This window comes from Flavobacterium sp. RSP46, from assembly GCF_003984825.1.
Lineage (GTDB): Bacteria > Bacteroidota > Bacteroidia > Flavobacteriales > Flavobacteriaceae > Flavobacterium.
Window position 1 is genome coordinate 173015 of sequence record NZ_RYDM01000002.1, and the last position, 230686, is coordinate 403700.

190 protein-coding genes, 2 tRNA genes and 1 pseudogene (2 of these 193 cut by a window edge) are annotated in these 230686 nt (G+C 34.7%); 104 read left to right on the forward strand and 89 right to left on the reverse strand.

Annotation, left to right across the window (positions count from 1 at the left end; all coding sequences use genetic code 11):
- Window positions 1-941, forward strand: partial view of a hypothetical protein gene (locus tag EKM01_RS05040; protein WP_126767188.1) — the 3' portion only. The gene continues 130 nt to the left of window position 1, outside the view; 941 of the gene's 1071 nt are visible here — the last part of the coding sequence; its start codon lies off the left edge, out of view; it ends in the stop codon at window positions 939-941.
- On the opposite strand, the gene EKM01_RS14535 is transcribed toward EKM01_RS05040, so the two are convergent.
- Window positions 927-1085 carry a hypothetical protein gene (locus EKM01_RS14535; RefSeq protein WP_158616088.1) on the reverse strand — a complete coding sequence of 53 codons (159 nt, stop codon included), beginning with the start codon at window positions 1083-1085 and terminating at the stop codon, window positions 927-929. The two genes, EKM01_RS05040 and EKM01_RS14535, sit on opposite strands and share 15 nt — an antisense overlap.
- A gap of 196 nt (window positions 1086-1281) precedes the next feature.
- Here EKM01_RS14535 and EKM01_RS05045 point away from each other — a divergent pair, with 196 nt between their 5' ends.
- From EKM01_RS05045 to EKM01_RS05105, 13 genes are all read left to right on the forward strand, one after another.
- Complete coding sequence (locus EKM01_RS05045; protein WP_126553187.1) at window positions 1282-1572, forward strand: hypothetical protein; 291 nt, start codon at window positions 1282-1284, stop codon at window positions 1570-1572.
- Window positions 1573-1591: 19 nt separating this feature from the next.
- Window positions 1592-2281, forward strand: a complete 690-nt coding sequence (locus EKM01_RS05050) for a hypothetical protein (RefSeq protein ID WP_126742046.1) — start codon at window positions 1592-1594, stop codon at window positions 2279-2281.
- A 58-nt stretch (window positions 2282-2339) separates the two neighbouring features.
- A complete protein-coding gene (locus EKM01_RS05055; RefSeq protein WP_126553191.1) occupies window positions 2340-2927 on the forward strand; it encodes a hypothetical protein in 588 nt (195 codons plus the stop codon).
- 673 nt (window positions 2928-3600) lie between these two features.
- The gene (locus EKM01_RS05060) at window positions 3601-5487 is read left to right on the forward strand and encodes a hypothetical protein (RefSeq protein ID WP_126767192.1); all 1887 of its coding nucleotides are present in this window, start codon (window positions 3601-3603) and stop codon (window positions 5485-5487) included.
- 349 nt (window positions 5488-5836) lie between these two features.
- The gene (locus EKM01_RS05065; RefSeq protein WP_126553195.1) at window positions 5837-6475 is read left to right on the forward strand and encodes a hypothetical protein; all 639 of its coding nucleotides are present in this window, start codon (window positions 5837-5839) and stop codon (window positions 6473-6475) included.
- Between the two features lie 310 nt (window positions 6476-6785).
- Window positions 6786-9575: a hypothetical protein gene (locus EKM01_RS05070; protein ID WP_126767195.1), complete on the forward strand. Its 2790-nt coding sequence runs from the start codon at window positions 6786-6788 to the stop codon at window positions 9573-9575.
- Window positions 9576-10510: 935 nt separating this feature from the next.
- Entirely contained in the window at window positions 10511-12202 is a 1692-nt protein-coding gene (locus EKM01_RS05075) for an FISUMP domain-containing protein (RefSeq protein WP_126742050.1), read from the forward strand.
- A gap of 894 nt (window positions 12203-13096) precedes the next feature.
- Window positions 13097-14461 carry a TlpA disulfide reductase family protein gene (locus tag EKM01_RS05080; RefSeq protein WP_158615130.1) on the forward strand — a complete coding sequence of 455 codons (1365 nt, stop codon included), beginning with the start codon at window positions 13097-13099 and terminating at the stop codon, window positions 14459-14461.
- 174 nt (window positions 14462-14635) lie between these two features.
- A complete protein-coding gene (locus EKM01_RS05085; RefSeq protein WP_126767198.1) occupies window positions 14636-15919 on the forward strand; it encodes a gliding motility-associated C-terminal domain-containing protein in 1284 nt (427 codons plus the stop codon).
- Entirely contained in the window at window positions 15919-16854 is a 936-nt protein-coding gene (locus tag EKM01_RS05090) for a type IX secretion system membrane protein PorP/SprF (RefSeq protein ID WP_126576235.1), read from the forward strand. The genes EKM01_RS05085 and EKM01_RS05090 overlap by 1 nt, the downstream gene beginning before the upstream one ends.
- Before the next feature lie 990 nt (window positions 16855-17844).
- The gene (locus EKM01_RS05095) at window positions 17845-22116 is read left to right on the forward strand and encodes a T9SS type B sorting domain-containing protein (RefSeq protein ID WP_126576234.1); all 4272 of its coding nucleotides are present in this window, start codon (window positions 17845-17847) and stop codon (window positions 22114-22116) included.
- Window positions 22117-22637: 521 nt separating this feature from the next.
- On the forward strand, window positions 22638-23453 hold the full coding sequence (locus EKM01_RS05100; RefSeq protein WP_126459772.1) for a M48 family metallopeptidase: 816 nt from the start codon (window positions 22638-22640) through the stop codon (window positions 23451-23453).
- Window positions 23454-23630: 177 nt separating this feature from the next.
- A complete protein-coding gene (locus EKM01_RS05105) occupies window positions 23631-24941 on the forward strand; it encodes an MFS transporter (RefSeq protein ID WP_126561599.1) in 1311 nt (436 codons plus the stop codon).
- Between the two features lie 56 nt (window positions 24942-24997).
- Here the strand turns inward: EKM01_RS05105 and EKM01_RS05110 are convergent, their stop codons facing one another.
- Together EKM01_RS05110 and EKM01_RS05115 are read right to left on the reverse strand one after the other, a co-directional pair.
- Entirely contained in the window at window positions 24998-26362 is a 1365-nt protein-coding gene (locus EKM01_RS05110) for a HAMP domain-containing sensor histidine kinase (RefSeq protein ID WP_317125375.1), read from the reverse strand.
- Window positions 26334-27683, reverse strand: coding sequence for a sigma-54 dependent transcriptional regulator (locus EKM01_RS05115; protein ID WP_126561598.1), 1350 nt, complete (start codon window positions 27681-27683; stop codon window positions 26334-26336). Before EKM01_RS05115 ends, EKM01_RS05110 begins: the two co-directional genes overlap by 29 nt.
- Window positions 27684-27823: 140 nt before the next feature.
- Here EKM01_RS05115 and EKM01_RS05120 point away from each other — a divergent pair, with 140 nt between their 5' ends.
- The 8 genes and pseudogenes from EKM01_RS05120 (at window position 27824) to EKM01_RS05155 (ending at window position 39328) form a co-directional block, all read left to right on the forward strand.
- A complete protein-coding gene (locus tag EKM01_RS05120; RefSeq protein WP_126553213.1) occupies window positions 27824-29062 on the forward strand; it encodes an efflux RND transporter periplasmic adaptor subunit in 1239 nt (412 codons plus the stop codon).
- A 50-nt stretch (window positions 29063-29112) separates the two neighbouring features.
- Window positions 29113-29817: an ABC transporter ATP-binding protein gene (locus EKM01_RS05125; RefSeq protein ID WP_126767200.1), complete on the forward strand. Its 705-nt coding sequence runs from the start codon at window positions 29113-29115 to the stop codon at window positions 29815-29817.
- A 12-nt stretch (window positions 29818-29829) separates the two neighbouring features.
- Window positions 29830-32259, forward strand: coding sequence for an ABC transporter permease (locus tag EKM01_RS05130; protein WP_126767202.1), 2430 nt, complete (start codon window positions 29830-29832; stop codon window positions 32257-32259).
- Window positions 32260-32261: 2 nt separating this feature from the next.
- Window positions 32262-34679, forward strand: a complete 2418-nt coding sequence (locus EKM01_RS05135) for an ABC transporter permease (protein ID WP_126767205.1) — start codon at window positions 32262-32264, stop codon at window positions 34677-34679.
- A complete protein-coding gene (locus tag EKM01_RS05140) occupies window positions 34672-35985 on the forward strand; it encodes a TolC family protein (RefSeq protein WP_126767208.1) in 1314 nt (437 codons plus the stop codon). Before EKM01_RS05135 ends, EKM01_RS05140 begins: the two co-directional genes overlap by 8 nt.
- 595 nt (window positions 35986-36580) lie before the next feature.
- Window positions 36581-37420, forward strand: a pseudogene (locus EKM01_RS05145) (HAD-IC family P-type ATPase); the annotation flags it as partial.
- A 41-nt stretch (window positions 37421-37461) separates the two neighbouring features.
- The gene (locus EKM01_RS05150) at window positions 37462-38010 is read left to right on the forward strand and encodes a K(+)-transporting ATPase subunit C (RefSeq protein WP_126767211.1); all 549 of its coding nucleotides are present in this window, start codon (window positions 37462-37464) and stop codon (window positions 38008-38010) included.
- A 241-nt stretch (window positions 38011-38251) separates the two neighbouring features.
- Window positions 38252-39328, forward strand: coding sequence for a porin (locus EKM01_RS05155; RefSeq protein ID WP_126767213.1), 1077 nt, complete (start codon window positions 38252-38254; stop codon window positions 39326-39328).
- 136 nt (window positions 39329-39464) lie between these two features.
- Here the strand turns inward: EKM01_RS05155 and EKM01_RS05160 are convergent, their stop codons facing one another.
- The 8 genes from EKM01_RS05160 to EKM01_RS05195 all read right to left on the reverse strand — a co-directional run bounded on the left by EKM01_RS05160 (window position 39465) and on the right by EKM01_RS05195 (window position 48087).
- Entirely contained in the window at window positions 39465-41723 is a 2259-nt protein-coding gene (locus EKM01_RS05160) for an acyl-CoA dehydrogenase (protein WP_126767216.1), read from the reverse strand.
- Window positions 41724-41935: 212 nt separating this feature from the next.
- Entirely contained in the window at window positions 41936-42868 is a 933-nt protein-coding gene (locus EKM01_RS05165; protein ID WP_126451587.1) for a transglutaminase, read from the reverse strand.
- Window positions 42869-42888: 20 nt separating this feature from the next.
- Window positions 42889-43755, reverse strand: a complete 867-nt coding sequence (locus EKM01_RS05170) for a substrate-binding domain-containing protein (protein WP_126767219.1) — start codon at window positions 43753-43755, stop codon at window positions 42889-42891.
- Window positions 43755-44282: a GNAT family N-acetyltransferase gene (locus EKM01_RS05175; RefSeq protein ID WP_126459750.1), complete on the reverse strand. Its 528-nt coding sequence runs from the start codon at window positions 44280-44282 to the stop codon at window positions 43755-43757. The genes EKM01_RS05170 and EKM01_RS05175 overlap by 1 nt, the downstream gene beginning before the upstream one ends.
- Window positions 44283-44357: 75 nt before the next feature.
- Entirely contained in the window at window positions 44358-45482 is a 1125-nt protein-coding gene (locus EKM01_RS05180) for an SDR family oxidoreductase (RefSeq protein WP_126767221.1), read from the reverse strand.
- A gap of 94 nt (window positions 45483-45576) precedes the next feature.
- Window positions 45577-46446, reverse strand: a complete 870-nt coding sequence (locus tag EKM01_RS05185; protein ID WP_126767224.1) for a nucleoside phosphorylase — start codon at window positions 46444-46446, stop codon at window positions 45577-45579.
- A 119-nt stretch (window positions 46447-46565) separates the two neighbouring features.
- On the reverse strand, window positions 46566-46895 hold the full coding sequence (locus tag EKM01_RS05190) for a translation initiation factor (protein WP_126767227.1): 330 nt from the start codon (window positions 46893-46895) through the stop codon (window positions 46566-46568).
- Window positions 46896-47136: 241 nt separating this feature from the next.
- Entirely contained in the window at window positions 47137-48087 is a 951-nt protein-coding gene (locus EKM01_RS05195) for an isopenicillin N synthase family oxygenase (RefSeq protein WP_126459743.1), read from the reverse strand.
- Window positions 48088-48258: 171 nt separating this feature from the next.
- Between EKM01_RS05195 and EKM01_RS05200 the strand changes: the two genes are divergently transcribed.
- A complete protein-coding gene (locus EKM01_RS05200; protein ID WP_126767230.1) occupies window positions 48259-50235 on the forward strand; it encodes a thiamine pyrophosphate-dependent enzyme in 1977 nt (658 codons plus the stop codon).
- A 192-nt stretch (window positions 50236-50427) separates the two neighbouring features.
- On the opposite strand, the gene EKM01_RS05205 is transcribed toward EKM01_RS05200, so the two are convergent.
- Window positions 50428-51972 carry a hypothetical protein gene (locus tag EKM01_RS05205; protein WP_126767233.1) on the reverse strand — a complete coding sequence of 515 codons (1545 nt, stop codon included), beginning with the start codon at window positions 51970-51972 and terminating at the stop codon, window positions 50428-50430.
- A 154-nt stretch (window positions 51973-52126) separates the two neighbouring features.
- Between EKM01_RS05205 and EKM01_RS05210 the strand changes: the two genes are divergently transcribed.
- The 21 genes from EKM01_RS05210 to EKM01_RS05310 all read left to right on the forward strand — a co-directional run bounded on the left by EKM01_RS05210 (window position 52127) and on the right by EKM01_RS05310 (window position 80362).
- Entirely contained in the window at window positions 52127-53302 is a 1176-nt protein-coding gene (locus tag EKM01_RS05210) for a 2-isopropylmalate synthase (RefSeq protein ID WP_126563774.1), read from the forward strand.
- Window positions 53303-53340: 38 nt separating this feature from the next.
- Window positions 53341-54459, forward strand: a complete 1119-nt coding sequence (leuB, locus tag EKM01_RS05215; RefSeq protein WP_126451596.1) for a 3-isopropylmalate dehydrogenase — start codon at window positions 53341-53343, stop codon at window positions 54457-54459.
- Window positions 54460-54520: 61 nt separating this feature from the next.
- On the forward strand, window positions 54521-56194 hold the full coding sequence (gene ilvD, locus EKM01_RS05220; protein WP_126451597.1) for a dihydroxy-acid dehydratase: 1674 nt from the start codon (window positions 54521-54523) through the stop codon (window positions 56192-56194).
- Window positions 56195-56251: 57 nt separating this feature from the next.
- The gene (gene ilvB, locus EKM01_RS05225) at window positions 56252-57946 is read left to right on the forward strand and encodes a biosynthetic-type acetolactate synthase large subunit (protein WP_126553233.1); all 1695 of its coding nucleotides are present in this window, start codon (window positions 56252-56254) and stop codon (window positions 57944-57946) included.
- Between the two features lie 151 nt (window positions 57947-58097).
- Window positions 58098-58619 carry an acetolactate synthase small subunit gene (ilvN, locus tag EKM01_RS05230; RefSeq protein WP_126459729.1) on the forward strand — a complete coding sequence of 174 codons (522 nt, stop codon included), beginning with the start codon at window positions 58098-58100 and terminating at the stop codon, window positions 58617-58619.
- Between the two features lie 108 nt (window positions 58620-58727).
- Complete coding sequence (gene ilvC, locus EKM01_RS05235) at window positions 58728-60197, forward strand: ketol-acid reductoisomerase (protein ID WP_126553235.1); 1470 nt, start codon at window positions 58728-58730, stop codon at window positions 60195-60197.
- A gap of 522 nt (window positions 60198-60719) precedes the next feature.
- Window positions 60720-62627 carry an acetate--CoA ligase gene (acs, locus tag EKM01_RS05240; RefSeq protein ID WP_126459723.1) on the forward strand — a complete coding sequence of 636 codons (1908 nt, stop codon included), beginning with the start codon at window positions 60720-60722 and terminating at the stop codon, window positions 62625-62627.
- 256 nt (window positions 62628-62883) lie between these two features.
- A complete protein-coding gene (locus EKM01_RS05245; protein WP_126740147.1) occupies window positions 62884-64158 on the forward strand; it encodes a mechanosensitive ion channel family protein in 1275 nt (424 codons plus the stop codon).
- A gap of 130 nt (window positions 64159-64288) precedes the next feature.
- Window positions 64289-65419 carry an NAD(P)/FAD-dependent oxidoreductase gene (locus tag EKM01_RS05250; protein ID WP_126767236.1) on the forward strand — a complete coding sequence of 377 codons (1131 nt, stop codon included), beginning with the start codon at window positions 64289-64291 and terminating at the stop codon, window positions 65417-65419.
- The gene (locus EKM01_RS05255) at window positions 65420-66130 is read left to right on the forward strand and encodes a methyltransferase domain-containing protein (protein WP_126767239.1); all 711 of its coding nucleotides are present in this window, start codon (window positions 65420-65422) and stop codon (window positions 66128-66130) included.
- Window positions 66127-67179, forward strand: a complete 1053-nt coding sequence (locus EKM01_RS05260; RefSeq protein ID WP_126553243.1) for a type III polyketide synthase — start codon at window positions 66127-66129, stop codon at window positions 67177-67179. The genes EKM01_RS05255 and EKM01_RS05260 overlap by 4 nt, the downstream gene beginning before the upstream one ends.
- 25 nt (window positions 67180-67204) lie before the next feature.
- Window positions 67205-67678, forward strand: a complete 474-nt coding sequence (locus tag EKM01_RS05265; RefSeq protein ID WP_126459708.1) for a 3-hydroxyacyl-ACP dehydratase FabZ family protein — start codon at window positions 67205-67207, stop codon at window positions 67676-67678.
- Window positions 67679-67802: 124 nt separating this feature from the next.
- Complete coding sequence (locus EKM01_RS05270) at window positions 67803-69077, forward strand: beta-ketoacyl synthase (RefSeq protein WP_126459705.1); 1275 nt, start codon at window positions 67803-67805, stop codon at window positions 69075-69077.
- 4 nt (window positions 69078-69081) lie between these two features.
- Window positions 69082-69444 (forward strand): acyl carrier protein, encoded by a 363-nt coding sequence (locus tag EKM01_RS05275; RefSeq protein ID WP_370274210.1) that lies wholly within the window; start codon window positions 69082-69084, stop codon window positions 69442-69444.
- A complete protein-coding gene (locus tag EKM01_RS05280; protein WP_126459702.1) occupies window positions 69441-69926 on the forward strand; it encodes a 4'-phosphopantetheinyl transferase superfamily protein in 486 nt (161 codons plus the stop codon). Before EKM01_RS05275 ends, EKM01_RS05280 begins: the two co-directional genes overlap by 4 nt.
- 306 nt (window positions 69927-70232) lie before the next feature.
- Window positions 70233-72023 (forward strand): tetratricopeptide repeat protein, encoded by a 1791-nt coding sequence (locus EKM01_RS05285; RefSeq protein ID WP_370274227.1) that lies wholly within the window; start codon window positions 70233-70235, stop codon window positions 72021-72023.
- A gap of 55 nt (window positions 72024-72078) precedes the next feature.
- Window positions 72079-73929 carry a site-specific DNA-methyltransferase gene (locus tag EKM01_RS05290; protein WP_126767244.1) on the forward strand — a complete coding sequence of 617 codons (1851 nt, stop codon included), beginning with the start codon at window positions 72079-72081 and terminating at the stop codon, window positions 73927-73929.
- A gap of 7 nt (window positions 73930-73936) precedes the next feature.
- On the forward strand, window positions 73937-76231 hold the full coding sequence (locus EKM01_RS05295) for a DEAD/DEAH box helicase (RefSeq protein WP_158616089.1): 2295 nt from the start codon (window positions 73937-73939) through the stop codon (window positions 76229-76231).
- Window positions 76232-76242: 11 nt separating this feature from the next.
- Entirely contained in the window at window positions 76243-76470 is a 228-nt protein-coding gene (locus EKM01_RS05300) for a DNA modification system-associated small protein (RefSeq protein WP_126767250.1), read from the forward strand.
- A complete protein-coding gene (locus EKM01_RS05305; RefSeq protein WP_126767253.1) occupies window positions 76464-78467 on the forward strand; it encodes an AAA family ATPase in 2004 nt (667 codons plus the stop codon). The genes EKM01_RS05300 and EKM01_RS05305 overlap by 7 nt, the downstream gene beginning before the upstream one ends.
- 314 nt (window positions 78468-78781) lie before the next feature.
- On the forward strand, window positions 78782-80362 hold the full coding sequence (locus EKM01_RS05310) for an ATP-binding protein (protein ID WP_126767256.1): 1581 nt from the start codon (window positions 78782-78784) through the stop codon (window positions 80360-80362).
- 135 nt (window positions 80363-80497) lie between these two features.
- On the opposite strand, the gene EKM01_RS05315 is transcribed toward EKM01_RS05310, so the two are convergent.
- Together EKM01_RS05315 and EKM01_RS05320 are read right to left on the reverse strand one after the other, a co-directional pair.
- A complete protein-coding gene (locus EKM01_RS05315) occupies window positions 80498-81094 on the reverse strand; it encodes a 3'-5' exonuclease (protein ID WP_126451613.1) in 597 nt (198 codons plus the stop codon).
- 2 nt (window positions 81095-81096) lie between these two features.
- Window positions 81097-83013, reverse strand: a complete 1917-nt coding sequence (locus EKM01_RS05320; RefSeq protein WP_126451614.1) for a DUF294 nucleotidyltransferase-like domain-containing protein — start codon at window positions 83011-83013, stop codon at window positions 81097-81099.
- A gap of 183 nt (window positions 83014-83196) precedes the next feature.
- On the opposite strand from EKM01_RS05320, the gene EKM01_RS05325 reads away from it, so the two are divergent.
- Complete coding sequence (locus EKM01_RS05325; protein WP_126568511.1) at window positions 83197-83703, forward strand: DUF2911 domain-containing protein; 507 nt, start codon at window positions 83197-83199, stop codon at window positions 83701-83703.
- Window positions 83704-83910: 207 nt separating this feature from the next.
- On the opposite strand, the gene EKM01_RS05330 is transcribed toward EKM01_RS05325, so the two are convergent.
- The 17 genes from EKM01_RS05330 to EKM01_RS05405 all read right to left on the reverse strand — a co-directional run bounded on the left by EKM01_RS05330 (window position 83911) and on the right by EKM01_RS05405 (window position 100390).
- Complete coding sequence (locus EKM01_RS05330; RefSeq protein WP_126767258.1) at window positions 83911-84786, reverse strand: sugar phosphate isomerase/epimerase; 876 nt, start codon at window positions 84784-84786, stop codon at window positions 83911-83913.
- Window positions 84787-84805: 19 nt separating this feature from the next.
- Window positions 84806-85699 (reverse strand): hydroxypyruvate isomerase family protein, encoded by an 894-nt coding sequence (locus EKM01_RS05335; protein WP_126742057.1) that lies wholly within the window; start codon window positions 85697-85699, stop codon window positions 84806-84808.
- Between the two features lie 9 nt (window positions 85700-85708).
- Window positions 85709-86941, reverse strand: coding sequence for a nucleoside permease (locus EKM01_RS05340; protein ID WP_126568510.1), 1233 nt, complete (start codon window positions 86939-86941; stop codon window positions 85709-85711).
- A 57-nt stretch (window positions 86942-86998) separates the two neighbouring features.
- Window positions 86999-87736, reverse strand: coding sequence for a DUF1080 domain-containing protein (locus EKM01_RS05345; RefSeq protein ID WP_126740151.1), 738 nt, complete (start codon window positions 87734-87736; stop codon window positions 86999-87001).
- 32 nt (window positions 87737-87768) lie between these two features.
- Window positions 87769-89223 carry a Gfo/Idh/MocA family protein gene (locus EKM01_RS05350; protein ID WP_126767261.1) on the reverse strand — a complete coding sequence of 485 codons (1455 nt, stop codon included), beginning with the start codon at window positions 89221-89223 and terminating at the stop codon, window positions 87769-87771.
- 101 nt (window positions 89224-89324) lie between these two features.
- Window positions 89325-89699, reverse strand: coding sequence for a c-type cytochrome (locus EKM01_RS05355; RefSeq protein ID WP_126767264.1), 375 nt, complete (start codon window positions 89697-89699; stop codon window positions 89325-89327).
- A gap of 18 nt (window positions 89700-89717) precedes the next feature.
- Window positions 89718-90770 carry a sugar phosphate isomerase/epimerase gene (locus EKM01_RS05360; protein WP_126576206.1) on the reverse strand — a complete coding sequence of 351 codons (1053 nt, stop codon included), beginning with the start codon at window positions 90768-90770 and terminating at the stop codon, window positions 89718-89720.
- 39 nt (window positions 90771-90809) lie between these two features.
- Window positions 90810-91970, reverse strand: coding sequence for a Gfo/Idh/MocA family protein (locus EKM01_RS05365; RefSeq protein WP_233588558.1), 1161 nt, complete (start codon window positions 91968-91970; stop codon window positions 90810-90812).
- A gap of 10 nt (window positions 91971-91980) precedes the next feature.
- Complete coding sequence (locus tag EKM01_RS05370) at window positions 91981-93684, reverse strand: GMC oxidoreductase (protein ID WP_126451623.1); 1704 nt, start codon at window positions 93682-93684, stop codon at window positions 91981-91983.
- 53 nt (window positions 93685-93737) lie between these two features.
- Window positions 93738-94301 (reverse strand): gluconate 2-dehydrogenase subunit 3 family protein, encoded by a 564-nt coding sequence (locus tag EKM01_RS05375; protein WP_126459659.1) that lies wholly within the window; start codon window positions 94299-94301, stop codon window positions 93738-93740.
- 468 nt (window positions 94302-94769) lie between these two features.
- Window positions 94770-95960, reverse strand: a complete 1191-nt coding sequence (locus EKM01_RS05380) for a hypothetical protein (RefSeq protein ID WP_126767267.1) — start codon at window positions 95958-95960, stop codon at window positions 94770-94772.
- 12 nt (window positions 95961-95972) lie between these two features.
- On the reverse strand, window positions 95973-96803 hold the full coding sequence (locus tag EKM01_RS05385; protein WP_126740153.1) for a type 1 glutamine amidotransferase: 831 nt from the start codon (window positions 96801-96803) through the stop codon (window positions 95973-95975).
- A gap of 40 nt (window positions 96804-96843) precedes the next feature.
- Window positions 96844-97953: a carboxylate-amine ligase gene (locus EKM01_RS05390; RefSeq protein WP_126767270.1), complete on the reverse strand. Its 1110-nt coding sequence runs from the start codon at window positions 97951-97953 to the stop codon at window positions 96844-96846.
- Window positions 97954-98021: 68 nt separating this feature from the next.
- Window positions 98022-98963 carry a RimK family alpha-L-glutamate ligase gene (locus EKM01_RS05395; RefSeq protein ID WP_126767273.1) on the reverse strand — a complete coding sequence of 314 codons (942 nt, stop codon included), beginning with the start codon at window positions 98961-98963 and terminating at the stop codon, window positions 98022-98024.
- 18 nt (window positions 98964-98981) lie between these two features.
- Window positions 98982-99419, reverse strand: coding sequence for an alpha/beta fold hydrolase (locus tag EKM01_RS14735; RefSeq protein ID WP_233589296.1), 438 nt, complete (start codon window positions 99417-99419; stop codon window positions 98982-98984).
- A gap of 93 nt (window positions 99420-99512) precedes the next feature.
- The gene (locus EKM01_RS14740; RefSeq protein ID WP_233589297.1) at window positions 99513-99695 is read right to left on the reverse strand and encodes a hypothetical protein; all 183 of its coding nucleotides are present in this window, start codon (window positions 99693-99695) and stop codon (window positions 99513-99515) included.
- 290 nt (window positions 99696-99985) lie between these two features.
- Entirely contained in the window at window positions 99986-100390 is a 405-nt protein-coding gene (locus EKM01_RS05405; protein ID WP_126767275.1) for a glyoxalase, read from the reverse strand.
- Between the two features lie 67 nt (window positions 100391-100457).
- Here EKM01_RS05405 and EKM01_RS05410 point away from each other — a divergent pair, with 67 nt between their 5' ends.
- Complete coding sequence (locus EKM01_RS05410) at window positions 100458-100847, forward strand: acyl-CoA thioesterase (protein ID WP_126451631.1); 390 nt, start codon at window positions 100458-100460, stop codon at window positions 100845-100847.
- Window positions 100848-100881: 34 nt separating this feature from the next.
- On the opposite strand, the gene EKM01_RS05415 is transcribed toward EKM01_RS05410, so the two are convergent.
- Both EKM01_RS05415 and EKM01_RS05420 read right to left on the reverse strand, forming a co-directional pair.
- Complete coding sequence (locus EKM01_RS05415) at window positions 100882-102138, reverse strand: mechanosensitive ion channel family protein (protein ID WP_126767277.1); 1257 nt, start codon at window positions 102136-102138, stop codon at window positions 100882-100884.
- Window positions 102131-102409 carry a DUF3817 domain-containing protein gene (locus EKM01_RS05420; RefSeq protein ID WP_126459634.1) on the reverse strand — a complete coding sequence of 93 codons (279 nt, stop codon included), beginning with the start codon at window positions 102407-102409 and terminating at the stop codon, window positions 102131-102133. The genes EKM01_RS05415 and EKM01_RS05420 overlap by 8 nt, the downstream gene beginning before the upstream one ends.
- A 102-nt stretch (window positions 102410-102511) precedes the next feature.
- Here EKM01_RS05420 and EKM01_RS05425 point away from each other — a divergent pair, with 102 nt between their 5' ends.
- From EKM01_RS05425 to EKM01_RS05435, 3 genes are all read left to right on the forward strand, one after another.
- Window positions 102512-103039: a DUF6155 family protein gene (locus EKM01_RS05425; RefSeq protein ID WP_126561573.1), complete on the forward strand. Its 528-nt coding sequence runs from the start codon at window positions 102512-102514 to the stop codon at window positions 103037-103039.
- Window positions 103040-103145: 106 nt separating this feature from the next.
- A complete protein-coding gene (locus EKM01_RS05430) occupies window positions 103146-104690 on the forward strand; it encodes a DEAD/DEAH box helicase (RefSeq protein ID WP_126451635.1) in 1545 nt (514 codons plus the stop codon).
- 143 nt (window positions 104691-104833) lie between these two features.
- The gene (locus EKM01_RS05435) at window positions 104834-106183 is read left to right on the forward strand and encodes a DEAD/DEAH box helicase (RefSeq protein ID WP_126553277.1); all 1350 of its coding nucleotides are present in this window, start codon (window positions 104834-104836) and stop codon (window positions 106181-106183) included.
- A gap of 21 nt (window positions 106184-106204) precedes the next feature.
- Here the strand turns inward: EKM01_RS05435 and EKM01_RS05440 are convergent, their stop codons facing one another.
- Both EKM01_RS05440 and EKM01_RS05445 read right to left on the reverse strand, forming a co-directional pair.
- Complete coding sequence (locus EKM01_RS05440) at window positions 106205-107431, reverse strand: multidrug effflux MFS transporter (RefSeq protein ID WP_126553517.1); 1227 nt, start codon at window positions 107429-107431, stop codon at window positions 106205-106207.
- 187 nt (window positions 107432-107618) lie between these two features.
- Complete coding sequence (locus tag EKM01_RS05445) at window positions 107619-108338, reverse strand: sulfite exporter TauE/SafE family protein (RefSeq protein WP_199749401.1); 720 nt, start codon at window positions 108336-108338, stop codon at window positions 107619-107621.
- 105 nt (window positions 108339-108443) lie between these two features.
- On the opposite strand from EKM01_RS05445, the gene EKM01_RS05450 reads away from it, so the two are divergent.
- Together EKM01_RS05450 and EKM01_RS05455 are read left to right on the forward strand one after the other, a co-directional pair.
- A complete protein-coding gene (locus EKM01_RS05450; RefSeq protein WP_126563760.1) occupies window positions 108444-108860 on the forward strand; it encodes an Lrp/AsnC family transcriptional regulator in 417 nt (138 codons plus the stop codon).
- A gap of 497 nt (window positions 108861-109357) precedes the next feature.
- Window positions 109358-109477, forward strand: coding sequence for an SsrA-binding protein (locus EKM01_RS05455; RefSeq protein WP_197037188.1), 120 nt, complete (start codon window positions 109358-109360; stop codon window positions 109475-109477).
- A gap of 16 nt (window positions 109478-109493) precedes the next feature.
- Here EKM01_RS05455 and EKM01_RS05460 read toward each other — a convergent pair whose 3' ends face one another.
- Complete coding sequence (locus EKM01_RS05460; protein ID WP_126561571.1) at window positions 109494-110006, reverse strand: adenine phosphoribosyltransferase; 513 nt, start codon at window positions 110004-110006, stop codon at window positions 109494-109496.
- 101 nt (window positions 110007-110107) lie between these two features.
- Here EKM01_RS05460 and EKM01_RS05465 point away from each other — a divergent pair.
- Window positions 110108-110181, forward strand: a tRNA-Arg gene (locus tag EKM01_RS05465).
- A gap of 173 nt (window positions 110182-110354) precedes the next feature.
- Here the strand turns inward: EKM01_RS05465 and EKM01_RS05470 are convergent.
- The 3 genes from EKM01_RS05470 to EKM01_RS05480 all read right to left on the reverse strand — a co-directional run bounded on the left by EKM01_RS05470 (window position 110355) and on the right by EKM01_RS05480 (window position 114212).
- Window positions 110355-110975 (reverse strand): L-threonylcarbamoyladenylate synthase, encoded by a 621-nt coding sequence (locus EKM01_RS05470; RefSeq protein WP_126767280.1) that lies wholly within the window; start codon window positions 110973-110975, stop codon window positions 110355-110357.
- A 13-nt stretch (window positions 110976-110988) separates the two neighbouring features.
- Window positions 110989-113325, reverse strand: coding sequence for an ATP-dependent helicase (locus EKM01_RS05475; protein WP_126561569.1), 2337 nt, complete (start codon window positions 113323-113325; stop codon window positions 110989-110991).
- 119 nt (window positions 113326-113444) lie between these two features.
- Window positions 113445-114212: a TSUP family transporter gene (locus EKM01_RS05480; RefSeq protein ID WP_126576384.1), complete on the reverse strand. Its 768-nt coding sequence runs from the start codon at window positions 114210-114212 to the stop codon at window positions 113445-113447.
- A gap of 129 nt (window positions 114213-114341) precedes the next feature.
- Between EKM01_RS05480 and EKM01_RS05485 the strand changes: the two genes are divergently transcribed.
- On the forward strand, window positions 114342-114863 hold the full coding sequence (locus tag EKM01_RS05485) for a hypothetical protein (protein WP_126514826.1): 522 nt from the start codon (window positions 114342-114344) through the stop codon (window positions 114861-114863).
- Between the two features lie 3 nt (window positions 114864-114866).
- Here EKM01_RS05485 and EKM01_RS05490 read toward each other — a convergent pair whose 3' ends face one another.
- Window positions 114867-115766: a patatin family protein gene (locus EKM01_RS05490; RefSeq protein WP_126514825.1), complete on the reverse strand. Its 900-nt coding sequence runs from the start codon at window positions 115764-115766 to the stop codon at window positions 114867-114869.
- A gap of 50 nt (window positions 115767-115816) precedes the next feature.
- Window positions 115817-117877 (reverse strand): M1 family metallopeptidase, encoded by a 2061-nt coding sequence (locus EKM01_RS05495; RefSeq protein WP_126767282.1) that lies wholly within the window; start codon window positions 117875-117877, stop codon window positions 115817-115819.
- Between the two features lie 100 nt (window positions 117878-117977).
- On the opposite strand from EKM01_RS05495, the gene EKM01_RS05500 reads away from it, so the two are divergent.
- Complete coding sequence (locus tag EKM01_RS05500) at window positions 117978-118715, forward strand: diphthine--ammonia ligase (RefSeq protein WP_126767285.1); 738 nt, start codon at window positions 117978-117980, stop codon at window positions 118713-118715.
- Window positions 118716-119131: 416 nt separating this feature from the next.
- On the opposite strand, the gene EKM01_RS05505 is transcribed toward EKM01_RS05500, so the two are convergent.
- Window positions 119132-119677, reverse strand: a complete 546-nt coding sequence (locus tag EKM01_RS05505; RefSeq protein ID WP_126767288.1) for a DUF1697 domain-containing protein — start codon at window positions 119675-119677, stop codon at window positions 119132-119134.
- A gap of 139 nt (window positions 119678-119816) precedes the next feature.
- On the opposite strand from EKM01_RS05505, the gene recG reads away from it, so the two are divergent.
- From recG to pheT, 7 genes are all read left to right on the forward strand, one after another.
- The gene (gene recG, locus EKM01_RS05510; RefSeq protein ID WP_126767291.1) at window positions 119817-121925 is read left to right on the forward strand and encodes an ATP-dependent DNA helicase RecG; all 2109 of its coding nucleotides are present in this window, start codon (window positions 119817-119819) and stop codon (window positions 121923-121925) included.
- Window positions 121926-122302: 377 nt separating this feature from the next.
- Window positions 122303-123373, forward strand: a complete 1071-nt coding sequence (locus EKM01_RS05515; protein WP_126451460.1) for an efflux RND transporter periplasmic adaptor subunit — start codon at window positions 122303-122305, stop codon at window positions 123371-123373.
- Window positions 123374-123433: 60 nt separating this feature from the next.
- Window positions 123434-126529, forward strand: coding sequence for an efflux RND transporter permease subunit (locus tag EKM01_RS05520; protein ID WP_126553296.1), 3096 nt, complete (start codon window positions 123434-123436; stop codon window positions 126527-126529).
- Between the two features lie 52 nt (window positions 126530-126581).
- Window positions 126582-127895 carry a TolC family protein gene (locus tag EKM01_RS05525; RefSeq protein ID WP_126460124.1) on the forward strand — a complete coding sequence of 438 codons (1314 nt, stop codon included), beginning with the start codon at window positions 126582-126584 and terminating at the stop codon, window positions 127893-127895.
- A gap of 153 nt (window positions 127896-128048) precedes the next feature.
- Window positions 128049-128912 (forward strand): bestrophin family protein, encoded by an 864-nt coding sequence (locus EKM01_RS05530; protein WP_126767294.1) that lies wholly within the window; start codon window positions 128049-128051, stop codon window positions 128910-128912.
- A gap of 75 nt (window positions 128913-128987) precedes the next feature.
- The gene (locus EKM01_RS05535) at window positions 128988-129485 is read left to right on the forward strand and encodes an AraC family transcriptional regulator (RefSeq protein ID WP_233589298.1); all 498 of its coding nucleotides are present in this window, start codon (window positions 128988-128990) and stop codon (window positions 129483-129485) included.
- 342 nt (window positions 129486-129827) lie between these two features.
- Window positions 129828-132248 carry a phenylalanine--tRNA ligase subunit beta gene (pheT, locus tag EKM01_RS05540; protein WP_126568495.1) on the forward strand — a complete coding sequence of 807 codons (2421 nt, stop codon included), beginning with the start codon at window positions 129828-129830 and terminating at the stop codon, window positions 132246-132248.
- Window positions 132249-132379: 131 nt separating this feature from the next.
- Here pheT and EKM01_RS05545 read toward each other — a convergent pair whose 3' ends face one another.
- The 9 genes from EKM01_RS05545 to EKM01_RS05580 form a co-directional block, all read right to left on the reverse strand.
- Complete coding sequence (locus tag EKM01_RS05545; protein WP_126767297.1) at window positions 132380-132934, reverse strand: fasciclin domain-containing protein; 555 nt, start codon at window positions 132932-132934, stop codon at window positions 132380-132382.
- 341 nt (window positions 132935-133275) lie between these two features.
- On the reverse strand, window positions 133276-135057 hold the full coding sequence (rpsA, locus tag EKM01_RS05550; RefSeq protein ID WP_126561562.1) for a 30S ribosomal protein S1: 1782 nt from the start codon (window positions 135055-135057) through the stop codon (window positions 133276-133278).
- A 483-nt stretch (window positions 135058-135540) separates the two neighbouring features.
- Window positions 135541-136143, reverse strand: coding sequence for a zeta toxin family protein (locus EKM01_RS05555; RefSeq protein WP_126767300.1), 603 nt, complete (start codon window positions 136141-136143; stop codon window positions 135541-135543).
- The gene (locus EKM01_RS14540) at window positions 136136-136300 is read right to left on the reverse strand and encodes a hypothetical protein (RefSeq protein WP_158616090.1); all 165 of its coding nucleotides are present in this window, start codon (window positions 136298-136300) and stop codon (window positions 136136-136138) included. The genes EKM01_RS05555 and EKM01_RS14540 overlap by 8 nt, the downstream gene beginning before the upstream one ends.
- 319 nt (window positions 136301-136619) lie before the next feature.
- Window positions 136620-137996, reverse strand: coding sequence for a nucleoside permease (locus EKM01_RS05560; protein WP_126767303.1), 1377 nt, complete (start codon window positions 137994-137996; stop codon window positions 136620-136622).
- A gap of 75 nt (window positions 137997-138071) precedes the next feature.
- Window positions 138072-138767 (reverse strand): (d)CMP kinase, encoded by a 696-nt coding sequence (gene cmk, locus EKM01_RS05565; RefSeq protein WP_126451449.1) that lies wholly within the window; start codon window positions 138765-138767, stop codon window positions 138072-138074.
- A gap of 34 nt (window positions 138768-138801) precedes the next feature.
- Window positions 138802-139824, reverse strand: coding sequence for a type IX secretion system protein PorQ (gene porQ / locus EKM01_RS05570; RefSeq protein ID WP_126767306.1), 1023 nt, complete (start codon window positions 139822-139824; stop codon window positions 138802-138804).
- Window positions 139825-139989: 165 nt separating this feature from the next.
- The gene (lon, locus tag EKM01_RS05575) at window positions 139990-142440 is read right to left on the reverse strand and encodes an endopeptidase La (protein WP_126767309.1); all 2451 of its coding nucleotides are present in this window, start codon (window positions 142438-142440) and stop codon (window positions 139990-139992) included.
- A gap of 356 nt (window positions 142441-142796) precedes the next feature.
- Window positions 142797-142874: transfer RNA gene (locus EKM01_RS05580), tRNA-Val, on the reverse strand.
- A 211-nt stretch (window positions 142875-143085) separates the two neighbouring features.
- Between EKM01_RS05580 and EKM01_RS05585 the strand changes: the two genes are divergently transcribed.
- Window positions 143086-144873 (forward strand): ABC transporter ATP-binding protein, encoded by a 1788-nt coding sequence (locus EKM01_RS05585; RefSeq protein ID WP_126553307.1) that lies wholly within the window; start codon window positions 143086-143088, stop codon window positions 144871-144873.
- Window positions 144874-144990: 117 nt separating this feature from the next.
- On the opposite strand, the gene EKM01_RS05590 is transcribed toward EKM01_RS05585, so the two are convergent.
- The gene (locus EKM01_RS05590; RefSeq protein WP_126767312.1) at window positions 144991-146160 is read right to left on the reverse strand and encodes a proline dehydrogenase family protein; all 1170 of its coding nucleotides are present in this window, start codon (window positions 146158-146160) and stop codon (window positions 144991-144993) included.
- A 92-nt stretch (window positions 146161-146252) separates the two neighbouring features.
- On the opposite strand from EKM01_RS05590, the gene aroB reads away from it, so the two are divergent.
- The 6 genes from aroB (at window position 146253) to recQ (ending at window position 152666) form a co-directional block, all read left to right on the forward strand.
- Window positions 146253-147320 (forward strand): 3-dehydroquinate synthase, encoded by a 1068-nt coding sequence (gene aroB / locus EKM01_RS05595; protein WP_126767315.1) that lies wholly within the window; start codon window positions 146253-146255, stop codon window positions 147318-147320.
- Between the two features lie 56 nt (window positions 147321-147376).
- On the forward strand, window positions 147377-147556 hold the full coding sequence (locus EKM01_RS05600; RefSeq protein ID WP_126568883.1) for a hypothetical protein: 180 nt from the start codon (window positions 147377-147379) through the stop codon (window positions 147554-147556).
- Window positions 147557-147609: 53 nt separating this feature from the next.
- Complete coding sequence (locus tag EKM01_RS05605; protein ID WP_126459553.1) at window positions 147610-149010, forward strand: arginine decarboxylase; 1401 nt, start codon at window positions 147610-147612, stop codon at window positions 149008-149010.
- 84 nt (window positions 149011-149094) lie between these two features.
- On the forward strand, window positions 149095-150066 hold the full coding sequence (locus EKM01_RS05610; protein ID WP_126459548.1) for a deoxyhypusine synthase family protein: 972 nt from the start codon (window positions 149095-149097) through the stop codon (window positions 150064-150066).
- An 8-nt stretch (window positions 150067-150074) separates the two neighbouring features.
- Window positions 150075-150473, forward strand: a complete 399-nt coding sequence (locus EKM01_RS05615; RefSeq protein WP_126459544.1) for a DNA primase — start codon at window positions 150075-150077, stop codon at window positions 150471-150473.
- Between the two features lie 87 nt (window positions 150474-150560).
- A complete protein-coding gene (recQ, locus tag EKM01_RS05620) occupies window positions 150561-152666 on the forward strand; it encodes a DNA helicase RecQ (RefSeq protein ID WP_126767318.1) in 2106 nt (701 codons plus the stop codon).
- Between the two features lie 275 nt (window positions 152667-152941).
- Here recQ and EKM01_RS05630 read toward each other — a convergent pair whose 3' ends face one another.
- The 4 genes from EKM01_RS05630 to EKM01_RS05645 all read right to left on the reverse strand — a co-directional run bounded on the left by EKM01_RS05630 (window position 152942) and on the right by EKM01_RS05645 (window position 157868).
- On the reverse strand, window positions 152942-153457 hold the full coding sequence (locus EKM01_RS05630) for a DinB family protein (protein ID WP_126459538.1): 516 nt from the start codon (window positions 153455-153457) through the stop codon (window positions 152942-152944).
- A gap of 10 nt (window positions 153458-153467) precedes the next feature.
- Window positions 153468-156053, reverse strand: coding sequence for a phosphoenolpyruvate carboxylase (locus EKM01_RS05635; RefSeq protein ID WP_126767321.1), 2586 nt, complete (start codon window positions 156051-156053; stop codon window positions 153468-153470).
- A gap of 104 nt (window positions 156054-156157) precedes the next feature.
- A complete protein-coding gene (locus EKM01_RS05640; protein WP_072943262.1) occupies window positions 156158-156637 on the reverse strand; it encodes an Lrp/AsnC family transcriptional regulator in 480 nt (159 codons plus the stop codon).
- A gap of 76 nt (window positions 156638-156713) precedes the next feature.
- The gene (locus EKM01_RS05645) at window positions 156714-157868 is read right to left on the reverse strand and encodes a M14 metallopeptidase family protein (protein WP_126561558.1); all 1155 of its coding nucleotides are present in this window, start codon (window positions 157866-157868) and stop codon (window positions 156714-156716) included.
- A 310-nt stretch (window positions 157869-158178) separates the two neighbouring features.
- On the opposite strand from EKM01_RS05645, the gene EKM01_RS05650 reads away from it, so the two are divergent.
- Window positions 158179-158655, forward strand: coding sequence for a helix-turn-helix transcriptional regulator (locus EKM01_RS05650; protein ID WP_126767324.1), 477 nt, complete (start codon window positions 158179-158181; stop codon window positions 158653-158655).
- Between the two features lie 69 nt (window positions 158656-158724).
- Here EKM01_RS05650 and EKM01_RS05655 read toward each other — a convergent pair whose 3' ends face one another.
- A complete protein-coding gene (locus tag EKM01_RS05655) occupies window positions 158725-159111 on the reverse strand; it encodes a hypothetical protein (RefSeq protein ID WP_126767327.1) in 387 nt (128 codons plus the stop codon).
- A 174-nt stretch (window positions 159112-159285) separates the two neighbouring features.
- Entirely contained in the window at window positions 159286-159840 is a 555-nt protein-coding gene (locus EKM01_RS05660; RefSeq protein ID WP_126553319.1) for a 1-acyl-sn-glycerol-3-phosphate acyltransferase, read from the reverse strand.
- Window positions 159841-159902: 62 nt separating this feature from the next.
- Here EKM01_RS05660 and EKM01_RS05665 point away from each other — a divergent pair, with 62 nt between their 5' ends.
- Window positions 159903-160568 carry a spermidine synthase gene (locus EKM01_RS05665; RefSeq protein WP_126568890.1) on the forward strand — a complete coding sequence of 222 codons (666 nt, stop codon included), beginning with the start codon at window positions 159903-159905 and terminating at the stop codon, window positions 160566-160568.
- A 13-nt stretch (window positions 160569-160581) separates the two neighbouring features.
- Here EKM01_RS05665 and kdsB read toward each other — a convergent pair whose 3' ends face one another.
- The gene (gene kdsB / locus EKM01_RS05670; protein ID WP_126568891.1) at window positions 160582-161319 is read right to left on the reverse strand and encodes a 3-deoxy-manno-octulosonate cytidylyltransferase; all 738 of its coding nucleotides are present in this window, start codon (window positions 161317-161319) and stop codon (window positions 160582-160584) included.
- A gap of 783 nt (window positions 161320-162102) precedes the next feature.
- On the opposite strand from kdsB, the gene EKM01_RS14745 reads away from it, so the two are divergent.
- A complete protein-coding gene (locus EKM01_RS14745; RefSeq protein ID WP_233589299.1) occupies window positions 162103-162462 on the forward strand; it encodes a sulfatase-like hydrolase/transferase in 360 nt (119 codons plus the stop codon).
- A 334-nt stretch (window positions 162463-162796) separates the two neighbouring features.
- Here the strand turns inward: EKM01_RS14745 and EKM01_RS05680 are convergent, their stop codons facing one another.
- On the reverse strand, window positions 162797-163795 hold the full coding sequence (locus tag EKM01_RS05680; RefSeq protein ID WP_126553326.1) for a zinc dependent phospholipase C family protein: 999 nt from the start codon (window positions 163793-163795) through the stop codon (window positions 162797-162799).
- A gap of 98 nt (window positions 163796-163893) precedes the next feature.
- On the opposite strand from EKM01_RS05680, the gene EKM01_RS05685 reads away from it, so the two are divergent.
- Window positions 163894-164643: a YoaK family protein gene (locus EKM01_RS05685; RefSeq protein WP_126459506.1), complete on the forward strand. Its 750-nt coding sequence runs from the start codon at window positions 163894-163896 to the stop codon at window positions 164641-164643.
- Here EKM01_RS05685 and EKM01_RS05690 read toward each other — a convergent pair.
- The 4 genes from EKM01_RS05690 to fabG all read right to left on the reverse strand — a co-directional run bounded on the left by EKM01_RS05690 (window position 164627) and on the right by fabG (window position 169465).
- Window positions 164627-165604: a YeiH family protein gene (locus tag EKM01_RS05690; protein ID WP_233584078.1), complete on the reverse strand. Its 978-nt coding sequence runs from the start codon at window positions 165602-165604 to the stop codon at window positions 164627-164629. The two genes, EKM01_RS05685 and EKM01_RS05690, sit on opposite strands and share 17 nt — an antisense overlap.
- A gap of 75 nt (window positions 165605-165679) precedes the next feature.
- Window positions 165680-166576 (reverse strand): LysR family transcriptional regulator, encoded by an 897-nt coding sequence (locus EKM01_RS05695; RefSeq protein ID WP_126459503.1) that lies wholly within the window; start codon window positions 166574-166576, stop codon window positions 165680-165682.
- A 14-nt stretch (window positions 166577-166590) separates the two neighbouring features.
- Window positions 166591-168618, reverse strand: coding sequence for a hypothetical protein (locus tag EKM01_RS05700; protein WP_126767330.1), 2028 nt, complete (start codon window positions 168616-168618; stop codon window positions 166591-166593).
- 100 nt (window positions 168619-168718) lie between these two features.
- Window positions 168719-169465, reverse strand: coding sequence for a 3-oxoacyl-[acyl-carrier-protein] reductase (gene fabG, locus EKM01_RS05705; RefSeq protein WP_126459494.1), 747 nt, complete (start codon window positions 169463-169465; stop codon window positions 168719-168721).
- Window positions 169466-169859: 394 nt separating this feature from the next.
- On the opposite strand from fabG, the gene EKM01_RS05710 reads away from it, so the two are divergent.
- Window positions 169860-171050 (forward strand): cytochrome-c peroxidase, encoded by a 1191-nt coding sequence (locus EKM01_RS05710; protein WP_126767333.1) that lies wholly within the window; start codon window positions 169860-169862, stop codon window positions 171048-171050.
- A 49-nt stretch (window positions 171051-171099) separates the two neighbouring features.
- Here the strand turns inward: EKM01_RS05710 and EKM01_RS05715 are convergent, their stop codons facing one another.
- The 10 genes from EKM01_RS05715 to EKM01_RS05760 all read right to left on the reverse strand — a co-directional run bounded on the left by EKM01_RS05715 (window position 171100) and on the right by EKM01_RS05760 (window position 180131).
- Window positions 171100-171522: a hypothetical protein gene (locus tag EKM01_RS05715; protein WP_126459488.1), complete on the reverse strand. Its 423-nt coding sequence runs from the start codon at window positions 171520-171522 to the stop codon at window positions 171100-171102.
- A gap of 214 nt (window positions 171523-171736) precedes the next feature.
- Window positions 171737-172609: a succinate--CoA ligase subunit alpha gene (gene sucD / locus EKM01_RS05720; RefSeq protein ID WP_126451553.1), complete on the reverse strand. Its 873-nt coding sequence runs from the start codon at window positions 172607-172609 to the stop codon at window positions 171737-171739.
- Between the two features lie 94 nt (window positions 172610-172703).
- A complete protein-coding gene (locus tag EKM01_RS05725) occupies window positions 172704-173066 on the reverse strand; it encodes a nuclear transport factor 2 family protein (RefSeq protein WP_126451552.1) in 363 nt (120 codons plus the stop codon).
- A gap of 1 nt (window position 173067) precedes the next feature.
- The gene (locus EKM01_RS05730) at window positions 173068-173997 is read right to left on the reverse strand and encodes a UDP-3-O-(3-hydroxymyristoyl)glucosamine N-acyltransferase (RefSeq protein ID WP_126767335.1); all 930 of its coding nucleotides are present in this window, start codon (window positions 173995-173997) and stop codon (window positions 173068-173070) included.
- Window positions 173998-174069: 72 nt separating this feature from the next.
- Window positions 174070-174636, reverse strand: coding sequence for an elongation factor P (gene efp / locus EKM01_RS05735; RefSeq protein WP_126767338.1), 567 nt, complete (start codon window positions 174634-174636; stop codon window positions 174070-174072).
- A gap of 30 nt (window positions 174637-174666) precedes the next feature.
- Window positions 174667-175452, reverse strand: coding sequence for an acyl-ACP--UDP-N-acetylglucosamine O-acyltransferase (gene lpxA, locus EKM01_RS05740; RefSeq protein ID WP_126451549.1), 786 nt, complete (start codon window positions 175450-175452; stop codon window positions 174667-174669).
- A gap of 70 nt (window positions 175453-175522) precedes the next feature.
- On the reverse strand, window positions 175523-176911 hold the full coding sequence (locus tag EKM01_RS05745; protein WP_126460118.1) for a bifunctional UDP-3-O-[3-hydroxymyristoyl] N-acetylglucosamine deacetylase/3-hydroxyacyl-ACP dehydratase: 1389 nt from the start codon (window positions 176909-176911) through the stop codon (window positions 175523-175525).
- Window positions 176904-177947, reverse strand: a complete 1044-nt coding sequence (gene lpxD / locus EKM01_RS05750; RefSeq protein WP_126451547.1) for a UDP-3-O-(3-hydroxymyristoyl)glucosamine N-acyltransferase — start codon at window positions 177945-177947, stop codon at window positions 176904-176906. The genes EKM01_RS05745 and lpxD overlap by 8 nt, the downstream gene beginning before the upstream one ends.
- A 39-nt stretch (window positions 177948-177986) precedes the next feature.
- Window positions 177987-179216, reverse strand: coding sequence for an HD domain-containing protein (locus EKM01_RS05755; RefSeq protein ID WP_126568898.1), 1230 nt, complete (start codon window positions 179214-179216; stop codon window positions 177987-177989).
- Between the two features lie 120 nt (window positions 179217-179336).
- Window positions 179337-180131 (reverse strand): DUF1080 domain-containing protein, encoded by a 795-nt coding sequence (locus tag EKM01_RS05760; protein WP_126767341.1) that lies wholly within the window; start codon window positions 180129-180131, stop codon window positions 179337-179339.
- Window positions 180132-180366: 235 nt separating this feature from the next.
- Here EKM01_RS05760 and EKM01_RS05765 point away from each other — a divergent pair, with 235 nt between their 5' ends.
- From EKM01_RS05765 to EKM01_RS05780, 4 genes are read left to right on the forward strand one after another with little or no spacing between them, the layout of a single operon-like run.
- Window positions 180367-180876, forward strand: coding sequence for a GbsR/MarR family transcriptional regulator (locus tag EKM01_RS05765; RefSeq protein WP_126553340.1), 510 nt, complete (start codon window positions 180367-180369; stop codon window positions 180874-180876).
- Between the two features lie 13 nt (window positions 180877-180889).
- Window positions 180890-181996 (forward strand): efflux RND transporter periplasmic adaptor subunit, encoded by a 1107-nt coding sequence (locus EKM01_RS05770; RefSeq protein ID WP_126553342.1) that lies wholly within the window; start codon window positions 180890-180892, stop codon window positions 181994-181996.
- 33 nt (window positions 181997-182029) lie between these two features.
- A complete protein-coding gene (locus EKM01_RS05775) occupies window positions 182030-185200 on the forward strand; it encodes an efflux RND transporter permease subunit (protein WP_126767344.1) in 3171 nt (1056 codons plus the stop codon).
- Entirely contained in the window at window positions 185190-186602 is a 1413-nt protein-coding gene (locus tag EKM01_RS05780) for an efflux transporter outer membrane subunit (RefSeq protein ID WP_126767346.1), read from the forward strand. Before EKM01_RS05775 ends, EKM01_RS05780 begins: the two co-directional genes overlap by 11 nt.
- 114 nt (window positions 186603-186716) lie before the next feature.
- Here the strand turns inward: EKM01_RS05780 and EKM01_RS05785 are convergent, their stop codons facing one another.
- Entirely contained in the window at window positions 186717-187043 is a 327-nt protein-coding gene (locus EKM01_RS05785) for a hypothetical protein (RefSeq protein ID WP_126459463.1), read from the reverse strand.
- A 359-nt stretch (window positions 187044-187402) separates the two neighbouring features.
- On the opposite strand from EKM01_RS05785, the gene EKM01_RS05790 reads away from it, so the two are divergent.
- The 4 genes from EKM01_RS05790 to EKM01_RS05805 all read left to right on the forward strand — a co-directional run bounded on the left by EKM01_RS05790 (window position 187403) and on the right by EKM01_RS05805 (window position 192088).
- Window positions 187403-187870, forward strand: coding sequence for a (2Fe-2S)-binding protein (locus tag EKM01_RS05790; RefSeq protein WP_126459461.1), 468 nt, complete (start codon window positions 187403-187405; stop codon window positions 187868-187870).
- 66 nt (window positions 187871-187936) lie between these two features.
- Window positions 187937-188560, forward strand: coding sequence for a hypothetical protein (locus tag EKM01_RS05795; RefSeq protein ID WP_126553352.1), 624 nt, complete (start codon window positions 187937-187939; stop codon window positions 188558-188560).
- A gap of 41 nt (window positions 188561-188601) precedes the next feature.
- A complete protein-coding gene (locus tag EKM01_RS05800) occupies window positions 188602-190767 on the forward strand; it encodes a xanthine dehydrogenase family protein molybdopterin-binding subunit (RefSeq protein WP_199749403.1) in 2166 nt (721 codons plus the stop codon).
- Window positions 190768-190948: 181 nt separating this feature from the next.
- On the forward strand, window positions 190949-192088 hold the full coding sequence (locus EKM01_RS05805; protein WP_126767349.1) for a cysteine desulfurase family protein: 1140 nt from the start codon (window positions 190949-190951) through the stop codon (window positions 192086-192088).
- 46 nt (window positions 192089-192134) lie between these two features.
- Here EKM01_RS05805 and EKM01_RS05810 read toward each other — a convergent pair whose 3' ends face one another.
- The 8 genes from EKM01_RS05810 to EKM01_RS05845 all read right to left on the reverse strand — a co-directional run bounded on the left by EKM01_RS05810 (window position 192135) and on the right by EKM01_RS05845 (window position 198862).
- Complete coding sequence (locus EKM01_RS05810) at window positions 192135-192575, reverse strand: molybdenum cofactor biosynthesis protein MoaE (protein WP_126451538.1); 441 nt, start codon at window positions 192573-192575, stop codon at window positions 192135-192137.
- The gene (locus tag EKM01_RS05815) at window positions 192575-193681 is read right to left on the reverse strand and encodes a HesA/MoeB/ThiF family protein (protein ID WP_126767352.1); all 1107 of its coding nucleotides are present in this window, start codon (window positions 193679-193681) and stop codon (window positions 192575-192577) included. The genes EKM01_RS05810 and EKM01_RS05815 overlap by 1 nt, the downstream gene beginning before the upstream one ends.
- 1 nt (window position 193682) lies before the next feature.
- On the reverse strand, window positions 193683-193910 hold the full coding sequence (locus EKM01_RS05820; protein ID WP_126767354.1) for a MoaD/ThiS family protein: 228 nt from the start codon (window positions 193908-193910) through the stop codon (window positions 193683-193685).
- Between the two features lie 285 nt (window positions 193911-194195).
- Entirely contained in the window at window positions 194196-194930 is a 735-nt protein-coding gene (locus tag EKM01_RS05825; protein ID WP_126451535.1) for a sulfite exporter TauE/SafE family protein, read from the reverse strand.
- Window positions 194931-194986: 56 nt separating this feature from the next.
- The gene (gene glp / locus EKM01_RS05830; RefSeq protein WP_126767357.1) at window positions 194987-196165 is read right to left on the reverse strand and encodes a gephyrin-like molybdotransferase Glp; all 1179 of its coding nucleotides are present in this window, start codon (window positions 196163-196165) and stop codon (window positions 194987-194989) included.
- A complete protein-coding gene (locus EKM01_RS05835) occupies window positions 196162-196749 on the reverse strand; it encodes an NTP transferase domain-containing protein (protein ID WP_126767360.1) in 588 nt (195 codons plus the stop codon). Before EKM01_RS05835 ends, glp begins: the two co-directional genes overlap by 4 nt.
- Entirely contained in the window at window positions 196749-197729 is a 981-nt protein-coding gene (gene moaA / locus EKM01_RS05840; RefSeq protein ID WP_126767363.1) for a GTP 3',8-cyclase MoaA, read from the reverse strand. Before moaA ends, EKM01_RS05835 begins: the two co-directional genes overlap by 1 nt.
- 2 nt (window positions 197730-197731) lie before the next feature.
- On the reverse strand, window positions 197732-198862 hold the full coding sequence (locus tag EKM01_RS05845) for an XdhC family protein (RefSeq protein ID WP_126767366.1): 1131 nt from the start codon (window positions 198860-198862) through the stop codon (window positions 197732-197734).
- A 202-nt stretch (window positions 198863-199064) separates the two neighbouring features.
- Between EKM01_RS05845 and EKM01_RS14545 the strand changes: the two genes are divergently transcribed.
- The 6 genes from EKM01_RS14545 (at window position 199065) to EKM01_RS05870 (ending at window position 203651) form a co-directional block, all read left to right on the forward strand.
- Window positions 199065-199238, forward strand: coding sequence for a hypothetical protein (locus tag EKM01_RS14545; RefSeq protein WP_156063247.1), 174 nt, complete (start codon window positions 199065-199067; stop codon window positions 199236-199238).
- 203 nt (window positions 199239-199441) lie between these two features.
- The gene (locus EKM01_RS05850; protein ID WP_126553364.1) at window positions 199442-200995 is read left to right on the forward strand and encodes a PglZ domain-containing protein; all 1554 of its coding nucleotides are present in this window, start codon (window positions 199442-199444) and stop codon (window positions 200993-200995) included.
- A gap of 61 nt (window positions 200996-201056) precedes the next feature.
- The gene (gene tsaE, locus EKM01_RS05855) at window positions 201057-201464 is read left to right on the forward strand and encodes a tRNA (adenosine(37)-N6)-threonylcarbamoyltransferase complex ATPase subunit type 1 TsaE (protein WP_126576178.1); all 408 of its coding nucleotides are present in this window, start codon (window positions 201057-201059) and stop codon (window positions 201462-201464) included.
- A gap of 8 nt (window positions 201465-201472) precedes the next feature.
- The gene (locus EKM01_RS05860; RefSeq protein WP_126451528.1) at window positions 201473-201946 is read left to right on the forward strand and encodes a GNAT family N-acetyltransferase; all 474 of its coding nucleotides are present in this window, start codon (window positions 201473-201475) and stop codon (window positions 201944-201946) included.
- A 94-nt stretch (window positions 201947-202040) separates the two neighbouring features.
- Window positions 202041-203240: an alanine dehydrogenase gene (locus tag EKM01_RS05865; RefSeq protein ID WP_197037185.1), complete on the forward strand. Its 1200-nt coding sequence runs from the start codon at window positions 202041-202043 to the stop codon at window positions 203238-203240.
- Window positions 203241-203276: 36 nt separating this feature from the next.
- Entirely contained in the window at window positions 203277-203651 is a 375-nt protein-coding gene (locus EKM01_RS05870) for a DUF4258 domain-containing protein (protein ID WP_126451527.1), read from the forward strand.
- Between the two features lie 147 nt (window positions 203652-203798).
- Here the strand turns inward: EKM01_RS05870 and EKM01_RS05875 are convergent, their stop codons facing one another.
- Entirely contained in the window at window positions 203799-204467 is a 669-nt protein-coding gene (locus EKM01_RS05875; RefSeq protein WP_126561540.1) for a uracil-DNA glycosylase, read from the reverse strand.
- Window positions 204468-204580: 113 nt separating this feature from the next.
- Between EKM01_RS05875 and EKM01_RS05880 the strand changes: the two genes are divergently transcribed.
- Complete coding sequence (locus tag EKM01_RS05880) at window positions 204581-206746, forward strand: DNA mismatch repair protein MutS (protein ID WP_126459416.1); 2166 nt, start codon at window positions 204581-204583, stop codon at window positions 206744-206746.
- 87 nt (window positions 206747-206833) lie between these two features.
- On the forward strand, window positions 206834-207250 hold the full coding sequence (locus EKM01_RS05885; protein WP_126767369.1) for a thiol-disulfide oxidoreductase DCC family protein: 417 nt from the start codon (window positions 206834-206836) through the stop codon (window positions 207248-207250).
- A gap of 267 nt (window positions 207251-207517) precedes the next feature.
- Here EKM01_RS05885 and ettA read toward each other — a convergent pair whose 3' ends face one another.
- The 3 genes from ettA to holA all read right to left on the reverse strand — a co-directional run bounded on the left by ettA (window position 207518) and on the right by holA (window position 210536).
- On the reverse strand, window positions 207518-209212 hold the full coding sequence (gene ettA / locus EKM01_RS05890; RefSeq protein ID WP_126459410.1) for an energy-dependent translational throttle protein EttA: 1695 nt from the start codon (window positions 209210-209212) through the stop codon (window positions 207518-207520).
- 71 nt (window positions 209213-209283) lie between these two features.
- The gene (locus EKM01_RS05895) at window positions 209284-209466 is read right to left on the reverse strand and encodes a CAL67264 family membrane protein (protein ID WP_126459407.1); all 183 of its coding nucleotides are present in this window, start codon (window positions 209464-209466) and stop codon (window positions 209284-209286) included.
- 65 nt (window positions 209467-209531) lie between these two features.
- The gene (holA, locus tag EKM01_RS05900; protein ID WP_126459404.1) at window positions 209532-210536 is read right to left on the reverse strand and encodes a DNA polymerase III subunit delta; all 1005 of its coding nucleotides are present in this window, start codon (window positions 210534-210536) and stop codon (window positions 209532-209534) included.
- Window positions 210537-210629: 93 nt separating this feature from the next.
- On the opposite strand from holA, the gene EKM01_RS05905 reads away from it, so the two are divergent.
- The 3 genes from EKM01_RS05905 (at window position 210630) to EKM01_RS05915 (ending at window position 213029) form a co-directional block, all read left to right on the forward strand.
- A complete protein-coding gene (locus EKM01_RS05905) occupies window positions 210630-211076 on the forward strand; it encodes a type I restriction enzyme HsdR N-terminal domain-containing protein (protein WP_126459401.1) in 447 nt (148 codons plus the stop codon).
- 65 nt (window positions 211077-211141) lie between these two features.
- The gene (locus EKM01_RS05910; RefSeq protein WP_126451519.1) at window positions 211142-212143 is read left to right on the forward strand and encodes a glycosyltransferase family 2 protein; all 1002 of its coding nucleotides are present in this window, start codon (window positions 211142-211144) and stop codon (window positions 212141-212143) included.
- A 52-nt stretch (window positions 212144-212195) separates the two neighbouring features.
- On the forward strand, window positions 212196-213029 hold the full coding sequence (locus EKM01_RS05915; protein ID WP_126459398.1) for an OmpA family protein: 834 nt from the start codon (window positions 212196-212198) through the stop codon (window positions 213027-213029).
- Between the two features lie 601 nt (window positions 213030-213630).
- Here the strand turns inward: EKM01_RS05915 and ccsA are convergent.
- Window positions 213631-216831 (reverse strand): cytochrome c biogenesis protein CcsA, encoded by a 3201-nt coding sequence (gene ccsA / locus EKM01_RS05920; protein WP_126767372.1) that lies wholly within the window; start codon window positions 216829-216831, stop codon window positions 213631-213633.
- Window positions 216832-217030: 199 nt separating this feature from the next.
- On the opposite strand from ccsA, the gene EKM01_RS05925 reads away from it, so the two are divergent.
- The 12 genes from EKM01_RS05925 (at window position 217031) to EKM01_RS05980 (ending at window position 230151) form a co-directional block, all read left to right on the forward strand.
- Window positions 217031-217804 (forward strand): Rossmann-like and DUF2520 domain-containing protein, encoded by a 774-nt coding sequence (locus tag EKM01_RS05925; RefSeq protein WP_126767375.1) that lies wholly within the window; start codon window positions 217031-217033, stop codon window positions 217802-217804.
- On the forward strand, window positions 217788-218315 hold the full coding sequence (locus EKM01_RS05930; protein WP_126459389.1) for an HAD family hydrolase: 528 nt from the start codon (window positions 217788-217790) through the stop codon (window positions 218313-218315). The genes EKM01_RS05925 and EKM01_RS05930 overlap by 17 nt, the downstream gene beginning before the upstream one ends.
- Before the next feature lie 95 nt (window positions 218316-218410).
- Window positions 218411-219280 carry a geranylgeranylglycerol-phosphate geranylgeranyltransferase gene (locus EKM01_RS05935; RefSeq protein ID WP_233589300.1) on the forward strand — a complete coding sequence of 290 codons (870 nt, stop codon included), beginning with the start codon at window positions 218411-218413 and terminating at the stop codon, window positions 219278-219280.
- Entirely contained in the window at window positions 219273-219857 is a 585-nt protein-coding gene (locus tag EKM01_RS05940) for a Maf-like protein (protein ID WP_126553376.1), read from the forward strand. The genes EKM01_RS05935 and EKM01_RS05940 overlap by 8 nt, the downstream gene beginning before the upstream one ends.
- Window positions 219858-219864: 7 nt before the next feature.
- On the forward strand, window positions 219865-220401 hold the full coding sequence (locus tag EKM01_RS05945; protein WP_126459381.1) for a mechanosensitive ion channel domain-containing protein: 537 nt from the start codon (window positions 219865-219867) through the stop codon (window positions 220399-220401).
- Window positions 220402-220583: 182 nt separating this feature from the next.
- The gene (locus EKM01_RS05950; RefSeq protein WP_126740180.1) at window positions 220584-221813 is read left to right on the forward strand and encodes an AI-2E family transporter; all 1230 of its coding nucleotides are present in this window, start codon (window positions 220584-220586) and stop codon (window positions 221811-221813) included.
- A 63-nt stretch (window positions 221814-221876) separates the two neighbouring features.
- Complete coding sequence (locus tag EKM01_RS05955) at window positions 221877-223697, forward strand: hypothetical protein (RefSeq protein WP_126767381.1); 1821 nt, start codon at window positions 221877-221879, stop codon at window positions 223695-223697.
- A gap of 247 nt (window positions 223698-223944) precedes the next feature.
- Window positions 223945-224262, forward strand: coding sequence for a hypothetical protein (locus tag EKM01_RS05960; protein WP_126459372.1), 318 nt, complete (start codon window positions 223945-223947; stop codon window positions 224260-224262).
- A 176-nt stretch (window positions 224263-224438) separates the two neighbouring features.
- Window positions 224439-224930 (forward strand): hypothetical protein, encoded by a 492-nt coding sequence (locus EKM01_RS05965; protein ID WP_126553381.1) that lies wholly within the window; start codon window positions 224439-224441, stop codon window positions 224928-224930.
- A 177-nt stretch (window positions 224931-225107) separates the two neighbouring features.
- Window positions 225108-225638: a hypothetical protein gene (locus EKM01_RS05970; RefSeq protein WP_126563708.1), complete on the forward strand. Its 531-nt coding sequence runs from the start codon at window positions 225108-225110 to the stop codon at window positions 225636-225638.
- Window positions 225639-225772: 134 nt separating this feature from the next.
- Window positions 225773-228304: a PIG-L family deacetylase gene (locus tag EKM01_RS05975; protein WP_126767384.1), complete on the forward strand. Its 2532-nt coding sequence runs from the start codon at window positions 225773-225775 to the stop codon at window positions 228302-228304.
- Window positions 228305-228426: 122 nt separating this feature from the next.
- Window positions 228427-230151, forward strand: coding sequence for a sodium:solute symporter (locus tag EKM01_RS05980; protein ID WP_126451506.1), 1725 nt, complete (start codon window positions 228427-228429; stop codon window positions 230149-230151).
- Between the two features lie 254 nt (window positions 230152-230405).
- On the opposite strand, the gene EKM01_RS05985 is transcribed toward EKM01_RS05980, so the two are convergent.
- Window positions 230406-230686 carry the final stretch of a DUF2911 domain-containing protein gene (locus tag EKM01_RS05985; protein WP_126561532.1) on the reverse strand. Its footprint extends 565 nt past the window's final position, so the window shows 281 of its 846 coding nt (coding positions 566-846); its start codon lies beyond the right edge, outside the window; the stop codon is at window positions 230406-230408.

Here is a 230686-nt window from a genome sequence, read left to right on the forward strand (position 1 = left end):
TTCCTCGAATGAAATTAACGGGAACCTCGGATGTTAGTACTATAGCCAACCCAAAAGAAAGTTTGTTAATTTATAACACGGCAACTGCTGGAGATGTTGTTCCAGGATTTTATTACTGGAATTCGCTTAAGTGGGTTACTTTAGCAGGAGGTCTTTCAGGGAATGTTGCAATAAGTAGTGGAGGAACAGGGGCGACTACTGCTCCGGCTGCTTTGGCTAGCTTAGGAGCGCAGTCAATCGCTAATATTACTACAGTATTAGGAACTACCTTGGATCATTATCCTTCAGAAAGTGCGGTGACAACGTACGTCGATACCGAAGCCACTAGAGCTGCTACTGTTGAGTCGGGATTGCAAAATCAGATTTTTTCCGAAGTAAGTAGAGCTACTACTGCCGAATCGGGATTGCAAACTGCAGTTGGTTTAAAAGCATCAACGGCTAATGTAACTGCTGCGGTAGCTACTGAAACTACAAGAGCCACTGCTGCCGAAGTTGCATTGCAAGCGAACATAGATACTGAAGCAACAACGGCTAGAGCAGCAGAATTATTAAATTCTACAGCAATAACTAATGAAGCAACCACAGCTAGAGCAGCAGAATTATCAAATTCTACAGCAATAACTACTGAAGCAGCTACAGCTAGAGCAGCAGAATTATCAAATTCTACAGCAATAACTAATGAAGCAACCACAGCTAGAGCAGCAGAATTATCAAATTCTACAGCAATAACTACGGAAGCAACCACATCTAGAGCAGCAGAATTATTAAATTCTACAGCAATAACTACGGAAGCTGCTACAGCTAGAGCAGCAGAATTATTAAATTCTACAGCAATAACTAATGAAGCAGCTACAGCTAGAGCAGCAGAATTATTAAATTCTACAGCAATAACTACTGAAGCAGCTACAGCTAGAGCAGCAGAATTATTAGACTACAGCTAGAGCAGCAGAATTATTAAATTCTACAGCAATAACTACTGAAGCAGCTACAGCTAGAGCAGCAGAATTATTAAATTCTACAGCAATAACTACTGAAGCAGCTACAGCTAGAGCAGCAGAATTATCAAAAGAAGATAAAATTAACAAGACTATTGTTATTGACGCTACTGCTAATGATACAAAATATCCTAGTGCATTAGCTGTAAAAACGTATGTTAATGCTGTTCCTTCTTTTTATAATGCTGATGGTACTTTAACTGGAGCAAGAACAGTAACGCAGAATAATAATAACTTAACCTTTACTACAGGGACTGCACAACTAGTTATTGATGGTGCTTTGAAATTGAATGCGGCTGTTATACATAATTTTGTAACGACTACAGCTAATGCATATACTATTCCTGATAATGCAAATACGGTTTTATATAATGGTGTAGGGGCCTCTATTTTAACTTTGCCGACACCTTCTGCTGCAAATACGGGTATGGAAATTAAAATCATTAATGCCTCTGCTTCCGCAATTAATTGTACTGGATCTATTAGTGCTGCTTTTGTTCTTAATATTCAAGGAGGTACAGTTTGTCATGCTTTTTGTGATGGTACTTCATGGTTATTATATCAAAGTTCATTATAATAATTAAATTACCTAAAGGATGATACAGAAAATTTTTATAGTTATGTGTTGTTTGTTGTTGGTTCAAATTGGTTTTAGTCAAATAAAGATAAATACTAATATTGGTACTACAACTATGAATACGAACTCTGCTTTTTTGGATGCTTCTAGTTCACCTAGTTGGAATAATATTACTAATACTAATTTAGCTAAGGGGTTAGTTTTTCCAAGAGTCGATTTGACAACTATGGCGAATATGGCTCAGGCGGGAACTACGGGGCCTACTAATAATCCAAATCGTTTTGATGGGATGTTAGTGTATAATACCGCCACAGGAACATCAGGTATTGGATTAGTTGCGGTAAAACCCGGGTTTTATTATTACAGCAATAAATCAGTTACTCTAAACGGGGGGACCTGGCTTGCAGTTGTGTCTAAGGATGCTGCTGTGGCTACAAGTGTGGTAACTAAAACGGCCTCTTATGTAATTGTCGATAGCGACTCTACGGTATTGTGTAATGCTACTGGGGGTGGGTTTACGGTGTCATTACCTGATGCTGCCATTAATTCCGGGAAAACCTTTATAATTAGTAAAACAGATACCAGTGATAATGCACTAACGTTCTCTCCCTCCCTAAAATTTGCCGAGGGAGTTCTAGTCAGTGTTTTAAATTATACAAAAACACTAAAAGTGCAAAGCGATGGCACTAGTTGGGTTGTTGTCAATTAAGTAACAATTCGTAAAATAAATGGAATATTCTTAAATAACAATTAATAAATAACACATTATGAACAACAAGTACACAAAAGCATTAGCGATTTTATTATTCGCAGCTGCAGGAATTACAACGGCATCAGCACAAGTTTCTCAAAAGATAGGAGCAAACCCTTTTGCTCTTACAAAAAGTGCCGCTCTGGAGATCGAGAGTACTACAAAAGGTTTTTTGCCTCCTCGTATGACACCAGCACAACGTGATCTTATTGCTACCCCGGCAACGGGATTAACGATTTATAATATCACTGATAATTTATTGCAAGTGAATACAGGAACAACAGCGTTACCAGTGTGGAGTGCCGCTACAGTTACTGCAACTACACTTCTGGCAAAAGTTCTTGATTATACCGTACTTGGTACTGATGCTACCGTTTTGTTTGATGTTTCTGCTGCATCAGCAGGGCTAACCGTAACATTACCGGATGTTCTTGCTAACAAAGGTAAAATTTTCACCATCATTAAAATAGATGCATCAGAAAATAAATTAAAATTTGTCCCAGCATTAGTTTTTAATATAGAATATCCTGCGGTTAGTGAATTGAACTATGCTAAGGCGGTTAGAATTCAAAGTGACGGTTCAAAATGGAATGTTATTAATTAATATTTTTCATTTATGAAATTAAGGTTAACTGGGTTTATCCCAAAAACTAACTAACAATTTGAATCAAGGGTTGCGTTTATACTTTTTTTGGGGGGTAAGTCACGGTCCTCATCCGTTTTTAAAGCGGGTGGGGTCTATTCCTCAAGAATAGCGGTATTTTATTTTAACCCTCTATAAACATTAATAAAGAATACCATTCTGACTATAAAACACTTAAAATCAGCTACTAATTAATCAAATCAATGGAGTACACCATTTTTTTTAACATTAATTTTCACCCAAAAATTACAGTAAGAATTTTGAATGATTATTTGTCTATCAGGGTTCAAAGTGACAGAACAAACAGGAATGTTGATGATTACTTTTTAGGGCATTAATGCTAGTGGGTTATTTATTTATTTTAATAGCCTTTATGTATTATGCTTAGAATGGGTTTATAGTCTCTTAATGCAGCATACAATAATTTATTTGCCATAACGGTATAGAATGCAAACAACAACAACAAAAGGAGCAATTAATGTGATTTCTCCAATTGTACAATGCTATATTAATTTTAAAAATTAATAGATCATTAAAATTTTACCCCAGCCCTCAATGTAATAAATTGGTAATTAAGTAATTGTTGAATAACATTCTCGGTTGCTTAATTTTAATTTTTAATCTCTATATTATTATGTATTCAAAAATAACAAAAATAGGTTTATTTTTTCTTTTCATTTGTTGCTGCATAAACAACGCATCGGCGCAAACGGTTCAGAAAATTGGAGGTACTCCTTTTAACGTAACCAAAAGTGCCGTCTTCGAACTAGAAAGTACAACCAAAGGATTTTTACCACCCCGAATGACGACCCTTCAGCGTAATGGTATTATAACTCCAGCTGTAGGATTGACTATTTTTAATATTGATACTATTGCATTAGAGATAAATACAGGAACGACACTACAACCGGTATGGAGTTCAGTGAAAGGCTATTTGCCTTTGGCAGGAGGAACGATGACGGGAGCTGTAGGTGTTAATGGGGCAACATTGACTTTAAATACGGATACTGCTGTTGACAATACAAATACCACTACCATAGGAGGTGGGCTTGGCACAGGAACTATCACCCTTGGAGGTACAGCAACTCAAGCGATAAATATTGGTACTGGAGCCACTGGTACAAGTGTAAAAACAGTTACTATAGGGAGTACAAATGATGCTAGTGCTACGACTATTCAGTCGGGTACAGGGGCAATTAGTTTGGGATTTTCCACTAAACCACAAAAAGTCTATATAGCTACGGGAAATAGTACATCTGATATTTTCATTGGAAATGGTATAGGTGTCTCTAAGACCTATATTGCTACAAATGATACTAACGAAAACACAGTTATATTAGGAGGGGCTAATTCAAGAATCAGTGTAGGAAACGGCTCGTCAAGTTCTAGTGCTGCCTTAGAGGTAAATTCAATTACCAAAGGTTTCTTGCCACCCCGATTGACTGATGTTCAGCGAACAACACTTAATGGTACATCACCAGCGACAGGATTGACTATTTTTAATACAACTAATAATGCATTAGAGGTAAATACAGGAACTCCAGCTGTTCCGGCATGGACCGGTTTATCTAATTCGTATTTGCCTTTGGCAGGAGGAACGATGACGGGTACACTTGGTATCAGCGGAACAGCATTAAATTTAAATAATAATGCTTCTACAAATGCTACTAGTATAGGAGGTGGTAATACCACAGGAGCTATAACCCTTGGAGGTACAGGAACACAAATTATAAATATTGGTACTGGAACAGGGACAAAAACAGTTTCTTTAGGGAGTGATGCCAGTACGAGTGCCACAACGATCAAGTCCGGTTCAGCAGCATTAACGTTAACACCAGCCGCAGACCTAGCAGGAACAATAGTTATAGGGAATGCAGCAGGACTGGGACCTATCACTTTAGGATCGTCTACTGCAGCTCAAACTACTAATATAGGAACTGGAACGGGTGTATCTACGGTTAATGTTGGTACAGGAGGTACGGGTGCAAACTTAGTTACTTTAGGGAGCACTACTTCACAAGTTAGTATAGGTGGAATTTCATCAAGTACTACAGCGGCCTTAGATATAAATTCGACTACAAAAGGTTTCTTGCCACCCCGATTGACTGATGTTCAGAGAACAACACTTGATGGTACATCACCAGCGACAGGATTGACTATTTTTAATACAACTAATAATGCATTAGAGGTAAATACAGGAACTCCAGCTGTTCCGGCATGGAAATCAGCTACTAGTAATCCGTCTATAAGAATTCAAACGCTTAGTACTCCTCAACTTACATCAGCAGATTCGACTGTTTTGTTTGATACTACAAGTGCTAGCTTGACTGCAACTTTGCCAACTGTTACTACTGCATTAACCGGAAAGATATTTTTTATACGTAAAAATGATAATTCAACAAATACGTTGACTATTTCACCAGCATTAAAATTATCGGGAGTTACAACAACTGTTGTTTTAAATTATGCCAAAACTATCAAAGTGCAATGTGATGGTACTAATTGGATAATCATTGATTAATTTTTAGATATTAGAAGCAAAACTTAAGTGGGCAGGGAAGGCCTTCGAGTACAAAAAATAAGTTTACTCTTTGGGTTACTACAGCAGGAAAAATATAAAGTCTCTAGGTTCCGGTACACAAAGTGTATCGACTAGAGGAGTCTTACGGTTTTTGAGGGGCAATTGCTTGTAAGAATTTATTCGCTTTATTTTCCTGTTCGTGGTGGCCATCAACCGAGAGAGACGCTGTTTAAAATAAAACAACATTGTAATTGTAAAGAAAGAAACTGGATACTGGTACCACCGGATAGCGATTACATATAGTATGAATAAAAAAAGTAGGGTATAAATAGAGTAACTGATATTGATTATGTATAACAAACAATTAAAAAAAATTGTGTTGCTTCTTTTGATAGGAAGTTTCGCTGGAACGGTCTCTGCTCAGACTGCGTTAAAGCTGGGAAAGAATCCCTATCTGATCAATGCCAAAGCAGCACTTGAGGTAGAGAGTATTACCAAGGGTTTTTTGCCACCGCGCATGACTAAGGAAAAACGCGATGCGATTACCGCTCCACCTGCCGGATTACAATTGTGGTGTACGAATTGTAAAGATGCTGCACGTCCTGTAGTAGGTCAGCTTTGTGTTTATACAGGTACAAGTTGGATTGCGCTACCCACGATAACAATTCCTATTGTGACTACAATAGGTGTTGTTAAATCTAATGGAAATACTACTGCTACCATTACTGGTAAATTAGTAGACACATTTGGTAATAGTTCGCTTGAATCTGGGGTTGTATATAGAGTGTACACTTCAGATACTGATTTGCCAACTCTTGTAGCGGCTACAGGAGCAGCTACTGCACCTAATATAAAAATTATTTATCCAGGAGTGTTACCAGATATATCAGTAATAGTAAATGGCTTAAATGCCTCAACGATTTATTATTGGAGAACTTTTGTAAGGACTGCTGATGGTATTGGGTATGGTGATGCTAAGATGTTATAGCTTGCATACCTAATTTTGGTATAAATAATCCGTTGGATACAAGGAATAAAAATTTCGATTCATCGCGTAAATAAAAAATGAAACCACATAGAAACATAGAAAAAAGTGTTGGAGGGATATCCCAATTTTTGGTTTCACAGCGCTGTTGTTTTCTTGAAGTAGCGTCAAATGTCTTTCGAAATAAATGAAATCTATGGCTCTATGTGGTTAAAAAAGGAAACAAATTAAAGTACAACCAACGGGTTATATAAATTAATCAATAGAGTAACTGATACGGATTATGTATAATAAACAATTTAAAAAAATTGCATTGCTTCTTATAATAGGAAGTTTTGCAGGCACCGCCGTTGCGCAGGCACCAACTGATGTTCAGACTTTGCTAAAGCTGGGAAATAATCCCTATACAATTAATGACTATGCAGCGCTTGATGTAGAGAGTACTACCAAGGGGTTTTTGCCACCGCGTATGACTCGGTTACAACGTAATAATATTGTATCCCCAGTTGCGGGCTTACAGATCTGGTGTACCGATTGTAATGGTGCATCAGGATTACCCTATATCTATACGGGGACTGCTTGGGCTACTATTGCTTCAAGTGTCGCGACGAGTACGCTGACTACCGGAAAAAAATCAGACTCGAATTTTCCTACAATTTCTGATTGGAATGTTGTTACAATTAATGGTGTTTTGGTTCAACCTTCTCAGGCTTTGCCCACTGAAACTGGTTTTGTCTGGAAAGAGATTGTAAATGATGACTTTACTAGCTTACCTTATCTAGATGCTACTGGTACCGCTTCTGTCCCTGTTTATAAAAAAACCTCTACTACAACGCCAGTGACTACGGCAGGTAGTGCATTTACATCAGGAAACATTACTTTAACAACTCTATCATCCTGGATGAGCCCCTTTTATTTTAATACCTATGCAAAGACACCTTTAGGTATTGACTATGGGAATCCAATAGTTTTGAGCAATTGGCCAACTGCACCTCCTAATCCAACAGTTACGTTTGAGAACGGCAGCTCTTTGATGCCTGTATTTGATGGAATGCTTACTATAAATGCAGGAACGCCTTTAGGTAAAGTAAAAGAGTATGGTTATATATGCAGTACAAATTCTGGTGAATCACCAACAACAGCAACGGCAGATACAAAAGGGGTGCTTTCTACACCTACTTCTCTTACTAATTTGGAAACCTATCTTTCAAGTGATACTTTTACAGCAAACTATAAGATAACACTTCCTACAACTAAATTTTTTGTTCCTGCTGTGGGTACTTACTATTTTAAATATTATATAATTGTTACAGTAGCAAACGTAGATCGAGTTGTGTATAGTGCTACCCCATATTCCTGGTACGCTGCTGCAGATCCTGTTACGGGCGGTAGTGCAGTAGCAACCTATGTTTCTGTAGGGGCTTTGACGCCAGCGCTTAACTTAGGTGTGCCTGCGTCTGCTGATTGTAGTTTTCCGGTTGTTTTTAATGTTAAAAAGACAGGGAGTTATTTAGGTTTTCAGTTTTATAATGCCACAAAAAGTGGTGCTACAACAGGTTTGAGTACTAGCAATGGTCCTAGTGGTACTTTTGAAGCTCCTCTTGGAAATAAAACTATTAATTTTAAGGTGATCGGTACTCCAAAAACCTCGTTGGTAGGAAATACTTTTGGTAGTATTGATAGGTTACCAGCAGCAGTGATTTTTGATACAGGCAAAATGCCTGAGGCTAAGGCCGTTTGTGATGGAACATCACCAACACCAATTGTTGAAGTTACTGGGCCCTCAGGAAGAATTTGGATGGACAGGAATTTAGGAGCCACTGCTGCTGCTGAGGCTTTTGGCGATATTAGGGGTTTTGGGTGTTTGTTTCAGTGGGGTCGAGGCAATGATGGTCATGCCAATGTTACTTGGGGTGGAACAGGGGTTCTTACTAATGGCACCACTACAACATTATCCCCTACACTTACTCCGGGGCATAATAAATTCATAACTCCTTTAAGTAGTCCTTATGACTGGATGGCAACGAAGACTGATTTTCCTTTGAATTATATTAACAATCCATGCCCTTCAGGATTTAGATTACCTAGTAGCAATGAAGCTATTACCGATTTTGGTAACTTCAGTTCTGGGGATTCCAACAACGGTTATGTAAAGCTTAAGCTTGTTGCTTCATCTAATGTGGATTATAATGGTAATTCTACTGGGGGATATGAACAGCAGTCGCAATATTATACTTTAGATTGGGGAGGGGATCCGTATGGTATAAAAATACTTTTATATAATGGGTATAAAAATAATGGTGCTGAGTGGCGCGCTACTGGACTTCCAGTGCGCTGTATCAAAAATACGGGTTTTTTACCAACAGTTTCCACAGGAAAAAGATCAGATCCTACGAATGCACCTGTTTATGTATCTGAAAGCAAGGCGACTATAAAAGGAACTTTGCTTACTCTTCCGGGTAGCGATAGTGATGTCAATATAAGAGAAAGTGGAATTATCTGGAGAGAGATTACAAATGACTTTACTGCATATCCTGTGCTGCCAGCTAGAGGGCTTGTTGCTCTCCCGGTTTATAAGAGTGCTACTTCGTCTACAGTGAGTACGGTTAATGGATCAATAGAGGTAACGACACCATCTACTTATAACGGTATTCCTTATGTTTTAAACGCTAATCCTTATTATTACAGAGCCTATGTAATTAGTTTGAATGGTAATGTTGGTTATGGAGATCCGGTAATTTTTAATGTTGCACCTCCTAAATTTACAATCCCAACGGTTACCCCAGGAACTACAAAACCTACATTGGCAGGAACACTAACCGTTAATGCGGGTACAGCTCAAAATGTAGTAACGGAGTATGGTTATTGTGTAAGTACAACAAATCTGCCAACAAATAAGGTGCTGCTTTCTACAGCTGCTACTATTACTGGTCTTAATAGTTCACTTTCGGCAGAAACCTTTACGGCTAATCCCGTTATAAATCTGCCTGTAAGCAGTTATACCGTTACGCCTAATGTTACCAATTATTTTAGGTATTATGTTGTTGCAAGGGGAGTTACTACTTACAGTGATACTGTTTCCTTTATCCCAACGGGGTTATGATACAGTTGTACAAGGTGTAGTCATTGTTTACTATACTACAAATTATAGTTTAGATTTTCCCTTAGCAGGATTTATTTACTGCTAAGGGATTTTTTTTATTGCAGCGTGATGATTGCTGAATCAGTGGACTAAAAATTTCCCCGCATATTTCGCAGATGGAGCTGATTTGTGTTTGTAAAAAAAGGGTTCTGTAGGCCATGGATTATTTTAAGTTTTAGGACCGTAAGCTAAGCGGACTAACGATTAAATACTCGTACACGGATGACACTGATTTATATATAAAAAATCCGTTTTTAATCCGTTTAAATCCATGTCCTCCATGTACCATTTTCAACATTGGTACAAGTAACGGATTGTCAGAGTAAGTTTTAAAAGAATCGGTAAAAATTGGTGTAATTGCTTCGCCTGTTCGTTCGGGTCGTGGCTAACATTTTTTAAATAATTGGTCAAGAATTCGAAATAGTAGTAAGGACTATAAAATCACTGAATCTGAGCTCTAAATAGCTTCTCGATACATTTTGACTTAAGAAATTTGGTCTTTCTAACACAATCCTGCAAGTCAAAACACTCGAAGAGACGTTGCTTGAAGAGCGTTATGAGCTAATAATATTTTTTACTTGATGTCTCCTTGTTGTGGACACGCAAAGTATTTTTGCACTGTCGTTGCGTTGAGATCCGTTTTGGGGAATGGCGATGCACTGTAATCTATAATTTCGTATCAGTTATCCGTTGTAACAGACCAGTTGTTTATTTACAATTCTAGTTGGTTTGGTTTAGGTTATTTTTGTTTTTAAATCAGCATTTTAATGTTGCTATGTTTTTTTTTTAATAAACCACACATAATTTTATAAAAAAATCGAATGTGCTAAAAATCCGAATCGAAAATGAATTGGACCCAACACGTAAATAAATAAATCCAGTAACTAATACGGAACATGTATAATAAACAATTAAAAAAAATAGCATTACTTCTTATAATAGGAAGTTTTGCAGTAACGAGTTCTGCGCAGGAGGGGCTTGTGACCTTGTTAAAGATTGGGGAAAATCCTTATACAATCAATGATAAAGCGGCGCTTGAAGTAGAGAGTACTACCAAGGGTTTTCTGCTCCCTCGCATGACTAAACAACAACGTGATGCTATTGCTACTACTCCGCCTGTAGGTTTGCAGGTATGGTGTTTGGATTGTGATGGTACTACAGTGCCTGCATCGGGGCAGCTATGTGTTTATATGGGTACCTACTGGGCTCCTATTAAATTAGTTGTTCCATCCTGTAGTCTCACTACCGGAAATATATCAAGCGCGAGTAACTCTCCTGCCCCTGTAAGGGTGTCTGCTACTTCTGCCACAATCAGTGGGAAATTGGAAGAAGTGTCTAGTAATTTACCAACAGAAACAGGAATTGTTTGGAAAGAAATTATAGGAACCGACTTTGCTTCGTTGCCCTTTCTGGATGCTCTGGGTGCCGCTACTGTTCCTGTTTACAAAACTCAGGGTTCGACTGTGACTACGGTTGCTACTGTATTTTCAGTAAATATACCTACATTAACCTCTACAACATCAAATAAAAGTCCTTATTATTTTAGAACCTATGCCAAGACTGCCGCAGGCATTGAATATGGTAATCCCATAGTTTTTAGTTGTGATGCATATCCTGTTATGTCAGATCCAGTAGTTACTAGAGGAACGACTGCAAATCCTACGTTTGCAGGTACACTTACTGTTAATGCAGGTACACCTCAATCTTCAATAACCGAATATGGCTATTATAGCGGTGGAACTAGTTCACCAATAACAAATAAGGTGGTGCTTGGTTTTGGAACCTCTTTTGCGGCACTTAATGCGGATGCCTTTACGGCTAATCCTAAATTGAATATTGCTGTAAATAATTATGTTAATTCTGGTGGTGGTACTGTTTTTTTTAGGTTTTATGCTGTTGTATCCGGAACTCCTGTATATAGCAGTACTGTTAGTATTGCTCTAGAAGCTAATGCAATTTGTGATGGAACAGCTTCAACTTTTTTTTTACCTGTTACTTCTCCCACAACAGCTAAGATTTGGATGGACAGGAATTTAGGAGCTAGCCGTGTTGCAACTGCTATCAACGATAATTACGCTTATGGGTGTTTGTATCAATGGGGTAGAGGTAATGATGGTCATGCCAGTATTGCCTGGACTTCTAGTACCGCAGGAACTGCTAGTGCAACTACAACTACAGTGGCAACAACAGACACTCCTGGAAATGCCTCTTTTATACTTTCAAGTGACGACTGGGTTTCTCCTTTAAATAATAATTTATGGCAAGGGATTAGCGGGGTTAATAATCCCTGTCCTTCAGAGTATAGAATTCCTACTTCCGCAGAGTTTACCGCTGAGACTGCTATTACGAATAGTACAACAGCTTATAGTTCTGTCTTTAAGCTCCCGGCTCCAGGAGGACGCATGAGTTCTAGTGGGTCGCTATATAATACAAGTTCTAATGGAATTTATAGGACTAGTACCAGTACTGCGAGCACTTCGGGTGGTGGTATTACGGCATATTTTCTAAATATTGCTTCAGGTTCTGCTGTTCTTCAAGCTAATGGTGGGCGTGCTTATGGATATTCTGTTCGTTGTATTAAAAACTAAAGCTTTTATTTTCTGTTCTTGGGGCAGAAAGTTTTAACCCGTATTGTGAAAAAAAAGGGGGTTTAAGACCATAAAAAAAGTCAAATCAAGTTTGTAATGGGTATAAACCTATTGGTATAGATTTTCCCTTAGCATGATTTTTTTCCTGCTAAGGGATTTTTTTATTGTAGCGTGATGATTGCTGAATCAGCGGGCTAAAAATTTTCCCGCAGATTTTGCAGATCCAGTAGAATGGTGATAGTAAATAATTATGTATCGAATTTACTAGTCTCGTAAATCTGCAATCAAATGGATTAAGTCAAAACCTAGTGAATCTCTGCCTTTAATGGCTTCTCGACACATTTTTACTTATTACATTTCTGCTTTCAAACATATTCCTGCAAGTCAAAACACTCGAAGCGACGAATTCCTGACTTAATGACATTATCCCATTTTTGCGATACGGTACAGAAGTGTCACCCTGAGGGAACTCGAAGGCTTTTACGGTGAACGTACCTTTGTACACTTAACAAGACTATTTAGATTCCCCCCACTGGCTTCAGTACGAATATTGCCTGTAATTTGCGGCAAATAAAGGGGCTCTTGAGGTCTTTCAGTCAGATCGCTAAAATGATGAGTTTTAATTGCATCGTGGGAGGTAGGATTGTGACAGGGCTGACTCAGTTATCATAAAACGTAATCTCTGGTGATTACTGTAATTTAAAATACCGCATCAGTTATTCTATATAACCTATCAGTTGTTTATTTTATAATTCTAGTTGGTCTGGTTTAGGTTTATTTTTGTCTTAGAAATCATCAATTTTTTTGTTTTAATGTTTTTTACGAATTATAAAAGCATTTTTTATTAAACGTATTGTATTGATTTAAACGGGATATATATATACTACTATGCAAATGAGAACAATTTCTTTTATTCTTTTTTTTCTTTCGGTTAGCGCTTTTTCTATTGCGCAATCACAACGCACTATTGTGGGGTTTTTACCTCAGGCAGTCGATAAAGAAATTATAATCAGGGGTTTTAATGTTGAAGGTGATAGTGAGTTAGCTACGGCTAAGACAGATGCACAGGGTAAGTTTAAGCTCGTGTATCCGTCGAGTTATGTTGGGGCTGCTTTGTTTGAAATTAAAGGGGCTAAAAGTGTTATTATATTATTGAATAACGAGGATTTTGAAATTAATTGGGGTAATCTTGAGGATTTTTCTAGCTTAAAGTTTATGCACTCTACAGAGAACAGTGATTTGTCTCGCGGCTTGCAATTGTATCAAAACATTGAAGGAAAAAAAGCCGGATTGATTTATTTAATTCCGCTTTATGTACTCGAGCCTTCTAGTCAGGCATTTTTTCAAAAAGAATTAAAAGTACAGGAGCAATTGTTTCGGGCTTTTTTAGAAGTGCTTCCTAAGAATTCGTATGCTGCATATTATATAAAATTGCGAAAACTGATTTCAGATATGCCGTTGACGGCAAGCAGGTATATGGATCGATTTCCGGAAAACGAAAAAGAATTTAATGCTTTGGATTTTGGAGATGCAAGAATGGAGCATTCCGGTTTATATAAAGATTTATTTGAGGGGTACGTTCAGCTAATGGAAAGTTTTGCAGGCGCTGATATGAATGCGTTAAATACGCATCTTAATGCAAGTATTGATGTGGCTCTTAAAAGTTTGAAAGATAAGCCATTGTTGTTGCAGGATATGAGTCAAAATTTATTTAACCTGTTAGAGAAACGCAGTTTGTTTTCGTCCGCAGAGCATTTGGCGCTGGCCATGTTAGACGAGAGCAGTTGTCAAATTGATGAAAAGCATCAGGCTTTGTTTGAGCAATACCGTAAAATGGCAATAGGTAAAATAGCACCTGATATTGTATTTCCGGAAGAGGTGAAAGGATATGATAAATTATCAGCGATAAAATCAAAATATAAGTTGGTCGTTTTTGGGGCGAGCTGGTGTGCAAAATGTACAGAGGAGTTACCTAAACTGAAGCCTTTGTATGAAAAATGGAAAAAGGAAGGGGTAGAAGTTGTTTTTGTTTCGCTGGATACTGACAAGACTGCTTTTGCTAGTTTCACAAAAGACTTCCCCTGGGTTTCCAGTTGCAATTATCAATCCTGGGATGGGCAGGCGGTTCGGGATTACTGCGTGTTTGCAACACCTACAATGTATTTGTTGGATGGTACTCAAAAGATCATGGCAAAACCATTATCGGCAGATCATCTGGAGGCTATTCTAGAAAGTTATAAACGGGATGTAGCAAAATAACAGGAGGTGTTTTACCACTTATATAGTGTGATGAACCACTTGTAACCTCTTGGCTTGTTTGAGTTGCGCAGGATGGTATATTTACTTTAATAAAGGGAGAACTAATATGTTTCGAATCTGTTTAAAGTAGGTAGGAGGAAAATAATATAAATAGAAATTAATACTTAATTGATTATGGTAAAAAAAGAAAAAAGTAGAGTTAGTCTGTTGTCTCTTATAGCATTGGTACCTTGTTTGTGTCTTTCACAGTCTGCAGTTAACGACGCAAGTATTACAAGTAATATGGGTGTTGTTAGTGTAAAGGCTAATACAATTTTGAGTACGGTTTATTCGTTAAAAAATAATTTAGGGGCTGAGCTTATCAATGATGGGGAGTTGTTCGTATATGCTGACTTTAAGAATGATGGTAAGGTAGGATTTTCTCCTGGTCTGTCTTCTGGAATAACACGGTTTCATGGACAAAAATCTGAGGATCAGTTAATTTCGGGATTAGAAACAGCAGCTGTTTATAATGTGGAGTTTAATGGGCAGTCTGGTTTTAAAATGTCAAATGGATTGAATGTTTTTGGTAAGGCAGATTTTCAAAATGGGATTGTTAATTACGAGGCTTTGGCTTCGGGTATGGGGTGGCTTAATCAGTTGTCTTTTGAAAAAGGCGCAACTGCAGTAAATGCTGATGATGTCAGTTATGTTAATGGTGGTGTTATCAAGAAAGGAAATACCGCGTTTAGTTATCCAATTGGGGGTGGGGGTAAATACAGGCCAACTACTATTTCTGCTCCAAATGAATTAAATGCTGCTTTTGTATCAAAATATGTTTTTGAGAATCCAAATACTGTGGATCCCTTAGCGGCTAATTTAGATCCTTCATTGAGTTTAATTGATAATACTGAATATTGGGTGATTTTGAGAACGGATCCTGGTACCAGTAATGTTTTTGTGACTTTAAAATGGGATGAAGCAACGACTCCTTCCGCTGTATTTGCTGATCCTGTTGAAGATATTCATGTTGTGAGATGGGATAATGTAAAAAAGCTCTGGATAGATGAAGGAGGGGTAGTGGATTTCTCTAAAAAAGAAGTGGTTACCGTTTCACAGACGTTGGGTAATTACGGCGTGTTTACCCTGGCAAGAGTTGCGCCAATTGTAGCGCCCGAAAATATAGTTTTGTCTCATCCTGGTATTTCTCCTAATGGTGACGGTGTTAATGACGAGCTGGTAATTCAAGGTTTAGAATCTCACTCAGATAATAGAGTAACTGTTTTTGATCGTTTTGGTAAAATTATTTTTGATACCACTTCATACAATACGAAAGGAAATGTTTTTAAGGGATATTTAAATGAAAATAGCAATACAATTTTACCGTTAGGGGTTTATTTCTATACTGTTGATTATCTGAATGAATCTACTGGACTTAGGGTTAAAAAATCGAATTATTTATATATAAATTTAAGGTAATGATGAATTTTACATACATAAAAAACAAGGTTACTTTTTTTTTATTTTTAATTGGTATTTTTGTCGTAAATGCTCAAGAGAATGAGCGATATACGCAATATTTATACAATCCAATAGGTATAAATCCTGCTGCTGCTGGAGCAAGTGAGATGAATACTTTATTTACTTCTTATCGTACACAGTGGGTAGGGGTTGCTGGCGCTCCGGAGACTATGGCGCTATCATTTAATGGTGCTACTAAAAATGAAAATGTGGGCTTGGGAATATCTGTAATGAATGACCAGATAGGTCCGTCTGTCCAGAGTGCTTTAGCGGTAGATTTTGCTTACAGTTTGAGATTGAATCCAAATTATAAGTTAGCTTTTGGGTTAAAAGCATCTGCTAACTTACTCAATGTAGATTTTACTAAGTTGTATTTAAAGGATGGTACAGAGTCTGTTTTTGAAAATAATATTGATAATAAATTTTCTCCAAATATTGGAGTTGGTTTGTATCTGCATTCTGACAAAACTTCTATTGGTTTATCTGTTCCTAATCTGTTGGCAACAAAATTTTATGATAAATACTCCAGTAATGCAAGTAGCAGTAGTATTGCTACAGATAATTTGAATATTTTTCTTACAGCGAATCATTTATTTGAGTTAGATTATAATTTAAAATTTAAGCCGGCATTACTGGTTAAAATAGTTCAAGAAGGTCACGTGCAAACGTATGCATCAGCAACTTTTTTAGTCAATGATGTATTCACCTTCGGGACGTCATATCGTTTTGGTGGAACCATAAATAGTCTTGTAGGGTTTCAGATTAATAATAGAGTTTTTATTGGGTATGGATATGATTTAGAAACAAGAAGTATGCGCAATTATAATACTGCTTCGCATGAAATTTTTATTAAGTTTAATTTATTTTCTAAAAATCAAATGACATCGATGTAGGTTCTTTTTTTTAATTGAGATTACGTTAACATTAAATTGAATGAATTAGTTTAGTGTTTGTTGGGTAGGTTGATAGGACCATTGAGATTTTTTTAAAAGTTTAGTTTTCTTTATTTTCTACCTAAAAATTAAATTCACTAATGTAATACTTGTTAGTTAATGAGTTAACAAGACCTAAAGTTTTTTGAATTAAATTTGTTTTTTATTTTGAGTCTGTCTTTTTTATTTTGAAAACGCATTTTTTGTGTTCAAAATATAAATAAGTCAGGCTCATTTTATTTTTAAGTGTTTTTTTGTAAGCTGTTGTGTTCATAAGGTAAAAAGAATAACGAGTCAATTATCGGACAGAATAAAATATTTTTGATACTCATTTTTTTCTTCATGATACAATTTTATCTGAAAAATGACCGCCACTTACGTATTTATAATGATAATTGTTTTGAGTTTTTTGACAGGTCTTTAGTGTCGTGACATAGTGTTTATATAGCGAGTTATTAATGTGCTTTTTATTGGTCTCAAATTATAGTTTGTAACGATATTATTAGCATAAAAATCAGATATAGGCAACAGATACCACCTACATTCCTATTGCAAAAGGATTTATGTATTTGACTGCGATTATAGATTTGAACACAAGATTTGTTTTGAACTGTAGTGTAAGCAACACAATGAGTGCCGACTGATGCGCCTTAAATTTTCAATACAGATTATAGTAGTCAATACACCAGTAAGGTTGACACCAACGTATTCTTCAGAATTAAACCTGATAGAAATTCTATGGCGTAGAATAAAATATCAACGGTTAGTTTTGATGCTTATAAGAAATACCAAAGCCTCAAAGAAAAATTATACTTTGTACTGAATAATTTTGAAAAAAAATACGACATTAAATTTTAACTATTACTTAGATACCAAGCGATTTGTAAAAATAATAATTTGTTAGCTCTTTGCCAATTTATTTAAAATTCGCAAAATTCAATTAATCCTTTTATGAAAAAATTCCTACCACTACTATTTTTATTCTGTTATGTCGCTTGTTTTTCTCAATCAGTAACGATCAACACAACTAATTATTCGGTCGAACAATTGATTAATCAAATTTTAATTAATTCTCCTTGTGTATCCGGAACTAACGTTAAATACAAAACAGGTTCGCAGTATGGCTCAACAAATGGTATTGGATATTTTGAAAACACCAATGCTAATTTTCCCTTTTCTAATGGTGTTGTTTTGTCCACCGGTGATGTTACAAAAATTGTAAGTCCAAATAACACTATTTTAATCGACGGAAATGCTGCTTGGACTGGTGATACAGATTTAGAGGCTAATTTACTATCACAATCAGGAATAACTATGAACTCTGTTAATGCGAGTTATATTGAATTTGATTTCAAACCAAAATCTCCAAATTTCGATTTCTCCTTTCTTTTTGCTTCGGAAGAGTATGGTACTTCGCAATGTAATTTCTCAGATGCATTTGCATTTCTTTTGAAAGATGTTACTGCTGGTGGCTCAAATGTAAATTTAGCTGTAATACCAAATACCACAATACCTGTTTCAGTGGAAACGATAAGAGATAATGCTTATAATACCAATTGCCTTTCTGCAAATCCAAGCTATTTTGGAGCTTTTAACGGCAGTGGATTTGGTCCTGCGATTAATTTCAATGGACAAACAATTCCGATGATAGCCTCAGCAACTGGTTTAAACACGAGCCACATTTACCGTATTAAATTAGTTATTGCTGATGGTGGAAATAATACGGCTTATGATTCTGCAATATTTATTAAAGCAAATAGTCTTAACATTGGACAAAATGTTTTGGGATTAGACTATACCGATGCTAACAAAAGTACAATTTGTCCCGGAAGCATTTTACCAATATTATCTGCTGCCAGTTTAGGAACCGGAACTACATTTGTATGGGAAAAAGAAGGAGTTGCCTTTTCACCAGCTCAAACGGGAGCTATTTTAAATCTCAATACTATTACTCCGTTAATAAGTTCTGGGAATCATACCTTTAGTGTCACTTACAAGGAGCCAGGTTGCACTGAAATAACTGATGAAATAACGATCAAAATTTATCCTACTATCGGAGCTATTGCAACTGTCCCTAATATTTACATCTGTGATACAGGAGCTGCTATTTATGATTTTGATTTAACAAAAAATACCTCTATTATAGTAGCGGGCAATAACAAATCAACTAATGCAGTTGGTGTTTTAGATGATTTACCTGCTGGAACAATTATCTCTTATCATCTTACAAATGCAGATGCAAATGCTGGGACTGAACTAATTGCAAGTCCTTTTACTGTTTTGAGTTCTGAAAGCGGAAAAAAAATTTATGTCAGAATACAAAATCCTACTACATTATGTTATGAAATACGCTCTTTTCAACTCCAGATTGTTCCACCTCCAACAATTGCAACTATTCCCGATAATATAACGGTATGCGCCAGAAACATAACGGATATACCTCTAAAAGCAAACTTCGACTTAGCGCCACAAAAATCTTCAATATTTGGATTGCAAAATACCACTTACAATATAATCTCTTATCATTCCTCTTTTGCGGGAGCCAATAATAATACAAATATAATAAATACTGGCGGTAGTACTATTTTACTGTCTTCTAGTACTACAATATGGGCTAGGCTCCAAAATATTTCAAATGATAACTGTTTTGTGGTTACCAGTTTTCAAATTACCGTAAGTCCACTACCGCTAGTCGATATTTTAAAAGATGTATTTGTTTGTACTTCGTATACTTTGCCAACATTAATAAATGTGGGAGCTGAATACTGGACAGATAAAAATGGAAGTGGTACACAACTTTTTGCTGGAAGTAGTATCGATGCCACTAGTGATATTTATGTTTTTAACCAATCTGGAATTTGTTCGAATCAAGATTCTTTTAAAGTTACCGTTGTTGATTTGGATGAAATAACCTCTAGATCATTTGTATATTTGACAGAATATAGACTCCCAGGATTACCTTATGGAAAATATTTCACACAGAGTGGTGGTACGACTACTCCAGGAAATACGGTATTAGCAGCTGGAACAATTATTAATACATCCGGAATAAACACCATATATGTCAGGTTTGAAGACAATACAGTCACACCACCATGTATAAAAGAAACTTCTTTTGTCATAACGATAATTCCAATCGCACTACTACCGGATTATACAAATCAATTTGGCTGTAGTTCATACACATTACCTAGTGATCCAAATGGAGGAATTTATTATTCGGGACCAAATAAAGGTCTTCCTATAATGGAAGCAGGTACTGTTATTAACTTGACCAAGACGATATACGTTTATAAAGATTTCTTGACCTTTTCTTCTGAAAAAACATTCACAGTTTATATTGGCCTTTCTGCTATTAATCCTCCATCGGATATTAATTCCTGTTCTGCTTATATTTTACCTTTATTAATAGTTGGTGATTATAGAACCAATTCAGGAGGAGATGGTTCACTTGTCGCTGCAGGAACATCAATTGATGCAACAACGACACTTTGGTACTATGTCAACGAAGAAAGTTGTATTACTGATTTACCATTTACGGTTACCATAAACACAGTACCATTACCAATTATGATTGATACAACTCCTCAATGTGATGTCTATTATTTACCGCCAGTAGCACATTCTGGTAATTATTTTACAGGCCCTTTAGGAACTGGAAAGATGTGTCCTGTAGGATTCCCTGTCACTACTACACAAACCATGTATTTTTATGATAAGGCTGTAACTCAAACTTGTTATTTAGAAGAAAAGTTTCTCATTACCATTAGTCCTTCACCATTGATTGATGCAAGGCCGGTAGAAGTTCTAAAATGTGGAGAAAATTATGTACTAGATGATTTAATAAATGGAGAATATTATGAATTTTCGGGAGGTCCTTCGCCTACAAATCCGATATTACCTCCTGGTTACACCATTTCATCTTCAAAAACAATATATGTTTACGCTCCTGCAGTTGCACCAAATACTTGTATCTCTGAATATAGTATATTACTTTTGATAAATCAAGTGGTAAATATTCAAAATCAATACGCATGCAATACGTATGATTTACCGGTAATAATTGGTCCTGGTGATTACTATACGGATACCAATGGTCCTCATGGTGCAGGTATAAAATTATCACTTCCCTACGCTCCGATAACCAGTACGACAAAATTATATATATACGCAGAAGAGAATAATAGAATTGCCTGTTTTGATGAAGATGATTTCACGGTTACCATTTACAATAGCCCTGTAATTCCTGCTATTGCTCCTGTAATAAGATGTGAATCATACGAATTACCTCCATTTATAGCTCCAATAACTAGCTACTTCACTCAATCAGGAGGGCCTGGCAAAACCAATATAAAGAAATTTCCCGGCGATTTAATTACAGCATCAAGAACCATTTATGCTTATGCAGAAGAGGGTATTCTATCAACCGTTATTTGTCCGGATGAAAAACCAATAGTAATTACCATTATGTCAAAACCAAATCCAGTACTTGACGTGACTGTTATTTGCCATGATTTTGAAACTGGTATAGTTACTAATTCACATAGTATAAGTGGATACAATGCCCCTCAATATGCGTTTGAATGGAAAACGGAAGATGGTACTTTGTTAAGCACTGCTTCTGATTTTTCAACAAGTCAAATAGGGAAGTATACATTAACAGTAACCGATTTGTCTATATTTGGTTGTACATCGGATGCAGTTCCATTCACTGTTATTGAGTCTTCACCTCCAGCTTCCATATCCTTGACAACTTCTGGCTGGTTTACAGACAGTCAAACTATTACCGTAAATGCAATACCAAGCTTGGGTGACGGAAGTAATTTTCTTTACTCATTAGATGGAAGTTCTCCGCAAACTAGCAATATATTTACAAATGTAAGTCCTGGAACTCATGAAATAAGCATAAGTGATGCGCTAGGTTGTGGAGCTACAATTCCAGTTGTAATCAAACTCATAAATGCTCCTAAATTTTTTACTCCAAACGGAGATGGATTTAACGACACTTGGAATATAAGTGGAATACCAAATGGAGAAAACTTAAAATTATATATTTTTGACCGATATGGAAAATTGTTGAAAGAACTTTTTCCGAACGATTCCGGTTGGGACGGAACTTTCAAGGGATATTCGCTCCCAGCAGATGACTACTGGTTTTCTATCTCGTATACCGAAGACAATGTTTCTAAAGAGTATAAATCACATTTTTCTTTGAAAAGATAAAGTTTCGCGTTTATATATTGACAAATTCAAATTATAGAAAGATTAACTTTGCAATAATTTCCAATACAAGAGAGACAAGCAACAATACAATCTTTAATATCATGTTATTTTATTTTTATCATAAAATCACTAGTGTCCACTATAGATTAAAAAAAGTTCTTTGCAATTATCGTAAATCTGTATTTTAAGTCTCATTTTAGAGCGTGAGGATTTGAAATGAATCCTGTCATAAAATATTAATAGATGAAATAAAAGCGGCTTACCTTCAATCAAATTATTGTTTGGATATTCTACTTCTTCCTATTTCGATTTTTTTTAAGACATATGCGTTAATTCACTTTGCTCCGGAATCACATGCACAGTTTAAACCGGAATAGGGTGTTCAGTTTGCCCCGGAATATCCATTAATTGTCTCTTATTCAATTATCGATCTATTTTGTTTTTATAAATACAAGTAATAATTCAATGTTTTAAAATATTAATAATTGTATTTTTGTATGACATCTAAAAATAATAAAATCATGAAAAAGCATTTAATAGTAGGGGTTTTTGCTCTAGGTATTTTATCTTCTTGTGCAACTAATCCGCTTACAGGAAAAAAAAACTTAAATTTTGTTCCCAATAGTGAGTTGTTTCCAACCTCATTTCAGCAATATGGTACTTTTTTAAGTGAAAACAAAGTAATTACTGGAACTGCTGATGCAAAAAAAGTGGAAACAGTTGGTCTTCGAATTAAAGCTGCTGCAGAAAAATATTTAATATATTTAGATCAATCACAATATTTGAAGGATTACCGTTGGGAATATAAATTAATTGACAATAAAGATGTGAATGCCTGGTGTATGCCAGGAGGAAAAATTGTAGTGTATACCGGAATACTGCCTATAACTAAAGATGATGCGGGTTTAGCTACCGTAATGGGACATGAGGTTTCGCATGCATTAGCCAATCATGGAGCTCAACGTATGAGTGCTGCTCAATTGCAACAATTAGGTGCTGTAGGAGTTGCTGTTGCAACGGGAGGAAAAAGTGCTGAGAATCAACAAATTTGGCAACAGGCTTACGGAGTAACCACACAATATGGAGGAATGTTACCTTTTAGTAGAGGTCATGAAACGGAGGCCGATAAAATAGGACTTACTTTAATGGCTATTGCAGGATACAATCCAGAGGAATCAGTTGTTTTTTGGCAAAGAATGTCAGCGCAATCCGCTGGGCAAGCACCGCCAGAATTCATGAGTACACACCCCTCTGATGCTACCCGAATTGCGAATTTGAAAGCATTAATTCCTGAAGCTAAAGCAACAGCTGTAAAAGTTGGAATTATATACAGATAAAAATCATATTAATTAGTAAATCTAATTTTATACAAAAGCTTTTCTTTTTCAGAAAAGCTTTTTTTTGTTTATCCTAACGGCGTGCTTATGATAACGGATTATTAATGTACGATTTCATCCCGTTTTGTCTAATGTTAAACAAAAAATAAATAAATTCGTAGCATAAATAAATGAAATATGAAAGGATTACAAAAAGGAGATAAAAAGCTTATTAACGCTTGGGCTTTTTATGATTGGGCTAACTCCGTTTATAGTTTAGTAATTTCGACAGCTGTTTTCCCCATTTATTATGAAACGGTAACAAGCGGAAACGATGGGATTGTTCATTTTTTTGGAACAGAATTCATTAATTCAACTTTGCTATCTTACTCTTTATCATTCTCATTTTTGGTAGTTGCTCTCTTATCACCAATATTGTCTGGAATTGCTGATTATACGGGTAACAAAAAACGATTTATGCAGTTTTTTTGTTACTTGGGTTCGTTATCAGTCATGAGTTTATTCTTTTTTAAGGGACAGGACACATTGTGGATTGGAATTTTAGGTACCATTTTAGCCAGTGTTGGCTTTTGGGGAAGTATTGTTTTTTATAATTCTTATTTGCCAGAAATTGCTTTTCCAGAACAACATGATCGAGTAAGTGCAAAAGGATTTATGTATGGTTATTTTGGTTCTGTAATTTTATTGGCGTTTAATTTGACGATGGTTATGATGCCTCAATGGTATGGGATAACAGATTCTTCTTTACCGGCGAGGATTTCGTTTTTATCTGTTGGTATTTGGTGGATTGGTTTTGCCCAAGTAACTTTTTATTATTTGCCTAATAATGTATTTCATAAAAAACCCGAAAAAGATTATATTTTTAAAGGATTAATAGCGCTTAAAGTTGTTTCAAAAAGTATAAAGAAACTAACAAAATTAAAACAATTCTTAACCGCTTTTTTTCTTTACAGCATAGGGGTACAAACAATGATATTATTGGCTGGTATTTTCTTTAAAAAAGAACTAGGAATTAGTACGAGTAAATTGATTATTATAATTTTATTAATAAATGTAATTGCTATTTTCGGCGCTTATTTATTTTCAAGAATATCAGAGAAAATTGGAAATATAAAAACACTAAAACTTACTGTAGCAATTTGGGCGTTTATTTGGTTTACGGTCTACTTCTTAGATGCTAAAAGTACATATATTGATATCCAAATTTATGCGCTTGGAGGAATGATAGGAATGGTTTTGGGGGCTATTCAATCCTTATCACGTTCAACCTATTCCAAGTTATTGCCTGAAACGGAAGATCATGCTACCTATTTTAGTTTTTTTGATGTTACTGAAAAAATTGCCATAGTGCTTGGTACATTTATTTTTGGTTTTGTAGCTTCAATTACAAACTCGATTAGGAATTCAATTTTTATATTGGCGATTTTCTTTGTACTGGGTTATATTGCTCTTAGTTTTATGAGTAAAAATGAAGACGGAAAAGATTAGTATATAATTATTATAACTAATTTTTCTCTCCTTCAGGATTAATCCAAAACAGAAATTTAATTATCAACCAGACAAATTACAAAAGCTGTTTCTTCACCTTCATTTTGATATGCCAGATACCCTCCGTGCGCTTCGACTATACTTTTAGATAAAGTCAAACCTATTCCGGCTCCTTCGTTACGAGTGGTAAAAAAAGGTAAGAATATTTTGCTTTCTATTTCTTTTTCAATGCCTTTTCCGTTATCGGTAATCTTAATAAAAATTCGCTTTTCTTTAACTTCTGCCGAAATAATAATCCGCTTTTTTTCTGTATCTGCCAGGGCGTAAATACAATTCGTCAAAAGATTAATCAATACATGTTCCATTTGTTGAATGTCAACATTTAGCCTGTGGTCGAAAGCAATCGTGTTTATGACTTCTATTTGTTTTATTTTGAAAATTGGAGCCATAATTTGGAAACTGTTTTCAACCATTTTCAACAATTCTGTTTTTTCTTTTTTGGGAGATGGCAGCATGGCCAGTTTGCGGTAACTTTCAACAAATTGCTGTAGATGGTCGCTCCGCCTTAACATCGTAGCAACACTACTTTTCATATCGTCCAAGTCTTCCGTTGAAATGGTTTCCTGCTGAACTAAATCCTGTAGATTCTGAGAAAGTGACCGAATGGGAGTAATCGAATTCAACAATTCATGAGAAATAACTTTCATCAGATTGACCCAAGCCTCTTTTTCTTTTTTCTCGATTACATTTTGAATCGAATCCAGCAAAACGATAAAATAATCCTGATTGTAAATTTCACTCCTCGAAGTCTGCAGCACAAATGTTTGTCTGTCTTGTTGATTCACACGGATCTCTAATGACGTTTTAATTTCCTGAAAATCTTGCTCCTCGATAACTTCACACAAAGAAGGCAACTGATTTTTCAGATATTTCCATTTGGAAACTTTTGGAACGTTAAAATGTTTGGAAAAATAATCATTCATCAAAAATATATTCCAATCGGTTTCCTGTTTTTGCAGGATAATAATTCCAGTTTCAATATTGTTCAAAATAGAACGGTAAATAATGTCTTTTGAAACTTCTTCGTTTTGTTTGTTTTTTAGATTTTCATACAATTTGAATACGTTGGAATAATTTTTATACGATTTATGCTTTGAAAAATCAGAGGTGAAATCATTTTGCAAAATAGAAGTAATCGTTCTGTCGAAAAGTAAAAAGGCTTGTTTTACATAAAAATACATTTCAACGAGCAGTATAAAAATGATAAGGACACCAAATACGGCCGTGAAAACCAATCCTTTTTGAAAAAGAAAGAAGGAAATTCCGGTAGTCAAAAGAATAAGTAGCAATCTTATAAAAAGGAGATGGTATATTTTCCAGGATGTAAACATATTAGTTGGTGCTGATGTTATATTTTTCAATTCTTCGGTATAAAGCACCTCTTGACAATCCCAATTCCTCCGCCGTTTTACTGATATTGTTGTTGTTTTTCAATAGCATCTTTTCGACGGCTGCTTTTTCGATAGCCGACAGCTGAATATCGTCTGGATTATCCTCGTAAGTTGTTATTTGTTCTAAATCTAAGTCGGAAACGGTAATATGATTGTTCTCGCAAAGAATCACGGCGCGTTCTATTCTGTTTTCCATTTCCCGGATGTTTCCGTTCCAAGCATGTTTTTCGATTTGTTCCAATGATTTTTCATCAAAAGCGATTTCATCTCGTCCGTACTTAGCCATCATTTTTTGCAAGAGATAGTGAGCCAAAGGGATTTTATCTTCGTTGCGTTCCCGTAATGGAGGCAAAACAATTTCCATAGTGTTAATGCGATAATATAAATCCTCTCTGAAATTTTTGTCTGCGACTTCTTGCTTCAAATTCAAGTTGGTGGCGGTAATAATGCGAACATTCAAAGGTCTGGCTTTGGATTCGCCCAATCGGGTTATTGTTTTGGTTTGGATAACCTGCAAGAGTTTAGCCTGCAGATGCAGTGGTACATTTCCAATTTCATCTAAAAAAATAGTTCCATTTTCAGCCAATTCAAAACGTCCCGGAGTATCTGTTTTGGCATCGGTAAAAGCCCCTTTAGCATAACCGAATAATTCGCTTTCAAAAATATTGGCATTCAAGGAACCTAAATCAACGGGAATAAAAGCATTATTTTTTCTTTCGGACTGCAGATAGATGTGATGTGCCAAAACAAATTTACCGGTACCATTTTCTCCGAGGATTAAAACATTGGCTTCTGTTATTGCGACTTTATCAGCCAGTAAATAAGCCTTTTTTATAGCCTCTGAATTACCAATAAAGAAATCGTCAGTAGTAGCAACATCGATTAGTTTCTTTTGTTCTTTGCGTGATTTACTAACAGCTTGTCTTACAAGATTAAGCAATTTTTCGTTGTCCCAAGGCTTTAAAATATAATCAAAAGCCCCTGATTTTAATCCTTCAACAGCCGTTTCTACTTTACCAAAAGCGGTCATTAAAATAACAATGGTTTTTGGCGAAAGCGTTTTTATTTCCTTTAACAGATACAAACCTTCTCTACCGTCCTCGAAACCTATTCTGTAATTCATGTCGAGTAAAACCACATCGATGGTGCTTTTTGACAATAATTCAACCACATTTTTTGGATTAGTGAGTGTATAAATGTTCTCAAAATGTTTTTTAAGCAGCATCTTAGCCGCAAAAAGGATGTCTTCCTGATCGTCAATCACTAAAATGCTTGCGTTTGTCTTTTTCATTAACTGTTCATTTTTGGACAAAAAGTGTTCAATACTGAACACGTGAAATTTGTATTAAAAGTAAAATATTTAAAAATGAGGTGATTGCAAGGTTTAAAATTTTGGCACGAAATTGCTTTATACACCTGAAAATAACAACAATGGACACCATCCTTCCTCGTAAAAATAATAAAAATAAGTATCTATTCATCGCATTGCCACTTTTTTTGGTTTTTGGTTTTTTGGTTTATTCTTCAGTGACTAAAAAAAGGAGCCTGAATGTCAAAAGAGCAGAAATTACTATTAAAACAGTCGAAAATAATTTTTTTGAAGATTTTATCGTGTTCCAGGCAAAAGTAACGCCATTGAATTCTATTTTGATTAATATTACCGAAGGTGGCGCTGTTCAGGAAATTTATGTTGAAAATGGGGCGATGGTTAAAAAAGGACAAGCTTTGGCCCGACTTTACAATCCCAACACCGAGTTGAATTATATGCAACAAGAAACTGCCATTATCGAACAAATCAATAATTTGAACAAATCAAAACTCGATTTAAGAAACCAGGAGTTGAATTTGGCCAAAGATTTAATTGCAATAGAGCACGATTATTTGGATTCTAAAAATTTATACGATTTAAATAAGAAATTATTTGAGCAAGAAATCCTTTCTAAAAATGAATGGGAAAAAACAGTAGAAAATTTACGTTTCCAGAAAGAAAGAATGAAAATCATTAAGGAAAGTGTTACCAAAGAGAAACGGGCGAATCAAATCCAAATTGGACAACTGAATCAATCTATCGCTTTCATGGATAAAAGTTTGGGGATTTTGAGAACAAACAAGCAGCATTTTTTAATCTCAGCCCCGCTTTCAGGAAGACTTTCTTCTTTTGAACCGATCCTGGGGAAAACATACATTCAGGGACTAAGTATTGGGACAATTGATGTAATGAAAGGCTATAAATTGCTTGCCGATGTGGATGAGTTTTATTTGAACAAAATCACTGATGGCCAAAAAGGAACAGTCGATTTTAATGGAAAACCAATCCGTGTTCAGATTACGAAAGTCATTCCCGAAATAAAAAGTGGACGATTTGTGGTCGAATTGAATTTCACTTCCTCAGAAAGTTTGAATTTACAACAGGGATTGAGTTTTGGGGTTAAATTAAATTTGTCAGAAAAAACAAAAACAGTAGTGCTTTCCAAAGGAAGTTTTTATGAAGAAACCAATGGGAAATGGATTTTTGTTGTCAACGGCAGCAAAGGAGAACGAAGAGCAATCAAACTTGGGAAAGAAAATCCATTATATTATGAAGTTCTTGGCGGATTGAAAGCTGGCGAAAAAGTAATCACGTCATCGTACAAAGATTATAAACGGGCGGAAATATTAAATTTAGAATAAGAAATAGTAGGAAACATAAAAATAGCATCAATCAAAAAACGAACAATAGTATGATTCAAATTAAAAATCTTTCAAGAGTATTTAGAACCGAGGAATTAGAAACGAAAGCATTAAGTGAAGTTTCTATAACCATAAATCAAGGTGATTTTGTGTCCATCATGGGGCCTTCGGGAAGTGGAAAATCCACTTTATTAAATATTGTAGGATTGCTCGACAGCGCTTCCAGTGGAAGTTATCAATTGTTAAATCAGGAAATGATTGGATTGAAAGAAAAAGGAAAATCGAAAGCCAGAAAAGAAAATATTGGTTTTATTTTTCAGAATTTCAATTTGATAGACGAATTATCGGTTTATGATAATATCGAATTGCCATTGATTTATAACAAAGTTCCTTCTTCTGAAAGAAAGAAAAAAGTAGAAGCAATTGCCGATAAATTAGGGATTTCACACCGATTAAAACATTATCCACAACAGCTTTCCGGAGGACAACAACAACGTGTGGCCGTGGCAAGAGCTTTAATTAACGATCCGAAAATCATCCTTGCCGATGAACCTACAGGAAATCTAGATAGCAAAAATGGAAATGAAGTTATGGAATTGCTCACTGATCTACATTCCAACGGAGCAACGATCCTGATGGTTACACATTCTGAGTACGATGCGTCTTTTTCCCAAAAAACAATTTTGATGAAAGATGGAATGATACTTTCAGAAAAAACAAATAGTCGTAATGTAGATGTGTTAATCAAACAATAAATTCTACCAATCATGCTAAAAAATTGGATAAATATATTTTTATACCATCTCAAAAAAAACAAGCTTTTTTCGGCTTTGAATGTTTTCGGCTTAGCGATTGGAATTGCAGGATTGATTTTTGCATTGCTTTATTGGAATGATGAACAAAGTTATAACGCTTGGAATCCAGAAAAAGATAATGTATTTCAGGTATTGATTGAAATGCCTGATGGAACCGTATCTGCAAATCAACCTCCGATATTAAAATCTTTGTTAGAAAAAGATCCTGAAATTGAAACTATCTTATATATGAAAGGGGATTATGTAAATGACCGGATTTTTTATAACGGAAAGAGTGAAGAAATCAACAAAATCATCAATGTTCAAAGTAATTTCTTTTCGTTTTTTCCTTTTAAAATTATTAAAGGAGACGCTATTTCAGCATTGAAAGATGAAACGAGTATTGCCATTTCGGAAGATGTTGCGAAAAGAGTTTTTGGTAACGAAAACCCTATCGGTAAACAACTAAAAGTTTTTTACGGAATGTTTGTTGTTCGCGCAGTTTATCGTATTCCTGGAAATTCGTCCATTGTTCCAGAGATATTGATTGACAGGATAGGAAGGAATTTAGATTCAAATAATATCCAACGAGATATTTTTAATTTTAAAGTCTTTCTAAAACTAAAAGCCTATTCTAACGCAGAGGATATCAAAAAGAAGATTGAACAAATATATTATAATGAATTAACGCTAAACAATGCGAAAGAACAAGGAATTACACCTGATGATGTAATTAAAAGAGATGGCCGTATTAAAATTATTTTGGAACCGCTCTCAACCGCCAGATTGCACTCCGTTGTTGATGGCTATCCAGAGGGGAGAGGTAACTATCAGTTTCTACTTATAATGGTTGGTTTATCTGTTTTAATTCTCATTTTATCCATTGTCAATTATGTCAATATGGCTACGGCCAATGCCATAAAGCGAGCCAAAGAAGTGGGTGTGCGTAAAGTAGTTGGTGCATCAAGAGGCAATATTATTAGTCAATTCATTTTTGAAACAATCCTTATCAGTTCGTTTTCTATTTTATTGGCATTGGTAATTGTAGAGTTAGGGTTGCCTTATTACAATGAATTTTTGGAAAAAGAACTAATAATAAACGGCAATGAATTTTATTTGCAATTACTTGCAATTTTTATGATTACCATTTTGGTTGCAGGGATATTTCCAGCGGTTTATATTTCCAATTTTGAAACCTTAAAAGTATTGAAAGGGAATTTCGGAAGAAGTAAAAGTGGCGTTTGGTTGCGCAACGGTATGCTGGTTTTACAATTTTCTATTGCGACATTTTTTATTATTGGATCTCATATTGTCTATCAGCAAGTCAACTATTTAAGCAATAAAGATCTTGGATTTAAGGGAGATCAAGTAATGTCTATAACTTTTACTCCCCCTGCTTCAGACTATTATCAGGAAGCGCCTTTATTGCAAAATATATTCAATAGATATACTACTATTAAACGGGAATTATCTAAGATAAAAGGAGTTGAACAGGCTTCGACAGGTATTGTTAAGTTTGGTGATGGCGCAATGTCTTCAAACGTTGCATATAAAGAGGTAAACTTTCAAGGACAAAATATGGCTGTTGATTTTGGTATGCTTGACATGATGAAAATTAAAGTGATAAAGGGCAGAGGTCTTGACGAAAAATTTGCTAGCGACACAATTAATTCAGTTATCATAAATGAAACAGCTCTCAAAATGATAAAGGAGAAAAATCCGTTGGGAAAAGAAATTGAATTGCTTGGAAAAAAATTAAAAATAGTTGGAGTCGTAAAAGATTTCAATCTATTTAGTCCAGAAGACCAAGTTCCGCCAATGACAATTTTTCATGCTACTTCCTTCAATATGTCTTACTCAGCCATTCGTCGAGTGTATGTAAAACTAAAAGCTGATGATATGGAAAATAGCATAGCCGATATCGAGAAATTATGGACTTCTAAAGTCAATACTGAATACCCATTCAAATATGATTTTGTTGATAAGGAGTACGCCAGAACTTATGAAACCTATGTAAAACAAAAGAATCTTTTTTCATTGTTAAATATTGTGGTAATTGGTATTGCCCTTTTCGGGCTGTTTGCTTTGGCTTCTTATTCGATACAAAGTCGGATGAAAGAAATTGCTATCAGAAAAACTTTGGGTGCAGAAACCAATACTTTGCTTAAAGAATTATCAAAACAGTATATTTTATATTGCGCAATCGGGTTTTTAATCGCTTTGTTTCCAGTGTATTATTTGTTGAACAAATGGCTCGAAAATTTTGCCTTTAGGATTGACATCACTGTATTTCCATTTATTTTTGGATTCCTCATACTATTAGTTTTAACATTGATAATTGTGCTTTTAAAAGCGTATACCGCAACCCGAGTTAATGTTTTACATTACTTAAAATACGAATAACCATGCTAAAAAATTGGACACGAATATTTTTATACCATCTCAAAAACGAGAAGCTTTTTTCGGCTTTGAATGTTTTCGGACTAGCAATAGGAATTGCAGGCTTAATTTTCGCTTTACTATATTGGAACGACGAACAAAGTTATGACGCCTGGAATCCCGAAAAAGACAATGTGCATCAGGTTTTAGTAGAGTTAACAGGAATGCCCATTTTTTCAGATTGTGCTTTATTCCTAAAACCTATTTTAGATAAAGATGCTAATGTAGAAAAGATCGTTTATGCTGACAGTTGGTATCAAAAGGATAAAATTATCTACAAAGGCAAGAAAGAAATAGTTGATAAAATTATCAATGTTGAAGCTGATTTCTTTTCGCTATTTCCATTTGAAATTATTAAGGGAGATGCTGTTTCGGCATTAAAAGATGATTCAAGTGCTGCTATTTCAGATGTTATTGCTAAACGAGTTTTTGGTAACGAAAATCCAATTGGAAAACAAATAACATGTTTGGATCAAATGTTTGTGGTACGCGCTGTGTATCATATTTCAGGGAATTCCTCAATTGCTCCAGATGTCGTGATGAATAAAATGAAAGAATGGATGAGTGGGAATACGACATCTCCTTTTGTCCTTAAATTACTTTTAAAAGTTAAAGATCCGTCTAAAATTGAGAATACTCGAAAGAGCTTGGAAAGAATGTATAATGGCGATTTCATTGAAAGAATAGCTAAGCTGGAGGGGTTTACTCCCGAGGAAATGGCTAAGAAAATAGGTTATTTTAATGTAGTTATAGAGCCACTTTCAGAAGCGAGATTACATTCTATTGCAGATGGATATCCTGAAGGCAGAGGGAATTATCAGTTTTTGTTGATTATGGTCGGGTTATCTGTTTTAATACTCATTCTTTCGATTGTAAATTATATCAATTTGGCTACAGCTAATGCAGTTAAACGTGCTAAAGAAATTGGTGTTCGTAAAGTTGTGGGTGCTTCAAAAAGTACTATTGTTATTCAATTTATTTTTGAAACTGCTCTAATAAGTTTGTTTTCGATTTTACTAGCATTGGTTATTGTTGAGTTGACTTTGCCGTATTACAACAATTTTTTAAATAAGAGTTTACGAATAATTGGCAGTCAGTTTTATCTGCAATTAATTCTGATTTTCAGTATTACAGTTTTGGTGGCAGGAATACTTCCAGCCGTTTATGTTGCTAATTTTGAAACTTTAAAAGTTCTGAAAGGCAATTTTGGAAGAAGTAAAAACGGAACCTGGTTGCGTAACGGAATGTTGATTTTCCAGTTTATGGTGGCTACTTTCTTTATTGTTGGTTCTTATATTGTGTATCAGCAAATCGATTATCTAACCAATAAAGATTTAGGTTTTAAAGGAGATCAAGTGATTGAAATTAATTTGAATTTTCCTAATTCCGATTATGAAGTGAAAAAGGTTGGACAAAATATTTACAACAAATACAGTACTATTAAACAAGAATTGGCTAAAATAAAAGGAGTTGAACAATCTTCTACAGGTCTGGTTTCATTCGATGGTTCAGACGATTCATTAGGTGGAGTATTGTATAAAGAAGAGCTTTTTAAAGGACGAACAATTGCGGTAGATTACGATTTGCTTGAAATGATGAAAATTAAAGTCATAAAAGGTAGGGGACTTGATAAAAAATACGCTACAGACACCATTACTTCTGTACTAATTAATGAAACAGCCCAAAAACTAATGGGTATGAAAGAGCCAATAGGAAAAGAACTTATTGTTAAAGAACGAAAGTTAAAAATCATAGGAGTTGTTAAAGATTTTAATTTATTAAGTCCTGAAGTAGAGGTGTCAGGAATGTATTTCTTTCATCTTAAAACCGTAGATATTGCTCAAAACATCAATAAGGTTTTCGTAAAACTAAAATCGGATAATATTGAAAATACGATTGCTGATATTGACAAATTATGGGCAACGGTTGATACTGACTACCCATTTAAATATGATTTTGTAGACAAACAATATGCAAGAACATATGAATCTTATGTAAAACAAAAGAACCTATTTTCATTGCTAAATTTTGTGGTGATTGGCATTGCTCTTTTTGGTTTGTTTGCTTTGGCTTCGTATTCGATACAAAGTAGAATGAAAGAAATAGCCATCCGTAAAACCCTTGGTGCAGAAACGAATGTGCTACTGAAAGAATTGTCTAAACAATATATTTTGTATTGCATTATTGGTTTTTTAATTGCTTTGTTTCCTACTTTTTATTTGTTGAATATGTGGTTAGAGAATTTTGCTTTTAAAATTGAAATGACCTTGTTTCCATTCCTTTTTGGTTTTATTATACTATTGGTTTTAACATTAATCATTGTTTTGTCAAGAGCCTATCAAGCAACAAAAACAGATGTTTTAAAATATTTAAAATATGAATAAAGAAACAGTGATAACACTTTTATTTTTAATTTTTAGTGCTTTTGCCAGCGGTCAAGAAAATTCTTGGTCGCTAACAAAATGCATGGAAACGGGTTTGCAGAATACTATCGAAATAAAAATTAGGCAGCTAGAAATAAAAAGAACAGAACGATCACAAAATTCGGTTTTAAATCGAATGTTGCCAACGATCGATTTAAATGGACAACAAGGCTACATTTTTGGTTCCACCATTGACCCAGCCACTAATGCAAGGGTAAGTTCTAATTTTCAAAGTGATAATTTCTATCTCAATGCCAGAGCAAATCTGATTGATTTTGGCGCATTTGCAAATGCTCAAAAAGATAAAATCAATATTGAGCAAGCTAAAGCCGAGAAAGAAGTTGTAGAAAATGAATATAAGTTGCAACTTTTAGAAAGTTATTATCAGGCACTTTACACTCAGGAGTTATTAAAAATTCAAAAAGAGCAATTCGTACAAGCCACTTTTAATTTGGACAGAGTAACAAAAGAAGTGGCAATTGGCAGCAAGCCACAAAGCGATTTGTATGATATGCAATTGAGTTTTTCTGAGGAAGAAAACCGAAATTTAGCAACCGAACAATTGTATGCTATTAAAAAAATGGAATTGTTCCAATTGATGAATGTTAGCGATGCGGTTCTTTCGGATGCAGTTGTGTTAGAGTCTTATTTTAACGAAAGAGCCACTGAAGTTTTAGAGCAAGGATTCTATAATCCTAAAATAAAGCTTGCGGAACTCCAATACGAAAATAGTTTGAAATCAATTACCGTAGAACGCGCACTCAATTTACCAGTGTTATCAGCCTATTATGGGTTTTCCTCTTTTTATTACAAAACTTTAAACCAGGGAAACACAATCGCGGACCCTTTTTTTACGCAACTACAAGCTAATAAAAGTCATCAGATTGCGATGCTATTGACAATTCCGGTTTTCAACGGATTTAGGAATACTAAAAAAATTAGTGCTTCAAAACTAGGTAGTGAAAAATCAAAGTTGGTTATAGAACAGACAAAACAACGGTTGCACAATCAAATAGAATTAGAAAATCAAAACAAAAGAAATTATACGGAGTTTCAAGATAAATTGAACCAAAAACAGTCTTATGCGAAGGCGTCTCTGGCCACTACCCAAGCCAAATTTGAAAGTGGAAAAGTGGAAGCTATTTTATATTCATCAGTAAAAAATCAATTTATTTCTGCAGAATATGAAGTGCTAAAAAACAACCTTCGGCTGCAATATGTAGACCTGAAGATTAATTTGTTAAGAAAGGATCGGTTGTATAAATAAAGACTGATATTTAAAATCATTCACAATCTTTTAGAGACAACTTCTTTATATCCTGCATGAAATGGTTCGTAAACAGTTTCGTATGGACCACCATAATTTGCAAACCTTCAAAATAATTTGATTTTGGAGTTTTTTTTCTAAAAAAAAATAGTTTATATCATTTATCTCAAATCATTTTTAGTTTCATAGCCGATAATTTTATAGGCTAAACAAGTATTCACAAGAAGCAAAAAATATATGTTTCATGTAAAGTATAGACCTACACGATTTTTAAAACCTCAGGTCAGTCACTCCTGCAAGGTTTATAAAATCGTATACGCCTTTTTTTTTACCTAATGAAACCCTATTTTTTTGAGAAAAGTCTATCATTTTGATAGGCTTTTTTTATGCCCTTTTTTGGTACGTAAGCCGTAAGTTGTTTGCTTACTTGACATTAGTTGTGATTGTGATTTCTTGGAACACCTTTTGGCATAAGCGATGAAGAACATAAAATTCATTCTAATGAAAAATCAAGTAAATACTATTTACAAACAGGCAGAACGATTTGCCGAAATCACAAAAACCGCAATCCTTAGCGGAAACATTGTGCGGGCAAAAAAACATTGCGCTTCAGGCAGGGAACGTTTTTCCTGAGGATACGGCGCAACGAGTGATTGCTATTTCATCTAAAGGAGGAACGCCGTTGGTGGTGGTCAAAAACAACCAAGTGCAAGGGGTTATCGAATTGCAGGATATTATTAAAACGGGAATGAAAGTACGTTTTTAGCGTTTGCGTAAAATGGGGGTGAAAACCGTGATGGTTACCGGAGATAATCCGCTTACCGCCAAATTTATTGCAGAAGCTGCTGGTGTTGATGATTTTATTGACGAAGCCAAGCCTAAGGATAAGATGAACTAAATCAAAAACGAGCAACAAAACGGGAAACTCGTGGCCATGATGGGCGACGGTACGAATGATGCACCTGCTTTAGCACAAGCCGATGTATGTGTTGCGATGAACAGCGGAACACAAGCTACCAAAGAAGTCGGAAACATGGTTGATCTAGACAATGATCCAACCAAGTTAATTGAAATTATTGAAATTGGTAAACAATTGTTGATGACCTGAGGGACGCTTACTACTTTCTCGATTGCGAATGATGTTGCCAAATATTTTGCTATTGTCCCAGCGCTTTTCATTACGGCGATTCCCGCACTGGAAGGTTTGAATATCATGCGTTTGCATAGCCCGGAAAGTGCTATTTTAGCAGCGGTAATATTTAATCCGATTACAATTCCGATATTGATTCCACTGGCATTAAAAGGAATTGATTATAAGCCGATTGGCGCGAGTTCCATCCTAAAAAGAAACCTGTTGATTTACGGTTCAGGTGGATTGATTGTTCCTTTTATCGGAATTAAATTGATCGATATGGCAGTGGCTTTATTTATGTAAAAATACAATGAGACGTTGCAATGCAACGTCTCTACAAAAAAATGAAAAATATATTTTCAATATTAAAATTGACCTTATTTATGGTCGTTTTATTAGCGGTTATTTATCCAATGGCGATTTTTGGAATTGCTCAATTGGCCTCAAACAAAGGAAAAAGAGAAATTATTTTAGTAAACGGAAAAGTAGTAGGCTATCAAAATATTGGACAAAAATTCGATAAATCCAATTACTTTTGGGGTAGACCTTCGGCGGTGGATTATAACGTGGCAGGAAGCGCTGGAAGTAACAAAGGACCCAGTAATGCGGAATATCTGGTTTTGATACAAAAGAGAATTGATACGTTTTTGATCGTTCATCCGTATTTGAAAAAAGGAGCAATTCCTGCCGATATGGTTACGGCTTCGGGAAGTGGATTGGACCCGAATATTTCCCCGGAAGGAGCTTTAATTCTGGTGCAACGAGTGGCCAAAGAAAGAAAGTTATCAAAAGTAAAAGCTCTGGTAGAAACTAAAATTAATAAGCCAACAATAATGGGTACTTCAACAGTTAATGTTCTGGAATTGAATGTAGCTTTGGATGCGTTGAAATAATGTTCCCTCCCTCATCAAAATGACAAATTGGAACGGAAAAAAATTAATACCTACAAGGTTTTTAGAATCCTTTCAGGAAAATAAAAAGCTTTTTTACCCCAAAAGGCCTAGCCCCGATAGAAGGGAAAATCCTTTTGTCTCGTTTTTTTTAACGAGATAAAAGATTGGAATGATAGCGGGATTAGCTCTTAAAATAAATAATGAGGATGAGATTGCTTCGTTCCTCACAATGACTAAAACAATGAAAAAAATAATAGTTACTGCTTTAATAGCTTTAGGATCTACAACAATTAATGCTCAAGAAACCTGTAAAAGTCCATTGACGTTCTCAGGATATTTAGAAACGTATTACAGTTTTGATTTTGGGAATCCAGACCATCATGTGCGTCCGGGATTTTTTTACAGTCATAATAAGCACAATGAAGTCAATTTGAATTTAGGTCTTTTGAAATTGAATTATTCCAAAGATAATATTCGTGCTAATTTTGCTTTAATGGCCGGAACATATGCCCAATATAATTTAGCCTCAGAACCAGATTTGTTGAAAAACGTATATGAGGCGAATGTTGGGCTAAAAATTTCGAAAGGCCACAATCTGTGGGTTGATGCAGGAATTATGCCCTCTCATATTGGTTTTGAAAGTGCCATTGGGAAAGATTGCATGACTGTGACACGAAGTATTTTGGCCGATAATTCTCCGTATTATGAAACGGGAGTAAAAATTGGGTATACCTCTAAAAGTGAAAAATGGTATTTGGCGGCACTGTATCTAAACGGCTGGCAACGCATTCAGAAAATTGACGGGAACCAGACTCCGGCTTTTGGAACACAAATTACGTATAAACCAAATGCTAAAATGGCATTGAACTGGAGTACTTATATAGGGAACGAACAACCGGATACCGACAGAAAATGGCGTTATTTTAATAATTTTTACGGGCAATTTAAAGTATCTAAAACGACAAGTCTGATTGCTGGTTTTGATATTGGTGCGCAACAAACCGCAACAAAAAATGGCCAATATGACATTTGGATTTCACCTGTTTTGATGGCGCAATACAAGCCAACCCCTAAAATTCAATTGGCTGCAAGAGCGGAATATTATCAGGATGAAAAAGGGGTTATTATTGCTACAGAAACAGAAAACGGATTTAAAACGTATGGTTTTTCGGCTAATTTTGATTATTTGGCAGCAGACAATATGATGTTTAGAATAGAAGCCAGAACTTTGAACAGTAAAGACGATATCTTTTTGAAAAACCACAATCCAATAGATAGTAATGTGTTTTTGACGACTTCTTTGGCGATTTCGTTTTAGATTTTAAAAATAGAATTTTACCATTAAGAGATTAAATTTCATTGAGCAAATGCATAATTCTTCTTAATTTCTCCTATGTTAGGGTGTTTTACAAGAAAAATCATTTTTGCCTATGAAATAAAATGTTTTTAGTTCTTTATAATGCAATTGGTGCTGCAAGGCAACTATCCGGAATGTCAAATGCTTTTACTAATGAGACAGCATCCGGCCTTATTTCCCAGCAAAGCTGATTGACCATCTTGCGTATGGCTTTTGTTTTTATCCCCTCCATGTAGCCATCTTCAAGATACCAGCCTTTATTTTTCTCCATTTGTGAAAGCGCATACAACTGGCATAATTTTGTCACTATTTCCTTGTTTTTCTGATCTTCAATAGCTTGTACGGCTTTTTGAAACTGCTCCAGAACAATTCGCTCCAGATATGCCTGAGCCACATCAATCATGTGGTGCTGTACCACATTAAAGGCATCATAAGGTTCAAGTCCGCCATCAATCAGTTTTTTTAATCGTTTTGCTGCCGATGCCAATATCGTTTTTTCCCTATATTGAAAGGCATCCAGATGAAAGGCATCCTCTAATAAATGATCCTCATCTGTTTTTCGGGTTATAATAGGATTTTTTTTAGCAATAGCAGTTTTAGCAGTCTCAAAAACGTAATTTATTATACCCATAGCATCCATTTCTCCAAATGTCTTGCGGAATTCCGACAACCTGTTTTTAGCAACTAATTGCATTAATACCGTATTATCCCCTTCAAAGGTTGTGTAGATTTCGGTATCATTTTTCAAGGCATCGATCCTGTTTTCTGATAGGTATCCTTTGCCACCGCAGGCTTCACGGCATTCCTGCAAAATAGCAGTAGTACTCCAGGTTGAATACGCTTTCATTCCGGCAGCCAAGGCTTCAATTTCTGGCATTTCAGTTTCTGTTCGTTCTAGGTATCTATTTGTCACGTATTGCAACGCAAAATGAATAGCATACGTTTTTGCCAGCAAAGGCAGTAGCCTGCGTTGATGTATTCTGTAATTTAAGATTGGAACTTCTGAACCGCCTTCGGGTCCAAATTGCCTGCGTGAGTCGCTATATTGTATTGCTATTGTTAATCCGGATTTGGCTGCCGCCAAAGCAGATCTCGGAATCCCAATTCGGCCGCCAACTAAAGTGCCTAACATCGTAAAAAAACGGCGATTGTCACTTGGAATTGGACTTTCAAATTTTCCTTCATCATTTACCGAAGCAAATCGATCCAACATGTTTTCTTTTGGAATAACGACATTTTCAAAACGAATGGTACCGTTATCAACGCCATTAAGTCCCATTTTATGTCCGCAATCACTAATAGTAATGCCTTTCAGGATTGTACTATTAGTATCCCGTATTGGAACAATAAAGGCATTTACGCCGTAATCCATTTCATCAATAATCAATTTAGCAAATACCGTAGCCATTTGACCGTGTACTGCCGCATTGCCAATGTATTCTTTCTGCGCCTTTTCATGTGGTGTATTAATGATAAACGTTTGGTTGTCGTGGTTATAAGTAGCAGTTGTTTCTAATCCTTTTACATTTGAACCGTGATTGGTTTCGGTCATAGCAAAACAGCCGGGCAACTTTAGCGAACCAATATCTTTTAAGTATTTGCTGTAATGTTTTTCGGTACCTAGTGATTGTATGCTCATTCCCCAAAGCCCGAATTGCACTCCAAATTTAATAACCAGGCTCAAATCATGGTAGCTTAATGTTTCCATTATAGCAAAATAATCGGCACTATTTTCACCGCCGCCGTATTGCTTAGGATACGCCATATTCCCCAGATTTTCTTTTGCAAGAATTGTGCACCAATCGTACACTTTTTCACGATATACCGCTATATCAGTTGAAGTTTCATAGGCAAAATCTGGTCGACTGATGACCGTTTTCACTTTTTTAATAATAGCAGACTGTTTGCCATCCAGAATCTGAGTTAGTTTTTCTATGTCGAATGTGTTGCTCGTATGATAATTTGAAGTAACGGTTTTTGCCGTTTTTTTTAAATTTGAAACGGCTTCTTCACCTAAAATTCCCAAATCGTTTTCCAGTTTCATAAAATCAGTCGCAAGATCTTTGATAACAGAATTTTTTTCTGCAAGTACCATTGAAACATCAAATATAGATTTCAGCAGAGGATTCTGATCAATAGCAGTATCTATTTCAAATTTCCACTCCGCAAGTTCTATTCTTGAAGGAGGTGCTGAAACCGTTACTTTTGAAAGTAGATATTCCTGCTCTTTTCTGGAAATCCATTGTTGTGAGCGTATGAACTCTTGCAAAGTAACAAACTCTTTTTGAGTTAAAAGATCGTCTGACCAAGCAAGGTAAAATAAAGGAATAAAGGCTTTGAGTTTTGAATTTTCCATAGCACACTTTAATTAAAATAATATTTTCAGTTGGGTTAAGATAGAAAAAATTAATGAATAAAATGACGTAACAACGGGATACTTCTGTATTTAGAGCGGAAAATAACTCTCAAAAAGTATCAAAAAAATTAGAAAATACTGCAATTGGTTTTTCTTTAAGATTCATTAATTTTTATCAAATGAGAAGTATTAGTACTAAAAAAAGCTTTTAATTAATTCAAGGTCAAAGCTCCTAAAATTTCTTCTGATAAAAAAGGACCTCCGGGATATCTGGCCGTATAATCTAAATTCATCCAGATTTGGCCGCGTTCATCAACATGATAAAAGAGTTTTTTTTCTTTGCTTTCATTTACAAAAAGGATATTTTTAATTAGAAAATTTACTTTTTCTAAATCAGTAACTGAACCAATCAAAATTTCCGGATAAATATGCCCTTTGGTATGAATCAATCGCGGTGTACCGCCAATAGCTTTGATGCTGGCTGCCATTAATATCGAATGGTCATCGCAATCACCCGAAAAATAAAGTAAGGACTCCGTGGCTGTTGCTATATAATCTCCTCCTTTAGGATCGCTGACGTAGTTCCATCGATTATTAATTTCTTTGAAAACTGCAAAACACTGGATAATAGTCCTGTAATCGGAATACCCTTTTATATCTTTAAAATGTTTTGACGTTGCCATAATTGCAAAATTTCTAATTTTAGGATTTTGATATTCTATCGCATTAATAATCTTAGATTTACTAGGGAAAGGAAGTAGCTTAGCGATGATAATATCTTGCGGATATGGATTGTCTGACATGGTATACATGATAGAATTGTAATCTTCAAAAACGCTGTTAAACCCATAATTCCCTATAGTAGAACCATAAATTAAAATTAAAAAATAAAGGATAATACAAAAAAGAATAATCGTTCTCATGAACCGCAAGAGCACTTGAATAACGACTATCATTACTATAAACAGAACGACTCTATCAATATTAAGAGGCCAATTTGGGTTGATTAAATTCTGATGTAAGATGATAAAAACCGGAATGGCAATCAATATGTTCAGGACAAAAATAATAACGTCGTCCCAAGGTTTTGCAACCTGAAATTTTTGTTTAATTCCTTGAAAATTGATTTTTTTTATTTTTATCATGGTAGCATAAAAACAATAATCTAGACTGCTTTTACAATGTCTTCAAAAGTACCTTTTTTCTCGATAATTTTAAGTTGAAAAAGCTGATTTTGAATTTTGTTTAACATTTCAATAGTTAATGGTTTTTGTGACCACTGTGTTAACGACAGCCATTCTTGAATATCTTCTATTTTTTGATGGTAATTTGAAGCCAACGTTTTGTCAATACTTGGAATATCTTTGAAATCTTCTGTAGTTTGATTAATGATTGCCAGAATTTTTGAAATAAGGACTGGATTATTTTTCAAAAATTCTTCTCGAACCGCAATTACAAAACAAGGCCAAGGTGTTGGACAATCCGCAATTCTACGAAAAACACCTTTGTCAACTAATGGTTTGGTCATGAAACGTTCCCACATAAAATAATCTGCAGTTTCGTTTGTCAAGGCTTCAACGGCTCCATCGATAGTATTTACAATTTCAAACTGAAGAGTATCTGTTTTCCATCCTGAATGCAGTCGGGACTGATTATCGGCATTGACATACGCCATTAATTGGGAACCGGAACCCAACCTGGATATGGCAACTTTGGTGTTTTCTAAGTCTGCTACTGTCTTATAATTGGAGTTTGCAGCTACGTGAATTCCCCAAATTAAGGGACTTTCCACATACAGCTGCACTATTTTACTTGGGTTTCCGGCAAGGATATCTTTTACAATTCCTTCGGTTAGGATTATGGCGATATCCGTTTCGCCGTCACGGAGCATTTGACACATTTTTCCGGTTCCTTCGGGAACATCAGTCCATTGTAAATCGATATTTTCTTTTTCGAAATCTCCGCTTTCTATGGCTAAATGCCAAGGAAGATTAAAATGTTCCGGAACTCCGGCTATTTTTATTGTGTTCATTATAGGTTAGGATTTTTTAATTCGTACCAATTCCAAGAAACGCCATTTTCCAGATATTGTTCCGTCATTTTTAGTCCAATTTTTTTTAATATTCTGTTTGAGGCAATATTATCCGTGTGTGCTGCTGCTTCCATAATTTTTATTTTCATTACATTAAAACCATAATCCAGCCAGGCAAAACTGGCTTCGCTGGCGTATCCTTTGCCCCAGAATTTTTCATTTAACCGATAACCAATATCATAGAAATGAACTTTGTTATTTACCATTTCAGTGTTGTATTTTAATCCGGCCCAACCCATTAATTCATTGGTTTTTTTCAAAACAACCACAAATCGCCCAATATTATTTCGAAAGTATTGTGCTCTAACAAGTTCTATATAGGAATGTACTTCGCTAATATCCGTCAATGGTTTGTTCCAAAGATATTGATGTACCTTAGGATTGCTGTCCATTTCAAATAATGCGTCGGCATCTGAAAATAGCATTTCTCTTAAAATTAATCGGTCGGTTTCTAAAATAAGATTCATGTTTTATTAGAAATTTCATGGTTAACGATTTAGTCTGGTAGCAGTGGTATTATGTCATTGCGAGGAATGAAGCAATCACACATTAATATCTTTAAAATTATTCAATTTTGCATACCGAATCATATTGGTGAAGGCTTCCTGATCTAGTTTGGGTATTTCCAGAATGGAGTTCAACAAAGTGGTATCGTATTCGTTGGCAGCTGTAGTAAAATACGGATTTAAATGTTTGCCAATGCTTTCATAATACAGTTTTTCGATGGTGTTTTTGTATTTGAAGTCAAACGAATTTTGTATTAAGGTAAAATTGGTATAGCCCACTTCCCTCATGATTAACTGTAATCCATCTGCCATATTGAAACTTTTATGATGTACAATATTAAGCTGTTCAATATCGTCTCTTTGAAACGTATTTACAATCACTTTTGCCACATAATCCACCGGAATAATGTTCAAAACGGTGTCTTCGTTAACGATAAAACGCACATTTTCTTGTTCTCCTTTTCGTTGGGAAGTAAAATGAAAAAATTTTGCCAAAAGATAAAAAACCATATATTTTGAAATAAAATACGGATTTTCAGTTCCTAACATTTTGCCTCCAATCACACTTGGACGCAGAATTTGAAAAGGCAAACCAATTTTTTTACATTCTTGTGCTATAAAATTTTCCGAATGGAATTTAGCATTTTCATAGGCATTGCGATGCTCGGGTTTGAATCCTAAACTATGAAAATCATTGTCAATTAATCCTTTTCGGTTTCCAGATGAAAAAGCAGTTCCGATGTAGATAAACTTTTTTATGAAAGGATGAAATAGATTGAAAAGGGATTTTGTGATTTTAGTATTCTCTTCAAAAATCTTTTCGCGTTGTTCTTCATCGGTAGATAAATTCACAAATCCAGCCGAATGAATGAAATACGCATCTTTTATTTGGTTTGAAAAAGTGTCCTGAATGACAGCCAAATCAGTATCAATGATTTCAATGTATTCGTGCAGTTTTACTATCCCTTTGTCTTTTATGATTTGTGGTGTATAGCTGCTGGATAAAAGTTCGTTTATTCTATCTAAAGCGGAGTTTTTTCCTTTATTTCGGGCAATAATAAATAGTTTTCCATCAATTTTAGTGTTGATGAAAAGCTCCAGAATTTCATACATAATATGAGATCCCAAAACTCCTGTTGCACCTGTAAGTATTATTTTCATTATCATTTTGTTCTAAAAACAAATGTAGTTTTAAAAAAATTAAACAGCACTTTTTTAAAACTACAAATGGAGAAGATTTTGAAAATTAATTTCTCTATCCTAAAGCAATTTTTTCTAATGTATACGCAATCAATTCATCAACGGCTTTGTATGGATCTTTGCTAAATGTTCCCGAAGCACGATTGGCAATGATGGCGTTTAATGACAATGCATTGTGCCCTAAAAGTGCCGATAGTCCATAAATAGCTGCAGTTTCCATCTCCAAGTTCGTGATTTGGTTGTCACCGAATTTAAAATTATCCATTTTAGAATTTAATGCTTCATCTTGAATATTCAAACGCAACACGCGACCTTGAGGACCGTAAAAACCACCGGCAGTTGCGGTAATTCCTTTGTGCATTTTGTTGCTTTCGATTATTTTTTCCAATTTTTCGGAACATGCGATTACGTATGGTTTTCCTTTTCGTAAATCCCAATTGGTGTGTTTTACAAAAGCATCTTCCATTTCAAGATTCGAAACTTCGTCAATCAAATAGGAGCGGAGCATATTATCCAAACCTAATCCAAATTTAGAAAGCACAAAACTGTCTACAGGAATATCAGCTTGTAAAGAACCCGAAGTTCCAATTCGGATGATATTCAATGAAGTCAAATTTTCTTTTGGTAGACGGGTTTCCAAATCAATATTGACTAAAGCGTCCAATTCGTTGATAACGATATCAATATTGTCAGGACCAATTCCTGTGGACATTACAGTAATTCGTTTGCCTTTGAAAATCCCGGTTTGGGTTTTGAATTCTCTTTTTTGTGTCGAAAATTCAATACTGTCAAAAAACTGTGTGATTTTCTCCACGCGATTTTGATCTCCTACAAAGAGGATATCGTGTGCAATATGTTCTGGTTTTAAATTCAAATGGTATACGCTACCGTCTGGATTTAATATTAATTCGGATGATTGTATCATTATTAAAGTATTTTTTGCTCTCCTTAGCCCTCTCCAAAGGAGAGGAAGCCGATTCCTGATTTAGATTGTATTCTTTTATTTCGTTTTGGTTCCTCCCCTTTGGGGAGGTTAGGTGGGGATTACCCTCCCACACGTTTTACTTTAAAGCCTTTTTCTTTTAAAATAATCATTATTTTATCGAGATAATCCCCCTGAATAATAATAGAATCATCTTTAAAAGTACCGCCAACACTCAATTTGGTTTTAATTTCCTTAGCAAGAATTTTAAAATCGGCGTCGGTTCCTTCATAACCCTCAATTATAGTGGTTGCTTTTCCTTTTCGCTTTTCGAATTTGCAAATCATAGGCTCTTTTTGAACGTATAATTCGTGTGTCATTTCTTCAATCGGCTCTTCAGGCGATGGTTCGTGATCTGGAAAAAGGTTTTTTAATTGGTCTTGTAAGTCCATATTATATTTAAATTATTTTTTACCACATAGAATCATAGCCATATTTCATAGAATGAGGCGTTTTACTTTTTTACAGTAAAACATTGCTATGTAAATCCAAAAATGGTTTGTATTATTCTGTTCTATCTATGTTTCTATGTGGTTAAAATTATGCTGTTTTCTTTAAGTCTCCACCATTAAAAAAAACAAAAGACATTAAGCATACACTTAATGTCTTTTGGTATCTGAAGTAAATTTAAGTTTATTTTTTAATAAGCCCTAAATCTACTAAACGTTCGTATAAATAGGCTCCCGAAGTAATGTCTTCGAATTTTTTTGGATGTTCTGCATCAATACAGTTTTCCAAACAATTCAATTTCATATCACTCACCGGATGCATAAAAAACGGAATAGAATACCGTGAAGTTCCCCATAACTCTCTTGGTGGGTTTACCACCTGATGAATGGTCGATTTCAATTTGTTATTCGTATGACGCGATAACATATCACCCACATTGATCACTAATTCATCCGGTTCTGCAATGGCATCAATCCATTCTCCGTTATGATTTTGCACTTGTAACCCTTTCCCTTGCGCACCCATCAACAAAGTAATCAAGTTGATATCACCGTGAGCAGCAGCACGAATAGCATTTTCTGGTTCAGACGTGATTGGTGGGTAGTGAATAGGTCGTAAGATTGAATTTCCATCTTTGGCATATTGGTCAAAATAAAATTCATCCAAACCAAGGTGAATTGCCAAAGCTCTTAAAACGTAAACACCGGTTTTCTCCAGCATTTGATAGGCCTCCTTACCGGCTACATTAAAACGAGGCAATTCTTTTACTTCGACATTTTCAGGATATTCAGAAGCATATTTTGAACCTTCGGATACGTATTGTCCAAAGTGCCAAAACTCCTTCAAATCGCCTTCTTTTCTGCCTTTCGCATGCTCTGTTCCAAAAGAAATATACCCTCTTTGTCCGCCAATACCAGGAATTTCATACCCGTGTTTTGTTTCTAAAGGTAAAGCGAAAAAATTTCGGATTTCACCATACAATTCATCAACCAACTGGTCGTTTAAAAAATGCCCTTTGAGTGCTACGAAGCCAATATCTTCAAATGCACTTCCGATTTCATTTACAAATTTTTGTTTACGTTTCGGGTCGTCCGAAAGGAAATCACGCAAGTCAACACTAGGAATGTTTTGCATACTTTTAAATATTTTTTAATAACTTGAAGGTTAAAAACCTTGCAGATACAAATGTAAAGAATAATTTTATATCTGAATTTTAAAACTTAGAAACAATGTAAAAAAATATAACAAAACAATATCAAACTGTTATATTTTTTTATCTTTGAACCATATAATAAAACGGGAAAAATGACCTTTGACAAAAAAAATCTTACTGACGATCAATTATTAGATTTATATAAAAGAATACTGAAACCAAGACTGATAGAGGAAAAAATGCTGATTCTTATCCGTCAGGGAAAAGTATCAAAATGGTTCTCTGGAATAGGTCAAGAGGCTATTTCTGTGGGAGTCACAGCAGTTTTAGATCAAGATGAGTACATTTTGCCTATGCATAGAAACCTAGGTGTTTTTACTGGAAGAGATATTCCGTTGTACCGACTTTTTTCACAATGGCAGGGCAAAGCCAACGGTTTTACAAAAGGACGTGATCGCAGTTTTCACTTTGGAACCCAACAATATAAAATTATAGGAATGATTTCGCATTTAGGTCCGCAATTAGGTGTGGCTGACGGAATCGCTTTAGCCAATAAACTAAAGAAAAACGGAAAAGTTACTGCCGTTTTTACAGGCGAAGGAGCAACAAGTGAAGGCGATTTTCATGAAGCGTTGAATATTGCTTCGGTTTGGGAATTACCGGTTTTATTTGTGATAGAGAATAACGGGTATGGGCTTTCAACACCTACAAATGAACAATACCGTTGCGAAAACCTGGCCGATAAAGGAAAAGGCTACGGAATGGAAAGCCATATTGTTGATGGAAATAATATTCTGGAAGTTTATAATTTATTATCTGAATTAAAGGCTTCGATGAAAGAAAATCCACGTCCTGTTTTATTGGAATTTAAAACCTTCCGGATGCGTGGACATGAAGAGGCGAGTGGGACTAAATACGTTCCGCAGGAATTAATGGACCTGTGGGCGATTAAAGATCCAGTAGAAAATTATAGAAAATACTTGTCAGAAAATGGGATTCTTACCGCGGATTTTGACGCTGCTTTACATGCTGAAATAAAGAAGGATATTGATGAAAGTTTGGCTATTGCCAATGCCGAACCAGAAATTAAAGCTACTTTAAGTGAAGAGCTAAATGATGTTTATAAAACGCATGTATTTGAACAAGTTAACCATTCAGAAAAAAAAGAAAATATTCGTTTTGTAGATGCCATTTCTGCCAGTTTGAGACAATCGATGGAACGCCATGAGAACTCAGTAATCATGGGCCAAGACATTGCTGACTATGGTGGTGCTTTCAAAATCACAGATGGTTTTGTAGCGCAGTTTGGCAAAGAGCGCGTCATCAATACACCAATTTGTGAAAGTGCAGTGGTTTCGGCAGGAATGGGATTGTCTATAAATGGCTATAAAGCAATTGTGGAAATGCAGTTTGCCGATTTTGTTTCGACAGGATTCAATCCAATTGTGAATTTATTAGCCAAATCACATTACCGATGGTTAGAAAAAGCAGATGTTGTAGTCCGAATGCCTTGCGGTGGCGGAACACAAGCTGGGCCTTTTCATTCGCAGACCAATGAGGCTTGGTTTACTAAAACACCGGGATTAAAAGTGGTTTACCCAGCATTTCCGTATGATGCGAAAGGATTGTTGAATACTTCCATAAACGACCCAAATCCGGTACTGTTTTTTGAACACAAGCAATTGTACAGAAGCGTTTATCAAGAGGTTCCTTCTGATTATTATACGATTCCACTAGGAAAAGCGGCTTTGTTGAAAGAAGGAGATCAGGTTACGATCATCTCGTTTGGTGCCGCAGTGCATTGGGCTTTGGATACTTTAGCAAAAAATCCTGAAATTTCAGCGGATTTATTGGATTTAAGAACTTTACAACCTTTGGATACCGAAGCTATTTTTGCTTCGGTAAAGAAAACGGGAAGAGTAATTATTTATCAGGAAGACAGTATGTTTGGTGGAATTGCCAGTGATCTTTCGGCAATGATAATGGAAAAGTGTTTCAAATACTTAGATGCTCCTGTAAAACGAGTGGCAAGTTTAGACACACCAATTCCGTTTACTAAAGCATTGGAAGATCAATATTTGCCGAAAGGCCGATTCGAAAATGACCTAAAAGAACTATTGATGTATTAATTTTGGAATTATAAGTAGGTTATTTTTAGCGTTTTAATTCTAAAAATAACCTAATATCCAATAGATAATTATGAAAATTAAAATTGTACCAAAACAGCCGCCGCCTAGTTTTTTGGCGCCGTAACCTGCGAGAATTGTTTTAAAAAATCCGTTCATCCGTTTAAATTATTAAGGGCATAGTTCCACTTTATTTTATCGATTATTCAATTTTGCTTTTTCCTTAATGATATCGCTTATTTTTCGGTTTTCAATTTTGCTTTCTAGCCAAGAAATAATATCCAAATAAAGGAAAGCTCTTTTTTCATAGGTGTTTTTCTCCAGTTCTATAAATCTTGTTCTCATTTTTACAAATTCTTTTTTGATATCTGTTGGATAAATGGAGTTTAAATTTTTCAAAAACTTAATAATTTCTTTTTGCACTTCATGCAAATCATTCATTTTGATTAGGAATTTATAGGTGTTTTTCAATTGATTTTCCAGATAATAATCTTTTCCTAATTCATAATGAGCTATCAAACAGAGTAATCTGGCAAAACACATTAAATCTTCTCGCATGGAAAGATTTTTATTGTTTATGATTTTCTCCAAATAAAAAATACAATCTGTATATTTTTCATTCCCAAAATATATAGAAGCAAATTTATAGTAAAACAGCATTTCGTGGTGTTCATCAAGATGATCCGTATGTATTTTTAACTTGCCTAGAACTTCAGGAATTAAGTATTCTCCTTCTGCAAAAGTACCTTCCAGTATATGATAATTCAATTTATTATTATATAAATACAGAAATGATAAAGATGCAATATTATCATTTACAGGAAAATGGGAATCTTTTATTGTATCTTCCAACAGTAATAAATATTTTTTGAATTTCGATTTGTACTTAAGCATGTACAAAGACTCCAATAGATAATGATTGCCTTTCAAAAAAAACACCGGATTCAAATGAATCATACTTGGGTTGTCATAAAAAAGGGTCACCCACTTTAAAGCATATTTGTAACAGGATAAAAAATCCTGAACTAAAAAGCTTCGCCAAAGATTGGCATTGTAAAACCAATATTTCTCTCTGAAACCGAACTTTTTCTCGTCAAATTTTGAAATATGCTTGTTGAAATAATCATCTATATAGGTGTATTCTTCGTCGCTTTTTACATATCCGGTTTTAAGCATAATACCGTACAATTGCAAGGATAAATTAGATAATTTACTGGAAATGGTATTGCGATAATTCAGTTCTTTAGCCTGAATAACCAATTCATCTGCGCGTCCTTGAATACTTCGGGTTATGTATTGGGATTCAATGAGTTTCTCAAATTCTACAATTTCATAGGCCATGAGTTTTTCGTCATTTTCCAACGCTAAAATCTTTGTTTTATCCAAGATTTTTAAACTTTGTTTGTACAGCCCTTTATTGTACAAAATAGCAGCAAAATCAATTTGTTCTCTAAGCTGATATCGAATATTCTGACTGGGAATATTCAATCGGATGCTTACTAAAATTTGTTTATATAAATACGATTTCAGATTGGATAATTGTACTTTTTTGATAATCCCACTTTTCAAAATAAGCTTCTCCTCATAGACTTCTGATTTGTCTAAAACATTAAATAACTCGATGAATTTTGTATTGGAACTGGTTTCTAATCGGCTGGCAAAAATCTTAAATTGTCTTTTTTCAGATTTTGAAAGCGATTTAATTAATACGAACAAGAAATCTTTTTGATGGTTAGCCATTGTAGAATAGTGTAGCTTAATGTTTTGTAATTCAATTGTTTACTAAGTTTTTTATTGCTTTATAAACAGTATATTTCATTAAATTGAGTTTTATATTAACGTAATGAAAGATATTTTTGTTATCAAGTTGTGAAATTACATTAAATAAATGAAAATGAATAGAGAGAAAGTTCAAATTTTTGATACCACCTTGAGAGACGGCGAACAAGTTCCGGGATGTAAATTAGATACCAATCAAAAACTAGTCATAGCCAATCGACTGGACGAAATGGGTGTTGACGTCATCGAAGCGGGTTTTCCGGTATCTAGTCCAGGTGATTTTTTATCTGTTTCAGAAATAAGTAAAATCGTTAAGAATGCAGTTGTTTGTGGATTAACCAGAGCGATAAAAAATGATATAGATGTTGCGGCACAAGCCTTAAAACATGCAAAAAGACCAAGAATACATACCGGAATAGGAACTTCGGAATCACACATTGTACACAAGCTGAATACTACCAGAGAAGATATTATTGCCCGAGCAAAATTTGCCGTTTCCCATGCTAAATCGTATGTTGAAGATGTGGAGTTTTATGCGGAGGATGCTGGCAGAACGGACAACGAGTTCTTGGCTCGAGTCTGTGAAGCAGTCATTAAATCAGGTGCTACCGTGCTTAATATCCCAGATACAACTGGCTATTGCTTGCCGGAAGAATATGGCGCAAAGATTAAATATCTAAAAGAAAACGTCAAAGGAATTGATAACGTAATCCTGTCATGCCACTGTCATAATGATTTAGGAATGGCTACAGCAAATTCAATTGCAGGAGCGGTAAATGGAGCCAGACAAATTGAATGTACCATAAACGGAATAGGCGAAAGAGCCGGAAATACAGCACTGGAAGAAGTAGTGATGATTTTCAAACAACATCCGTATTTGAATTTAGATACCAATATCAATACCCGTCAGCTGAATGAAATGAGTCGATTAGTATCTGAAAGTATGGGAATGATGGTGCAACCCAATAAAGCAATTGTTGGAGCTAACGCTTTTGCACACAGCTCCGGAATTCATCAGGATGGGGTAATCAAAAACAGAGCGACTTATGAAATCATGGATCCGTTGGAAGTTGGTGTCAATGAATCATCAATTGTTCTTACCGCCAGAAGTGGCAGAGCAGCATTGGCCTACAGAGCCAAAAAAGTTGGATATGAACTTTCAAAAGTGCAATTAGATGTTGTCTATGTTGAATTTTTAAAGTTTGCCGATATCAAAAAAGAAGTCCTTGATGATGATATTCATCAAATAATTGAAGCTTGTAAAATGAGTAAGGAATTAATCCTCAACTAAAATATTTTGATTTCTATTACAATTTAAATCGCACTATTATGAATTTAAAAATAGCAGTACTTTCAGGAGACGGAATAGGTCCTGAGGTTACCTTACAAGCAAAAAAAGCGTTGTATGCAATTGGTGTGGTTTTCGATCATGAGTTTGTATTTGAAGACGCACTAATAGGTGCCGTTGCGATTGAAAAAACAGGAAATCCATTGCCGGAGCAAACATTGAATCTTTGTCTAAATACAGATGCTGTATTGTTTGGCGCTGTTGGCAATACAAAATACGACAACAATCATGATCCAAAATTACGCCCTGTAAACGGCTTATTGAAATTGAGACAAGCATTAGGATTATATGCCAATATAAGACCTGTTAAACCGTATAAGGATTTATTAGATTTATCCCCTTTGAAAAGAAAAATCATTGAGGGTACTGATTTTGTGATTTTCAGGGAGCTTTCCGGAGGATCTTATTTCAGTGAAAAAAAGACGAATGCACAAGGCACATTAGCCTCTGATTTATGTGAGTATTCCGATGAGGAAATTATTAGGGTTAGTCATTTAGCGTTTAGAACAGCTCAGAAAAGACAAAAAAAAGTGACTCTGGTAGACAAAGCTAGTATTCTTGAAACGTCACGATTATGGCGAAAAGTAGTCCAGGAAATCAGCGAAAATTACCCTGATGTAACTTTAGATTTCCTTTATGTTGATAATGCCGCGATGCAAATCATTATTAATCCAAAACAATTTGATGTCATTTTGACCGAAAATTTATTTGGCGATATTTTATCGGATGAAGCTAGTGTAATCACAGGAGCCATTGGATTATTGCCATCAGCATCTCTAGGGAATTCCAGTGCTCTTTTTAAACCGGTACACGGCACTTTTTCTCAGGCAAAAGGCAAAAACACGGCCAATCCAATTGCCTCAATATTATCTGCTGCTATGCTTTTAGAACATTTTGGACTTCAGTTAGAAGCTAAAAAAGTATATGAAGCGGTAGAAAAAGCAATTGAATTAAATGTCGTCACAGCAGATTTGAATCCCTATTCTAAATTTGGCACCAATGAAGTAGGTGATTTTATATCCAATTATATTTTGAGCAAAGATGAATTATTGTATTTCAATAACGACAATGTTTATATAGGACAATCGACTATTGTTTAGGCAACACTCGTTGATTTTCAATAATTTTAAACAGATAAAAACCGACACAAATAAACAGACAATGGAATTAAATAAATACAGCAAGACCATAACACAAGATGAAACACAACCTGCAGCACAAGCAATGTTGTACGGTATTGGTTTGACTGAAGAAGATTTAAAAAAAGCACAAGTTGGAATTGTTAGTATGGGATATGAGGGAAATCCCTGTAACATGCACCTGAATGGCTTGGCTAAAAAAATAAAAACAGGAGTCTGGAAAGAGGACTTAGTAGGGTTGATTTTTAATACTATTGGTGTAAGTGACGGTATTTCAAACGGTACTGATGGAATGCGTTTTTCTTTAGTTTCCAGAGATGTAATTGCAGATTCTATTGAAACCGTAATGGGAGCACAATGGTATGATGCACTAATCGCTATTCCAGGCTGTGATAAAAACATGCCCGGTTCCGTCATGGCTATGGGAAGAGTCAATCGTCCTTCTATCATGGTTTATGGAGGCTCAATTCATTCTGGAAAATGGAAAGGGGAATCGTTAAATATTGTGTCTGCCTTTGAAGCATTGGGAAAAAAATTCAACAATACAATCGCTCCGGAAGATTTCAAAGGAGTGATTCAAAACGCATGTCCCGGCGCAGGAGCCTGCGGAGGTATGTATACGGCCAATACGATGTCTTCGGCTATTGAAGCTTTAGGAATGAGCTTGCCCTACAGTTCTTCTAATCCGGCATTAAGTGACGAAAAACAACAAGAATGCATTGATGCTGGAAAAGCAATCAGAATTTTGTTAGAAAAAGATATAAAACCTCGAGATATCATGACACGTAAAGCATTTGAAAATGCGATTACCATGGTAGCTGTTTTAGGCGGTTCTACGAATGCAGTAATGCACTTAATCGCTATGGCACATGCTGTAGATATTGAAATTACACTTAAAGATTTTCAAGATATAAGTGACAAAACACCATTACTTGCCGATTTAAAACCGAGTGGAAAATACCTGATGGAAGATCTCCATGAAGCTGGAGGAGTTCCCGCAGTAATGAAATATTTATTAAAAGAAGGATTGTTACATGGAGACTGTTTGACAGTAACTGGAAAAACTTTAGCTGAAAATTTAGCTGCTGTTCCGGATTTGAACGACGGTCAGCAAGTAATACACGAAATCCAAAAAGCACTAAAAGCAACAGGAAACATTCAAATTTTGTATGGAAATCTTGCTGAGGAAGGCTGTGTGGCTAAAATTAGCGGAAATGAAGGGGAGTATTTTGAAGGAGATGCCATTGTTTATGAAAATGAACATGATGTAATAACTGGGGTTCGCGGGGGTGAAGTCAAACCAGGGAATGTAGTGGTCATCCGGTACTGTGGTCCAAAAGGTGGCCCCGGAATGCCTGAAATGCTTAAACCTACTTCAGCTATCATGGGTGCTGGTCTTGGAAAAAGCGTAGCCCTGATTACTGATGGCAGGTTTTCTGGTGGTTCACATGGATTTGTTGTGGGACATGTTACACCCGAAGCTTTTGAAGGAGGCGGTATAGCGCTCGTCAAAAATGGAGATATTATCACTATTGATGCAGTCAAAAATACAATCAATTTAAAAATATCGGATGCAGAGTTTGCACATAGGAAAGCAAATTGGATTCAACCTGAATTAAAAGTAAATAAGGGAGTTTTATTAAAATACATCAGAGCGGTCTCGAGCGCTTCGACAGGATGTGTAACTGATAAATAACTTCAAAATCAACGCCAATAGCAATAGCAAAATTGACATAAGCCTAAAAAAATAATAATGAAAAATAATACAATATCCGGCGCCGAAGCCGTTATTAGATGCTTATTAGAAGAAGGAGTAAATTTGGTTTACGGCTACCCAGGTGGTGCGATTATGCCCGTTTACGATGAATTATATAAATTTAAAGATCAATTACACCATGTTTTAGTACGTCATGAACAAGGCGCTACCCATGCAGCACAAGGTTTTGCAAGAGCGACTGGTAAAGTAGGAGTAGCGATAGCCACTTCAGGTCCGGGAGCCACAAATTTAGTTACCGGAATTGCAGATGCACAGATTGATTCGACTCCCATGGTGTGCATCACGGGACAAGTAGGGAAACATTTATTGGGATCTGATGCCTTTCAGGAAACAGATATTATTGGGATATCGACTCCGGTTACCAAGTGGAATTATCAAATTACCGAAGCTTCTGAAATTCCGGAGATCATGGCAAAAGCTTTTTATATTGCTAAATCAGGTCGTCCAGGGCCCGTATTAATTGATATTACAAAAAATGCTCAGTTTGACCAAATGGAATTCAGCTATAAAAAATGTACCAGCATCAGAAGTTACAATCCAAAGCCGATTTTAAATCTGGAAAAAGTTAAGGAAGCAGCTGCAATTATTAATACGTCCAAAAAACCTTTTATCGTATTTGGTCAGGGAATTATCCTTGGTGAAGCCGAAGAACAACTCAAAGCATTTGTTGAAAAATCAGGAATTCCCGCCGCTTGGACTATTTTAGGACTTTCGGCATTGCCTACTGATCATCCGCTGAATGTAGGGATGTTAGGGATGCACGGTAATTATGGTCCTAACGTTTTGACGAATGAATGTGATGTTTTGATTGCCCTTGGAATGCGTTTTGATGATCGTGTCACCGGAAATCTGGAAACCTATGCAAAGCAAGCAAAAGTAATCCACTTTGAAATTGATTCAGCCGAAATCGATAAAAACGTAAAAACAACGGTAGCCGTTTTAGCAGATGTAAAAGAGTCTTTGACCGCTTTACTTCCTTTTATCGAAAATAACACACATGAATCCTGGCACAATGAATTCAAAGAAAAATATGAAATTGAATTAGAAGCCGTAATCAATGACGAGTTAAAGCCTAAGAAAGAAGGAATTTCTATGGGAGAAACGATTGAAATGATTAACAAGCATTCTAAAGGAGATGCCATTATGGTTTCGGATGTAGGACAACACCAAATGTTTGCCTGTCGGTATGCCAAATTCAATTCGACCAAAAGTAATGTCACTTCAGGTGGTTTAGGAACCATGGGATTTGCATTGCCTGCTGCGATTGGTGCCAAAATGGGAATGCCAAATCGAGAAGTAGTAGCCATAATTGGAGATGGAGGGTTTCAAATGACCATTCAGGAATTAGGAACTATTTTCCAGACTAAAGTTCCTGTGAAAATTGTGGTCTTGAACAATGAATTTTTAGGTATGGTTCGTCAATGGCAACAATTGTTCTTTGACAAAAGATACGCTTCGACCGAAATGATCAATCCTAATTTTATAGCCATTGCTGAAGGCTATTACATCAAAGCAAAAAAAGTAACCAAAAGGGAAGATCTTGATGCGGCTGTTGCCGAAATGATGACTTCAAAAGAATCCTATTTCCTGGAAGTTATGGTAGAAAAAGAAAATAACGTATTCCCAATGATTCCAACAGGAGCATCGGTATCTGATATAAGATTGAGTTAATCCCCATCCCAACCCTCCCCGAAGGGGAGGGAGATTGAAAGAGAAATTGTTAATAGATTATATTTTTGAATTAGTAATAAAAATTATAAACATACCCTAAGCTAGTTTCGGCACTCCCTCTTTTGGAGGGGGCTGGGGGAGGATAAAAAACATGGAAAATAAAACATTCACCATTTCTGTTTATTCAGAAAACAACGTTGGCTTATTGAACAGAATATCTGGAATATTCTTGAAACGCCATATCAATATTTTGAGTTTAAATGTATCCGAATCGGAGATAGAAAGTGTTTCCAGATTTATTATCGTGGTGAATACTACCGAAAAATGGGTACATAACATTGTAGGACAAATCGAGAAACAAATTGAAGTCATCAAAGCTTTTTATCATATTGACGAAGAAACTATTTTCTTAGAAAATGCATTATTCAAAATTGAGTCGAGCTTGCTATTTGACGAAAAACAAATTCAGAATATCATCAAAGAAAGCCATTCCGAGATAGTTACAGTAGCCAGAGACTATTTTGTGATTTCAAAATCGGGACAACGTGCTGAAATTGAATCATTGTACGATAAATTAAAACCTTTTGGAATCATGCAATTTGTTCGTTCCGGGAGAATATCAGTTTCCAAAGCAAAAATGGAGATTTCAACATTATTAGAAAAACTTTCTTAAAAGTGTTCAGTCGCTATGTAGTTTGTCATTCCGACCAAGGAAGAATCTCAATCTAATAAGCATTAATTATTACAATTATTAAATTTTACAATCATTAAACAATAAAAAATGGCAAATTATTTCAATTCATTACCACTCAGATTACAATTAGAACAATTAGGTGTTTGCGAATTCATGGATCAGTCTGAATTCGTAGACGGAATTAAAGCTTTAGCAGGAAAAAAAGTAGTCATTGTAGGGTGTGGAGCACAAGGGTTGAACCAAGGGTTGAACATGAGAGATTCTGGTTTGGATATTTCTTATGCTTTACGCGCCGATGCAATTTCGGAACAAAGAGCTTCGTTTAAAAATGCGTCTGATAATGGATTCAAAGTGGGAACGTATGAAGAATTAATTCCAACAGCTGATTTGGTATGCAACCTTACACCAGACAAGCAACATACAGCTGTAGTTACGGCAATCATGCCTTTGATGAAAAACGGATCAACGCTTGCTTATTCTCATGGTTTCAATATTGTAGAGGAAGGAATGCAAATTCGGAAAGATATCACTGTAATTATGTGTGCGCCAAAATGCCCTGGATCAGAAGTACGTGAAGAATACAAGAGAGGTTTTGGTGTACCCACTTTAATCGCGGTTCACCCCGAAAATGATCCAAACGGAGCTGGTTTTGAACAAGCAAAAGCGTATGCGGTTGCTACCGGAGGCCACAAAGCAGGAGTTTTAAACTCTTCATTTGTAGCCGAGGTAAAATCAGATCTAATGGGAGAACAAACCATTCTTTGTGGAATGTTGCAAACCGGATCTATTTTATGTTTCGATAAAATGGTTGAAAAAGGAATCGAGCCTGCTTATGCTTCAAAATTAATTCAATATGGTTGGGAAACAGTTACAGAAGCTTTAAAGCATGGTGGAATTACAAATATGATGGATCGTTTGTCTAATCCCGCAAAAATTGAAGCGTATGAATTAGCAGATAAATTAAAAGACATCATGCGTCCGTTGTTTCAAAAACACATGGACGATATTATCTCTGGCGAATTTTCCAAAAATATGATGATTGACTGGGCTAATGATGATATCAATTTATTGACTTGGAGAGCTGCAACTGCAGAAACTAACTTCGAAAAAACAGCGCCAACAGCTGCACATATTTCAGAACAAGAGTATTTTGACAATGGTGTTTTGATGATTGCCATGGTGAAAGCGGGTGTCGAATTGGCTTTTGAAACCATGACTCAAACAGGAATTATTGAAGAATCAGCGTATTATGAGTCTTTACACGAATTGCCTCTGATTGCCAATACAGTAGCCCGAAAAAAACTGTATGAAATGAACCGAATCATTTCGGATACTGCAGAATATGGTTGTTATTTATTTGATCACGCCTGCAAACCATTGTTGATTAATTTTATGAAAACGGTAGATACTAATGTGATAGGGAAACCTTTTTCAACTTCAAATGGAGTTGACAATGCGGTTCTTATTGCAGTAAACAAAAGCATTCGTCAACATCCAATAGAAGAAGTTGGGGAGTGGTTGAGAGAATCCATGACTGCGATGAAAAAAATTGGATAAAAAAATTAGGAATTACCACACAAGAGGGTGTGTTGGGATTAGCGCTATACCATTGGTTTTATAATATTTTGAATTAGTTAAAATTTATTAAAGAAATAGTATGAATATAGTCGCTTTTACATTCACTTAACGTCGAGCGAGATTGAACGTTAAGTGAAGTAATCCCTAATGATTTATAAAAATGGTGCAGTGTAATAATGATTGATCTTAAATAAATCAACGCGAAAATTTTTTAACAATTGGTGTTTTATTACAACTGAATAGGTTGGTTATAGTTCAAATAAAATACTATTTGTCGTTGCTAAATTAATTGTTAGGGATTTTTTGTTGATACAAAAAGCGGAGGTATTTATATATTTCCGCTTTTTGTGTTTTACATATTCCCTCAAAAAAGTAAAAATTAATCATATTAGTAATTAAAAGCTATTTATATTGAATAATCCATTTTTTTTCCTGGGTATTTATAGTCTAAATAGTATTAGGAATAGACTTAGATTTAATACTTTTATAAAAAATTAAAACATGAGCTACTATAAAATTGAAAATTTAGAACAATATTTTAAACATTACAATAAATCAGTTCGTGAACCTCGAAAATTTTGGGGAAAAATAGCAGAGGAAAATTTTACATGGTACCAACAATGGGATAAAGTTGTTGATTTTAATATGGCTGAAGCCGACATAAAATGGTTTACTGAAGCCAAAGTGAATATTGTAAAAAATTGTATCGACAGACATCTTGCAAAAAGAGGCGAAAAAACGGCTATTATTTTTGAGCCGAATGATCCTTCAGAAGCAGCATTGCATATTACCTATAATGAATTGCATCAACGGGTCTGCAAAATGGCAAATGTGTTGCGTGAGCAAGGCATAAGTAAAGGAGATCGCGTTTGTATTTATTTGCCTATGATCCCAGAATTAGCCGTTTCAATATTAGCATGTGCCAGAATTGGCGCCATACATTCTGTTGTTTTTGCTGGTTTTTCAGCTTCTGCGGTATCAGCCAGAATTAATGATAGTGAATGTAAAATGGTTATTACTTCTGATGGTGGATTTCGTGGTAACAAAACAATCGACTTAAAAGTAATTGTTGATGAAGCGTTGGAAAAATGTCCTTGTGTTGAAAAAGTTTTAGTAGCCAAAAGAATTCATTCAAAGATCAATATGAAAGCAGGTCGTGACCAATGGTTGGAACCACTTTTGGATCAGGCTTCAGATAATAATGTAGCCGAAATCATGGATGCTGAGGATCCGTTGTTTATTTTGTACACCTCCGGTTCAACAGGAAAACCCAAAGGAATGGTTCACACCACTGCAGGGTATATGGTGTATACTGCCTACACTTTCAAGAACGTATTCAATTATGAAGAAAATGATGTTTTTTGGTGTACCGCTGACATTGGCTGGATTACCGGACATTCCTATATTCTTTACGGCCCGTTATTGAACGGAGCTACAACCGTAATTTTTGAAGGCGTTCCGTCTTATCCTGATTTCAGTCGCTTTTGGCAAACCATCGAAAAACACAAAGTTACCCAGTTTTACACGGCGCCAACTGCTATTCGTGCGCTTGCCAAAGAAAATATAGATTTTGTATTAAAATACCCATTGAAGTCCTTAAAAGTTATTGGGTCAGTTGGTGAACCTATAAACGAAGAAGCTTGGCATTGGTACAACAATCATGTTGGGGACAGAAGATGTCCTATTGTAGATACTTGGTGGCAAACTGAAACAGGAGGAATTATGATATCGCCTATTGCATTTGTTACCCCAACAAAACCTACTTATGCCACGTTGCCATTACCCGGAATTCAACCCGTACTAATGGATGAAAAACGAAATGAAATAGAAGGGAATCAGGTCGTTGGTAGTTTGTGCATCAAATTTCCATGGCCAGGAATTGCCAGAACAATCTGGGGTGATCATCAGCGCTACAAAGACACGTATTTCTCTGCCTTTCCAGGTAAATTTTTCACAGGAGACGGTGCTTTACGTGATGAGGTTGGGTATTATAGAATCACAGGAAGAGTAGATGATGTGGTAATTGTTTCCGGTCATAATCTGGGAACAGCACCTATTGAAGATGCTATAAATGAACATCCTGCTGTTGCGGAATCAGCCATTGTAGGTTTTCCTCACGACATCAAAGGGAATGCATTATATGGTTTTGTAATCCTTAAAGAAACCGGAGAAACCAGAAATAAAGAAAACTTAGCCAAAGAGATTAATCAGCATATTTCAGATCATATTGGGCCTATTGCTAAGTTAGATAAAATTCAGTTTGTTACCGGTTTACCAAAAACACGCTCCGGAAAAATCATGAGACGAATCCTTAGAAAAATTGCAGAAGGAGATTATTCTAATTTTGGAGATATTTCTACCTTATTAAATCCAGAGATTGTAGAAGAAATAAAAGAAGGAAAGTTGTAATACCATTTATGTCAAAATAACAATTAGAACATCCGATTTATTAAATATCATTTTTTAATTCAAAACCCTTTCAAAGTTTAAACTTTGAAAGGGTTTTTTAGTTTAAAATGCAATATGACAAGAGGATGTATTTCATTCAAAAAAAATAAAATAGCTGTAAATACCAGTACAAGATGTTAATGTAAACACAATGCGGAGCTGGTTTTTGACTGCTTAGAATAGGTAACCTATCTTTACCTTTAAAGCTAAATTTACTATGATTCAAATTGAAAAAAAATACAACATCGCACTCTGGTTAGACAAATGGTTTATTGAAGATTTTGGTTTAGATCCAATAGTGGCTTTGTATTTGAAACTTTTGACGCTTATTTTTGTATTGTTTATAATAAGTTTTTTGTCTTGGTATTTAACGAAAATAATTATAGTTCGTTTTGTGCACAAAATTTTTTTAAAAACAAAAGTAGTTTGGGATGATGTCCTGATAGAAAGAAGAGTTTTTGAAAAAATAGCCTATTTAGTCCCTGCTTTCATCATTATCATGGTTGCTCCATACATCTTTGGAGATTTTCCAAAAGCAATTGAGTATATAATTATTCTATCAAATATCTTCATAATTTTAGTAATAATACATTCTGTTATTACTGTATTATCAGTCTTTGATGAAATAGTGTCCAATACCTTAATTTTAAAAGACAAACCGATTACCAGTTACATTCAGGTACTTAAAATTGTAGTCTATTTTATTGGAGGAATACTGGTTTTATCCATCATGTTAGGCAAAAGTCCTTTCTATTTTCTAGGGGCAATGGGCGCCATGACGGCTATTTTACTTTTAATTTTCAAAGATACCATTCTGGGGTTTGTTGCCAGTATTCAAATGTCCGTGTATGATATGGTTCGGGTAGGGGACTGGATTTCGATGCCAAAATATGATGCGGACGGCGATGTGATGTCAATCAATTTAAATACTGTAAAAGTTCAAAATTGGGATAAAACGATCACTACAATACCCACTTATGCTTTTATCACAGACTCTTTCAAGAACTGGCGTGGTATGAGTGATTCTGGCGGGAGACGAATAAAAAGAGCTATTTATTTAAAAGTCAGTAGTTTTCAGTTTTGTGATGAAAAAATGCTCTCGCAATTCAAAAAATACAAACTAATTCAAAATTACATCACTCAAAAAGAAAATGAGGTACAAAAAACTAATTCGGAAATATTGGACAATGAGATCGTTTCAGTAAATATCAGGAGGCTGACTAATATAGGCGTTTTTAGAATCTATGCTGAAAAATACATTACGGCTCATCCCAGTATTAATAAAGACATGACTATAATGGTGCGTCAGCTAGAATCTACATCGAAAGGATTACCACTAGAAATTTATTGCTTTAGCGCAGAAAAAGAATGGTTAAAATACGAGACTATTATATCTGATATTTTTGATCATCTATTTACCATCACTTCTGAATTTGAACTCGAGGTTTTTGAGGAACCTACAGGAAATGATTTTCGGAATTTCAACCGGTAATTTAAGGGGTATCTTCAAAGACAATTGATGAAGCAATTGCATGTATTAACTAAAATTAAACAATAAGGCCAGTTTTTTTTATCATTTGTTATACCCATACTAGCAAACAAATCCATAAATTTACTTTTGTATGAAAGATAAACAAGTAGTAATTATTGGTGGTGGGTTAGCTGGACTGACTTCGGCTATACATTTATCTAAATTAGGGCTTCAGGTGACGGTTATTGAAAAGAATAGTTATCCAAAACATAAAGTGTGTGGCGAATACATCTCTAATGAAGTGATGCCATATCTCAATTGGTTGGATTTAGATATAGCCCATTTAAAGCCGACACACATTATAAAACTTGAGTTTTCTACTGCAAGAGGAAAAACAATACAAAGTATTTTACCTCTTGGTGGTTTTGGAATCAGCCGTTTTGTTTTAGACGAATATTTGTATAAAAAGGCTATCGATAACGGGTGTACAATACTACAGGATCAAGTAGAAAATGTTCATTTTGAGCAGGATAAATTTATAATAACCACGACAAATTTAATGGTTTTAGAGTCCCAAATGGTGATTGGTGCTTTTGGCAAACGTTCTATTATTGACCAAAAAATGAATCGAGAATTTATTCATAAAAAATCACCTTGGCTGGCCGTAAAAGCACATTATTCTGGGAAATTTCCCAATGATGTAGTGGGTTTGCATAATTTTAAAGGAGGCTATTGCGGTGTTTCTAAAGTTGAAAACGAAGTGATTAACATGTGTTATCTAGCCGATTATAAAACGTTTAAGCAGTTTAAAAACATTACTGAATATCAAAATACTATTGTTTCTCAAAACCCACACTTAAAAACCCTTTTTGAAACCAGTACATTATTGTTTGAAAAACCATTGACCATAAGCCAAATCTCTTTCAAAAAGAAACACGCCGTGGAAAACCATGTTTTAATGATTGGCGATACAGCCGGATTAATTCATCCTTTGTGCGGAAACGGAATGGCTATGGCGATTCATAGCGCCAAAATCGCATCAGAATTAGTAGTTCAATTTTATAACACCGAGATTAAATCCAGAGCCGAATTAGAAAAGCGATACCTGCAAGAATGGAATTTAAATTTTAAGGGAAGACTTAAAATGGGACGGTTTTTATCCAATATTTTACAAAAACAAAAACTTTCAGCAGTATTGATGCGCATATTAATTATATTTCCATTTTTATTGCCAAAAATTATAAAAAAAACACACGGAAAACCAATCACTCTTCATTCGTAAATGACACTAAATACCAAATATAGAACTGATAAACCGGAAATCATGGATGATTTTACCATGGAAGGTGAGATTTTACGTGATGCCTTAGATAAAATTGCCCGGATCAATCAGCTTTTAGGAGGAAACCAGTTAACTCTAAGAGGAGTACAAGAACTTGTTCAGGATTCCAAATCTAAAGAAATTGTTATTATAGACGTGGGTTGTGGTAATGGGGATATGTTGCGAACCCTGGCTGATTTTGGTTTTAAAAACAACCTAAATTTCCAGTTAATAGGCATTGATGCTAACAATTTTACAATTTCACATGCACGACAATTATCAGATAAATATGCTAATATCAGTTATCGCTGCGAAGATATTTTTAATGAATCATTTAATGATCTAAAGTATGATATTGTTTTGTGCACTTTGACGTTACATCATTTCAAAGACGATGAGATTATTCGATTATTGAAAGTTCTTTATAACAATACATCCATCGGAATTGTAATCAATGATTTACATCGTAGTGCCATTGCCTATCGATTATTTCAGGCATTATGTGTTGTATTTCAGTTGAATGCTATGTCACGAGAAGATGGATTAATATCAATTTTAAGAGGTTTTAAGAAAGAAGAATTGATAGCGTTCTCGAAAAAATTAAATTTTAAAAACTATAAGATTCATTGGAAATGGGCTTTTAGATACCAATGGATAATTTCAAAAATATGAGTGTAAAAATTAAAACCGTAACCAAACAGCTGCCTAAATATTCCAGAACAACAGCTGAAATAATTCCTTTTTTGGATGCTTGGCTAGTGGGACAAGACGAACGATTCATCAGAAAAGTAAAGAAAATTTTTGAAGGTGCAGCTGTTGACAAACGCTATTCCATAATGGATCCGATAGAGGTGTTTACCAAAACTTCATTTGAAGAAAGAAATGCTATTTATGTTCGTGAAGTCATTGATTTAGGTGAAAAAGTATTAGCAAAAGCTTTAAAAAAAGCAAATTGGAATCCGCAAGATTTAGATTATATCATCACGGTAAGCTGCACCGGAATTATGATTCCGTCTCTCGATGCGTATTTAATCAATACATTGAAGTTGCGTCAGGATATAGTAAGGCTTCCCGTGACCGAAATGGGTTGTGCCGCCGGGATTTCAGGAATTATTTATGCTAAAAATTTCTTGCAGGCCAATCCCGGAAAACGAGCTGCGGTAATTGCCGTAGAAAGTCCCACGGCTACGTTTCAACTCGATGATTTTTCGATGGCAAATATCGTAAGTGCTGCGATTTTTGGTGATGGTGCCGCTTGCGTTTTACTTTCCTCACATGAAGATGACGAAGGTCCTGAGATTGTAGCAGAGGAGATGTATCATTTTTATGATAACATCCACATGATGGGTTTTAAACTCACCAATTCTGGATTGCAGATGGTACTTGATATTGAAGTACCGGAAACGATTGTTTCTCATTTTCCAGATATTATTCATCCTTTTTTAGAAAAAAATAATTTAAAAATGGAGGATATTGACCATCTTATTTTTCATCCCGGTGGAAAGAAAATTGTGCAAACCGTTGAGGCTTTATTTTCTGGTTTGGGAAAAAATATTGATGATACCAAAGAGGTTTTGCGCTCCTATGGAAATATGTCCAGCGCCACAGTTTTGTATGTTTTAGAACAAATCATGGATAAGCAGCCTAAAAAAGGAGAAAAAGGATTAATGCTGAGTTTTGGACCGGGATTTTCGGCACAACGAATTTTATTGGAGTTTTAGCTCCCAAATGGGGAATAGAAAAACTATGAAAAAAGAAGAAATTATAGCAAAATTACCGTATTCCAAATCCTTTTTATTTGTGGATGAAATTCTCCAAATCGATGAAAACGGAGTGGAAGGAACCTTTACTTTTGATGAAAATCTTGATTTTTACAAAGGTCATTTTAAGGAATTTCCAGTTACTCCAGGTGTAATTTTGATAGAAGTCATGGCGCAAATTGGATTGGTTTGTCTTGGCATTTTTTTGTTAGATAATTCATTTAGTTCTAGTACTTCAATTGCCTTAACATCAAGTGAAATAGAATTTTTAAAACCTGTTTTTCCAAATGAAAAAGTGATTGTAATTTCAGAAAAAATATATTTTAGATTTGGAAAATTAAAATGTAAGGTCATCATGAAAAACGAAAAAGGAGAAAATGTTTGCACAGGAACAATAGCGGGAATTATCCTCACCCCAACCCTCTCCAAAGAAGTGGGACTCAAAACCGAATTAAAATAAATTAAGCAACAGTATAATTTGATTCTTTTCAATATTTTGTCACTGTAGTACTCTATTTGGTAGTATTAAAATTATTATTTTTTTGCCATTGTTATTGAAATTGAATATTATTTAACATTAAAAAATGAACAAAAGAGTAGTTATAACGGGTCTTGGTGTAGTTGCTCCAAATGGAGTAGGTCTTGATGCGTTCACTCATGCCATCAAAAACGGAATTTCCGGGATCAGGCACGACGCTGAGTTGGAGCGATTGCAATTTTCTTGTCAAATTGTAGGAAAACCCGAAGTTTCTGCAGAATTAGCAGGGCATTATTTTACGGAATTAGAACTTAGAAACTTCAATTCAACAGGGATTTTATATGGCGTAATTGCCGGAATTGATGCCTGGAAGGATGCCGGATTATCATTGGAAATTAACGAAGAACCGGATTGGGACAGCGGAACTATTTTTGGAACAGGAACTTCCGGAATTGATAAATTTCGCGAAAGCATTTATAAAATAGATGATTTACAAACGAGAAGACTGGGAAGTACAGCCGTAGCGCAAACAATGAATAGTGGTGTGAGTGCGTATCTGGGTGGGAAATTAGGACTTGGAAATCAAGTCTCTACTAATTCTTCGGCCTGCACCACTGGCACCGAAAGTATTTTAATGGCGTATGAACGCATCAAATCAGGGCAGGCAAAACGTATTTTAGCCGGAAGTACCAGTGATTCCGGCCCGTATATTTGGGGCGGATTTGATGCTATGAAGGTATGTACTTTTAAACATAATGAAACACCAAAACAGGGTTCTAGACCAATGAGCACAGCTGCTTCCGGATTTGTTCCCGGAAGCGGAGCAGGTGCTTTGGTCTTAGAAGATTTAGAAAGTGCGATTGCACGTGGCGCACGAATTTATGCGGAAGTTTTAGGTGGAAATATCAATTCAGGAGGGCAGCGCGGTTTAGGAACCATGACTGCACCAAATCCGGTTGCGGTGCAAAGATGCATTCAAAATGCTTTGACAAATGCCGGAATTTTAGCCAGTGAAATTGACGCAATCAACGGACATCTGACAGCCACTTCCAAAGATAGTCTGGAAATTCAGAATTGGAGTGAGGCTTTAAATCGAAAAGGAATTGATTTTCCATACATCAATTCTTTAAAGTCGATGGTTGGACATTGTTTAAGTGGCGCCGGTAGTATTGAAAGCGTGGCTTCGGTACTGCAATTGCATCACGGATTTATTTTCCCGAATATCAATTGTGCCGATTTGAATCCAGAAATAACAGCACTAATTGATGAATCAAGAGTTCCACGACAACGACTTGATATAGAAATAAATACATTAGCAAAAGCCAGTTTTGGTTTTGGTGATGTGAATGGGTGTGTAATTTTTAAGAAATTTAAAAAATGAAAAAATGAACCGTAAATTCCCCAATTTGTGGTATTTTTTTTTGGCGTTAGAAAACGAAATGTACTTAAGTGCTGTAAAATCAATATTAATTATGAACAAACAAGAAACTATTCAGGAGCTAAAAGCCATTGTAAAACCATATATTCTGAATCAAGAAGCTTTTGACTCACTCACTGAAGATACGGATTTCATCAATGATTTAAAGATAAACTCCGCTAATTTAGTAGATGTTATTTTGGATATAGAGGAAAAATATAATATTTTGATTGATAACGAATCAATGGAACGCATGATAAATGTAAAAGCAGCTATGGCTATTATTGAAACCAAATTAGCTGAAAAAAGTAGTGAATCACCAGAAAAATGATAGGAAATGACCTTGTCGATTTGGCTTTAGCCAAAAAAGAAAGCAATTGGCAACGCAACCGCTTTTTAGATAAAATATTTACTAAAAACGAACAGCTGTTAATTTCTAATGCCGTAAATCCAGAAGTAATGGTTTGGAATTTATGGTCCAGAAAAGAGGCGGCTTATAAAATCTACAATAGGGAAACAGGAATTCGAGGTTTTTTTCCTTTGCAACTGGAATGTTTTTACGAAAACACAACATTAGGAACTGTTTCTATCAAAGGAAAAATATATTTTACCCAAACTAAAATAGATCAGGATTGCATTCATACCATTGCTGTTACCGGGAAAGAGTATTTCAAAAAAATTGAAAACTTGAATTCCGCCGATGCTATCTTTAAAAAAAATGGAATTCCTTACCGTATTGATGCGCATTCAAAAATGGAGAAACCCGTTTCCATCAGCCATCACGGTCGTTTTTGGAAAGGAATAACCCTATAATTTTTTTGCAAAAAGCACTTTTTTTTTCATACAATAGGGCGAGATTTATAAACAATGGTTACATTTGAACCTGTTGCAATTTTAAAAACAACAAAAAGTATCTTTTATAACGTATAGCAATTTACATTTAATGCAAATCATTCATAAAATAGACGATTTTCTATTTACCATTTTCCCAAAATTACGCGGGGGGGGGGTAATACATTACTAATCAGCGAATTAAAAAAATATTACACTTTTGGTCCTTTTACCCCAAAAGTTTCCATTACCGATGATTGGGTTACTATTGAAATAGACACTCCAACGATCCTTGCCCAAGAAGCCGATTACTATAAAACGGTTGCTCTTTGCGAAAAAGGCAATTATTTACAGGCAAAACCCATACTACAAAATCTTATTGCCAACAATCCTACGAATTCGGAATTTCATCGAATTATGGGACAAATTCTTTCTGACGAAGGAAATCAAGAGGAAGCTATCAATTGTTTGATTGATGCCCTGCGCTGGAATCCCAAGAACCATTGGGCATTGTTGATGATGGGGAATATTTTTGCGAAATTCAAAAATGATATTGCTACGGCACTGAAATATTATGATCAGGCTTTAGTGGCTAATCCCAATGACGCCATAGGGATTACGAATATTGGTTACTTATTGTTTCAAGAAAATAATCTGGAAGAGGCCAAGAAATATGCTCAAAGCGCTATTCAGGCAAACCCGGAATATCCCAATGGTCACTTTCTTTTTTCACTTATTGCGGATGAAGAAAATGATTTAAAAGCCGCTTTTGACAGTTGCATTCAGGCCATTAAAGTCAATGAAAACAAGGATATGCTGCATAAAAATTCAGTAAATCAGGCTTTTGATGTGGCGAAGAGAATTGTTGCCGGAACCGACAAAACACTTTTTAGAGAGTACCTGCACCAACTGGAATTTGAAGGAGGCACTGAAATTGATATTATAGAAGATTCCGAAATACCGACAGCAGCCAAGATTGAGTTTGCCGAAAATTACAACAGATCCAAGCATCTCGTTCGTTTTAAGCCACATTATCCTGCGGTGGAACATTTGATTATGCACGAATTGGTGCATCTTGACTTCGTGATTCAAGCCCGTAAAGCGGGATTAAACCAACTTTTTACCGCTACACCACAAAACAGGGTTTCTTTTTTAGAAACACTAAAGCCTACGGTTGCCAAATTGCATACGATGCAGGTTCCCGAGGAATCAATCGATCAATTCTGTAACGGATTATTTGATGGCTTGAATCTTCAAGCCTACAATACCCCGATAGATTTATTCATCGAGGATTTTTTATACAACAACTTTCCTGAACTGCGACCGTATCAATTTCTATCGCTTTATGCCTTGCTGCAAGAAGGTTTGAAAGCCGTAACCGATGCGACTGTTATTGAGCGTTCGCCTGCAGCGATACTTTCTAAATCCAAGATTTACAACTTGGTCAATGCACTACAATTCAATGCACTTTTTGGTGTAGACTTTATAAAAGACTTTAACGCCACGCCGGCAGAATTGCGCAAAGCCGAAGAGCTGAACGCCGAATTCCTCGAATACAAAGACAACCGAAAACCCGCCGAAGAATTTGAGTTGGTGCAACATTGGGCAGAAGATTTGCAAATTGACGCTTATTTTCAACTGGAAAATGAGACCCAATACCGCAAGCGCAGTGATGTGGATTCTTTTATAAGTAATCTGCAAAAAGATCCTTTTGGTTTAAACGATGATGTTTCTTTTGAAGAAAAGAAAATGGAGCAATTCCAAAAGTCACAAGAGGCGATTGGAACGAATATGGCTGTGGTGCTGTTCATGGTGGAAGCCTTACGGTTCTTCAAGGATTTACCTCTGGAGGAAGTCAAGAAAATAGCTTTCGAAATCGCCACAATGGGGGCGCAAGGAATTGACATAGAAACCAAAAACTACATCGTAGGCAGTATTCCAAATAAACGATTTTCAGGCTATCAGTTGCTGGCGTTTTATTACGTGAGTTGGTCGTTAGCAATTCCTGAGCATTTGGGTGAGCTGCGGTTGGATTATGTTAAAGAATTTGATTTAGCCACAAAAATGTCTAGTGCATAATTTTTTTTAAAGAAGATAAAATAAAAAATCAATTTTTTAAAAAAAATAAACAAAAATGACTAGCAAACAAGACCTTATCTCCAAAATAAAACAACTCGATGGCATCTCGCAAGACGAACGTGCCTATCTTATTAACTTAGTAAACACCAAGAAAAAATATGGACTCGTTTGGGAAGACAAACCCGAAGATGTGGAGGAACAATTGCGTGACAATTTGCCTGTATTGAGAGAGGTGGTGGAAAAAAGAATAAGCCCCCCAACCCCCGAAGGGGGAGCTGGCTACACAGAGGCTAAAGCAAATGATTTGTTTCCCGATTTCGCTTTAGCTCCCCCTTTGGGGGTTGGGGGGCTGGCACCAAACCATATTTTGATTGAAGGCGACAACCTGCACGCACTTACAGCACTTACTTTCACCCATGAAGGGAAAATTGATGTTATTTATATTGATCCGCCATACAATACAGGAAACAAAGATTTTAAATATAATGATACTTTTGTCGATAAAGAAGACAGTTACCGTCACAGTAAATGGCTTTCGTTTATGGACAAAAGATTGCGAATTGCTAAACGATTGTTGAGCGATACGGGTGTTGTTTTTATGAGTATCGATGATAATGAACAAGCACAGTTGAAAATGCTTTGTGATGAAGTTTTTGGAGAGAAAAATTTTATTGCAGAATTAGTTTGGAAAAAAAAGCAAGGTGGTGGGAACGATTCTAAACATTTTGTAGTAGAACACGAATATGTGCTTTCATATTCTAAAAATAAAGAAAATATTTTAATCAACATAGATAAAAATTACGAATTAGATAATGCTTTATATCCATTCAAAGATGAAAATGATATTGAATATGGTTTAGTTACTTTGGATAAATCTTCGATTAGATTTAGTCAATCTTTAGTTTTTGAAATAAAAGATAACGATGGAAATTTATACAGTCCTCGAATAGTAAAAGGCAAACAGTCTTGTTGGAGATGGGGTCAAAAAAAGGTAACGGAAGAGTTTGACAAGTTAGTATTTAAAAATGGTAAAGTATACACAAAATATTATAGACCCGAAGGTGTTGTTGCAAAAAGCATATTATACGAACCTCGATATGGAAGAACTGAATCGGGTAAAGACGCTATCAAGGATGTTCTAGGAAATAATAGTACATTTTCTTATCCAAAACCTTTGGAGCTAATAAATCACATTTTAAAAATAGGTTCGCAATCAGGGGCAACAATCCTCGACTTCTTTGCAGGTTCAGGGACAACACTTCACGCAACAATGCAACTCAATGCAGAGGATGGTGGCAACCGCCAATGTATTTTGGTTACTAATAACGAAAATAATATTTGTGAAGAGGTTACCTATGAACGCAACAAACGAGTAATACAAGGTTATACCAATGCCAAAGGTGTTGCCGTTGCAGGATTGGAGAATAATAATTTGCGGTATTATAAAAGTGAGTTTGTGAGTCGAGATCAATCACTGAAAAACAAACGAGAATTGACCAAATTGGCTACGGAGTTGTTGTGTATAAAGGAGGATTGTTACAATGAAGTAACTGCCAATTATGTTTTTAAAAATAATTGGACAACCATTTATGCAAATGCAAAAACGCAGTTCATCATTATTTATGATGATTTGATGATTGAAGAGAGCATTGCAATTATTAAAAAAATTAAAGCCGAGAAAAGCAATGATAACCCTATCAAGGTTTATGTTTTCAGTAACGGTCAATATCCTTACACCGAAGATTTTGAAGAAGTGCTAGATTGTGTTACGCTGTGTGCTTTGCCAGATGCTATTTATAAAGCCTATCAAAACGTTTTACCAAAAAAGAAACGGGACATAGTTCCTGTCTTAGAAGAAGATTTGGTAGATGTAGATGGCAATTTGTTTAATCAAGAAAACGCATAAATTTAGCATGATACATTTAAAAAATTACCAAGAGGAAGCGGTCAATGACCTTTCGCAAAAACTATATAAGTTATTGAAACGACCTAGTGCTAGACAAAATTTAGTTTTCAAGGCGCCAACCGGTTCCGGTAAAACTGTGATGATGGCTTCGTTGTTGAATAAATTAGGAGAAGAACTGCCTGAGCGTTATGAATTGGAAAAACGAAAAGCAGCTTTTATCTGGATTGCTCCAAACAAATTGTATATTCAAAGCTACAATTCCTTAAAAGGGTATTTTGCTGAAATGCGTTCCATAAAACCTATTTTCTTTGAGGATGTTACGGATAATGAGTTACAACCAAATGAAGTGTTGTTTGTCAATTGGGAGAGCATCAACAAAGAGAAAAATACAATGATTAAGGAAAATGAAACAAATAAAAATTTATACAGTTTCATTAACAAAGCAAAATTAAACGATACGGAAATCATTGTCATTATTGACGAAGAACATATGTTCGCCAATACTAAAACAGCCAAAAGAGCCAATGAAGTATTGCAAAAAATATATCCAAAAGTAGAAATTCGGGTTTCGGCTACACCAACTACCAACAGTGATTATAGAACTTTGGTCGAACGTCAAGATGTCATTGCCGAAGAAATGATAAAGGAGGGGATTATTCTTAATCCTGCTTTGGATACTGTTGTGCAAGAAGGACGTTCATTAGAAGAGATTTTGTTGCAACAAGCATTGGCAAAGAGAGAAGAATTGAGACAAGCGTATGAAAATGTAGGTGTTAAAATAAACCCGCTTTTGTTGATTCAATTGCCAAACGATAGTAGTGATAATAATACGGTAGATGACCAAAAATATATAGATGTAGTCTTGCAAAATCTGGAAGTGAACTACAATATTACGGTCAATAACAATAAGCTGGCAGTTTGGTTATCGGGCAGAAAAGACAATGTGGAAGGTATTGAAAAGCCGGATAATATGGTGGAGGTTTTATTATTCAAACAAGCTATTGCTTTGGGTTGGGATTGCCCGCGTGCAGGAGTGTTGTTGATTTTTAGAGAACTAAAAAGCACCACATTTACAATTCAAACGGTGGGTAGAATTTTGCGTATGCCTGAGCAAAAACATTATCCAAATGCTTTACTAAATCAAGGGTATGTTTTTACCAATTTAAGTAAGGACAAAATTGAAATTGTAAAAGATGATATGAGTTACATTACAATGAACAAGGCACGTAGAATGGAAAATTACAACCAAGTTCACTTGGATTCGACCTATATCAATACGCGAATTCATCGTAATCGTTTAGGGTCTAGTTTCAGAAAAGCCCTTTATGAAATAGCCGAATTGAATTGGGAGATAAAAAGAGAAGTTAGTTCAGAAAACTATTTTGAGAGTAATAAACGATTATTAAAAAAACGATTCATAAATACAGATGTTACTACTATTGAAATTGTTATTCCCGAGAATGTAATCCTAACGGGAGAAGAGCAAATTGAGATGGTAAATGAAACAGCGCGTTTTGCAAAAACACCTAGTGAATTGGCACGATTGTTTAAAGACTTTTGTAGGTCAAATAGTAGCCCTTATGCAGCAGTTGATAGTACACCGGTTCTTGAAGGGGGATTAAAATATTTTTTCGAAGATTATTTTGGTATTAATGAGTATGATGCTATCAAAATAATATTGTTCAATCAAAACCAACCCATCTTCATTGAGTTAATCGAAAAAGCAAAAGAAAGCTATCAGGTAATGCAAGAGGAAAAAGCAAATCAAGCGACAAAGGATATTCAGAATTACAAATGGGAAGTGCCAATTGAAAGAATTTACAACGAATTATACGAAGAAAAAGAAGCTGTAGAAAAACACGCTTTAGAACCGTTTTATGAATACAATAGAGCATCAACACCCGAGGTTAGGTTTGCGAAGTTTTTAGAAGAAAATGCAACTCATCTGGAATGGTGGTACAAAAATGGAGAAAAGGCCAAAGAACATTTTGCAGTTCCTTACATTGATTATTTAGGAAAGCAAAGTCTTTTTTATGTAGATTTTGTAATATCAAGTAAAACTAATGTTACTTGTCTATTTGACACAAAAACATCAGGCAGTGATCCTGCGAATGCACATTTAAAACACAATGCTTTAGTAGATTTCATTGCAGTTAGAAATAGCAAAGGATTAAAAACTATTGGAGGGATTTTAATTGAATTACCAAAGAATGCACCAAAAAATTGGTGGTATTGTAATAATCCAATCAGTAATACTGTAGACACGACGGGTTGGGATATGTTTAGACCAATTTCATTATAAATAACACAGCTATGAAAAACAAAGGCTTAGATTCAACATTCATACATTACGGCATTCGTAAAGAAGATATGGCTATTATAGAAAATTTATGTGTGGAACATCAATTGGATTTTGATTGGTTACAGGAAAATATCTTGAAGGAATACCACAATTTGAAAATCAATAATGAAGATATTGACAGTAAAAAGATTGAGAAAATAATTGAAAAAGCATTAAACAAAATACAAGTGCTATGCTAATAACCCGAATTATTGCCAAAAACTTTAAAACCTATCAGGATTTAGACCTAGACTTATCCGTAAATGAGGAACAACCCATTATTCTAATAGGAGGGGAAAACGGTGGCGGAAAAACCACTTTGTTTCAAGCTATTTATAGTGCTTTGTATGGCTTGAAAGTAAAAGATGAAGCACATTTCAACAAATTACAAAATGCAGGTGCAAGAGCAAAAAATCTGGTAACCAATGATAACAAAGTTGAACTGGAAATTCATTTTACCGGTAAAGTGCTACACACGGACTTTACTTATAAAATCAAAAGAACTTACGCTTTAAATGCTCAAAACACACCGGTAGAAGCAGTGTCATTAAACCTTAATGGCGATACATTCAACTATGGTACGGCAACTCCTCACGCCGAAAGAGTAAAAAAAGAAGCCGAAGTAAATAAAATTATCAAAGCCAATTTGCCACAAGAGTTGAGTAAATATTTTCTTTTTGATGCGATGCAGGCGGGAGATCTTCTTAAAGATGAATACCTAAACCGAGTGATAAAGGAAAATATTGAAAACGTAATGGGTTTCAATAAATACATTCAACTGGGTTCTGCCACAAGTAATCTTACCGAAGAATATATTGCCCAAAGCATTGAGATTGAAGAAGAAAGAAACCAATATAAAACCTTGCTCGATGAACGCAAAAAGCAGGAGGAAATTGTTGGTTCCAATCAAACATTATACGAAAGAGCGTTAACGTATTCTATTGCTCAAAAAGACATCTATGAAAGTGCTAAAGAGGGCAAAAATCTTCAAGCCAATATTCAAGAGCAAATTTTAATTATCGAAAAGCAAATTGAGGGTATTCTAAACAAAGAGGTGCTTTTTATCGAGCAATCAGAAAAATTCCTAAACGACATTGAAATTCAGGTATTCATTCCAAAGTTAGTAAGCATCGTTCAAAACGAAATTGAGTTATTGCTTTCAGAAAAGAAACAACAACCGGAAAGTGAAACCTTGGAACCAATACAAATCAATACCATTGCCAATAAGGTGATTGCATTTTTACAGGAAAATGATTTACTGACTAACGAACCTTCGGCAGAAGTTAGAAGTAAATTAACAACATACATCCTTAAAAAAGCGAATGAAAACGGTTACACGTCAGGGTATGATTTTGTTGATAAAAACGACCTTGCTAATTTTGAACAATTATTGGGTTGGTCAAGCATCAATTATTATAACACGCTCGAACAACAAAAAATCAGTTTAGAGAAAGAACTCTATAATTTGCCTGACTTGCAAATTCAATTACTCGAATTACGAAAAAACGATAGCGGTGGTAGTGAAGACATTATGAAAAGCTACGAAGTAAATGAGTTAAAAACAAAGGAATACAAAGAAGCTATCAAAAATGGTCAGGGAGAAATTGAAAGAGTTGATGCCAAAATCAAAAGATTTGATTTGTCAGATGAAGAAGTACCAAATCCAAAATTAGAATTACTCAAGAAATTAGGCCCATTCTTTTCTAAAGTTTCAAATGCACTTTTGGAAAATAAAAAAGCCAAAATTGAAGAAGCGATGAAGGCTGATTTAAACACGACTTTAGTGGTTTATGAAAATCAAATCGACCGAGTGGTTCTTTCGGAAGATTTAAGTAATCTATCGTTTAAAATATACCACAAAGCCGGAAATGAAATCTATTTGGATGAATTGAACGCAGCGTCAAAACAAATAATAATTCAAGTGCTTCTAAAATCATTGCACCAATACGGGGATTACAATCCTCCGGTAATGATTGATACTGTTATGGGATATTTAGATGAAAGTAGCAGGGCTTCTTTATTGGAGAATTATTTTCCAAAACTTTCTCATCAAACCATATTATTGAGTACAGATAGTGAAATAAAAAAAGCAACTGATTTAACAAAAATCGAAAACTTTATTTCAAAAAAATATACTTTGATTAGAGATAAAGAAAATCAGTTAACCCACGTTGTTGATGGGTATTTTGAAAATTAATATTAGGTAGCAACCTGAGTTCGATTATTTTTTAATGATTTGTGGTTGAGCAGTTTTCCTGCAAGGTCTTTTTTTGACCTTGTAGGTATTTGGGTCTGAAAAACAATACCTACAAGGTTTTGAAAAACAATACCTACAAGGTTTTGAAAAACAATACCTACAAGGTTTTGAAAAACAATACCTACAAGGTTTTGAAAAACAATACCTACAAGGTTTTGAAAAACAATACCTACAAGGTTTTGAAAAACAATACCTACAAGGTTTTGAAAACCTTGCAGGATTACAAAATATAAAAAAACAATAAGTATCAGCACATGAAGTCAATAGAAACGGGATTAAGACAAGCAGAAGCATTAAATTCAAAAATGAATGATTTGCGTGAAAGACTTGAAAAACATATCAATTTAAAACAATATACCGATAAACATAAAAACGTTTCCCCAAAAGGAAACGCAAAACTGATGCGTATTTGTCTATTGGCAGGTTTGTCAGACAGTGAAAAAAGAAACAAAGAATTACTGAATATTCAAATGTCTTCCAATAGTATTCATCCAACTTTGTTTACCGTTCACAATCTTAATGGAATTCTATCTTCAATGATAAAATTAAGATACCATGATGTTGATATAAATTGGGACGATAACGTTACTAAAAGTAAAGTTGTTAATGCGGAAATCTTTAGAGGTTTCGATTTATTAATGAAAGGTGATAATTTGCTCGATTGGTTAAAAGTAAGTACATCGGCAAGTATAAAAGCAGGACAAATACCATTTTTGAACCTAAATATCGGTAGTTATGAAGGTAATATCAATGCTTATTTAGACATGAATAGCAAGAATATAACCAATACGCAAATACTGATTGCCGGAACAACAGGCTCGGGAAAATCAAATCTTTTAGCTGTATTAATGAACGAAATGCGTTCGTTATCCGTTGAAAGTAATTATCCTGTAAACTTTCTTTTCTTTGATTATAAGGGAGAGTTTTCAGATATAAACAATAACCATTGGTTGCAACATTTTGAAGTAAACCGTTCGGCAATTTTAGACCCAATGGTTGCTCCGTTACCGTTTACGCCTTTCAAAGATTTTACTGGAAAAACACAAGGAGAGATTAATCAATACTCTACGGAATTAGGAAACACTTTGTGTGCAATAGATAAAGCAACCATAAGTGCTAATATGAGTAACCGTCTTTCGGAAGCCATTATTAATGCTTATAAAATAACAAAAGGTAAATCAATCAATTTCAGTAAAATTATTGACAGTTATACAGATTTGCAACCTACGAAAGACAGAGACAAAATGGATAGTATAAAATCTGTTTTGAGTCAGTTGGAACGTAGTAATTTATTTTTAGATGAAGATAGAGTAAATCTGATTAATAATAGTTACATCGTGAAAATGGACAAATTCTCTAATGAAGGTCCCATTGGAAAAGCTATTGTTTATTTCATTGTTTCCAAATTAAATTCTATTTATGAAAATTTACCGGGACAAGCAAATGATACTGAAAAAGTAGAATTAAGACATTTTACAATCATTGATGAAGCTCATTATATGTTGGATTTTCCGAATAGACCATTGAAAGATCTAATCGCTGTAGGACGTAATAAGGGAATGAGTATCATTTTAGCAACTCAGAATATGGATGCCTACAAAAGCAAATATTTCGACTTTTATGCCAATGCACAATATCCTTTAATCATGAAACAACAATCTATAAATGATGGAGTCTTAAAAGATATGTATGGTGTTGCAGGTAACGAACTAACTGAAATCAAACAAGCCATTGCAGGACTTCAAAAAGGAGAATTAATCATCAAAAACAATGATGCTATTCTTATGGGGATCGGAAAGAAATACAAAAAAATCATGGTGAGGCATTTGATATAAAAATGGTTTGATTAAGCAAAGCTAAGCCAGACCTGAAACCTAACAGACAATAAAATTAAAATTATAAAAAATGAGCTGAATTTTTTGAATTTCAGTTGGCTTTAACCAGCGAAAAAAGAAGAAATCAGTCCGCTTTTACTTTATTCCCAGTCTTGATTTTAATTTCAAAAACAACAAAGCGGTTTTATAAGCATCCTCAGCAGCTGAATTCCGTTCACTTACCGGAATATTATAAGCCGCACAAAGTTCCTCCAGAGAAAATTGTTTGTCATTGATATCAAGTAGTTTTCTGTGCATGACATCAATATCCAGCGCCTCATTTTTTAATCTGCCACAGTCTAGTCTTTCCAAGACCGCATTGATCATTTCCACATCAAAATCAATGTGATGCCCAACTAAAATGGAGTTCCCAATAAATTCAATGAATAATTTTATGGCATCTGCTTCTCCTAATTTTTTCATTTTACTTTCTACCAAAAACGTATTAGAAAGTCCATTATCATGAAAAAATTTATACTGTAATAAAACAGCTTCAAAATTATCACCTATGACAATACTATTATCAATTACTGAAAAAGAGCCTATTGATAAAATAACATCTTTATCTGGATTCAAACCAGAAGTTTCTGTCGATACCACCACAAAGCGGGATGACTTTTTCTCAAATTTAGAAAGATAGGTTTTCCAAAAATCAGGATATTCTTTATTAATCTTTTTTATCCAGTCTAACATAATTATGAAAATTGAGTAAGTTGAAATTTACTTTTTATTAATTCTTCCAGTTCTCTCATAGGGAGTAAAGCGTTTTTCAGTTTTTCTCGGTCAATTTTTGATAATTCCTCCAAATTTATAAATTGGCCTGAATCATCATTTTTTAACCCTTCTAAGGTTCGGAATTTTGATAAAGTCAAAAAAGCTTCGGCACAATTGAGATAAATTTCAGCATGTTTGGGGTCCGTAATTGATAATTGTTTGAATCGTTGAAACGTATTGTTAATTCCTCGGATGTCGAAACTCAAAGTAAACAAACGGGCGCCATCAATCAATGGCATTAAAGCCTTAGTTTTAATATCAAATTTATCTTTATTTCTACCTTCTTCTTCGACATTGAATTTTTTGAAAAAACTAAGTGGAGCGTTTTTTCTTAAGGCATCATTTCCTAAGAAATCAAAAAATAACGTATTGTTTTTGGCATTTTTAAAGACTACATTACTTATCGCATCTTCAATTTTTTGCTCTCCAAAAATAATTTCATAATCAAAGAAAATACTGCTCAAATCAGTGCTGTTCTCACCAGGAGTATTCATCCAGCTGTCATATTGTTTGATCCAGTCCGTCAATGATTTACACCAAAGCATAGTACTTCCCATGTGACCATTTGGACAGAATTCATAGCCGATTTTTTCTAGAGTGGCTGTGGTTTTTTTTCCAAGTTTAAGAAAATAGTCTTTTACGTCACGATATTTATCAGCAGCCACATCTTCAAAAATCAAAATACTATCTTGATCCGTTAATAAAAGCTGTTCTTTTCGTCCTTGACTGCCAATACTTAACCATGCAAAACGGGCAGGAGGGGAACCTAAATCCAAAATGGATAATTCCACCGAGCGTTTAATGACCGCCAAATTAATTTCGCTGGCAATATTAAAAACGTGTGATAGCGGAATATTTTTAGAAATTGAAGTCTGAATCAGATCTGTTAATCGTTCCCGTATTTGTTTTAGTTCTTTTGGTGATTGACACCGTTTGATTTCTTTTATTAAAACTCCGGGATTATTAGCTTGAGCCACAATCAAATCGTGCTCAGAAATGATTCCTTTCACACTGGATTTATCCGTTCCATCCTGAGTTACACACAAATGAGTCACATTGTGTTTTAGCATCAGTAACTGCGCTTCTGCCAGAGAAACGTTTTCAACCACCGTGATAACAGGGGAGGACATAATTTTATCTACTGTAACGGTTACTGGATATCTGCCGGTAGCAATTTTTGATCGCATATCCGCATCAGTAATAATGCCCAAAGGGATAGTATTATCACATACGAGGATATTGTTTTTTAACGATTCGGTCATTATTTGAGCCACGTCTTTTGCAATTGCTGTACTTGTCGTTTTTAAGGGAGCTGTATTATAGGCTAGCGATTGAAAATATTGCATTTCAGATTGCTGATCCGAATAGAATACATTATCAGAAATTAATTTTCCAATTAAATTTTCTTTATCTTTTGGGTTTCGGGTGTTTACGGCAAAACTTTCTAATAAAAAGTTTAAAACTTCAGAATTATTAGCTACAAAAGGCCTGAAAGTAGCAATGGGAATAGCATAAACAATGCTTTCTTCTCTTGCTTTGGCCGTCATCATATAATTATTTTTGGCAAAAAAGGGACGCAGGCCAAAAATATCGCCTTCGGTACATTTATTTAATAGCGTTTCCTCAGCATCTGCTATGACAGATAAATTGATAACACCGGAAGCCACCACATAAAAACTGTCATGCAAAAGATCATTTATTTGAAATAATGTTTTGTGTTTTTCTAAATTTACAACGCGAATATTTGCTGCTATTTCAGATAATTCTTCAAAAGTTAAGTAGTTAAACGGTGGGTATGCTTTTAAAAAGTCAGCAATGTGCTCAGCAATTGAATTCATAATTTATGGAATAAATAAGTATCGATTGTAAAAATAACAAATTTAAAAATTATAACACCGCCATTATTGCGGCAAAACAATTAAATTATAAAATCCTTAATCTTTTCATAAAATAAGTATGGATTTAAAGGAATTAAAAGCTACTTGTTTTACTTTTATACGATAACTAAAACATTTTAAATCATGAAATTATTTAGAAAAATGCATTTTTCGTTTATTGCCTTATTAATTGTAAATTGTATAGCTGCTCAAGGAAAACCTACCAGCAGCAAAGAAGTAGCCACAGGGGAAATTAATGGTGCTACAATTACCCTCAATTATGGGAGTCCATCAGTCAACGGAAGAGAAATTTGGGGAAAATTAGTTCCGTTTAATAAAGTTTGGCGTGCCGGAGCAAATGACGCAACAACATTTGAAACAGATAAAGAGTTGACAATTGAAGGTACTAAATTGCCAGCCGGTAAATACTCTTTTTTTGTTATACCAAATGAAAAAGAATGCGTGCTTATTTTTAATAAAGAAGCTAAACAGTGGGGAGCATATAAGTATAAAGAAAAAGAAGACCAACTACGTATTACCGTTAAGCAAGAAGTTGCTGCTTCAGCTGCTGAAAAATTAGTTTATACGATCCGTGCTAATACTGTTGTTTTGAGCTGGGGCAATTGGAATATACCTTTTTCTGTAAAATAAAATATGACTAAGTAATAACCATGGTATAATGTCGTATTTTAAAATCAGGATAAAATTATGTAACAATCTGATTTAAAGCTATTTTACTTAAAGTTAATTCTTTTGACTTTACGACTTTTAAACTTTCGACTTACTTAAATTACTTTTAAATAGGAGGCTGTCTCAAAAAGACAGCCTCTTTTTTTTATAAAATATTTTCTAAAATGTTTAGATTAAGTTTTTCTTGATGTAATTATAACTGGTTACAGCAGATTCTATTGGATTTGGTTTGTAGTTAGATTCGTGTTCCAAAAAGAAACGTTTCAGTCCGGCACGTTCCGCCTGAGCAAAAATTCCCTTGAAATCTATTGTTCCTGTGCCAATTTCTGCATTCCAATCCGGATTTACTTTATCCATATCTTTTACGTGCCACATTTTGAAACGTCCCGGATATTTTTTGAATAATTCCAATGGATCATGTCCAGCACGAATGACCCAGTATAAATCCATTTCAAAATCAACCAAGTTTTTATCCGTTTCGTTTAATAAAATTTCATATCCATTCGTTGAACCGAATTTAGTAAATTCGAAATCGTGATTGTGATACGCTAATTTTAAACCTCCAGCTTTACAAAGCTCACCCACTTTATTAATTTGTAAAGCTAATTTTTTATAGGCATCACCAGTAGTTCCGCGCAATTCTGAAACGATGTAAGGTACTGTTACATATTCACTTCCTAAATAGTTGGCTGTTTCAACATAGGATTGTACAAGATCAGTTGAACCATCTTTGATCATCGAATTAAAATCAAAATGATTACTCGTAGCTTTTAGACCATTATCATCTAATATTGATTTAAAATCGCGGACCGAAGTTCCAAAAAAGCCGTTGTCTACTGAATAACCAAAAGTTTCTACTTCAGTAAATCCAGCTTTTCCAACTTGTGCTAAAACACCTTTAACATCTTTGGGTAACGTATCACGCAGTGTCCATAATTGAATCCCAATGGCTCTTTTTTTAGAGTCAAAAGCAAATGAAGGAGCAATGGCTAATGCGCCTAATGCTAAACCAGCATTAATTAAAAATTCTCTTCTTTTTATCATGGGTTATTTTTTAGAGTAGTTAAATATCACAAATTGCTATAGCCTGTTTCAATGAAGCGAGTTTGTCCGGGTTTTTAGGTACAAATTCTTGACCCACAAATCCCTTAAAACCAGTTTTTGCAATCGCTTTCATAATTGCAGTGTAATTTAGTTCCTGAGTATCATCAATTTCATTTCGTCCCGGAACGCCGGCGGTATGATAATGTGTAATGTAGTGATGGTTGTCTCTTATGTTTCTAATCACATCTCCTTCATCAATTTGCATGTGATAAATATCGTAAAGCAATTTGAAATTCTCAGAGTTCAAACGTTTCGCTAATTCCACTCCCCAAGATGTTCGGTCACATTGGTAATCTTTATGATCAATTTTGCTGTTTAGTAATTCCATTACTAAAATCACATTATGCTTTTCAGCCAATGGAATTAGTTTTTGCAAACCAACAATACAATTGTTCCAACCTTCTTCATCTGTTTTGCCTCTTCGGCTTCCGCTAAAACAAATCAGATTTTTATAACCGGCTTTTGCCACCAGTGGAATCATTTCCATATAATTTTTCAAGAGTGTCTCATGAAATTTAATATCATTAAAACCATCCAATAAATTAATTTCTGCACCGTTGCACATTGTAGAAACAAGATCATATTTCTTCAATGTTGGCCAATCTTTAGGACCTACTAAATCAATCCCGGTAATCCCTATCTTTTTGGATTCAATGCAAAGCGTATCTAAATCTATATCATTAAAACACCACCGAGAAACGGAGTGATTTATATTTCCTTTCAATTTACCCAATGGTGTTGCTGTTTCCTTTTTTGGCATAGCCAAAGCAGAAAATCCAGCAGGAATTCCCATCGCAACTGTTCCGGCTACTATTCCTTTTATGGCAGATCTTCTATTTAAATTAGCACTCATTTTTAATTTTTATACAGCAGAAGTGGATTCTTCTCCTTTGTTTTTTTCATTAAATAAAAGGGCAAAAAGTAAGAATACAGCAAACGCAATTCCAGCAGGAATAATCCACACCATTTGCCAGTTTACAGCCCCATCTGCCATTTTATAATTGTCCGTTATCCATCCTGCTACAGCAAATCCAATCAACATTCCAACACCGTAAGTGGCCAGAGTTATCAACCCCTGAGCAGCACTTTTATATTTTTCTCCCGCTTTTGAATTGGTGTAAATTTGGCCCGAAACAAAAAAGAAATCATAACAGATACCGTGCAGCGCAATACCTATAATAAGCATAAAGCTTAAATCATTGCCATAAGCGAATAAAACATAACGAATTGCCCATGCTAACATCCCGATTAAGATCGTTTTTTTGAAACCAAAACGGGTAAAAAATACAGGAATCAATAATAAGAATAATGCTTCGGATATTTGACCTATTGCCATTTTTCCAGTAGGATTTTCAACGCCTGATTCTGTCAAAAATGGATGTGCATTTTGGTAATAAAAGGCAAGAGGTATACAAATCAGGATTGACGATATAAAAAAGATGGCGAAGTTTTTATCTTTCAGCAATTTTAAAGCATCAAGACCTATGATATCTCCAATTTTTATTTTTTCTTCACTTACTTTTGGTGGTGTTTTTGGTAAAGAAAAACTGAATATACCTAAAATTAAAGCGGCTATTCCTGCTAAAAGGAAGGTGTTTTTAAGAAATCCTTGCGAAATTGCTTCCGCAGTATCCCAATGAAATATGAAGCTAATAGATAATCCTGCTAAAATCCAACCTATAGTTCCCCAAACTCTGATATTTGCAAATTCTTTCTCCGGATCTTTCATTTGATTAAAAGAAACTGAATTGACTAATGCTAATGTGGGCATGTATAAAATCATGTAACTCAGAACGTAGGTGTAGAACATGCCTACTTCTTCTGACTGATACATTTGGTACATTAAAAATGCCCCAACAAGATGAAGTATTCCTAAAATTTTCTCCGCATTAAAATAACGATCCGCTATTAAACCTATAATAAAAGGAGCAATAATTGCGCCCCATGATTGTGTTGAAAAAATTGCAGCAGTTTCTGATCCTGATGCTTTTAGATTATTACCCAAAAATGTGCCCAGGGTTACAAACCATGCGCCCCAGATAAAAAATTCCAGGAACATCATTATGGATAATTTAATTCGGATGGTACTATTCATTAGTCAGTGGTTTTTTATTTTTTGGTTTTGGTTGTTTTTTTGTTTTTTAGAGATCAATTACATACCCGCTTCACATCCGGTTGTAATTTTCATAGTATTCCATTCTTTGATCATAATGTTTCTGAACCATACATTATCTCCATGATCTTGTAGTGCAATTTTACCTTTTTTGAATGCAGCAAAACCTGGCCAAGTAGCAAATTTACTTCCGGCTACCAATGTTTTAAAATTAGCATCCCAAAGCGTAGTTTCAACTACTTTTACGCCATTCAATAACATTGTCAGTTTTCCAAATTTACATACAATGTCAACAGAATTCCATTCTCCTACTGGTTTTACTGGTTCTGAGGTGCTTTTTATTAAATCATATAAATCCCCTGAACGGTGTTTTTCAATTTTTCCGTCAGAATGACCGTCATTGTCCAATACTTGCATTTCCAGACCCGTTTCATAAGTATTTTTGAATTTTGTCAAATCCTCGTTTACATAAAAAATAATACCGCTATTGGCATTTGCCGCGACTTTCCATTCTAGTTTTAGATGAAAATTCTCGTATTCTGCATTAGTTACCAAATCGCCTCCTTGACCGTTTTGGGCAGCTGTAGGATCAAAATGCAACACACCCTCTTCCGCTTTCCAACCGGAACCAGCTGTTGCTTTACCGTAACTGTGCCATCCCGTTGTGGATTGTCCGTCAAATATGGATTTAAATCCTTTTGGTATGGGCGCTTGCTGTGCATTTGCGGTTTGAATCAGTATCATAACAAGTAATGAAGTACAAATATTTTTAATCATTTTTGAATTTTTGAATTAATAATTAATCTTGCTTATAAAGTTAAAGCTTTCCAACCTGGTCGATAATCCCGTTTCACAAATTGGTTCACTTCATCAAAATTTGTAATTCTCATGGCATCATTATCCCATAATAATTTTGCTGAACGTCCTGGATATATTTCTTCTCCAAGCTCTTCTCTCATTACATCATAACCTCTAATAGCAAGATTTGCCATCAATAAAGCTTCAGTTAAAGGACCGGCAATTTCAAAAGGAGAACTTAATTCTTTTTTCCCATAACCAGCAATAGCGGCTTCAATCCACTGCTTGTAATGTCCTCCTGAACCATCGATCACTCTTGCGTATTTTTGAGCAACTTGTAGATTTTCATTTTTGCTTAGAGGAAGCAAACGTGGATTTAAACCGTAGGTATCACACATCATTTTTCCTTTTGTTCCTGTGAATAAGGTACCATTTCCACCGTCTCCAAAAATTTCATTCGAACCTAATTCGGAAGGTCTTTCCGGCTGAATTCCACCATCCATCCAGTGTACTGCAACGTCACCGTTTGTTTTCTCCGTTTTTGGAAAAGTTAAGGTAACATGACTGGAGGGAGGACAACTCTCAGGAAAATATCCTCTTTTAAACTCATCTACATATACAGAACCTACACTACATTGAACATCTTTAGCATATTTTAAATTTAACACACTAAAAGGTGCTTCTAACAAGTGACAGCCCATATCGCCTAATGCACCTGTTCCATAATCCCACCAACCGCGCCAGTTAAAGGGCACTAATTTATTTACATACTCTTTGTAAGGAGCTGTTCCCAACCATAAATCCCAATCTAATTCTTTTGGAATATCCGCTTTATTAGCAGACCAAGGAATCCCTTGAGGCCAAACCGGACGGTCTGTCCAAGCATGAATCGTGTGAACATCGCCTATTAAACCTGCTTCATACCATTCTTTCATTATTCTGGTACCATCATTCGAGGCACCTTGATTTCCCATTTGGGTTACCACTTTATATTTTGTAGCAGCTTGTGTCAAAATTCGAGCTTCGTAAATATCATGTGCCATAGGTTTTTGAACATACACATGTTTTCCTAATTGCATAGCAGCAAGTGCTTGAATAGCATGATTATGATCTGGAGTTGAAACTGAAACGGCATCGAAATTTTTATGTTCTTTGTCTAACATTTCACGCCAATCGGTATAAAATTTAGCTTTAGGAAATGCATTTACACTTGCAGCTGCTCTTCTGGTATCTACATCACATAAAAACGATATATCCGCTTTTCCACTTCTGGCAAACATACTGACATCAAATTTACCTTGTCCACCAACACCAATACTAGCTATTGATAAACGATCACTTGGCGCAACAAATCCTCTTCCTAGAACGTGACGGGGAACAATCATAAAAGCTGCTGCAGCTATAGCGGTTGTTTTTATAAAATCACGACGGTTATTTGTAATTTTATCTTCTTCTTTTTGTTTCATTATTTTAATCCAGTTTAGTTTATAGCAAAAAATTGTGTAACATCATGATTTTATTTTCGACATTCTAGAATTATATTGACTCTTTAAAAGCGCCTTTTGATTTACTTTTTTAAGGATAAAATATACTTTGCCATAGAATTTGCCTCATTCTTTTTCAGTGAAGCATGCGCAGACATGGGAATTGAACCCCAAACCCCAGAGCCACCTTTTATTATTTTACCGGATAAATAGGCAACATTTTTATCATTTAAGGCATATTTTTTAGCAATGTCTAAGTAGGAGGGACCAATTAGTTTTTTGTCTAACTTATGACATCCAATGCAATCCGATTTAGCTATTAATTTTTCTCCTTCAGAGGTTTGAACAACAAGGTTTGATTGCACAGTAGTTTCAATATATTTTTCTTCTGAATTATCATTGGAAAATGAGGTTAAACTAATTAGTGCAACCCCAAAAAAGAAATATTTTAATTTCATTTTATTGTATTTAAGTTTTTATAATCCTAAGTTTTTTTTGTTAAAAGCCTGATTTGTTTCTACTGCAGCAAAATCATCAAATGCTTTATCAGTAACTTTTATAATATGATTTTTTATAAATTCAGCACCTTCACGCGCTCCATCTTCCTGATTTTTAATGCAGCATTCCCATTCCATTACTGCCCATCCTTTGAAATCATATTGGGCTAGTTTGCTAAAAATCGTTTTAAAATCAATCTGACCATCGCCTAGAGAACGATACCGTCCGGCACGATTTGCCCAGCTTTGATAGCCTCCAAAAGTACCTTGCTTTCCTGTAGGATTAAACTCGGCATCCTTTACGTGAAATGCTTTAATCCGTTCATGATAAAAATCGATATATTGGATGTAATCTAATTGTTGTAAAACAAAATGCGATGGATCGTACAACAAGCAAGCTCTAGAGTGATTATTCACCGCTTTCAAAAACATTTCATAGGTTTCCCCATCAAATAAATCTTCTCCAGGATGAATTTCGTAACAAAGGTCAACACCATTTTGATCAAACTCATTTAAAATGGGCAACCAGCGTTTAGCCAATTCGGCAAAACCATCTTCCACTAAACCCGGAGGTCGTTGTGGCCAAGGATGAAAATACTGCCAAAGTAGAGAACCACTAAAAGTGGCATGTGCATTTAACCCTAAATTTTGAGATGCTTTAGCCGCATATTTCAATTGTTGCACAGCCCATTCTTGCCTTGCTTTAGGATTTCCATGTACATTTACTGGTGCAAATGCATCAAAAAAGTCATCATAAGCAGGATGAACAGCCACTAACTGCCCTTGTAAATGGGTTGATAATTCAGTGATTTCTAGTCCGTAAGAAGCAATTGTTCCTTTTAGTTCATCCGCATAGGTTTTACTTTCTGCCGCTTTTTGTAAATCAATAAAACGGGTATCTAATGTTGGCATTTGAATCCCTTTAAAGCCTAAATCAGCAGCCCATTTACAAATCCCATCTAAGGAATTAAAAGGAGCTTTATCATCAATAAACTGTGCTAAAAAGACCGCAGGCCCTTGAATTGTTGTCATAATATTTGGTATATAAGAGGTCTACGAATTCCTAATAAATTACAAAACGTAGGGAGTCCATTTTTTATCCGATTGTGATGATGCGACTACGTTATCTATAAATGCCATTCCTCTCACTCCATCTTCAACAGAAGGAAAGTCTAACATTTCAGCAGTAGGTGCTGTGCCCTCTAATTTACAACCAAGCGTTAAAGCAAAGTTGCGGTAAATATTAGCAAATGCCTCTAAATAACCTTCTGGATGTCCGCCTGGAGTTCTACAATTGTGTGTTGCAAATGAAGATAAATGTGCATAATTGGATCCAGCTCTTAAAACCTGAGTTGGTTCATCTAACCACCTAACCGTTAAAGTGTTTGGATCATGTTGAAACCATTCGATTCCACCTTTTTCGCCATAAACTCTGATTTTTAAAGCGTTTTCTTCTCCAGCTGCTACTTGCGATGCGATTAAAACGCCTTTAGCACCATTGTCAAATTTCAATAGTACAGCTCCATCATCATCCATTATGCGGCCTTCAACTAATGTGTTTAATTCTGCACAAACATCGGTAATTTTAGCCCCGGTAATATATTCGGCTAAATGAGAGGCGTGCGTACCAATATCTCCCATTACAGAACTTTTTCCGGATTTTTTAGGATCTGTTCGCCATGCAGCTTGTGCGTTTCCCTCTCTTTCGGATAGTGTACTTAACCATCCTTGGGGATATTCTACTAAAACTTTTCTAATTTTACCCAATTTTCCTTCGCTGACCATAGCTTTCGCTTGTTTGACCATTGGGTAGCCGGAGTAGGTATGTGTTAAACAAAGTAGTAATCCTGTCTCTTCTACTTTTTGTTTCAATAGTTTTGCTTCTTCCAATGAAAAAGTCATTGGTTTTTCAATTACTACATTAAAACCATGCTCCAAAGCCATCATTGCAGGTGCAAAATGGGCAAAATTTGGAGTAACAATAGTAACAAAATCGATTCTTTCGTCAGCAGGTAAAGCCGCTTCCGCTTTAATCATTTCGTCATACGTTAAATATGTTCTTGATTCCGGAAGAAACAAGGCTTTACCAGATGCAATTGCAGTTTCTGGTTTTATACTTAATGCACCACACTTTAATTCAATTAGTCCATCCATATTGGCGGCTAAGCGGTGAATTGCACCTATAAAGGCATCTTGACCACCACCGACCATTCCCATTCTTAATTTTCTCATAATGATGAACCTAAATATTTCCTTTTTTTAATTCTTTTACTGCATAATCGCAGGCACGAGCCGTCAAAGCCATAAATGTTAATGATGGATTTTGACACGCAATAGAAGGCATACAAGAACCATCGGTAACAAATACATTACTAACTTCGTGCAATTGATTCCATTTATTTAAAACGGAATCCTTGGGGTCATTACCCATTCTGGCAGTACCCATTTCGTGTATAGCCATTCCAGGATAACAATCGTTATCATAGGTTTGCACATTTTTGATTCCAGATGCTTCCAGCATTTCTGCGGCATCATTCATCATATCTTCCCGCATTTTTGCTTCATTTTCTTTGTATTCACAATCAATAGCTAAAACTGGTTGTCCCCATTTGTCTTTTTTGCTATGATCGATGTACACTTTGTTTTCGTAATACGGCAGCATTTCTCCAAAACCACCTAATCCCATACTCCAGGAATCAGCAGGTAATGACATAGTCGATTTAAAGTTTTCACCAAAAGCCAATTCGGCAACTTCTTTATGCCAAGATCCTCTGCTGGCACCTCCTTGGTACCCAAAACCTCTTAAATAATCTCGTTTATCACCACCTACATTCTGATATCTTGGAATATAAATACCATTAGCTCTTCTTCCGTACGTGTATTTATCTTCAAAACCTTCAGCTGTTCCTTCTGCACCACAACGGAAATGATGATCCATAAGATTATGGCCTAATTGTCCGCTGGCATTACCCATTCCATTCGGATGCGCTTCTGAAGTTGAATTTAGTAAGAGGAATGTTGATCCTAAGGTGGATGCGTTTACAAAAACAATTTTAGCATAAAACTCCATGGTTTCATTTGTTTCTGCATCAATAACCATAACACCCTTTGCTTTTTTAGTGTCTTTATCATAAATAATATGATTCACAATAGAGTAGGGTCTCACGGTCAATCTATTGGTTGCCATTGCAGCGGGTAGTGTAGAAGATTGGGTGCTAAAATAGGCACCAAATGGACAGCCTCGACTGCATAAATTTCTATACTGACAGCTGCCACGCCCTTTGTGGGGTACAGTTAAGTTAGCAGTACGACCAATTGTAAGAATACGGGTTTTATTATAATGTTTTTCTAATCTTTCTTTAACTGATTTTTCAACACAATTTAAATCCATTGGAGGCAAAAATTTACCATCCGGTAATAAGGGCCAATTTTCAGCTTGCCCACTTATTCCTGCGAATTTCTCTACATAATCATACCACTTGGTAAGGTCTTTATATCGAATAGGCCAGTCATTTCCATGACCATCTTTAGCATTATCTTCAAAATTATGGTCACTAAAACGGTAACTTTGACGGCCCCACATCAACGATTTTCCACCCACATGAAATCCTCTGTACCAATCAAAACGTTTGTCTTCTGTATAGGGACATTCCAAGTCATTCACCCACCATTTTTCGGTAGCTTCATTGTATGGATAATCTCTTGTTTGAACAGGATGAGTTCTTTTTTGTTCTTCGGTAAGCTTGCCTGCGCGTTCAAATTCCCATGGTGCTTTCATGGCCGATTCATAATCTTTGATGTGCTCAATATTCATTCCGCGTTCTAACATCAAAACTTTTAATCCTTTTTCGGTAAGTTCTTTTGCAGCCCAACCACCACTAATTCCAGATCCTACAACAATAGCATCATACGTATTTTCCTCTTTCAAATTGGTATTTATATTCACGGGTAGTATTTTTTATTTAATAAAATAGTTTCTAACAGTAGGTTCTAATAAGACTAGTTGGTTGCCCAAGCTTTTTGTCCGGGTTTGTAGTCTGCACTACCATCGTAGCGTCCTGGAACAGGAAGGTATTCTCGTGCTTGTGTACAACCTATTTCTGAAGAATAATAGCCAAGAAGAGTCAAATCTCTAGCAATCAAAAAGAATGAAGGTGCTTTATCAGTTGCAATTGCTTCATCTCGTAATGAAGTCATTAATTGCTGACGCTCTTCAACTGACATTGATAAGAAATTCTTATTGAAATCTTTAGCGCATTTTGCTTGCATTTCCTGCATCCCGGAAGCAAAAATTTCTTGCATTTTTGCAGGATAACATTCTCTAATAATCATTGGAATAAAAGCACCCAGTCCTGCAGCTTTTGCTCCTGCCGAAGAGGCTGTAGTAGGTATAATGATATCGGCAAATTCAGCCAAAATTTCTTCATCTGCAGCAGAAAAAGACACGCTATTTTTTTCTTTTTCAGGCAAAGTAAAACTTTCAAATAAAACGCCCATTGTTGTTGCTGAGATTGCGCTTCCCATCAAAAATGCAACGCTTTTAAGTGCTTCTCTTCTATTCATTTGCTAATTATTAAAATTATTGATTCTTCTTAATTTATTATAACATTACAATAATAAAGAAAAAAAAAACAGGTTAATTTTTTTTATGTTAAAATATTGAATAATTCCATATTTTTCAAATTATTAAGGGAATCACTTTCAAAAATTCATTAAACAGTAGTTGGAATCAATTAAATCAAGAAAAAAAAAATGTTTGAAGAAGCAAAAAAAAATAAAAAACGATTTTTAAATTGTTTTTAATCTAAAATTAACAAGGTTTTAATTATAAAATATAGCTGTATTTTCTTCTTACAGCATTTCAATGCGTTAAAATGACAGTATTAGTTAAAGAACCATTTAAATAATCTAAAATATATTTCCTGTTTTGTAGTAAAAAAGAAGTTTTTATATTTTAAAAATAGGAAGTAATTTAAATGTGCAACCCGCTAAAAAATGGAATTTTTGAAAGTTACAAAGGGGAAGTATTGTCTACCTTTCAAATAAGCCTAAAGTGCCTCCAACCCAATCTTTATCTTTATTGAATTTCACGCCAATCATCTCGCCACGACTCAAGCGGACTAAGTTGCAGAGTAGAGTAGGTGCGGCATCACCTTTTTTCCAAACACACAAGATTCGGACTTCAGCTTTTACTTTCCCTTCAGGAGCGTGTACAATAGGAAGATAATTTACTTTTTTTTGAAGAATATATAATTCTTTATCTACAACGGCTTCAATATCATTTTTTGTGACATGAAAAATAACGCCCGTTCCTGAAAAAGAAAAAAGCGGTTTCAAAACATAGTTTTCTAAATCCTGAGGAATTACTGCCAAGTCACTTAATAGTGTCGTTTCAATACAATATTTTCCTTTTAAGAAAGGTAAAATAAATTTACTGATTCTGAAAAACCAGTTGGGATGTCCCGCCCATTCCACATCCAAATCATCTGAAAAACTAAAATTAAGTCTTAAATCTGTTCTCAAATCCAATTCATCAAAAATAACCCGATTGTAAATTCTTTTTACCAATATTTCATTGCCTGTTGCATTTTTGTAAAACAGTTGTTTTCCTTTTTTTATGAGTTCAGTAACACAAACTATAGGGATGCCAATGTCTCTTTTGCAGTAATAAAAATCAATCTTGGTATTTTGTTTTTCGGGTTCTATTTCAAGAAGAATAACATTTTCTTTTGGATGATGGTTGCAAATCGCTTCTTCTAAAATAGTAAGATATTCCTGTGGTTCAATAGCATTAATAAATGGAGTTAATTCGTTAAGAAATGGATAATGATTTTTAAATTTTTCGTACAAATGCATTTGATAATTGTACAAAGAGGGGAATCCCTGTACTTCAATTAGTTTTGGAATAAGTACTCCGTCTTCTTCACAAATTCCAAAATCAATTGCTAAAAAGGTAGTATGTTCATCCTCATTAGGAACAGTATTATTTAGTTCTAAGGATTTATTTGTAAGTGATTTAAAGTCGTTTTTCTGAATGAAAGCTATAACATCATTACAGCCTTCAATCAATTGTGCTTTAAGCTCCTTCGAAATAAAAAAGGGGGTTTCGCCTAACCGGAAAGTAGGCAGGTAATTAAAATCGGAAGCAATATCATCTTTGAATTCCTGATATTTTTTTTCTGTAAATTGAGTATTAAATAACTTCCGATATTTTGAAATCATTTTGAAATCGTATTAATTAGAAAGTGTCTTCTTTGTTTTTAGCAAGTCATTAATTGCTATTCGAAGGAAATTAGGAATCAAAGTTTCATTAGTTCTGTATATTTTATCATCATCTAATAAATCCTCCAGCATGTTTCTGAACTTCTTTTTTCCTTTCATATTCTTAATCTTTTCCTTTGCTTCTTTATTTCTTAAATGAGAAACAAAACTAATGGGATCCGCTTCCGGGTGAAATTGAGTACCCACAAAATAATCGGTAAAACGCACGGCCATAATTGCGCGTTCGTATTGTACATGATCCCTAATTTTCTCTAATGAAATAATTTTGGCTCCTTTTTTCGCAAAAATACTTAACTTGGGTTGAACCACTTGATAGTCTCTGGAGTCTATCGCATAAAAAGGGTCTCCTAATCCCTCGAACAAGGGATCCACAAGTCCTTCTTTGGTTTTATGAATGGTCATCACCCCAAAAGAAGTGTCATTTCGTTTGGTAACCGTAGCCAATCCAAAATGCAAACACGCCATTTGAAAAGAATGACAAATGAACAAAACATGTTTTTTAATACTATTTTCAGTATTCCATTTATTCAAGGAATCGATAAATTCATAGTATTTTACATCCCAGTTTCCATCACCACTTAAGGGATTTCCAGGTCCTCCAGTTGAAATATAAATGTCAAATTTATTCTTGTCCGGCAATTCACATTTTCCCCGAACATCAAATATTTCAAAACTAACAACGGGACTAAACCTATTGACAACATCAATAATACATCGCATTCCCTGGTTGGGTTCACCATTGTACATGTCCAGAAGGGCTATTTTTATAATTTTATTAGACATACTTTTTTTTAAAAAACAATGAACAAAGGTACTTTATATTTTATAATCCTTTCGTAAATTCTCCTGTTATGAAGTCAACCACACGGGAAAGATCGCCCGTTTCTTGAAAAATAGCCAGTTGCTTATCAGCACCGGTACCGTTTTTTAAAATTTCATGGACATAATTTATATCAGCACGACTTCCTAATTCATCCACCACATCATCAATGAAATCAAGCAGTTCCAGAATAAGCATTTTTGTTTCTACTTCTTTTTGTAAACCAAAATCGATCATACTATTCTCAATTCCGTAACGTGCCGCCCGAAATTTATTTTCTTTTATCAAAGCCAGTCGATACACATTAAAGCTAGTATTGTTCATGTTCAATTTGTAGAGTTTAGCTACAATTGCCTGAATAATAGCAACAATGCAAATGGTTTCATCCACTGTCAATGACATATCACAAATCCTGAATTCAATCGTATTGTAAAAAGGATGCAACCGTAAATCCCACCAGATTTTCTTTGGATTATCGATGCAATTAGTCTTTACTAATGTATCCAAATAATTCTCATACGAACTCACCGAATCAAAATATTCCGGCAAACCTGTCCTTGGAAACTTGTCAAAAACTTTCGTTCTAAAGGACTTATAACCTGTTTTTCTTCCCTCCCAAAAAGGAGAGTTCGTTGAAAGCGCAAAAATATGCGGCAAAAAATATGTGGCCTGATTCATTAATTGCAAGCCAATCTCCCGATTTTCAATTCCTACATGACAATGCATTCCAAAAATTAAATTAGAACGCGCTGCATCTTGCAATTCATTGACAATATCGTGATAGCGAGGATCATCAGTTATCGGTTGATCCTGCCATTTCGAGAAAGGATGCGTCCCGGCACCCCCCACAATAAGATCTTGTTTGTCCGCTAATTCAACGATTTTAGAACGTAAAAACCGAATCTCATTTTTGGCATCATTCACATTATTGCAAATATTGGTACCCACTTCGACCACAGATTGATGCATTTCAGCCTTTACCTGCTCATTCAAAATGATCTTCGCACCATCTACAATTTTGGATAAATGCGACCGTAAATCTCTGGTTACAGGATCTATAATTTGATATTCTTCTTCTACACCGAGGGTGAAAACAGGTAATTTCTTTAACATAATTATTGTTTTAGTGTTCAGTCGCAGTCAAAGTTTACAGTCTGTTTACTGAATACTATGACTGAAAACTATTTTACTGCATCTTTCATAAATGTTCCCCAAGTCAAATTCATCTTTCCGGATTTCTGTTTTTTTGCAGCAGCAATTGCCATTTTTGCTGCTTCCTCTACAACCCACTCAAAGTTTTCGGCACCTACCGAAGTTAATTCAGCATCTGGTGCGGGATTTCCAAAATCTATCGCATAGGGAATACCATCACGGACTGCAAATTCAACCGTATTAAAATCATAACCCAATCCTTTGCAAAGACGTAAAGTATAATCCTTAATAGTAGCTAATAATTTTTTATCCACAGGCGTCCCATCAAGTACATAACGCAAATGATGCGGATTTCTGGGTTCGTATTGCATAATCCTAACGGCTTTGCAACCCAAACAATAGACTCTGAAATACTCTGTAAAAACAATTTCTTCCTGTAGCATCATCACCAGTTGCCCCGTTTCCTTATGTTTCTCCCAAAATTCTTCGACATTTTCTAATCGATACACATTTTTCCAGCCACCTCCGGCATAGGGTTTCATATAAGCTGGAAAACCAATATAATGAAAAATTTCTTCCCAATCCATTGGGTATTTTAGGTTTCGGAATGATTTTCCAGTCGTATCCGTAGGATGTTCTGCCGATGGGAGAAGTACCGTATTAGGTAACGGAACTCCCAGAGTATCGGCCAATGCGTTATTAAAAAATTTATCGTCGGCACTCCACCAAAAAGGATTGTTGATCACATTTGTCCCTGTTAAAGCAGCATTTTTCAAATATGCACGATAGAAAGGGACATCTTGCGAAATGCGATCAATAATTACGGCATATTCTCCGTCTTGATTTTGAACTACTTTATCAATAACCACAGCTTCAGCTATGATTTCTTTTTCGTTTTTTGAATTGACACGATCTATGAAGGCTTGTGGAAATGTATCTTCCATTCCAAATAAAATTCCAATTTTTTTCATCTTGATATGTTTATAATTTTAAAAAAATTTTATTCTGGATAAATAATGTGGAAACATTTCGGTCCATACCGGCCAGTCGTGTTTTCGTTCCTGACGAATATCCAACCAATGATGAATGTTTCTATCGCTCAACACTTTACTTAGTTTTAAATTTGCATCAAAACAAATATCCCAATTAGACGTCCCAAGCACAATATCCATTTTCCATAATTCCGGATCATTAAGTCCATGTAAATAATCTTCCGGGCTGTTGTAAAACACATCATCGTCATGAAAACCATCCATAAAACTCTTGATATTAAAAGCGCCACTCATAGAAAACAAATGACTTACATAACCAGGATGTCTAAAAGCAAAATTTGCCGCATGATACCCGCCAAAACTGCAACCGGCAAGAGCCACTCTGCCTGAGGAGGTATTGTTCTTTACTTTTTCAACGATTTCGTGACAAATCATTTTATCGTACCTGACGTGGTTTTCTATACGATTTATAGGATATATATTTTTATTGTAAAAACTGTCTTTATCAATGCTATCAGGACAAAATATTTAGATCAAACCTTGTTCCAGATACCATTTTGCAGAATCAATCAATCCCATATCTTTATTTTCATGGTAACTCCCCATAGAAGTAGGAAATACAATTACAGGATATCCGGCATGTCCAAAAACCAACATTTCTATCTCTCTATTTAAATTAGGGGAATGCCATTTGAAATACTCTTCCTTCATGAAATTAGTTTTAACAATTATAATGAAAAAAATAACACAAAAAGCAGATAAAATTATACTTAACCCATATTTATTATAAAAAAGATTAGGATTAATAAATTGGATCTAAATGGTAAAATTTGGATGAATAAAGAGCCGTTTTTTAAATTATAAACAACAAGGCAACGTGTTTTAAAAGCTCTATATTTTTAATTATAAGGTTTTTAGACCTAAAATAAGCCTTAGGATCTTTCCTATAATTACTATTTGATTAGAGAACCCTAAATTTCTAAAATAAGGAAGAAATAGCGCTAGTTGCTTTTATTAATTTCATACAGTGATATATGACTTTTTAATCGTTCTACAAGCATGCTCATCATTCTTTTATTGATATTGGAGGAGTTTTGTACATAAGCAGCATATTCATCGGCTGTAAATAAACCAATGATCATTCCTTTTAGAGAATTTCTAAACTTGATGTCTTTCTGGATTGCATTTTCCATGACGGATACTTTTTTATCAAGTGTATAACTGTAGAAATCAATTTTATTTTTGTTGACATAATTGAGGAAGGATGCTGCAAATAAGTCATTTTGCAACTTTAGAATGGGGCGTAACACCTCATTTTGAAATGATTCTTCTGTTGTGGATTGTGTGGTTACGGAACCTATTGTTTGTCCTCGAAATTCTTTTAAAAAAGTATCGCGTGCACTCATATTTTTTCTTTAAAATTAAATAAAATTGCGTCAAGAATACGTATTTTTACATTTATAAAGAAAAAACATGAAATTTCACACTAGAAAATGGGTAAAACCCGAAGATCTAAATCCTAACGGAACTTTATTTGGCGGTAAATTATTAGCTTGGATTGATGAAGAATTGGCTTTGTATACCATAATTCAATTAGAAAATACCAGAATCGTAACCAAATACATGTCGGAAATCAATTTTCGAAGTTCGGCTAGACAAGGTGATATTGTCGAAATTGGAATTGATGTTTTAAAATTTGGAACAACCTCACTCACGCTGAAATGCGAGGCGCGAAATATGATGACACGCGAAACTATCATTACAATTGATCACACCACAATGGTTAACTTAGATGCGGATGGAAAACCTAAGGCACATGGAAAAACAGCAATTGAATATGTGAAAAACAGATTATTAATTTGATACGAAGTGCATTTATACTTTTTAAGTAAAAAAATTAAACCTGAGATTCACTTTCTGCAGTTGTTTCAAAAATTTCTAAATCAAAATATTTTATGGAAGCAATGATGTGATCAAATATATCCGACATGATGTATTCATAGTTTTCAAATCGCTTGTCATGCGAAAATGCATAAACCTCAAGCGGTACACCATGGGAAGTTGATTGTAACTGACGGCAAAGCATCAACATGTCTTTGTTTAATCCTGGATAATTGAACAGGTATTCCGTGATGTATTTTCGAAATAAACCTAAGTTTGTCAAATTTCGCCCATTAATAGCAATGGATTTGTCAATTTTATGTTTAGAATTATAGTCGTCTATTTCTAATTTTCGAGTGCCTATATAATCCGATATTAGATGAATTTTTTTTAAGTCATTTAATTCTGATTCCTCTAAAAACCGAATGCTGCTTGTTTTTATCAGAATGTGTCTTTTGATGCGTCGGCCATCTGAATTCAGCATTCCGCGCCAGTTTTGAAACGAATCTGAACTCAAACTATAGGTTGGAATTGTGGTTGTGGTATTATCGAAATTTCGAACTTTTACCGTTGCCAAATTGATCTCGATGACATCTCCATCGGCACCAAATTTATCCATCGTAATCCAGTCGCCAATTCGAACCATATCGTTTATGGATACTTGAACACTAGATACAAAACCTAAAATGGTATCTCGGAATATTAATATGATTACCGCTGAAACGGCTCCTAAAATAGTTAAAAGCTCTTTTTTATCAATCTCAAATAATTTTGAAATGATTAATGTAATTCCAATTACCCACAACATAATCATGATTACCTGAATGAAACTGTCAATAGGTTTGTCGCTGTATCTTGGTTTTAGTTTTAAATAATCACGTAACGCATTGAAAATAGTTCGTATAATCCATAAAATCAGAATAATGATGTAGATTCCAACCAATTTCCCAAAAAAGCCTTCCCAATATTCAAATCGGTCTAAAATTATTGGAACAGATTTGTAAATAAACAATAGTGGAATTAAATGTGCAATGTATTTAGCCGTTTTGTTAGTTACCAGCAAATCATCAAATTTGGTTTTGGTTTTTTGGGCAATAACGGCCATAATAGTAACTAAAACAAGTCTAAAAATTGCGTAGATGACATACGCCAATACACACAAAACAATAATGTTCAGCACCAAGCTAAAATAAGAAGCCAGACTGTTCCCTAAGCCCCATTTCCTGAGTACTAGATATAGAAAAGTGAATATTTTTTCTATTAATTTATACATTTCGCAAGTATTTCTTTTCTATGTAAAAAGTCCCAAAAGGAGGAATTGACGCAATACAAATGATAAAATACTTTTTAAAATTCCACTTTTCACTAAACTTTAAAATTGTTGCCAAGATAATGTAAGCAGTAAATAATACGCCGTGAGCCATTCCAATGTGTTTGACATAAATAGGATCATTAAAAATGTATTTCATTGGCATAGCAAAGAAAAATAACAATAAGGCGGATATACCTTCTACTATTGCTGTAACCTTAAAAATCTTAAGCATTTATTTTTTTTTAAGTGATAATTGACAAAATTAAGGATTATCATTGATTTACCACGCATTGATTCCTAAAGTAAATTACTTTTGTAATCTTAAACTTTGATAATGAGCAAACGCGATTTAAAAAAATATGTAGCCGAATTGAATAAAGAACAACTCGAAGAGCAAATACTCGAATTGTACGAGAAATTCAGTTCTGTAAAAGTCTATTATGATTTTGTTTTTAATCCAAAAGAAGAAACGCTTTTGAAGGAATGCAAACTCAAAATTTCCAATGAATATTATCCTCTGAAAAAATCCGGAAGACGCAGTAAACCTAAAAGGAGGCGTTCCGTTGCCCAAAAATACATTAAGCACTTTACGCTTTTGGGAGTAGATCCTTTTGTAATTGCGGATGTAATGCTTTACAATATTGAAATAGCACAAACATTCTCATCAGAACAGGATATAAAGCAAGAATTATTTTTCAAAAGCATGTATAATTCCTTTCAGCAAGCCGTTGTTTTCTTGATTGCAAATGGAATACTTACTGATTTTAAACCCAGAATTAGTGCCATACACACTGAAACTATTTTGCAAAAATGGTACAATGAACCAGAATTTAATGCCATTTTAGAACGATTAGAATATTAAATCCTCACATAATTCAAATTTATTTAATCATTCCGTTTATTTTTAATAAAAATTGATACTTAAACTGTTTTTTAGGCGTATTTTTGCAAAAACCCAACAATAAGCAATGTCCCAAAACACTTTAGAAATAGAAATAGAAGACAAAAAAGAACTTTATGCGTACCAAAAAGGCGATATAGATGCCATCTTTGAGCGCATTGATAATGCACCGCCACAACACCATTTGTTATACCAATTGCCCACCGGTGGTGGAAAAACAGTGGTTTTTTCTGAAATTGTGCGCCGTTATTTATCGCAACATGATAAAAAAGTAGTTGTTTTGACCCACAGAATTGAGTTGTGCAAGCAAACCTCAAAAATGTTGAAGGGTTTTGATGTGAAAAACAAAATTATCAACAGTAAAGTAAAAGAACTTCCGGATCAAAACGATTATTCCTGTTTTGTAGCCATGGTGGAAACTTTAAAAAACCGAATCAACGATGAAAAACTGCATTTAGATAATGTAGGATTGGTAATCATTGATGAGGCACATTACAATTCCTTTCGCAAATTATTGAGCTCTTTCAAAAATGCTTTTATTTTAGGGGTAACCGCAACACCTTTAAGCTCAAATATCAAATTGCCAATGCATGAAAGCTACGATGAATTAATCGTAGGAGACACCATTAGTTCCTTGATTACAAATGGCTTTCTGGCCAAAGCAGTTACTTATAGTTATGATGTAGGCTTGACCTCCCTGAAAGTAGGGATCAACGGCGATTATACCGTAAAATCATCTGATGATTTGTACACCAATATGGCCATGCAGGAAAAGTTATTGCATGCCTACACGGAGAAATCATTAGGCAAGAAAACCTTGATTTTCAATAACGGGATCAACACCTCCTTATATGTATACGAAACGTTTAGAGAAGCCGGTTATGCCATTCGCCATTTAGACAACACCAGTAATAACGAGGAAAGAAAAGATATTTTACATTGGTTCAAGCATACACCTGATGCCATATTGACATCAGTGGGAATTCTTACTACCGGTTTTGATGAGCCTACCGTAGAGACCATAATCCTGAACAGAGCAACAAAATCGTTGACCTTATATTACCAAATGATCGGTCGTGGTTCCAGAAAATTACCTAACAAAGACATTTTCAATGTGATCGATTTAGGGAATAACGCCGCCCGATTTGGCCTGTGGAGTGAGCCGGTAAACTGGCAGCATATCTTTAAATCTCCGGAGTTTTACCTGGAAAACTTACGAGACGATACAGAAATAGAATTGTATTTTAAATACAGCATGCCACCGGAATTACGTGCTAAATTCAGTAAAACAGAAGTAGTAACCTTTGATGTGGATGAAGAACACAAACTCATTATCAAACAAAATTTACGTTCCAAAGTAGTGCTAGAAAAATCCCTAGAGCAACATGCCGCCATGTGTGTGGATAATTCTGAAACCTTACAAGAAGCAAAAGCGCTGGGAAAAGAACTGGATGATGACATCGATTGCCGCATCAAGCGCTATTCAAAATGTTTGAGCCAGTGCAGTAAAAATTACCGCGAATGGCTAGTAGATGATTACAAATTAAAACTGGTATTATTGACCGGGAAAAAATACCGGGAAAAAATCATGAACGAACCGGATGAAGAGTAATATTTATTTTTCAAGGAGCTAATCCCGCTATTCGTTTCAATCTTTTATTTTTAAAGAAAAAATAAAAGGATTTTCACTGCTATCGGGGCTAAAATTACCGTTACAAAACAACTATTTTTTATAAAATATAAAATTCAAAAAAAATGCCAAAACAATTCTCTGATTTAGGAATTTCAGCACCAATAGTAAAAGCGATTACCGAATTGAAAATTGTTGTACCAACAGAAATTCAGCTAAAAACGATTCCGTTACTTTTGTCAAATACAACGGATATAGTTGGACTTGCTAAAACCGGTACCGGAAAAACAGCCGCATTTGGATTGCCAATTTTACAATTAATAGATGTAAAATCACCTTTGATTCAAGCAGTAATTCTTGCACCAACTCGGGAATTAGGCCAACAAATATTTAAAAATTTAGAGTCTTTTGCCACCTTTTTGCCTGAAGTTTCCATTGCAGCAACATGCGGAGGAATTCCAATCAAACCGCAAATAGAACGCCTTGCAACACCTACACATATTGTAGTGGCAACGCCCGGAAGATTAATTGATTTAATTCAGCGCAAAGCCATAAACTTAAAAGAAACCAGATTCCTCGTGCTCGATGAAGCCGATGAAATGGTGACTATATTAAAAGAAGGCTTAGATGAAATTATTGCTGAATTGCCAGCAGCGCATAAGACTTTTTTATTCTCGGCCACCATGCCCGGAAGCATAAAACAATTGATTCAAAACTATTTGAATAAAAATGTGGTACATGTCAGTGCCAATATGGAAACAGTAGGTAATCAAGGAATTGATCATCAATACATTGTGGTAAATCCTATTGAAAAACTGGACGTTTTGATGCATTTTCTGAATTCTAAAGAGGGTGAACGCGGGATCATTTTTTGTAAAACAAAAGCAGCAGTCAACAAATTAGCTAAAAACTTGGCAATCAATAGGTTTTCTTCTGGTGCATTACACGGAAGTTTATCGCAGGGAATTAGAGACCGAATCATGGAGCAATTCCGCGAAGGACATATCAATATATTAGTCGCAACAGATTTAGCAGCAAGAGGAATTGATGTAAAAGAAATTTCTTATGTAGTCAATTATCATTTGCCTGATGTGTATGAAGCATACGTACATCGTAGCGGTAGAACTGCAAGAGCAGGAGCAAAGGGACTTTCATTGACGGTATTGCAGCCGGAAGAAGTAGTTGAAATTGCTGAATTCGAAAAAGAATTGGGAATACAATTCAAAGAATTCAAAAAACCAACTCTTGCCAGTATTGAAGAAAATAATACGTTGTTATGGGCGAAGCAAATCTTCAAGACAAAACCCAATCATGACATCGCTACAGAATTAAAAGATAAAATAAAAACAGTTTTTCATCATTTGACGAAAGACGAACTAATAGAAAAGGTCCTGGCCAATCACTTGCTTCAAGCAAAAAATGAAGTCCTTTCAAAAACGGAGAAACCAATAAAAAAACAAAAAAGAATGAATTAATTCATTCTTTTTCATAAACTGTTAATGAGCTATTACAATTTCATCACCTGAAGTTGTAATGGTTTTTTTTATGTTTCGTTTTCCGATAATTAAAATAATCAATGCCAGTATTGTTGATGTTGTCATAATCAAAACCATTGGTAACATAGAGCTTTTTACAAAAACACCAACCGCAAAAGAGGCCAAAGCACCTAATCCCAATTGAATCGCACCCATCAAGGCAGACGCGCTTCCTGCATTTCTTGAAAAAGGAGCAAGAGTCAGTCCTGCTGTATTAGGATTAGAGATTCCTAAACACGCCAAGAATAAAAACAGCATGGCGATTGTTTCATACAAACCTAAAAGATCATTGATTGCTAATGTCAGAAATAAAACACTGATTACCGACTGTGTAATTAAGGCCCCAAAAATCATTTGTTCACTGGTAAATTTCCGTAATAAAAAAGAATTAAGCTGACTGGCGCTTATAAAACTCAAAGACATAAAGGCAAAAATCCAGCCATACGTTGTACCATCTACTTTGAAAATATCCATAAATAAAATAGGAGAGGCTGCTACATACGTGAATAAACCAGAAAAAGCGATTGCTCCTGTAAACGCATAGGTGTAAAATTGAGGCACTTTAACAATGCGTATAAAATTAGAAATAATTGGTTTTGGCTTTAATGAAATAGAAGTGTCCGGTTTGAAAGTATTAGGCAAAACAATTTGAGCCGCTACAAGAATTACAATTCCCATGCACATCAGTATAAAAAATACAGTATGCCAACCGTAATAAGTAGTAACATAACCGCCTACAGTGGGTGCCAGCATTGGTGAAAGCCCTACAACCAACATCAATAAAGAAAAGACTTTAGGTATCTCTTTTACAGGAAATAAATCCCGAACCATTGACACTGAGGCTACCGTAGCAGCACAGCTCCCAACAGCCTGAATGAATCTCAGCCCTATAAAAGTATCAATATCAGTGACAAATGCGCAGCCCAAAGAGGCTAATATGTAAACCAATAATCCAATAAAGAGCGGTTTTTTTCGGCCAAAACGATCTAATAACGGACCATAAAGCAATTGTCCAGCAGAAATTCCAATAAAATAACTGGATAATGTCATGGACACATTGGCAACAGAAGTATTCAAATCTTTAGCAATTCCGGCAAAACCAGGTAAATACATATCAATTGAAAATGGGCCAAGTGCGGTAAGAGAACCTAAAATGAGGATTAATTTAATGTATTTTTTTTTGTTCATTTCGGTATTATTCATTGAAGTCGCAATTTTTAATTTTTTGCAAAGGTAAATAATTAAGATGCGAATCAAACCACTTTCCACACTAATGTGATTTATGATAATGGACAAAGAGCTGCTAAATAAAATAAATTTAGCACCGTCATTGACCAGTAATGTGATAAAAGCAGAGTCAATACAATTTCTATAATTATACTTTAAAAACCAGCAATACTCCTGATAGAAATAATAGTCCTAAAATGATTCTTTTTATAAGCGCTTCATTAAGTTTTAAATAGACTTTTTTGCCCAGAAATAAAGCAAGAATAAGAAAAGGCACAACATAGAGGGAATTGTAAATTTGGTTCATAGTAATCACGCCACCTAAAACCAAAACAGGCATTCGCATCAGCGTAACCAGGCCTAAAGTACCAAACATGGTAGCCCTAAATGTCTTTATATCGTTAGTTTCATTCTGAACAATTATTACATATAAAGGACCTCCGGTAGAAAATAAACCAGAGAAGAAACCTCCTAGAAAACCCAAAAAGTGTTTCGTTTTTTTTAAAATCACTACTTTTTTTTTGACACGAAGACTATTTAATACAAATAGGATAATAAAAACACCCAACGCCTGCTTTAAGATCAGCGGTTTTCCATAAACTAGAACCACTATTCCGGTAAGCACTCCAAAAAAGGAAGAAAAAGCAATTTTTTTTAATAAGCTTTTGTCTATATATTCCCATTCTTTATACACATAAATAGGAGAGGAGACCAAATAAAAAATAGAAAGATACGAAACGGCTTCAGATAAAGGCATGACTAGCAACAAGAAAGGTAAAGCTATTAAAGCACCGCCGAAACCGATCATAGTTTGAATAAAAAATCCTGTGAAAATTCCAATTATAAGTAGTAATAAAGTGTTATCCATGGTTCAAAAGTACTATTAGCACTATAAATATCTAAATTTAATCCATCAATAAACAAGTAATTTTCCGTTAAAAAGTTGTAATTTTAAGCATTTAAAACTTTTTTAATGGTTGATACTCTAGATTTAAAAATAATAAAGCAATTAGAAATAAACTCAAGAGCTTCCTATGTGGAAATTGGGAAACAAATTGGACTTTCACCTTCTTCCGTAAGAGAACGCATTCAAAAACTGGAGGATGCTGCTATTATACAAGGATATAAACTTCAGCTGAACAACCAAAAACTGGGATTTGGATTAGAGGTTTTTATTCTGTTCAAGTTATTTAGTGGAAAACTACAGCTGTTTTGTGATCAGCTGAAAGATTTTCCAGAGATAAATGAGGTTTTTAGAATTACTGGACCCCAAAACATTATTATGAACGTCGTTCTAGTTGATCAAATGCACCTACAACAATTTATTGATCGGCTTTTAGTTTATGGAGAGCCTACAACTCACTTGATTTTATCTGATTTAAATAAATAATATAGGATCGTCTGTTTCTTAAATCAAAAATTATTCCGTTACTATTAATAGTTTAGTTTTACGTTAGCCGCCAAAACCAAGGTAAAGCGTCGTAACACAAAGAAATACTTTAAAACCATTAAAATGGCCTATATTTAGATTAAAACAGCATAAATTATAACAAAATAATGTGATTTTAAGCTTTTGAGACGTATTTGTCTGAAATCGGAAATGGTGTCAGCCAATCGTAAAATTATTTATAGCAAAAGACTGTAAAAATGATATCCTTCATGTTAAATAATTTAAGGAAGGATTGTAATCGTTTAATGTAACTAAACAGTGTGAGTTTTTTGGTCTAAATGTACTGTGTCTTTTTTGCGCTATAATTTATATTATGTAAAATAGATTTTTTAATTATAATATAAACATAGTGTGCTTAAGAGATAAAAAAACATCACCCAATCAAAGCCCTCTTTACCCTCTTTCTTTATTTTTATCTTTTTACAAAACAAAACGATATGTATAAAATCTTGGGCCAACTCAACAAAATCATTTTACAGAGTTTCACCAAACAGGGATTGGATTTGGCTAAAGCCAAGAAATTGCAAATCGCGATTATTGCTTTAAGTATTACGTAATCACACGAACCTTAAATTAGTATGTAATTGCTACAAAAATTTCATTTCCTTTGATTTTTGTCCTTCCATTCAAGAAAGCTAATTCCATCAGGAAATTGCATTGCACGATTTCACCACCTAATTGTTCCACCAATTCACAAACTGCTCTTGCGGTTCCTCCGGTTGCCAATACATCATCGTGAATCAGAATTCGGTCTCCTTTTTGAATTGCATCAATATGGATTTCTAAAGTATCCGTTCCATATTCTAAATCATACGTTGCCGAGATGGTTTCGTAAGGCAACTTGTTCGGCTTACGAACCGGAATAAAACCAACATTTAATTCTTGTGCAATCAACATTCCAAAGAAAAATCCACGACTTTCTACTCCTATTACCTTGTCAATTTTTTTATCTTTCAAGGATTCAACCAGTATTTCAAGACATTTATTCCTTGCTTCGGGATTAATTAGTAACGGAGTGATGTCTTTAAACAAAATTCCTTCTTTAGGAAATCCCTGAATATCACGTATATACTTTTTTAATGGCATATTTTTTTGTTTTTTTACAATTTTAGACTTGCAAATTACACATTTATACTTATATTTGCACCCGCTAAGACGCCTTAATTAAGACATCAATAGCAAAAAAAGGCCTTGTGGCGCAACTGAATAGCGCACTTGATTACGGCTCAAGAGGTTACTGGTTTGAATCCAGTCAAGGTCACTTCAAAAATCCTTAAACATACTGATAATCAGTGGTTTAAGGATTTTTTACTTATAAATTTGTAGGGTTTTTGTATTATGGCTTTTTGAAGTTGGTGCTTATAGATTTGTAACTTCTTGGGAAACACAAAAATTTATGGTAAATCGGCAACTATTTTGCCAAAAATTTAAATCTTATAAAATATCTAAACTTCCTTTGCCTTCTCTAACTACAACTGGCTCATCACCTGATAAATCAATAATGGTGGATCCTATATTGTCTCCATAACCTCCATCAATAACTAAATCAACCAGGTTTTGCCATTTCTCAAAAATTAGTTCCGGATCCGTGGTATATTCTATCACATCATCTTCATCATGAATTGAGGTAGAAACAATAGGATTCCCTAATACTTTAACTATTTCTAGAGCAATCGCATTGTCTGGAACCCGAATTCCAACGGTTGTTTTCTTTTTAAATTCTTTAGGCAAGCTATTATTTCCAGGTAAAATAAAAGTATACGGCCCTGGCAACGCTCTTTTTAATAATTTGAAAGTTGCTGTGTCTATCTGCTTCACATAATCCGATATGTTGCTTAGATCATGGCAAACAAAAGAAAAATTAGCTTTATCCAGCTTTACTCCTTTTATTCTCGCTATGCGTTCCAATGCTTTGGTATTGGTAATATCACAACCCAAACCATAAACAGTATCCGTGGGATAGATCACTAAACCACCTTCTTTTAAAACCTTAACTACTTTGGCAATTGCTGCTTCGTTAGGTTTGTCTTCGTATATTTTTATAAATTGAGCCATTTTTTTTAGTTTTTCATCCAATAATATCCAGCTTAGCAAAACGCAACAGTAATTTCTTTATTCCGCCTACTTCAAATTTGATTTCGGCTTTTTTGTCGGCTCCCACTCCTTCAAGGTTTAACACTTCGCCTTTCCCAAAACGTTCGTGCATCACTATATTACCAGCAACCAGTTTATTATCGAATAAATTAGCACTTCCTGAAGCAGCATTATTACTAACAGGTTTCAATTTACGAATATTTATATCCGATTTAGGTTCATTATCTGTATTATATTTGGTCGGCGGGGTTCCGTTAGCTGGTTTTGCCAGACGCAATCTAGATTTATCTACATCACCAAAAATATCGCTATCAATCATTGGTTTATACCTGTAATTATTTTCAGGAGGTGTAATGTATTCCAGATATTGACTATCGATTTCCTCAATAAAACGCGACGGTTCACTATCAGTCAATTTTCCCCAACGGTATCGTGATTGTGCATAGGTCAAATACGCCTGTTGCTCTGCACGGGTCAAAGCCACATAAAACAAGCGGCGTTCTTCTTCTAGTTCGCTTCTCGTGCTCATACTCATGGCACTCGGGAACAAATCTTCTTCCATTCCCACTACAAAAACATGAGGAAATTCTAATCCTTTAGCTAAGTGAATGGTCATCAACGCCACGCGGTCTTCATCACTGGTGTCTTTGTCTAAATCAGTTGCCAGAGCCACATCTTCCATAAATTCAGACAAAGCGCCACGAGCTCCATCCACTTCTTTTTGGCCATCTGTAAAATCCTTAATACCGTTTAGTAATTCCTCAATATTCTGAATTTTAGCCATTCCTTCCGGTGTAGCATCTTTTTTTAATTCCTGAATTAATCCTGTTTTTTTGGCAACATGATCCGCTAAATAAAACGCATCCTGATTTTCATTTATAGCCTGAAAACTCTGAATCATCGTAACAAAATCTAATAGTTTTTGCTTGGTTCCGGAATTCAGTTTTAAATCAATTCGCTCTATGTTTTGCATCACTTCAAACATCGAACGTTTGTAGTGATTGGCTGCAATGGTTAGTTTTTCGATTGTTGTATTCCCAATCCCACGTGCCGGATAATTAATTACCCGAACTAAAGCTTCTTCATCTTTTGGATTAATAACCAATCGTAAATAACACAAAACATCCTTGACTTCTTTTCTTTGATAGAAAGAAAGTCCACCATAAATCCGGTACGGAATATCTCTTTTTCTAAGCGCATCTTCCATAGCCCGGGATTGTGCATTGGTCCGGTACAAAATGGCAAACGCACCGTTAGGCATTTGATTTTGCATTTTTTGCTCCCAAATCGTACTGGCTACAAAACGGCCTTCTTCGTTGTCTGTTAAACTGCGGTGAACCTTTATTTTGGGACCAGAATCATTGGCGGTCCAAACGATTTTGTCCAGTTTTACTTTATTTTTATCAATAATAGTGTTTGCTGCTTCAACAATATTCTTTGTCGAACGGTAATTTTGTTCTAGTCTGAAGGTTTTTACGCCTTCATAATCTTTCTGGAAATTCAGTATATTATTGATGTTTGCACCACGAAACGCATAAATACTTTGTGCATCATCGCCGACCACACAAATATTCTGAAATTTATCGGATAAAGCCCGAACAATAAGATATTGCGAGTGATTTGTATCTTGGTACTCATCTACCAAAATATAGCGAAAACGGTTTTGATATTTGGCCAGAACTTCCGGAAAACGAGTCAGTAATTCATTGGTTTTTAATAACAAATCATCAAAATCCATGGCGCCTGCTTTAAAACATCGGTCCACATAATTTTGATAAATTTCGCCCATTCGAGGTTTTTTAGACATTGCATCCGCTTCTTGCAAATCAGGATCATTAAAATATGCTTTTACCGTAATCAAACTGTTTTTGAAATTTGAAATTCGGCTTAAAACCTGTTTGGGTTTGTACACATCACGATCCAGTTGCATTTCCTTGATTATTCCGGAAATGGCACGCAATGAATCCTGAGAATCATATATGGTAAAGTTTGAAGGATAACCAAGATGTTCAGCTTCTGAGCGTAAAATTCGAGCAAAAACCGAGTGAAATGTTCCCATCCAAAGATTTTTTGCCTCTCCGGCTCCCACGATATCCGAAATTCTTTTTTTCATTTCTCGGGCCGCTTTATTGGTAAAAGTAAGCGATAAGATACTAAACGCATCAACACCCTGACTCATCAAATAAGCAATTCTGATAGTCAACACCCTCGTTTTACCGGAACCTGCACCCGCAATAATTATCATGGGTCCGTCTTTTTGCAAAACGGGTTCACGTTGGGCTTCATTAAGTTGATCGATATATTTGTGCATGGAAATTTTTAAGTTTTATTATGCAAAAATAGCGATTTTGAATGAGGTTTTCAGTACCAAAAAACAACAATTGGCTAATTCATTTTGCGACTCTTCTTAATAAGATATTCTTGTATTTATTATCTCAAAAATACATCGTACGCAAAACGGATTAAAGTCCCAACAACTACAACTAGAAAAAAAATCCGAATAAAACTATTTCCCTTGTTAATGGCTATTTTTGCTCCAATCCATCCGCCTAACGCATTGCTGGCAGCCATGGGTAGTGCAATTGCCCAAATAATTTTTCCTTTTAAAATAAACAAACATATAGAACCAAAGTTTGTCGCCAGATTCACCATTTTCGCATTTGCGGAAGCGTGCAAAAAATCGAAACCCATAATGGCAATAAAAGCCACAACCAAAAAACTTCCGGTTCCCGGTCCGATAAATCCATCATATAAACCAACTACAAAACTGATTCCGATAGCATTACAAATTTGAGTTCTTGGGGAATGATTTTTTTCAATATGTTGTCCAAAATTTTTCTTGGCGTACGTGTAAACAACTAAAAAAGAAAGAACCACCAATAATAACGGTTTCATGAAATCATTGCTCACATACGTCAATAAAGTAGAACCCAAAAATGCCGATGGAAAGGCCAAAAGCATCATAATCGACAATAGTTTCCAGTTCATATCTACCTTTTTCAGATATTGATACGCTGCAAAGGAAGTACCACTAAAAGCAGGAACTTTTAAGGTTCCAATTACGGTTGCAACAGGAAGATTCGGTAATAAAACCAATCCCATGGGCGTTTGTATTAATCCGCCACCTCCAACAATTGCATCAATAAATCCAGCAGCAAAGGCCGCAATACAAAGTAAAGCCAAAACGTAAGTCTCCATCATAGTATTCAATTAAAATATTCTTATTACGAACAACAAAAATAGCATTCGGTTTCATTTATTGCTATTAAATAGAAATTGATTTATACTCAAAAAAGTATATTTTTGCTAAATAATTTTCACATCAAAATGGATTCTACAAAAATCATAGAAATTCTGGGCTACACAATACCTTCCCTAATTACTGGAGGTGTTGCTTATTATTTATTTAACGCTTATTTCAAAGACCAACAAAATACAAGACGCTGGTTATTACAAAAAGACGCTCAAAAAGACTTATTGCCTCTGCGCTTGCAGGCTTATGAGCGTATGGCTTTGTTTATGGAACGGATCAATCCTTCAAAACTTTTAGTTCGAATTACCCCTCTTTCAGAAGATAAAAACGAGTATCGCAATTTTGTAATTGCACAAATCGAACAAGAGTATGAACACAATTTAGCACAGCAAATCTACATTTCGGATGAGTGTTGGTCCATTATTGTTACAGCCAAAAATGCAACCATTCAAATGATTCGTTTGGCAACAACTAATGAAAGAGTAAAAGACGCAAATAGTTTGCGGGAAATTATCATTGAAGATTTATTAGAGAAACCTTCTCCAAGCACTGCAGCATTGGCTTATATTAAAAACGAAGTGGGACAATTGTGGTAAGAGTTATTTTATATCACTCATAATTTCACTTTTAGTCAATGCGTATTCGTAACCTTGTTTCCACCATTTTTTCATTTCTGTTTTGTTAAAAAAAAGCGCATTATCAGTCAAATGCGTTGGAGTATAATAAAAATTTATGGTTACATTATTATTCTTTGCTGCCAAAAGACCAATGGCAATGTCCTTTTTCTTTACCTGTTCGAGAACAGTCCCAAATAAATTTACCAATAAAGAGAAAGGGTTTCTACTGATAATTTTTTTACTAATTTGGGTTTCTGTTTGCAAGATAATAACATCAATTTCTGTTGCTCCTCGATTTATGGCTTCTCGAATTGGTACTAAATTGGTAAATCCACCATCGCCATAATCACTTCCTTTTTTATTAACCAAACTCATGAAGGGAAGATAATTACATGAAATCCAGATCCAATCACAAAACTCAGAATATTCAAAATCTTTAATTGACTTGTACTCCACTTCATTAGTGCTCAAATTGGAAACGGTAATGATAACATCTTTGCTCCCGGCTTTTAACTCTTTAAACTCTTCACGAGTAATGGATTTTCGAATTAATTTTCTCAAACTATAACTTTCTCCAAAAGTCTTACTCCCTCTGATGAGATTGATTAGTACATTAAAATGGTTTATCGAAATAACAAATACCCCATTTTTATTTTTTACAAAAAAAGGACGTCTACTAAAAATACTGGACTGATTTACAGAGGTAAAAATTTCTTTTATTTTTTCAATTTTATTTAAAGCCAAATGAGGAATCAGCAAACTTCCAGTTGAAGTTCCGACGAAAAGATCATATTTATCGGCTTCTTTTTCTAAAAGAAATTCTGCTACCCCGCCTGCAAATGCTCCTTTACTACCACCCCCTGAAATGACTAATGCTTTCATCTATTTTATATTGAAATAATAAATCTTATATTATTATCTCGTTAAAGTAATTAAAAAATCAATCTTTTCAATTGAAATTGCTCCTTTTCAATCAAATTTGGTAAAATCCTTTCGAATGAAAGCTGCATTTCTTTGTTTTTTAGCAAGGTTCTAATGTTGTCTCTCGCAAATTTTGAAAACTGCCACATTTGATGTGTTGATGCATTGATCAAGTTTTTCAAAACCGTGTCGTTTATTATTCCAAAAGTAAGAAGATTTTCCAAAGCATTTTGGCGTGTTGTCGCTTCATAAATTGAAGAAGAATAATTCACCAATTCCGTGATTAAATCCGTTTTGTCTGATGCATAATCTGGACTTGACAAGGCTAAGCTAAGCCACAAGGTTTTAAGATTATAATCATTAAAACCAATCCAGTCTTTGGATTTATCCAAATAAAGAGAGCGATATTCGGGGAAATTATTCCATAAATGATACAACGCTATTTCTTGGGTTTGATAGGAATGATCATCGAGTAAAGTCTCATATTGCAAACGGAAATCTTCGGGTATTTTAGTCAAAGTACTAGCTACTGCCTGACGCACTTGGAGATTTTCAGTTGTTAAAGCCAATGCCAGAAGTTCTTTTTTATCTTCCCATTTTTCATTTTTTAATTGATTTAAAATAACTTCTTTTACCAAAAAATAGACGTCAGATTGCATTGTTTTTTCAAGAAAATCTTTTTTCTCTGACAACGGTTTGTTTTTTAATTTATCGACTTCAAACAACGCCTGAATTGATTTGTTTTTAAGCAATAAACTATTGGCTTGTTGTGTATTGAAAGCAGTAGTTTCAAGCCATACTTCACTAAAATTATCTAAATCATAACTTGATACTTTTTTGATTTCAGCAAAAAAATCTGTTGTATTCACATTTTGAAATGCATTTTTTTCCAAATAACTTTTTACCGCTTTTTTAAACGCCTTATCCCCTATTTCTTTGTGTAAAACAAAAAGTGCCCAAGCTCCTTTTTGATAAAAAGTCAATGAACTGGCTTTGGCATTCAAAACCGGAATGCTATCCGTTCTGGAAGCGTATTTTAATTGTGATGCCGACTCATATAATTTGGAATAAAAATAATCTTCTCCATAGATTTCCTTTTCGGCCAGCAACGCATAATAGGTCGCAAAACCTTCTTGTAACCAATGATGCTTGCTGCTTTCGGCAGTGACTAAATTCCCAAACCACTGATGCGCTAATTCATGCGCATTGACATTCGTGTAACTTCTGTCTTCAAAACCTGTAGAATCCACCACATAACGCATGTTGAAAAGCGTTGCTGATGTATTTTCCATTCCGGCATACAAGAAATCTCGAACAGGTGCTTGTTTGTAAATTTCCCAAGGATACTTCACTCCTATTTCCTTTTCTAAGAAATCAAACATTTTTTTAGAGTTGCGATAGGTTGGTTCAAATTTGGAAACGTCTTTTAGTCCCAAATACATTTCTAAAGGAATTCCAGAATTTGATTTCTCGATTTTTTTTTCAAATTTACCGATGGTAAGCATCAATAAATAAGAACTCATTGGTTTTTGCATTTGGTATTGCCAAACCGAAAGTCCATCAAATCCAGATTTAAATCTCAAAGTTCCATTTGAAATTACCTGATATTCTTTTTTGAATATAATATTCAAATTGAAAACCACTTTTTCATTGACATCATCAAAACTCGGAAACCAATGACTGGTATATTTTCCTTGTCCTTGCGTCCAAATTTGTAAATTATCATTTGCTTCTGAACCCACGAAATACATCGTTTGTTTTGGCTTTGCCAAATACTGAAAAGTCAGGTTGTTTTTTCCATTTGTGAATGGAAATATAATTTGTAATTGTGTCTCAGTATTGCGAAAATTAATCGGTTTTCCGTTCAGTTTTACATCTGAAAATTCTATGTTTTGGGCATCAATTTTAATGGTATCTATAGATTTCAAAACATTAAAATCATAATTAACATCACCAGAAACAGTTCTTTCAATTGGATTTATTACAATTTTCCCTAAAACTGATTTAAAATCAACAAATTGGGTTTGTTGGGCGAATGTGAACGTGGAAATAAAAAAGAATAGGTATTTCATTATGATACATTTAATACTGTAATTTTCAAAGTTACGAAGGTTTCGCAAACTAAACCGCCAAATTTTGTAAGTTTGACTCCAGAAAAAACATGAAAATACATTGAAAAAGATAGCACTATTTAACTGGAGCAGCGGTAAAGATTCGGCTCTCGCCTTGTACAAAACATTACAAAATCCCGAAATTGAAATTGCTTGTTTACTCACAAGTGTAAACCAACAATATCAGCGTATTTCAATGCACGGTGTTAGAGTTGGATTATTGCAGCAACAAGCCGAAAGCATTGGATTACCGCTTGAAATTATGCTAATTCCCGAAATGCCCACGATGGAAGTCTACGAAAATGTGATGCGGGAAACATTGGCAAAACTAAAAAACCAAGGTGTTACACATTCGATTTTTGGTGATATTTTTCTGGAAGATTTACGAAAATACAGAGAAGACAAACTAGCCGAAATAGATTTTGAGGGGATTTTTCCGCTGTGGAAAATTCCGACTCTCGAACTCATTCAAGAATTTATAGGCTTAGGCTTTAAAACGATTGTAGTTTGTGTAAACGAACGATTTTTAAATAAAAGCTTTGTTGGTCGTGTTATCGACCAAGATTTCATCAATGATTTACCTGAAAATGTAGACGTTTGTGGCGAAAACGGCGAATTTCATACTTTTACTTTTGATGGACCTATTTTTTCCAAACCAATTGATTTCGAAATAGGAGAAGTTGTATACCGAAAATACGAAAAACCAGAAAAAGAAGATTCCTCGGATACCGCTTGCGACACGAGTGCTTCAGATGCATTTGATTTTGGTTTTTGGTATTGTGATCTGGTTGAAAAATAATCTATTTAATGGCTAATAAATTCAGCATTTTAGGATGAACTTCACTTTTATAATTAGGGTTTAAAAACAGAAAAAGAGCACCAAAAGTTTTTCAACTCCTGAGTTCTCTTTCGCAAAAATGCTACATAATCCTAAATTAACCAAAACTAAACCTTATGAAAATGTTCAATAAGCACTTATAAATTTACTTTTTTAACTAAAATTGTATTTGACTTCGCTTACACAGATATTTTTAAAATGATTCTTCCTGTAAAAGGTTGCGTCAAATTATAAATATTTTATTTCTAAAGTTAAAAATAGATTCTGAAACATCCTTGTTTTGACTCTAAAAAAATACCGCTAATTCGCAAATTTCAAATGGATGATAACATTTGAAAATTAGCGAATTAGCGGTTATACTAGATTTTAAAGTCTTATTATCTTTCCTCGTAAAGTTTCAGTAATTGCGTCACAGTATTCCAATTGCGGATTGTTGCAATAACGTTTAGTTTCTTCTCGATGTATTTTTGATCGAATCGGGTTTTTCCGGCGCCAACAGCATATTTTATAAAAATTCTGCTGCCGTCAATACTGGCTTCATCCGGTTTGAACTGACTTATTCTCAAATCATTCATACTGCTACTTTGTAACGTAGTCGAAATAAAAGCCACATATAACTTCTTAGTATCAATATCTTTTTCCTTCAAGAAAGGATTATTCTTGAAACATGCTTCTAAATCTGCAGAGCTAATGACTACAACCGGCACTTCATGACCAAAAGCCTTGAAAATTTCCTGTTTTATTTTGAATCCAACAGCAGCTGAACTTTCTTCTTCTGTATCTACAAAAACATTTCCCGATTGAATATACGTTTGTACATTTTGAAAACCAATGGCTTCCAAAGTCGCTTTTAGTGCCTCCATTTTTATCATACTATGACCGGAAACATTTATGCCACGGAGTAATGCGAGATGAGTTGTCATTTATTACTTTTTTTTACGAAGGTATTGCGTTTGGTGTTAATTTCACAATTAAGTTAAGTTTTAACTTTACATTTTTAATAAAGCATTTTAGAATCAATTACACTTTCCAAATTTCCAAACAAAAAACTATCTTCGCACTATGCAACAAAACCTCCTACTCACTCCCATCGAATACTTGAAAGGCGTTGGTCCCAATCGGGGCGAATTGCTTCGTAAGGAATTGGGAATTTATAAGTACGTGGATTTGGTTAATTTTTTTCCAAATAGATACATAGACAGAACGCGATATTACAAGATTAACGAACTGCAAAATAATAGTGCCGAAGTTCAGATTATCGGTAAAATTATCAACATCAAAACTGTAGAATTTGGCAAAAACCAAAAACGATTGGTAGCGACTTTTGTAGATGATACAGGACAAATGGAACTCGTTTGGTTTCAAGGTCACAAATGGATTCGGGAAAGTTTAAAGCTCAATGAAATGTGTGTTGTTTTTGGGAAATGCACCTCTTTTGGAAATGCGTTCAACATGGCGCATCCCGAAATTGAATTGATGACAGAGCATGAACAAAGTCTGCGTTCAGCGATGCAACCCGTGTATCCTTCGACAGAAACTTTGACTAATCGCGGAATTTCAAACCGGGTGATTAATAAACTGATGCAGCAATTGTTTCTGGAAACACAAGCGTTATTCACGGAAACTTTACCGGATTATTTGATTAACGAATTGAAGCTGATTCCTAAAAAAGCGGCTTTATTCAACATTCATTTTCCAAAAAGTTCTGATGTTTTAGCAAAAGCCAAATTCCGATTAATATTCGAAGAATTGTTCTTTATTCAGTTGCAATTAATCACGAAGAATCTCATCCGAAAACATAAAATAAAAGGACATCCGTTTACAACTGTAGGCGAAAACTTCAATGATTTTTATCAGCATCATTTGCCTTTTCAACTGACAAATGCTCAAAAAAGAGTGATAAAGGAAATCCGAACCGATATGGGAAGCAACGCCCAAATGAACCGATTGCTGCAAGGCGATGTAGGTTCCGGAAAAACAATTGTGGCTTTTATGAGCATGCTTTTGGCGCTTGATAATGGCTTCCAAGCCTGCTTGATGGCACCAACAGAAATCCTCGCCAATCAGCATTTTATCGGTTTATCCGAATTGGCCGAAACTTTAAATATAAATATCCGAATCCTAACAGGTTCCACCAAAATAGCTCAACGCCGAATTATCCATGAAGAACTGGAAAACGGAACGTTACATATCCTCATCGGAACGCATGCTTTACTAGAAGATAAAGTAAAATTCAAGAATTTAGGACTGGCTGTAATTGATGAGCAACATCGTTTTGGCGTAGAGCAACGCTCTAAATTATGGAAGAAAAATGTGATTCCGCCACACGTTCTGGTAATGACCGCCACGCCTATTCCCCGCACTTTGGCGATGAGTTTGTATGGCGATTTAGACATTTCAGTAATTGATGAACTGCCTCCGGGACGAAAACCGATTCAGACCGTACATCGTTTTGACAGCAACCGTTTGAAGGTTTGGAAATTCCTTCGGGACGAAATCGCTTTGGGTCGCCAAATCTATATTGTGTATCCGCTCATCCAGGAATCGGAGAAAATGGATTTCAAGGATTTAATGGACGGTTACGAAAGTGTTTCCAGAGATTTCCCATTGCCACAGTATTCGATTTCAATTTTGCACGGAAAGATGAAACCAGCGGAAAAGGATGCAGAAATGAAACGCTTTTCAGAAGGGAAAACTAATATTATGGTCGCAACAACTGTAATTGAAGTTGGCGTGAATGTTCCTAATGCCAGCGTGATGATTATTGAAAGTGCGGAACGTTTTGGATTGTCGCAACTCCATCAGCTTCGAGGTCGCGTGGGGCGTGGTGCGGAGCAAAGTTATTGCATCCTGATGACAAGTCACAAATTGAGTTCTGACAGTAAAACCCGAATGGAAACGATGGTGCAAACAAACGATGGTTTCGAAATTGCGGAAGTCGACTTGAAGCTTCGTGGTCCGGGTGATTTGATGGGAACACAACAAAGCGGCGTACTGAATCTTCAAATTGCCGATTTAGTTCGAGACAGAGATACTTTGGCTTTAGCCAGAAATTATGCTTTAAAACTTCTGAAAGAAGATGCAGGGATGCAAAAACCGGAGCATACCGCTTTGAGAGCCGTTTTTATCGAAATGACAAAAAAGAAAAACATCTGGAATTATATTAGCTAACCTAAATTCTTATTTTGAGAATAATGTTCAACTTTTGTTTTTGATTAAAACAAAAACGGTGAGAAGTTGATATTTTATCTTGCTAACGTAATTTTTGATCGTATGTACTTTTTAATTTAGTTTCGTTAAATACTATTTTTTCTATTATCAATTAAACCATTTCCGTTTTTTGTAGTCATACAATCTAATGAGTTTCCGAAAACATTTTTTTTAATGCTATATTTCTAAAATATTTAGAATTCAGAAACGTATTTTTTACGGACAAGACATTTGTATGTACAAACGTTAAATAAAAATTAACACCTCAATTAATTCATTTCTAAAACCTAAATTTGTCTTTAACTAAAAAAACTGAGACCTAATCTTACTTAATAACTATGAAAATTAAATACCTAGTTTATGCCTTGTTAACAATTGGAATCATTGGATTTATTGGTTACCGAATAAAAGAAAACAAAAGTAAAAGTGGCGATTCAAAAGATCAATCAGGAAACATCAAATCAATGAATGTCAGTGGAATTATTGTAGAGCCACAAACGTTTGATAATAATTTATCGTTATCTGGTTCTATTGAAGCCAATGAACAGGTTGAAATCCGGAGTGAAGTTTCAGGAATTGTTGAACGAATTTATTTTGAGGAAGGAAGTAGCGTTAGCAAAGGTCAAGTACTTTTTAAAGTGAATGATTTAGAGTTAAGAGCCCAATTGAGACAAGCATCTACTCGAGAAGGATTAGCTTCAGAAAATGCAAGAAGAGCACAATTATTACTTCAAAAAGAAGCCATTAGCCAGGAAGAATATGATTTAGCCCGAGCGGATCTAAAATCAGCAGAAGCCCAAACTCAGTTGATTCAAGTTCAAATTGCCAAAACATCTGTACGAGCGCCCTTCTCAGGAAAAATTGGTTTGCGTTCTATTTCTCCGGGGATTTATATTACACCTTCCATGTTGATTGCAAATCTTGTGAACACCAGCAAGCTAAAAATAACTTTTTCGATTCCTGAAAAATATGCTACACAAATTAAGAAAAACACCTCTTTACACTTTACAGTAGCCGGATCTAATAAAAAATATAGCGCTATGATTTATGCTATTGAGCCAAGAGTGTCTGTAGCTACCAGAACCATACAAGTACGAGCATTAGCAGAAAACAAAGACGGTAACTTATTACCGGGACTTTTTGCCGATGTAGAAATGCCTTTGGATATTATCAAAGATGCGATCTTAGTCCCAACAGAAGCGATCATTCCGGTTCAAAACGGTAAAAAAGTTTTTATTTCCAGTGGAGGAAAAGCAAAGCAAGTGATGGTCGAAACCGCCACCAGAACGGATGCTTCCATCTTAGTACTTTCAGGACTTAAGGCGGGTGATACTTTATTGACCAGTGGTATTATGTCCTTAAAAAATGATGTTCCTGTAAAAGTAACTGTCGCTAAAAATAATATTTAAGGTCAATACCCTTAAAATTAAATCCCTTTGTTTATTGGGATTAAAAACTAAATTAAAACAATGAGTTTATCAACTTTAAGTATCAAAAGACCTGTATTAACTATAGTAATGAACCTTTCCATTGTGTTATTTGGAATAATTGGATATAGTTTTTTGGGAGTCCGGGAATTTCCTTCTATTGATCCTGCGCAAATTTCGATTCGAACCAATTATGCCGGAGCAAATGCGGATATTATTGAGTCACAAATTACCGAGCCTATAGAAAAAGCAATCAATTCTATTGAAGGAATTCGAAATATTACTTCGTCGAGTACCCAAGGAAACAGCAGCATAACCATTGAATTTAATTTAGGTAAGGATCTTGAAGCTGCCGCAAATGATGTCCGGGATAAAGTATCTCAGGCAGTACGAAATTTGCCAGAAGACATTGATTCCCCTCCTGTTGTCTCTAAAGCAGATGCCGATAGTCGTGCCATTATTTCGATGACAGTTCAAAGTGATTCCAGAAATTCCCTAGAATTAAGTGATTATGCTGAAAATGTTATTGCCCAAAGATTAGAAACAATCCCTGGAGTCAGTGGAGTTCAAATTTGGGGACAACAGAGATTTGCCATGCGTTTATGGATTGATCCTGTCAAATTAGCCGCTTACGGATGTTCCGTAGCCGAAGTTAGAGATGCCTTAAATCAACAAAATGTAGAACTCCCTTCTGGAAAAATAACGGGCAATAATACGGAATTAACAGTAAAAACAGTTGGAAATTTATCTACAGCCGAAGAGTTCAATAATATTATCATTCGTTCCGAAGGAGCAAAAACGGTTCTTTTTAGTGATATAGGTACAGCGGTTTTAGGACCTGAAAATCTGGAAACAAAAATGACGCAATCCGGTTTACCGTTAGTGGGTGTAGCTATAGTTCCGCTTCCTGGTGCAAATTATTTAGATATTTCTAAAGAATTCTACAAAGAATATGATAAATTAAAAAAGGATTTACCCAAAGATATTAAATTAAACATTGTTATTGACAGCACTATTTTTGTAAAAAAATCCGTTATTGAAGTGGCTGAAACCTTATTGATTTCTATCATTCTGGTAATTCTGATCATTTATTTATTCTTTAGAGATTGGGCTATTGCCATTAGACCCTTAATTGACATACCGGTTTCGCTAATTGCTACGTTCTTCATCATGTATCTTTTTGGTTTCTCGATAAATGTGCTGACTTTATTAGCTATTGTTCTTGCTACAGGGCTGGTCGTTGATGATGGAATTGTTGTCACGGAAAATATTTTTAAGAAGGTCGAAGAAGGGATGTCTCCAATTGAGGCAGCTATAAAAGGCTCTAATGAGATCTTTTTTGCTGTAATCTCGATTTCAATTACTTTAGCAGCCGTATTTTTACCGGTAATTTTTCTGGAAGGATTTGTTGGGCGGCTATTTCGGGAGTTTGGCGTTGTCATAGGAGCCGCAGTATTAATTTCGGCTTTTGTCTCATTAACATTAACACCTATGTTAAATGCCTATTTGATGAAAGGCGGGGAACAAAAAAAATCAAAATTCTATATTTATTCGGAACCATTTTACCAAAGATTGAATAGTGGTTATGCCAGTGCATTAAGTACTTTTATGAAACGAAAATGGATCAGTTTTCCCATTCTTATAGCTTGTTTTGGATTAATATATGTATTTTTTAATTTATTGCAAAAAGAAACTGCACCTTACGATGACCGTAGTGCTCTTGTTATGAGAATGACAACTCCTGAGGGTTCGTCCTACGAATACACGGACCGCTTTATGCAAGAATTATCACAATTAGTAGATGATTCTATTCCGGAAAAAAAGGTTGCTTTAGTAATTACATCACCGGGTTGGGGTTCCTCCTCTGTAAATAGTGGAATGATTCGAATGGCACTCTCAGAAACAGGGGAACGAGAAAAATCTCAAAAGGAAATTGCAGAAAAATTAAACCGATTAACAAAAAAATATCCCGAAATTAAGACTTCAGTTATTGAAGAACCTACTATTGCAGTAAACAGACGTGGAGGTCTACCGATTGAATACATTATTCAGGCACCTAATTTTAAACAATTAGAAAAAAAGATTCCTGAATTTATGGATGAGGCTGCCAAAAACCCTACGTTTTCGGTTACCGATGTAAACCTAAAATTTAACAAACCCGAAATCAATGTTACTATTGATCGGGAAAAAGCGAAAAGTTTAGGTATATCTGTTATGGATATTGCACAAACCTTACAACTTTCTTTGAGCGGACAGCGTTTTGGTTATTTTATGCGCAATGGAAAACAATATCAGGTCATTGGACAATTTGAACAAGAAGATCGATCCAAACCTTTGGATTTAACTTCTATGTATGTAAAAAATAGTAGTGGAGAATTAATCCAAATGGATAATGTTGTTAGTATTCAAGAACAGAGCAATCCGCCACAATTGTACCACAATAACCGATACATGTCAGCCACTGTAACTGCCGGATTAGCACCGGGAAAAAGTATCAGTGATGGAATTGATGCTATGAATGAAATTAAAGCGAAAGTACTTGACGACACTTTTACCACTGATTTAGGGGGCGAATCCAGGGATTATGTAGAGAGTAGTTCTAATACCTCTTTTGCTTTTGGATTGGCTTTACTGTTAATATTTTTGATTCTGGCAGCACAATTTGAGAGTTTTATCGATCCTTTAATTATTATTTTGACAGTTCCAATGGCTGTTGCAGGTGCTTTATTCTCCCTTTGGTTGTTTGATCAGACGTGGAATATTTTTAGCCAAATTGGAACGGTAATGCTTATTGGATTAGTCACGAAGAATGGGATTTTGATAGTTGAGTTTGCCAATAAACTGAGAGAAGAAGGAAAACCAAAACTGGAGGCTATTTTAGAAGCTTCTGAATCCAGACTTCGTCCTATTTTAATGACTAGTTTAGCTATTTCATTGGGAGCTTTGCCTATTGCCTTATCTTTAGGAGAAGCATCTACCAGTAGAATTGGAATGGGAGTTGTCATTGTTGGCGGAACAATTTTCTCTTTAATTCTAACTTTATTTGTAATCCCTGCCATGTACTTAATGTGGTCTAAAGCTCGAAAACATTATCCTGAATTTGATCATATTGAAGAATATGAAAAAGAAGTTCGATAATTTGAACGGAGCTACAAATGACAAAGATTTATCTGTGACAAAAAAAACAATTATGACAAACACTAAAATACTCTTTCGCAGTTTAATTTTAATTTTCTTTTGTATTTTAAATACCCAAGCACAAGAAGTGCTAACATTGGAAAGTGCCATAAAGATAGCATTGGAAAACAATTACGAAATAAAAATTGCAGCCAATAATTTAAAAATAGAAAAAACAAACGTAGCGGTTGGAAATGCAGGAATGCTACCCACCGTAACAGCTTCTGTAGTGGACAATAACAGCGTTCAAAATAGTTCCCAAACCAGGCAAGACGGAGCAGAAACGAAATTAGACAATGCTAAAAATAACAGTTTGAGTTATGGTGTAGGTCTGAACTGGACCATTTTTGACGGATTCCGAATGTTTGCCCGAATGAACCAGCTCAAAGAGTTACAAAAACTTGGGGAAGCCCAATTAAAGCTGACCTTAATTACTAAAATTAGTGACGTAAATGCTGCTTATTATGATTTAGTGCAGCAACAACAACAATTGGCCGCTCTGGATACGACAATTGTTATTTCAAATCAGCGATTAATTTTGGCACAAAACCGATTTACAATCGGAAAAGCATCTAAATTAGAGGTTTTGAATGCTCAGGTAGATTTAAATACTGACCAAGTCGCACTTTTAAGACAAAAAGAACTCTATGCTAACAGCAAAATCCTGCTGAATCAAATTATGGCCAGAGATCTTAAAATTAATTTTAAAGTAATCGATGTACTTGCAGTAGACCGACTGTTATTTCTTCCGGAACTTACTGTGCTGGCCGAAAAGCAAAATCCACAATTAGAAGCTCAGATCATCAATAAAAGAGTAGCTGAATTGCAATTGAAGCAAATCAAAGCAGGACGTTATCCTACAATCAGAGTTAATACGGCCTATAACTTTTCAGAAAGTCAATCCAGTCTTGGTTTCGTCACACAATCGCAATCCAGAGGTTTTAATTATGGCTTTACAGCAACATTAAACCTGTTTGATGGCTTTTCTCAAAATAGAAATGAAAAAATAGCGAAAATTCAAATTGAAAATTCCAAAATATCAATTCAGCAACAAAATTTGATCCTAAATGCTCAATTGGCAACCTCCTATCAAACCTATTTGACCAATTTAGAATTGATAACATTGGAAGAAAAAAATCAAGCAATAGCCCAACAGAATTTGACTATAACTTTAGATAAATTTCGCATTGGAACCATTACCACTCTAGAATTCAGAACCGCACAATTGAATTATGTTAATGCAAAGGTTCGCTATAGTAACGCCCAATTTCAAGGCAAATTATCTGAAATTGCACTTCGAGAATTGGCGGGAAATCTTATTTTTTAATTTGACAATAATTCACAATTTTGTTCTTTTTTCCATGGCTCAATTTTCGAATTTTAAAGGCAAAACGAATGGTAGTTTACAGTCAAAAATTTTGGTTCCTTATTTAGAACCAGAAAGTTCATTTTAGTTTATTTTTGCAAATAAAAAATCTGAATGACTTCGTATAACCCTAAAGATTGGATTAGTTTTATTTTCCATTTAAGCAAAGCCGATACTTTTCGGAAATTGATACCAATGATGCTACTTATTGGTATTTATTCCGGTGTAATAGGGTATTTGGAAATTGAATATTGGCATTTGCCGGATAACAGTCCCGTAAAAAACATTTCAATAATGCACGGAATGTTGGGTTTTGTAATTTCATTATTATTAGCCTACCGAACCAATACAGCTTATGATCGCTGGTGGGAAGGAAGAAAATTATGGGGATCATTGGTAAATAACAGTCGTAATTTATCTATTAAATTGTCTGCAATGTTGCAGGACGAAAAAGATCGTAATTTCTTTCGCAAAATAATTCCCGGGTATGCCTCAATTTTACACAAACATTTAAACGACCGTGACACCAGCCTGCAACTTTTTGACGATCTGGATTTAGACATTGATCATCACAAACACAAGCCCAATCAGGTCGCAAAAATGATGTTTCAAAAAATCAATGATTTGTATGTTTCTAAAAAAATAACAGGCGACCAACTCTTGATTTTAAATACTGAAGTTCATTCGTTTACAGATATTTGTGGTGCTTGTGAACGTATAAAAAACACTCCTATCCCCTATTCATACAGTGCTTTTATCAAAAAATTTATTTTTATTTATGTACTGACTTTGCCTTTTGGATACGTGTTCAGTTTGGGATATTATGTAATTCCGGTTGTGGTATTTATCTTTTATGTTTTAGCAAGTTTAGAGCTGATTGCCGAAGAAATTGAAGATCCTTTTGGCATGGATGCCAATGATCTGCCCACTAAAAAAATGGCGGAAAACATAAAAAAACACGTCGAAGAATTAATTTAAATATTCCATAAATAGCACTAAAATTTAAGTTATTTATTTTAAATTTAGACTTTCCCTTTTTTAAAGTTTAAATTTATGAATAGTAATCGTAACTTCATCATTCCGCCGCATTTATCAAACGAGAAATCGTTAAAAACATTAGTGGAGAACCGAACGGTTTACTCTTTGAACCATTGCGAACTAAATCTTTTTGAAACTTATGAATCATCGGCATTAGTTCCTCTAAAATTTAATGATTTTGTAGTGACTAGCATGCTCAGAGGTAAAAAAGTGATGCATCTTTTTGATGATCCGAGCTTTGTGTACTTACCAGGAGAAACAGTAGTGATTCCCTCAAATGTAGAAATGAAAATTGATTTCCCGGAGGCTACAAGAAAAAATCCAACACAGTGTTTGGCTTTGGCCATAGAACAAACTAAGATTATAGATACCTTACAGTTTTTGAACGAACGGTATCCTAAAGACGGAAACGACCAATTTTGGCAATTAAACTACCAAAATTATTTTTTCTACAACAATGTAGAACTGGCAGCTACCATTAATAAATTAATCAAAGAATGCATGAGTATTTAATTGGTGCAACAAACTTTCCCCCAATATAATTATCATATTTTGCCTTAAATTCTGGTCTTTGTGCTACGTTATCCATATTGTTATCTGTTTATATTTTATCAAAAATAGTTACCTATTTCTCTTTAGAATAGCACAATTCATTCAAGTAATAGCATTAAATTTAAATATGTGTTTTTTTAACCTAATTTTATTGTTTAATTCACATATAATTATATTTAAGATTCCTTTATCTGTATTTTTGGTACGTAGTCAATCCATATAAATGAGTTGTAAAAAACCAAAAAAATTGTTTCTTACTCCAAACTGCAATCCTTATATTTGCAGTCTCATTAAAATTAAAAGATGAAAATATCTTACAACTGGTTAAAACAATTTATTAAAATAGACTGGAAATCCGAGGAAACTGCAGCATTACTAACTGATTTAGGGTTAGAAGTAGAAATTGTTGATAAATACCAATCCGTAAAAGGCGGATTAGAAGGCATTGTTGTGGGACACGTGCTTACGTGCATCCAACATCCGGATGCTGACCGATTAAAAATTACCACAGTCGATTTAGGAAATGGCGTTCCTGTACAGATTGTATGTGGTGCCACTAATGTTGCTGCAGGACAAAAAGTGCCGGTTGCTACTATTGGAACCACATTATATGACGCCTCGGGAATTGCTTTTATAATAAAAAAAGGAAAAATTCGCGGACAGGAAAGTCACGGAATGATTTGTGCAGAAGATGAACTAGGACTAGGCGATAGCCATGACGGAATTATGATACTGGACGATGCTTTAGCAGCAGGAACTCCTGCATCCACCGTTTTTAAAATTGAAAATGACGAAGTTTTCGAAATTGGATTGACACCCAATCGTGCTGATGCCATGAGCCATTTGGGAACTGCTCGGGATTTGAGAGCAGGAATGCTGCAAAGCGGTGTCAATGTAGAACTGATCACCCCTTCGGTAAGTAATTTTAGAGTAGATAAAAGAACCTTAAAAATTGATATTGATGTCAAAGAGTCTAAACTGGCTCCTAGATATTGTGGTGTAACGATTTCTGGTATAGAGGTAAAACCATCACCAGCTTGGTTGCAAAACCGATTGAAAGCTATTGGAATCAATCCTAAAAATAATATTGTAGATGTAACCAATTATGTTTTACATGAGCTGGGTCAACCACTTCATGCCTTTGATGCTGCAAAAATTAATGGAAAAATACTCGTACAAACACTTCCTGCCGGAACTAAATTCATTACTCTTGATGATGTAGAAAGAACCTTACACGAAGAAGATTTAATGATTTGTGATGAAAAAGGACCTTTATGTATTGCCGGTGTTTTTGGCGGAAAAAAATCAGGAGTAGGTGAACATACCAATTCTATTTTTCTGGAAAGTGCTTATTTTAATCCCGTAAGTATTCGTAAAACAGCGAAAAGACATCAATTGAATACGGATGCTTCCTTTCGATTTGAAAGAGGAATTGACCCAACCATTACCGCATACGCACTAAAAAGAGCAGCTCTATTAATACAAGAAGTAGCAGGAGGCGAAATAACATCTGATGTTGTGGATATGTATCCAAAAAAATTGGAAGACTTTTCAGTGTTTTTAAATTTTAGTAAAGTCGCTAAAATAATTGGTCAGGAATTACCAAAAGATACGATCAAACAAATCTTAGCGTCATTAGAAATTAAAATCAATAGTGTTTCTGACGCAGGTTTAGGTTTAACCATTCCGGCTTACCGGGTTGATGTACAAAGAGAAATTGATGTAATTGAAGAAATATTAAGGGTTTACGGTTACAATAACATTAAATTTTCAAAAAAATTGAATGCTACTGTTTCTAATTCTCCCAGAAACGAAGACTATAAGATACAAAATCTGATTGCCACACAATTAAATTCTCAAGGATTTAATGAGATGATGGCTAATTCGCTGACGACCGCTTCTTATGTAGCGCTGAGTGAAATACTTAAAGAAGAACATAACGTAACAATGCTGAATCCGTTAAGTGCTGATTTATCAACAATGCGACAATCGCTGTTATTCTCCGGATTAGAGGCTGTTTCCTATAATATTAATCGTAAAAATTCCGATTTAAAATTATTTGAATTTGGAAAATCATACCACAACTATCTTGCTGGTTATGAAGAGAAAAAACATTTGACTTTATTTCTTTCCGGAAACAGAAATCAAGAAAATTGGACTAACGCTCAAAAACCCTCTGATTTCTTTTTGTTCAAAGGCTATGTCCATGGGATCCTTTCAAGATTAGGGATTCAAAAAACACAAAATTTACCTGTTACATCTGATATTTTTTCTGAAGGAATTGCAATTGGATGTCACAAAGATACTTTGGTAGAATTTGGGGTGGTAAAAAAATCAATATTGAAGCATTTTGGAATCAAACAAGAAGTATTTTTTGCGGATTTTAATTGGGCTCTAATTTTAAAATTAATTTCTGCGAAGATAAAATATACCGAGATTCCAAAATATCCGGAAGTGCGCAGGGATTTGGCTTTGCTTATAGATCAAAACATAACTTATGAAAGTATTTATAACATTGCACGTCAGACAGAAAAAACACTTTTAAAAGACATTAATTTATTTGATGTATATCAAGGTCAAAATCTTCCTGAAGGGAAAAAATCATACGCTTTAAGTTTCGCTATCCAAGACTGTTCTAAAACACTGACGGATGCGCAAATTGACAAAATTATGAGCAAGTTGCAAAATAATTTTATAACTGAACTCGGAGCCACTTTGAGATAAGTTCAATTTTATCTAAGTAAAATATAATCCCGATGCTAAAAAACTTAGTATCGGGGTTTTTTTATAACAAAAAAGCCCTGCAAATTGCGAGGGCTCTTAAGACTAACAAAATATCAACCTCTAATCAAAAATTATTGTTTAGGTAATACAACTGCATCAATAACGTGAATCACACCATTAGATTGGTTCACATCAGCAATTGTAACTTTAGATTTTCCACCATTTTCATCTGTAATATATAAATCTTTTCCTTTCATCCAAGCAGTTAAGTTTCCGCCACTAACTGTTTTTAAGGTTGCTTTTCCTTTTCCCATTTTAATTGCTTTAGCAATATCTGAAGCATTCATTTTTCCAGCTACAACATGGTACGTAAGTATTGTTTGTAACATCTTTAAGTTTTCTGGTTTTAACAATGTAGTTACAGTTCCTGCTGGTAAATTATCAAACGCAGCATTTGTTGGGGCAAAAACGGTGAATGGTCCTGTACTTTGTAATGTTTCAACTAAACCAGCTGCTGTTACAGCTGCAACTAAAGTAGTATGGTCTTTAGAGTTTACCGCATTTTCAACAATATTTTTAGTTGGATACATCGCTGCTCCTCCAACCATTACACTTTTTTGAGCGAAAGATGTAGCTCCAAATACTAATGTCATTAATGCAATTGATAAAAATTTTCTAGTTTTCATATTTTTTTTTTAAAAGTTATATAAAAGCATTTACGCACTATTATTACTTTTGGTTTTAAAAAAATAAAAATAATTTTCAAAATATTGATTTTCAAATAATTATATTTTTTTAATAGTGTTATGAAAATGAAACGAAGTAAAATAGCCCAGATGGCAGCAAGTATCCTTTTTATGGTGCTACCCAAAGTTATTTTTTAAAAATTAGTACTGCACAATAAAAAGATACTGCGAACAGCGGGACGATTGTGGATGGTGAACTTATATGCTATGCTCCTTAAAAAGGAAGCAAAAAAAAGCCCCACATTACTGTGGAGCTTTCTATATTCAAAAAAATCAAGAAATTATTTTTTCTCTGATTTTTCCATTTTAGCTTTTAATGCTGCTAATACATCATTACTATCACCTAAAGTTGATGCCGAAGCATTGTTTGTAGATGCTGAAGATGATGTGTTTTCAGTAGCTGCTTTCACATTTTTCTCTTCTTCTTCACGGAAGATAGCAGTGTGAGAGGCAACCACTCTTTTGAATTCTTTGTTGAATTCGATTACTTTGAAATCAGCTGTTTCGCCTTTTTTCAATTTCTTTCCGTCTTCTTTTTCAAGGTGACGTGTAGGAATGAAAGCAACGATATCATCACCAAATTCTACAGTAGCTCCTTTGTCAACAATTTCAGAGATTTCACCGTTATGGATTGTTCCAACTGCAAATGAATCTTCATATTGATCCCAAGGATTAGCAGTAGTTTGTTTGTGACCTAAAGATAATTTACGTCCATCAACATCTAATTCTAATACTACTACATCTAATTTTTCACCAACATTTACAAATTCAGATGGGTGTTTGATTTTCTTAGTCCAAGATAGGTCTGAGATGTAAATCAATCCATCAATTCCTTCTTCTAGTTCTACGAAAATACCAAAGTTTGTAAAGTTTCTAACGATACCTGAATGTTTAGAACCTACAGGATATTTAGAAGTGATATCAGTCCAAGGATCTTGAGACAATTGTTTGATACCTAATGACATTTTACGGTCATCTCTGTCTAATGTTAAGATAACTGCTTCAACAATATCTCCTACTTTAACGAAATCTTGAGCAGAACGTAAATGAGTAGACCAAGACATTTCAGAAACGTGGATTAAACCTTCAACACCTTCAGCCACTTCAATAAATGCACCGTAATCAGCTATTACAACTACTTTACCTTTTACTTTGTCTCCAATTGCTAATTTAGCATCTAGAGCATCCCAAGGGTGAGCGTTTAATTGTTTCAATCCTAATTGAATTCTTGTTTTTTCGTCATCGAAATCAAGGATTACAACATTTAATTTTTGGTCTAATTCCAATACTTCAGATGGGTGGTTGATTCTTGACCAAGAAAGGTCAGTAATGTGAATCAATCCATCAACTCCACCTAAGTCAATAAAGACACCATAAGAAGTAATGTTTTTAACAACACCTTCTAATACTTGTCCTTTTTGCAATTGACCGATGATTTCTTTTTTCTGGATTTCGATATCCGCTTCAATAAGCGCTTTATGAGAAACAACAACATTTTTGAATTCGTGGTTGATTTTTACCACTTTGAATTCCATCATTTTGTTTACATATACATCGTAGTCTCTAATTGGTTTAACATCAATTTGAGATCCTGGTAAAAACGCTTCAATTCCGAAAACGTCAACGATCATACCACCTTTAGTTCTGCATTTTACAAAACCATTAACGATTTCTCCTGTTTCGTTAGCCGAAATAACTCTATCCCATGATTTGATAGTACGTGCTTTTCTGTGAGACAATACTAATTGACCTGTTTTATCCTCACGGATGTCAATTAATACTTCAACAGTATCACCTACTTTTAAGCTTGGGTTGTAACGGAATTCGTTCAATGAAATAACGCCTTCCGATTTTGCGTTGATATCAACAATAACGTCTCTATCTGTAATTCTAACAACTGTTCCATCTACTACTTCTTCTTGATCCGTAGCGATAAATGTTTTTGAAACTAGTTCTTCAAATTCTAATAAGTTTTTTTGATCCACTGCATCAATACCTTCTTCAAAGTTGTGCCAGTTAAAATTTGCTAAAAACTCTTCTTGTGATTTTACTTGTTCAGACATGCTGATTGAAAATTTGTATTCTGTATTCTCTCGAGTTTCTTAATGTGCTAGAAAACAACAGAAGTTGTTTGTATAATTAAGTAATACCTAAAGGAAACTCTTATTCACCAAAAGGACTGCAAAAGTAACACATTTATCTTAATTTGCAAAATAATTTAAATACGATAATGTCTTGGTTTTTAGGAGCAGTACGTTTTGGGGTTTTTATGACGATTACTCCCGCTTTCCGCTATATCTTTTATACAGTATCCAGCCTTTTGAAGGCTGGATACTGTATAAAAGGATACCGCTTCACTCGGGGCTAGTTACGACTTTTAGGATTTCAAAAAAAAATGCATCCTAAAAAACAAAGCTTTAGTTGAAATAAAAAAATAAATCAACTTATTTTTCTCTGTACAATTATCATACAAAATCTCTCTTGCCTCTTATCTGCTATCACACAAATCCTTTCGTGTGATAGCAACTTGTAAAACATCAGCTAATTTAGTTTCTCTTTTTAATTATATCTGGAATCAAAGATTTCAAATAATCAGGTATTTTTGTTATTGAAGAAACTTTTCCTGATTCAATTGATAAAATATGGGTTGGATGCTTGAGGTATTTTGACGAATCGAATAAATCTATGTAGTCAAAATAATTGAAAAAAGAATTTAAATTATTATATCCATCATTATATCGCTTTTCTATTTCATTTTCAGGCACATAATGTCCTCCATTTTCAACTCGGATGGCTACCCTTTTTTTAGCTTCTTGTATGGAGTCTAGACACAGAAAGATAAGATGCAAATCATATCCATTATTTTTAAATATTTCAGGCCAATGAAGAGGTGTCGAATTGAAGTTAGTTTCATAACAAAAGCTGGATTTGTTATCGATTGCTATTTTTACCTGGCTTTCTAACTCATTAAATGCCATCCTATGAGCCATTGCTTCTTTCAGGTCTGAATCAATCAAAGAATTATAGAATCTTAAAAATTGATAATCATAATCAAAAGGAGTAAAATTGTCAGGAGCTAGCGGTTTAGAAAAAGTTGATTTTCCAGACCCATTGCATCCTGCTATGATAAGCAACACAGGCTTAGACATTCTTGAATTGTGGAGCTATAATGGGCTTTTTTTGATTTTTTCCCAATTTCAAGTTTTCTTCATAAACAGCTACTTGTACCTTAACAGAAGGCATTACTTTTTTCATTTGCTTTAAAGCAAATTGTACTCTTTGGTTAGTATTTGAAATATTTTTCATAATCACAAATTTACAAAAAAATTAAATAGTACAAATGAGCTAGCATAATAAAAAAATAACCTCTTTGCTTATTGTCGTTTTTAATTTAACAAAATTCATTTGTTTTTTTACACAAATGCAACACAACTCCGCTTTTCGTTACAAACGAAGTTCACAGAGCTCCAATAAAAACATAAGCTAACTGAAGTGATCTCCCGAAAAAATCGGGAGGATTTCCATTTCAATCGGGGCTATTTAACTTCAATTGGTTTTTCAGCATAAAAAAACCCGATATCTATCTTTCAGTTATCGAGTTATAGTAATACTTATTATTTTATTTCTAATGACTTACATTTTCAAAATCTACAGGATTGTGTTTGTGCTTGAATAAAACGGCAAAAGCCAAGGCAATTATCAGTGCATACATAGCAAAAGCCAACCAAATGGTATGCCAGTCTTTCATAAAAATGGCTTTACTAAACAAACCGTCTGATGTAATTGTATTCCCTTGAGCAGTCACAAATTCTAACATCTTTGAATTCGTCGTTTCTGTTTCCAGAAAACCAGCCAAATCTGTAGTATTATTAAATGATTTAGTAAAATATTTATCAATAGCCCATCCCGAAGTAAAACTTCCTAAAACCGCTCCAAAACCATTGGTCATCATCATAAACAATCCTTGTGCCGAAGAACGATTTTTTGGATCTGTGGTGGTTTCAACAAATAATGATCCTGATATATTAAAGAAATCAAATGCCATTCCGTATACCACACAGGACATAATAATCATCCATAACCCGTCTGTAGGATTGCCGTAAGCAAATAATCCAAAACGCAATACCCAAGCCAGCATACTGATCAACATCACTTGTTTGATACCAAAACGTCTTAGAAAAAAAGGAATCGCAAGAATAAATAAAGTCTCCGATATTTGAGAAATCGACATGATAATAGTTGAATATTCCACTACGAAAGAATCAGCATATTTTGGAAAATGTTTGAATTCATCCAAGAAAACATCTCCGTACGCATTTGTTAATTGTAAAGCGCCTCCTAAAAACATGGAGAAAACAAAGAACAAAGCCATTTTATAATCTGCGAATAACTTAAAGGATTCTAATCCTAGTGTTTCCATCACAGAAGCATTCTCTTTAGACAAGCGCTGCGGTTTACATTTGGGTAACGTAAAAGAGTAAATTCCCAAAAGTACCGCTGCTAAACCTGCAATATAAAATTGATATTCCGTTGCTTTATTTCCGGTCAAATTAGTGATCCACATAGCAACAATAAAACCGATTGTTCCCCAAACCCGTATTGGAGGGAAATTTTTGATTACATCTTTATTGTTTAATTTTAGAGCCGTGTAAGAAATTGAGTTACTCAAAGCAATCGTTGGCATATAAAAACACATTGCTAAAAGCATACTATAAATAAAGGTTTCCGGAGTAGTAACTTGTGGGATAAAAAATAATACTGCAGCATACAAAATATGAAGAATTCCATATAATTTCTCAGCATTTACCCATCGATCAGCAATAATTCCGGTTAGTGTCGGCATAAATAAAGAAGCAATTCCCATAGTTCCAAAAACCAATCCAAATTGAGTTCCTTCCCAATTCTTGGTGCCAAACCAATAATTTGCAATGGTAATCAACCAAGCTCCCCAAACAAAAAACTGAAGAAAACTCATTATTACCAATCTATTTTTAATTCCCATGCGATGAATTGTTTTTTTTATTTTAAAAAATTTACAAGGCGTAAATCTACTATTAAAAATTAAATCTGCAACTAATTATATCGTTTTAGTAATTTCATTTACCAATTCTAAAACAAGCTCAAATTGCTCTTTACGATTTAAATGTGAATTGTCAATTTCTATCGCATCATCGGCCATTATCAAGGGAGAATCTTCCCGGTGAGTATCAATATAATCCCGCTCTTCTACATTTTTGAGAACTTTTTCATACGTGATACTATCGCCCTTTTGAACTAACTCGTCATAGCGTCTTTTTGCTCTTGTGCTTGCACTGGCGGTCATGAATATTTTAAGCTCGGCATCCGGAAAAACAACGGTACCTATATCTCTGCCGTCCATAACAATTGCTTTGTCTTTTCCCATTTCTTTTTGCTGTTCGACTAATTTACTGCGAACCTCAGAAACTTCGGCTACTTTACTGACAAAACTAGACACTTCAATCGTTCTGATTTCAGTTTCGACATTCACATCATTCAAATACATTTCGGCAAAACCCAAATCAGTATTGAATTTAAACTGCAACTTAATATTTGATAAACTATTAATCAATGCTTGTTTATCAAAAAAAGTGGCGCTAACATATCCTTTTTGCATCGCAAAAAAAGTAACGGCACGATACATTGCTCCAGTATCTACAAATACATATCCAAAATGATTTGCGAGTTGTTTGGCTAAAGTACTTTTTCCGGTTGATGAAAAACCGTCAATCGCAATGGTGATTTTTTTGTTCAAAATGTAAAATTTAAAGTTCAATGTTATATCAAAATCATTCTTGAAAATTAATTGTCAATCCAAAAAGGCTTGTATTTCCTGCTAAGGTATATCTTGAATATGAATAATTAAATTTAAGTTTATTTAATTTAAGTCCAAAACCCAATGAAATTCCTGAAAAATTACGTTGCTCGACAATACGTAATTCTTCGGCTCGTCTAAAATTATATCCCAATCGCAAATTAAGGGCTCTTTTAGGAAAAAGCTCTACTCCCATAATTACATGACGCAAAGCATTATTTACAAATGACACCTTCTCTTCGGTTGATTCTCCATTAAATGAAGATGTAGCTCTAGCTGGATTTGAAAAAGCAATATTCCATTGCTGTAAATTCTCTAAAGTAAGATGCCAGCGAATAGGGACATTTTCTAATTCCTGTGACACTCCTGCGATTATTTCTAGTGGCAGTTTTTCATTTGTACCATTATACGTTGAAAACTGTGTGCCTATATTTCGAATGGCCAAAGCCCAATTGACATCATTTTTTTCATCAATAAAAAGAGCGCCTATATCTAACGCACCACCAAAAGAATTATAAATGTCTAAATTTGAAGAAATCAATTTAGCGCTCGCACCAATATGAATATTCGTATAGGGAATATTATAGGCATACCCGAAAGAAAGCGCTATTTCACTTCCAGTAAATGCTGCCGTAGGCTGGCCATTTTCATCAAATCCTTCAAAATTACCATAATTTACATAATTTACACCCGCCTGAAAGGTCTGTAAATGACGATCGTATGTATACGCGTACGAAGCAGTTCCATAAGTCACTTCATTAAAGTAGCTCCCGTAATTCAAAGCCAGATGATTGTCCATTTCTGCATTTATAGTCGCCGGATTAAAATGGACCTGATTGACATCCTCATCATAAATTGTAATCACTTTCCCGCCTAAAGCTGCCTGTCTTGGTGAGGTCACTAAATTTAAAAACTGATAGGTGTACTTCCCTCCTATTTGACTGTAAGACACAGCACAAACAAAAAGAAAAGAGTACAGATATAGTTTTTTTAGCATGCTTTAAATTGGAGTTTGTATAAGTAAAACGCAACTGCGAAGATAAAATTATAAATACAATAAATGGCAACTTTAAAACTGGTAATTACAAATAAAAAAATCCAAATTCCTTTGCTTGAAAATCAAGTTTTAGAAGTTGGATTTTAAATTTAGAATTTGTTTTTATTACAAATTCTTAGCGTTTTTAACCTTTTGATCAGTTAGAGCATATTTCAATACTTCGCTCATTTCTTTTACATAATGAAAAGAAAGTCCTTCCAGATATTCAGGTTTTATTTCATCAATATCACTCTTATTTTCATGACACAGAATAATTTCTTTAATATTGGCTCTTTTTGCAGCCAAAATCTTTTCTTTGATTCCGCCTACTGGCAACACTTTCCCACGTAAAGTAATTTCTCCTGTCATGGCTAGGTTTTTCTTCACTCGTTTTTGTGTAAATAACGAAACTAAGGACGTCAGCATTGCAATTCCTGCACTTGGTCCGTCTTTTGGAGTGGCTCCTTCCGGAACGTGTAAGTGAATGTTATATTTAGAAAGCAGCTCTGAATCCAATCCTAAAAATGATGCATTGGCCTTAATATATTCTAAAGCAATGGTGGCAGATTCTTTCATTACTGTACCCAAGTTTCCGGTAATTGTCATGGTTCCTTTTCCTGGGGAAAGCAACGATTCTATAAACAAAATATCACCGCCAACAGAGGTCCAGGCCAAACCAGTTACTACTCCGGCAACATCATTATTCTCGTATTTATCTCTTTCTAGCCTTGGAACACCTAGCGTTTTTATGATATCGTCATCCGTTACTTTTTTATTATACGCTTCCTCCATTGCAACGGATTTTGCTGCGTTACGGATTACTTGAGCAATTTTAGCTTCTAGGCCACGAACTCCGGATTCACGTGTGTATCCTTCGACAATTTTTTCTAATTGTTTTTTACCAATAGTTAAATCTTTGGTTGTCAAACCATGTTCTTTCAATTGTCTTGGAAACAAATGCTGACGTGCAATTTCTACCTTTTCTTCAATCGTATAGCCTGACATTTTGATGATTTCCATTCTGTCTTTCAACGCAGGTTGAATCGCAGCCATATTATTCGATGTAGCAATAAACATCACTTTAGACAAATCATATCCCATTTCAAGGAAATTATCATAAAAAGAATTGTTTTGTTCCGGATCTAAAACTTCCAATAATGCTGATGACGGATCACCTTGGTTGCTGTTTGATAATTTATCGATTTCATCCAAAACAAAAACAGGATTTGAGGTTCCGGCTTTTTTCAAGCTTTGGATAATTCGTCCAGGCATGGCACCTATATACGTTTTTCTATGTCCGCGAATTTCCGCTTCATCACGCAACCCACCAAGAGAAATTCTAACATATTTTCGGCCTAAAGCTTCTGCAATAGAGCGTCCAATAGATGTTTTTCCAACTCCGGGAGGTCCTGTCAAACAAATAATTGGGGATTTCATATCATTTCGCAATTTTAAAACTGCCAAATGTTCTATCATTCTTTTCTTAACATCTTCAAGACCAAAATGATCTCTATCTAATATTTTCTGTGCTCTTTTTAAATCGAATTTATCTTTAGAATATTCGTTCCAAGGCAATTCCAAAAACAACTCCAGATAGTTTCTTTGAATACCAAAATCAGGCGCTTGGGGATTCATGCGACGCATTTTAGACAATTCCTTATCAAAATGTTTTTTGGTTTTCTCGTCCCATTTTTTGGTCAAGGACTTCTGTAACATTTCGTCCATTTCCTCTTCCTGAGAAACGCCACCTAATTCTTCCTGAATGGTTTTCATTTGCTGGTGCAGGAAATATTCACGCTGTTGTTGGTCTAAATCAAACCGAACTTTAGACTGAATATCATTTTTTAATTCGAGTTTTTGCAACTCAATATTCATGTAGCGAAGCGTTTCTAAAGCCCTTTCTTTCAATTCATTAATCGCCAATAAATCTTGTTTTTCTTTAACTGTCAAATTCATATTCGAAGTCACAAAGTTGACTAAAAACGATTGGCTTTCAATATTCTTGATGGCAAAAGTAGCTTCACTGGGAATGTTTGGACTTTCTTTTATAATCTGAATCGCTAATTCTTTGATTGAATCCAGAATGGCAACAAATTCAGTATCGTTTTTCTTAGGTCTTTTCTCTGGAACTTCCTTGATTTTTGCAGTAATATAAGATGTTTCATCAATAACAGTCTCAATCTCAAAACGTTTTTTACCTTGAAGAATTACCGTTATATTCCCGTCAGGCATTTTCAGTACACGTAAAATACGGGCTACCGTACCTATTTTATGAATATCTGCTTTGGTTGGGTCTTCATCTTCCTCATTGATTTGAGCAACAACTCCAATAGTTTTCCCTGCAGCGTTAGCGTCATTGATCAATTTAATCGATTTATCGCGTCCCGCAGTAATTGGGATTACAACTCCTGGAAATAAAACCATATTCCGCAAGGGCAATATAGCCAATAATTCAGGTAAAGCCTCATTGTTCATTTCCTCCTCGTCTTCGGGAGTCAAAAGTGGAATTAAATCTGCTTCCGAATCAAATTCCTGAAGTGACAGATTGTCAATAGTAAGTATTTTATGATTTGACATATATTTATTTAAGTCTTTTTGTCATTAAAAATTTTCATTTGCCAAGTAAATATATGATATCATAGTATTAATTTAAATAAAATCGTTGTATGACACTAATAATTTGTACAACCCTAAAAGAGACAATCATTATGCCAAAGTAAAAGCAAATTAATTTTATCTTCCTACAAATAATTCGAAAGATATATCTTTCTTTTTTTTTAGCTTTTTTCAACACTTGATTCGCATGGGTAAATATTACCTATGAAATGTCTTTGATAAATAGGAGGAAGTGTTAGTTTTTGATTCAGTCAGACTGCTAAAAAATTTTTCAAATAAAAAAAGGACAAAGAAGAATTTTTCTTCCTTGTCCTTTATGGTGGGCAATGAGGGGTTCGAACCCCCGACCCCCTCGGTGTAAACGAGGTGCTCTGAACCAGCTGAGCTAATTGCCCTAAACAATGCAGATATTTTCATATCCTTATTGCGAGTGCAAATATACAGCTAGAAATCGTATCTGCAAGCAAAAAAGTAAAAAAAATCAATAAAATAGTGACTCAGTTTTCTTTCGTGCTCTATAATAGCACTTTATCTTTGTAATGAAAAACTAGTATTTTTTTGTATTCATTCGCTATAGTCTTACATTTGCGACATAAACAATAGATAATGGCCAGGTTCAAAGAAAACGATTTACCAAAATCAAAAATTACTGCAAGTTCACTCCAAAAAGCAACTGTAATATTTCAATATGCAGGAAATCACCGATGGAAATTTTATGTAGGATTAGTTTTTTTATTATTCACTGGAGCGACTGCTCTTGCTTTTCCTAAGTTGATGGGAATGCTAATTGATTGTGTGAAAAACAAAGACAATACTCAAGCTAACATGATTGCGGGTGGTTTAATTGTAATCTTATTTCTTCAGTCCATTTTTTCGTTTTTTAGATTGTATTTATTTGTCAATTTTACGGAGAATACTTTAGCTAATCTACGATTATCACTGTACAGCAATTTGGTAAAACTACCTATGTCTTTCTTCTCGCAAAAACGTGTTGGCGAATTAAACAGTAGAATCAGTTCAGATATTACCCAGATACAAGATACTTTAACATCTACTATAGCCGAATTCTTAAGACAATTCATTTTAATTATTGGTGGCGTTCTTTTATTGGCCAATGAAAGCATCAAATTGACATTATTGATGTTGTCCGTAGTGCCACTAGTGGCCGTTGCTGCGGTTATTTTTGGGCGATTCATCAGGAAATATTCAAAAAATGTTCAAGATAAAGTGGCCGAAAGTCAAGTAATTGTTGAAGAAACCATGCAAGGCATCAGTATTGTTAAGGCTTTTGCCAATGAGTGGTACGAAATTGCCCGTTACAACGGAAAAATAAAAGAAGTGGTTGCAATTGCCATCAAAGGCGGGAAATACCGAGGGTATTTTGCTTCATTCATTATTTTCTGTCTTTTTGGAGCTATTGTTGCCGTAGTTTGGTTTGGTGTTCGATTGAGTATTAGTGGAGAAATGAGCGTTGGCCAATTGATTTCGTTTGTGTTGTATTCTACATTTGTAGGTGCTTCTTTTGGCGGAATTGCGGAACTATATGCCCAAATCCAAAAAGCGATTGGCGCAACCGAACGTGTTTTTGAATTATTAGATGAAACTCCTGAAAAAATTAATTCGGTGCGTGATCCGGCTGCAATTGAAAAAATAAAAGGCAATGTCACTTTCAAGAATGTAGCGTTCAGTTACCATTCCAGAAAAGAAATTAAAGTATTAAAAGACGTTAGTTTTACCGCTAATTTTGGTCAAAAAATTGCTATTGTCGGACCAAGCGGAACCGGAAAATCTACTATTGCTTCCCTATTATTGCGTTTTTATACTATTGACGAAGGAGAAATATTGGTTGACGGAAAAAATATTTATGATTTTGATTTAGAAAGTCTTCGTGGAAACATGAGTATTGTACCGCAAGACGTAATATTATTTGGCGGAACCATCAGAGAGAATATTGCTTATGGAAATCCCAATGCTACCGAAGAAGAAATTGTTACTGCTTCAAAACAAGCCAATGCCTATAATTTTATCGAAAGTTTCCCTGAAAAATTTGAAACAATTGTGGGAGAAAGAGGTATTAAACTTTCCGGCGGACAACGACAACGTATTGCCATAGCCCGAGCATTATTGAAAAATCCAAGTATTTTAATTCTGGATGAAGCCACATCATCATTAGATAGTGAAAGTGAAAAACTAGTTCAGGAAGCCTTAGAGATTTTAATGCAAGGAAGAACTAGTATTATAATAGCGCACCGCCTATCGACGATTCGCAGTGCGGATCAAATTTTGGTCTTGGATAAAGGAAAAATCACAGAACAAGGAACACATCAGGAATTAATCGCTCTAGAAAATGGGATTTATAAAAATTTAAGTAATCTGCAGTTTAGCAATTTTTAGATTTCATAAATTTGACATTAAAAAACTCCATTCAATAAGCTGAATGGAGTTTTTTATTAAAACTTTTTATAAATTCTAATATAACTGAATACTAAAATCTGATCACTGACCACTTTCCTACTTCCCTTTTCTTCGATTGCGTTCTGCTTTTATCATTTCTAATTCACGACTCGTTTGTCCCGCTACGGAAGTATTTTCTTCCGCACGACGAATTAAGTACGGCATCACATCTTTTACTGGACCAAAAGGTAAATATTTAGCAACATTATAGCCATTAGCGGCCATATTGTAGCTGATGTTATCGCTCATACCATACAATTGTCCAAACCAGATTCTGTCATCATTAGTTTTTATTCCTTTCTCCGTCATTAATTCCATTAGCGTATAAGTGCTGGACTCATTATGGGTACCTGCAAAAACAGACATTACCTCTAAATGATCCGTCATATAGCGCACAGCACCATCATAATTTTCATCCGTAGCTTCTTTTGAAGCGCAAATTGGTGATGGATATCCTTTTTCAGCAGCCCGAACAATTTCCTTTTCCATGTACGCACCACGAACCAATTTCATTCCGATAAAAAAACCTTCTTTTATAGCCTGTTCATGTAATTTTTTCAAGTAATCCAAACGATCCCAACGGTACATTTGCAACGTATTGAAAACAATGGTTTTTTCTTTATTGTATTTGCGCATCATTTCGGTCACTAAATCATCAGCCGCATCTTGCATCCAACTTTCTTCACCGTCTATCAAAAGAGCAACATTTTTAGAATGGGCATCTTTACAAACTAAATCAAAACGAGCCATCACTCTATTCCATTCTGCCTGTTCTTCTGGAGTCAATGTTTGTTTTTTGCCCAATTTCTCATATAATTCAAAACGTCCAAAACCGGTTGGTTTAAAAACGGCAAAAGGAATGGCTTGGCGTTCTCTGGCAAATTCAATAGTTTTCAAGGTCATTTCAAGCGCGGCATCAAATTGATCTTCGGCTTCTTTTCCTTCTACAGAATAATCCAAAACAGAGGAAACTCCTTTGGTATACATTTTATCTACCACCGAAAGACAGTCCACTTCATTTATCCCACCACAAAAATGGTCAAAAACCGTAGCGCGAATCAAACCTTCAACAGGAAGATTGGCTTTAAGGGCAAAATTTGTAACCGCAGTTCCAATACGTACCAGAGGCTGATTAGCAATCATTTTGAAAAGAAAATAAGCTCTGTCAAGTTCCGTATCACTTTTTAATGAAAAGGCAACTTGAGTATTATTGAATATTTTTTCCATTATTTGTTAGATTTTTGTACAAATATAGACAGAGTTTTGAATATTATTTAGCAAAAAATGCCTTATTTTGCGGTTCCAATTAATCCATACAGATGCAATCAATTCAAGCCAACAGTTACCCGATACATTTTAACGAAAAAGGATATGAAGCAATAAACCTTCATTTAAAAGAAAATAAATACTCCAACCTATTTATTATTGTTGACAGCAATACTAATGAGTTTTGTCTGCCCCATTTTCTTCCTGTTCTGGAAACTGATCTTATAATTGAAATCATTGAATTTGATTGTGGAGAAGAAAATAAAAATATTGAGACTTGCGTCCAAATATGGAAAGTACTCACGGAACTTGGGGCTGACAGAAAAAGTCTTATCATTAACTTAGGCGGTGGCGTTGTCACTGATTTAGGTGGTTTTGTAGCATCAACCTTCAAACGCGGTGTTGATTTTATTCACGTTCCAACCACTTTACTCGCAATGATTGATGCTTCTGTAGGTGGTAAAAACGGGGTGGATTTAGGAAATTTAAAAAACCAAATCGGTGTTATTAATGTGCCTAAAATGGTGCTTATTGATACTCAATATTTAGAAACAGTGCCACAAAACGAAATGCGTTCCGGTCTTGCCGAAATGCTGAAACACGGTTTGATTTATGATAAAGAATATTGGGAGCAATTTTTAGATTTAAAGACTATAGATTTTGCTGATTTTGATGTATTAATTTACCGTTCAGTCGAGATAAAAAATGAAATTGTGCTGCAAGATCCAACCGAAAAAAATATCCGAAAAGCGTTGAATTTTGGTCACACACTGGGTCATGCCATTGAAAGTTATTTTTTGGAAAATGATAACAAAACAACTTTATTGCACGGTGAAGCCATAGCCGTTGGGATGATATTAGAGAGTTACCTTTCACTACATAAAAAACTGATCAATATAGAAGAATATTCTCAGATAAAATCCAGTATAAAGGCTATCTATACCGACATCGTTTTTGAAGAAAATGATATCAAACCAATCTTAGAATTACTGATTCACGACAAAAAAAACGAATATGGAAACATCCAGTTCGCATTGATAGAAGGTATCGGAAAAATAAAAATCAATCAAATGGTTGAAAATGAATTAATTCTTAAAGCCTTTCAGGATTATAAATCTTAATTATTTTTTATAAAAAGGATTGCATTACGTATATAATATTTTTTACATTTGCAGTAATGAAAAAAAGTCAAAACAAACAAAATTATAGTTGTAATAAAACCCGAAACAATATCTCTTTTCTAAGAATATTGAAACGTTTTTATTCTATCAAAGGAAACTTTAGTTTTGATATTTTTCAATACATGAAAGCAGATCACGAAAAACTTCAGATTATCTATGCAAATATTCGGGTTTGAATTATGGGTTTCTTTATTTTACAATATTTTAATCTATAAATTTATGACATCTAATGAATACAAAATATTCTGATTTAATCAATCAAACCTACTATTTTCCACAGGAAGAATTTACTTTAAACAAAGACAACCTTCAGTTTCATAATATCGATTTAATGAAATTGGTAGAACAATATGGCACTCCATTAAAATTCACCTACTTACCTCAAATTTCCAACAACATTAACAAAGCCAAAAGCTGGTTTCGTAAATCGATGGAGAAAAACAAATACGAGGCAAAATATTACTACTGCTATTGTACTAAAAGTTCTCATTTTGAATTTGTAATGAATGAAGCCTTTAAAAATAACATTCATATTGAAACGTCATCTGCTTTTGATATCAATATTGTTGAGAACTTACTGGCAAACGGAAAAATTAATAAAAGCACCTATGTGATATGCAATGGCTTTAAGAGAGATCAGTATATTGAAAATATAGCCCGAATAATAAATAATGGACATAAAAATGCAATTCCAATTATTGATAATTATGAAGAGCTTGATCTTTTACAAGAACAAATAAAAGGGAAATTCAAAATTGGAATTCGTATTGCTGCTGAGGAAGAACCTAAATTTGAGTTTTACACGTCAAGATTAGGAATAGGGTATAAAAACATTGTCAATTTTTACAAAAAACAAATTCAGGAAAATAAAAAATTGGAACTAAAAATGTTGCACTTTTTTATCAATACAGGAATAAATGATAATGCCTATTACTGGAATGAATTAGTAAAATGTATCAAAGTTTATATTGCATTAAAAAAAGAGTGCCCTACACTTGATGGACTGAATATTGGCGGTGGTTTTCCGATCAAAAATTCATTAGCATTCGAGTACGATTATCAATATATGATTGACGAAATTATCAATCAAATCAAAATTGCCTGCGATGAAGCCGAGGTTGAGGTTCCAAATATTTTCACTGAATTCGGGTCCTTCACAGTAGGAGAAAGTGGCGGTGCAATATACCAGATATTGTATCAAAAACAACAAAATGACAGAGAAAAGTGGAACATGATTGATTCCTCTTTCATCACAACGCTACCGGACACTTGGGCTATAAACAAACGTTTTATCATGCTGGCTGTGAATCGCTGGAATGAAACTTACGAAAGAGTTTTATTAGGAGGAATGACATGCGACAGCGATGATTATTACAACTCCGAGCAAAATATGAACGCAATCTATCTCCCCAAATACAACAAAGAAAAACCGTTATACATAGGATTTTTCAATACTGGGGCTTATCAGGAAACGATTGGCGGATACGGTGGCTTGCATCACTGTTTGATTCCGCAACCCAAACACATATTAATAGACAGAGACGAAAATGGTATTTTAGCTACTGAGGTTTTCTCCGAACAACAAACATCCGACGATGTTTTGAAAATATTAGGGTACGACAAAAAATAAATAACAATTATTCAATATAAAAATTCGTTAAATTTGAAATACTAATTTTAACGAATTGATTTCTAAGTATTTAAATAAATAAAAATGAGCAAAGGACCAATCAGTCAGTTTATAGAAAAGCATTATTTGCATTTCAACTCTGCATCTTTAGTTGACGCCGCTAAGGCATATGAAGAACAATTAGCCAATGGTGCAAAAATGATGGTGAGCATGGCTGGAGCTATGAGTACTGCCGAGATTGGTAAGATTTTTTCTGAAATTATTCGTCAGGACAAAGTGCATATTATTTCGTGTACTGGTGCAAATCTCGAAGAAGACGTGATGAATCTAGTCGCTCATTCTCATTATGAAAGAGTTCCTAATTACCGTGATTTGACTCCACAGGACGAATGGGATTTATTAGAAAGAGGATTAAATCGTGTAACTGATACTTGTATCCCGGAGCATGAAGCTTTCCGTCGTTTGCAAAAACACATTTACAAAATATGGAAAGATGCAGATGATAAAGGCGAAAGATATTTTCCGCATGAGTTTATGTACAAAATGTTGCTTTCAGGTGTTCTTGAAGAATATTATGAAATTGACCTAAAAGACAGCTGGATGTATGCAGCCGCTGAGAAAAATTTGCCTATCATTGTACCGGGATGGGAAGATAGTACCATGGGAAATATATTTGCATCCTATGTAATAAAAGGAGATTTAAAAGCTTCAACAATGAAATCCGGTATCGAATATATGGTCTTCTTGTCTGATTGGTATCCTAAAAACAGTACAAATGGTGTAGGTTTCTTTCAAATTGGTGGTGGTATTGCTGGAGACTTTCCAATATGTGTAGTACCAATGTTATACCAAGATATGGAAATGCATGACATTCCTTTCTGGAGTTATTTCTGTCAGATTTCAGATTCAACAACCAGTTACGGTTCGTATTCTGGAGCGGTGCCAAATGAAAAAATTACGTGGGGTAAATTAGACATTAAAACCCCTAAGTTCATTATTGAGTCCGATGCTACCATTGTAGCTCCTTTAATTTTCGCTTATTTATTAGATTTATAGAATATTTTATGAAAAGAGTAATTGTAGATTACGCCAAACTTACCAATGAAATTTTAAACCTATTGGTTGATAAATTTCCAGATGGTTATGATGATTCAAATATTATTAGTTTTAGAAACGCTAAAAATGAATTAGTTGAAGCAGTTGAAGTACGAACTGAAGATACCATTTATTTAGTAAAAGTGAGCACAAAACTGGCTGATAGAATTGAAAATTATGATGAAGATGATGAAATAATCATCGATGAAGTTGTTGAACCAATTAAAGGGCTTGATTTAGAGGACGATATGGATGATGATGACGAGGATGATGCTAATGATAAACCAGATACTGATTCAGGAGATGATGATGAAGATGCAGACGAAAAAGATTTTTCAGATGATGACGATGACGATGAAGAGGATTAATTAATCCCTTCTCAAATATATTTATTAAAAGGAACTCATTCACGAGTTCCTTTTTTTATAACTTTAGACTTCTAAATATACGCCAAAATGACTAATCAAATTTTATATGCCAAACTCAAAGAAAACTTTGGTTTTGAAAAATTTCGCCCAAACCAGGAAGAGATAATAAATTGTGTACTTTCCGGACAGGATACATTGGCAATTATGCCTACAGGTGGAGGAAAATCAATTTGTTTTCAATTGCCCGCATTGGTTTTTCCGGGAATTACAATCGTAATTTCTCCACTGATTGCTTTGATGAAAGATCAGGTAGATAGTCTGAAAGCAAATGGTATTGAAGCCTGTTTCATCAACAGTAGCCAAACTGAAAATGAACGTCAGTTTTATATCGAAAGGTTAAAATCGAATGTGATTAAATTAGTGTATATCGCTCCGGAAAGCCTGTCGTTTCTGGATAATCTTTTCAATAGTTTGACCATAAGTTTAATTGCTATTGATGAAGCACATTGCATTTCAGCTTGGGGACATGATTTTCGTCCTGCATATACTAATTTAGGATACCTCAAAAAGCGCTTCCCTTCTACTCCAATATTAGCTTTAACTGCAACGGCTGATAAGGCTACACGTAAAGATATTAGCCAACAATTAAATTTGATAAATCCAAAAATATTTGTTGCTTCTTTTGATCGAAAAAATTTAAGTTTAGAAGTGCGTCCCGCTTTGGACAGAGTCAAACAAATTATAGATTTCATCCTAGAAAAGCCCAATGAATCGGGAATTATCTACTGTTTAAGCAGAAAAACAACAGAAGAATTGGCTGAAAAACTACAAAAAACAGGCGTGAATGCCAAAGCGTATCACGCAGGTTTAGACACGAAAATTCGTTCTAAAACACAGGATGAATTTATCAATGATGATTGCCAGGTGATTTGTGCTACCATTGCTTTTGGAATGGGAATTGACAAATCCAATGTACGCTGGGTCATTCATTATAACTTACCTAAAAATATTGAAGGCTATTATCAGGAAATTGGTCGTGCCGGTCGCGATGGATTACCATCAGAAACGGTATTATTCGAAAGTTATGGTGATCTGATTCAGTTGCAAAAATTTGCCTCTCAAGGTTTGAATGCTGAAGTGCAACTGGCCAAATTAGAACGAATGAAACAATATGCCGATGCGTTGAGTTGTCGCAGAAAAATATTGCTTTCCTATTTTGGCGAACTTGTCACAGAGAATTGTGGAAACTGTGATATTTGTAAAAATCCACCACTTTTTTTTGATGGAACGGTCATCGCTCAAAAAGCTTTATCGGCAATTATTCGGTTGAAGGAAATAGAACCATTACCAGTAATCATTGACTTTTTACGCGGTTCAAAAAATGCATATATTTATGAAAAAGAATACCAAAACCTGAAAACATACAGTGTTGGTGCTAATTTATCATGGTATGACTGGAATCAATATTTGATACAATTGATCAATTTGGGCTATTGTGAAATTGCTTTTCACCAGCAAAACAAAATCAAATTGACAGCCTTTGCAAAAAAAGTATTATTTGAAGGTGAGAAAGTACAACTGACCACAGTTCAAAAAATCAATATCGACAAGCAAGAAATTAAACAAACCAAATCCGTTGCAAATTCACTTTTTGAAACTTTACGTAAACTACGGTACGAAATTTCTAAGGAAGAATCTGTACCGGCTTATGTGATTTTCAGTGATGCGGCTTTACGCCAAATGGAAATTGAAAGACCGATGAGCGAAACAGAATTATTGGCAATTGACGGCGTTGGTAAAGCAAAACTGGAAAAATATGGCGATGCTTTTATAAAAGTTATCCAAGATTTCCAGAAAGCAAAAGGCGCTAAAAAGAAAAAAGAAGCCACAACCTACAAAGAAACATTAGAACTTTATACTACCGGATTCTCTGTAGAGGGAATTGCCCAAAAAAGAAAATTAGGTTTAAGTACAATTATGTCTCATTTAGCAAAACTGTATGTTGATGGAGCTAATATAGATTTGGATTCGCTTATCTCAAAAGAAGAAGTTTCTCAAATTGCTGAAGCGCAAATAAAACTGGAATCACCAAATGCCTTAAAACCTTATTTTGATTATTTTGAAGAAAAAATAGACTACGGAAAAATCCGGTTAGCATTAGCCATACTCGAAAAAGAAAAAGCTATACTTTAAACCTTAATATGATACAATCCTTTCTGGATTTTGTAAATTCTGAAACTGAAATATTCCCATCAAAAACCAAGAAGAAACTGATTTTGAAACATTGTTTAAAGAATTTCCCGGCATCACAAAAATTATTTTTAACGGAAAAGAAAGTCATAAATACTTTCTAAAAAAATTTGGTCAAATAAAAGGCATCACATATTATATGATGCCTTCCACAAATCCTGTAAATACTATGTCTTTTGAAAACAAGTTGAAAATTTGGTCGACTTGTTTTCAATAATTTATAAGTACCTTTCTTCAAAAACTTTTTGATGGTGTTTTTGATGTCCAATCATAATAAAACCTATGGCTCGAACTGAAACAGCAGTATTTGAGGCAGTTCCAATTCTCTTTAATTGCTCTTCAGATAAACTTTTGAAAAGAAATAAATTCGAATGTCGCACCGCTGAGAATTCAGTTAGTAAATCTTGAATACTTCTATTGGCAGCTTCAGTATTATTTACATAATCATTTTCATCAAAACCAGGCAAAGCTGTTTGGTCATTTCTTGAAATTCGCAACGCACGATAGGCAAATATGCGCTCCGTATCAATTACATGCTGAATAATTTCCTTGATATTCCACTTCCCTTGCGCATATCTATAATCAAATTTATCCATTGGAATGTTTTGAATAAAATGGATAAAATCATGTAATGAAATTTCTAATTCTTCCATCAAATTTACGTCTCCCAAAGCATTTATATACGGAGTATAAAAAGAGGCATATTCGTTTTCGGGTAATTGAGTTGACTTCATATTTTATCGTTTAAGCGGAGTTTCTACTGGCATTAGTATTTCCAAAAAGGGAACGGGTTACAATTTTTTCGTATACTTGTATCAAAGCTTCGTCAGGGGTATTTTCTTTATTTAATTCATTGATACGCAATAAAGCATATTGTTGTATTGTTAATAGTGGCAGTACTATACGTTCTCTTATTTGAATTGATGCTTTACCATCTGGATAATTTTCCATAAGCTCTTTATGACCTGCAATTTTTAAAAGTAATCTTTTTGTTTCTAAAAATTCATCATAAATAATTTGCCAAAATGTTCCAAATTCAGGATCTTTTCTCATGTAAACAGTCAATGGGAAAAATGATTTGGCCAATGACATCATACTGTTTTCTAATAAGGTTTTAACAAACAACGAATTATCGTATAAATCCTGAACTTTATCCCACTGATTTGTATCTTCAAAATGTTTTAAAGCTGTACCTACACCAAAAAACCCGGGTACATTTTGCTTCAATTGGCTCCAAGAACCTACAAAAGGAATCGCTCGTAAATCAGCAAAATCTAAATGTTCTGATTTACTTCTTTTAGAAGGACGACTTCCTATGTTTGTTTTAGCATAATACTTCAACGTACTCATCTGCTCTAAATAAGGAATAAATTTTGGATGATTTTTAAAGCTTAAATATTTCTCATATCCTAAACCAGCTAATTGATCCATTATGTTTTTTTCGTCCAAAGTCAATTCATTTTGACCTTTGCTGAAAACCTGATTGGTTACTCCGGCACTCAATAAATTTTCTAAATTGTAGCGACAGGAATCCAAAGTCCCAAAATTAGAACTAATCGTTTGACCTTGTACAGTAACCTGAATTTCGTTATTTTCAATATTAGGCCCCAATGAAGCATAGAACTTATGTGTTTTCCCTCCGCCGCGCGCTGGTGGACCGCCTCGACCATCAAAGAAAATTACTTTTACACCATATTTTCTGGAAATTGCAGTAAGTTCTTCTTTGGCCTTGTAAATACTCCAATTCGCCATCAAATATCCTCCGTCTTTTGTACCGTCAGAAAAACCAAGCATGATTGTTTGCTTATTATCTCTGTTCGTTAAATGTTTTGCATAACCAGGATTAGTATATAATTTTTCCATGATAGCATGTGCATTTTGCAAATCATTAACCGATTCAAAAAGCGGAATAATATCAACGGGAGGATTTTCCCAATTGCTCAAACGAAATAACGCAAAGGTCTCCATCACATTAAGTGCACTTTCATTATTACTGATAATGTAACGGTTAGCGCCAAATTCTCCGTTTTTTTCCTGAATTGTTTTTATCGTTTGAATGGATTCGATTGTCAAACGCGACATTTCATTTGAAAACACAGTAGCATCAAGATTCTCACTTACATTTGATAAAATCGTAAACTTTTCTTTTTCTGTTAATTCAAAATAATTTTTCGGAAAAACAGAGGGATTTGTTTTTAAATAAAAATCCACTATATCTTTGAACACAGCATCATGAATTTTACTGTTCTGACGTATGTCTAATGACGCAAAATGAAATCCAAATAAATTTACTTTTATTAATAGCGCGTCCAATTCATCTAAATATAACGATTGATGCTGGTCGATAATTATTTGTTTAATTTTATTTAATTGTGATTTGAATTCATCCAAAGTAATGAAAATTTCTCCTGTAGAATAAAATACAGACCTATAAAGTTTTTGTTCTAATTCAGTCACTAAAGTATCTACACCAGAGAAGGTTAGTTTTCTTTTTAAATTTCTAATTTCGATATAATAACACTTCAATATAGAAGTTCGCAAACGTTCCGCTACTTTCAGCGTTATTTCAGTAGTCACAAATGGATTTCCATCACGGTCGCCGCCTGGCCAAAATCCAAGTTTAATCAAAGGATTCTTTATGGAGTTGCCGTTAAAAATGTTTTTTTGCAAATACTGCACGATCTCGCCTGAAGTTTGATAAAAAACATTTTCAAGATACCAGATCAAACTTACTGCTTCGTCAAAAGGATTTGGTTTTTCGTTTTGAATAAAAGGCGTTTTTCCTAATTGAGCCAGTAACTGTTTAATTTCAAGCAAGTTATTTTTCCGAATCGCTTCGGTCAAATCAGTAATTATCCCAAGAACTGCTCCCGGATAAAATTGCGTAGGATGCGCCGTCAAAACTGTCCTTACATTGAAATCTTCCAGAAAATCAATCAATTCCTCTTCCTTGTCTTTTGCATCTGATTTTTCTTTGATATCTCTTAAAGATCCTCGTCCTTCCATATTATTAACAACTGGAAAAGCAGCATCTTCAATAGCATCAAACAAAACAATTTGGCGTTCGATATATTGAATAAAACGAAACATAATATCAATTTTTTCTGTTTCTGAAGGATCATGTAAATACCTTTTGGCAAAAAAATCAAAAATTTCTTTTGGAGTTTCTTGCTTTTTAAATCCTGTATCACAAATATCTGCAAACAAAGGAAGTAAAGCTCCCGTATTATCTATGGAGTGAAATGGCAATGTTATAAAAACACTATTATAAATGTGATATTTAGAGAGGACATCTTGATTAAAACGTTCAAGTTTGGGTAGTGTGTACATAATTTTGTTGTAGTTGGTTGTTGGTTTAGTTAATTTTTCATAAAAAAACCTCAAGAACTAACTTGAGGTTATATTTATAATATAGTGCATTCAAGAGTGAGTAATTACATATTTTTGAAAATAGTATGCATCAAACGCTTCTTATCATTTATACTTTCCTCAAGGGAAATCATTGTTTCGGTTCTATAAACACCATCAATATCATCAATCATAAAGATCACATCTTTAGCATGCTTGGTATCTTTTGCTCTAATTTTACAAAAAATATTAAATTTCCCAGTGGTGACTGAAGCTACTGTTACAAAAGGAATTTCGTTGATACGCTCCAAAACAAACTTCGTTTGAGACGTATTATTTAGAAAAACACCAACATAAGCAATAAAAGAATAGCCTAATTTATCATAATCAAGCACTAATGAGGATCCCATGATAATACCGGCATCTTCCATTTTTTTCACTCTAACATGCACAGTTCCTGCTGAAATCAATAATTTTTTTGCAATATCCGTAAATGGAACTCTTGTGTTGTCTATCAACATATCTAAAATCTGGTGATCTACTTCATCTAAACGAAACTTACTCATAATTCTTTAATTAATATTATTAATTACTATAACAAAGTATAAAAATATACATAAAAACAACAAAAAGACGTAAATATTATATTTTTATCATTCCGTTAACAAATTTCACGTTATTATCTAAATAAAAATCAGCTTTTTGATTCAATTTAGGAATATCGTTATGATCATCTTTGTATAAAGCTCCTTTAGCATCATATTCGAAATGACCAAAATAATCCTCCAAATCGCCTATTTGTGAAACATAGGCATTAAAACAGACCTGATTTTCAATTAGCTCTTCTTTGTATTGTGCTGCAAAATTGGTGATAATTTCGATACCATCATAATTTATTTTGATGTTTTTATACATAAAATCATAAAAAACGACTTTATTCTGAGAAATACTCAAATATTTGTCAATTCCATTATCAACTATAACGTTTTCGGAGAGTATCCTAAAACTTGAAATTAAACTCATAAAAACGTATTTTCGTGTTTCTTCCCTTTGATAATCATTCTCAAAATGACCCGCTTCAAACAATAAAGTGGGCACTCCTAAAAACTGAAACGTGTCTCCAATGCAATTTATATTAAACGAATCATCAAAACGCCCAATCTGATTGGGAAGATAACGCTGTAAATCCTCATTTATTCCGGCAATCAAGTTGATCGCTTTCAACCTAGATTCATTTATATCTCGATTTTCATTATAGGAAGGTGCTAAAAAAGATACTGTTGCAGGTTTCCCGGTATCATCTACACCAAAAATAGTACGCTGATCATGCAAGTTAAAACAATAATCAGGCTCAAAGGAATCAAAAGCTGCCCTTAACAGCTTGCTTTCTGGTTGTGTCAGCGCTTGCGAATCGCGATTTAAATCAACTTTATTGGCGTTTTCTCTTGTGTATAATGTTGCACCGTCAGGATTCAACATCGGAATGGTGTAAAAAGTAAAGAAGTCTAATAATTGGTGTGCTAATGCAGAACCACTATGCAGTACATTAAAAAAATCGAATAGCGCTTTTGTAGTTGTACTTTCATTTCCGTGCATTTGGGACCACAGAAAAATTCTCGTTTTTCCTTTTCCAATTTCATACGAATAAATAGATTTTCCAAGAACTGATTTTCCTATAATTTGAAGTTGATTGTTCGTGTTTAATTTTTGCAACAAAGGCTCGATTGATGTTAAAGTGACGTACCGTCCACGAACGGATTCTTCCTTAAACTGATCGAATAATTCTTCTAAATTCATACCATTTTATTTGATTTACAAAAGTAAACATCTTTGCATTTACATTTGTAAACATTTAAAACAAAGAATATTTCAATACTGTAAACACTTTTCGCCAGTTAAACCAGGTAGAAAATCCGGCAAATGTTAACAATTGTTATAAATTTATTTTATAATAATTAGAATTTTGTTTATCAATTAATTATGTGTATTTATTAAAAGTACAACTTTAGTTTGTTAGACTTTTAAAATACTATTTATACCTTTAATTTTGATACTGAAGCTTCTTTTGATTACATTTGTAACTAGTTAATTTTTACATTAATTTACAATGGTAAACATAGAAGACTTTATAAAAAGATTAGAGATTATACTGGACTACTACAATTTGAATGCCTCTTCTTTTGCAGATAAAATTGGTGTGCAACGCTCCAGCCTGTCTCACCTGCTTTCTGGGAGAAACAAACCAAGCTTGGATTTTATACTTAAAATTTTAGATGTTTTTCCTGATGTTGATTTGTATTGGATTCTGAATGGAAAAGGAACCTTTCCAAAAAATGCGGAAGAGTTTAAGGCAAAAGAAAAAATTATTAATCAGGTCTCTGAACAAAATATCCCTGCTCTGGCCAGTGATCAAATAATCCCTGAAAATTTATTTTCTGAACTAAAAAATACTGTTTTGATTCCTGCATTGGAAACTAAAAAAAGTGATCCAATAAATAGTCCTGGTGAAGCGGTTGCTTCTGAAATTGACACCATTGTTATCTTTTATAAAAATGGCTCTTTCAAGAGTTATGTTCCAAATTAAATAAATAACCCCAATTCTGATTTTAGAATTGGGGTTATGGATTAAAAAAGCATTCTTGAAAACAAAAATCTATTTTCTTAAGACAAAAATTGACGTTACACCCGCTTCCGCTCTCGCATTTACGGGAGCAAAATCACCCGAAGCAACAGGAAAACTATACGTTAGTACTTGTCCTCCTGCATTTAATCTTTCAGCAACATATATGTTTTTTGTAACACTGTCATAAGCCACAGCCACAGGATTGCCTAAAAGTGAATTAGAACTATAAATCCGTACTTGATTCGTTACTGCAATTGTTCCCGCAGCAGCAGTTGAAGCGAAAACAGTTGAGAAATTTTTAATTATAATTAATCCACCATCAGTGGCTGAAGCAGCACTGGCAAATAATTTGACTATTGGTGTTGTAGTTAATAAATTGGTAAGCGTAATTTTCCCGGAGGTATTACTGGATGTCATCAAATTTAATTCTGCCGGGCTAGTATCAGAATCATTATTATTGTATCAAGCGAAAAATAAAACTAAAAATGCGGTACTAATAACCAAATGTTTCATGTTGTATATTTTAGAGTTTTAATACACTTACGAGAAATCAATTATATGGTTTTAACATTTTTTAAGTTTTTTTAAGAGTTATTCAAATGAGTATCCCTGTTCTGGAATTTTACCCTTGACTCCTATAAAATGTTTTTTCAAAACGGTTATATCGGCCTCAATATCTCCCGAAGGAAAAATAGGATTTCCTAAATTAATTTCTTTTTTTCCAAAATCAAATGCAATAGGAATTACAGGAACCTTTGCTTTTAAAGCAATGTAATAAAATCCTGTTTTAAGTTTGCTAATCTTTTTACGGGTTCCTTCCGGAGCTACTGCCAGACGAAAAACCTTTTTTCTTTGAAAAATAGCTGCAATAGAATCCACTTTATTCAACCCTCCTGTCCTATCAAGCGGTTCTCCACCCATGTATCTAAAATAAAATCCCAAAGGAAAACGAAACAATTCCTTTTTGCCTACCCAATTCATTTGTAAACCGGTTATTGCTCGGATAAAAACCCCTAAATAAAAATCATGAGCGCTGGTATGTGGCATTATCATCATGACACATTTCGTGATATTTGGATCAATACTACCCACTACTTTCCAACCCATTAGTCTGGAAAATATCCATTTGTATAATTGTTTCTTCATTCTTGCTTTCTTTCGTACAAAATAAATAATTAATATCTTATTTTTGGGTAAATCTATCATTAATGCTAAAAAAAATATTCAGCTACGTAATTCCTTTAACTATTTATCAAACTAAATCGGCTTTGAGCAAATCGATTGAGGTGACTTGGGCAAATGGGGAACTGGTCATGGATTCGCAAAACACAAATTATTCCTATGGCAGTTTGCAACGGATTCTGAGGTTAGGCTTAAAAAACATTGGATACAAAAAAATTGTGACCATGGAGCATATTTTAGTTTTAGGTGTTGCTGGTGGAAGTGTCATCAAAACATTGGTAGAAGAAATAAAATACAAAGGAAAAATTACCGGTGTTGAAATTGATCCTGAAATAATTACAATAGCCAATGCCTATTTTGACTTGGATAAAACAAAAAATCTTACAATTGTAATTGAGGATGCTTTTGCATTTGTGTTAAAAACCCCTACTAAATACGATTTGATTATCATTGATATTTTCCAGGACACTACAATGCCTAATTTTTTATTTGAACCTTTTTTTACCAATAGGGTTTGCTCGCTTTTAAAAAGTCATGGTTTTATTCTTTTTAATACGATGTTATTAGATGAGAATCAAAATCAAAGAAATAAAAAATATGTAACCGAGTTTTACAAAAATCAATTTAAAATTAGAACTATTCCAAGAGTTGAAGTTCATAACGAACTTATTGTCATCGAGAAAATTGCCTAATCAAAACGGTTTTTCATCTCTGAATTTTTAACATTTTCCTAGCTTTTTCTAGATCTTCTGGGGTATCAATACCAATACCAATGTGAGTAGTTTCGATCATTTTAATGCGTTTTCCAAATTCAAGATAACGCAATTGCTCTAGTTTTTCAGATGCTTCTAATGATTGCATGGGCAAACTATAAAAATCCAATAATGCTTGTTTTCTAAACGCATAAACACCAATATGTTGCAGGTACCGTACGCCTACATTTTTCGCTCTTGGATACGGAATAACCGATCGGGAGAAGTACAAGGCAAATCCGTTTTGATCCACCACAACTTTTACATTATTGGGATTATTAATCTCTGCTTCATTCGTGATTTCGCGCATCAACGACGCTAAATCTACTTTTTTATCCAAATCATTTCTAAAAACTTCAATCACTTTAGCTAAAGGTGCCGCATCAATAAAAGGCTCATCTCCTTGTACATTGACTACAATATCAACATCCAGATTTTCTATTGCTTCTGCAATTCGATCACTTCCGGATTCGTGTTCTTTGATGCTTCGAATAACGTTTCCTCCGTGAGTACGTATTTCGTCATAAATTAAATCGGAATCAGTTACTACAAAAACAGCATCAAATAATTTAGTGTTTACAGCTGCTTCATACGTTCTTAAAATTACCGTTTTACCACCTAAATCCTGCATTAGTTTGGCAGGAAATCGTGTCGAGGCGTATCGTGCGGGAATGACTGCTATTATTTTCATTTTTATTTTTTTATTTGCGTTTAAGAGTTTTATAGCCGTTACAGCTAGACTCTTTAAAGTATAAAATTACTTCATTATCCTAATCCACTCTTGCTAGCAGGCTACTAAGTTAGTCTGTTTTTATGAATTAGAAAAACGGCACTACATTCTCAGTGCTTAATTGTAGTGTTTTACATTAGTATGAGTTTTGTTTTAAGAGTTATTCTTTTTTTTTATCCCATCACACAAGCCTCCTTTACTTGGATTGATACGCTACACTTATTTATATTTGGATTTTTATCTGATTTTTGTTTTTGTTTTGGTCAGTGACTTTTTGTGGCTCTATCATATTTTCATCTCCAATACAAAATACCGAAACAAATCAGGTTCTGGTTATTTTCCTTTGTCATCTTTCTATATGTGGTTTAATTTTACAAAATAGAATCAGTGAATACCTTTTTCGGAATGAATTTGGGGTCAAATACAATTTTATCGCAGTAAATTATCTGGTGTATACTAATGAAGTGATAGGTAATATTATGCAATCCTATCCTGTTATTCCCTTATTTTCTGCACTATTTATTTGTACAGGATTGGTCACTTATTTTAAAAGTAAAGAAATCAAAAAACTATCTTGAAAGCATTCCCGCTTTTGTACAAAAAATCAAAATTCCAGGAATTTACCTGCTTCTCTTCACATTATCGTTATTGGCAATTCCTGCTTTATCCGTTAAATAAAATTCTCAAAATATGTTTGTCAATTAATTAAAAACCAGCCTATTATATAAATTTTATATGGCATTTATGAAAAGTGAACTTGAAGCCATTACTTTATGTTTTCCTCCTTCTCCCGGCGAAAGTGTTATAAAAAGGAAAGACAATAAAAATAAATTCCCTACCGGAATGCTCTTTAAACAAAAAGGCTATACTGTAAAATTCATGTATGGCGGAGATTCCTTTTTTGACAATATGGGCGATTTCTTTTCAGGAAATGGATATGAAATTGTAGACAAAAAAACATTTGAACCCAACGAAATCACTTTTGCTAATATTTGGGACGTTTGCGATGAAGATATGTACAACAAAGCAATCACGGAAATAAACAAAGAAGCAGCGGCAAATAAGCCGTTTTTTAATCACATTATGACCGTGAGCAATCACTGACCATTCACGTATCCAAATGGAAAAATTGATATTCCCGGAGATGTAAAATCTCTTGATGGCGGGGTAAAATGCATTGACTATTATTCCCCTCAAACAAACCGTCAAACAATTTCAATTGACTTTGAAACCCAATCAAAAAGCAGCTACTGATTTTCAAATATTTTATGATCAAATACCGCTCACAAAAGAAAGAACGGATTTAGTAAATGAAATGATTTCGTATCATCAAACAGTCTCGGATATGTTAAAGAAAAAAAAATATCAAAAAATTTATTAGCATAAAAAAACGGGTCAAAATTGAAGTTTCACCCGTTTTTTAATTGGAAATATATCGTTATTCTTTTTCGTTTGTTAAACCAAAAAGTGTCCCTTTTTCAAAAGTTTTCAAATCCTTTTTTAAAGTTTTGCTATTGCGCTTTGTAAGTTCGGCAGTATCAAGAGTACTTAAATCTGGTTTTCCAGCATTAACCCAAGCCGTGTACCAAAAACTTGCTGTTGCGGTAATGGCTTTTTTCATTTGTTGTTCAACCATTCCGTTCAACTCCGTGTGCAATTTAGCAGCATACTCATCCGAATATAACATTCCTCCGTACTTGTTTTTGACAACATTTCCATCGGCATCCGTTACGTACATTTTGTTTTCAGCAGTTGCAGTTCTTAATTTTTTATCGGCAGCCAACAAAGGTTCCACTAAACTGTGCGTGTCAAAAACGATATCCCAAGTAGCTTTCTCCACATTGTCTAAATATATTCCTTCAGGTACATTTAATTTATACCCTTTGGCAAACAATTCCGGCAAACGGCTTTCCCATAAGGAATGAATTCCTTTTTGATTCGTGTTTTGTCCATCGTGATTGTCTGATGTATGCAACGGCATGTGTGCATCGGCAATATAATGGCCTAAATCCCCCGCAATAAATAAAATTTCATTTTTTCTTTTGTCCTTGAACGCTTTAGTCAATTTGACCATCATATCCTGAATATACCACGGTAAAATTCCGTTTTTAGTCAAAAACTTTTCATCGTACTTCAGCTTCGCTTCTTCCATAGTTTTAGGAATCGTTTCCACAGCTCCAAAATTCTCCATGTCAAAATAATGACGGGGCGGCTCTGCTTTATCATTCAAAACATTTCTTCTCAAATCCGGAACAGTAGATTCTTGGGTAATGAAATCGATATGATTGTAAAAAAAGGTCTGCAATGGTTTTGGAAGTGCCATTACCGCCGCTCTATTGATTCGTTCATGACCAATAACGCCCCATGACAAAAGAAAAAGTGCAACTCCAAGAGCAGATAAAGTGATAAGTGTAGGTCTAATTTTAAAATTTTTCATTAAATTTATTTTTTTGAAGTACAAATGTATTTCTTTAAATCGTTATTAGAAAAAATTGGGTTTAAGATTCTGTTAATTAAAACAAGAAAACTACAACTATGTTTCGACATCAAGGAAAAAACAGAACTTTTATTCATAACCTGCGTTTAGCCACTTTACTATCTTTTGTTGCCGGAATTGTAAATGTTACTGGAGTTTTATCCGTACACACATTGACCACAAATGTTACGGGACATTTTGCCTATTTTGCCGAAGAAATAATGAAACAGAATTATATAGCAGCCATTACCTTTTTTGTATTTACTATTTTCTTCTTGTTGGGCGCTTTTACCTCTAATTTTTTAGCAGAATTAATTTCTAAAAAACATCCTGATTTATCTCATGTCATTCCTATTTCACTGGAAATGATTGTTTTGATTGGCATTGGTATTTTTGGACTAGCGTCTGAATTATCCAGCATTGAAGGAAAATGGATTGCTTTTTCGATGCTTTTTGCCATGGGAATACAAAACTCTTTGGTTACAAAAATCTCTCAGTCTACGGTTAGAACAACCCATTTAACGGGGCTTTTTACTGATTTGGGAATCGAACTGTCACAATTATTTTTTTATAAAAAACCAGAAGAAAATAAAAAATTAAAGATCAGTATTTATTTGAGATTGTCTATTATTATATTCTTTTTCATGGGCTGTATTCTAGGTGGTTTTTTGTATAATTTACTAGGCATGAAAACACTTTTTGTTGCCGCAACCTTTTTATTGTTTGCACTTTTGTATGATTATATCAGATTACAATTTCATGTGATCAAACGAAAAACCTTCCGTCATAAAACTATTTTAAATAAATAATTGAAATTAAAGTTGCAACTGCAATGAATGTCCAAAGCAAAACTCCCTGCACAAGCGGTTTTAATCCCACTGATTTCACTACATTCCTATTTAATCCGGCACCAATTAAAAACAAAGTTACCGTCAGGCCTATTTTGGCAAGTGAAACTAAATGTGGTCCTGCACTCTTCATTTCTGGCAGATAGGTATTGGCAATCATTGCCAAAATAAACAATCCTATAAAATAAGGAATTTTTATTTTTCCAGATTTATTTTTGAAAATAAATGCGGTAATCAATGCTACAGGAATAATCCACAACGCACGGGCTAATTTTACTGTTGTGGCTATTTGCATGGCTTCAGGACCAAATTTACTCGCTGCTCCTACTACAGAACTCGTATCATGAATAGCAATAGCGCACCATAATCCAAACTCTTTTTGAGATAAATCCAGCCAATGACCTACTGCAGGAAATAAAAATAGCGCTACCGAATTCAGAATAAATATCACTCCCAAAGCAACTGAGGTTTGTTTTTCATTCGATTGGATTACGGGAGCAATAGCGGCGATTGCACTTCCTCCGCAAATTGCAGTGCCACAAGAAATTAAATGTGATGTTTTTGTATCCGTTTTAAACCATTTTCCTAAAAAAGTTCCTAAAATTAAAGTGCTCACAATAGAAGCAATTGTAAAATAAAAACCCTCTTTTCCGGCTGAAACAGCACTGTGAACATTCATTCCAAATCCTAAACCAACTACCGAAAACTGCAACAGATAATTAGTTGCTTTATGATTCAATTCTAAAAAAGGATGTCCAAAAAGGTTGGCAACAATCAATCCTAGTACCAAAGCAATTGGTGGAGAAATAAAAATTGTGGTGCAAAACAAAAGCAATGCAACGAAAATGAGTTGCTGCAATGTGGCATTTACTTTAAAAAAAATAAAAGATTCCTTCTGAATTGCTTTTTGATTCGTTTCCAATGTAAAGTTGTTGAATTAGTACAGTACAAAGGTGGAACGATAAAACTATTTATGCCAATCGCAAATTATAATCTGCTATAACTTTAAATTATAATGATTGGAGATATTCTGAATAAACAAATCGGATAATGAATCTGTTTTTCCTTGAAGCGTAATAATATAAAAGTATCGTTCTATAATCAGGTCTTCAATATCTAATATAGCCAATTCATTGTTTTGAAGTTCTTTTTTTATGGCATGAATCGATATAAATGCCACACAATCCGAGTGCATTAAATAAGATTTTATACTTTCTGTACTTCCCAATTGCATTTCAATTTGTAGTTCGGATACTTTAATTTTAAATGGTTTCAACGCATGTTCAATAACTTCAAGTGTTCCTGAACCTTGTTCTCGCATTAAAAAACGCATCTTTTTAAGATCATCCTGAGTCACTTCATCACGACTTACTAACGGATTGGAACTCTTACAGACCAAAACCAATTCGTCTTTCAAAAACTCGGTATATTTAATAGATTTATTTTTGGATTGCCCTTCAACAATTCCTATTTCAATTTCTTTTCTTAATAAAGCGTTTTCTATTTGTTCCGTGTTTCCGTTGAGTAAACTTACTTTTACATCTTGCAATTTTTGATGGAAACGAGCTAAAAGTGGCGGAATTATATACTGAGAAATTGTAGTACTGGCTCCTAATTGCAACAATCCGGAACGTTGATTAATCAGTGTACTCATGTCAAAATTAATTTCGCGGTATACTTCAAAAATGTTTTTGGTGTGTTTCAATAATACCTCACCAGCAATTGTCAATGCTATTTTAGAACCATTTCTGTCAAACAGTTTGATTTTATAGTCCTCTTCTAATTCCTGAATGTGTTTGGAAATAGCAGGTTGCGTAATAAACAATTCGGTTGCCGCTTTTGTAAAACTCAAACGATTGGCAACAGTATAAAATACTTTCAGTCTAAAATCCATGTTGTTTAATTGTATTAAAGTAATCCGTTGTGTTTTCGAACAAACCATTCGGTTGTCAGTAAAATTGAAATTAAAACCAATAACCACATCCAATCTATCAAAGGAGTTTTGGTAACACTACTCTTTTGTATCGTCTTGTATTCCTCATTTTCTAAAAGCGTTTTAATCAATACGTCTACTTGATCTGAAAAATACGCTTTTCCTTGTGTTTGCCCAGCTAATTGCGTCAATTTCTCCACGTCTGGATTAACAAATTGTTTTTCAATATCAAAATCAAGAATTTCAAAACTACTGGAATACGTCGTTTTAGAATTTAATTCTTTTACCGTAAAAGTATGAGAACCGGCTTTCAATCCGTCAAGATTGACTTTATAGGAATTATTCCCTTTTAATAAATCGTAATTTTTCGTTTGCTTGGTTTCGGTATTTTTTACCGTTATAGTCAAACGGGCTTTTTCATCAAACTCATAATTTTTATTGAAATACTGTGCCGTTATTTCAATGGCTTCACCGGAATTATAAAAACTTTCATGTTCAACAACCAATGATTTTTTAGAATTATTAGAAGCCAGAAATTGAATAATCTTATCCATGAAAACGTCATATTTTTCAAAAGATTGATTATTTACATGTGTTTGCAAGCGCCATTTCCAACTATTTTCACCCAAAAGATAAGTGGCTCGCCTGCCTTGATTTTCTGCAAAAACCAGTAAAGGCGCATTCGTATCTATTGTTCTGATTTTATATGAAAGCAAAACTGACACAACTCCTTTTGTAGTTACGGTTCCAAAAGCGTTTTGCAAAGGCGGTAAATCTTCAAACCCAATATTGTCCGCAGCAAACAAATTAAACTGTTTATTAAAAACCGACAAATACTCTTCTTTTTGTCCACTCATTTTAAAGCTCAAATTCTCCTGTTGCTGATTCAAAAAATTGAAATCGGTGTTGTTTCCAGTAATAATAAATGTATTAATTCCGGCAACTTTATTAATTTCAAAAATAGTTTTAAATTCAGTCGTTGGTTGGTATAAAATCAAAACATTATAATCTTGTAATGTTTTGATTTCATTTGTTTTAACAATTATTACTTTACGCTGTACATTCGATTCAATAGCTCTTTTCATAGCCCCTAAATCGGGATGATTTATAGCTGAAATTATGGCAATATTTGTTTTTTGATCAATAACTTCAACTGCAAAATTCTTGGTGTTGTTATATGTATTTTTTTCTTTTTCTTTTGATGAAATTGTAACTTTAAAAACCTGTAATCCTATTTTATCAGCCGGCAAAAGTACGGGTACAGTTGCTGTCTTCTTGGATGGTGATAAGGTAATGGATTGTGTACTGAATACCGAATTCCCTTGTGAAATAACAAAATCAGCTGTTACACTTTTGGTTCCTGAATACTGCAAAAAAACTTCTACAGGAAATTTATTCTTATGAAAAGCATATTTATTAACGTTCAGTTGATTGATTTTTAAGTCAAATAATTTTGTTGTGTTGCCTAATATTACCGGATAAACTTTATTTAAGGGGTCAAAACTATAGACGTAATCATTCCCTGAAGTTTGGTTTCCATCTGTGATTAAAACTGTTGGATATACTGTGTTTTTATAAATGCTTTTTAGATTTTTGGCAACAACATCGATATTGGTTTGAGTTCCCTTAAAATCAAAAATTTCCGTAGGTTCAAAATCATCTGAAAACTGATACGTTTGCACATCGAATTTATCTTTCAAATCTGAGTTTAATTGTATTCTTTTATACAATTCTAATGCTTTTTCATTGGCATTCAAAAAAGAAATAGAACTGGAATTATCAACAACAATCGGTAAGGGTGTTTTTACCGTTTCGAAGGTATTTTTGGTTAGTATTGGATTAATCAACAACATTAAAATTCCAAAAATGGATAAAAAACGCAAAAAAGCCAAAAACCAACCGACTTTCGATTTGTTTTTGGCTTTGTAAATATATTGAAAAAATGACAAACCACCAGCTATTAGTAACGAAAGCAGTAATAATAGTAGCGTGTTTGTTGTCATTTATTCTTTATTAAAAGATTGAAGAATTTAATGATTAAAAATTAATTACGTAGTTCAAAAATCTTTAAATCTTTGAGTTTTACAATCTTATAATTAAATTTTAGGTAAGCATTCCTCCGCAAACATTCATAACCTGTCCCGTTACATACGCACTCATATCCGAAGCAAAGAAAAGACACGCATTAGCAACATCTTCAGTAGTTCCGCCACGTTTCAAAGGAATTCCATCTCTCCATCCTTTTACAACATCTTCATTTAACTTAGCGGTCATTTCCGTTTCTATAAATCCCGGAGCAATTACATTACAACGAATGTTACGAGATCCTAATTCCAATGCTACAGATTTAGAAAAACCAATAACTCCCGCTTTAGAAGCCGCATAATTCGTTTGTCCTGCATTTCCTTTCACTCCTACTACTGAACTCATATTGATAATTGAACCTGAACGTTGTTTCAAGAAAGTACGTTGAATGGCTTTAGTCATATTAAAAACCGATTTCAGGTTAACATCAATAACTTGATCAAAATCGCCTTCAGACATTCGCATCAATAAGTTGTCTTTAGTAATTCCGGCATTGTTTATCAGAATATCGACTGTTCCGAATTCAGCTAAAACCGCATCTACAAGAGTTTGTGCTTCATTAAAATCGGCTGCATTTGATTGATATCCTTTGGCTTTAATCCCTAAAGCGTTCAATTCATTTTCAAGAGCCAAAGCTGATTCAACAGATGAACTGTACGTAAAAGCAACATTTGCCCCATTTTTAGCAAAAACTTCTGCAATTCCTTTACCAATTCCACGGCTTGCGCCAGTAATTATAACAACCTTTCCTTCTAGTAATTTCATGTTCTAAAATTAATTTAATATTTATTTGAAGCTATTCCTGCTATCCGTTTCAATCTTTTTCTCTTGTTCTCCTCCTCGCTTTTCAAACGAAATCGAACTGACAAGAAAAAGGATTTCCACTTCTATCAGGGCTAATTTACACTTGTCAAATATAGCAATAATTGTGGGTTGAAAAAAAAATACATCTTCAATTAAACCTTTTATAAAAAAAATTGTCCTAAAACTTAGTAAAACTGTTTGACATGATTAAAGCTTCAAAATGTTTAGATGTAATCATAATAAAATTACTAGATTTGAAATTGACTCTAATTATAAAAAAAAGTAAAAAAACAATCTAAAATACAAGAAACCCAAATAGAATCAACGACCTCATTTTTTAACTTAACCAATTGATATGAACAAGCTCTCTTCCTTATTATTTTTTGTAGGATTACTCGTTTTTACAGCTTGTAGCAAAAATGAAAGCAATGAAACAACTGTGATTGCCGATTCCTATCCCAATGTGACTGCTACTTTTCCTGGTAAAATTGATTTAAATAATTTGAGTAATTATGCTAACCAAATTATCCCTTCTTACATAACTAAAGATAACACTGCAGGAAATCCAGTAACTGACAAAGGAGCTACATTAGGTCGGGTTCTATTTTATGATAAAAACTTATCCTCAAATAACACAATTTCCTGTTCTTCCTGCCACATTCAAGCAAATGCTTTTGGAGATGTGGCTATTGCCAGCGACGGAATAAACGGAAAGACCACCAGACATTCTATGAGATTGGTGAATTCTAGATTTTCAAGAGAAAACAAGTTTTTTTGGGACGAACGGGTAGCCACATTAGAGTTACAAACGACACAACCTATTCAAAATCACATTGAAATGGGTTTTAGCGGAACCTTAGGTGATGCAAACTTGATAGTACTAATTTCAAAATTGCAAAACATTGGGTATTACAAAGAATTGTTTAAATATACGTATGGCTCTGAAATCATTACTGAAAGCAAGATTCAGCTGGCTTTGGCGCAATTTATTAGAAGCATCCAATCCTTTGATTCTAAATATGATGCTGGAAGGGTATTAGTTGCAAACGACGGCCAACCCTTCACCAACTTTACGACACAAGAAAATCAAGGTAAAAATTTGTTCCTGGCGCCTCCGGTTTTTGACGCAACCGGAAACAGAACTTCTGGAGGAGTAGGATGTGCAGTTTGCCATGCCGCACCTGAATTTGACATTGATCCCAATACAAAAAACAATGGTATTATAGGTATTTTAAACGCCCCGGGAATTGACATCACAAACACAAGAGCACCTTCATTGAGAGATTTGGTAAAACCAAACGGAAGTTCTAATGGTTTATTTATGCATACGGGAAATTTAACAACACTACAAAATGTTATTGGGCATTATGGAAGTATCAATTTAGCTCCCGGAAATACAAATTTGGATCCAAGATTAGCGCCAAATGGTTTTGGGCAAAAATTAAATCTTACTGCTCCCGAAGTTAATGCTCTTGTCGCTTTTATTCAAACATTATCAGGAACTAATGTATATGTAGATACAAAATGGTCGACACCATTTAAATAAAAAAAGCCCCAAATAGGAGCTTTTAAATTATTTAAAAAAACGGATTGTATTAAAAAGCTACATTCCATTTTGGTAATCTTCCATTTTCGTCTAGAAAGTTTTGTAAAACTTGTCCTTCTACGAATGTTGGAATCACTTTAGTTTTATCGTTGAATGTCTCATACCAAACCACTTCTAGCGTGCTGATCTCTTCAATTTTCATTTGCGCTGGCCAAGAATATTTTCTTCCTGTTTTAGCAAATTGGTGTCCTTCAACAATTTTTTCTTTTAGACCACCGTTTTTAATTTTCAAAGTTCCGTTATTTTGGACAGTTCCGGTAGAACCCACCATAATCAACTCTTTCTCTTCTGCTACGGCATATACTAAAAATATTCCAGATCCTTCTGAAGCATTACAAACTTCGGCTAAACTATCTTCTGTAGTGAATGAAAACTGATTGGTAACTTTGAATTTTTTTAACTCTTTATACATTTTTTTTATTTTAATTTGAATTGGCTTTAGCAAAAAAATACCTCACAAAATCGTGAAGTCCATTAGAAACCATTCGTTTATGTTTACTTTTATTAGGATTACATCTGAAAAACAGATTTATTTAATAAAGTGCAAAGATATTTCTTTAATTGAATTTATAATAAAAAAGCCCCACAAAATGTGAGGCTTTTAAAATATTTAATTAGAGTTTAGATTAACCTAAAACTTCTTTTACTTTTTTACCAATTTCCGCTGGAGAATCTACTACGTGAATACCACATTCTCTCATGATTTGCTTCTTTGCTTCAGCAGTATCGTCAGATCCACCTACGATTGCACCTGCATGTCCCATTGTGCGTCCTACTGGAGCGGTAACTCCTGCAATGAATCCTACAACTGGTTTACGGTTACCATCAGCTTTGATCCAGTGAGCTGCATCCGCTTCTAATTGTCCGCCAATTTCACCTATCATTACAATACATTCTGTTTCTGGATCGTTCATTAATAATTCAACAGCTTCTTTTGTTGTAGTTCCAATGATTGGGTCTCCACCAATACCAATAGCGGTAGTGATTCCTAATCCTTGTTTAACTACTTGATCCGCTGCCTCATAGGTTAATGTTCCCGATTTAGAAACAATACCAACAGTTCCTTTTTTGAAAACGAAACCTGGCATAATACCAACTTTAGCTTCACCCGGAGTAATTATTCCTGGGCAGTTAGGTCCTATTAGACGAGCATTTCTTTCTTTTACGTAACTATTTGCTTTTATCATGTCAGCCACAGGTATTCCTTCAGTAATTGCAATAATTACTTTTATACCTGCATCTGCAGCTTCCATTATTGCATCAGCAGCAAAAGCCGGTGGAACAAAAATGATAGTTGTATCAGCTCCTGCTTGTTCTACAGCATCTTTTACAGTATTGAAAACGGGTCTGTCTAAGTGAGTTGTTCCTCCTTTTCCTGGAGTTACGCCACCAACAACGTTAGTACCGTACTCAATCATTTGAGAAGCATGGAAAGTTCCTTCACTTCCTGTAAAACCTTGAACAATTATTTTGGAATCTTTATTAACTAAAACACTCATGATATATTTTTTATGTAGTTTTTAAAATTGTTATGCAAAAGTATAAAATAGTAAGCAGTAATCAGTGTTCAGTGTTCAGTTTTTTGACACTAAATTAGGATAATTGACTCATTTGATACCCTCTGTATAATTTATTGTCTTTTATTTCCCAAATAGCTATAAAATGTGCTAATAACATCTCTTCTCTTGGATTTTCAATTGTTTTGACAAAATGAGAATAGCGCACGGAAATTAAATTATTTTCACCAATAATATGGCTTATTCGAACTTTAGAACGAACATACGCTTTGCTTAAATCATTAGATAAATTTAATAAAGAATTATAATCCAACTGAATGAATCCTTTGCTGCTATTCCATTCTACTATTACTTCCGGGTGCAAATAATCTTTGATGACTTCGCTGTCGATTAAAGCATCTGATTTATAAAATTGTTGAACGATTTCTTTTGCAGACATATTATTTTAGTTTAGTAAGAATTTCTGGTATCTTTTTAATATTGGCCAGTTGCTTCAATTTTTCTCTTGATTCCTCAATTGGCGTTCCAAAATAGGATTTACCTCCTTCTACTGATTTTGTAACTCCGGTTTGCCCTAGAATAACAGCCTTTGCTCCTATTGTAATTCCGCTGGTAGTTCCTACTTGTCCCCATATTGTAACTTCATCTTCTATAATAACGCATCCGGCAATTCCGGTTTGTGAAGCAATTAAACATTTTTTTCCAATCACGGTGTCATGACCTACATGCACCTGATTGTCAATTTTTGTGCCTTCACCAATAATAGTATCGCCAGTAACACCTTTGTCAATTGTACAAAGCGCTCCAATTCCCACATTGTCTTTGATGACCACTCTTCCGCCGGAAAGTAATTGATCGTATCCTTCGGGACGTTTTTTATAGTAAAAAGCATCGGCACCCAAAATTGTTCCTGCGTGAATGATTACATTATCACCAATTACGGTATAATCATAAATAGAAACATTAGAATGTATCACACAATTTTCTCCAATGACAACATGATTTCCAATAAATGTATTGGGCTGTATTACAGTTCCTTCACCTATTGAAGCTGAAGCAGCTATTGAAACATTTGAATACTGAAAAGGTTTAAAGTGTTTTGTTAATGTGTTAAAATCCCTAAACGGATCATTAGAAATAAGTAATGCTTTTCCATCAGGACAAGCTACATTTTTATTGATTAAAACTATAGTTGCCGCTGAGTTTAACGCTTTATCATAATACTTAGGATGATCTACAAAAACAATATCACCAGATTCGACAACATGAATTTCATTCATTCCCAAAACAGGAAAATTAGCATCACCAACATATTCACAGTCGATGATAGTTGCAATTGCTTCTAAAGAGTAAACTTTTTGGAATTTCATTTATTATTTAGTATTCAGTGTTCAGTGTCCAGTGTCCAGTATATCTGATTACTGAACACTAATTACTGCAAACTATTCTTTAACTCGTTCCATATAAGAACCTGATGCAGTATCTATTTTAATTTTATCTCCTTCATTGATAAACAAAGGTACATTTACAGTGGCTCCTGTTTCAACAGTTGCTGATTTTGTTGCATTTGTAGCAGTATTTCCTTTGATACCTGGTTCCGCATAAGTCACTTCAAGAATTACAGATGCCGGCATATCTACAGAAAGAGGTAAATCAGTCTCTGTATTGATACTTACCATTACATTTTCGCCTTCTTTTAATAATCCTGGGGAATCCAATATATTTTTATTCAAGAAAATTTGCTCAAAGGTTTCTGTATTCATAAAATGGAATTCATCACCTTCCGGATACAAATATTGAAATTTATGATTTTCAACTCGAACTTCTTCGATTTTATGACCCGCAGAAAAAGTGTTATCCAATACTTTTCCGTTTGTTAAACTTCTTAATTTAGTTCTAACGAAAGCTGGTCCTTTTCCTGGTTTTACATGAAGAAATTCAATTATTTTGTAGATATCGTTGTTGTATTTAATACACAATCCGTTTTTAATGTCTGATGTAGATGCCATTTTTATTTTTATTTGTTGATTTGTTGATTCTTAATAATTTCCTGAATAGCCTTTCATTACACCTCTTGAGGAGTTTCGAATAAAATCAATGATTTCATCTCTTTCCGGCGTGGCCTCCATTTCAGCTTCAATAATACCCAAAGCTTGCGTGGTATTATAATTTTTTTGGTACAGAATTCTGTAAATATCTTGAATTTCTCTGATTTTTTCTGTTGTAAAACCACGTCTTCTTAATCCCACAGAATTAATACCTACATACGACAAAGGTTCTTTTGCGGCTTTGGTAAACGGGGGAACATCTTTTCTTACTAAGGATCCACCAGAAATCATGGCATGATCTCCAATATGGATAAATTGATGAATGGCAGCCAATCCTCCAATAACGGCATATTTACCAACGGTTACATGACCAGCCAGAGCGACTCCGTTTACAATAATAGCATTATCACCTATGTGACAATCGTGGGCAATATGCGCCGTTGCCATTACCAAACAATTATTACCTAAGGTAGTCTGTCCGGAGGCTATTGTTCCCCTATTGATGGTCACACATTCTCTTATGGTACAATTATCTCCAATAATTGCTAAAGAATCTTCTCCGCCAAATTTTAAATCCTGTGGAACTGCTGAAATTACTGCACCAGGGAATATATTACAATTTTTTCCTATTCTTGCGCCTTCCATTATGGTAACGTTAGATCCTATCCAAGTGCCATCCCCAATAACTACATTATTATGGATGGTTGTAAACGGTTCAATGACAACATTCTTGGCGATTTTAGCGCCGGGATGAACATATGCTAGTGGTTGATTCATATTCTTTGTTTAATCGTTTAACTGTTTAATCGATTAACCGAATACACGATTAACCAAATCAACAAAAAAATTACTGTTTCTTAGCAATTTGGGCCATCAATTCTGCTTCAGCAACCAGTTTTCCATTTGCATACGCATTTGCTTGCATATGACAAATACCTCGTCGGATTGGCGTAATTAAATCGCATTTAAAAATCAAAGTATCGCCTGGTAATACTTTGTGTTTAAATTTAACATTATCTATTTTCATAAAATAAGTCAAATAGTTCTCCGGATCCGGAACCGTGCTTAAAACAAGAATCCCTCCTGTTTGCGCCATGGCCTCCACAATTAAAACACCTGGCATAACCGGAGCTTCAGGAAAATGACCTACAAAAAAGTTTTCGTTCATGGTTACATTTTTCATTCCAACCACATGAGTTTCTGACATTTCGATAATTCTGTCAATCAATAAAAATGGGGGTCTATGAGGCAGAACTGCCATGATTTTATGAATGTCCATCAATGGTTCCTGATGTAAATCAAAAACAGGAACATAATTTCGTTGTTCAATTTTTATGATTTTAGCCATTTTCTTCGCAAATTGTGTATTGACAAAATGTCCCGGTTTGTTAGCTATTACCTTACCTTGTATTTTAGTTCCAATTAAAGCTAAATCACCTATTACATCAAGTAGTTTGTGTCTTGCCGCTTCATTCGGATAATGCAAAGTCAGATTGTCTAAAATACCATTTGGTTTAACCGTTATTTGCTCTTTTCCAAAAGCGAGTTTCAAACTTTCCATTGTAGTGGCTGATATTTCTTTATCAACATACACGATAGCATTATTTAAATCACCTCCTTTTATCAAACCGTTCTCTAAAAGAGATTCTAATTCATGCAAGAAACTGAAGGTTCTTGACTCAGATATCTCCGTTTTGAAATCAGAAATATTTTTCATAGTCGCATTTTGAGTTCCTAAAATTTTAGTCCCAAAATCAACCATTGCAGTAACGCAGTAATAATCACTTGGCATCACTAAAATTTCGCTGCCTGTGGCTTCATCAGTAAATGAAATAACTTCTTTTACTATATATACATTCCTTTTTGCACTTTGTTCTTCGATACCCGCTTTTTCAAGAGCTTCAACAAAGAATTTAGAGGAGCCATCCATTATTGGTAGTTCAGAAGCATTCAATTCTATGATGACATTATCTAAGTCACAACCCGTCAATGCCGCTAAAACATGTTCTGGTGTTTGAATTTTTACCCCTAACTTTTCTAAATTGGTTCCTCTTTGTGTATTTACTACATAATTTGCATCAGCTTCCACAATAGGTTGTCCCTCTAGATCTACTCGAACAAAAGTAAAACCATTATTGACTGGAGCAGGTTTAAAAGTCATTTTCACTTCTTTACCTGTGTGTAATCCAACTCCAGTTAGAGAGATTTCTGTTTTGATGGTCTTCTGTTTAACCATTTTTTCCATTTTTTTGGTTTAAAATTTGTTTTTTTAATTCTTCGATTTCTGCAACAATTTTGGGTAAATTCTTGAAATGAACGTACGATTTACTAAAATCATTGTACCCAAATGCGGGACTTCCTTGTAAGATTTCATTATCTTTAATATTCCTTCCTACACCACATTGCGCTTGAATTCGTACATTATTGCCAATGGTTAGGTGTCCAGAAATTCCAACTTGGCCACCAATCATTCCGTTTTTGCCAATTTTAGTTGAACCCGCAACACCGGTTTGCGCCGCTATTACCGTATTCTCCCCAATTTCAACATTGTGCGCAATTTGAATTTGATTGTCCAGCTTCACGCCTTTTCGTATAATAGTTGAACCCATTGTGGCTCTATCTATTGTAGTACAAGACCCAATATCAACATTGTCTTCAATAATAACATTTCCTATTTGTGGGATTTTAGTGTAAGTTCCGTCTGGATTAGGTGCAAAACCAAAACCATCTGAACCTATTATAGCTCCGGAATGTATCGTACAGTTATTCCCTATTATGGTCTCTGAATAAATTTTTGCACCAGCAAATAGAATAACATTATCCCCTACTACTACATTATCACCCAGAAAACAATTGGGATAAATTTTTACGTTTTCTCCTAAAACGACATTTTGACCTACATAACTAAAACTCCCTAAATATAAACTTTCCCCATATTTAACGCTGTCCGAAAGGAAAGAGGGTTGTTCTATCCCACTTTTATTTAATTTTACCTGATTGTAAAATTCTAATAATTTAGAAAATGCGGAATACGCATCAATCACTTTAATCAAAGTTGTAGTAATTGGTGCCTCTGCTATAAAAGTATCATTAACAATTGTTACAGATGCTTTAGTAGAATAAATATAATTCTGATACTTGGGGTTTGACAAGAAAGTTAGTGATCCTTCGATGCCTTCTTCGATTTTTGATAATCTAGAAACTTCTGCCATGGGATTTCCTACAACTTCACCTTCTAAAATCCCTGCTATTTGTTCTGCTGTAAATTTCATCCCGACAAAAATATAAAAAATAGGTTTTAAATACTGAATTTATAACAGTTGTTTTGGAAAACATATGTAATATTTAGTAACGGATTTAGATAATGATTTCAAATTCAATTGATCAGAGGCATCCACAACGTCTTCAATTGTTTTGTCTTTATTCAAAATCCGTATGGGTTCTGCCTGTTTGCTGTAAGCCTGATTTTTTATTTTTCCTCTAAAAATAAAATAGTTTGTTTCTTGTAAAGAAATATGATGCTCTGCTGCAAAACGTTCTTTCAACGGCTGTAATTCTTCCAAAGTGACTTTTTCACTCGTCAATTTTATTTTTAATAAATCACGGTTGACAATCATTTTACTCAAAGACGACAGAATAAAATCATCCTCTTTTTGCCAAGCTTTTAAAGCCCCAATAATATCAAAATCATCTAATTGTGCAAATAAATCTAACCTCCGAGCATCAAATGTGTCCATCGTAACTTTATTTTCTATAAAAAAAGACAATGGCTTGCTGCAAGGCAATTGTACTCCTTTTAAGGTCAACTCTTTAGCTCTTTTTAGGACTTTCGTCAAAATTAACTCGGCCACTAAACTGGTTTTGTGTAAATAAACCTGCCAGTACATTAATCGTCTGGACATCAAGAATTTTTCAACAGAATAAATTCCTTTTTCTTCAATAACCAAAACATCATCCGCAACATTCATCATTTGGATCAATCGTTCTGAATTCACATTGCCTTCTGAAACACCCGAATAAAAACTATCGCGTTTCAAATAATCCATACGATCCATATCCAATTGGCTCGAAATAAGTTGCAGCATAAATTTCCGGTCATATTCCCCCTTGAAAACCTGAATGGCTAGACTCAACTGGCCCTTGAATTCCACATTTAACTGATTCATGAACAATAAGGAAATTTCCTCATGATGTACATCCTCAACGATACTTCTTTCCATAGCATGCGAAAAAGGACCATGTCCTATATCGTGTAACAAAATGGCAATATAGAGTGCATTTTCTTCTTCAGGAGATATTGAAACTCCCTTAAAACGCAATACATCAACCGCTTTTTGCATTAAATGCATACAACCTAAAGCATGATGAAAACGGGTATGATTGGCACCAGGATATACTAAATACGACAAGCCCATCTGGGAAATACGGCGCAAACGCTGAAAATAAGGATGCTGTATTAAATCGTAAATTAAGGCATTGGGTATGGTAATAAACCCATAAATGGGATCATTGAATATTTTTAGCTTATTGATTTGACTCACTATAAGTTTTTTTTTAGGTCAACAAATATAAGTAATTTAGATTTCAAAAACAGAACAATGCTAATTGTGCTGTAGCGCTAAAAAAAACGGAGCGTTTTAGCACTCCGTTGGTATTTAATTTTATAGTTTTCTGATCCAAATATTTCGGAATTGATTTTTAGAATCATGATCCTGAAGCGAAATAACATCCTCTCCATGAGCCGAGGGATAATTATGCAAACCGATGTAAAGTGTCAACCCGTTTATTGTAGTATTATTTTGGACTAAAACACCATTCAAAAACACGGTAATTCTTGCTGGAGCATCAATTTTACCATCTGCTTTGAAGCGAGGTGCCGTATATATTACATCATAAGCATTCCATTCTAATGGTGTTTTTACAGCGTTTACTAAAGGTGGATGATCTTTATAAATACTTCCTGCCTGGCCATTACTATAGGTTCTGTTATTATAGGAATCCAATATTTGTAATTCATATCTGTTTTGGAAAAATACGCCACTGTTTCCTCTTGCCTGTCCCCCATCTAAAACAACATCCGGCGCGCTCCATTCCAAATGCAACTGACAATCCCCAAAAACCATTTTAGTTTGAATGGCTCCGGTACCCGGAACAACTTCCATGTAATCTTGATCAACAATTTTCCATCCTGCCGGCTTATTTATATCTTTCTGGCTCACCCATTGCGCTAAATTTTTACCGTCAAATAAAATAATCGCATCCGAAGGCGCATTTCCAAGGGTTTTAGCAGGCGTAATACCTTTTACTTCTGGTTCCCAAATTTCAGTCATTTCCGGTTTCATTGACATTGGGGAAACCTCTGGCGGAGTGTTCACATAATTGTGTTGCGCCATAACTGCTGTTGCAGAGAATAAGGAAATCATTAATAAAGAGTTCTTGAAGTTTTTAGATTTCATAGTAAAATTCATTTGGTTTAATAAAATATGGATAAATGTTCGCTTTTCAATATTAAGCATTTTTTTTTTACCAACTAACTTTTAATCTAATTATCACTAAATAAGGAATAAACTTTAGATTTTTATTATTGAAGCAGTAACTTTATTAACTACAAGTTATTAAATAAATTAACATAAATTTAAGTTCTCTAAGTTCGGTAAATGCCGAACTGAATATTACTTTTGCAAAAAAATTATGAACAATATCCCTAAAGAAAGAGAAGAACTTATAGAAATGTTCGGAATTCATTTTGAGTTACTGTATAATTTATCTCCGCTTGGCTCCAGAATTCTAGGACTATTAATAATCGATGGCTGCAAAAAGGGATTAACCTTTGAAGAAATAGTTGAAAAACTGGGCGCCAGTAAAAGTTCGATTTCTACGAACTTGAATCTGCTGCTAAAAATGGACAAAATAAATTATTATACGTTAACTGGTGATCGAAAAAAATATTTCAAATCCAGTCCATTTAGCGAAAGACTGACTAATTATCTAAAAATACTTGATTTTGAAAAACAAATAATCGAAAAATTGCAGGCGTACCGTGAAAAAAACATTTCATGTCCTGAAGAGCAGTGCAATCTGGAAAATACAAAAGCATACAAAAAACATGTAATAGAAGTCGAAGAATTATTGATTAAAACCATCCATAAATTCAAAGAAATAGAAAATAATAATAGTAAAATAATAATTAATCAATTTTAGTAAATAGTCCCAGATGAAAAAAAAATATTTTATAAGTGTAATTTTATTATCAATAAGCTTGCTCTCCTGCAAAAAAGAAACGGCTAAAACGGCTCCTTCTGTTATGTCCTACAAAGTGGTTGAGATAGCAACCTCTAATACAACTTTATTAGCTGAATATCCTGCGAGTTTAGAAGGCGTTACCGATATAGATATTCGTGCAAAAGTAGATGGATATATTCAAAAAATATATGTACAAGAAGGACAAGAAGTTAAAAAAGGGCAATTGCTTTTTAAATTAGAGACTCAAACAGCAACCCAGGAAGCTGGCGCTGCAAAAGCAAAAGTTGCGGCTGCTCAAGTGGAGGTAAATCGTTTAATCCCTTTGGTAGAGCGTGACATCATCAGTGATGTGCAATTAGAAACGGCTAAAGCAAATTTAGCTAGTGCTAAAAGTACGTATCAAAGTATCGTTGCCAGAATTAATTATGCTACTATAAAAAGTCCTGTTAACGGAATTGTAGGAACTTTACCTTTAAGACTTGGAAGTTATGTAAGCAGCCAAACTGTTGAACCTTTAACCCGAATTTCGGATGTGAGCACGATTTATGCCTATTTTTCAGTAAATGAAAAAGAACAATTGGATATCATGATGAATACTCCAGGAAAGTCATTTCAAGAAAAAATAAACAAAATGGAAGCGGTAAATTTAATTTTAAGCAATGGGATGCAATATGAACAAAAGGGTAAAATTGAAACCTTTAGCGGACAAGCCAACACACAAACAGGATCGTTTAATGTACGAGCACGTTTTACAAACGGAAACAAATTGTTGCGTTCTGGAGAAAGTGGAACGATACAAATCCCTACACATTTAGAGGATGTTATTGTCATTCCTCAAAATGCAACATTAGAATTACAAGACAAACGCATTGCACTTGTTGTGGATAAAAACAACAAAGTGCAAGCAATCCCAATTGAAGTTCGCGCAATTCCTGGAGGTCAATTTTTTGTAGTGGATAGCGGATTAAATGTAAACGATAAAATACTTGTTGAAGGAGTGGGGATAGTAACTGAAGGAACCCTCATTAAGGCTGAAATTATTGATTTTAAAACTATCATCAATCCAACAAAAAAGTAATTCAGAAACTAATTATTGAATAAATAACAAAATATGTTTTCAAAATTCATTGACAGACCGGTATTGTCAACGGTGATCTCTATTATCATCGTAATTTTAGGAGTTTTAGGGTTAATCTCACTCCCTGTCTCACAATATCCAGAAATAGCGCCACCTACGGTAACCGTAGCAGCAAACTATCAAGGCGCCAGTGCCGAAGTTGTAATGAGCTCGGTAGTAATTCCATTAGAAGAACAAATCAACGGTGTTGAAGACATGACTTACATGACTTCTACATCAAATAATGACGGTTCAGCAGCTATTAATATTTACTTTAAATTAGGAACAAATCCAGATTTAGCAGCTGTGAATGTGCAAAATCGTGTTTCACGTGCTACACCTTTGTTGCCTCAAGAAGTTACAAGAGCCGGTGTAACAACTTCAAAGAGACAAAGCGACAATATTTTGATTTTATCTTTATACAGCGACAACCCGGATTATGATGATACTTTCCTTCAAAATTATGCTAACATCAATATTTTACCAAAAATAAAACGTGTAGCAGGAGTTGGAGAAGCAATGATTTTTGGACAAAAAGACTACTCGATGCGTATTTGGCTTAAGCCAGATGTAATGGGAGCTTATGGACTTGTTCCTTCGGATATTACAGCTTTATTGGCTGAGCAGAATATTGAAGCCGCTCCCGGTCAGTTAGGTGAAAGTAGTGACCAATCTTTTCAATATACATTAAAATACAAAGGGCGCCTGCAAGATGTAAAAGAGTTCGAAGAAATTATTATCCGTTCAACCCAAAACGGAGAAATCCTTAAATTAGGGGATGTTGCAAAAATTGAATTGGGGGCTGTAAATTACGCCAGTAATGCGTACACAAATGGAAACAAATCTATTGCAATTGCTATTGCACAAACTGCAGGATCTAATGCACAAGAAGTAATTGAAGGTTCTTTAAAAGTGTTAGATGAAGCGGAAGTAAATTTCCCGAAAGGGGTAAAATATGCCACCTTAATTAATGCAAATGACTTCTTAGAAGAATCTATCACTAAAGTGATCTATACTTTGATTGAAGCCTTTTTATTGGTTTTTATTGTGGTTTTTATCTTCTTACAAGACTGGAGATCTACCCTTATACCAGCAATATCCGTACCTGTTGCAATTGTAGGTACTTTCTTTTTCCTAAGTTTATTTGGCTTTACCATTAATTTATTAACTCTTTTTGCCTTAGTATTGGCCGTGGGAATTGTGGTCGATGATGCCATTGTAGTAGTTGAAGCCGTCCATGCCAAAATGGAAGCTGGGGAACATGATCCCAAAAAAGCAGCTCATAGTGCCATGCAAGATATTAGTAGTGCAATTATTTCTATTACACTTGTTATGTCAGCGGTATTTATTCCTGTTTCTTTTATTAGTGGTTCAGCTGGCGTTTTCTACAAGCAGTTTGGAATAACTTTGGCTGTTGCAATTGTATTATCAGCTATTAACGCCCTAACACTTTCTCCTGCTTTGTGTGCCATTTTCTTGAAAGAACACGATAAAAACTTAAAGAAAAAAGGTTTTGCAGAACGCTTTTATACGGCATTCAATGTTGGGTTTGAAACAACAACCGCTAAGTATAAAAGATCTGTTGAGTTTTTTATAAAACGTAAATGGTTGGCTTTTTTAGGAATTGCCATTTTTGCAGGGATTTTTATCTTATTATTAAATATTACGCCAAAGGCTTTTGTTCCGGGTGAGGATACAGGAGCAATTCTTTCTGACGTTTCTCTTCCGCCCGGCACTTCATTAGAAAGAACCGAGGAAGTATTATTGCAAATTGAAAATAAAGTAAAAGATATTCCTGAAATAAAAGAAGTACTTCGTATTTCAGGTCGTAGTTTAATAAGTGGTACAGGTAGTAATTACGGAATGGTAATTGTAAAATTAAAAACTTGGGCTGAACGTAAAGATGCGAATCAGGAAATAAATGCAGTAATAGCTGAATTGTTTAAGCGTACGGCTTCTGTTAAAGATGCAAAAGTCCTCTATTTTGCTCGCCCTACACTTGTTGGTTTTGGTTTTACCAATGGTTTTGAATTTCAATTACAAGATCAAAAAGGAGGAACAATTGAGGAGTTGGATGAAGTAAAAAGTAAATTTTTAGGAGCTTTAAATAGCCGTCCCGAAATCAAATATGCAACTACCTCTTTTTCTCCAAATTATCCGCAATACCGAATTGATTTGAATGTTGCTACCATAAAGAAATCAGGGTTAACTGTCACGGATGTTTTAGGCACTATGCAAGGATATTATGGTGGCGTTTATGCTTCTAATTTTAACAAATTTGGAAAACAATTTCGGGTGGTTTACCAATCTGAACCCGAATTTAGAAGTAATCCCGAATCGTTAAATCAAGTATTGGTAAGAAATAATACTGGTCAGATGGCTCCTATTTCACAATTTGTGACTTTAGTAAAAGTATTTGGCCCTCAGGCAATAGAACGTTTCAATTTATTCACTTCTGTAAAAGTCACAGGGGCTCCAAATGAAAGTTTCAGCTCAGGTGATGCCATTAAAGCAGTTGAAGAAGTGGCAAGTCAAACCTTACCTATTGGTTATGGTTATGAGTTTTCAGGAATGACTCGTGAGGAAATAAGTGCTGGCGGTCAAACATTGTATATTTTCCTATTGTGTTTGGTTTTTGTATATTTCTTGTTAGCCGCTCAATATGAGAGTTATATGTTGCCTTTTGCGGTATTAATTTCATTACCAATTGGTTTAGCAGGAGCATACTTATTTGCTTATTTTTTCAATGTGAGTGATAATATTTACCTACAAATAACACTTATTATGCTTATTGGATTACTCGCTAAGAACGCCATTTTAATCGTCGAGTTTTCTGTAGATTCCAGAAAAAAAGGAATGAGTATCACCCAAGCGGCTATTCATGGTGCAGTTGCTCGTTTACGTCCTATATTGATGACATCATTTGCATTTATTTTCGGATTATTGCCTTTGATGTTAGCTAAAGGAGCTGGAGCTGTTGGGAATAATGCTATTGGAACTGGAGCAATTGGCGGTATGTTAATAGGAACCATTTTTGGTATTTTTGTAATACCGGTATTGTTTATCGTTTTCCAAACCTTACAAGAAAAAATTTCTACAAAACCACTTCCGATAACAAATCAGGAAACTGATGTCGCACTTTTAAATAAAGAAAATGAAGAATAAGTTAATTAAAATAGCAGTAGTTGTTATAACCGCTACTGTAATGCAGTCGTGCTTTGTTGCTAAAAAATACGATAGGCCAGAATTAAAAACCGAAAATCTTTACAGAACTGAAGTTGTTTCAAATGATACCACTTCACTTGCTAATGTTGCTTGGGATGTCGTTTTTACCGATCCTCTTTTGCAAGGGTATATCAAAAAAGGGTTAAACAATAACCTGGATATCAGAATTGCAATGCAAAATATCCAAGCTGCCGAGGCTGCCATGCGACAGGGAAAAGCCGGGTATTTTCCAACACTTTCTGTAGGTGCCGACTGGACGCATCAAGAGCTTTCTAAAAACAGTCAATTAGGTGCCTTAATAAGTGGTGGTGGTGGTGCAACTAATGTAGATCAATACCTGTTTACAGGGAATCTTTCTTGGGAAGCAGACATTTGGGGAAAAATACGAAGCAACAAGCGCGCAGCAAATGCGGCCTATCTTCAAACTACAGCAGCGAATCAAGTGGTCAAAACACAATTAATTGCTACCCTTGCCGCAACCTATTATCAATTGCTTTCTGTTGACGCACAAATAAAATTAGCAGAACGAACCTTGATTAACAGAAATCAAAGTATTGAAACAATTGTAGCATTAAAGGCGGCAGGAAATGTTACCGAAGTTGGTGTGAAGCAAACCGAGGCGCAAAAATATGCTACCGAAATTATCCTTGCTGATTTAAAGAATAATAGTATCATTCTTGAAAACACGATGAGCATTCTTATGGGTGAAGCTTCTGCCAAAATTGAAAGAAGCACTTTTGAAACACAATCCTTACAACCAACCATTACACTTGGTGTACCCGCTACATTACTAAGAAACAGACCTGACGTGATTGCAGCAGAATACAACTTTATTTCGAGTTTTGAGCAAACCAATGTAGCTAAAAGTAATTTTTATCCAACGTTAAAACTTACTGCAACAGGTGGACTTCAGAGTATTGATTTGAAAGAATGGTTTAGTGCTAATTCCCTTTTTGCTAATATAATTACGGGGTTGACACAACCTATTTTTAACCAAAGACAGATTAAAACCAGATTTGAAATTGCAAAAGCAAATCAGGAAAAAGCCTATCTTCAGTTTGAGCAGTCTTTGTTGACCGCCGGAAAAGAAGTTTCGGATGCATTGGCACAATACAACAATGAAACCTACAAACTCACCGTGAGGGGAAAACAAGTAGCTGCATTGAATAAAGCCACTGATTATTCAGATGAATTATTGACGTACGGACTAGCGAATTATTTAGAAGTTTTAACTGTAAAAGACAATGCTTTGAATGCAGAATTAAGCTTGATAGACAATAAATTCCAACAATACAAAGCCATAATTCAATTGTACAGAGCCCTTGGTGGGGGCTGGCAATAAAGATTTACTTGACTAATTAGAATTGATTCCTGTTAGTTCCAGAACCACTGTTTATTGTATAAGCAGTGGTTTTGTCTTTTAATTCGGATTCCAATATTTAAGTAGTGGACTTTCTCAGTGAAAGAGTAAAGTATAAAAAAATACAAACCCAAACGTAAGAAGCGTAATTAATACGAATCCAAAGAACATATTTCTTTGGGACTCAATTACTGGTTTGTTGTCTTTATATAAACTCATTACCACTCCGTTAGCACCATATCCCAAAATAAATTTGCACGCTACTTCTTGATCGTTTTCAATTATTTTAAAATGATGTGTTCCTCCTGCTATGGAACGTTTCTCTGAAACTATTTTTCCGTTTAATAGTATAGTTTCTTTTGCCATAAAAGAATTAAAAACTTCTATCTTATTGTCTCCAAGAGTGATTGTTGTAAACTTCATTATTCAATTTGCTTTAGTATTTAATTACGTCCTTTCAAAGTATTATAAATCTCTGTTGTTAGGTAAAAGTATATAATTATTGAAGCAATAAACAGGACTGCACATTTAAATCAGAATTTTAAGGAATAAAACCATAATATAAACCTCAAAAATGTACTTATTATCTCATTGTCAGATGCAACCCCTATTTTTACAATAGTAAAAGTGAGTTGAGAATCATAATACAGTATTTACTTTTCGTTAAATTTAGTGTTAATATTAGAAAACCTTTATTTTTTTTAGTAAGTTTAAACATTAGATATTTTTTTACCTATTTTCAGGAAACTGTCTATTGATCTTTAATCTAATTTCAAGTACTTATGATAACATTAAACGTAAATAATAAAACCTATCAAGTTGATGTAAGTCCGGACATGCCTCTACTATGGGTAGTAAGGGACACACTGGGCCTGACTGGAACAAAATTTGGTTGTGGTGTTGCACAGTGCGGAGCATGCGTGTTGCATCTTGATGGAGAAGCAGTTCGATCCTGCGTAACTAAAGTCAGCAGGGCCGAAGGAAAAAAAATAACCACAATTGAAGGCTTGTCTTTACATAATGACCACCCAGCGCAACTGGCATGGAATGAAATGGATGTACCCCAATGCGGATACTGCCATTCCGGCCAAATCATGTCAGCTGCAGTGTTATTGAGAGAAAATCCAAAACCGACTGATAAGGATATTGATGACGCGATGTCAGGAAATATTTGTCGATGCGGAACCTATCCTCGTGTAAGAAAAGCCATTCATTTAGCCGCACAATTACAAGAAAAAGATAAAAGATAAAAGATACTTCAATATACTAAATCAACTTTTTATAGGATATTCCTCTCTTAAAATAATCAATTTACTATGGCTTCATTCCAAAAAAATAAAACGGCTGTTATTCTCTTTTTTTTGCTCGTTAGTGTAGTTGCATTGGGCTGGACACTAAAACCGGAGAATGAAAGTGAATATATAAATATTAATCCTACTGTAATCATCAAGGACAGCATTGCCTCTGTAAAAGCATTCCAAAAGGTTTATAAAGTTTTAATGAGTCCCCGTTGCGTGAACTGCCACCCTATTGGTGACGTTCCTTTACAAGGAGAAGACAGTCATTTACATGTCATGGCTCCTAAACGCGGTATTGACGGAAGAGGATTATATGCCATGAAATGTACAAATTGCCACCAAACTAAAAATACACCTGGATTACATACGCCACCAGGAAATTCAGACTGGCACTTGCCACCTGCTGATATGAAAATGGTTTTTGAAGGCAGAACAGCTCACCAGCTGGCAAAACAATTAATGGATCCATCTAAAAACGGACATATGGATATTAATAAACTCAAAAAACATGCTGATGATGCTTTTGTTCTTGCAGGATGGAATCCGGGCGAAGGGCGTAGCCTACCGCCACTGACCCATGCAGAGTTTAAAAAAGAATGGCTGACATGGCTAAATAACGGTGCATATGCTCCCGCCAAATAATTTCTAAACCAGAGTATTGTAAAATAAATAATTTCTAAAGTATGATGGATTCAAAAAACAATTTAGTAAATACAAGACGAAGCTTTCTCAAACTTACTGGTTTGGGTGGGGCTGCTCTTTGTATGGGGTTTTATTTACCCGGCGATACAGTTCCAACTTTAATAAAACCATCCGATTTAACAGCAGCTGATATTGAAATGTGTGCCTGGATACTCATCAATACCTCCGGAAAAGTAACCATAGTGAGTCACCGTGCAGAAATGGGTCAGGGTGCCTATCATTCCATTCCGCAAATTATAGCCGAAGAACTAGAAGTAAATTTAAAAGATATAGACGTAGTATTTGCCCAAGGAAATGAAAAAAAATACGGAAACCAGATTACTGGTGGTAGCTCAACCATAAGATCCGCGTACAAAAAATTACTAAAATTGAGCGCCACGGCACGTGAAATGCTGATTGCCGCAGCTGCGCTCCAATGGAAAGTATCCGTTGACGATTGCTATGCCGAAGCAGGACATGTTATTCACAGGCCTTCTGGCAAAAAGAAACACTATGGAGAACTGGCAACCCAAGCTTCAAAATTAGAAGCTCCTCAAAATCCTAAACTCAAAAAAATATCCGAATATAAGCTTATCCGCCAGCCATTACACCGTTTGGATACGCCCATGAAAACAAATGGGACTGCAATTTTCGGCCTAGATAAAAAGATTCCAGGCATGCTCTATGCAGCCGTAGAACGAAATCCAAGACTTCGTGGAACTGTAAAAAGCTTCGACGATTCCGTGGCAAAAAAAATACCAGGGGTAAAACAGATTTTTGTGGTAAAAATGGTGGTGCACAATACCATTCGCGAAGGAGTCGCCGTTGTGGCTGATTCGACTTGGGCAGCGATGCAGGGAAAAAAGGCTTTAGTAGTAGAATGGAATGATGCAGGATTTGAACATGTAAACAGTCCCGAAATATTCAAACGCCAGGAAGAATTTATAAAAACGAAGGAAGGATTGCCTCTTAAATCTCAAGGTGATCCTACTGCAATCATAGAAAAATCAAATAAGAAACTGGATGTAATCTACCAGACCCCGTACCAATCGCATAGCTGTATGGAACCGCTGAATTGTATTGCCAATTTCCAAGGAGATACTGTAGAAATTTGGGGTCCGATTCAAGCACCTGGATGGGTTCAGGATTTTATAAGCACCCAAATGGGAATTGCAAAAGAAAAGGTAATTGTAAATATGACTTTCCTCGGTGGTGGTTTTGGAAGAAAAGCCTTTACCGATTATCCTCATGAAGCGGTATTGATTTCAAAAGAAATTGGAGCTCCGGTTCAGGTAGTTTGGACACGAGAGGATGACCTTAAGCAGGGCCCTTACCGACCAGGAATCTCTTATCGTTGTGAAGGTGTAGTAAAAGGCGGAAAAATTGAAGCGCTTAAATTTAGAATGGCAGGCCAAAATAACGACCACTGGAGTGGAGGAAAAAAAGACGTTCCCAATGATAGCACCAGCGAAGGATTCCTTGAACCCTATTATGCGAGTATCAAAAATTTAAGCATTTCAGATGTTCCCTTTGAAACACCACTACCAACAATGTGGTGGCGTTCAGTGTATGCTTCTACAAACGGATTTGCGTTTGAAAGTTTTATGGACGAAATGGCTGCAGAAGCGGGCGCGGATCCGCTGGATTTTAGAAGAGCTCATCTACAGGATGAAAGATGCCAAAAACTAATTGACAAAATGGAAGAAGTCTCCGGCTGGAAAAAAAGAAGTAAAAATGAAGGCTATGGTGTAGCCATCACTGAATGTTTCAAATCAACGGTAGGACACATTGTAAAAGTTTCAAAAAATGCCTCTGGAGGTGTAAAAATAGATAATGTTTGGGCCGTCATAGATTGTGGCTGGTATGTAAATCCGGATATTATTCGCGCGCAGGTTGAAGGTTCCATCGTCATGGGTCTGGGTGCGGCAACAATACATGAAATAACATTTAAGGATGGTATAGTAGAACAAAATAATTTTTATGATTACCCAATGCCTCGTATTACGGATATTCCACAAATAGAAGTGTATATTATAGACAATGAAGAAGATGCAGGCGGAGTTGGAGAACCCGGTCTTCCTCCTTTTGCACCAGCGTTGACAAATGCCATTTTTGACCTGACAGGCAAAAGAATACGAAAATTACCGTTTAGTCTGGCAACGGTATAATGCCCTATTTTTTTAGCCAGAATCGTTAAAACTTCAAAATGATTCTGGCTAAATTTTCTACCTTTGAAGGTGATGGCAATTACAAGCTCTTTTTTAATTCCTATGCTCCGCAAAAGCAGATTCTTAAAAACTCACAAAAGAACTAAATAAGCATAAAACCTACTTTACAACACTAGTTTAAATGTCACTTATCCAAGAAAAAATCTATTTAGATAATAATGCAACAACGCGTATTGACGATCGGGTGCTTGATGCCATGCTTCCCTATTTCACTAATTTTTATGCCAATGCAAACAGTAGCCACCTGGCTGGATTAACGGTGAAAGAAGCAGTCGAACAGGCCAGATGGCAAACAGCGGAACTAATTCAAGCAAAACCAAACGACATTATTTTTACCTCAGGTGCAACAGAAGCAATAAATCTTGCAATCAAAGGACTTGCAAACGAAAAACGCAAACATATTGTTACTGTAATTACAGAGCACGAAGCCGTTTTGGATACTTGCCTTCACCTAGAAACCATCGGATACAAAGTCAGCTATTTAGGCGTCAATAAGGATGGTATTTTAGACCTAGACCTTCTTACAGCAGCCGTGACCGAAGAAACTGCACTAGTAATTGTCATGATGGCAAATAACGAAACGGGGACACTCCAGGATATTAAAAAAATCGGGGAAATTGCTAAATCTAAAGAAGCCTATTTCCTGTGCGATGCCACTCAGGCTATAGGAAAAATTCCAATTAATGTCGTTGATTTGGGCATTGACCTTCTGTCTCTTTCTGCACATAAATTTTATGGACCAAAAGGCATCGGTGCATTATTTGTTTCCAAAAAAATAAAAGCAAAATTAACGGGTCAAATCACTGGAGGTGGTCAGCAAAACAGCAAACGAAGTGGTACTTTAAATGTTCCGGGAATCATCGGACTTGGCAAAGCCTGCGAAATTGCAAGCTTAGAAATGGAAAAGGACAGAGATAGGATAACAATAATGCGAGACTTACTTGAAAGGGAACTATTGAAAATACCCGCATCTTTTGTCAATGGTTCGCAAACAAATCGTCTTTACAATACGACCAATATTTGCTTTCCTGGCGTGAATTCTGAAAATCTTATTCTTGCTTTGCAAAATATTTCCGTTTCTAATGGTTCGGCCTGTTCGGCTGTTACATCAGAACCTTCACATGTCTTGAAAGCATTGGGTCTTACAAATGAAAATGCCTTATCTTCGATCCGATTTAGCTTAGGAAAATTCACCACTTTAGCAGAAATTGAATTGACAATTGCTACCGTTTCCGAATTAACACGGCTATTAAAGTCATAAAATAGTATGTTCTAAATCGGATTTAATCCAAGTACGAAAATTAAATTCAGCTATTTATTTTCCACTGATGGGATTGGTCATTAAAAATTTCTTTTCCCCAAATCTGAAGTTCTGCTTTCACGCGTTCTACAATTTCATTACAGGCTTCCATGGCAATGTTTCTGTGCTTAGAAGAAGTGAAAACAAACAGGCATATTTCACCCGCATTGACCACCCCAAGACTGTGATGCACATGCATACAGCTTAACTCATATTTAGAAAATAGCTCTTCCCTGATTTCCTGCATTTTTTCTAACGCCATCGCTTCATAAGCACTATATTCAATAGCTTTCACTGTTTTGCCATCAACAACATCTTCCCGAATCTGACCCAGGAAAATACTGTGCGCTCCAATATCTTTTTTAGTCGCATGTTTTGCAATGCTATCTGCTATAAATAATGGAGGAATAGCTCCTTCAATGAAAATATTTTTGATTTTTTTGATCATTATTTAAGTTCTTTTAATGCATTGATGCCGTCTTTTAAGTGGCTTATTTTTTTGGTAGTTCCAAATTTTTCTAATAAAAGTGCCCCTGCTATCAAGCTACGTTTTCCACTTTGGCAGAATAATAGAATCGTACGTTCACTAATTTCTGGAATTTTTTCACTCAGCCCGGATAAGGGAAGAGCACAATATTTGAAATCAGCTTTTGGAAGCTCGTCCTTTTCCCGGACATCAATTACAATAGTATCGTTATTGGAAACTTGGTCTAAAAAATCAATAACAGAAAGGGTTTCAATTTCGGTACTTGCGAGTCCGCAGAGCAAGTTATATTCTGTGGCTTCGAATGTTATTTCATCTTTTGGTATCAAATCAGAAACGGAAACTTCCATATTAATTTCAATGACATACAGTTCATAATTAAGCAAACTGAATGTAAGGAGTCTATTAACCAATACCTCCCCTATTCCTGTAAGTAATTTAATCACCTCCCCAGCCTGCATCAACCCGATGATCCCGGGTAAAACGCCTAAAACACCCGCTTCATTACAATTTTGAACTTCATCCGGTTTTGGAGGTTTAGGAAACAAATGGCGGTAGTTCGTCTTGTTCTTCTTTTCATCTTCAATATTAAAAACAGCCACTTGCCCTTCATATTGATAAATAGCACCAAAAACCAAAGGCTTCTCTAACAAGACACAGGCATCGTTTATCAAATAGCGGGATGCAAAATTATCAGTGCAATCCACTATAATATCATAGGCACGGATGAGTTTTATTGCATTTTTAGAACTAAGTGCAATGGCATAGCCCGTAATACTAATTTCAGGATTGAGGCTTAGTAGTCTTTTGCATGCAATTGTGGCTTTGTCTTTACCAATGTCATCCGTCGTGTATAAAACCTGTCGTTGCAGGTTGCTTAAGGATATGATATCATGATCTACAATGCCAATGGTACCAATCCCAGAGGCAACAAGATACTGCAAGACGGGACATCCCAAACCACCCGCTCCTATCACAAGCACCTTGGCTTTCTCCAGTTTTTGCTGTCCTTTAGTTCCAAAATCTTGAAGTGAATAATGGCGGGAATATCGGGCGTTATAATTTTCCATATTATCCTCCTGAATAAGGTGGCATAAGTGCTACCGTATCATTTTGACCAAATAAAACATTTGTTCCTGCTAATTTCATGTTGACTGCTACCGCATATTTACGATCCGACAATTCTGGAAAAAGGTGCTCTAAAGCTTCTTTCATAGACACGATGTCAGTAGCGTGCAGGCAAATTTCTTTTCCCATAATCGCTGCAATCGAACCAAATGCTATAATTTTAATTTTCATATGTAGATAATATTTGCAAAGCCTTATTTTTCATGATTTTTTCAAATACGGGCGTTTGGGGAAATTACAATAAATCTATCTTTATCCAAAACATCTTAATGCAAAATTCCGCTAAACGTTCTGAATATTTTTTTAATTACGCGTTGTGATTCTGAATTATCAAACATTTATGAGCCATAAATCATCATTAATACTAGTGTCTAAATTTAAGCAAAATTAATTTTAAAAATCCTATATCTATACTTAAACCTATTAAGAATATAATTACTCCTAATTTACATATAACTAAGCTTTTGAAAACACTAATTTATAGGAAGCCAACAGCAAAACTACAGCCAGTACATATTTCAGAATAGTAGCATTAAATTTCTTAGAACCTAAATAAGCACCCAAAAATCCTCCGACCAAAGCTACACCAACAAACAGAGCCATATCTCCCGTGAATGTAATACCTCGTGTGAGCATACCACCTAGCCCCGCTAGAGAATTCACAAATATGAATGCCGCACTTATGGCCGCAGTCTGTTTTTGATTGGTCCATTGCAACAGTAATAAAAGGGGTGAAAGCAAAATACCTCCTCCAATACCAATCATTCCCGACAGCAAGCCCACGATTCCTCCACTAATAATTGCTACGGAAACAGTATGGGGCCTCAATTGACAATCTTCTACATTTTTGAAAAAGAAAAAACGAAGAATAGGAAAAAGCAATAACACTCCCAAAATTCGCTTGTAAACCGTTTCTTCAACGGTAATCATTCCGCCAATAAAGGCCATGGGAATCGACATTGCTGCAATTGGAATAAATATTTTCTTTGAGAAAAACCCACCGCGATAATAGTGTGAAAAAGAAGTTATAGAAACGAAAAGATTGAGCACTAAAGCAGTCGGTTTCATTTCTTCAGGAGCAATACCATAAAGTGCCATTAGCGCCAGATAGCCACTGGCACCACCATGACCGACCGAAGCATATAAGAAAGCAACAAAAAAAAGAATTATGTAAAATACTTCTATAGACATTCATTTAATGAGTTAGGGATAAATAGTAAAAATATTGTTTTTTTTTGAAACAAGTATTATCCAGGCAGGAGATGAACGGCAACTTCTTCTCCGGCTAGGCAACCTTTTGATTCTTCCGGCAAAACAATAAAGCAATTCGCCTGAGCAAAAGAGTGCAAACGGAAAGATTCTTGTGCATGCAAGGGAGTTACTGTTCCATTGCTATACGAGGCCTTTAGAAAATGTGTTAATCCCGAAGCTTTAGGATAATCATGTGTAACCCTAGCGGTAATTTCCGTCAAGCTATTAGTCAAGCCCATACGATTTTCAAGTGCTGGTAACACATACTCGTAAAAACAAGTCAGCGAAGACGAAGGATTTCCAGGAAGTCCAAAAATCAATTTGTCTTTTTTTGTTCCAAAAAACAAAGGCTTCCCGGGCTTCTGCTTGATTTTGTGAAATTGTTGCTCGACACCACACCGCTGCGCCACAAGAGGCACAAAATCATAATCGCCCACACTAACGCCACCGTTCAAAAGAACAATATCATGAGTGTCAAGCGCTTTTTGCAAAACGTCCTGTAATACTTCAATCTGATCTTCAGCAGTTTGTACTGTAATATCTCTGACGCCAATTTTATTTAAGACTGCTTTTAACTGAACGGAATTGGCTTCATAAACCTGACCAAAATCTAAAGGCCTACCTGGTTCTTGCAATTCATTTCCGGTAAGGATAATAGCCACTTTTGGAGGTGAATATACCCAAACTTCCGCACAGCCTATTCCGGCTAGAAAGCCTACTGCTGCCGGGGAAAGATAAGTTTCAGCCGCCATGGCAATGACTCCGCTTTCAACCTCTGCTCCTTTTAGTCTTACATTTGCTCCTTTCAAAAGTGTCTGGTCTTCAACTAGTAGTTTTCCGTTTTCAAGGCATATCCGTTCTTGCATTACTACGGTATCAGCTCCCTCCGGCAAAGGAGCGCCGGTAAATATTCTCGTAGCCTCACCTTTATTAAGTACCAGTTGTCTACTCGTACCAGCCGCCATTTCTCCTATAATGGTAAGAAGACTGTCCTTATCTTCATATTTGATAGCATAACCATCCATGGAAGATTGATGAAAATTTGGAATGTCTATCATGGCTCGAATGTCTCTTGCGGTCACTTGTCCATGAGCATATTGGAGTGCGACGAGCTCACTTTTTTTTGTCAAAGCTGCTCCCATAATTAGTTGTTTTGCTTCTTTTACAGAAATCATTTGGGATGGATCAGTTGTTCGTAATCTTCTATAGTGTCGATATCAACAGCCCCTTTTTCAAAGGGAATGCTGGCCACATCTTTTTTGTATTTTTCAATCATTTTTCGGGCTCCGGCATTACCAGAAAGCTGCATTAGCTCAGTAAAGTATTTTCTGCTGAACAAAACGGGAGTTCCCATCGTATTGGCATAGCTAGAGGCGATAATACCTTTTCCGGTTTTTTTATGCTTTTCAATTAAGCTGCGGAAAACAACAGCATCAATATGAGGCTGGTCACAAACGGCCAAAATGCAGTGCTCAATGTCTAAATTAACAAGCAGCAACTCCTCCAAGCCTTTGCTTATCGAAGACCCCATGCCTTTTTGCCAATCAGGATTTCGGCAAATTAAAACCGAATTAACTTCTTTTTCAATAGCGGTGTTCTTTGAACCCATTACAACAATCGCTTTAGTGCTTACTTCGAGTATTTGTTCTACAGTATGAAAAAGTAAGGTTTTATCATTAAATTCAAGTAACTGTTTGGGCCGACCCAAGCGCGAGGAACTCCCCGCTGCCAATAGTACTATTCCTGTTTTATTTTCCATCAGCCGCCTATTGTAATCATACTTCTATTTTTAAGTTTACTGGCATCTATATCTTCAAAAACGCCACTAAATTGACCTCCTAAAGCTTTGGCCTTAGCCATAATAGTGTCTTCTATCAAAGGCAAAATTTCTTGACCGGCACGTAAAGCGCCAAGCAAATCGGTTTCCTCTTTAGAGAATAAGCAATTTTTTAATTTTCCATCAGCCGTCAGTCGCATGCGGTTGCAAGTTTCACAAAAAGGAGAACTCATTGTACTAATTACAGCAAAGGAACCCACATGACCCGGAATCATATATTTTTTTGAGGTATCGTTGGGTTCAGGCTGCACCGGAAGGACATCATATTTTGAAGCGACTTTCAACAAAATCTCTTGCAGGGTAAAAACTTGGTTACTCGTCCAGTTATTACCACTGAAAGGCATGAATTCGATAAACCGTACTTCGATTGTATTATGTTGGGTCAGTGCTATAAAATTCAGAATTTCGTTCTCGTTGAGGCCTTTCATCACAACCACATTTATTTTCACACGAATCCCGTGCTGCAACAGCAATTCGATATTACTTCTGACACGATGATACAAATCTCTTCGGGTAATTTTCAAAAATTTATCGGCTTGCAAAGTATCTAAGCTGATATTTATCGCCTTAATATTTGCCGCTAAAAGCTCGTCTAGCATTTCATTTATCCGCACGCCATTGGTAGTAATAGCGAGTTCAACCCCTAATTTTCCTAAAGATTCTATAATCCGTGGAGCGTCTTTTCGTACCAAAGGTTCGCCTCCGGTCAGGCGAATTTTTTTTACGCCATTGGCCACGAATAATTTGGCGATGGTTTCGATCTCTTCAACCTGCATTAATTTAGAGGCTGGTGCAAAGGCATAATTTTCTTCTGGCATGCAATAAAAACAGCGTAGATTGCAATTATCAGTCAGTGAAATCCTGAGATAGTCGTGAACGCGTCCGAATGTGTCTTTTATCATAATCAAGTATTTTTAATCCCATTCGTAGCAGGATGTATTTTATTTTTTTTGTGTTTGAGCGAGTTCGCCGTTTTTCCTTCCATCACTGCTTTTATTTCTGCTACAACAGAAAGCGCTATTTCTTCTGATGTTTCCGCACCAATATCAAGGCCTATCGGACCATAGATTCGATCCAGCTGTGCTTTAGTTACCACAATTCCTTCGGCGCTCAAATCATCAAACATGCGGTTCAGTTTTGTCTTTGGACCTAATATTCCGATGTACATACAATCAGTTTCCAAAAGCAATTTTAAAACTTCCAGATCATATTTGTAGTTATGCGTCATCAGGACAAAGAAAGTCCGGGAGTCAATGCTGCTGTTTTCTACTAATTGCAGTGGCTTGGTTACAAGTATTTGCTTGGCTTCTGGAAAACGTTTTGCGGTTGAATGTGTTGCTCTTCCGTCACCTACAAGTACTTCCCAACCTAATAAATTAGCCATTTTTACTAATGGTTGCGCATCATTTCCTGCACCGGCAAGTACTAGCGAAACTGGGAGTGGGATGTATTCGATTAAAGCTTCATGTTCATGATCTTCTAGCTGTATTTTTTTTATAATCGATGATTTGCTATAAAGTACTTCCTTGAAAGCTACATGCAATGCCTTTAAATCAGTTCTTTGACTAATCACCAGATCTTCTTGGTACACTAATACAGTCCCTATTTGTACAGTATTCCGCTCCAAGGAAAACAAGGTCAAAACCACGGCTTCTTTGCGTTCTGCTACCGATTGTTCCAGCAAGTAAATCGGATTACATACTGCACATTCATCGATGTATTCAAAAAGAATATGGACAATTCCGTTGCATCCTAATTGCACTCCAAAATCAGAATCGCTTTCATCACTGGTATCGTAGGTAATTAGCTTATTTTGTTTTTGGTGTATGGCCAGCAGTGCTTTTCGCAAGGCATCGCCTTCAAGGCATCCGCCGCTAATAGCACCGGTCAAAATACCGTCTTCTGTTACAAGCATGCGTGCGCCCGGCTGACGGTAAGAAGAGCCTTCTACTTTGACCACTGTTGCCAATGCTGTTTTTTTTCCACTCGCTTTGGCTGCTGAATAGGCTTTTAAAATATCTGTAACTTCTTTCATTAGTCTTTTTTTTAACGGCTTAGATTCTGTTTTTAAAATATTTTCTCTTAAAAACAGAGTAAGCGATACACAACATGAATGGAGTATCGTACAACAGAATATCACATTCAATTGTATAACCATCAGTTTCAATTTTTTAGCAATACGAGCCGAATGTACCGCTCCGATTGACTAATCAATTCCGAAATTTAATCAATTTATTATGGATATCAAACCTATTCACAACGAATCTAGGTTAAAAAAACCTGTCACGAAGGAGTTTTTAGATAACACGGTAAGTGGTGTGCTGGTTTTAAATGATAAATTTGCCATTAGATTAGGCGAAAACAATACCAAACACATGTATTATATAGCTCAAATTTCATCTAAAATATAGCGTACAGTCAGACCCGGACGGAGTTTACGAACGATGAGGCACCCCCAAAAATTAACTTAAAACAGAATTAAAGTGAATTGTAATTTTAAAAATTATAACGTAAATATGTTAAAAAATTATAATAACATTAGCAGATAGCAATTCCAAAAAAATGTAATTTGCCACTTTAATTTAGTTCTTTCGAACACCTGTTACTACAACTTATGGATAAAATAAAAATACTTTGGGTAGATGATGAAATCGACCTTTTGAAACCACATATATTATTTCTGGAAAAGAAAAATTACGAGGTTACGACCTGTAACAACGGACTTGACGCCATTGGAATTTTTGAAGAAAACAATTTTGATATTATTTTTCTGGATGAAAATATGCCTGGAATGAGTGGTTTAGAAACGCTGTCAGAAATGAAGGAGAAAAAATCTTCGGTTCCCATGATTATGATTACGAAAAGCGAGGAAGAATACATTATGGAGGAAGCCATAGGGTCAAAAATTGCCGATTATTTGATCAAACCCGTGAATCCAAATCAGATTTTGTTGAGTTTGAAGAAAAATCTGGATCATTCCCGATTGATTTCTCAAAAAACAACGCTGGATTATCAGAAAGAATTTAGAAAAATCACCATGGAAATGGCGATGGTGAATTCCTATGAAGACTGGGTTGAGTTATACAAAAAATTGATTTTTTGGGAACTGGAATTGGAAAATATCGATGATCAGAGTATGATTGAAATTTTGGAATCCCAGAAAACAGAAGCCAATTCCCAGTTTGGAAAATTCATAGAGCGCAATTATGAGGATTGGTTTGCTCCAAAGGCCGATAAACCGGTTCAATCGCACACCTTATTCAAAGAATTAGTGCTTCCTGAACTCCAGAAAAAAGACAAGCCTATTTTGTTTGTCGTAATTGATAACCTGCGCTATGACCAGTGGAAAACCTTTGAAAGTGTAGTAGGAAATTACTATAAACTAGAAAAAGAAGTGCCTTACTATTCTATTCTTCCTACGGCGACACAATATGCGCGAAACGCTATTTTCTCCGGTTTAACCCCGCTGGAAATGGAAAAACAGTTTCCGAAATACTGGAAAAACGACCCGGAAGAAGGCGGAAAGAACCTTTTTGAAGCCGAATTTTTGACGGCGCAACTAAAAAGATTGGGTTTGAATATCAAGGAAGATTATTTTAAAATAACAAGTCTTGCCAGCGGAAAAAAATTATCAGAGGGATTTAAAGCACTAAAAGATAATGATTTAGTAACTGTTGTATATAACTTTGTAGACATGCTTTCCCATGCCAAAACAGAGATGGATGTCGTAAAAGAACTGGCCTCTGATGATAAAGCGTATCGTTCGCTGACCTTGAGCTGGTTTAAGAATTCTCCACTTTTAGAAATCATTCAACAAGCTCAAAAAATGGGTTTCAAATTGATTTTGACCACGGATCACGGAACGATAAACGTAAAAAACCCATCGAAAGTGGTAGGTGACAAAAACACTAGTTTGAACTTGCGGTATAAAACCGGACGCAGTTTGACATACGAACACAAAGATGTTTATGCTGTGAAAGAACCAAAAAATATTGGTTTGCCTACCATAAATATGAGCAGTTCGTATATTTTTGCAAAAAATGATTTATTTTTGGCCTATGTCAACAACTACAATCATTATGTGAGTTATTACAAAAATACGTATCAGCACGGGGGTATTTCATTAGAAGAAATGATTATTCCGTTTTTGGTTTTTAACCCAAAATAAGTAGTCAGTATCCGTTTTTAACGTATAGCATGAACCTTAAACTTTAAACAATTTCACAAGAATGAATATCATTTTTTCTATTGACGAACTCGAGGAAGTGGCGCAAAAAATCATTACAAAGAATCCTAAAAAAGTGATTCTTTTTCATGGGGAAATGGGCGTTGGTAAAACAACTTTGATCAAGCAATTGTGTAAAACGCTTGGCGTAACCGGAGCAACGAGTAGCCCAACTTTTTCTTTAGTTAATGAATACGAAGCATTTGACAATCAGTTAGTTTATCATTTTGATTTTTACAGATTAAATACTGAATTCGAAGCGCTGGATATGGGGATTGATGATTATTTGTATTCTGGTAATTGGTGCTTTATAGAATGGGCTGAGAAGATCCCAAATTTGATTCCGGAAACACATTCCGTTATAACTATTTCACTGCTTCCTGACGGAAAACGTTCTTTAACATTAAGTTAAAAGTAAATATGAGTGTAGATAATACCGTTGAAATAATACCATTTGCCCCTGCTTTCAAAGAAGCGATAAAAACATTAAATCTGGAATGGTTACAAAAACATTTTTGGGTTGAACCCAAAGATGAAAAAATACTTTCGGATCCACAAGGTCAGATAATTGACAAAGGCGGAATGATTTTTTATGCAAAATACAAGAATACCATAGTAGGAACAGTTTCCTTAATGAAAATTGATAATGCCACTTTTGAACTGAGTAAAATGGCTGTTACTGATAGCGCACAAGGACTGGGAGTTGGCAAAAAATTAATGCTGCATTGCCTTGCTGTTGCCGAAACAAAAGGAATGGAGAAACTGATTTTATATTCGAACCGGAAATTACTATCGGCTATTCATTTGTATAAAAAATTTGATTTCGTAGAAGTACTGTTAGAAGATGGCGTTTATGAGCGAGCCGATATAAAAATGGAAAGAATCATTCACTGAGATTTAGTTGTCTTATAAACGAATTTATCAAGATTGAATTCGTATCGTTTATAAAACTTTTTACGTAAATTGTACCCTTAATTTAACAACATCAATGTCAATAACTATAACACCATTCACAAAACAACAGCTTTTACCTCAGGAGGAAAAACTGGAAATTGCAAGACAAAAAAGTGAACTTTTTATTGGTATTCCCAAGGAAACGAGTTATCAAGAACGCCGGATTTGTCTTACACCAGATGCTGTTACTTCAATTACGTATCACGGACATCGCGTAATGATTGAAGCGGGTGCGGGATTGAGTTCGAGTTATACCGACAAAGAATATAGTGATGCAGGTGCCGAAATCACAAATGACACCAAAAAAGTATTCAGTTGTCCTATGATTTTGAAGGTGGAACCTGCCACACTTACCGAAATTGAAATGATGAATCCGCAAACCATTCTGTTGTCAGCCATCCAATTAAAAACGCGTAAAAAAAACTATTTTGAGGCTTTAACCAAAAAGAAAATTACCGCATTGGCTTTTGAATACATCAAAGACGAAGACGGAACCTATCCTGCAGTAAAATCCCTGAGCGAGATAGCAGGAACTGCTTCTATCCTAATTGCTGCCGAATTGATGATTACTAATGAATTTGGAAAAGGACTATTATTCGGTAATATTACCGGCGTCCCTCCTACTGATGTGGTCATTCTGGGTGCAGGAACGGTGGGGGAATTTGCTGCCAAAACCGCTATAGGATTAGGAGCCAATGTCAAAGTTTTTGATAATTCTATCACCAAACTACGTCGTTTGCAGAATAATCTGAACCAACGAATCTTTACTTCTACCATACAACCAAAAGCTTTGCTAAAAGCATTGAGAAGGTGTGATGTCGCCATTGGCGCCATGCGAGGTAAAGATCGTTGTCCCGTTATAGTGACAGAAACCATGGTAGAACACATGAAAATTGGAGCCGTAATCGTAGATGTAAGCATTGATACCGGAGGATGTTTTGAAACTTCAGAAGTGACATCCCATGAAAAACCAACGTTTATCAAAAACAATGTATTGCATTATTGCGTACCCAATATTCCGTCCCGCTATTCTAAAACCGCTTCGCTTTCCATAAGTAATATAATATCGCCTTACCTAATGAAAATTGCTGAGGATGGTGGTATTGAGAGTGCTATACGTTGTGATAAAGGGTTAAAAAATGGCGTCTATATGTACCACGGAATCCTCACAAACAATGCTATTAGTGACTGGTTTGACTTACCCAATAACGACATTAATTTAATTGTTTTTTAAGAAAACTTTCTGCTACCTTTGCCAAAAATATAATTCATGAAGTTTATACATCGTTTTGCCTATTATCTTGTAGGTTTAGTTATAGGACTGTTTTTTGTAGCGTTAGTTTTCAGCGGCAAAGACACCCGCTGCAATTATTTTCCAAACGCAAGAGTACTAAATGATTTAAGAAACAAACCCTTTTATTATTCCGATAAAGCTTCTCTTATTTTAGCTGAAAAATGGATTGATACTGCCGATATAAAAAATACATTGCAATTTGGAGATGTTGATTTTGACCAAAGTAATATTGATCTTAAGAAAGGAAAACTCTACCTTATAGAAGGTAAAACAATCAAAAACCAAGAAGTTACTTTGAAAGTAATTAATTATGCTGACAGAGCCGTTCTGGAAGATATAATAAAAAAATAATTACTCTTTTATACAAACAAAAACAAATTCTAAAACCAGTACTATTAAAATCTTTTAAACCATTAAAAAATTTAAAAAATTAAGTTTTAAATCCTTAATTTCTTAATGGTTCAGAAAAATATAATTTAAGAATAGTTTAAAAGACTACTACCATTCTATTGGCTCTAAACCATTTCTTTTCAAATAAGAATTTGTTTTACTAAAATGTTTATTCCCGAACCATTTTCCCTGATTTGCACTCATAGGCGAAGGATGTCCGGATTCAAAAACCAAATGTTTATTTCGGTCGATTTTAAGTCCTTTTTTATGGGCGAAATTTCCCCAAAGTAAGAAAACAACATGCTCTTTTTCTCCCGAAATTTTTTGGATAACTGCATCCGTAAAAACATTCCATTTCAAGTGTTTATGGCTATTTGGGCTGTCTTCTCTCACGGTCAGCGAGGCATTCAACAATAAAACACCTTGCTTTGCCCAAGCTTCTAAATTACCGGCAGCAGGCATAAAAATAGTCCCTAAATCATCACTCATTTCGCGAAAAATATTGCGTAACGACGGCGGAATTCGGATGCCGTCATTCACAGAGAAACACAAACCATTCGCTTCGCCTTTACCATGATACGGATCTTGACCAATGATAACAATCTTTACATCTTTGAAACTGCAATAATTAAACGCTGCAAAAATCAATTCTTTGGGAGGATAACAAGTATGATTTTTATATTCCTCATCAACAGTTCCCATTAATTCCTGAAAATAGGATTTCTTGATTTCGTCTGATAAAATGGTTTTCCAAGAGGGATTGAGGTTAATTTGCATGTAATTTATTTTGCCGTAAAGTTCGCAAAGTTTTTCGCAAAGTACGCTAAAAAAATTAATGCATTTCACTTTGAATCTTTGTAACTTTGAACCTTTACAACTTAGATTATAAAATGATATCCATCACCGAAAAAACATTACAAGATTTACAATTTCCAACTGTTCTCGAAACCATTTCGACCATTTGTAATACTGACATTGGAAAACAAAAAGCATTAGAAATCACTCCATTTAAAGACAAGGAAACGTTGGTACAGGCATTAATGCAAACATCGGAATATGTTTCGTCTTTCCAAAATAACAATGCCATTCCAAATCATGGTTTTGATGCCATCACGTATGAGATAAAATTTCTGGCCATTGAAGACAGTTTCTTGGAAGTGGGCAGTTTTAGAAAAATCGCTACCATTTCATCAACGGTAAATTTCCTATTGAGTTTTTTGAGAAAATTCGAAGATTATTATCCAAATTTAAACGCAAGAGCAAACCAAGTTGAACTGACTAAAGAAATTATCACGATGGTCGATGAAGTAGTTGACAAATATGGTGAAATAAAAGACAATGCATCCCCGGATTTATTGAATATCCGTAGGAACATGAATGCGGTTCGCGGGAAAGTGAATCAAAGTTTTGGCACAGCACTGACACAATACAACTCATTAGGATATTTAGACGATATAAAAGAAAGTTTTGTACAAAACAGACGTGTTTTGGCCGTTTTAGCCATGTACCGTCGCAAAGTAAAAGGATCCATTCTGGGCAGTTCCAAGACTGGAAGTATTGCTTATATTGAACCGGAAGCTACCTTACAATATTCTCGTGAATTGAGTAATTTAGAATATGAAGAAAAAGAAGAAATCACCCGAATTTTAAAACAGTTATCTAATTATATTCGTCCTTTTTTACAGTTATTGATTGAATATCAGGATTTCTTGAGTGATATTGATGTAATTGCCGCAAAGGCAAATTATGCTAATAAAATCAACGGAATTTTGCCAACAATTACTGAGGAACGTCGTGTTTATTTTAGAGATGCGTACCATCCTATTTTATATTTGAATAATAAACAGAAAAACGAAATTACACACCCGCAAACTATTGAACTCAGTCAGGAAAGTAGAATTATTGTAATTTCCGGACCCAACGCAGGAGGAAAAACTATCTCCTTGAAAACCGTTGGATTATTGCAACTGATGCTACAATCCGGTATGTTAATTCCCGTTCATGAACGCAGTGAAACATTTTTATTTGATAGAATTTTAACAGATATAGGAGACAATCAATCTATTGAAAATCAATTAAGTACATACAGTTACCGATTAAAGAACATGAACTATTTCCTGAAGAAGTGTAATAGAAAAACTATGTTTCTTATTGATGAATTTGGTACGGGTTCAGATCCTGAATTGGGAGGTGCTTTAGCCGAAATTTTCTTAGAAGAGTTCTACCATCGGGAAGCTTTTGGGATTATTACCACTCATTATTCAAATCTAAAAATTCTGGCTAACGAATTGCCTTTTGCTACCAATGCCAACATGCTTTTTGATGAAAAATCATTAGAGCCTATGTATAAATTGGCATTAGGTCAAGCCGGAAGTTCATTTACCTTTGAAGTCGCTCTGAAAAACGGAATTCCTTTCAGCTTAATCAATCGGGCCAAAAAGAAAATTGAAGTTGGAAAAGTACGCTTTGATAAAACGATTGCCACCCTTCAAAAAGAGCGTTCAAAGATGGAAAAAACATCGCAAACCCTCAAGGAAGAAGAAACAAAAGCGCGTGAAGAAGGCAAGAAAATGGAGACTATCAATGTAAAAATCAAACAAAAACTAGAAAGCTATCAGGAATTATATGACAGCAACCAGAAAACGATTTACATTGGACAAAAAATTGAAGACATTTCAGAGAAATATTTCAATAATAAAAATAAGAAAGAATTGCTTGGTGAATTTCTTAAAATTATTGAAATAGAAAATTCAAAACGCAAAAAAGTAACTGTTAAAGAAACTAAAGCACTGATAGAAAAGAAAAAAGAAGTCATTCAAGAAGTTACGGTTCAAGTGGAGGAAATAAGAAAAGAAAAGAAAGAAAAGAAATTAAAAATCGTGGTTGAAAAACCAAAACCAACCTTAAAAGTAGGCGATCGCGTGCGAATGCTTGATGGAAAAGCAGTAGGAACCATCGATTCTATTGAAAAAAACAAAGTAACAGTGAACTACGGCGTATTTACTTCAAAAGTCAGTTTGGAAGCGCTGGAGTTTGTTGAAGCGGGGAAGAAGTAACCAGTATTCAGTTTGCAGTCTCATCACGTATTTCATCATTTTGATGAAGCAGAAATTTCAATCTAGTTGAATTATAAAATTTAAATTATGCTCAATATTCCTAAAGACAAAAAAATAATTCTCTTTGACGGCGTTTGCAATCTGTGTGATTCGGCGGTGCAAGTGATTATTAAGCATGATACTAAAGATATTTTCCGATTTGTCGCCTTACAATCTGATTTGGGTCAAAAAATTATCAAACATTTGGGAGTTAATACACAAAAAACAGATAGTATTATTCTGTATCAGCCTGGTTTTGCTTATTATTATAAATCAGAAGCTGCTTTAGCAATAGCTAAAAACTTAGGTGGGCTATTTTATTTAACCACTATATTTTCGATATTCCCCACATCGTTCAATAATTACATTTATGATTATATCGCTGTAAATCGATACAAATGGTTTGGAAAAAAGGAAAGTTGTATGATTCCCACAAAAGAGTTAGAGGCTAAGTTTTTAGACTAAAAGACCAATTATAATAATTATCATGCCTTTTATTTTATGAGAAGCCTGAATTTGAACCAACTTAAAATAAATGGATCAAGAAAGACACTACACTTTTTTCTTGGGATAACGGAACTTTTATAATGGTTGTCAAATTTGGTTTAGTCAACGTAGAAATTTTTTAGCAGTTTTCATTATGATGAATTCCGACAGAACAAAAATTACAGAACAAAAAAAGAGGATGTCTATTAGTCATCCTCTTGCTGTTATTAACAAATTTCAGAAAGACTAACTTCTAATTAACTTTCTGTATTTCAATCGTTTTGGTGTTAAATCACCACCCAAACGTTTCTTTTTATTTTCTTCATATTCAGAGAAGCCACCTTCAAAACAATACACTTCAGAGTTTCCTTCAAAAGCTAGAATGTGTGTACAAATCCTATCTAAGAACCATCTGTCGTGAGAAATAACAACCGCACAACCGGCAAAACTCTCCAAACCTTCTTCTAATGCACGAAGTGTATTGATGTCCAAATCATTCGTAGGCTCATCCAGCAAAAGTACGTTTCCTTCTTCTTTCAAAGTCATTGCTAGATGCAAACGGTTACGTTCTCCACCGGAAAGCATAGAAACTTTCTTATTTTGTTCTCCACCACCAAAATTAAATCGTGACAAATATGCTCTTGAATTTACTTGTTTTCCGCCCATCATTATCAATTCCTGACCGTCAGCAAAGTTTTCCCAAATCGATTTATTAGGATCTATATTGGAGTGCGCTTGATCTACGTAAGCAATTTTTACGGTATCCCCAATTAAAAATTCCCCTGCATCTGGCTTCTCTTCGCCCATTATCATTTTGAAGATAGTTGATTTACCAGCCCCATTGGGTCCGATAATCCCAACAATTCCTGCTTGTGGCAACGTAAAATTTAAATTATCATACAATAATTTATCTCCATAAGCTTTAGCAACATTTTTGGCTTCAATTACATTCGTCCCTAAACGTGGTCCATTTGGAATATAAATTTCCAGATTTTCATCTAATTGTTTTTGATCTTCATTCAGTAATTTATCGTAGTTCTGCAAACGCGCTTTTTGTTTTGTTTGACGCCCTTTGGCACCTTGACGAACCCAATCCAACTCGCGTTCTAAGTTTTTTCTGCGTTTTGAAGCTACTTTTTCTTCTAATGCCATACGGCTTGATTTTTGGTCTAACCAAGAAGAATAGTTCCCTTTCCAAGGAATTCCTTCCCCTCTGTCCAATTCCAGAATCCAACCGGCCACATTATCCAAGAAGTATCTATCGTGCGTTACTGCAATTACAGTTCCGGCATATTGTGCTAAATGTTGTTCTAACCAAAGTACACTTTCGGCATCCAAGTGATTCGTAGGCTCATCCAAAAGCAATACATCAGGTTGTTGCAACAACAAGCGACATAAAGCGACACGACGACGCTCACCACCAGATAAATTCTTAATTGGCGTATCGCCTTCCGGAGTACGCAAAGCATCCATGGCAATTTCCAGTTTAGTATCGATTTCCCACGCTCCCAATGCATCAATTTTGTCTTGTAAAAGTGCTTGACGATCCATCAATTGCTCCATTTTATCGGCATTTTCATAGACTTCCGGCAAACCAAAACTATCATTGATTTTATTGAATTCTTCTAAAACTGCCATTGTTTCAGCAACTCCTTCTCTTACAATTTCAATAACCGTTTTAGTATCATCTAAAATAGGTTCTTGTTCTAAATACCCTACCGTATAACCCGGTGCAAACACTACATCTCCTTGGTAGTTTTTATCAACACCGGCAATAATTTTTAATAAAGAAGATTTTCCGGAACCATTTAAACCCAAAATACCAATCTTAGCTCCATAAAAGAAACTCAAATAGATGTTTTTAAGTACTGGTTTATCTGCTCCTTGATAGGTTTTACTCAATTTTGACATTGAGAATATCACTTTTTTATCGTCTGCCATCTCTATTTTTTTAATTTAAAATTATATTATCTATTTGCTCTTAAGTCTCATATCTACATTAAGAATAACTACTAAAGTCTGCCTTTAAGTGAACTAAACACCCAAGCATTAGCCAAAAAGCCAACACCTACAGCTGCAAATCCCCAGCCTGCTACGTCATCATATTTAAAAGCGCCTAATGCGATAAGCAATAAACCCATTACAATCATTATCAAAGTAGCCCAACCTAAAATAGTATTTTTATTCATTCCCATAATTGTGGTATTTATTTTTAATAACCCGAAGTTTCGGGAGTGCAAATATCGGAAATTTTTGTCCTTTAATTAAATATTTTATAAAGCATTTCTCGTAACAAATCAGAATGCGACATTGCATTGGCGCCAACACCCTTGCTTTTGACATCAATATCTCTTAAAGCACCAACAATCTGACTCACTTTTTTCATGGGATAGTTTTTCAAAGCCACATCATATTCTTTCAAAAAAAACGGATTCACGCTTAATACGGCAGCTACATTTTTAGGATTTCTGTCTTTCAAACCATGGTATTTTAGTAATTGGATAAAAAATCCAAAAACCAAACTGGTAGTCACCACCATTGGATTATCTTTTGGATTCTGGGCAAAATTTTCAGCAATCGTATACGCCTTTAATTGGTTGCGTTCGCCAATTGCTTTTCGCAATTCAAACACATTAAAATCTTTGCTAAACCCTATATTTTCCTCAATATGTTTAGGAGTTATGGTACTTCCAGCTGGTAAAATAATTTGTAATTTTTCGAGTTCATTGTTTATTTTACTTAGATCCGTTCCTAGAAATTCCACTAGCATGGCACTGGCTTTAGGCTCTATAGCATACTTTTTACCTGCTAAAACACGTTTAATCCAGTCCCCAACTTGGTTTTCATACAGTTTTTTACTTTCATAAACCACTCCGTTTTTAGTCAATAACTTGGTTAGTTTTTTACGTTTGTCTAGCGTTTTGTATTTGTAACAAAAAACTAAAACGGTTGTTGCCATTGGATTCTCAGCGTAGCTCTCCAGTTTGTCTATCGTGCGAATCAAATCCTGTGCTTCTTTGACAATTACCACCTGTCGTTCCGCCATCATTGGATAGCGTTTTGCGGTCGAGATAATATCTTCTATCGTAACATCCCTTCCGTATAAAACGGTCTGATTGAATCCTTTTTCTTCTTCTGTTAATATTTTATCCTCAATATAAGTCGCTAATTTATCAATATAATATGGCTCTTCTCCCATCAAAAAATAGAGGGGCCTGATGGTTCCGTTTTTTATATCATTTACAATTTTTAATACTTCATCCATTTTCTTTTTTGTTTGAAGTTTAAAGTTTAAAGTTTGTTGAATCGTATGAAACTTTACACCTTAAATTTTAAACAAAATAACTATTTTTGCTTCATGCAGCAATTAAATTTTTCTTCCTATACTTTTCGGTTCAAAAATAGCGAAAATAAAGTTTCTATTTTTGATGCAATCAGGAAAAAATTCATCATTCTTACTCCCGAAGAATGGGTTCGCCAGCATGTAGTTCAATTTTTATTGGAAGAAAAAAAATACCCAAAATCATTGATTAATGTTGAAAAAGTACTTAAAGTCAATGGCTTGCGCAAAAGATACGATGTTGTGGTTTTTAATCCGGATGGTTCTATTTTTATTTTAATCGAATGCAAAGCGCCTGAAGTAAAAATTACCCAAGCGACTTTCGACCAAATTGCAAGATATAATATGACACTAAAGTCTGAATTTTTAATGGTGACCAATGGATTGAATCATTACTTTTGCCAAATGGATTTTGAAAACGAGAGATATGCTTTTCTAGAGAATCTACCAAATTATAATAGTTAGAATATTAAACTTCTTAGATTGTAATGGTCTAAAATGTCGAAAAATCTGAAAATCTAAAAATCTGAATGAAAGTAGCTGTCGTCATCCTGAATTGGAATGGAATTTTATTATTAGAAAAATTTTTGCCGTCTGTGGTTAAATATTCACCGGAAGCTACCATTTATGTGGCTGACAATGCCTCTACAGATGATTCGATTTCTTATATAAAAGCTTTTTTTCCTTTGGTTAAAATTGTTAAAAACGAAAGCAATCTGGGTTTTGCCAGTGGCTACAATGAAGCCTTAAAACACATAGATGCTACACTATTTGCCTTGGTGAATTCTGACATTGAAGTGACTGAAAATTGGTTGCAACCGATACTTAAAACTTTTAGAAAAGAACCTGAAACTGCCATTATTCAGCCTAAAATATTAGATTTCAAACGCAAAGAATATTTTGAATACGCTGGTGCTGCCGGTGGATTCATTGATAAATTTGGATATCCGTATTGTCGAGGACGAATTTTTGACACCGTAGAAAAAGACTGTGGTCAGTATGATGACAACCGAGAAATATTTTGGGCTTCCGGAGCTTGTTTTTTTATCCGAAGTTCTGTTTATAAGGAATTAAATGGCTTTGACGGCGATTTTTTTGCACATCAAGAAGAGATTGATTTATGTTGGCGTGCTTTCAACAAAGGGTATAAAATAAAATACAATTATGAGTCCGTTGTTTACCATGTTGGCGGGGCTACTTTGCAACAAGGGAATTCCAAAAAAACTTTTTTGAACTTTAGAAATTCATTGTTAATGCTAACCAAAAATATCCCAAAAAATCAATTATTTTGGATACTTTTAATCCGAATGGTGTTAGACGGAATTGCAGGTTTACAATTTATTTTCAAAGGAAAGTTCAAACATTTTTTCGCAATACTAAAAGCCCACGGGTCCTTTTACAGCCTATTTTCATCACAATGCAAAAAAAGAGCAAAATTTCAAAAACAAAAATACTATACTACAAAAAGTATCGTTTACATTTATTTTATCAGGAATATCGTTGTTTTTAACGATTTATTTGGAATAAAATAAATATAAAAAAGTTAAATTTGTAATTAACATTAAAACTAAAACTAAACAATTTATGAAAAAAATAGTAATTGCCTTATCTGTTTTAGCTGTACTATCCTCATGTGTATCAAAAAAGAAATACACTGATTTAGAAGCTAGAAACAAAGAAACTCAGGATTTATTAAATACAGCAACTGTAAAATTAAATTCTTGCTTAGAAGAAAAAGCGGGTCTTATTGCTACCGTGAGTGGTTTGAAAGACCAAAATCAAGGTTTAATCAGTACTTCTAGAGACATGACTATTCTGTCTACTAAAGGAGCTGAAAATATTGAAAAAGCGTTAGAATCTATCAAAGAGAAAGATTTGAAAATTAGTAGAATGCAAGATGCTTTAACTAAAAAAGACAGTGTAACACTTGCGTTAGTTACTAGTTTAAAAAGTTCAGTAGGAATCTCTGATCCGGATATCGAAATAAATGTAGAAAAAGGAGTTGTATTTATCTCTATAGCTGACAAACTATTGTTTAAAAGCGGAAGTTATGAAGTGACTGATAGAGCCAAAATGGTTTTGGCTAAAGTTGCCAAAGTGGTCAATGATAAACCCGATTTTGAATGTATGGTTGAAGGTCATACTGATAATGTTCCTTACAATGGTTCCGGTGTGATACTTGACAACTGGGATTTAAGTGTGAAACGTTCTACTTCTATTATTCGTGTTTTAACGAATCAATTGGGTGTTAAACCAGAGCAATTAATAGCGGCAGGAAGAAGTTCATATATTCCTTTAGTTGCAAATGATTCGGCTGAAAACAGATCTCGTAACAGAAGAACTCGTATTGTTGTTTTACCAAAAATTGATCAATTCTACGAAATGATTGAAAAAGAAATGAAAAAACAAAGACCGTAATTACATATTTAATAAAATTATAGAGGCTGTCTCAAAAAGACAGCCTCTTTTTTTATATAAAAAAATGACAAATGGACTTTTTTATTTAATTGATTTACCTATTTTTAGGTTGTATTAATATAATTGCATGGCGGTTCAAAAAAACCACTTTTAAGGCATCTCATCAAACTACTATCAAACCATAGAATACGAAGAACAAAATTTATTCCGGGAGAAATAAACTCCTATTCCATACCCAACTACCGATGCTGATTTTATGCATAAGAAGGAAAATCACATGCTAAATGACCAACTCAAAGCGACTTATAATGCATGCTTTTCTTATTTCCAATCAAATACTTTATTCACGACACCATCCCCTTCCAACACGACAGACACAACCATTATATCCATACATTTTGTCCTGTATGCAAGCCGTTTTGGTTGTTTATGCAAAAAAGCAACTCCATGAGCTGCTTTTTACTTTTTTTACAACTTCATCTTCTCGAGAGTGAAATCGATTTTAGGAACTAGTAGGTTTTCTCTTTTAGAAATACAATCAAAAGAGACTGGCTCATTTTTATATTGAGACAGTCTATTTGTTATTGGAAAATAATCCAACTTATTTCTTATAATATTTCTTGTATTTTGGATAGGAAACAGCACCAAATAATGTTATTACTGCCAGTGAATACCAAATCCAGTTTAAGGAATGGGCTTCTCCACTCGCATAGGAATGCAATCCTACCAGATGAAAATTCACACCGTAATAGGTGAATAATATAGATATAAAAGCAAACATACTCATTAAATTGAATACCCATTTCCCGCGTAGTGATGGAACAAATCGGGCATGAATTACAAAAGCATAGACCATAATACTGATTAATGCCCAAGTTTCTTTTGGATCCCAGCCCCAGTATCGTCCCCAGCTTTCATTGGCCCATTGTCCTCCAAGGAAGTTTCCAATAGTCAACATTATCAAACCTATCGTTAAGGCTAATTCATTGATGTAAGTGATCTCTTGAATATTCAAATCCATTTTGGCTTTGTTTTTTTCATTGGTAAACAAAATCAGCAATAATGAAACCGTCCCCAAAATCATTCCTAACGCAAACGGTCCATAACTGGCCACAATTACCGCCACATGAATCATTAACCAATAGGAGTTCAGCACCGGTTGTAAATTTGCAATTTCCGGGTCAATCCAGTTTAGATTTGCAGCCCAAAGAATCATTGCGGTTACAAAAGCTGAAGAAGCCACAGTAAGTTTTGATTTTCTGTCGAAAGCCAAACCAAAAAACATGGTAGCCCAAGCAATATATATAATTGATTCATACGCATTACTCCAAGGTGCGTGACCAGAAATATACCAACGGGCAATTAAGCCCACAGTATGCAATGCAAATAATAATCCTATAATAATATGCATTGTATTTACTGCTATAGCTAATGCTTTGCGCTCTTTGAAGATTTGCATAATTGTAAAAAACAACATCAAAATTGCCGCTAAAACATACCAATAAAAAAGTTTATTGAAAACATCATATTTATTATACAACACTTCTGATGTAATTCTTTCTTCACTTGGTCTCACTTTACTCCCAAAACGTTTTTGGAAACCATTGATACTTTCCAGCAATTCATCGGCAGTTTTGTAATCATTAGAAGTTGAAGCGTTTGCCAAAGAACCAAAATACAAAGGCAATACATTTTTAGTATACGTCGCTTCCATTCCTTTGAAACCAGCTTCGTTAAGTTCTAAATAAGAAACCCACTTGTTGTTTTTATCATCCGGAATAGGGAAAATTTTTAATATTCGACCGCTTAACGCTGATTCCATCAAATTTACTCTTTTATCGGTTTCGATAAAATCCTTTTCAAATTGATTGGGGTTAGCCGCTTTAAATGATTCTTCTAAATATTTAGAAAGTTTATAATTTCCCTTGGCATCAAAGAAAGCTACAAAAGGTGCAAATTTAGCTTTCTTATCAACCCCAATTATTTTTCTTAAACTGTCATTTCCTCTTCTTAAATGAATGATTGGAATCTCAATCCAATAGCTAGCATACTGAGTGATAGACAAGAAAACTTGATCTGAATTCATATCATTATAGGAATCACTCTGGCTTACTTTTCGCAATAATTCAGATGAAAACGTATTAATCGGTTTCATTCTACCGCCGCCGTCTTGAATTACAAGTCTACCAAATTTTGCGGCATGTTCTGCAGGAACTTTATATTTAGTAATTAAATCATTCAGTTCATCCTGATTCAATACTTTTTTGGTATGATTAGCGTGTGTTGCCGGCGCTGCTTCAGCTTCCGTGTGCGCATGTCCCTCGTGATCCGCATGGTCGTGTTCTTGTGCAAAACTGTTGAAACTAAATAGCAGGATTAAAATAGTCAGCAATTTTGCTTTCTTAATTTTTACCACTTCTAATTTTCTCTTAATATCTGCAAAACGAGAATACTTAGTAAACATAATGGACATCATGGCAAAATATAGCATGAAATAACCACCATAAGTGATTGCTGTTCCCCAAAAATCGTGATTTACAGACAATATGGTTCCTTTTTCATCAGGATCAAAACCGGATTGAAAAAAGCGATATCCTTTATAATCCAAAACATTGTTCATATATATTCTGGCATCAAAAGGTTCTTTATCCTCAACAGTAACCTGACTTTCAAATGAAGAATAACTTTTCTCTGTTCCTGGATATTTTTGTGCAATAAAGTCATTTAATTTAATTTTAAAAGGCAAAACATACGCCTTACTTCCATAAAAAACCGAGTACTCTATATTCCCAATTTTCACTGAATTTACATCTCCTAATTTACCTTTGGAGCCTAAAACGGTTACTGTTTTTTCTTGTCCCTCAGCCGTTATTTTTACTGTTAGTGCATCTTCATGATTTTTAGCTTTAAAATCATTATTAGATTCATAATCGATAACCCCTTTTACAGCAGGATCCGGAAGCACAAATCGCATTTCACCTATTGTGTATAACGAACGCATCATCAATGGTTGCGCGCTATCCTTAGTCACTTTTCCTTTTAGTTTATCTGCCATTCGCATAAAATCTCCTTCAAAAGGTGTTTGAATTGTATACGCGTTTCCTGTAGTATTGATATTTATGGCACCATCCGTAAATTTATTTAGCGAAAATAAAACATTATGAATATTTTGTACTTCGCCCTCTTTCAAGAAATGTTCATGACGACTACCATCTCCTGCTTCGACTAATTTCAAATACAAAATTCCTTTTGGATCAGGTTTGACATATTCTTTAGCTCCCATTATAAAATTTTCATATTCCACTTCAAATGGGGTATCAGCAAAAGTACCGGAAATGCTAAAATTATTACTAGTGGCAGGAGAAAGCAGTACCTGTTTTTCAAAAACCCGGCGTTTCATTTCTCCTTTAAATTCGCCGTCTACAAAAAGTGTCAGGTAGGTTTTATCAGAAAAAATCTGATTTTCAGCGGCCCCTTCACGAATTGGCATCATTCCTTCATAACTGATGTATCGCGTTACAAAAGCACCAAGAATGATAAGAATAAAAGACAAATGCAACAATAAAGTAGCCCATTTTTCTTTCTTCAAGAGTTGATACCGCTTAATATTCCCGATGAAATTAATCACAAAAAATACGTGAATAGCCTCAAACCACCACGCATTATAAATTAAAATTTTTGCCGTATCCGTATTGTACTTACTTTCGATAAAAGTTCCTGTGGCCATGGCAACGGCATATGAAATAAACAGAAAGGCCATTAATCGTGTAGAAAACAAAAAAGAAAATATTTTTTTATCCATTTTTATGGGATTATGTTTTATAAAAGTGGTACAAAAGTACTTAAAAATGTTGACTTCTATATTCCTACATTTGTTAATTTAAACTAAAATTAAGTCTTTTTCAAGAAGGCTAAAGAACTTTTTTTTAGGCTGGTTTTTATTTGTAACCTTCCTGAAAATTGATTAATACACTTCATATTTTTTTTGCTAATTTTACCCCATGATCAAAGTAGTTATTATTGGCTCCGGAAATGTGGCACAGCATTTAATTGCGGCATTTCAAAATCCTCATAGACCAGGGACAGAAATAGAATTGGTTCAGGTATATTCGAGACAAATAAAAAGTGTTTCCCACCTAATAGACTTGGAAAAAGTCACTAATAATTTCAATACTTTAGTTGAAGCCGACATGTATATCATTTCAGTTTCTGATGATGCTATTGCTGAAGTTTCCTCTAATCTAGCTTTCAAGAATCGTTTAGTGGTGCATACTTCCGGGAGTGTTTCTTTGCATGCATTAGACGAAAATAATCGAAGAGGCGTTTTTTATCCTTTGCAAACGTTTACCAAAAACAAAGCGGTCGATTTCAATATCATTCCTATTTGTTTAGAAAGCGAAAATGGGATTGATTATGAATTATTGGATAAAGTGGCCAAATCAATTTCAGGAACCGTTTATGCAATCAACTCTGAGCAACGAAAAGCCTTGCATGTGGTGGCCGTATTTGTGAACAATTTTACCAATCATTTGTACCAAATAGGTCAGGAAATCTGCCAGGAACATCAGGTTCCATTTGAAATCTTAAGACCTTTAATTGCAGAAACAGTTCGAAAAATAATGGTACTTTCGCCGAAAGAGGCACAAACGGGTCCTGCAAAACGCAATGACACTTCAACGATTGAAGCCCACGAAGCTTTTTTATCAAATGAAAATCATCTGACTATTTATAAAATACTAACACAATCAATACAAGAGAATGGCAAAAAGTTATAAAGAAATAATGAACGAGATCACTACTTTTATTTTTGATGTCGATGGGGTACTAACTGACAGCTCTGTTTTTGTAACTAATGAAGGAGAAATATTGCGTACCATGAATATTAGAGATGGATACGCTATGAAAGCAGCTATAGAAAGCGGGTTTAATGTATGTGTTATTTCCGGCGGAAGCAATGAAGGGGTTCGAGTCAGGCTACGAAATCTGGGGGTTACAGACATCTATTTAGGTACGCCGGACAAAGTAGAAACTTTTAAAGAATATGTGGAACTTTACAACATTAAACCTGAAAACGTGTTATACATGGGCGATGATATTCCTGATTATCATGTGATGCAGTTAGTCACATTACCCACTTGTCCCCAAGATGCTAGCCCGGAAATCAAAGCTATTTCCCGTTATATTTCGCATAAAAACGGAGGAAAAGGAGCGGCCAGAGATGTCATCGAGCAAGTCATGAAAGCACAAGGGAAATGGATGGCACATTTTGACGGGAAGCATGATTAGTATTATTTTAAATGTTAAATTATAAATTTCAAATAATATCTGTGGTTCCTTTTTTAAAACTAATTCGATACCAGAACTTGCTAATGCTTGCTTTTATGCAATTTGTTTTCAGGTATGGTTTTTTACACGTTCAGAATATTTCTTTGGCGTTATCGGATTGGCAGTATGGATTATTAATTTTATCAACTGCTTTGATCGCTGCAGGCGGCTATGTGATCAATGATATCTATGACCAAAAAACAGATGCCGTCAATAAACCAAATGCTGTGATTGTGGGCAAAACCATTTCAGAAATTCAAGCCTATAATCTGTATATTTGGCTTACGTCAAGTGGGGTAATGATTGGTTTTTATTTGTCGAATGTCATACGAAAACCAGGTTTTGCCTCTATTTTTATTTTGGTTGCCGCAACACTTTATTTGTATGCAACCAGTCTGAAACAAATGATGCTTATTGGTAATATCATTGTGGCTTTACTACTTTCTTTTAGTGTGATTATCATTGGAGTTTTCGATTTATTTCCTGCAACAACAATAAATAATCAGCAACAAATGGGCTTGTTTTTTTCTATCTTGATAGATTATGCTATTTTTGCTTTTGTTATTAATCTGCTTCGGGAAATTGTCAAAGATATAGAAGATACAGATGGCGATTATAATCAAGGAATGAGTACCTTACCTATTGTAATTGGAAAATCCAGAACGGCAAAAATAGTTTCCGGCTTAAGTTTGATTCCGCTATTTTTTATCGTATATTATATTCATCAGTACTTGTTAGATTTGTTGTTTGCAACATTATATATGTTGTTATTTGTTGTAGGTCCGTTGTTTTATTTCACTTTAAAAATTTGGTCTGCAAAATCAAAAAGAGAGTGTCACATCTTGAGTCTATTGTTAAAATGGATCCTTCTTTTAGGAATTTTATCCGTTATTGTTATTCGTTTAAATATAAAATATAATGCTTAAAAATAAATTAAAAAAATACACCCTTATTCTGGCTTCAGGATCGCCAAGACGGCAGCAGTTTTTCAAAGATTTGGACTTAGATTTTGAAATTCGATTGAAAGAAATCGAAGAAATTTATCCTCCTGAGTTAAAAGCGTACGAAATCACGAACTATTTGGCTGAATTAAAAGCCAGTGCTTTTGACGGTGAATTACAGTCCAATGAAATCCTAATCACCAGTGACACCATTGTTTGGTACAACAACAAAGCGCTAGGCAAACCAAAAGACGAACAGGATGCTTTTGAAATCTTGAAATCATTATCGAATGCTACTCACCAAGTAATTACTTCTGTTTGCTTTAAGACAAATGAAAAAGTAGTCCTGCTTCATGAAATAACAAAAGTCACTTTTAACACGTTGAGTGAGGAATCCATTCGCTACTATATAGAAAATTACAAGCCCTATGACAAAGCGGGTGCTTATGGTATTCAGGAATGGATTGGTTTTATTGGCGTTTCAAAAATTGAAGGTTCCTATGCTAATGTGATGGGAATGCCTACGGATAAAGTATATGACTACTTAACTAAATTAGACTGATTGCATTATGGATACATTTATATTTCACGAGTATTCCAGAGAACTGGTGGCCACAGGAATCCTGGGATTGCTGTTGATTTTTTTGAGAATTATTGCTGCAAAATTAGTACGCAGCTATGCTAAATCAAACCAAAAACTGGAGCATCGAACTAATTTAGTCATCAAATACATTCATTTATTTATAAATATTCTTGCAATTATAGCTGTCATACTAATTTGGGGCGTTCAGACAAAGGATATTATTATTGCACTTTCCTCTATTACCACCGTTGTAGGTGTCGCTATGTTTGCTCAATGGTCTATTTTGAGCAACATCACCTCTGGAGTTATTTTGTTTTTTTCTTTTCCGTTTAAAATTGGAGATACAATAAAAATTCATGACAAAGATTTTCCTATTGAAGCTCAAATTGAAGATATAGGGGCTTTTCATGTGTATTTGAAAACTATAGATGGAGAAAAAATCATCTATCCGAACAGCTTGCTTTTGCAAAAAGGAATTTCGATACTAAACAATTATGCCGATCAAAAAGAATTTACGGATTAGTTTACTTCTGCTGAACGAATGGTAAATCATCATCTTGCAAAAGATCCTATTGAAGTGGAAATTATATAACTATTGCTGAAAAATATATAATGTTTTACTTTTTTAAATGCTGGATATTTGTCAATTAGAAATAAATAATTTACTATTGAATTGTTTTTGTCTTTAAAAAAAAATAAAAAGATATGAATGACCTTTTAAAATTTCCATTTTACGCAAAACTTACGCTCGTTTTATTGAGCTTAATTGCTATTATTTTTATATTTTATATTGGTCAGGATATATTAGTTCCCATAATGATGTCCTTTTTATTTGCGATATTGTTATATCCCATCGTTCAGTTTTTAAAATCTAAACTCTACTTTCCCCATGTGTTAGCCGTTATGCTGGCGGTACTGCTTTTTGTATTGCTTTTTTTAGGCCTTTTTGTATTTCTATCCTTTCAAATCAGTGATTTTGCAGATGATTTTGATAAAATTGAAAGAAACATAACTATTCATATTAGTAACATTCAACGGTTTCTCAGTGAACATTTCAATTTGAGTTCTTGGGAACAAAAACAATATCTGGATACAGCTACTGAAGATTCTATGGAAAAAGGGAAAGAAATCATTGGTACCACGCTATTGTCATTTACGGATACGCTACTAAATTTGACCTTAATCCCTATTTATACTTTTTTGATTCTTTTATACAGGACTCATTTTTTATTGTTTTTGTCTAAACTATTCAAAAAAGAGAATCATGAACAATTAAAAAATATTTTAACAAATATTAGAGTTGCTATAAACAGTTATATTGTAGGTTTAATTATCGAGACCATTTTAGTGTCGGTAATGACTACTGTAGGATTTATTATTATTGGCGTGAAATATGCTGTTTTGCTGGGTGTTGTAACTGGAATTCTAAATCTAATTCCCTATATAGGAATCCTTTTTGCCGGAATTTTAAGCATTATTGCCTCATTGACTGGTACTCCGGATTTATCCATAATTATTGGTATAATTGTGGTTACCATCTTTGTTCAATTAATAGATAATAATATCCTTGTCCCAATAATAGTAAGTTCAAAAGTAGAAATAAATGCTTTTATATCCATTATAGGAATCATTATTGGAGGAGCCATTGCAGGAATCGCCGGAATGTTTTTAGCATTACCCATAATTGCGGTTCTTAAGGTAATTTTTGACCGAATTGAGTCATTAGAACCTTGGGGGTATTTAATGGGAGATCATTTGCCCAAAACCTATACTTGGCATAGTATCAAATTACCGCTATTCGATTCAGATGCATCCTCTAAAAAAACCATAATTAAAACGGATCTTATAGTTCCTGTTTTTACTGAGACAACAACGGAAAACAATACAGAGAATAAAGCAGAAACTGACCTTAATAAAACAAGTGAGTCTATTTAAACCAATTGTTTATCAATGTTTTGCTGGTTTTTTCTTTCTCAATTTTTAAATTAATTTTGTATAATGACTAAAAAGCAAAAGCTGATTTTATTCTTTTTGATCGTCTGTTGCCACCTGATTTCTTTTTCACAAGTAAACCAGAAGGAAAAAGATTCCGCTGGCGTTTACAAAAAAATTCAATCCTATTCTAAAAAAAATAAGTTTACAACACTTGTTCATAAATTAGTTTTCAGGCCCGTAACTATAAAAAAAACAAAGAAAAAAGTAATTCCCAAAAAATACGAAACTTTTGAAGGAAAAACGATCAGAAATATTACTATTATCACTTTAGACCCTTTTGGGTATTCTGATATTGATACCGCCAGAGCCCCTAAAAACTGGGCCGAACGAACTGGAAACCGAATTCATATCAAAACAAAAAAACTCGCTATTAAGAATGTACTGTTAATAACAAAAAACACACCTTTCGATTCTTTATTAGTAAAAGAATCAGAACGATTGATTAGAGCTCAAAGATACATCAGTCGCGTTGACGTAACCCCACAATTAATTCAGAACAGCCCGGATTCAGTAGATGTCACCTTTCGGGTTTTAGATACATGGAGTATTATTCCCAAGGGATCCATTTCCAGTTCAAGAACTAATTTTGAACTCAATGATCGTAATTTTCTAGGCACTGGCCATGAATTCAAAAATGAATTCAAAAACAGATTCAGCGACGGAAAAAGCGCGTATGGATTGTCCTATAGCGTTCCTAACATCCAGAATACCTTCATTCAGACAACTCTGAATTACCGGATAGATTTAGACAATTACTACAGCAAAAGCCTCAATGTAGACCGTCCCTTTTACTCTGCTTTTACAAAATGGGCAGGGGGAATATACATAGACCAGCAATTTAGAAAAGACACCCTTGCTGATGTCAATTCCGTATTTACCTATCAAAATTTCAAATACAATTCGCAGGATTTATGGCTTGGACGTGCCTTTTCTATTTTTAAAGGAAGAACAGAAAACCAGCGCACCACAAATCTGATTCTGGCAGGACGTTTTTTAAATATAAAATATCTGGAAAGCCCAACTATCCTCTATGATGCCACTGATTTCTACTCTAGTGAAAAACTTGCTCTTTTCGGGATTGGTATTAGTTCACGTAAATTCGTGCAAGACAACTATATTTTCAAAAATGGAATTATAGAAGATGTTCCCATTGGCAAAATTTACAGCATCACTTCTGGCTATCAATATAAAAACAATTTGGGGCGTTTGTATCTTGCTGCCCGAGCGGCTTTTGGAAATTATTATAAATGGGGCTTTTTAAGTGCTAATGTAGAGATAGGTACCTTTTTTGAAAAATCAATTACGCAGCAAACCGCTTTTTCTTTTCAGGCAAATTATTTCACAAACTTGATGAGTCTGGGAAAATGGAAATGGAGACAGTTCATCAAGCCCCAGGTAATTATTGGTACAAACCGTGTCAATATTATTGGCGATCAGCTAAATATCAATGAAAATTATGGACTTCGGGGCTTTAATAGTGCTCAATATGGAACCCAAAAAGCACTCTTAACCATACAAACCCAAGCCTATGCGCCATGGGATCTTTGGGGATTTAGAATCAATCCCTATTGTAATTATTCCATTGCCGTACTAGGAAATCCTAATAAGGGATTGACTCAAAGTAAAGCCTATTCAAAAATTGGAATTGGATGTATTATAAACAATGATTTTCTGGTATTTAGTGCTTTTCAAATTTCGCTATCCTACTATCCGTCCATTCCTGGAAATGGCGAAAATATTTTCAAAACAAATGCAATTGAAACAACTGATTTTGGTTTTCAAGATTTCGAACTGACAAAACCCCGTACCGTGCTTTACAAATAATACGCTTTATAAATATAAATTATTCCAAAAAAATATTCGCATAATACTAATATCCTTCGAAAACAGTTCAATTTGTATGGGATTATATTGAACACACTATCTACAGGACACTTTTTTTAGAAAATTACGATACAGTACACAATGAAGGGTGTGAATTATATAATTTAATACCTTAATTTTATAAGAAAAAATTATGTTTTATTGTTTACTTTTATTGTGTTAAAATTTTAACTAAAAACCAAACAAAATGAAAAAATTCACCTTTTATTTGATGATGATGGTATTATCAATTAGTGTTCTTCCAACACAAATGTTAGCCGCTGAAAAAAATCCAACTGTAATTTTAAATACTCCTAAAGAAGTGCCTGCAGAAGTAAAAGTTTTGCTTAATAGACTTGATGAAATAAAAGCGATGGATAAATCGTCTTTGACTTCAGTTGAAAAAAAAGAATTACGTAAAGAAGTACGTGCTATCAAAGCAGAATTAAAATCTACAGGAAATGGTATATACTTATCTGTAGGTGCAATTATAATCGTTATCCTTTTATTGATACTTTTATTGTAAATAAATTTATACCTGTAGAAAAAGGAAACGAATAATCGTTTCCTTTTTTTATGAAGTAAAATAACAAAGTAAATGTTAATTATTTGATATTGGCATAATTGTTGGTTTTACTTCAAAACGAGATAAAATAGTAACTAAAATTACTATCTAATAATTACTAATTAAAATTTCGAAAAATGAAAACATTAAAATTAATCATCGCAGGAATTATACTATTTGCATCCGCAAATACGATGCAAGCACAGGTTTCAGTAAATGTAAATATAGGTAGTCCACCAGCATGGGGGCCAGTTGGTTATTCAGCTGTAGATTATTATTATTTACCGGATGTTCAAGCTTATTATGATATACGAGCCACACAATTCATTTATTTTGGTGGAGGAAATTGGATTCGTTCAAGAAATCTACCTAATCAATACAGAAATTATAATCTATACAATGGTTATAAAGTAGTCTTGAACGATTACCATGGTTCAAGACCATACAGTAACTTTAAAACACACAAAGTAAAATACTACAAAGGATACAAAGGTAAACCACAAAAATCAATAGGTTCTAACCGCAGTAATAACAATAAAGTGTACAAAAGTAATGGGAATAACGGACATGGAAATAAAGGACATGGCAATAAAGGGGGAAAAGGAAATAATGGAAATGGAAAACATTAATACTGATTTCATAATAATTTATAAAAAGAGTCTCAGCAATGAGGCTCTTTTTTTTTAGAACATTAATCCTTAATTAAATGTTAATTTTTTTGTTTTGGCACAGTTGTTGGAATTTCACAAAAGTATCGCAATAACAAGTTATTATAAAAAAATATTACAAATTAAATATTTGAAAAAATGAGAACATTAAAATTAATCATCGTAGGAATTATACTCTTTGCATCAAGCACAATACATGCACAAGTCTCAGTAAATTTAAACATAGGTACTGCTCCATCATGGGGACCTATAGGATACGCAGAAGCTGAATATTATTATTTACCGGATGTTGAAGCTTATTATGATGTAAGAGCCACACAGTTCATTTATTTTGGTGGAGGAAGATGGATACGTTCCAGATATTTACCAAATCAATATAGAAACTATGATTTATATGATGGATATAAAGTAGTATTAAACGATTATCACGGTTCAAGACCTTATAGTAATTTTAAGAATCACAAAGTAAAATATTATAGAGGTTATCATGGAAGAGAACAAAGAAATATTGGGCACAACAATAATCGTCGCGTTTATGTAAACCAAAGGGGGAATGATAATCATAGAAGATATGATAATGATGACCGAAGAGAATATAAAAAACATGACAACCGAAATAACGGCAATGGTCATGGACATGGAAAGGGAAAAGGACATGATCGAGATTAGTCACACCTTAATTTAAAAAGAGAGAGAACCAAAATTGGTTCTCTCTCTTTTTAATTATTAAAGAAAACCAAAAATATTTCAGAAGAAATTATTTAATTCCTACATTTGAAGTTACTGCAATTAAATTTTAAAAAATGCAAAAAAAACACGCATCAGCTATTCTAATATTTCTCTTATGTTGCCAAATAACAATTGCACAAGAACCTCAAAAACCAAATTCTGTTGAAATTTATAATCAAATTCAAAAGCTTAATTTTCTAGGTTCCGTACTTTATATAGCCGCACATCCTGATGATGAAAACACCCAGTTGATCTCTTATTTATCCAATGAACAAAAGGCCAGAACCGGCTATTTGTCTTTGACACGCGGGGATGGTGGACAAAACTTAATCGGCACGCAATTGCGGGAATTATTAGGAGTAATAAGAACCCAAGAACTTATTGAAGCCCGAAAAATTGATGGAGGAGAACAGTTTTTTTCCCGTGCCAATGATTTTGGTTTTTCTAAAAATCCAACAGAAACATTAGAAATTTGGGATAAAAAACAAGTACTAGCTGACGTTATTTGGGCCATCAGGAAATTTCAACCCGATGTGATTATTAACCGATTTGATCATCGTTCGCCCGGAACCACTCACGGACACCACACGGCATCAGCAATGTTAAGCGTAGAAAGTTTTGACTTAGCGAATAACCCATCAATTTTTCCCGAGCAATTGCAATTTGTAACACCTTGGCAAACCAAACGACAGTTTTTTAATACGTCTTGGTGGTTTTATGGAAGTATCGAAAAATTTAATGCTGCCCATAAAACGAATTTAATTGCGCTGGAAACAGGAGTTTATTACGCTGGATTAGGAAAATCAAATCAGGAAATAGCCGCATTAAGTCGGAGCCGCCATCAATCCCAAGGGTTTGGTAGCACTGGGGCCCGTGGCGAAGAAACAGAATATTTAGAGTTTATAAATGGAGATGCTTTAAAAGATAAGAAATCACTTTTTGAAGGAATCGATACTTCTTGGAACCGGGTAAAAGGAGGAAAGGCCATCGGGGATTTAGTGACAACTATTACCGCTGAATTCGACCATAATAATCCTTCGGCAAGCATTCCAAATTTGGCGAAAGCCTACACTATGATGAAAGCTTTGAACGAAAATCAGTGGGCACCACTGAAATCTGCAGCAATAAAAGAAATTATATCGGCCTGTTCTGGTTTGTATCTTGAAGCCGTTGCCCAAAATCAGGAAGCGACTCCCGGAAGCACTATTAAATTGAAACTCGAAGCCATTAATAGAAGCTCCGTACCCATACAATTAATGAGTGTGACCGCTATACCTAATCAAAATATTACACCTCAAAATCGGGATTTAAAAAACAACATACTAAACACCATTAATTTAGATTTAAAATTACCCGAATCAATTAACTACACACAACCATATTGGTTAAAAGAAAAAGGAACAGTTGGGATGTACGCAGTAAAGCAACAACAAAACATAGGGATTCCAGATATTATTCGGGAAGTTAAAGTGATTTTTAATATTAAAATCAATGAGATTGAAATTCCATTTGAACGAACCGTAGTGTATAAATACAACGATGATGTAAAAGGGGAAGTATATAATTATCTGGACATTGTTCCCGAAGTTACTACTTCAATTATAGACAAAGTATTGCTTTTTAAAGACACAAAAAAGAAAGCTGTAGCCGTAAAAATCAAAACTGGAAAAGACTCCGTAAAAGGAATTTTACAACTTGAATTACCTGAAAACTGGGGTGTTTTTCCTAAATCGATTCCTTTTAACATTGAAAAAAAGGGAACGGAACAAATTGTTTATTTTGAGGTAACTGCACCAAATAAATCCGAAGAAGCTGTAGCCAAAAGCGTGGCGATAATTGACAATAAACAATTTGACAAAGAACAAATTATCATTAAGTATGACCACATCACAAAACAGCAAGTTTTAACATTGGCTGAAGCCAAATGCATCAAAACAGATTTAAAAACGAATGGTGAAAAAATAGGATATATTATGGGTGCCGGAGATGAAGTTCCCAGTAGCCTGACGCAATTAGGATATGCCGTAACACTACTTAAACCTGAAGAAATTACCCCTGAAAAATTAGAATTGTACGACGTAGTCATCACAGGTGTTCGTGCCTATAATATCTTGCCTGCACTGGCAAACAAACAAAATATACTTTTTGATTTTGTAAAATCTGGAAAAACAATGATCGTTCAGTACAATACTGCAGGAGATCTTGTTACTAATACTATTGCACCTTATCCCTTGAAACTCTCCCGTGACCGAGTGACCGAAGAAGATGCCGAAGTCCGATTCTTAGCGCCACATCATCCTGTTTTGAATTTTCCAAACCAAATTACAGCTACAGACTTTGAAGGCTGGAAACAAGAACAAGGTTTGTATTACCCCAATGAGTACGACAAAGCCTTTACTCCTATCCTATCTTCAAATGACAAAGGGGAAAGCCCTAAAAATGGTGCATTACTTATTGCTCCTTACGGAAAAGGACACTATATTTATACCGGCTTAAGTTTTTTCAGAGAATTACCTGAAGGCGTTACTGGTGCCTATAAATTAATTTCTAATATCATTTCGCTACAATCATCTGAAAAAATTCCTGTTCAAAAAATCAAGAACTAACCCACTTTAAAATGGAAACAAAAAAAATAAAAACCTGGAAGAAAAATTATACTTGGGTACTTGTAGCCAATGCAATATACATCCTGATCTTTTGTCTCATCATGAAATTATACGCTTAAATTATGCAATTATTTGATTGGATTATACTGATAGTAACTTTATTATTCATTGTAATTTATGGTGCTTGGAAAACCAAGGGAAGTAAAAATGTAGAAGACTTTATTTTAGGGAGTAATGAAACACCTTGGCATGTTGTAGGACTTTCTGTTATGGCCACACAAGCCAGTGCAATTACGTTTCTTTCTACTCCGGGGCAAGCCTATCATGACGGTATGGGTTTTGTGCAATTCTATTTTGGACTGCCAATTGCAATGGTGGTAATCTGTGTGACCTTTATCCCTTTATACCACAAATACAAAGTGTATACAGCTTATGAATACCTTGAAAAAAGATTTGATTTGAAGACCCGTTCCCTAGCTGCCATCCTTTTCTTGTTCCAAAGAGGTTTAGGAACCGGATTGACCATATACGCTCCGGCAATTATTTTGTCCGCTTTATTGGGTTGGAATCTTACCTATATGAATATTATTATTGGTGTATTAGTTATCATTTATACTTTTTCGGGTGGAACCAAAGCGGTGAATGTAACTCAAAAACAGCAAATGTTTGTGATTATGTCCGGAATGCTAATCACTTTTTTTCTGATCTTGCATTATTTACCTAATGATATGACTTTCTCCAGTGCGTTGCATATTGCTGGGGCAAATGATAAAATGGATATTGTTAATTTCTCTTTAGATCCAGAGGAAAAATATACCTTTTGGAGCGGAATAACAGGAGGTTTTTTCTTGGCATTAGCTTATTTTGGTACCGATCAATCGCAGGTAGGACGTTATTTATCCGGACGATCCGTTCGAGAAAGCCAGATGGGACTAATCATGAACGGACTTTTAAAAGTACCTATGCAGTTCTTTATTTTACTGACCGGAGTTATGGTTTTTGTCTTTTTCCAATTCAATCCTGTTCCGTTAAATTTTAATCCAAATAATAAAGCCATGATTGAAAAATCAGCTTACAAAAGCGAATACAATGCTTTGGAGAAAAAATTAGACGATTTATCCGAAGACAAAAAAGTAATTAATCTTTTGTACATCGACCAGCTCAATCAGGATTATGACAATCCAACGCTTAGGAAAGAATTAGTGACTTTATCCAATAAAGAAAAAGATTTAAGAGATCGTGCCAAAGAAATAATTCTGAAAGCTGATAGTAATAGCGAGACCAATGATAAAGATTATGTGTTTTTTCACTTTATTCTCAACTATTTACCCAAAGGGCTTATTGGTTTGTTACTGGCCGTAATTATTTCGGCTGCTATGTCCTCTACCGCTTCGGGATTGAATGCACTGGCCTCTACCACCGCAATTGATATTTACAAACGCAATCTAAAAGAAGAAAAATCAGAACGACACTACCTGTATGCTACAAAATTCTTTACCTTATTGTGGGGAGTTATAGCCATACTATTTGCTTGTATTGGAACGCTTTTTGAAAATTTAATTCAACTGGTAAACATCATTGGATCCATATTTTATGGAACAGTCCTTGGGATTTTCTTAGTTGGTTTTTACATCCACAAAGTACAATCTAAAGCCATTTTTTATAGCGCTGTAGTAAGTCAGATTACTATTTTTATCATCTACTATTACGCCATTTATATTTTCCCGAGCGGAGAAGAAAAACTGGGTTATTTGTGGCTGAATTTCATTGGTGCAATGCTTACAATTGTAATTTCATTATTGTTGCAATGGACCATTTTTAGAAAACAGAGAGCGATAACAGCCTAAATAAAAAAATAACCGCAGATTCGCAGATTTTTATATTGATAATCCGTGAATCTGCGGTTATTTTTTTTACTTCAGAAGTTCTTATATAAAAATCTCTTCTTCCGCAGAAACGAGCAAGAGCGAACTGGCGAGTAATTATAATCCCATGGATACTATATACGCAAACATCTAATAAATTACACAATCCAAAATTTCAAAAAAAAGTCCCGTCTCTAAATGGAGACGAGATCTTCTTATATAAAACGTTAGCGTAATTAGTTTTTACTCCACTCTGTAATACTGTCTTTATTCATTTTCACGTAATCTTGGTTTTTAGCAATTTCAGCCGCTGCAAGTGATGCCTTAGCCGTTTCAATTGCTCCTTTTTTGTCTTCAAGTTTAGCTTGAATTAATGACTTCAATCTGTTGTACCAAAACGGTTTATCTTTAGACATATCTAACGCTTTGTTTACATAAACCAATGCTTTTGCATTGTCGCCATTCGATTGGAATAAAAATTGAGCAGCAGAAAAATAATCTGCACTAGCTGGTCCAG

Bases quoted from the DNA above. Each gene is read 5' to 3' on its own strand.
- EKM01_RS05050 (WP_126742046.1), top strand. From the start codon at position 1,592: ATGATACAGAAAATTTTTATAGTTATGTGTTGTTTGTTGTTGGTTCAA.
- EKM01_RS05055 (WP_126553191.1), top strand. From the start codon at position 2,340: ATGAACAACAAGTACACAAAAGCATTAGCGATTTTATTATTCGCAGCT.
- EKM01_RS05060 (WP_126767192.1), top strand. From the start codon at position 3,601: ATGTATTCAAAAATAACAAAAATAGGTTTATTTTTTCTTTTCATTTGT.
- EKM01_RS05065 (WP_126553195.1), top strand. From the start codon at position 5,837: ATGTATAACAAACAATTAAAAAAAATTGTGTTGCTTCTTTTGATAGGA.
- EKM01_RS05075 (WP_126742050.1), top strand. From the start codon at position 10,511: ATGTATAATAAACAATTAAAAAAAATAGCATTACTTCTTATAATAGGA.
- EKM01_RS05080 (WP_158615130.1), top strand. From the start codon at position 13,097: ATGAGAACAATTTCTTTTATTCTTTTTTTTCTTTCGGTTAGCGCTTTT.
- EKM01_RS05085 (WP_126767198.1), top strand. From the start codon at position 14,636: ATGGTAAAAAAAGAAAAAAGTAGAGTTAGTCTGTTGTCTCTTATAGCA.
- EKM01_RS05090 (WP_126576235.1), top strand. From the start codon at position 15,919: ATGATGAATTTTACATACATAAAAAACAAGGTTACTTTTTTTTTATTT.
- EKM01_RS05095 (WP_126576234.1), top strand. From the start codon at position 17,845: ATGAAAAAATTCCTACCACTACTATTTTTATTCTGTTATGTCGCTTGT.
- EKM01_RS05100 (WP_126459772.1), top strand. From the start codon at position 22,638: ATGAAAAAGCATTTAATAGTAGGGGTTTTTGCTCTAGGTATTTTATCT.
- EKM01_RS05105 (WP_126561599.1), top strand. From the start codon at position 23,631: ATGAAAGGATTACAAAAAGGAGATAAAAAGCTTATTAACGCTTGGGCT.
- EKM01_RS05115 (WP_126561598.1), bottom strand. From the start codon at position 27,683: ATGAAAAAGACAAACGCAAGCATTTTAGTGATTGACGATCAGGAAGAC.
- EKM01_RS05120 (WP_126553213.1), top strand. From the start codon at position 27,824: ATGGACACCATCCTTCCTCGTAAAAATAATAAAAATAAGTATCTATTC.
- EKM01_RS05125 (WP_126767200.1), top strand. From the start codon at position 29,113: ATGATTCAAATTAAAAATCTTTCAAGAGTATTTAGAACCGAGGAATTA.
- EKM01_RS05130 (WP_126767202.1), top strand. From the start codon at position 29,830: ATGCTAAAAAATTGGATAAATATATTTTTATACCATCTCAAAAAAAAC.
- EKM01_RS05135 (WP_126767205.1), top strand. From the start codon at position 32,262: ATGCTAAAAAATTGGACACGAATATTTTTATACCATCTCAAAAACGAG.
- EKM01_RS05140 (WP_126767208.1), top strand. From the start codon at position 34,672: ATGAATAAAGAAACAGTGATAACACTTTTATTTTTAATTTTTAGTGCT.
- EKM01_RS05150 (WP_126767211.1), top strand. From the start codon at position 37,462: ATGAAAAATATATTTTCAATATTAAAATTGACCTTATTTATGGTCGTT.
- EKM01_RS05155 (WP_126767213.1), top strand. From the start codon at position 38,252: ATGAAAAAAATAATAGTTACTGCTTTAATAGCTTTAGGATCTACAACA.
- EKM01_RS05160 (WP_126767216.1), bottom strand. From the start codon at position 41,723: ATGGAAAATTCAAAACTCAAAGCCTTTATTCCTTTATTTTACCTTGCT.
- EKM01_RS05165 (WP_126451587.1), bottom strand. From the start codon at position 42,868: ATGATAAAAATAAAAAAAATCAATTTTCAAGGAATTAAACAAAAATTT.
- EKM01_RS05170 (WP_126767219.1), bottom strand. From the start codon at position 43,755: ATGAACACAATAAAAATAGCCGGAGTTCCGGAACATTTTAATCTTCCT.
- EKM01_RS05175 (WP_126459750.1), bottom strand. From the start codon at position 44,282: ATGAATCTTATTTTAGAAACCGACCGATTAATTTTAAGAGAAATGCTA.
- EKM01_RS05180 (WP_126767221.1), bottom strand. From the start codon at position 45,482: ATGAAAATAATACTTACAGGTGCAACAGGAGTTTTGGGATCTCATATT.
- EKM01_RS05185 (WP_126767224.1), bottom strand. From the start codon at position 46,446: ATGATACAATCATCCGAATTAATATTAAATCCAGACGGTAGCGTATAC.
- EKM01_RS05190 (WP_126767227.1), bottom strand. From the start codon at position 46,895: ATGGACTTACAAGACCAATTAAAAAACCTTTTTCCAGATCACGAACCA.
- EKM01_RS05195 (WP_126459743.1), bottom strand. From the start codon at position 48,087: ATGCAAAACATTCCTAGTGTTGACTTGCGTGATTTCCTTTCGGACGAC.
- EKM01_RS05200 (WP_126767230.1), top strand. From the start codon at position 48,259: ATGACCTTTGACAAAAAAAATCTTACTGACGATCAATTATTAGATTTA.
- EKM01_RS05205 (WP_126767233.1), bottom strand. From the start codon at position 51,972: ATGGCTAACCATCAAAAAGATTTCTTGTTCGTATTAATTAAATCGCTT.
- EKM01_RS05210 (WP_126563774.1), top strand. From the start codon at position 52,127: ATGAATAGAGAGAAAGTTCAAATTTTTGATACCACCTTGAGAGACGGC.
- leuB (WP_126451596.1), top strand. From the start codon at position 53,341: ATGAATTTAAAAATAGCAGTACTTTCAGGAGACGGAATAGGTCCTGAG.
- ilvD (WP_126451597.1), top strand. From the start codon at position 54,521: ATGGAATTAAATAAATACAGCAAGACCATAACACAAGATGAAACACAA.
- ilvB (WP_126553233.1), top strand. From the start codon at position 56,252: ATGAAAAATAATACAATATCCGGCGCCGAAGCCGTTATTAGATGCTTA.
- ilvN (WP_126459729.1), top strand. From the start codon at position 58,098: ATGGAAAATAAAACATTCACCATTTCTGTTTATTCAGAAAACAACGTT.
- ilvC (WP_126553235.1), top strand. From the start codon at position 58,728: ATGGCAAATTATTTCAATTCATTACCACTCAGATTACAATTAGAACAA.
- acs (WP_126459723.1), top strand. From the start codon at position 60,720: ATGAGCTACTATAAAATTGAAAATTTAGAACAATATTTTAAACATTAC.
- EKM01_RS05245 (WP_126740147.1), top strand. From the start codon at position 62,884: ATGATTCAAATTGAAAAAAAATACAACATCGCACTCTGGTTAGACAAA.
- EKM01_RS05250 (WP_126767236.1), top strand. From the start codon at position 64,289: ATGAAAGATAAACAAGTAGTAATTATTGGTGGTGGGTTAGCTGGACTG.
- EKM01_RS05255 (WP_126767239.1), top strand. From the start codon at position 65,420: ATGACACTAAATACCAAATATAGAACTGATAAACCGGAAATCATGGAT.
- EKM01_RS05260 (WP_126553243.1), top strand. From the start codon at position 66,127: ATGAGTGTAAAAATTAAAACCGTAACCAAACAGCTGCCTAAATATTCC.
- EKM01_RS05265 (WP_126459708.1), top strand. From the start codon at position 67,205: ATGAAAAAAGAAGAAATTATAGCAAAATTACCGTATTCCAAATCCTTT.
- EKM01_RS05270 (WP_126459705.1), top strand. From the start codon at position 67,803: ATGAACAAAAGAGTAGTTATAACGGGTCTTGGTGTAGTTGCTCCAAAT.
- EKM01_RS05275 (WP_370274210.1), top strand. From the start codon at position 69,082: ATGAACCGTAAATTCCCCAATTTGTGGTATTTTTTTTTGGCGTTAGAA.
- EKM01_RS05280 (WP_126459702.1), top strand. From the start codon at position 69,441: ATGATAGGAAATGACCTTGTCGATTTGGCTTTAGCCAAAAAAGAAAGC.
- EKM01_RS05290 (WP_126767244.1), top strand. From the start codon at position 72,079: ATGACTAGCAAACAAGACCTTATCTCCAAAATAAAACAACTCGATGGC.
- EKM01_RS05295 (WP_158616089.1), top strand. From the start codon at position 73,937: ATGATACATTTAAAAAATTACCAAGAGGAAGCGGTCAATGACCTTTCG.
- EKM01_RS05300 (WP_126767250.1), top strand. From the start codon at position 76,243: ATGAAAAACAAAGGCTTAGATTCAACATTCATACATTACGGCATTCGT.
- EKM01_RS05305 (WP_126767253.1), top strand. From the start codon at position 76,464: ATGCTAATAACCCGAATTATTGCCAAAAACTTTAAAACCTATCAGGAT.
- EKM01_RS05310 (WP_126767256.1), top strand. From the start codon at position 78,782: ATGAAGTCAATAGAAACGGGATTAAGACAAGCAGAAGCATTAAATTCA.
- EKM01_RS05315 (WP_126451613.1), bottom strand. From the start codon at position 81,094: ATGTTAGACTGGATAAAAAAGATTAATAAAGAATATCCTGATTTTTGG.
- EKM01_RS05320 (WP_126451614.1), bottom strand. From the start codon at position 83,013: ATGAATTCAATTGCTGAGCACATTGCTGACTTTTTAAAAGCATACCCA.
- EKM01_RS05325 (WP_126568511.1), top strand. From the start codon at position 83,197: ATGAAATTATTTAGAAAAATGCATTTTTCGTTTATTGCCTTATTAATT.
- EKM01_RS05330 (WP_126767258.1), bottom strand. From the start codon at position 84,786: ATGATAAAAAGAAGAGAATTTTTAATTAATGCTGGTTTAGCATTAGGC.
- EKM01_RS05335 (WP_126742057.1), bottom strand. From the start codon at position 85,699: ATGAGTGCTAATTTAAATAGAAGATCTGCCATAAAAGGAATAGTAGCC.
- EKM01_RS05340 (WP_126568510.1), bottom strand. From the start codon at position 86,941: ATGAATAGTACCATCCGAATTAAATTATCCATAATGATGTTCCTGGAA.
- EKM01_RS05345 (WP_126740151.1), bottom strand. From the start codon at position 87,736: ATGATTAAAAATATTTGTACTTCATTACTTGTTATGATACTGATTCAA.
- EKM01_RS05350 (WP_126767261.1), bottom strand. From the start codon at position 89,223: ATGAAACAAAAAGAAGAAGATAAAATTACAAATAACCGTCGTGATTTT.
- EKM01_RS05355 (WP_126767264.1), bottom strand. From the start codon at position 89,699: ATGAAATTAAAATATTTCTTTTTTGGGGTTGCACTAATTAGTTTAACC.
- EKM01_RS05360 (WP_126576206.1), bottom strand. From the start codon at position 90,770: ATGACAACAATTCAAGGGCCTGCGGTCTTTTTAGCACAGTTTATTGAT.
- EKM01_RS05365 (WP_233588558.1), bottom strand. From the start codon at position 91,970: ATGAGAAAATTAAGAATGGGAATGGTCGGTGGTGGTCAAGATGCCTTT.
- EKM01_RS05375 (WP_126459659.1), bottom strand. From the start codon at position 94,301: ATGAATAGAAGAGAAGCACTTAAAAGCGTTGCATTTTTGATGGGAAGC.
- EKM01_RS05380 (WP_126767267.1), bottom strand. From the start codon at position 95,960: ATGATTTCAAAATATCGGAAGTTATTTAATACTCAATTTACAGAAAAA.
- EKM01_RS05385 (WP_126740153.1), bottom strand. From the start codon at position 96,803: ATGTCTAATAAAATTATAAAAATAGCCCTTCTGGACATGTACAATGGT.
- EKM01_RS05390 (WP_126767270.1), bottom strand. From the start codon at position 97,953: ATGTTAAAGAAATTACCTGTTTTCACCCTCGGTGTAGAAGAAGAATAT.
- EKM01_RS05395 (WP_126767273.1), bottom strand. From the start codon at position 98,963: ATGAAAAAAATTGGAATTTTATTTGGAATGGAAGATACATTTCCACAA.
- EKM01_RS14735 (WP_233589296.1), bottom strand. From the start codon at position 99,419: ATGATTTGTCACGAAATCGTTGAAAAAGTAAAGAACAATACCTCCTCA.
- EKM01_RS14740 (WP_233589297.1), bottom strand. From the start codon at position 99,695: ATGAAGGAAGAGTATTTCAAATGGCATTCCCCTAATTTAAATAGAGAG.
- EKM01_RS05405 (WP_126767275.1), bottom strand. From the start codon at position 100,390: ATGAGTGCACGCGATACTTTTTTAAAAGAATTTCGAGGACAAACAATA.
- EKM01_RS05410 (WP_126451631.1), top strand. From the start codon at position 100,458: ATGAAATTTCACACTAGAAAATGGGTAAAACCCGAAGATCTAAATCCT.
- EKM01_RS05415 (WP_126767277.1), bottom strand. From the start codon at position 102,138: ATGTATAAATTAATAGAAAAAATATTCACTTTTCTATATCTAGTACTC.
- EKM01_RS05420 (WP_126459634.1), bottom strand. From the start codon at position 102,409: ATGCTTAAGATTTTTAAGGTTACAGCAATAGTAGAAGGTATATCCGCC.
- EKM01_RS05425 (WP_126561573.1), top strand. From the start codon at position 102,512: ATGAGCAAACGCGATTTAAAAAAATATGTAGCCGAATTGAATAAAGAA.
- EKM01_RS05430 (WP_126451635.1), top strand. From the start codon at position 103,146: ATGTCCCAAAACACTTTAGAAATAGAAATAGAAGACAAAAAAGAACTT.
- EKM01_RS05435 (WP_126553277.1), top strand. From the start codon at position 104,834: ATGCCAAAACAATTCTCTGATTTAGGAATTTCAGCACCAATAGTAAAA.
- EKM01_RS05440 (WP_126553517.1), bottom strand. From the start codon at position 107,431: ATGAACAAAAAAAAATACATTAAATTAATCCTCATTTTAGGTTCTCTT.
- EKM01_RS05445 (WP_199749401.1), bottom strand. From the start codon at position 108,338: ATGGATAACACTTTATTACTACTTATAATTGGAATTTTCACAGGATTT.
- EKM01_RS05450 (WP_126563760.1), top strand. From the start codon at position 108,444: ATGGTTGATACTCTAGATTTAAAAATAATAAAGCAATTAGAAATAAAC.
- EKM01_RS05455 (WP_197037188.1), top strand. From the start codon at position 109,358: ATGTATAAAATCTTGGGCCAACTCAACAAAATCATTTTACAGAGTTTC.
- EKM01_RS05460 (WP_126561571.1), bottom strand. From the start codon at position 110,006: ATGCCATTAAAAAAGTATATACGTGATATTCAGGGATTTCCTAAAGAA.
- EKM01_RS05470 (WP_126767280.1), bottom strand. From the start codon at position 110,975: ATGGCTCAATTTATAAAAATATACGAAGACAAACCTAACGAAGCAGCA.
- EKM01_RS05475 (WP_126561569.1), bottom strand. From the start codon at position 113,325: ATGCACAAATATATCGATCAACTTAATGAAGCCCAACGTGAACCCGTT.
- EKM01_RS05480 (WP_126576384.1), bottom strand. From the start codon at position 114,212: ATGGAGACTTACGTTTTGGCTTTACTTTGTATTGCGGCCTTTGCTGCT.
- EKM01_RS05485 (WP_126514826.1), top strand. From the start codon at position 114,342: ATGGATTCTACAAAAATCATAGAAATTCTGGGCTACACAATACCTTCC.
- EKM01_RS05490 (WP_126514825.1), bottom strand. From the start codon at position 115,766: ATGAAAGCATTAGTCATTTCAGGGGGTGGTAGTAAAGGAGCATTTGCA.
- EKM01_RS05495 (WP_126767282.1), bottom strand. From the start codon at position 117,877: ATGAAATACCTATTCTTTTTTATTTCCACGTTCACATTCGCCCAACAA.
- EKM01_RS05505 (WP_126767288.1), bottom strand. From the start codon at position 119,677: ATGACAACTCATCTCGCATTACTCCGTGGCATAAATGTTTCCGGTCAT.
- recG (WP_126767291.1), top strand. From the start codon at position 119,817: ATGCAACAAAACCTCCTACTCACTCCCATCGAATACTTGAAAGGCGTT.
- EKM01_RS05515 (WP_126451460.1), top strand. From the start codon at position 122,303: ATGAAAATTAAATACCTAGTTTATGCCTTGTTAACAATTGGAATCATT.
- EKM01_RS05520 (WP_126553296.1), top strand. From the start codon at position 123,434: ATGAGTTTATCAACTTTAAGTATCAAAAGACCTGTATTAACTATAGTA.
- EKM01_RS05525 (WP_126460124.1), top strand. From the start codon at position 126,582: ATGACAAACACTAAAATACTCTTTCGCAGTTTAATTTTAATTTTCTTT.
- EKM01_RS05530 (WP_126767294.1), top strand. From the start codon at position 128,049: ATGACTTCGTATAACCCTAAAGATTGGATTAGTTTTATTTTCCATTTA.
- EKM01_RS05535 (WP_233589298.1), top strand. From the start codon at position 128,988: ATGAATAGTAATCGTAACTTCATCATTCCGCCGCATTTATCAAACGAG.
- pheT (WP_126568495.1), top strand. From the start codon at position 129,828: ATGAAAATATCTTACAACTGGTTAAAACAATTTATTAAAATAGACTGG.
- EKM01_RS05545 (WP_126767297.1), bottom strand. From the start codon at position 132,934: ATGAAAACTAGAAAATTTTTATCAATTGCATTAATGACATTAGTATTT.
- rpsA (WP_126561562.1), bottom strand. From the start codon at position 135,057: ATGTCTGAACAAGTAAAATCACAAGAAGAGTTTTTAGCAAATTTTAAC.
- EKM01_RS05555 (WP_126767300.1), bottom strand. From the start codon at position 136,143: ATGTCTAAGCCTGTGTTGCTTATCATAGCAGGATGCAATGGGTCTGGA.
- EKM01_RS14540 (WP_158616090.1), bottom strand. From the start codon at position 136,300: ATGAAAAATATTTCAAATACTAACCAAAGAGTACAATTTGCTTTAAAG.
- EKM01_RS05560 (WP_126767303.1), bottom strand. From the start codon at position 137,996: ATGGGAATTAAAAATAGATTGGTAATAATGAGTTTTCTTCAGTTTTTT.
- porQ (WP_126767306.1), bottom strand. From the start codon at position 139,824: ATGCTAAAAAAACTATATCTGTACTCTTTTCTTTTTGTTTGTGCTGTG.
- lon (WP_126767309.1), bottom strand. From the start codon at position 142,440: ATGTCAAATCATAAAATACTTACTATTGACAATCTGTCACTTCAGGAA.
- EKM01_RS05585 (WP_126553307.1), top strand. From the start codon at position 143,086: ATGGCCAGGTTCAAAGAAAACGATTTACCAAAATCAAAAATTACTGCA.
- EKM01_RS05590 (WP_126767312.1), bottom strand. From the start codon at position 146,160: ATGGAAAAAATATTCAATAATACTCAAGTTGCCTTTTCATTAAAAAGT.
- aroB (WP_126767315.1), top strand. From the start codon at position 146,253: ATGCAATCAATTCAAGCCAACAGTTACCCGATACATTTTAACGAAAAA.
- EKM01_RS05600 (WP_126568883.1), top strand. From the start codon at position 147,377: ATGAAAAAAAGTCAAAACAAACAAAATTATAGTTGTAATAAAACCCGA.
- EKM01_RS05605 (WP_126459553.1), top strand. From the start codon at position 147,610: ATGAATACAAAATATTCTGATTTAATCAATCAAACCTACTATTTTCCA.
- EKM01_RS05610 (WP_126459548.1), top strand. From the start codon at position 149,095: ATGAGCAAAGGACCAATCAGTCAGTTTATAGAAAAGCATTATTTGCAT.
- EKM01_RS05615 (WP_126459544.1), top strand. From the start codon at position 150,075: ATGAAAAGAGTAATTGTAGATTACGCCAAACTTACCAATGAAATTTTA.
- recQ (WP_126767318.1), top strand. From the start codon at position 150,561: ATGACTAATCAAATTTTATATGCCAAACTCAAAGAAAACTTTGGTTTT.
- EKM01_RS05630 (WP_126459538.1), bottom strand. From the start codon at position 153,457: ATGAAGTCAACTCAATTACCCGAAAACGAATATGCCTCTTTTTATACT.
- EKM01_RS05635 (WP_126767321.1), bottom strand. From the start codon at position 156,053: ATGTACACACTACCCAAACTTGAACGTTTTAATCAAGATGTCCTCTCT.
- EKM01_RS05640 (WP_072943262.1), bottom strand. From the start codon at position 156,637: ATGAGTAAGTTTCGTTTAGATGAAGTAGATCACCAGATTTTAGATATG.
- EKM01_RS05645 (WP_126561558.1), bottom strand. From the start codon at position 157,868: ATGAATTTAGAAGAATTATTCGATCAGTTTAAGGAAGAATCCGTTCGT.
- EKM01_RS05650 (WP_126767324.1), top strand. From the start codon at position 158,179: ATGGTAAACATAGAAGACTTTATAAAAAGATTAGAGATTATACTGGAC.
- EKM01_RS05655 (WP_126767327.1), bottom strand. From the start codon at position 159,111: ATGACATCCAGTAATACCTCCGGGAAAATTACGCTTACCAATTTATTA.
- EKM01_RS05660 (WP_126553319.1), bottom strand. From the start codon at position 159,840: ATGAAGAAACAATTATACAAATGGATATTTTCCAGACTAATGGGTTGG.
- EKM01_RS05665 (WP_126568890.1), top strand. From the start codon at position 159,903: ATGCTAAAAAAAATATTCAGCTACGTAATTCCTTTAACTATTTATCAA.
- kdsB (WP_126568891.1), bottom strand. From the start codon at position 161,319: ATGAAAATAATAGCAGTCATTCCCGCACGATACGCCTCGACACGATTT.
- EKM01_RS14745 (WP_233589299.1), top strand. From the start codon at position 162,103: ATGAAAAGTGAACTTGAAGCCATTACTTTATGTTTTCCTCCTTCTCCC.
- EKM01_RS05680 (WP_126553326.1), bottom strand. From the start codon at position 163,795: ATGAAAAATTTTAAAATTAGACCTACACTTATCACTTTATCTGCTCTT.
- EKM01_RS05685 (WP_126459506.1), top strand. From the start codon at position 163,894: ATGTTTCGACATCAAGGAAAAAACAGAACTTTTATTCATAACCTGCGT.
- EKM01_RS05695 (WP_126459503.1), bottom strand. From the start codon at position 166,576: ATGGATTTTAGACTGAAAGTATTTTATACTGTTGCCAATCGTTTGAGT.
- EKM01_RS05700 (WP_126767330.1), bottom strand. From the start codon at position 168,618: ATGACAACAAACACGCTACTATTATTACTGCTTTCGTTACTAATAGCT.
- fabG (WP_126459494.1), bottom strand. From the start codon at position 169,465: ATGAAATTACTAGAAGGAAAGGTTGTTATAATTACTGGCGCAAGCCGT.
- EKM01_RS05710 (WP_126767333.1), top strand. From the start codon at position 169,860: ATGAACAAGCTCTCTTCCTTATTATTTTTTGTAGGATTACTCGTTTTT.
- EKM01_RS05715 (WP_126459488.1), bottom strand. From the start codon at position 171,522: ATGTATAAAGAGTTAAAAAAATTCAAAGTTACCAATCAGTTTTCATTC.
- sucD (WP_126451553.1), bottom strand. From the start codon at position 172,609: ATGAGTGTTTTAGTTAATAAAGATTCCAAAATAATTGTTCAAGGTTTT.
- EKM01_RS05725 (WP_126451552.1), bottom strand. From the start codon at position 173,066: ATGTCTGCAAAAGAAATCGTTCAACAATTTTATAAATCAGATGCTTTA.
- EKM01_RS05730 (WP_126767335.1), bottom strand. From the start codon at position 173,997: ATGAAATTCCAAAAAGTTTACTCTTTAGAAGCAATTGCAACTATCATC.
- efp (WP_126767338.1), bottom strand. From the start codon at position 174,636: ATGGCATCTACATCAGACATTAAAAACGGATTGTGTATTAAATACAAC.
- lpxA (WP_126451549.1), bottom strand. From the start codon at position 175,452: ATGAATCAACCACTAGCATATGTTCATCCCGGCGCTAAAATCGCCAAG.
- EKM01_RS05745 (WP_126460118.1), bottom strand. From the start codon at position 176,911: ATGGTTAAACAGAAGACCATCAAAACAGAAATCTCTCTAACTGGAGTT.
- lpxD (WP_126451547.1), bottom strand. From the start codon at position 177,947: ATGAAATTTACAGCAGAACAAATAGCAGGGATTTTAGAAGGTGAAGTT.
- EKM01_RS05760 (WP_126767341.1), bottom strand. From the start codon at position 180,131: ATGAAATCTAAAAACTTCAAGAACTCTTTATTAATGATTTCCTTATTC.
- EKM01_RS05765 (WP_126553340.1), top strand. From the start codon at position 180,367: ATGAACAATATCCCTAAAGAAAGAGAAGAACTTATAGAAATGTTCGGA.
- EKM01_RS05770 (WP_126553342.1), top strand. From the start codon at position 180,890: ATGAAAAAAAAATATTTTATAAGTGTAATTTTATTATCAATAAGCTTG.
- EKM01_RS05775 (WP_126767344.1), top strand. From the start codon at position 182,030: ATGTTTTCAAAATTCATTGACAGACCGGTATTGTCAACGGTGATCTCT.
- EKM01_RS05780 (WP_126767346.1), top strand. From the start codon at position 185,190: ATGAAGAATAAGTTAATTAAAATAGCAGTAGTTGTTATAACCGCTACT.
- EKM01_RS05785 (WP_126459463.1), bottom strand. From the start codon at position 187,043: ATGAAGTTTACAACAATCACTCTTGGAGACAATAAGATAGAAGTTTTT.
- EKM01_RS05790 (WP_126459461.1), top strand. From the start codon at position 187,403: ATGATAACATTAAACGTAAATAATAAAACCTATCAAGTTGATGTAAGT.
- EKM01_RS05795 (WP_126553352.1), top strand. From the start codon at position 187,937: ATGGCTTCATTCCAAAAAAATAAAACGGCTGTTATTCTCTTTTTTTTG.
- EKM01_RS05800 (WP_199749403.1), top strand. From the start codon at position 188,602: ATGATGGATTCAAAAAACAATTTAGTAAATACAAGACGAAGCTTTCTC.
- EKM01_RS05805 (WP_126767349.1), top strand. From the start codon at position 190,949: ATGTCACTTATCCAAGAAAAAATCTATTTAGATAATAATGCAACAACG.
- EKM01_RS05810 (WP_126451538.1), bottom strand. From the start codon at position 192,575: ATGATCAAAAAAATCAAAAATATTTTCATTGAAGGAGCTATTCCTCCA.
- EKM01_RS05815 (WP_126767352.1), bottom strand. From the start codon at position 193,681: ATGGAAAATTATAACGCCCGATATTCCCGCCATTATTCACTTCAAGAT.
- EKM01_RS05820 (WP_126767354.1), bottom strand. From the start codon at position 193,910: ATGAAAATTAAAATTATAGCATTTGGTTCGATTGCAGCGATTATGGGA.
- EKM01_RS05825 (WP_126451535.1), bottom strand. From the start codon at position 194,930: ATGTCTATAGAAGTATTTTACATAATTCTTTTTTTTGTTGCTTTCTTA.
- glp (WP_126767357.1), bottom strand. From the start codon at position 196,165: ATGATTTCTGTAAAAGAAGCAAAACAACTAATTATGGGAGCAGCTTTG.
- EKM01_RS05835 (WP_126767360.1), bottom strand. From the start codon at position 196,749: ATGGAAAATAAAACAGGAATAGTACTATTGGCAGCGGGGAGTTCCTCG.
- moaA (WP_126767363.1), bottom strand. From the start codon at position 197,729: ATGATAAAAGACACATTCGGACGCGTTCACGACTATCTCAGGATTTCA.
- EKM01_RS05845 (WP_126767366.1), bottom strand. From the start codon at position 198,862: ATGAAAGAAGTTACAGATATTTTAAAAGCCTATTCAGCAGCCAAAGCG.
- EKM01_RS14545 (WP_156063247.1), top strand. From the start codon at position 199,065: ATGGATATCAAACCTATTCACAACGAATCTAGGTTAAAAAAACCTGTC.
- EKM01_RS05850 (WP_126553364.1), top strand. From the start codon at position 199,442: ATGGATAAAATAAAAATACTTTGGGTAGATGATGAAATCGACCTTTTG.
- tsaE (WP_126576178.1), top strand. From the start codon at position 201,057: ATGAATATCATTTTTTCTATTGACGAACTCGAGGAAGTGGCGCAAAAA.
- EKM01_RS05860 (WP_126451528.1), top strand. From the start codon at position 201,473: ATGAGTGTAGATAATACCGTTGAAATAATACCATTTGCCCCTGCTTTC.
- EKM01_RS05865 (WP_197037185.1), top strand. From the start codon at position 202,041: ATGTCAATAACTATAACACCATTCACAAAACAACAGCTTTTACCTCAG.
- EKM01_RS05870 (WP_126451527.1), top strand. From the start codon at position 203,277: ATGAAGTTTATACATCGTTTTGCCTATTATCTTGTAGGTTTAGTTATA.
- EKM01_RS05875 (WP_126561540.1), bottom strand. From the start codon at position 204,467: ATGCAAATTAACCTCAATCCCTCTTGGAAAACCATTTTATCAGACGAA.
- EKM01_RS05880 (WP_126459416.1), top strand. From the start codon at position 204,581: ATGATATCCATCACCGAAAAAACATTACAAGATTTACAATTTCCAACT.
- EKM01_RS05885 (WP_126767369.1), top strand. From the start codon at position 206,834: ATGCTCAATATTCCTAAAGACAAAAAAATAATTCTCTTTGACGGCGTT.
- ettA (WP_126459410.1), bottom strand. From the start codon at position 209,212: ATGGCAGACGATAAAAAAGTGATATTCTCAATGTCAAAATTGAGTAAA.
- EKM01_RS05895 (WP_126459407.1), bottom strand. From the start codon at position 209,466: ATGGGAATGAATAAAAATACTATTTTAGGTTGGGCTACTTTGATAATG.
- holA (WP_126459404.1), bottom strand. From the start codon at position 210,536: ATGGATGAAGTATTAAAAATTGTAAATGATATAAAAAACGGAACCATC.
- EKM01_RS05905 (WP_126459401.1), top strand. From the start codon at position 210,630: ATGCAGCAATTAAATTTTTCTTCCTATACTTTTCGGTTCAAAAATAGC.
- EKM01_RS05910 (WP_126451519.1), top strand. From the start codon at position 211,142: ATGAAAGTAGCTGTCGTCATCCTGAATTGGAATGGAATTTTATTATTA.
- EKM01_RS05915 (WP_126459398.1), top strand. From the start codon at position 212,196: ATGAAAAAAATAGTAATTGCCTTATCTGTTTTAGCTGTACTATCCTCA.
- ccsA (WP_126767372.1), bottom strand. From the start codon at position 216,831: ATGGATAAAAAAATATTTTCTTTTTTGTTTTCTACACGATTAATGGCC.
- EKM01_RS05925 (WP_126767375.1), top strand. From the start codon at position 217,031: ATGATCAAAGTAGTTATTATTGGCTCCGGAAATGTGGCACAGCATTTA.
- EKM01_RS05930 (WP_126459389.1), top strand. From the start codon at position 217,788: ATGGCAAAAAGTTATAAAGAAATAATGAACGAGATCACTACTTTTATT.
- EKM01_RS05935 (WP_233589300.1), top strand. From the start codon at position 218,411: ATGCAATTTGTTTTCAGGTATGGTTTTTTACACGTTCAGAATATTTCT.
- EKM01_RS05940 (WP_126553376.1), top strand. From the start codon at position 219,273: ATGCTTAAAAATAAATTAAAAAAATACACCCTTATTCTGGCTTCAGGA.
- EKM01_RS05945 (WP_126459381.1), top strand. From the start codon at position 219,865: ATGGATACATTTATATTTCACGAGTATTCCAGAGAACTGGTGGCCACA.
- EKM01_RS05950 (WP_126740180.1), top strand. From the start codon at position 220,584: ATGAATGACCTTTTAAAATTTCCATTTTACGCAAAACTTACGCTCGTT.
- EKM01_RS05955 (WP_126767381.1), top strand. From the start codon at position 221,877: ATGACTAAAAAGCAAAAGCTGATTTTATTCTTTTTGATCGTCTGTTGC.
- EKM01_RS05960 (WP_126459372.1), top strand. From the start codon at position 223,945: ATGAAAAAATTCACCTTTTATTTGATGATGATGGTATTATCAATTAGT.
- EKM01_RS05965 (WP_126553381.1), top strand. From the start codon at position 224,439: ATGAAAACATTAAAATTAATCATCGCAGGAATTATACTATTTGCATCC.
- EKM01_RS05970 (WP_126563708.1), top strand. From the start codon at position 225,108: ATGAGAACATTAAAATTAATCATCGTAGGAATTATACTCTTTGCATCA.
- EKM01_RS05975 (WP_126767384.1), top strand. From the start codon at position 225,773: ATGCAAAAAAAACACGCATCAGCTATTCTAATATTTCTCTTATGTTGC.
- EKM01_RS05980 (WP_126451506.1), top strand. From the start codon at position 228,427: ATGCAATTATTTGATTGGATTATACTGATAGTAACTTTATTATTCATT.